The 227,178-nt window shown below is 68.8% G+C and carries 219 protein-coding genes, 4 tRNA genes, 1 rRNA gene, 1 other RNA gene and 6 pseudogenes (1 of these 231 only partly in view); 165 read left to right on the top strand and 66 right to left on the bottom strand.

The features are described from left to right. Positions 1–1,364 carry the 3' portion of an ABC transporter ATP-binding protein/permease gene (locus N0A24_01155; GenBank protein ID MCS7172018.1) on the top strand. Its footprint begins 466 nt before the window's first position, so the window shows 1,364 of its 1,830 coding nt (coding positions 467–1,830); the start codon falls outside the window, past its left edge; the stop codon is at positions 1,362–1,364. A 16-nt stretch (positions 1,365–1,380) separates the two neighbouring features. Next, positions 1,381–1,731 (top strand): hypothetical protein, encoded by a 351-nt coding sequence (locus N0A24_01150; GenBank protein MCS7172017.1) that lies wholly within the window; start codon positions 1,381–1,383, stop codon positions 1,729–1,731. Here N0A24_01150 and N0A24_01145 read toward each other — a convergent pair. The 3 genes from N0A24_01145 to N0A24_01135 all read right to left on the bottom strand — a co-directional run bounded on the left by N0A24_01145 (position 1,728) and on the right by N0A24_01135 (position 4,863). Further along, complete coding sequence (locus N0A24_01145; protein MCS7172016.1) at positions 1,728–2,120, bottom strand: S1 RNA-binding domain-containing protein; 393 nt, start codon at positions 2,118–2,120, stop codon at positions 1,728–1,730. The two genes, N0A24_01150 and N0A24_01145, sit on opposite strands and share 4 nt — an antisense overlap. Positions 2,121–2,371: 251 nt before the next feature. Further along, on the bottom strand, positions 2,372–2,839 hold the full coding sequence (locus tag N0A24_01140) for a YbaK/EbsC family protein (protein ID MCS7172015.1): 468 nt from the start codon (positions 2,837–2,839) through the stop codon (positions 2,372–2,374). Positions 2,840–2,916: 77 nt separating this feature from the next. Beyond that, positions 2,917–4,863, bottom strand: coding sequence for a cation:proton antiporter (locus tag N0A24_01135; protein MCS7172014.1), 1,947 nt, complete (start codon positions 4,861–4,863; stop codon positions 2,917–2,919). A gap of 140 nt (positions 4,864–5,003) precedes the next feature. Between N0A24_01135 and N0A24_01130 the strand changes: the two genes are divergently transcribed. The 16 genes from N0A24_01130 to N0A24_01055 all read left to right on the top strand — a co-directional run bounded on the left by N0A24_01130 (position 5,004) and on the right by N0A24_01055 (position 20,855). Then, positions 5,004–7,580 carry a DUF4040 domain-containing protein gene (locus tag N0A24_01130; protein ID MCS7172013.1) on the top strand — a complete coding sequence of 859 codons (2,577 nt, stop codon included), beginning with the start codon at positions 5,004–5,006 and terminating at the stop codon, positions 7,578–7,580. After that, the gene (locus N0A24_01125) at positions 7,577–7,882 is read left to right on the top strand and encodes an NADH-quinone oxidoreductase subunit K (GenBank protein ID MCS7172012.1); all 306 of its coding nucleotides are present in this window, start codon (positions 7,577–7,579) and stop codon (positions 7,880–7,882) included. Before N0A24_01130 ends, N0A24_01125 begins: the two co-directional genes overlap by 4 nt. Beyond that, positions 7,879–9,357, top strand: coding sequence for a Na+/H+ antiporter subunit D (locus N0A24_01120; protein ID MCS7172011.1), 1,479 nt, complete (start codon positions 7,879–7,881; stop codon positions 9,355–9,357). The genes N0A24_01125 and N0A24_01120 overlap by 4 nt, the downstream gene beginning before the upstream one ends. Further along, positions 9,354–9,680, top strand: coding sequence for a Na+/H+ antiporter subunit E (locus tag N0A24_01115; GenBank protein MCS7172010.1), 327 nt, complete (start codon positions 9,354–9,356; stop codon positions 9,678–9,680). Before N0A24_01120 ends, N0A24_01115 begins: the two co-directional genes overlap by 4 nt. After that, positions 9,677–9,946, top strand: a complete 270-nt coding sequence (locus N0A24_01110) for a monovalent cation/H+ antiporter complex subunit F (GenBank protein ID MCS7172009.1) — start codon at positions 9,677–9,679, stop codon at positions 9,944–9,946. Before N0A24_01115 ends, N0A24_01110 begins: the two co-directional genes overlap by 4 nt. Continuing rightward, on the top strand, positions 9,939–10,250 hold the full coding sequence (locus tag N0A24_01105; protein MCS7172008.1) for a monovalent cation/H(+) antiporter subunit G: 312 nt from the start codon (positions 9,939–9,941) through the stop codon (positions 10,248–10,250). Before N0A24_01110 ends, N0A24_01105 begins: the two co-directional genes overlap by 8 nt. A gap of 101 nt (positions 10,251–10,351) precedes the next feature. Beyond that, on the top strand, positions 10,352–10,933 hold the full coding sequence (locus tag N0A24_01100; protein ID MCS7172007.1) for an NUDIX domain-containing protein: 582 nt from the start codon (positions 10,352–10,354) through the stop codon (positions 10,931–10,933). Then, positions 10,927–11,799, top strand: coding sequence for a DNA-3-methyladenine glycosylase 2 family protein (locus N0A24_01095; GenBank protein ID MCS7172006.1), 873 nt, complete (start codon positions 10,927–10,929; stop codon positions 11,797–11,799). Before N0A24_01100 ends, N0A24_01095 begins: the two co-directional genes overlap by 7 nt. A gap of 9 nt (positions 11,800–11,808) precedes the next feature. Then, positions 11,809–12,672: a DMT family transporter gene (locus tag N0A24_01090; protein ID MCS7172005.1), complete on the top strand. Its 864-nt coding sequence runs from the start codon at positions 11,809–11,811 to the stop codon at positions 12,670–12,672. An 82-nt stretch (positions 12,673–12,754) separates the two neighbouring features. Continuing rightward, a complete protein-coding gene (locus N0A24_01085; protein MCS7172004.1) occupies positions 12,755–13,075 on the top strand; it encodes a MerR family transcriptional regulator in 321 nt (106 codons plus the stop codon). A 1-nt stretch (position 13,076) separates the two neighbouring features. Beyond that, entirely contained in the window at positions 13,077–13,532 is a 456-nt protein-coding gene (locus N0A24_01080) for an Hsp20/alpha crystallin family protein (protein ID MCS7172003.1), read from the top strand. A 27-nt stretch (positions 13,533–13,559) separates the two neighbouring features. Continuing rightward, positions 13,560–15,455, top strand: coding sequence for a molecular chaperone DnaK (gene dnaK, locus N0A24_01075; GenBank protein ID MCS7172002.1), 1,896 nt, complete (start codon positions 13,560–13,562; stop codon positions 15,453–15,455). A 17-nt stretch (positions 15,456–15,472) separates the two neighbouring features. Beyond that, positions 15,473–16,081, top strand: coding sequence for a nucleotide exchange factor GrpE (locus tag N0A24_01070; GenBank protein MCS7172001.1), 609 nt, complete (start codon positions 15,473–15,475; stop codon positions 16,079–16,081). Positions 16,082–16,084: 3 nt separating this feature from the next. After that, on the top strand, positions 16,085–17,047 hold the full coding sequence (locus N0A24_01065; protein ID MCS7172000.1) for a DnaJ domain-containing protein: 963 nt from the start codon (positions 16,085–16,087) through the stop codon (positions 17,045–17,047). Between the two features lie 12 nt (positions 17,048–17,059). Then, complete coding sequence (gene clpB, locus N0A24_01060; protein MCS7171999.1) at positions 17,060–19,666, top strand: ATP-dependent chaperone ClpB; 2,607 nt, start codon at positions 17,060–17,062, stop codon at positions 19,664–19,666. Positions 19,667–19,718: 52 nt separating this feature from the next. Beyond that, positions 19,719–20,855, top strand: a complete 1,137-nt coding sequence (locus N0A24_01055) for a cobalamin-independent methionine synthase II family protein (protein MCS7171998.1) — start codon at positions 19,719–19,721, stop codon at positions 20,853–20,855. Between the two features lie 6 nt (positions 20,856–20,861). Here the strand turns inward: N0A24_01055 and N0A24_01050 are convergent, their stop codons facing one another. Beyond that, positions 20,862–21,428, bottom strand: a complete 567-nt coding sequence (locus N0A24_01050; protein MCS7171997.1) for a universal stress protein — start codon at positions 21,426–21,428, stop codon at positions 20,862–20,864. A gap of 470 nt (positions 21,429–21,898) precedes the next feature. Between N0A24_01050 and N0A24_01045 the strand changes: the two genes are divergently transcribed. From N0A24_01045 to modB, 3 genes are read left to right on the top strand one after another with little or no spacing between them, the layout of a single operon-like run. Next, positions 21,899–22,984: a helix-turn-helix domain-containing protein gene (locus N0A24_01045; GenBank protein MCS7171996.1), complete on the top strand. Its 1,086-nt coding sequence runs from the start codon at positions 21,899–21,901 to the stop codon at positions 22,982–22,984. Further along, positions 22,981–23,757 (top strand): molybdate ABC transporter substrate-binding protein, encoded by a 777-nt coding sequence (gene modA / locus N0A24_01040; protein ID MCS7171995.1) that lies wholly within the window; start codon positions 22,981–22,983, stop codon positions 23,755–23,757. The genes N0A24_01045 and modA overlap by 4 nt, the downstream gene beginning before the upstream one ends. Then, the gene (modB, locus tag N0A24_01035; protein MCS7171994.1) at positions 23,758–24,414 is read left to right on the top strand and encodes a molybdate ABC transporter permease subunit; all 657 of its coding nucleotides are present in this window, start codon (positions 23,758–23,760) and stop codon (positions 24,412–24,414) included. Positions 24,415–24,436: 22 nt separating this feature from the next. Here modB and N0A24_01030 read toward each other — a convergent pair whose 3' ends face one another. The 8 genes from N0A24_01030 to N0A24_00995 all read right to left on the bottom strand — a co-directional run bounded on the left by N0A24_01030 (position 24,437) and on the right by N0A24_00995 (position 31,937). Then, positions 24,437–25,006, bottom strand: a complete 570-nt coding sequence (locus N0A24_01030; GenBank protein ID MCS7171993.1) for an RDD family protein — start codon at positions 25,004–25,006, stop codon at positions 24,437–24,439. Between the two features lie 746 nt (positions 25,007–25,752). Further along, positions 25,753–26,520 carry a hypothetical protein gene (locus N0A24_01025; GenBank protein ID MCS7171992.1) on the bottom strand — a complete coding sequence of 256 codons (768 nt, stop codon included), beginning with the start codon at positions 26,518–26,520 and terminating at the stop codon, positions 25,753–25,755. Positions 26,521–27,312: 792 nt separating this feature from the next. Beyond that, positions 27,313–27,735, bottom strand: coding sequence for an OsmC family protein (locus tag N0A24_01020; protein ID MCS7171991.1), 423 nt, complete (start codon positions 27,733–27,735; stop codon positions 27,313–27,315). 728 nt (positions 27,736–28,463) lie between these two features. Then, complete coding sequence (gene cas6 / locus N0A24_01015) at positions 28,464–28,940, bottom strand: CRISPR system precrRNA processing endoribonuclease RAMP protein Cas6 (GenBank protein ID MCS7171990.1); 477 nt, start codon at positions 28,938–28,940, stop codon at positions 28,464–28,466. 33 nt (positions 28,941–28,973) lie between these two features. After that, a complete protein-coding gene (locus tag N0A24_01010; GenBank protein ID MCS7171989.1) occupies positions 28,974–29,282 on the bottom strand; it encodes a hypothetical protein in 309 nt (102 codons plus the stop codon). Between the two features lie 126 nt (positions 29,283–29,408). Next, positions 29,409–29,756 carry a hypothetical protein gene (locus tag N0A24_01005; GenBank protein MCS7171988.1) on the bottom strand — a complete coding sequence of 116 codons (348 nt, stop codon included), beginning with the start codon at positions 29,754–29,756 and terminating at the stop codon, positions 29,409–29,411. Positions 29,757–29,793: 37 nt separating this feature from the next. Then, positions 29,794–30,750 carry a CRISPR-associated protein Csx14 gene (locus tag N0A24_01000; protein MCS7171987.1) on the bottom strand — a complete coding sequence of 319 codons (957 nt, stop codon included), beginning with the start codon at positions 30,748–30,750 and terminating at the stop codon, positions 29,794–29,796. Beyond that, a complete protein-coding gene (locus N0A24_00995) occupies positions 30,714–31,937 on the bottom strand; it encodes a GGDEF domain-containing protein (GenBank protein ID MCS7171986.1) in 1,224 nt (407 codons plus the stop codon). The genes N0A24_01000 and N0A24_00995 overlap by 37 nt, the downstream gene beginning before the upstream one ends. Positions 31,938–32,056: 119 nt before the next feature. Between N0A24_00995 and N0A24_00990 the strand changes: the two genes are divergently transcribed. From N0A24_00990 to N0A24_00950, 9 genes are read left to right on the top strand one after another with little or no spacing between them, the layout of a single operon-like run. Further along, positions 32,057–33,508: a pyridoxal-dependent decarboxylase gene (locus N0A24_00990; GenBank protein ID MCS7171985.1), complete on the top strand. Its 1,452-nt coding sequence runs from the start codon at positions 32,057–32,059 to the stop codon at positions 33,506–33,508. A gap of 39 nt (positions 33,509–33,547) precedes the next feature. Then, positions 33,548–34,027, top strand: a complete 480-nt coding sequence (locus tag N0A24_00985; protein ID MCS7171984.1) for a DUF4446 family protein — start codon at positions 33,548–33,550, stop codon at positions 34,025–34,027. A 12-nt stretch (positions 34,028–34,039) separates the two neighbouring features. Then, complete coding sequence (locus N0A24_00980) at positions 34,040–34,708, top strand: phosphoribosyltransferase family protein (protein MCS7171983.1); 669 nt, start codon at positions 34,040–34,042, stop codon at positions 34,706–34,708. Next, positions 34,701–35,786 (top strand): glycine cleavage system aminomethyltransferase GcvT, encoded by a 1,086-nt coding sequence (gene gcvT, locus N0A24_00975; protein ID MCS7171982.1) that lies wholly within the window; start codon positions 34,701–34,703, stop codon positions 35,784–35,786. The genes N0A24_00980 and gcvT overlap by 8 nt, the downstream gene beginning before the upstream one ends. A gap of 29 nt (positions 35,787–35,815) precedes the next feature. After that, complete coding sequence (gene gcvH / locus N0A24_00970) at positions 35,816–36,202, top strand: glycine cleavage system protein GcvH (protein ID MCS7171981.1); 387 nt, start codon at positions 35,816–35,818, stop codon at positions 36,200–36,202. Further along, on the top strand, positions 36,202–37,545 hold the full coding sequence (gene gcvPA / locus N0A24_00965) for an aminomethyl-transferring glycine dehydrogenase subunit GcvPA (protein MCS7171980.1): 1,344 nt from the start codon (positions 36,202–36,204) through the stop codon (positions 37,543–37,545). Before gcvH ends, gcvPA begins: the two co-directional genes overlap by 1 nt. Beyond that, a complete protein-coding gene (gene gcvPB / locus N0A24_00960; protein ID MCS7171979.1) occupies positions 37,542–39,017 on the top strand; it encodes an aminomethyl-transferring glycine dehydrogenase subunit GcvPB in 1,476 nt (491 codons plus the stop codon). The genes gcvPA and gcvPB overlap by 4 nt, the downstream gene beginning before the upstream one ends. Continuing rightward, positions 39,014–39,568, top strand: a complete 555-nt coding sequence (locus N0A24_00955) for a biotin transporter BioY (GenBank protein ID MCS7171978.1) — start codon at positions 39,014–39,016, stop codon at positions 39,566–39,568. The genes gcvPB and N0A24_00955 overlap by 4 nt, the downstream gene beginning before the upstream one ends. Next, positions 39,565–40,053, top strand: coding sequence for an MOSC domain-containing protein (locus N0A24_00950; GenBank protein ID MCS7171977.1), 489 nt, complete (start codon positions 39,565–39,567; stop codon positions 40,051–40,053). Before N0A24_00955 ends, N0A24_00950 begins: the two co-directional genes overlap by 4 nt. Before the next feature lie 4 nt (positions 40,054–40,057). Here N0A24_00950 and N0A24_00945 read toward each other — a convergent pair whose 3' ends face one another. Genes N0A24_00945 through dnaX form a run of 4 tightly spaced genes read right to left on the bottom strand, consistent with a single transcriptional unit; the run spans position 40,058 to position 43,141 of the window. Next, entirely contained in the window at positions 40,058–40,528 is a 471-nt protein-coding gene (locus N0A24_00945; GenBank protein MCS7171976.1) for a ribonuclease H-like YkuK family protein, read from the bottom strand. A gap of 47 nt (positions 40,529–40,575) precedes the next feature. Beyond that, positions 40,576–41,172, bottom strand: a complete 597-nt coding sequence (gene recR / locus N0A24_00940; protein MCS7171975.1) for a recombination mediator RecR — start codon at positions 41,170–41,172, stop codon at positions 40,576–40,578. A gap of 12 nt (positions 41,173–41,184) precedes the next feature. Further along, a complete protein-coding gene (locus N0A24_00935; protein ID MCS7171974.1) occupies positions 41,185–41,499 on the bottom strand; it encodes a YbaB/EbfC family nucleoid-associated protein in 315 nt (104 codons plus the stop codon). Then, positions 41,399–43,141 carry a DNA polymerase III subunit gamma/tau gene (gene dnaX, locus N0A24_00930; GenBank protein ID MCS7171973.1) on the bottom strand — a complete coding sequence of 581 codons (1,743 nt, stop codon included), beginning with the start codon at positions 43,139–43,141 and terminating at the stop codon, positions 41,399–41,401. Before dnaX ends, N0A24_00935 begins: the two co-directional genes overlap by 101 nt. A gap of 59 nt (positions 43,142–43,200) precedes the next feature. Between dnaX and N0A24_00925 the strand changes: the two genes are divergently transcribed. Then, positions 43,201–44,103, top strand: a complete 903-nt coding sequence (locus N0A24_00925) for a CPBP family intramembrane metalloprotease (protein ID MCS7171972.1) — start codon at positions 43,201–43,203, stop codon at positions 44,101–44,103. A 5-nt stretch (positions 44,104–44,108) separates the two neighbouring features. On the opposite strand, the gene ffs is transcribed toward N0A24_00925, so the two are convergent. The 4 genes from ffs to N0A24_00905 all read right to left on the bottom strand — a co-directional run bounded on the left by ffs (position 44,109) and on the right by N0A24_00905 (position 46,464). Continuing rightward, positions 44,109–44,377: signal recognition particle sRNA large type (gene ffs, locus N0A24_00920), an RNA gene on the bottom strand. Next, on the bottom strand, positions 44,369–45,193 hold the full coding sequence (locus tag N0A24_00915; protein MCS7171971.1) for a DUF402 domain-containing protein: 825 nt from the start codon (positions 45,191–45,193) through the stop codon (positions 44,369–44,371). The genes ffs and N0A24_00915 overlap by 9 nt, the downstream gene beginning before the upstream one ends. A gap of 34 nt (positions 45,194–45,227) precedes the next feature. Further along, on the bottom strand, positions 45,228–46,268 hold the full coding sequence (gene rtcA / locus N0A24_00910; GenBank protein MCS7171970.1) for an RNA 3'-terminal phosphate cyclase: 1,041 nt from the start codon (positions 46,266–46,268) through the stop codon (positions 45,228–45,230). A 100-nt stretch (positions 46,269–46,368) separates the two neighbouring features. After that, positions 46,369–46,464 (bottom strand) — tRNA-Ser (locus N0A24_00905). Positions 46,465–46,505: 41 nt separating this feature from the next. Between N0A24_00905 and N0A24_00900 the strand changes: the two genes are divergently transcribed. The 10 genes from N0A24_00900 (at position 46,506) to N0A24_00855 (ending at position 56,025) form a co-directional block, all read left to right on the top strand. Continuing rightward, positions 46,506–46,958, top strand: a complete 453-nt coding sequence (locus N0A24_00900) for an EVE domain-containing protein (GenBank protein MCS7171969.1) — start codon at positions 46,506–46,508, stop codon at positions 46,956–46,958. A gap of 16 nt (positions 46,959–46,974) precedes the next feature. Next, on the top strand, positions 46,975–48,354 hold the full coding sequence (locus N0A24_00895; protein MCS7171968.1) for an MmgE/PrpD family protein: 1,380 nt from the start codon (positions 46,975–46,977) through the stop codon (positions 48,352–48,354). 7 nt (positions 48,355–48,361) lie between these two features. Further along, positions 48,362–49,249 carry a methylisocitrate lyase gene (gene prpB / locus N0A24_00890; GenBank protein ID MCS7171967.1) on the top strand — a complete coding sequence of 296 codons (888 nt, stop codon included), beginning with the start codon at positions 48,362–48,364 and terminating at the stop codon, positions 49,247–49,249. 6 nt (positions 49,250–49,255) lie between these two features. Next, complete coding sequence (locus N0A24_00885; protein MCS7171966.1) at positions 49,256–50,404, top strand: citrate synthase; 1,149 nt, start codon at positions 49,256–49,258, stop codon at positions 50,402–50,404. Positions 50,405–50,445: 41 nt separating this feature from the next. After that, positions 50,446–51,525, top strand: a complete 1,080-nt coding sequence (locus tag N0A24_00880; GenBank protein MCS7171965.1) for a D-alanine--D-alanine ligase — start codon at positions 50,446–50,448, stop codon at positions 51,523–51,525. Beyond that, positions 51,522–52,376, top strand: a complete 855-nt coding sequence (gene dapF / locus N0A24_00875) for a diaminopimelate epimerase (GenBank protein ID MCS7171964.1) — start codon at positions 51,522–51,524, stop codon at positions 52,374–52,376. The genes N0A24_00880 and dapF overlap by 4 nt, the downstream gene beginning before the upstream one ends. Next, on the top strand, positions 52,373–53,185 hold the full coding sequence (locus N0A24_00870) for an HAD-IIA family hydrolase (GenBank protein ID MCS7171963.1): 813 nt from the start codon (positions 52,373–52,375) through the stop codon (positions 53,183–53,185). Before dapF ends, N0A24_00870 begins: the two co-directional genes overlap by 4 nt. A gap of 13 nt (positions 53,186–53,198) precedes the next feature. Continuing rightward, positions 53,199–54,476, top strand: coding sequence for an alkaline phosphatase family protein (locus tag N0A24_00865; protein MCS7171962.1), 1,278 nt, complete (start codon positions 53,199–53,201; stop codon positions 54,474–54,476). Then, complete coding sequence (locus N0A24_00860) at positions 54,473–55,141, top strand: 1-acyl-sn-glycerol-3-phosphate acyltransferase (GenBank protein MCS7171961.1); 669 nt, start codon at positions 54,473–54,475, stop codon at positions 55,139–55,141. Before N0A24_00865 ends, N0A24_00860 begins: the two co-directional genes overlap by 4 nt. Before the next feature lie 89 nt (positions 55,142–55,230). Beyond that, the gene (locus N0A24_00855) at positions 55,231–56,025 is read left to right on the top strand and encodes an alpha/beta hydrolase (protein ID MCS7171960.1); all 795 of its coding nucleotides are present in this window, start codon (positions 55,231–55,233) and stop codon (positions 56,023–56,025) included. 325 nt (positions 56,026–56,350) lie between these two features. Here the strand turns inward: N0A24_00855 and N0A24_00850 are convergent. Together N0A24_00850 and N0A24_00845 are read right to left on the bottom strand one after the other, a co-directional pair. Continuing rightward, a pseudogene (locus tag N0A24_00850) lies at positions 56,351–56,881 on the bottom strand (radical SAM protein). A gap of 260 nt (positions 56,882–57,141) precedes the next feature. After that, on the bottom strand, positions 57,142–57,564 hold the full coding sequence (locus N0A24_00845) for a hypothetical protein (GenBank protein MCS7171959.1): 423 nt from the start codon (positions 57,562–57,564) through the stop codon (positions 57,142–57,144). A 129-nt stretch (positions 57,565–57,693) separates the two neighbouring features. Between N0A24_00845 and N0A24_00840 the strand changes: the two genes are divergently transcribed. Together N0A24_00840 and N0A24_00835 are read left to right on the top strand one after the other, a co-directional pair. Further along, on the top strand, positions 57,694–58,251 hold the full coding sequence (locus tag N0A24_00840) for a hypothetical protein (GenBank protein ID MCS7171958.1): 558 nt from the start codon (positions 57,694–57,696) through the stop codon (positions 58,249–58,251). After that, positions 58,245–58,442, top strand: a complete 198-nt coding sequence (locus N0A24_00835; protein MCS7171957.1) for a hypothetical protein — start codon at positions 58,245–58,247, stop codon at positions 58,440–58,442. Before N0A24_00840 ends, N0A24_00835 begins: the two co-directional genes overlap by 7 nt. A 16-nt stretch (positions 58,443–58,458) precedes the next feature. On the opposite strand, the gene N0A24_00830 is transcribed toward N0A24_00835, so the two are convergent. Together N0A24_00830 and nth are read right to left on the bottom strand one after the other, a co-directional pair. Then, positions 58,459–59,046, bottom strand: a complete 588-nt coding sequence (locus tag N0A24_00830; GenBank protein MCS7171956.1) for a nucleoside-diphosphate kinase — start codon at positions 59,044–59,046, stop codon at positions 58,459–58,461. Between the two features lie 39 nt (positions 59,047–59,085). Further along, positions 59,086–59,829, bottom strand: coding sequence for an endonuclease III (nth, locus tag N0A24_00825; protein MCS7171955.1), 744 nt, complete (start codon positions 59,827–59,829; stop codon positions 59,086–59,088). A gap of 184 nt (positions 59,830–60,013) precedes the next feature. On the opposite strand from nth, the gene N0A24_00820 reads away from it, so the two are divergent. Further along, on the top strand, positions 60,014–60,835 hold the full coding sequence (locus N0A24_00820) for a carbon-nitrogen hydrolase family protein (GenBank protein MCS7171954.1): 822 nt from the start codon (positions 60,014–60,016) through the stop codon (positions 60,833–60,835). Then, positions 60,835–61,920, top strand: coding sequence for a Xaa-Pro peptidase family protein (locus N0A24_00815; GenBank protein MCS7171953.1), 1,086 nt, complete (start codon positions 60,835–60,837; stop codon positions 61,918–61,920). The genes N0A24_00820 and N0A24_00815 overlap by 1 nt, the downstream gene beginning before the upstream one ends. Before the next feature lie 29 nt (positions 61,921–61,949). Here the strand turns inward: N0A24_00815 and N0A24_00810 are convergent, their stop codons facing one another. The 5 genes from N0A24_00810 to N0A24_00790 form a co-directional block, all read right to left on the bottom strand. Then, positions 61,950–63,107, bottom strand: coding sequence for a BMP family ABC transporter substrate-binding protein (locus tag N0A24_00810; GenBank protein MCS7171952.1), 1,158 nt, complete (start codon positions 63,105–63,107; stop codon positions 61,950–61,952). Positions 63,108–63,126: 19 nt separating this feature from the next. Beyond that, on the bottom strand, positions 63,127–63,990 hold the full coding sequence (locus tag N0A24_00805) for an ABC transporter permease (GenBank protein ID MCS7171951.1): 864 nt from the start codon (positions 63,988–63,990) through the stop codon (positions 63,127–63,129). Then, complete coding sequence (locus N0A24_00800) at positions 63,972–65,078, bottom strand: ABC transporter permease (protein MCS7171950.1); 1,107 nt, start codon at positions 65,076–65,078, stop codon at positions 63,972–63,974. The genes N0A24_00805 and N0A24_00800 overlap by 19 nt, the downstream gene beginning before the upstream one ends. Beyond that, the gene (locus N0A24_00795) at positions 65,075–66,637 is read right to left on the bottom strand and encodes an ABC transporter ATP-binding protein (protein ID MCS7171949.1); all 1,563 of its coding nucleotides are present in this window, start codon (positions 66,635–66,637) and stop codon (positions 65,075–65,077) included. Before N0A24_00795 ends, N0A24_00800 begins: the two co-directional genes overlap by 4 nt. 143 nt (positions 66,638–66,780) lie before the next feature. Continuing rightward, positions 66,781–68,145 carry an FAD-dependent oxidoreductase gene (locus N0A24_00790; GenBank protein MCS7171948.1) on the bottom strand — a complete coding sequence of 455 codons (1,365 nt, stop codon included), beginning with the start codon at positions 68,143–68,145 and terminating at the stop codon, positions 66,781–66,783. Positions 68,146–68,236: 91 nt separating this feature from the next. Between N0A24_00790 and mutS the strand changes: the two genes are divergently transcribed. Together mutS and mutL are read left to right on the top strand one after the other, a co-directional pair. Beyond that, positions 68,237–70,843 carry a DNA mismatch repair protein MutS gene (gene mutS, locus N0A24_00785; protein MCS7171947.1) on the top strand — a complete coding sequence of 869 codons (2,607 nt, stop codon included), beginning with the start codon at positions 68,237–68,239 and terminating at the stop codon, positions 70,841–70,843. Then, positions 70,843–72,522 (top strand): DNA mismatch repair endonuclease MutL, encoded by a 1,680-nt coding sequence (gene mutL, locus N0A24_00780; GenBank protein ID MCS7171946.1) that lies wholly within the window; start codon positions 70,843–70,845, stop codon positions 72,520–72,522. Before mutS ends, mutL begins: the two co-directional genes overlap by 1 nt. Positions 72,523–72,600: 78 nt before the next feature. Here mutL and N0A24_00775 read toward each other — a convergent pair whose 3' ends face one another. Then, positions 72,601–73,401 carry an inositol monophosphatase gene (locus tag N0A24_00775; GenBank protein ID MCS7171945.1) on the bottom strand — a complete coding sequence of 267 codons (801 nt, stop codon included), beginning with the start codon at positions 73,399–73,401 and terminating at the stop codon, positions 72,601–72,603. Continuing rightward, complete coding sequence (locus N0A24_00770) at positions 73,398–74,309, bottom strand: translation initiation factor eIF-2B (protein ID MCS7171944.1); 912 nt, start codon at positions 74,307–74,309, stop codon at positions 73,398–73,400. Before N0A24_00770 ends, N0A24_00775 begins: the two co-directional genes overlap by 4 nt. A 127-nt stretch (positions 74,310–74,436) precedes the next feature. Here N0A24_00770 and N0A24_00765 point away from each other — a divergent pair, with 127 nt between their 5' ends. After that, positions 74,437–74,919 carry a GNAT family N-acetyltransferase gene (locus N0A24_00765; protein MCS7171943.1) on the top strand — a complete coding sequence of 161 codons (483 nt, stop codon included), beginning with the start codon at positions 74,437–74,439 and terminating at the stop codon, positions 74,917–74,919. Here the strand turns inward: N0A24_00765 and N0A24_00760 are convergent. From N0A24_00760 to N0A24_00740, 5 genes are all read right to left on the bottom strand, one after another. Beyond that, positions 74,916–76,046 carry a citrate synthase gene (locus tag N0A24_00760; GenBank protein MCS7171942.1) on the bottom strand — a complete coding sequence of 377 codons (1,131 nt, stop codon included), beginning with the start codon at positions 76,044–76,046 and terminating at the stop codon, positions 74,916–74,918. The genes N0A24_00765 and N0A24_00760 overlap by 4 nt on opposite strands. 47 nt (positions 76,047–76,093) lie before the next feature. Next, positions 76,094–77,620 carry a hypothetical protein gene (locus N0A24_00755; protein MCS7171941.1) on the bottom strand — a complete coding sequence of 509 codons (1,527 nt, stop codon included), beginning with the start codon at positions 77,618–77,620 and terminating at the stop codon, positions 76,094–76,096. A 23-nt stretch (positions 77,621–77,643) separates the two neighbouring features. Next, positions 77,644–79,179, bottom strand: coding sequence for an ABC transporter substrate-binding protein (locus N0A24_00750; GenBank protein ID MCS7171940.1), 1,536 nt, complete (start codon positions 79,177–79,179; stop codon positions 77,644–77,646). 85 nt (positions 79,180–79,264) lie between these two features. Continuing rightward, on the bottom strand, positions 79,265–81,010 hold the full coding sequence (locus N0A24_00745) for an iron ABC transporter permease (GenBank protein ID MCS7171939.1): 1,746 nt from the start codon (positions 81,008–81,010) through the stop codon (positions 79,265–79,267). Between the two features lie 36 nt (positions 81,011–81,046). Continuing rightward, positions 81,047–82,126 (bottom strand): extracellular solute-binding protein, encoded by a 1,080-nt coding sequence (locus tag N0A24_00740; GenBank protein MCS7171938.1) that lies wholly within the window; start codon positions 82,124–82,126, stop codon positions 81,047–81,049. 117 nt (positions 82,127–82,243) lie between these two features. Between N0A24_00740 and N0A24_00735 the strand changes: the two genes are divergently transcribed. Further along, positions 82,244–83,227 (top strand): uroporphyrinogen decarboxylase, encoded by a 984-nt coding sequence (locus N0A24_00735; GenBank protein MCS7171937.1) that lies wholly within the window; start codon positions 82,244–82,246, stop codon positions 83,225–83,227. On the opposite strand, the gene N0A24_00730 is transcribed toward N0A24_00735, so the two are convergent. Both N0A24_00730 and N0A24_00725 read right to left on the bottom strand, forming a co-directional pair. Further along, positions 83,224–83,682 (bottom strand): M23 family metallopeptidase, encoded by a 459-nt coding sequence (locus tag N0A24_00730; protein ID MCS7171936.1) that lies wholly within the window; start codon positions 83,680–83,682, stop codon positions 83,224–83,226. The genes N0A24_00735 and N0A24_00730 overlap by 4 nt on opposite strands. 59 nt (positions 83,683–83,741) lie before the next feature. Next, complete coding sequence (locus N0A24_00725; protein MCS7171935.1) at positions 83,742–84,134, bottom strand: hypothetical protein; 393 nt, start codon at positions 84,132–84,134, stop codon at positions 83,742–83,744. 128 nt (positions 84,135–84,262) lie between these two features. Between N0A24_00725 and N0A24_00720 the strand changes: the two genes are divergently transcribed. Continuing rightward, entirely contained in the window at positions 84,263–84,826 is a 564-nt protein-coding gene (locus N0A24_00720) for an SPOR domain-containing protein (GenBank protein MCS7171934.1), read from the top strand. A gap of 15 nt (positions 84,827–84,841) precedes the next feature. After that, a complete protein-coding gene (locus N0A24_00715; GenBank protein MCS7171933.1) occupies positions 84,842–85,738 on the top strand; it encodes a GGDEF domain-containing response regulator in 897 nt (298 codons plus the stop codon). A gap of 2 nt (positions 85,739–85,740) precedes the next feature. Here N0A24_00715 and N0A24_00710 read toward each other — a convergent pair whose 3' ends face one another. Then, positions 85,741–87,696, bottom strand: coding sequence for an acetate--CoA ligase (locus N0A24_00710; protein MCS7171932.1), 1,956 nt, complete (start codon positions 87,694–87,696; stop codon positions 85,741–85,743). Between the two features lie 72 nt (positions 87,697–87,768). On the opposite strand from N0A24_00710, the gene N0A24_00705 reads away from it, so the two are divergent. Next, entirely contained in the window at positions 87,769–88,488 is a 720-nt protein-coding gene (locus tag N0A24_00705) for a uracil-DNA glycosylase (protein MCS7171931.1), read from the top strand. A 14-nt stretch (positions 88,489–88,502) separates the two neighbouring features. After that, complete coding sequence (tadA, locus tag N0A24_00700; protein ID MCS7171930.1) at positions 88,503–88,940, top strand: tRNA adenosine(34) deaminase TadA; 438 nt, start codon at positions 88,503–88,505, stop codon at positions 88,938–88,940. A 3-nt stretch (positions 88,941–88,943) separates the two neighbouring features. Here tadA and N0A24_00695 read toward each other — a convergent pair whose 3' ends face one another. Beyond that, positions 88,944–90,695, bottom strand: a complete 1,752-nt coding sequence (locus N0A24_00695; protein ID MCS7171929.1) for a hypothetical protein — start codon at positions 90,693–90,695, stop codon at positions 88,944–88,946. A gap of 382 nt (positions 90,696–91,077) precedes the next feature. Here N0A24_00695 and N0A24_00690 point away from each other — a divergent pair, with 382 nt between their 5' ends. Further along, positions 91,078–91,755, top strand: a complete 678-nt coding sequence (locus N0A24_00690) for a TAXI family TRAP transporter solute-binding subunit (GenBank protein MCS7171928.1) — start codon at positions 91,078–91,080, stop codon at positions 91,753–91,755. Positions 91,756–91,760: 5 nt separating this feature from the next. Here the strand turns inward: N0A24_00690 and rpe are convergent, their stop codons facing one another. Next, a complete protein-coding gene (gene rpe, locus N0A24_00685) occupies positions 91,761–92,435 on the bottom strand; it encodes a ribulose-phosphate 3-epimerase (protein MCS7171927.1) in 675 nt (224 codons plus the stop codon). A gap of 85 nt (positions 92,436–92,520) precedes the next feature. Here rpe and N0A24_00680 point away from each other — a divergent pair, with 85 nt between their 5' ends. After that, on the top strand, positions 92,521–93,255 hold the full coding sequence (locus tag N0A24_00680) for a DUF2334 domain-containing protein (GenBank protein ID MCS7171926.1): 735 nt from the start codon (positions 92,521–92,523) through the stop codon (positions 93,253–93,255). Then, complete coding sequence (locus N0A24_00675; GenBank protein ID MCS7171925.1) at positions 93,248–93,949, top strand: glycosyltransferase; 702 nt, start codon at positions 93,248–93,250, stop codon at positions 93,947–93,949. The genes N0A24_00680 and N0A24_00675 overlap by 8 nt, the downstream gene beginning before the upstream one ends. Here the strand turns inward: N0A24_00675 and N0A24_00670 are convergent. Next, complete coding sequence (locus N0A24_00670) at positions 93,943–94,299, bottom strand: hypothetical protein (GenBank protein ID MCS7171924.1); 357 nt, start codon at positions 94,297–94,299, stop codon at positions 93,943–93,945. The genes N0A24_00675 and N0A24_00670 overlap by 7 nt on opposite strands. An 83-nt stretch (positions 94,300–94,382) precedes the next feature. Between N0A24_00670 and N0A24_00665 the strand changes: the two genes are divergently transcribed. Further along, on the top strand, positions 94,383–95,552 hold the full coding sequence (locus tag N0A24_00665) for an acetoin utilization protein AcuC (protein ID MCS7171923.1): 1,170 nt from the start codon (positions 94,383–94,385) through the stop codon (positions 95,550–95,552). A 20-nt stretch (positions 95,553–95,572) separates the two neighbouring features. On the opposite strand, the gene N0A24_00660 is transcribed toward N0A24_00665, so the two are convergent. Beyond that, entirely contained in the window at positions 95,573–97,633 is a 2,061-nt protein-coding gene (locus N0A24_00660) for a DEAD/DEAH box helicase (protein ID MCS7171922.1), read from the bottom strand. 35 nt (positions 97,634–97,668) lie between these two features. Here N0A24_00660 and N0A24_00655 point away from each other — a divergent pair, with 35 nt between their 5' ends. The 3 genes and pseudogenes from N0A24_00655 to N0A24_00645 all read left to right on the top strand — a co-directional run bounded on the left by N0A24_00655 (position 97,669) and on the right by N0A24_00645 (position 101,572). Continuing rightward, positions 97,669–98,667, top strand: a complete 999-nt coding sequence (locus N0A24_00655) for a TGS domain-containing protein (protein ID MCS7171921.1) — start codon at positions 97,669–97,671, stop codon at positions 98,665–98,667. A gap of 49 nt (positions 98,668–98,716) precedes the next feature. After that, the gene (locus tag N0A24_00650; protein ID MCS7171920.1) at positions 98,717–101,341 is read left to right on the top strand and encodes a PAS domain S-box protein; all 2,625 of its coding nucleotides are present in this window, start codon (positions 98,717–98,719) and stop codon (positions 101,339–101,341) included. Beyond that, a pseudogene (locus tag N0A24_00645) lies at positions 101,341–101,572 on the top strand (isocitrate dehydrogenase). Before N0A24_00650 ends, N0A24_00645 begins: the two are co-directional and overlap by 1 nt. A gap of 49 nt (positions 101,573–101,621) precedes the next feature. Here N0A24_00645 and N0A24_00640 read toward each other — a convergent pair. Then, complete coding sequence (locus N0A24_00640) at positions 101,622–102,794, bottom strand: AI-2E family transporter (GenBank protein ID MCS7171919.1); 1,173 nt, start codon at positions 102,792–102,794, stop codon at positions 101,622–101,624. A 57-nt stretch (positions 102,795–102,851) separates the two neighbouring features. On the opposite strand from N0A24_00640, the gene N0A24_00635 reads away from it, so the two are divergent. The 9 genes and pseudogenes from N0A24_00635 to N0A24_00595 all read left to right on the top strand — a co-directional run bounded on the left by N0A24_00635 (position 102,852) and on the right by N0A24_00595 (position 111,871). Then, positions 102,852–102,926 (top strand) — tRNA-Asn (locus N0A24_00635). Between the two features lie 73 nt (positions 102,927–102,999). Then, positions 103,000–104,526, top strand: a complete 1,527-nt coding sequence (locus N0A24_00630; GenBank protein MCS7171918.1) for a hypothetical protein — start codon at positions 103,000–103,002, stop codon at positions 104,524–104,526. Further along, positions 104,505–105,593, top strand: coding sequence for a type IV pilus twitching motility protein PilT (locus N0A24_00625; GenBank protein MCS7171917.1), 1,089 nt, complete (start codon positions 104,505–104,507; stop codon positions 105,591–105,593). The genes N0A24_00630 and N0A24_00625 overlap by 22 nt, the downstream gene beginning before the upstream one ends. 12 nt (positions 105,594–105,605) lie before the next feature. Further along, positions 105,606–106,667, top strand: a complete 1,062-nt coding sequence (locus tag N0A24_00620; protein ID MCS7171916.1) for a PilT/PilU family type 4a pilus ATPase — start codon at positions 105,606–105,608, stop codon at positions 106,665–106,667. 188 nt (positions 106,668–106,855) lie between these two features. After that, complete coding sequence (locus tag N0A24_00615; GenBank protein MCS7171915.1) at positions 106,856–108,229, top strand: ammonium transporter; 1,374 nt, start codon at positions 106,856–106,858, stop codon at positions 108,227–108,229. A 201-nt stretch (positions 108,230–108,430) separates the two neighbouring features. Continuing rightward, the gene (glnA, locus tag N0A24_00610; GenBank protein MCS7171914.1) at positions 108,431–109,870 is read left to right on the top strand and encodes a type I glutamate--ammonia ligase; all 1,440 of its coding nucleotides are present in this window, start codon (positions 108,431–108,433) and stop codon (positions 109,868–109,870) included. Positions 109,871–109,944: 74 nt separating this feature from the next. Further along, positions 109,945–110,508, top strand: a complete 564-nt coding sequence (locus N0A24_00605; GenBank protein ID MCS7171913.1) for a response regulator — start codon at positions 109,945–109,947, stop codon at positions 110,506–110,508. 76 nt (positions 110,509–110,584) lie between these two features. Beyond that, positions 110,585–111,331: pseudogene (locus N0A24_00600) on the top strand (CNNM domain-containing protein). Between the two features lie 123 nt (positions 111,332–111,454). Further along, complete coding sequence (locus N0A24_00595; protein ID MCS7171912.1) at positions 111,455–111,871, top strand: CBS domain-containing protein; 417 nt, start codon at positions 111,455–111,457, stop codon at positions 111,869–111,871. On the opposite strand, the gene N0A24_00590 is transcribed toward N0A24_00595, so the two are convergent. Together N0A24_00590 and N0A24_00585 are read right to left on the bottom strand one after the other, a co-directional pair. Further along, on the bottom strand, positions 111,868–114,570 hold the full coding sequence (locus N0A24_00590; GenBank protein ID MCS7171911.1) for a UPF0182 family protein: 2,703 nt from the start codon (positions 114,568–114,570) through the stop codon (positions 111,868–111,870). The two genes, N0A24_00595 and N0A24_00590, sit on opposite strands and share 4 nt — an antisense overlap. After that, complete coding sequence (locus N0A24_00585; protein ID MCS7171910.1) at positions 114,567–114,863, bottom strand: hypothetical protein; 297 nt, start codon at positions 114,861–114,863, stop codon at positions 114,567–114,569. Before N0A24_00585 ends, N0A24_00590 begins: the two co-directional genes overlap by 4 nt. Positions 114,864–114,972: 109 nt before the next feature. Between N0A24_00585 and N0A24_00580 the strand changes: the two genes are divergently transcribed. Together N0A24_00580 and N0A24_00575 are read left to right on the top strand one after the other, a co-directional pair. Beyond that, entirely contained in the window at positions 114,973–115,284 is a 312-nt protein-coding gene (locus N0A24_00580) for an iron-sulfur cluster assembly protein (GenBank protein ID MCS7171909.1), read from the top strand. Positions 115,285–115,290: 6 nt separating this feature from the next. Beyond that, complete coding sequence (locus N0A24_00575) at positions 115,291–115,812, top strand: hypothetical protein (protein MCS7171908.1); 522 nt, start codon at positions 115,291–115,293, stop codon at positions 115,810–115,812. Here the strand turns inward: N0A24_00575 and N0A24_00570 are convergent, their stop codons facing one another. Beyond that, positions 115,813–117,171 carry a nicotinate phosphoribosyltransferase gene (locus N0A24_00570; GenBank protein MCS7171907.1) on the bottom strand — a complete coding sequence of 453 codons (1,359 nt, stop codon included), beginning with the start codon at positions 117,169–117,171 and terminating at the stop codon, positions 115,813–115,815. A gap of 131 nt (positions 117,172–117,302) precedes the next feature. On the opposite strand from N0A24_00570, the gene N0A24_00565 reads away from it, so the two are divergent. From N0A24_00565 to N0A24_00555, 3 genes are all read left to right on the top strand, one after another. Then, positions 117,303–119,558, top strand: a complete 2,256-nt coding sequence (locus N0A24_00565) for a xanthine dehydrogenase family protein molybdopterin-binding subunit (GenBank protein ID MCS7171906.1) — start codon at positions 117,303–117,305, stop codon at positions 119,556–119,558. Between the two features lie 34 nt (positions 119,559–119,592). Next, a tRNA-Asp gene (locus N0A24_00560) sits at positions 119,593–119,670 on the top strand. Positions 119,671–119,673: 3 nt separating this feature from the next. Beyond that, a tRNA-Phe gene (locus N0A24_00555) sits at positions 119,674–119,749 on the top strand. 128 nt (positions 119,750–119,877) lie between these two features. Here the strand turns inward: N0A24_00555 and N0A24_00550 are convergent. The 13 genes and pseudogenes from N0A24_00550 to N0A24_00490 all read right to left on the bottom strand — a co-directional run bounded on the left by N0A24_00550 (position 119,878) and on the right by N0A24_00490 (position 131,304). Beyond that, positions 119,878–121,458: an amidohydrolase family protein gene (locus N0A24_00550; GenBank protein MCS7171905.1), complete on the bottom strand. Its 1,581-nt coding sequence runs from the start codon at positions 121,456–121,458 to the stop codon at positions 119,878–119,880. A 110-nt stretch (positions 121,459–121,568) separates the two neighbouring features. Beyond that, on the bottom strand, positions 121,569–122,294 hold the full coding sequence (locus tag N0A24_00545) for an electron transfer flavoprotein subunit beta/FixA family protein (protein MCS7171904.1): 726 nt from the start codon (positions 122,292–122,294) through the stop codon (positions 121,569–121,571). 39 nt (positions 122,295–122,333) lie between these two features. Continuing rightward, positions 122,334–123,290 (bottom strand): electron transfer flavoprotein subunit alpha/FixB family protein, encoded by a 957-nt coding sequence (locus N0A24_00540; protein ID MCS7171903.1) that lies wholly within the window; start codon positions 123,288–123,290, stop codon positions 122,334–122,336. A 93-nt stretch (positions 123,291–123,383) separates the two neighbouring features. Further along, complete coding sequence (locus N0A24_00535) at positions 123,384–124,259, bottom strand: (Fe-S)-binding protein (protein MCS7171902.1); 876 nt, start codon at positions 124,257–124,259, stop codon at positions 123,384–123,386. A gap of 274 nt (positions 124,260–124,533) precedes the next feature. Further along, positions 124,534–126,039 carry a hydrogenase iron-sulfur subunit gene (locus N0A24_00530; protein MCS7171901.1) on the bottom strand — a complete coding sequence of 502 codons (1,506 nt, stop codon included), beginning with the start codon at positions 126,037–126,039 and terminating at the stop codon, positions 124,534–124,536. After that, positions 125,948–126,598 carry a hypothetical protein gene (locus N0A24_00525; protein MCS7171900.1) on the bottom strand — a complete coding sequence of 217 codons (651 nt, stop codon included), beginning with the start codon at positions 126,596–126,598 and terminating at the stop codon, positions 125,948–125,950. Before N0A24_00525 ends, N0A24_00530 begins: the two co-directional genes overlap by 92 nt. 1 nt (position 126,599) lies before the next feature. After that, a complete protein-coding gene (locus N0A24_00520; protein MCS7171899.1) occupies positions 126,600–127,829 on the bottom strand; it encodes an FAD-dependent oxidoreductase in 1,230 nt (409 codons plus the stop codon). Between the two features lie 8 nt (positions 127,830–127,837). Continuing rightward, positions 127,838–128,206: a 2-oxoacid:acceptor oxidoreductase family protein gene (locus N0A24_00515; protein MCS7171898.1), complete on the bottom strand. Its 369-nt coding sequence runs from the start codon at positions 128,204–128,206 to the stop codon at positions 127,838–127,840. Positions 128,207–128,221: 15 nt separating this feature from the next. After that, a complete protein-coding gene (locus N0A24_00510; protein ID MCS7171897.1) occupies positions 128,222–128,362 on the bottom strand; it encodes a hypothetical protein in 141 nt (46 codons plus the stop codon). Then, on the bottom strand, positions 128,352–129,083 hold the full coding sequence (locus tag N0A24_00505) for a thiamine pyrophosphate-dependent enzyme (protein MCS7171896.1): 732 nt from the start codon (positions 129,081–129,083) through the stop codon (positions 128,352–128,354). The genes N0A24_00510 and N0A24_00505 overlap by 11 nt, the downstream gene beginning before the upstream one ends. Beyond that, a pseudogene (locus N0A24_00500) lies at positions 129,043–130,190 on the bottom strand (2-oxoacid:acceptor oxidoreductase subunit alpha). The gene N0A24_00505 and the pseudogene N0A24_00500 overlap by 41 nt, the downstream one beginning before the upstream one ends. 32 nt (positions 130,191–130,222) lie before the next feature. Beyond that, positions 130,223–130,510, bottom strand: coding sequence for a ferredoxin family protein (locus N0A24_00495; protein MCS7171895.1), 288 nt, complete (start codon positions 130,508–130,510; stop codon positions 130,223–130,225). A 134-nt stretch (positions 130,511–130,644) separates the two neighbouring features. Continuing rightward, positions 130,645–131,304 (bottom strand): CBS domain-containing protein, encoded by a 660-nt coding sequence (locus N0A24_00490; GenBank protein MCS7171894.1) that lies wholly within the window; start codon positions 131,302–131,304, stop codon positions 130,645–130,647. Between the two features lie 344 nt (positions 131,305–131,648). On the opposite strand from N0A24_00490, the gene N0A24_00485 reads away from it, so the two are divergent. From N0A24_00485 to N0A24_00455, 7 genes are read left to right on the top strand one after another with little or no spacing between them, the layout of a single operon-like run. Beyond that, positions 131,649–132,137: an Rrf2 family transcriptional regulator gene (locus N0A24_00485; GenBank protein MCS7171893.1), complete on the top strand. Its 489-nt coding sequence runs from the start codon at positions 131,649–131,651 to the stop codon at positions 132,135–132,137. Then, complete coding sequence (gene nosZ, locus N0A24_00480; protein MCS7171892.1) at positions 132,134–134,110, top strand: Sec-dependent nitrous-oxide reductase; 1,977 nt, start codon at positions 132,134–132,136, stop codon at positions 134,108–134,110. Before N0A24_00485 ends, nosZ begins: the two co-directional genes overlap by 4 nt. A gap of 57 nt (positions 134,111–134,167) precedes the next feature. After that, positions 134,168–134,782, top strand: coding sequence for a cytochrome C (locus tag N0A24_00475; GenBank protein ID MCS7171891.1), 615 nt, complete (start codon positions 134,168–134,170; stop codon positions 134,780–134,782). After that, positions 134,779–136,107, top strand: a complete 1,329-nt coding sequence (gene nosD / locus N0A24_00470) for a nitrous oxide reductase family maturation protein NosD (protein ID MCS7171890.1) — start codon at positions 134,779–134,781, stop codon at positions 136,105–136,107. The genes N0A24_00475 and nosD overlap by 4 nt, the downstream gene beginning before the upstream one ends. Continuing rightward, positions 136,104–136,946, top strand: coding sequence for an ABC transporter ATP-binding protein (locus N0A24_00465; GenBank protein ID MCS7171889.1), 843 nt, complete (start codon positions 136,104–136,106; stop codon positions 136,944–136,946). The genes nosD and N0A24_00465 overlap by 4 nt, the downstream gene beginning before the upstream one ends. Continuing rightward, positions 136,943–137,767: an ABC transporter permease gene (locus tag N0A24_00460; GenBank protein ID MCS7171888.1), complete on the top strand. Its 825-nt coding sequence runs from the start codon at positions 136,943–136,945 to the stop codon at positions 137,765–137,767. Before N0A24_00465 ends, N0A24_00460 begins: the two co-directional genes overlap by 4 nt. Further along, positions 137,764–138,141 (top strand): FixH family protein, encoded by a 378-nt coding sequence (locus N0A24_00455; protein ID MCS7171887.1) that lies wholly within the window; start codon positions 137,764–137,766, stop codon positions 138,139–138,141. The genes N0A24_00460 and N0A24_00455 overlap by 4 nt, the downstream gene beginning before the upstream one ends. Here the strand turns inward: N0A24_00455 and N0A24_00450 are convergent. Continuing rightward, positions 138,119–138,616: a BON domain-containing protein gene (locus N0A24_00450; protein MCS7171886.1), complete on the bottom strand. Its 498-nt coding sequence runs from the start codon at positions 138,614–138,616 to the stop codon at positions 138,119–138,121. The two genes, N0A24_00455 and N0A24_00450, sit on opposite strands and share 23 nt — an antisense overlap. Before the next feature lie 268 nt (positions 138,617–138,884). Here N0A24_00450 and N0A24_00445 point away from each other — a divergent pair, with 268 nt between their 5' ends. From N0A24_00445 to N0A24_00415, 7 genes are all read left to right on the top strand, one after another. Next, on the top strand, positions 138,885–139,664 hold the full coding sequence (locus N0A24_00445) for a cytochrome c oxidase subunit II (GenBank protein MCS7171885.1): 780 nt from the start codon (positions 138,885–138,887) through the stop codon (positions 139,662–139,664). A gap of 4 nt (positions 139,665–139,668) precedes the next feature. Further along, entirely contained in the window at positions 139,669–141,513 is a 1,845-nt protein-coding gene (locus tag N0A24_00440) for a cbb3-type cytochrome c oxidase subunit I (GenBank protein ID MCS7171884.1), read from the top strand. Then, complete coding sequence (locus tag N0A24_00435; protein MCS7171883.1) at positions 141,494–141,688, top strand: cytochrome C oxidase subunit IV family protein; 195 nt, start codon at positions 141,494–141,496, stop codon at positions 141,686–141,688. The genes N0A24_00440 and N0A24_00435 overlap by 20 nt, the downstream gene beginning before the upstream one ends. A gap of 1 nt (position 141,689) precedes the next feature. Further along, entirely contained in the window at positions 141,690–142,253 is a 564-nt protein-coding gene (locus N0A24_00430) for a cytochrome c oxidase subunit 3 (protein MCS7171882.1), read from the top strand. Between the two features lie 4 nt (positions 142,254–142,257). Continuing rightward, positions 142,258–142,977, top strand: coding sequence for a hypothetical protein (locus tag N0A24_00425; GenBank protein ID MCS7171881.1), 720 nt, complete (start codon positions 142,258–142,260; stop codon positions 142,975–142,977). Next, positions 142,978–144,060, top strand: a complete 1,083-nt coding sequence (locus N0A24_00420; protein ID MCS7171880.1) for a TIGR04053 family radical SAM/SPASM domain-containing protein — start codon at positions 142,978–142,980, stop codon at positions 144,058–144,060. A gap of 85 nt (positions 144,061–144,145) precedes the next feature. After that, entirely contained in the window at positions 144,146–144,523 is a 378-nt protein-coding gene (locus tag N0A24_00415) for a cupredoxin domain-containing protein (protein MCS7171879.1), read from the top strand. Here N0A24_00415 and menC read toward each other — a convergent pair whose 3' ends face one another. Further along, positions 144,524–145,636, bottom strand: coding sequence for an o-succinylbenzoate synthase (menC, locus tag N0A24_00410; GenBank protein ID MCS7171878.1), 1,113 nt, complete (start codon positions 145,634–145,636; stop codon positions 144,524–144,526). It lies immediately after the preceding gene. A gap of 106 nt (positions 145,637–145,742) precedes the next feature. On the opposite strand from menC, the gene N0A24_00405 reads away from it, so the two are divergent. The 4 genes from N0A24_00405 to N0A24_00390 all read left to right on the top strand — a co-directional run bounded on the left by N0A24_00405 (position 145,743) and on the right by N0A24_00390 (position 149,102). Further along, positions 145,743–146,027 (top strand): GYD domain-containing protein, encoded by a 285-nt coding sequence (locus N0A24_00405; protein MCS7171877.1) that lies wholly within the window; start codon positions 145,743–145,745, stop codon positions 146,025–146,027. Positions 146,028–146,101: 74 nt separating this feature from the next. Further along, a complete protein-coding gene (locus tag N0A24_00400; GenBank protein MCS7171876.1) occupies positions 146,102–147,376 on the top strand; it encodes an insulinase family protein in 1,275 nt (424 codons plus the stop codon). Beyond that, positions 147,376–148,650, top strand: coding sequence for an insulinase family protein (locus N0A24_00395; protein ID MCS7171875.1), 1,275 nt, complete (start codon positions 147,376–147,378; stop codon positions 148,648–148,650). Before N0A24_00400 ends, N0A24_00395 begins: the two co-directional genes overlap by 1 nt. Before the next feature lie 191 nt (positions 148,651–148,841). Continuing rightward, the gene (locus N0A24_00390; protein MCS7171874.1) at positions 148,842–149,102 is read left to right on the top strand and encodes a helix-turn-helix transcriptional regulator; all 261 of its coding nucleotides are present in this window, start codon (positions 148,842–148,844) and stop codon (positions 149,100–149,102) included. Positions 149,103–149,105: 3 nt separating this feature from the next. Here the strand turns inward: N0A24_00390 and N0A24_00385 are convergent, their stop codons facing one another. Then, entirely contained in the window at positions 149,106–149,405 is a 300-nt protein-coding gene (locus N0A24_00385; GenBank protein ID MCS7171873.1) for a hypothetical protein, read from the bottom strand. 135 nt (positions 149,406–149,540) lie between these two features. On the opposite strand from N0A24_00385, the gene N0A24_00380 reads away from it, so the two are divergent. Next, positions 149,541–150,080 (top strand): NTPase, encoded by a 540-nt coding sequence (locus tag N0A24_00380; GenBank protein MCS7171872.1) that lies wholly within the window; start codon positions 149,541–149,543, stop codon positions 150,078–150,080. Between the two features lie 14 nt (positions 150,081–150,094). Then, entirely contained in the window at positions 150,095–150,757 is a 663-nt protein-coding gene (locus tag N0A24_00375) for an endonuclease V (GenBank protein MCS7171871.1), read from the top strand. On the opposite strand, the gene N0A24_00370 is transcribed toward N0A24_00375, so the two are convergent. After that, entirely contained in the window at positions 150,734–151,384 is a 651-nt protein-coding gene (locus N0A24_00370; protein ID MCS7171870.1) for a hypothetical protein, read from the bottom strand. The genes N0A24_00375 and N0A24_00370 overlap by 24 nt on opposite strands. Positions 151,385–151,452: 68 nt before the next feature. On the opposite strand from N0A24_00370, the gene N0A24_00365 reads away from it, so the two are divergent. The 8 genes from N0A24_00365 (at position 151,453) to N0A24_00330 (ending at position 157,386) form a co-directional block, all read left to right on the top strand. Beyond that, positions 151,453–151,860 (top strand): pyridoxamine 5'-phosphate oxidase family protein, encoded by a 408-nt coding sequence (locus tag N0A24_00365; protein MCS7171869.1) that lies wholly within the window; start codon positions 151,453–151,455, stop codon positions 151,858–151,860. A gap of 39 nt (positions 151,861–151,899) precedes the next feature. Further along, complete coding sequence (locus tag N0A24_00360) at positions 151,900–152,889, top strand: hypothetical protein (protein MCS7171868.1); 990 nt, start codon at positions 151,900–151,902, stop codon at positions 152,887–152,889. Positions 152,890–152,891: 2 nt separating this feature from the next. Then, positions 152,892–153,536: a DUF1751 domain-containing protein gene (locus N0A24_00355; protein ID MCS7171867.1), complete on the top strand. Its 645-nt coding sequence runs from the start codon at positions 152,892–152,894 to the stop codon at positions 153,534–153,536. Positions 153,537–153,590: 54 nt separating this feature from the next. Beyond that, positions 153,591–153,944 carry a DUF6152 family protein gene (locus tag N0A24_00350; GenBank protein MCS7171866.1) on the top strand — a complete coding sequence of 118 codons (354 nt, stop codon included), beginning with the start codon at positions 153,591–153,593 and terminating at the stop codon, positions 153,942–153,944. Next, positions 153,941–154,432, top strand: coding sequence for a hypothetical protein (locus tag N0A24_00345; protein MCS7171865.1), 492 nt, complete (start codon positions 153,941–153,943; stop codon positions 154,430–154,432). The genes N0A24_00350 and N0A24_00345 overlap by 4 nt, the downstream gene beginning before the upstream one ends. Before the next feature lie 68 nt (positions 154,433–154,500). Next, on the top strand, positions 154,501–155,187 hold the full coding sequence (locus N0A24_00340) for a response regulator transcription factor (protein MCS7171864.1): 687 nt from the start codon (positions 154,501–154,503) through the stop codon (positions 155,185–155,187). Next, complete coding sequence (locus N0A24_00335) at positions 155,177–156,349, top strand: HAMP domain-containing histidine kinase (protein MCS7171863.1); 1,173 nt, start codon at positions 155,177–155,179, stop codon at positions 156,347–156,349. The genes N0A24_00340 and N0A24_00335 overlap by 11 nt, the downstream gene beginning before the upstream one ends. 8 nt (positions 156,350–156,357) lie before the next feature. Next, positions 156,358–157,386, top strand: coding sequence for a VWA domain-containing protein (locus N0A24_00330; GenBank protein ID MCS7171862.1), 1,029 nt, complete (start codon positions 156,358–156,360; stop codon positions 157,384–157,386). Here N0A24_00330 and N0A24_00325 read toward each other — a convergent pair. Next, complete coding sequence (locus N0A24_00325) at positions 157,305–158,270, bottom strand: L-threonylcarbamoyladenylate synthase (protein MCS7171861.1); 966 nt, start codon at positions 158,268–158,270, stop codon at positions 157,305–157,307. The two genes, N0A24_00330 and N0A24_00325, sit on opposite strands and share 82 nt — an antisense overlap. A gap of 36 nt (positions 158,271–158,306) precedes the next feature. Between N0A24_00325 and N0A24_00320 the strand changes: the two genes are divergently transcribed. From N0A24_00320 to N0A24_00015, 62 genes and pseudogenes are all read left to right on the top strand, one after another. Beyond that, positions 158,307–158,654 carry a hypothetical protein gene (locus tag N0A24_00320; GenBank protein ID MCS7171860.1) on the top strand — a complete coding sequence of 116 codons (348 nt, stop codon included), beginning with the start codon at positions 158,307–158,309 and terminating at the stop codon, positions 158,652–158,654. Positions 158,655–158,735: 81 nt separating this feature from the next. After that, entirely contained in the window at positions 158,736–159,206 is a 471-nt protein-coding gene (locus N0A24_00315; GenBank protein MCS7171859.1) for an intradiol ring-cleavage dioxygenase, read from the top strand. A gap of 16 nt (positions 159,207–159,222) precedes the next feature. Then, complete coding sequence (locus tag N0A24_00310) at positions 159,223–159,849, top strand: YceI family protein (protein ID MCS7171858.1); 627 nt, start codon at positions 159,223–159,225, stop codon at positions 159,847–159,849. A 3-nt stretch (positions 159,850–159,852) separates the two neighbouring features. After that, positions 159,853–160,836, top strand: coding sequence for a S1C family serine protease (locus tag N0A24_00305; GenBank protein ID MCS7171857.1), 984 nt, complete (start codon positions 159,853–159,855; stop codon positions 160,834–160,836). 19 nt (positions 160,837–160,855) lie between these two features. After that, positions 160,856–161,821 carry a VWA domain-containing protein gene (locus N0A24_00300; GenBank protein MCS7171856.1) on the top strand — a complete coding sequence of 322 codons (966 nt, stop codon included), beginning with the start codon at positions 160,856–160,858 and terminating at the stop codon, positions 161,819–161,821. Positions 161,822–162,038: 217 nt separating this feature from the next. Further along, entirely contained in the window at positions 162,039–163,499 is a 1,461-nt protein-coding gene (locus N0A24_00295; protein ID MCS7171855.1) for an efflux RND transporter periplasmic adaptor subunit, read from the top strand. Continuing rightward, complete coding sequence (locus tag N0A24_00290) at positions 163,496–166,624, top strand: efflux RND transporter permease subunit (protein ID MCS7171854.1); 3,129 nt, start codon at positions 163,496–163,498, stop codon at positions 166,622–166,624. Before N0A24_00295 ends, N0A24_00290 begins: the two co-directional genes overlap by 4 nt. 27 nt (positions 166,625–166,651) lie before the next feature. Further along, positions 166,652–167,896 (top strand): TolC family protein, encoded by a 1,245-nt coding sequence (locus N0A24_00285; protein ID MCS7171853.1) that lies wholly within the window; start codon positions 166,652–166,654, stop codon positions 167,894–167,896. A gap of 9 nt (positions 167,897–167,905) precedes the next feature. Continuing rightward, positions 167,906–168,205: pseudogene (locus tag N0A24_00280) on the top strand (HlyD family secretion protein). Positions 168,206–168,829: 624 nt separating this feature from the next. Beyond that, a pseudogene (locus N0A24_00275) lies at positions 168,830–169,564 on the top strand (efflux RND transporter periplasmic adaptor subunit). Next, on the top strand, positions 169,564–170,262 hold the full coding sequence (locus N0A24_00270; protein ID MCS7171852.1) for an ABC transporter ATP-binding protein: 699 nt from the start codon (positions 169,564–169,566) through the stop codon (positions 170,260–170,262). Before N0A24_00275 ends, N0A24_00270 begins: the two are co-directional and overlap by 1 nt. Continuing rightward, entirely contained in the window at positions 170,259–171,476 is a 1,218-nt protein-coding gene (locus tag N0A24_00265; protein ID MCS7171851.1) for an ABC transporter permease, read from the top strand. Before N0A24_00270 ends, N0A24_00265 begins: the two co-directional genes overlap by 4 nt. 15 nt (positions 171,477–171,491) lie before the next feature. Then, positions 171,492–171,908: a hypothetical protein gene (locus N0A24_00260; protein MCS7171850.1), complete on the top strand. Its 417-nt coding sequence runs from the start codon at positions 171,492–171,494 to the stop codon at positions 171,906–171,908. A 79-nt stretch (positions 171,909–171,987) separates the two neighbouring features. Next, positions 171,988–172,962 carry a TAXI family TRAP transporter solute-binding subunit gene (locus N0A24_00255; protein MCS7171849.1) on the top strand — a complete coding sequence of 325 codons (975 nt, stop codon included), beginning with the start codon at positions 171,988–171,990 and terminating at the stop codon, positions 172,960–172,962. Between the two features lie 18 nt (positions 172,963–172,980). Next, positions 172,981–175,065, top strand: a complete 2,085-nt coding sequence (locus tag N0A24_00250) for a TRAP transporter fused permease subunit (protein ID MCS7171848.1) — start codon at positions 172,981–172,983, stop codon at positions 175,063–175,065. Positions 175,066–175,143: 78 nt separating this feature from the next. Then, positions 175,144–176,094 (top strand): MoxR family ATPase, encoded by a 951-nt coding sequence (locus N0A24_00245; protein MCS7171847.1) that lies wholly within the window; start codon positions 175,144–175,146, stop codon positions 176,092–176,094. Beyond that, positions 176,091–177,248 (top strand): VWA domain-containing protein, encoded by a 1,158-nt coding sequence (locus N0A24_00240; protein MCS7171846.1) that lies wholly within the window; start codon positions 176,091–176,093, stop codon positions 177,246–177,248. The genes N0A24_00245 and N0A24_00240 overlap by 4 nt, the downstream gene beginning before the upstream one ends. Before the next feature lie 2 nt (positions 177,249–177,250). Beyond that, a complete protein-coding gene (locus tag N0A24_00235) occupies positions 177,251–178,369 on the top strand; it encodes an XdhC family protein (protein ID MCS7171845.1) in 1,119 nt (372 codons plus the stop codon). Continuing rightward, entirely contained in the window at positions 178,366–178,956 is a 591-nt protein-coding gene (locus N0A24_00230; protein ID MCS7171844.1) for a nucleotidyltransferase family protein, read from the top strand. The genes N0A24_00235 and N0A24_00230 overlap by 4 nt, the downstream gene beginning before the upstream one ends. 87 nt (positions 178,957–179,043) lie before the next feature. Then, complete coding sequence (locus N0A24_00225; GenBank protein MCS7171843.1) at positions 179,044–180,282, top strand: amino acid ABC transporter substrate-binding protein; 1,239 nt, start codon at positions 179,044–179,046, stop codon at positions 180,280–180,282. After that, positions 180,279–181,016 (top strand): ABC transporter ATP-binding protein, encoded by a 738-nt coding sequence (locus N0A24_00220; GenBank protein ID MCS7171842.1) that lies wholly within the window; start codon positions 180,279–180,281, stop codon positions 181,014–181,016. Before N0A24_00225 ends, N0A24_00220 begins: the two co-directional genes overlap by 4 nt. Positions 181,017–181,023: 7 nt before the next feature. Next, the gene (locus N0A24_00215; GenBank protein MCS7171841.1) at positions 181,024–181,722 is read left to right on the top strand and encodes an ABC transporter ATP-binding protein; all 699 of its coding nucleotides are present in this window, start codon (positions 181,024–181,026) and stop codon (positions 181,720–181,722) included. A 2-nt stretch (positions 181,723–181,724) separates the two neighbouring features. Further along, on the top strand, positions 181,725–182,600 hold the full coding sequence (locus N0A24_00210) for a branched-chain amino acid ABC transporter permease (GenBank protein MCS7171840.1): 876 nt from the start codon (positions 181,725–181,727) through the stop codon (positions 182,598–182,600). A gap of 4 nt (positions 182,601–182,604) precedes the next feature. Then, positions 182,605–183,621: a branched-chain amino acid ABC transporter permease gene (locus N0A24_00205; GenBank protein ID MCS7171839.1), complete on the top strand. Its 1,017-nt coding sequence runs from the start codon at positions 182,605–182,607 to the stop codon at positions 183,619–183,621. Further along, positions 183,621–184,679 carry an alcohol dehydrogenase catalytic domain-containing protein gene (locus tag N0A24_00200; GenBank protein MCS7171838.1) on the top strand — a complete coding sequence of 353 codons (1,059 nt, stop codon included), beginning with the start codon at positions 183,621–183,623 and terminating at the stop codon, positions 184,677–184,679. The genes N0A24_00205 and N0A24_00200 overlap by 1 nt, the downstream gene beginning before the upstream one ends. A gap of 313 nt (positions 184,680–184,992) precedes the next feature. Continuing rightward, positions 184,993–185,955: a TAXI family TRAP transporter solute-binding subunit gene (locus tag N0A24_00195; protein ID MCS7171837.1), complete on the top strand. Its 963-nt coding sequence runs from the start codon at positions 184,993–184,995 to the stop codon at positions 185,953–185,955. Positions 185,956–185,968: 13 nt separating this feature from the next. Then, complete coding sequence (locus tag N0A24_00190; protein ID MCS7171836.1) at positions 185,969–187,864, top strand: TRAP transporter permease; 1,896 nt, start codon at positions 185,969–185,971, stop codon at positions 187,862–187,864. A 2-nt stretch (positions 187,865–187,866) separates the two neighbouring features. Further along, positions 187,867–188,601: a FadR family transcriptional regulator gene (locus N0A24_00185; GenBank protein ID MCS7171835.1), complete on the top strand. Its 735-nt coding sequence runs from the start codon at positions 187,867–187,869 to the stop codon at positions 188,599–188,601. 108 nt (positions 188,602–188,709) lie between these two features. Further along, positions 188,710–190,053: an amidohydrolase family protein gene (locus N0A24_00180; protein ID MCS7171834.1), complete on the top strand. Its 1,344-nt coding sequence runs from the start codon at positions 188,710–188,712 to the stop codon at positions 190,051–190,053. Positions 190,054–190,116: 63 nt separating this feature from the next. Beyond that, a complete protein-coding gene (locus N0A24_00175) occupies positions 190,117–190,818 on the top strand; it encodes an SDR family oxidoreductase (GenBank protein ID MCS7171833.1) in 702 nt (233 codons plus the stop codon). Between the two features lie 47 nt (positions 190,819–190,865). After that, on the top strand, positions 190,866–191,807 hold the full coding sequence (locus N0A24_00170; GenBank protein MCS7171832.1) for a cupin domain-containing protein: 942 nt from the start codon (positions 190,866–190,868) through the stop codon (positions 191,805–191,807). A gap of 42 nt (positions 191,808–191,849) precedes the next feature. Next, the gene (locus N0A24_00165) at positions 191,850–193,073 is read left to right on the top strand and encodes an amino acid ABC transporter substrate-binding protein (GenBank protein MCS7171831.1); all 1,224 of its coding nucleotides are present in this window, start codon (positions 191,850–191,852) and stop codon (positions 193,071–193,073) included. Between the two features lie 25 nt (positions 193,074–193,098). Next, complete coding sequence (locus tag N0A24_00160; GenBank protein ID MCS7171830.1) at positions 193,099–193,977, top strand: branched-chain amino acid ABC transporter permease; 879 nt, start codon at positions 193,099–193,101, stop codon at positions 193,975–193,977. Continuing rightward, the gene (locus N0A24_00155; GenBank protein MCS7171829.1) at positions 193,974–195,104 is read left to right on the top strand and encodes a branched-chain amino acid ABC transporter permease; all 1,131 of its coding nucleotides are present in this window, start codon (positions 193,974–193,976) and stop codon (positions 195,102–195,104) included. The genes N0A24_00160 and N0A24_00155 overlap by 4 nt, the downstream gene beginning before the upstream one ends. Further along, on the top strand, positions 195,097–195,840 hold the full coding sequence (locus N0A24_00150) for an ABC transporter ATP-binding protein (GenBank protein MCS7171828.1): 744 nt from the start codon (positions 195,097–195,099) through the stop codon (positions 195,838–195,840). The genes N0A24_00155 and N0A24_00150 overlap by 8 nt, the downstream gene beginning before the upstream one ends. Next, positions 195,833–196,540 carry an ABC transporter ATP-binding protein gene (locus N0A24_00145; protein MCS7171827.1) on the top strand — a complete coding sequence of 236 codons (708 nt, stop codon included), beginning with the start codon at positions 195,833–195,835 and terminating at the stop codon, positions 196,538–196,540. Before N0A24_00150 ends, N0A24_00145 begins: the two co-directional genes overlap by 8 nt. A 45-nt stretch (positions 196,541–196,585) precedes the next feature. Next, positions 196,586–197,476 carry an NAD(P)-dependent oxidoreductase gene (locus N0A24_00140; protein MCS7171826.1) on the top strand — a complete coding sequence of 297 codons (891 nt, stop codon included), beginning with the start codon at positions 196,586–196,588 and terminating at the stop codon, positions 197,474–197,476. A 91-nt stretch (positions 197,477–197,567) separates the two neighbouring features. Further along, positions 197,568–198,503, top strand: a complete 936-nt coding sequence (locus N0A24_00135; GenBank protein ID MCS7171825.1) for a thiamine pyrophosphate-dependent dehydrogenase E1 component subunit alpha — start codon at positions 197,568–197,570, stop codon at positions 198,501–198,503. Further along, on the top strand, positions 198,490–199,515 hold the full coding sequence (locus tag N0A24_00130) for an alpha-ketoacid dehydrogenase subunit beta (protein MCS7171824.1): 1,026 nt from the start codon (positions 198,490–198,492) through the stop codon (positions 199,513–199,515). Before N0A24_00135 ends, N0A24_00130 begins: the two co-directional genes overlap by 14 nt. A gap of 28 nt (positions 199,516–199,543) precedes the next feature. Next, on the top strand, positions 199,544–200,881 hold the full coding sequence (locus N0A24_00125) for a Xaa-Pro peptidase family protein (protein MCS7171823.1): 1,338 nt from the start codon (positions 199,544–199,546) through the stop codon (positions 200,879–200,881). A gap of 13 nt (positions 200,882–200,894) precedes the next feature. After that, entirely contained in the window at positions 200,895–202,034 is a 1,140-nt protein-coding gene (locus N0A24_00120; GenBank protein MCS7171822.1) for a 2-oxo acid dehydrogenase subunit E2, read from the top strand. A gap of 8 nt (positions 202,035–202,042) precedes the next feature. Further along, a complete protein-coding gene (locus N0A24_00115) occupies positions 202,043–202,819 on the top strand; it encodes an SDR family oxidoreductase (GenBank protein ID MCS7171821.1) in 777 nt (258 codons plus the stop codon). 35 nt (positions 202,820–202,854) lie between these two features. Then, positions 202,855–204,288, top strand: a complete 1,434-nt coding sequence (locus tag N0A24_00110) for an aldehyde dehydrogenase family protein (protein ID MCS7171820.1) — start codon at positions 202,855–202,857, stop codon at positions 204,286–204,288. A gap of 38 nt (positions 204,289–204,326) precedes the next feature. Then, the gene (locus N0A24_00105; GenBank protein MCS7171819.1) at positions 204,327–206,639 is read left to right on the top strand and encodes a xanthine dehydrogenase family protein molybdopterin-binding subunit; all 2,313 of its coding nucleotides are present in this window, start codon (positions 204,327–204,329) and stop codon (positions 206,637–206,639) included. Between the two features lie 58 nt (positions 206,640–206,697). Next, the gene (locus tag N0A24_00100) at positions 206,698–206,955 is read left to right on the top strand and encodes a VOC family protein (GenBank protein MCS7171818.1); all 258 of its coding nucleotides are present in this window, start codon (positions 206,698–206,700) and stop codon (positions 206,953–206,955) included. Positions 206,956–207,073: 118 nt separating this feature from the next. Next, positions 207,074–207,538, top strand: coding sequence for a VOC family protein (locus tag N0A24_00095; protein ID MCS7171817.1), 465 nt, complete (start codon positions 207,074–207,076; stop codon positions 207,536–207,538). A 78-nt stretch (positions 207,539–207,616) separates the two neighbouring features. After that, positions 207,617–208,543 (top strand): fumarylacetoacetate hydrolase family protein, encoded by a 927-nt coding sequence (locus N0A24_00090; GenBank protein ID MCS7171816.1) that lies wholly within the window; start codon positions 207,617–207,619, stop codon positions 208,541–208,543. Between the two features lie 20 nt (positions 208,544–208,563). Then, positions 208,564–209,031, top strand: a complete 468-nt coding sequence (locus tag N0A24_00085; GenBank protein MCS7171815.1) for a Rid family hydrolase — start codon at positions 208,564–208,566, stop codon at positions 209,029–209,031. A gap of 72 nt (positions 209,032–209,103) precedes the next feature. Next, on the top strand, positions 209,104–210,015 hold the full coding sequence (locus tag N0A24_00080) for an amidohydrolase (protein ID MCS7171814.1): 912 nt from the start codon (positions 209,104–209,106) through the stop codon (positions 210,013–210,015). Positions 210,016–210,224: 209 nt separating this feature from the next. Then, positions 210,225–211,754 (top strand): amidohydrolase family protein, encoded by a 1,530-nt coding sequence (locus N0A24_00075; protein ID MCS7171813.1) that lies wholly within the window; start codon positions 210,225–210,227, stop codon positions 211,752–211,754. Between the two features lie 149 nt (positions 211,755–211,903). Further along, positions 211,904–213,181, top strand: coding sequence for a phosphoribosylamine--glycine ligase (gene purD, locus N0A24_00070; GenBank protein MCS7171812.1), 1,278 nt, complete (start codon positions 211,904–211,906; stop codon positions 213,179–213,181). A gap of 11 nt (positions 213,182–213,192) precedes the next feature. Next, the gene (locus N0A24_00065) at positions 213,193–214,467 is read left to right on the top strand and encodes an adenylosuccinate synthase (GenBank protein ID MCS7171811.1); all 1,275 of its coding nucleotides are present in this window, start codon (positions 213,193–213,195) and stop codon (positions 214,465–214,467) included. Then, a complete protein-coding gene (purB, locus tag N0A24_00060; protein ID MCS7171810.1) occupies positions 214,464–215,795 on the top strand; it encodes an adenylosuccinate lyase in 1,332 nt (443 codons plus the stop codon). Before N0A24_00065 ends, purB begins: the two co-directional genes overlap by 4 nt. Then, positions 215,792–216,688, top strand: a complete 897-nt coding sequence (locus tag N0A24_00055; GenBank protein ID MCS7171809.1) for a phosphoribosylaminoimidazolesuccinocarboxamide synthase — start codon at positions 215,792–215,794, stop codon at positions 216,686–216,688. Before purB ends, N0A24_00055 begins: the two co-directional genes overlap by 4 nt. Next, complete coding sequence (gene purS, locus N0A24_00050; GenBank protein MCS7171808.1) at positions 216,685–216,906, top strand: phosphoribosylformylglycinamidine synthase subunit PurS; 222 nt, start codon at positions 216,685–216,687, stop codon at positions 216,904–216,906. The genes N0A24_00055 and purS overlap by 4 nt, the downstream gene beginning before the upstream one ends. 1 nt (position 216,907) lies before the next feature. Continuing rightward, complete coding sequence (gene purQ, locus N0A24_00045; protein MCS7171807.1) at positions 216,908–217,606, top strand: phosphoribosylformylglycinamidine synthase subunit PurQ; 699 nt, start codon at positions 216,908–216,910, stop codon at positions 217,604–217,606. After that, entirely contained in the window at positions 217,594–219,753 is a 2,160-nt protein-coding gene (purL, locus tag N0A24_00040) for a phosphoribosylformylglycinamidine synthase subunit PurL (protein MCS7171806.1), read from the top strand. The genes purQ and purL overlap by 13 nt, the downstream gene beginning before the upstream one ends. Next, positions 219,750–221,150 carry an amidophosphoribosyltransferase gene (gene purF / locus N0A24_00035; GenBank protein MCS7171805.1) on the top strand — a complete coding sequence of 467 codons (1,401 nt, stop codon included), beginning with the start codon at positions 219,750–219,752 and terminating at the stop codon, positions 221,148–221,150. Before purL ends, purF begins: the two co-directional genes overlap by 4 nt. After that, positions 221,147–222,187, top strand: a complete 1,041-nt coding sequence (purM, locus tag N0A24_00030) for a phosphoribosylformylglycinamidine cyclo-ligase (GenBank protein MCS7171804.1) — start codon at positions 221,147–221,149, stop codon at positions 222,185–222,187. Before purF ends, purM begins: the two co-directional genes overlap by 4 nt. A 3-nt stretch (positions 222,188–222,190) precedes the next feature. Further along, positions 222,191–222,817, top strand: coding sequence for a phosphoribosylglycinamide formyltransferase (purN, locus tag N0A24_00025; GenBank protein MCS7171803.1), 627 nt, complete (start codon positions 222,191–222,193; stop codon positions 222,815–222,817). After that, positions 222,818–224,338: a bifunctional phosphoribosylaminoimidazolecarboxamide formyltransferase/IMP cyclohydrolase gene (purH, locus tag N0A24_00020; GenBank protein MCS7171802.1), complete on the top strand. Its 1,521-nt coding sequence runs from the start codon at positions 222,818–222,820 to the stop codon at positions 224,336–224,338. It abuts the gene before it with no gap. Between the two features lie 43 nt (positions 224,339–224,381). Then, positions 224,382–224,966 (top strand): phosphoribosyltransferase family protein, encoded by a 585-nt coding sequence (locus N0A24_00015; protein ID MCS7171801.1) that lies wholly within the window; start codon positions 224,382–224,384, stop codon positions 224,964–224,966. On the opposite strand, the gene N0A24_00010 is transcribed toward N0A24_00015, so the two are convergent. Next, the gene (locus N0A24_00010; protein ID MCS7171800.1) at positions 224,888–225,652 is read right to left on the bottom strand and encodes a DUF92 domain-containing protein; all 765 of its coding nucleotides are present in this window, start codon (positions 225,650–225,652) and stop codon (positions 224,888–224,890) included. The genes N0A24_00015 and N0A24_00010 overlap by 79 nt on opposite strands. 349 nt (positions 225,653–226,001) lie before the next feature. On the opposite strand from N0A24_00010, the gene N0A24_00005 reads away from it, so the two are divergent. Beyond that, a 16S ribosomal RNA gene (locus N0A24_00005) occupies positions 226,002–227,178 on the top strand; the annotation flags it as partial.

Raw genomic sequence — 227,178 nt, 5'->3', positions numbered from 1 at the left:
TGGTGGCCGCCTTCGGGGACGTGCTGACCCTGGTGGGCATCATGGCCGCCATGCTCTGGCTGGACGTCCGCCTCGCCGTGGTCGCCTTCTGCGTGCTCCCCTTGGTGTACGGGGTCACGGGTCGGTTCCGCGGGCAGGCTCGGGAGGCGTACCGGGCGGTGCGAACACAGCTGGGCCGGATCAATGCCTTCCTCAACGAGCACATCAGCGGGATGCCCGTGGTCCAGCTGTTCACCCAGGAGGACCGGGCCTTGAGGCGCTTCGATGCCCTGAGCCGGGATTACCTGGACGCAAGCCTGCGCTCCCTCGCGGCCCTGGCCCGATTCTACCCCGCGGTACACTTCCTGGGCGTCCTGGCCGTGGCCCTGCTGATCTGGTACGGGGGCGGGCAGGTGATCCGGGGCGTGACGACCCTGGGAGTACTGGTGGCCATGATCCAGTACGCGGAGCGTTTCTTCGAGCCCGTGCGGGAGCTCGCGGACAAATTCAACCTCCTTCAGCAGGCCATGGCCAGCAGCGAGCGCATCTTCCGGCTGCTGGACGAGCCCGTGGCGGTGCAGGACCCCCCAAGCCCTGTACTGCTCGAGCGGGTGCGGGGGGAGATCGAGTTCCGGGACGTGTGGTTCGCATACGGGGAGGCTCCGGTGGACGGGGACGGTGCGGGATGGGCCCTGCGCGGGGTGTCCTTCCGCATCGCGCCGGGGGAGCACGTGGCCGTAGTAGGCTATACGGGAGCGGGCAAGACCTCCCTCGTCAACCTCCTGCTGCGGTTCTATGATCCCCAGCGGGGGCAGGTGCTCCTCGACGGGGTGGACGTCCGGCGGATGCGGCAGCGGGACCTGCGGCGGCACGTGGGGCTGGTCCTGCAGGACACTTTCCTCTTCAGCGGCACCATCGCGGACAACATCCGGTTGTTCAATCCGGACATCCCGGATACCCAGGTGGAGGCCGCGGCACGGTTGGTGGGCGCAGATCGGTTCATCGACCAGCTCCCGAACGGCTATCAGACGGAGGTGGGCGAGCGAGGGGTGCGGCTCAGCGCGGGGCAGCGGCAGCTGGTGGCCCTGGCCCGCGCCCTCGCCTACAACCCGGAGGTGCTGGTGGTCCTGGACGAGGCTACGAGCAACGTGGACACGGAGGCCGAGGGACTCGTCCGGGAGGCCCTGCGGGGAGCTCTCCGGAACCGCACCGTGCTCCTCATCGCGCACCGGTTAAGCACCGTCCAGCATGTGGACCGGATCCTGGTGCTGCACAGGGGCCGCGTGGTGGAGGAGGGGACCCATGCGCGGCTCCTGGCCCGGGACGGCATCTATGCCAAGCTGTACCGGTTGCAGGCCCATCCGGTCCCGGGGGGGATCCGATAGGGGGGGAGGAGGGAGGATGCACAGCGAGCAGGAGATCCTGACCCGAATCCGAGCCATCATCGGGGAGGCGGTGGCGGAACGGCGCGGCCTGGTGGCGTACACCCAGCTGGGAGCCGCGGAGATGGACCAGCTGGCCCGCCAGACGGAGCGGGAAGCCCTGGAGCGGGTGGCGGCGCTCCTGCCGGAAGCGGCCTTTCGCCCGGAGCTGGTGCAAATCCGGGATGCCCTCGCGGAGATGCAGGCCGCCCTCGCGGACCTCGAGGCCCGGACGGACATCCGCGAGAGCTCCCGCCGCCTCGCCCGCGACGAGGTAGTCTGGCAGACCTTCGAGCGCGTCCTGACCCTGCTGGGGTACGGGGAGGTCTAGCGGCGACGCCGGCCGCCCCTCTTGGCCCTGGTGTTCCGCTTGAGATCCGCGAGGCGCTCCTGGCTCTCGCGCAGGAACGCCCGCAGCTTTTCCTCGAAAGTGGTGCGGTGGTACTGCGCTCTCGTCCGTTCCTCCGGCGGGAGGGCCTGTCGGAGGGAAAGATCCAGCCGGCCCCGTGCATCGGTGCCGAGAACCTTCACCCGCACGCGCTGGCCCTCCCTCAGGTACTCCCGGACGTCCCGGACAAAGGTATCCGCGATCTCGGAGATGTGCACAAGCCCCGTGCGGCCGTCGGGCAGGGTCACGAACGCACCGTAGGTTGCAATCCGGGCGACAGTACCCTCCAGGATCTGCCCGGGCTCCGCCGCAACCCGCAGCTCAGGGTCCATGGCCCCAAACGCCCCCCCATCGAAGGGCTTCGTGCCACCAGTGTAGGGTGGCGGAGCCGACCCGTCAACGCGCCACCGGTCAAGCAGCGAGCGCAGAAGGCAGCGCCCATTCTGCCTGCTCCGTGAGCGCACGCCCACGGCCGGTGGCCCGGTGAACACCTCCACCGCCTGTTCTCTCTGCTCGATCCGGTAGACGATCCACGCTTTTCAGCCTGGAGCCTGCGGCGCAACGGGTCTGGGGATGACGACGTCTACGGGCCCACCGCGAAGTCCAGCACCTGCGGCTGCACCAGACGCTCGTAGTCTGCGTAGCGCATGCGGATGGTCTCCCGGTGGGTGCCCGCGTTGAACACGATCTCCGGATCCCGGGTAAGGGAGCGGTCCACATACACGGGGATCCCGTAGAGGTACCCGAACGGCGGCATGGCCCCCACCTCGCAGTCGGGGAACACCTCCGCGAACTCCTCCTCGTGCGCGAGCCGGGCGGAGGCGGCTCCCATCTCCCTGCGGAGCCGCTCCAGATCCACCCGGTACGGAGCGGGCAGGACCAGCATCACGAGCCGGTCGTCCACCTTCGCCATCACCACCTTGGCCACCTGGTAGCCGCTCACGTGCAGCTGGGCCGCCACCTCCTGCGCGGTGTACGCCACAGGGTGTATCATCACCTGGTAGGAAATCCCTGCCTCCTCCAGCATCCGCTGGAGCCGCTCCCGGCACAGCATCCTTCCCCCTCCTTTCGGCCCGCCTCCGGGCACCTCCAGGTTGGCACAGGATCGGGCCCGCACGCCACCCGTGCTTAAGAATCCTCCCGCGGATTCTCGTCGCACATCCGCTCCAGGGCGTCCAGTTGCGCGGGTTCCCCGATGGCCAGGAGTCGGTCGCCTTGCTGGAGGATCTCCTCCGGTCCCGGATTGCGGATCTCCTGGCCGTCCGGATGGGTGAGGGCGGCAACCAGGGCGCCCGTCCGCTCCGCGAGCCGCGCCCCGCGCAGGGATCGGTGGATCAAGTCCGGGTTGCGCACCACCACCTCCCGGACCTGCAAACCCTCCGGGAGCCCCTCCATCCGCAGGGCCTCCGGCCAGTGGGCTCTGGCCCGCTTGAGGTACGCCCTCCCCGCCTCGTGATCTATGCCGAGCCGATCCAGGCTGTGCCGAACCATGGTGAGGGCCGCCTCCACCTCCGGCTGGATCACCTCCGTGGCACCGGCTTCGAGGAGGAGGGCCCGGTGGCGGGATGCGTGGACCCGGGCGAGGATGGGCAGGTTCGGGTTGAGCTCCCGCAGGGCCCGCACGCACCGGTACGCGGCCCCGAAATCGGGGACGGCCACCACCGCCATCCGCGCCCGCTCCGCCCCCGCCCGCCGGAGCGCAAGAGGGTTGCCGACTTCGCCGAACACCGCCCGTGCCCCACGGGCCCTGGCAGCCTGGAGGGCCTCGAGGTCCAGGTCCACCACCGCGTACGGGATTCCGAAGGCGTCCAAAGCGTCTGCCACCTCCCGGCCCACCCGGCCGAATCCGCACAGAACCACGTGTTCGGTCAGGCGGTCCGTTCCCCGGCCCACCACCCTCGGGGTCACACCGTGCATCCCCACCATCCGCTCCATCCAGCCGGGGCGGTGGCGGAAGGCCGCGGCGTTGAGGAGGATGGTGAGGAGGGAAGCGGCGAGCACAGCCTCGTACAGGGACTCGGGGAGAAGGCCCTGCGCGCGGGCTGTGCCCGCCACCAGGTACGAGAACTCCCCCATCTGCGCGAGGCCCACCCCGCACACCGCCGCGATCCCGCGGGGGTAGCCCGCGGCCCGCACCACCACGGCCCACACCAGGGCGTTCCCCACGGCCACCAGGAGCACCAGTCCCAGGATCACCCCAGCCTGCTCCACCAGGGTCGCGGGGTCCAGCAACATCCCCATGGAGACAAAGAACACGGCCACGAACACGTCCCGAAGCGGCAGCACCCGGCTCAGGGTCTCGTATGCGAACTCCGATTCGCTCACCACCAGCCCAGCCAGAAACGCCCCCAGGGCCAGGGAGAGCCCCATATGGGCGGTGAAGGCCGCGGTCCCCACCGCCAGGGCAACCACCGCCAGCAGGAAGAGCTCCGCGCTGCGGGTGCGGGCGATCCGGGCGAGAAGGTGGGGCACCGCGCGCCGGGCCAGCCACAGAAGCGGCAGCAGGACCACCGCGGCCTGCAGGAATCCCCGGAGCAGGAGATCCGCTCCTGTCTGGCCCGCAGGGGCGAGGGCGGGGAGGATCGCGGGCACCAGCACCACGATGAGATCCTGGGCGAGGCTGATGCCCATCAGGATCCGGCCGTGCAAGGATCCCAGCTCGTGGCGATCCTGCAGGAACTTGAGGAGGACCGTGGAACTCGCCACGCTGAGGGCTACGCCCACCGCGAGACGGGAAGGGAGCGGCCAACCCACGAGGGCGCCGAATCCCGTGGCCATCAGCACGATGGCGGCCATGCCGAGGGGCGTGCCGTACAGGGCCACCCGCCGGACCCGCCACAGATCCTGAAGGGAGAACTCCAGTCCCGCACAGAAGAGCAACAGGATCAATCCGATCTGGGCAAAGAGCTCGAAGGTCTGAGGGGCGCGGAGGGTGGGTCCGGGAGTGGCGGGTCCCACCAGGACGCCCGCGAGGATGTACCCTACCACGGGCGGTGCGTGCAGGAGGTGGGCGACCAATCCTCCCGCCACCGCCGCGCCCAGGAGCAGTCCCAGGTCCACAAAGAGGGTGCTCACACCTCTATCTTGGCATGCGGTTTGACGCCCGGAGGTCTGTCGGGTAGCCTGGGAGCGGTTTTGGCTGGGTGGTTTTCCAGCATCCCACCATGGAGAGTGCGCTGGCCTGGATTCCGCTCCTCCCCGTCCTGGGGGGACTAATGGCCTCCGCCACAACGCCCAGAAGTGCGGGCTGGGTGAGCCTGCTGGTCTCCATGGCGACCCTGGCCTCCGTGGGGAGTCTTGTGCCCCCGGTGGCGGAGGGGCGTGCGATAGAGGTCTCCCTGACGTGGTTCCCGGGGATCGGCGTGTGGTACGCCCTGCGGGCCGATGGACTGGGCGTGCTGTTCAGCCTACTGGTGGCGGGGGTGGGCGTGCTCATCATCCTGTACGCCATGCCGTACATGGCACACGAGCGACGCACACCCGCCTTCTTCGCTTTCCTCCTGCTCTTCATGGGGGCCATGCTGGGCGTGGTGCTGGCGGACGACCTCGTGGTCCTGTACGTCTTCTGGGAGCTCACCTCCCTCAGCAGCTTCCTCCTCATCGGGTTCCACCACGAGGAGGCTCAGGCCCGACAGGCAGCCCTCCGGGCTCTGTTGGTGACGGTGGTGGGAGGGCTGGGGCTGCTGGGCGGGGTGGTGCTCCTCGGGGCTGTGGGCGGGAGTCTGCAGCTCTCGGAGCTGGAGCGGCACGCGGATCGCATCCGCACAAGCCCCCTTTATCCCTGGATCCTGGGTCTGGTCTTCCTGGGGGCCTTCACCAAGTCCGCCCAGGTCCCGTTCCACTTCTGGCTTCCGGGCGCCATGGTGGCGCCCACGCCCGTGAGCGCCTACCTCCACTCCGCCACCATGGTGAAGGCCGGGGTGTTTCTGCTCCTGCGCCTGGCTCCCCTCCTGGGCGGCGCAGAAGCCTGGCGCGAGGGACTTGTGCCCGCGGGGATCGTGACGTACCTCTTCGCGAGCCTTTTGGCCCTGTTCCAGGACGATCTCAAGGCCCTCCTGGCCTATGGAACCGTGGCCTCCCTGGGGCTCGCCACCGCCCTCGTGGGCTCCGGGAGCCCCGAGGGCATGTTTGCCGCTATGGCCTACCTCCTTGCCCACGCGGCATACAAGGGAACACTGTTCCTGGTGGCGGGGGCGGTGGAGCACGAGGTGAAAACCCGACGGATCTCGGAGCTGCGGGGCCTTGCCCGGCGGATGCCCCTCACCGCCGGCACCGCGGTGCTGGCGGTGCTCTCCCTGATGGGGTTTCCCGGGTTTGCGGGGTTTGTGGCGAAGCAAGCCGCGGAAAAGGCCCTGCACGGGTGGGTGCACGAGGCGGTGCTCGCAGGTGGGGTGCTCACCGCGGCCTACGGGCTCCGGTTCTGCAGCGTGTTCTGGGGAACGAGGAAAGCACCGCGGGGCCACGATGCCCCATGGCTCCTCCTGCCGGCTCTGGTGCTGGCCGCGGCCGGTTTCGTGCTCGGCCTGTATCCAGCGCTCTACGAACAGGCCCTTGGGTTCCTGCATCCGGAGGCGAACGTCTTCTCCGGGCTCACCGCGGAGAAGGCGGCCGTCCCGGTCGGGAGCGCGTTGCTGGGCGGGGTGCTGGCCCGGTGGGCCGCGCGCTTCCCCGCTCGCCTTCCGCTTCCCGGCGGGGAGGCGGCCTTCGAGGGGGTGTATGGGGGGGTGTTGGGTTTCGCCCGGTTCCTCACCCGTCACACGGTCACGGGCCGGCTCCGGGACTATCTCGCGGTGAGCCTCGTGATCCCCGTGGTGGGCGCGGGAGCCGTGCTCCTCTCCGAGGGGCGTTTTCCATCCGTCGGAATCCGGACGGCACCCTACGAGGGTGTGGTGCTCCTCCTGGGCCTGGGGGCGGTGGCCTTCACGGTCCTAGCCCGGAGTCTGGTGGCCCAGGTGGTGGCGGTCGGAGCGGTGGGCTATACCGTGGCGTTGCTGTACATCGGTCTGCGGGCCCCGGACCTGGCGTTGACCCAGATCCTGGTGGAGACGGTAACCCTGGTGCTATTTTTGGCCGTGGTCCTCCACCTCCGCCACCCCGAGGAGCCCACGCGTCACCCGGCCTGGGCCCTGGATCTCTTGATGGCCGTAGGAGTGGGCGCGATCACCGCGGCGTTTGCGGCCCTGATCCTTCCGGGACCGCCCGCCCGCCACCTCTTCTCGTACTTCGTGCACAAGGCTCCGGAGGCGGGCGGCCGCAACCTCGTGAACCTCATCGTAGTGGACTTCCGGGGGCTGGACACCCTGGGGGAGATCACGGTACTGGGAATCGCGGCCCTGGGGGTGCTTGCCCTGGCGAGCCGGCCGGGCACGCGCGTGGCGCACCACCTGGTGGCGCCCGTACGGTCCCTGATCCTCGAGACCGCGGTCCGGGTGGCCTCTCCCGCGGTGGCCGCGTACGCGCTGGTGCTGCTGGGAACGGGCCACTACGGGCCGGGAGGTGGGTTCGTGGCGGGCCTCATGACGGCCATGGCGCTCTTCGCCTGGGCCGTGGCCTTCGGGTTCGACGCCATCCCGCAGGACTGGCTGCGGCCGCTTGCTGCGGGGCTGGGGATCGCGTACGGCACCGGAGCCCTCACGGCAGCCCTGGGGCGTCCGTTTTTGACCCACGGCCCGGTCTTCCTGGGACCTGTGAAGACCACCACGTCGCTGCTGTTCGACTTCGGGGTGTACGTGCTCGTGGTGGCGGCCACGCTGAGCGCGGCCCGCACCCTGATCCTGGTGCGGCCCCGATGACGATCCTGTTGCCGCTCTTCGTGGGGTCCCTCTTCGGCGCGGGCACGTGGCTGCTGCTGGGCCGCTCCATCGTGCGGCAGATCATCGGGCTCGCCCTGATCGGCCACGGCGCCAACCTCATGATCCTCCTGGCCGGCGGGGTGCAGGGCGCAAGCGCCCCCATTCTGGGGAACCCTCCGCCCTTGGCGGATCCCCTCCCGCAGGCCCTCATCCTCACCGCCATCGTGATCGGGTTCGGAGTTCTGGCGTTCCTGCTGGCCCTGGGGTATCGCATGCACGCCTACGAGGAGGAGGATTCGTGAACCTGGCCATCGTGCCCGTGATCCTCCCCCTCGCCGTCGGTGCTTTGTGCGCGGCCCTGGAGTCCGAGCGGGTGCGGGAGCGGCTCAGCCTCGTGGGGGCTTTAGGTACCCTGGGGGCTGCCGTGTGGCTCGTGGGGATGGTGCGGCAAGGCGGAGTGGTGGTGCTCCGGGCGGGCGGCTGGCCCGCGCCCTACGGGATCACCTTCGTGGTGGACGGCCTGGGTGCCCTCATGTGCGGGATCAGCAGCTACGTGGCCACCGTAGCCCTGTGGTTCGGCCTGAAGGAAGCGACGCCTCGGTACCACCGGTACTGGCATGCGGGGTGGCATCTGCTTCTGGGCGGGATGAACGGGGCCTTCCTCACGGGAGACCTGTTTAACCTGTACGTGTTCTTCGAGATCCTTCTCATCGCCTCGTACTTCCTGCTGACCCTGGGGGCCTCGCGGGAGCAGGCCCGGGAGGCCTTCACCTACGTGGCCCTGAACCTCATAGCGTCCACCCTGTTTTTGGTGGCGGTGGGATTGCTCTATGCGGCCACGGGAACGGTGAACATGGCGGACCTGGCGCGCCGGCTTCCCAACGCTTCCCCCGCCCTCGTGCGGAGCGGGGTGGTGCTGCTCGCCACCGCCTTCGGCCTGAAGGCCGCCGTCTTCCCCCTGTATTTCTGGCTCCCGCACGCCTACGCGATCCCCCCGGGTTCCGTGGCCGCCTACTTCGGCGGGATGCTCACCAAGGTGGGGGTGTATGCCCTGTACCGGCTCTTCACCACCCTCTCCCCCCTGGGGGGGCCAGATCCCCTGTGGCTTGGGGTGGCCAGCTGCACCATGGTGTTTGGGGTCCTCGGGGCTTTGGCCCAGGAGGAGATCCGTCGAATCCTCTCCTTCCACATCGTGAGCCAGATCGGGTATATGATTCTGGGCCTGGCTTTGGGGACACGAGCGGGGCTGGCCGCGGGGATCTTCTACGTGTTGCACAACATCGCGGCGAAGACTGCCCTGCTGCTGGTGAGCGGCGCCGTGGAGCGGGTCTGGGGGACGGGGCACCTTTCTGCTCTCTCGGGTCTTGCCCGGATCCAGCCTGTCCTAGGAATCCTGTTCCTGATCCCTGCTCTCTCCCTCTCGGGGATCCCTCCCCTTTCGGGTTTCTGGGGAAAGATGGGGTTGCTGGTGGCAGGGGTGGCCGCGTACGGGGAGAGACCGAACCCCTGGATCCCCCTCGCCCTCTGGACGAGTATCCTCGTGAGTCTGTTGACCCTCGCATCCATGATGAAGATCTTCACGCAGGCCTTCTGGGGGCCGGTGTCTCGGCGCAGGAGGGCAGGGGGGGAGCTGCTGGTGCCCACCGCGGCCATGGCGGCCCTCACGGTCTTCTGGGGCCTGGGCGGCCGGTGGCTGTGGGAGCTCACCTGGTCTGCGGCCGGCCAGCTCCTGGACCGGGAGGGGTACTTCGAGGCGGTGCTGGGGGGAGTGAAGTGAGGCGGCTCGTGGGAGCCATGGGGCTTGCGGTGGTGTTCGCGTACGAGGTGGTGGCCGCCAATCTTGCCATGGCCGCCCTCATCCTGAACCCCCGCAGGAGGAACCGGCCCGGATTCGTCCGCTTCCCCCTGCGGGTGCGACGGCCTGCGGCCATCACGGCCTTGGCCAACGCCATCACCATGACCCCGGGCACCATGACCGTGGACGTGACTCCAGACCGTGGTGCGTTGCTGGTGCACGTCTTCGATCTGGAGGATCCGGAGGCCGTGGTGCAGCGGATCCGGGGACGGCTGGAGCGCTGGGTGGCGGAGGTGTTCGAGTGATCACGGCCGCGGCAACCCTTGCCATCGCGCTCCTGGTGGGCGCTTTGGGCTGCTGTGTGGTGCGGTTGGTGCTGGGGCCTACCTTCCCCGACCGCATCGTGGCCTCGGATACCCTCGTGCTGGTGGTGATGAACCTGGTGCTGACCCTGGGGGTGCTGTGGCGGACCCGGGACTACGCGGACGTTCCCGTGCTGCTGGCGGCCTTGGGGTTTGTGGGTACTGTGGCCGCGGCCCAGTTCATCCGGCGGGGAGGTCCCCTTGCGTGAGCTGGTGGTCTCCATCCTGCTGGTGGGCGGTGCCGCCTTTACCCTGATTGCGGGAATCGGGCTCTTACGGGCCCCGGACACCCACAGCCGCCAGCAGGTCTCCACGAAAGCAGCCACCTTCGGAGCCGCGGGAGCGCTGCTGGGTTCCCTCCTCTTCTTCGGCGGTGGGTTCCAGGAGCTGTTGGTGGCTGGGTTCCTCCTCCTCACCGTGCCCGTGGGAACCCACCTGCTCGCGAAGGCCGTCTACGAGCTGCATCACCACGGGAGGGGGGATCCGAAGTGGCCAGACTCCGAAGGGTCCTGATTGCGGGGCTATGGACCCTCCTCCGGGCAGCGCCTCCTCAAGGTGTTCGTGGTGAGCACGCCGAATCCCACCGTGGCGTTCCCCTGCAGGGGAGGAGACGGATGACGGGACCTGAAGAAGAGGTGCTGGTGGTACCTCGGGAGCGGCTGTTTGCGGGGGACTGCTTCGAGGGCCTCAGGTGGCAGGGACTTGCGGACTTCCTGGAACGGATCCGACGACACGGAACTTTCCGCCCCCGCGGGGAGGTGGAGGAGGATCCCTCGTGGAAGCAGATCATCCCGTACGCGGTGGTGCGCCGCGGGAAGGAGGTGTTTCTGTTCCGACGCACGGACCGGGGCGGGGATGCGCGGCTGCACCACCTGTACGCCCTGGGGGTGGGCGGCCACGTCAACCGGCAGGACACGGGGGATCCCCTGGAGGCGGGGCTACAACGGGAGCTCGGGGAGGAGCTGGAGTTCACGGCTCCCTGGCAGGCGCGGATGGTGGCGGTGCTCAACGACGAGAGCACACCCGTGAGCCGGGTGCACTTCGGGCTGGTGTACGAGGTGCGGACCGCGGGGGACGTGCGGGTGCGGGAGACCCAGACGCTGGTTGGCGGTTTCGTCCCCGTGGAACGCCTGCGGGACTACTATCCCTGGATGGAGAGCTGGTCCCAGCGGGTGGTGGAGGGGTTCAGGTGGTGAGTTCGTTCGAGCTCCCGGCGCCGGGACTACACCTGGAGCGCACCCTGAGCTGCGGCCAGACCTTCCGGTGGTCCTGGGTGGGGCGATGGGCCCGGGGGGTGGTGGGGCGCACGGTGCTGTGGCTGGACCCCATGCCAGGCTATCTGCGGGTTTACGCGGAGGGAGAGCCGCTCAGGCCGGAAGCGGTGCGGACGTACCTGTTGGGCAGAGGACCCGTGCGGGCGGCGGAGCGGCGGCTGTGCTTCGACCCCGTGCTCCGCCGGATCCTCCCCCTTACCCGCGGCATCTCCCTTCTCGTGCAGGACCCGTGGGAGGTCCTCTGCAGCTTCCTCATCTCCCAGAACAACAACATCCCCAAGATCCGCCTTAGCATCGAGCGGCTGTGCCAGGCGCTGGGAGAACGGATCTCGGCCCGGACGGAGGCGTTTACCTTCCCTTCTCCCGAACGCATCGCGGAGGCCCCCGTCCGGATCCTCAAGGGCGCGTCCCTCGGCTATCGTGCCTCGTACCTGCGGGCCACCGCCCGGATCGTGGCCGATCGGCTCGTGGACCTCGGGGCCCTGCGCCGTGCTCCTCTCGAGGAGGCGCGGGAGGCCCTCCTGGAGCTCCCCGGGGTGGGGGAGAAGGTAGCGGAGTGCGTGCTCCTGTTTGGACTCGGGCACCAGGAGGCGTTTCCCGTGGACGTGTGGGTGCGGAGGGCGGTCCTGGAGCTGTACTTCGGCGGACGTACCCGTACTCCACGCGAGATCCGGGTTTGGGCGCGGGAGCGGTTTGGGACGCTGGCGGGCCTGGCCCAGCAGCACCTCTACCACTTCGCCCGTACCTCCGGACGCATCCGGAGCGACCGGGGCGGGGAAGCGGTGTAGGGCCCGTGGATGCGCCTAGGGGCCCTCCTGCTCCTGCTGCTCGCCGCCGCTTCCCACGCCACCTGGAACCTCCTGGCAAAACGGGCGGGGGGTGGAGTGGCCCTCACGTGGCTGTTCGAGAGCCTCGCCGTCCTCCTGTACCTGCCCCTAGGGATCGTCTCCACGATCCTTCAGAAGCCCCGAATCGGGGGGGTGGAAGTGGGGTCCGTGCTGGGATCCGCGGTGCTGCACCTGGGCTATTTCCTCGCCCTGCAGCGGGCATACCGCGCGGGAGACCTCTCCGTGGTGTACCCCGTGGCGCGGGGCACCGGGCCGTTCCTGGCCACCCTGGCGGCCATCGCCTTTCTGGGAGAGCGCCCCACGCCTCCCGCACTCCTCGGTGCCCTGCTCATCGTCGGGAGCCTGTTGGGCCTCATCCGAGGGGAATCCCTGCGGCGCTGGACCTCCCCGGACCGGTGGGCCCTGGGCTACGGCGTCCTCACGGGGGTGTTCATCGCGGGCTACACCCTGTGGGACAAGCACGCGGTGAGCGCTCTCCGGATCCCTCCGATCCTCCTGGACTGGGGAAGTCATGTGGGGCGGTGGCTCCTGCTTACCCCGCTCATCCGGTACCGGTGGCCGGAGGTCCTCCGACACTGGGGGGTGCACCGTGTGGAGGTCTTCGGACTGGCGGTGTTGGTCCCCCTCTCCTACATTCTCGTGCTCACCGCCCTCCGCAGTAGCCCCGTGAGCACCATCGCGCCCGCCCGGGAGGTGAGTATCCTCATAGGGACCTGGCTGGGGACCCGGGTGCTGGGGGAACAGGAAGCCTGGCGGCGGCTGCTGGTGGCCTGCGGGATGACCGCGGGGGTGATCCTGCTGGTGGTGGGCTGAGATTGACAATGACATTGTCAAAAGGATTGACAAGGAAGCGTAAGGCCAGCTACCATGGGGTTGGATCAGGAGGTGTTCTCGGTTGGGGCAGCGGAGGGTGAAGACGGACACCACACCGGTCTACGCCATCGGCATCGCCGCGGAGCTCCTGGGCGTCCACCCGAGAACCCTCCGGATCTACGAGGAAAAGGGGCTGATCCGGCCGGCCCGGCGGAACCGGATCCGCCTCTTCAGCGACCGCGACCTCCAGCGGGTGCGGCTCATCCAGTACCTCACCCGGGAGGTCGGGCTCAACCTGGCTGGGGTGAAGCTCTTCCTGGAGATCCAGGAGCGGTACGAATTCGTGGCGGATGTGATCCTGCAGTCGGCGGGAAAGCGCATCACACGGGAAAGGGGGGATTGAGATGAGCATCCTGCGGTGGGATCCGATCCGGGAGTTGCGCAGCATGCGGCGTACCATTGAGCGTCTGTTGGACGAAATGCTGGAGGACTTTGGAACGGAGGTCGAGGCTCCGGAGCGCCGTCGGGAGATCTGGCGGCCGGCGGTGGAGGTGTACGAGACCGACACGGATGTGGTGGTCCGGGCGGCGCTCCCAGGGGTGGATCCCAAGAGCATTGACGTGCAGGTGGACGACCGAAGCGTGACCGTAGCCGCGGAGCGCCGGGAGGAGAAGGAGGAGCGCGGCCGCAGCTACCACCGTCGGGAGCTGCGCTACGGCCGGTTCGAGCGGACCCTGCCGCTCCCCACGGAGGTGAAGCCCAACGAGGCCAAAGCCACCTACCGGGACGGGGTGCTGGAGGTCCGCGTCCCGAAGGCCGAGGCCGCGCAGACCCGGAAGGTGCGGGTGGAGGTCCAGTAGCCCAGAACCCGCAAGGAGGGATGTGCGATGGGCAAGGTGGTGGGCATTGACCTAGGCACCACGAACTCCGTGATCGCCGCCATCATCGGCGGGGAGCCCGTAGTGATCCCCAACCGCGAGGGGAGCCGGCTCACGCCGTCCGTGGTGGCCTTCACCAAGACCGGGGAGCGCCTGGTGGGCCAGATGGCCAAGCGCCAGGCCATCCTGAACCCTGAAAACACTATCTACTCCATCAAGCGGTTCATGGGTCGCCGCTACAGCGAGGTGGAGACGGAGCGGAAGATGGTGCCCTACAAGGTGGTAGAAGGACAGCACGGGATGGCCTGCGTGTACATCCCCGCGGTGGACCGCACGTTTACCCCGGAGGAGATCTCCGCCATGATCCTCCAGAAGCTCAAGGAGGACGCGGAGGCGTACCTGGGGGAGAAGATCGACGGGGCGGTGATCACCGTCCCCGCCTACTTCAACGACGCCCAGCGCACCGCCACCAAGAACGCGGGGGAGATCGCAGGGCTGAAGGTGCTGCGCATCATCAACGAGCCCACGGCCGCGTGTCTGGCCTACGGCCTCGACAAGAAGGGCTCGGAGACGGTGCTAGTGTGGGACCTGGGCGGCGGCACCTTCGACGTCTCCATTCTGGAGATCGGAGAGGGCGTCTTCCAAGTCCGGGCCACGGCCGGCGACACCCACCTGGGCGGGGACGACTGGGACGAGCGGATTGTGAACTGGCTGGCGGATGAGTTCCGCAGGCAGCACGGCATCGACCTGCGGCAAGACCGCCAGGCCCTGCAGCGGCTGCGGGAGGCCGCGGAGCGGGCGAAGATCGAGCTCAGCTCCATGGTCCAGACCACCATCAACCTTCCCTTCATCACCGCGGACGCCACCGGGCCCAAGCACCTGGACATGGTGCTGACCCGGGCCAAGTTCGAGGAGCTCACCGCGGATCTGGTGGAGCGGTGCATCCCGCCTTACCGCCAGGCCATGGGCGACGCTAAGCTCACGGAGCGGGACCTGCACGAGGTCATCCTGGTGGGCGGCAGCACCCGGATGCCCATGATCCAGGAGCTGGTGCGTCGGCTTACGGGCAAGGAGCCCAGCAAGGAGGTCCACCCCGACGAGGTGGTGGCCGTCGGCGCCGCCATCCAGGCGGGGGTCCTGGCGGGTCAGGTGCGGGAGGTGGTGTTGCTGGACGTGACTCCGCTTTCGCTGGGCATCGAGACCCTGGGCGGGGTCATGACGGTCCTGATTCCCCGCAACACCACCATTCCCACCCGGAAGAGCGAGATCTTCACCACCGCGGAGGACGGTCAGACCCAGGTGGAGATCCACGTGCTGCAGGGCGAGCGGCCCATGGCCCGGGACAACCGCACCCTGGGGCGGTTCATCCTGGATGGGATCCCGCCCGCCCCGCGGGGGGTGCCGAAGATCGAGGTTACCTTTGACATCGACGCCAACGGGATCCTCGCGGTGTCCGCTAAGGATCTGGCCACGGGCCGGGAGCAGTCCATCAAGATCACGGGTACCAGCACCCTCACCCGGGAGGAGATCGAGCGCATGATCCGGGAGGCGGAGCAGCACGCGGAGGAGGACCGCCGCAAGCGAGAGGAGGCGGAGGCCCTCAACCGCGGGGACAGCCTGGCCTATCAGGCGGAGCGGCTCCTGCGGGATCAGCTGAGTGCGGCGCCGGAAAGCGAGCGCAAACCCCTGGAGGAAAAGGCCAGGGCGCTGCGGGAGGCGGTGCAGGCCCGGGACGTGGCAAGGGTCAGGCAGCTCACGGAGGAGCTGCAGCAGATGATCTTCCGCGTTTCCGAGCGGCTGTACCGTGCCGCCGCGAGCGGCGCCCCCTCGGGCGGAGGAGGGTCCGGGGAGCGCAAGGGGCCGGACGATGTGATTGACGCAGAGTACAAGCCCAGCGACCAGTAGGGCGGGGAATTGGGGAGATGTCGGAGCGTGAGGATCGGCTGAACGCCCAAAGCGAGCCGCTAGGGGAATCGCAGGAAGCCTCGGCCTCCGGCGGGGATGGCCCCGTAGAACCCGCGCCCGCGGAGCCGGCGGAGGCACCCCCGGAGGAGATCCGGCGCCTGCGGGAGGAGGCGGAGCGCTACCGCCAGGAGGCGGAGCGCAACTGGCAGCAGTTCCTGCACGCGGCCGCGGACCTGGAGAACTACAAGAAGCTGGCGGCCCGGCGACAGGAGGAGGCCGTGGCGCGCGTGCGCCGGGCCATGCTGCAGATCGTGCTCGGGGTCCTCGACAACCTCGAGCGGGCCATCCGGTACGGAGAGCAGGCCCGGGACAATCAGGCCGTGGAGGGCATCCTGGAGGGCCTGCGCATGACCCACCGCTCCGTCCTGGAACAGCTGAGCCTTCTTGGGGTCCGGCCCATGGAGGCCGCGGGTGCCCGGTTCGATCCCTCCCGCCACGAGGCGGTGGAGCAGGTGTCCGCCGCGGAGGCCGGGGTGGAGCCGGGTACGGTGGTAGACGTGGTTCAGCAAGGGTACCTTGTGGGCGAGGAGGTGCTACGGCCCGCGCGGGTCCGCGTGGCTCAGTAGGCCATGGAGTTCAAGGACTACTATCGGATCCTGGGGGTGCCCCGGAACGCGGACACCAAGCAGATCAACGAGGCCTTCCGCCGCCTCGCCCGCCAGTACCATCCCGATGTGAACAAGGACCCCCAGGCCGCGGAGAAGTTTAAGGAGATCAACGAGGCCTACCAGGTCCTCAGCGACCCTGAGAAGCGCAAGCGCTACGACCAGGTGCTGGAGCTGCGGGAACGGGGCGTCCCCTGGGACCAGGTGTTCACGGGCCCGAGGGGCGAAGGCCCCGGCGAGTGGACCATCCTCTTCGGCGAGCCCGGAGAGGTGTTCGAGCGGTTCGAGGACTTCGGGTTCTCGGAGTTCTTCCGCCGCTTCTTCGGAGACCTGGGGATCCACGATCCCTTCGCCCGCGCGGGTCGCCGCCGCTTCTCTTTCGGCTTCACCCGCTCCGCCCCCCGGGAGGATATCACCGCCTCCGTGGAGATCTCCCTGGAGGAGGCCTTCCACGGCACGGAGCGGGAGCTGAGCCTGAGCCTGAACGGGCGCTCCCGCCGGATCCGGGTCCAGATCCCTCCCGGCATCCGGGATGGCCAGAAGGTGCGGGTACGGGGGGTGGTGGACGGGGCAGACCTCTACGTGGAGGTCCGGGTGCGGCCGCACCCCCTCTTCACCCGCGAGGGGGACGATCTGGTCTGTGAGATCCCGATCTCCCTGACGGAAGCCCTGCTGGGCGCGGAGATCGAGGCCCCGACGTTAGGGGGAAAGGTGAAGATGCGGATCCCGCCGGAGACCCAAAACGGCCAGGTCTTCCGGCTGCGGGGCCAGGGCATGCCCCGACTGGTGGGATCCGGGCGGGGGGATCTGCTGGTGCGGGTGAAGGTGGTGCTGCCCCAGCGGCTCTCGCCAGAGGAGCGGCGGCTTGTGGAGCAGCTGGGCAGGCTGCGCCAGGAGAACCCGCGGGCGGCCATGGGCCTGCGGTAGAGGAGGGAGCCCATGCGGTGGGACAAGCTTACGGAGAAATCACAGGAGGCCCTGGCACGGGCCCAGGAACTCGCGCGGGAGGCGGGACATCCCTACGTGGAGACCGAACACCTCCTCCTGGCCCTGCTGGAGCAGACGGACGGCGTCGTTCCCCAAGTTCTGCAGCGGGCGGGCGCCGACCTAGTCCGGATCCGGGAGCAGGTGGACCGGGCCCTGCGTGCGCTACCCCGGGTGCAGGGCCCTGCCGAGTTGTACGTGGGCCCGGGTCTACGGCGGGTGTGGGACGGGGCGGAGCGGGAGGCCCAGCGGATGCAGGACGAGTACACCAGCACCGAGCACTTCCTCCTGGCCATGGCCGAAGCACCCGAGACCGGTGCCGGCCGCCTCCTCCAGCAGAACGGCATCACCAAGGAGGCCCTGCTGCGGGCGCTGGTGGAGGTCCGGGGGCGTCAGCGGGTGACGGACGCGCGGCCCGAGACCAAGTACCAAGTGCTGGAGCGCTACGGCCGGGATCTCACGGATCTGGCGCGGGCCGGTAAGCTCGACCCCGTGATCGGCCGGGACGAGGAGATCCGCCGGGTGATCCACGTGCTCAGCCGCCGCACGAAGAACAACCCCGTGCTCATCGGCGAGCCGGGTGTGGGCAAGACCGCCATCGTGGAAGGGCTCGCGCAGCGCATCGTGCGGGGGGATGTGCCCGAACAGCTCAAGCATAAGCGCATCTTCCAGCTGGACATGGGGGCGCTGCTGGCGGGCACCAAGTACCGGGGCGAGTTCGAGGAGCGGCTGAAGGCGGTCCTCAAGGAGATCGCCGACAGCCACGGCGAGATCCTCTTGTTCATCGACGAGATCCACACCGTGGTGGGCGCGGGCGCCGCGGAGGGGGCCGCCATGGATGCCGCCAACCTCCTCAAGCCCATGCTGGCCCGGGGGGAACTGCACTGCATCGGAGCCACCACCTTAGACGAGTACCGCAAGCACATCGAGAAGGATCCGGCCCTGGAGCGCCGGTTCCAGCCCGTGTACGTGGACGAGCCCTCCGTGGAGGAGACCATTAGCGTCCTGCGAGGACTTAAGGAGAAGTACGAGGTCCACCACGGGGTGCGGATCACGGATGCCGCGGTGATCGCGGCCGCCCAGCTCTCGGCCCGGTACATCACGGGGCGGTTCCTGCCGGACAAGGCCATCGACCTCATCGACGAGGCCGCGGCCCGGCTCCGCATGGAGATCGACAGCAAGCCCGCGGAGCTGGACGAGATCGACCGCCGGATCATGCAGCTGGAGATCGAGCGGGAAGCCCTGCGGCGGGAGACGGACCCCGAGGTCCAGGAGCGGCTTCAGAGGCTGGAACAGGAGCTGGCGCGCCTGCAGGAACAAAGCCGCGGGCTGCGGGAGCGGTGGGAGCGGGAAAAGCAGATCGTGCAGCGGATCCGGCAGATCAAGGCGGAGATCGACCGCGTGAAGGTGGAGCTGGAGCAGGCGGAGCGGGTGGCGGACCTGGAACGGGCCGCGCGGCTGCGCTACGGGGTGCTGCCCGAGCGCACCAAGCAGCTCCAGGCGGCGGAGGAAGAGCTGCGGGCCCTGGGGCCACAGCGGCTGCTGAAGGAGGAGGTGGATGCCGAGGACATCGCGGAGGTGGTGAGCAAGTGGACGGGGATCCCGGTGGCGCGCCTGCTGGAGACGGAGCGGGAGAAGCTGCTGAAGTTGGAAGAGCGGCTGCACCAGCGGGTGGTCGACCAGGAGGAGGCGGTTCAGGCGGTGGCCGACGCCATCCGCCGGGCCCGGTCCGGTCTGAAAGACCCCCGCCGGCCCATCGGCTCCTTTCTGTTCCTGGGGCCCACGGGGGTTGGAAAGACGGAGCTCGCCCGTGCCCTCGCGGAGGTGCTGTTCGATTCCGAGGACGCCATGGTGCGCATCGACATGTCCGAGTACCAGGAGAAGCACACCGTCTCCCGCCTCATCGGAGCCCCGCCGGGGTACGTGGGCTATGAGGAAGGCGGGCAGCTGACGGAGGCGGTGCGCCGGCGCCCGTACCGGGTGGTGCTGTTCGACGAGGTGGAGAAAGCCCACCCCGATGTTCTCAACATCCTTCTCCAGGTGATGGAGGACGGCCGGCTCACGGACGGCCATGGCCGCACCGTGGACTTCAAGAACACGGTCCTCATCCTCACCAGCAACGTGGGCTCCCAGTACCTGCGGGATCTCGATCCGGAGGACCTACCTTCCTTCGAGCTGGCGAAAGTCCAGGTGCAGGCGGAGCTGCGCCGCATCTTCCGCCCGGAGTTCCTGAACCGCATCGACGAGGTGATCGTGTTCCGGCCCCTCAGCCGGGCGCATCTGGAGCAGATCGTGGAGCTGCAGATCCGCTACCTCCAGCAGCGCCTCCAGGATCTCAAGATCACCATCGAGGTCACGCCCCAGGCGAAGGCCTACCTGAGCCGGGAGGGCTACAACCCGGACTTCGGGGCTCGGCCCCTGCGCCGGCTCATCCAGCGTTTGGTGGAGAATCCCCTCTCCCGGAAGGTGCTGGCCGGTGAACTGCGGGAGGGGGATGTGGCGGTGGTGGACGCCCGAGCCGGGGAGATCGTGATCACCCGGCGGGAGCGGGTGGTGGCGTAGGGGGAGGGTTGCTACAATGACAGGCGACACGCCGGTGCCAGGAGGAGGAAGGATGGCCGAAGAGATCCGGGCGGATCAGGTAGGAAGCCTCCTACGCCCCCAGGAACTTCTGGAGGCCCGAAGTCGGGGCGCTTCCGCGGAGGAGCTCCGGGAGATCGAGGACCGGCACATCCGGCGGCTGCTCCACAGGCAGCGGGAGATCGGCGTGGACGTGTACACGGACGGCGAGCTGCGCCGCCGACACTTCATGAGTGATCTTCTTGAGGCGGTGGAGGGGTTTGCGCTTCTCGAGGGCGGCCCTCGCCCAGATGGCGCACCGGACGCAACGACCTCACGGCCCTCCCGTACCTGGAAGGGGCAGGGGACTACACCACCGCCTGCCCGGGTGACGGCCGTGGTCACGGACCGGTTGCGGCCCACCCGTCGGCTGACGGCGCACGAGGTGGCCTTCCTCCGCCGGCACAGCCCGGGACCCTTCAAGATCACCCTCCCCAGTGCCAACCAGTTCCCCGCGCTCGCCTTCCGGCGGGGAGTGACGGACCGGGTGTACCGGGACCATTCCGAGCTGCTGTGGGACATTGTGCCGGTGATCCGGGACGAGATCCGGGCTCTTGTGGAGGAAGGCGTCACCTACATTCAGATCGATGCGCCCCGCTACAGCGTCTACATCGACCCGCGGTGGCGGGAGCACGTGCGGACCGAGATGGGAATGGAGCCGGAGGCTGCCCTGGAGGAAGCCATCCGGGCGGACAACGCGTGCCTGGAGGGGCTGCGGGGCCGGGGGACGGTGCTGGCCTTCCACCTGTGCCGGGGCAACAACCGCAGCCAGTGGTTCGCGGAGGGCGGGTACGACCCCATCGCGGAGAAGGTCTTCAACGAGCTGCAGGTGGACCGGTTCCTTCTAGAGTACGATGACGAGCGGTCGGGGACCTTCGAACCCTTGCGCTTCGTTCCCCCGGACAAGACCGTGGTGCTGGGGCTGGTGAGCACCAAGCGGCCGCAGCTGGAGTCCCAGGACACTCTCCTGCGCCGCATCGAGGAGGCCAGCCGCTACGTGCCCCTGGAACGCTTGGCCCTGAGTCCCCAGTGCGGGTTCGCCTCCGTGATGGAGGGAAACCTCCTGACGGAGGAGGACCAGTGGGCCAAGCTGCGGCTGGTGGTGGAGGTAGCCCGGAAGGTCTGGGGGTAGCCTGCCTCACCGTGTCTCACGCACGGTGAGGACAGGTACCGGGCTCCGGCGCACCACCTGCTCCGCCACGCTGCCGAGGAGCAGATGGGCGAGTCCGCTTCGCCCGTGCGTCCCCATGCACACCAGATCCGCCCGTAGCTCCGAAATCGCCTCCAGGATCCGGTACCCCGCCGCACCCATCCGCACCTCTACCCGCTCCTCCGGACGCGCCGTGGCCTCCAGCCTCCGGTAGGCCTGATCCAGGAGGTGCTCCCGAATCCGGTCGCCCACCGCGGGTGCCAGGATCTCCTCCGGTAGGGTCGCGAAGACCTCCGGGGTAAGCTCCACCACGTGGAGGAGGGCGATCTCCGCGCCCGTGGTCCGGCTCAGCATGCGGGCCCACGCGAGGGCCTGCTGGGCCGGAGGCGAGAAGTCCATGGCCACCAGGAGACGGTGCAGGCGCGGAGGGATATCGGGCCGCACGGTGAGTACGGGGACGGGGCACGTGTGCACCACGTGTTCTGCGACGCTCCCGAAGAAGACGCGGCGGATTCCGCTCCGTCCGTGGGTCCCCACACACCAGATCCGCCCCAAGTTCCCGGCAGACCTCCGGGATCACCTCCGAAGGAAAGCCGGTACGGACCTCGGCCCGCTGGGCCCCGAAGCGTTCCCGCCAGCGTTCCAGCTCCGCCCGGATGAGACGCCCTCGAGTCTGGTGCAGGTCCTCCACCTGCTTCCGCTCCGTGTCGGAGAGCGCCCCCAGCGTCCAGCTGTCCTCCTCCACAACGTGGAGAAGAACCAGCTCGGCCCGGAACTGCTCCGCAAGCCATGCGGCCCACCGCGCCGCGGACTCCGTGGCTACGGAGAAATCCGTGGGGAGCAGGATGCGTTGTACCCTGGACACCATGATTCCCTCCAAGGAATCCTCGCAGCCCTGTTCGCCCTCCCGCCGGGGATCCCCTGCCGTGGGCTTCCCGGTGCAGACCGCGCGTGGTGTGTAATGAATACTTGACAATGTCACTTATCCAAGCTACCCTGGGAGCACCGTGGGGCGTAGGGCACAGGTGGCGTTCGAGAACCGTCTGCGGCAGGTGCGGGAGTCCCGCGGGCTGTCGCAGGCGGAGATGGCGCGATCCGCAGGCCTGTCGCGCCAGGCCCTCAGCGCCATCGAGCAGGGTCGTTACATCCCCAACACCGCGGTGGCTCTGCGGCTGGCCCGAGCCCTGGGCTGCACGGTGGAGGACCTGTTTGCGGTACCGGCCTCCTCCCCCCTGCGGGTTCGCCTGGCCGGGGACAGCCCCGCGCCCCGGGTCCGGTTGGGCAGGGTCCGGTCCCAGCTGGTGGCCTGGCCGCTGTGGGGAGCCGTGGCTGCGCTGCCTGCGGACGGTACCGTGGCGGGCCGGAAAGGCCACAGGGGGGAGGTGGTGCTCCTTAGCGGGACGGGGGAGCCCGAGCGGACCCTGTTCGTGGCCGGGTGCGATCCGGCCCTGCGGATCGCGGGGGCCCTGGCGGAGGCCAGGGGTCGGGTGCGGGTCCACTGGATTCCCACCGGCAGCGTCCAGGCCCTGCAGGCGGCGGGCAAAGGGCTGGTGCACGTGGCGGGCACCCACCTCCACCCCCCCGGAGATCCGGAGGGCGTGGAGACGATCCGACGGACCCTGGGCCGCATGCCCGCGGTGGTGGTGACCCTAGCGCGGTGGGTGGAGGGCCTCCTGCTGCGGCCGGGCGTGCGGGTCCGCAGCCCTGAGGATCTTCTCCGCAGGGGCCTGCGCGTGGTGAACCGGGAGCAGGGCTCAGGAAGCCGGATGGTTTTTGACCAGTGGCTTCGCAGCGCGGCAGTGCCCCCGGAAAAGGTCTCCGGCTACGGCCGTGAGTTGCCCACCCACCTCGCGGTGGCGGAGGCGGTGGCCGCTGGGTTTGCGGACGTGGGCCCCGGGGTGCTGCCGGTAGCCCGCTTGTACGGCCTGGACTTCCTGCCTCTGGCGGAGCACCGGTACGACCTGGTGATTCCCCGGGACCTGGCGGACCACGAACTGGTGCGGGTACTCCTGGAGGTGGTCAGCGGCCGGCGGTTCCGTCAGGAGCTCGGCGCCATCGGGGGATACGACCCAACACCTGCAGGGACCACGCGGAAGCTGGGGGTCGGATGACGCGGTTGGTGGTCTTGGCATGTGCGGTCCTGCTGGCGGGGTACGCGGCGCCTGCGCCCGCGCAGCCGGCGCTCCTGGTGGCCGCGGCCTCCGACCTGAGGTACGCCTTCGAAGAACTCGGAGCTGCTTTTCACTCCCGGGCCGGTGTCCCCGTCACCTTCTCCTTCGGTTCGTCGGGCCAGCTGGCCTTTCAGGTGGAGCACGGGGCGCCCTTCGACGCGTTCTTTTCCGCCAACGAGGCGTTCGTCCAGCGGCTGGCCGAACGGGGCTACATCGTACCGGACACGGTGCAGCTGTACGCCATCGGGCGCATCGTCCTGTGGGTGCGCCGTGAAAGCGGCCTTCCCGTGGAGCGGGGGTTGAACGTCCTGACAGACCCCCGGGTGCGGTACGTGGCCATCGCCAACCCGGAGCACGCGCCCTACGGGGAAGCCGCCCGTCAGGCCCTTCTGCGTTCCGGGCTGTACGAACGGGTGCGGCCGAAGCTGGTGTACGGGGAGAACGTGAACCAGACCCTGCAGCTGGTTCAGTCGGGAAACGCGGACGTGGGGATCGTAGCCCTGTCCCTGGCCCTGGCGCCGCCGGTGTCCCGCGGAGGGCGGTTCTGGCTTGTTCCCCAACGACTGCACGAACCCATCCGCCAGGCTGCAGGCGTGGTCACCCGTTCAGTGCGCCCGCGGGAGGCCCGTGCTTTCCTGGCGTTCGTCAACGGCCCTGAGGGCCGACCGGTGATGCGGCGGTACGGGTTCGTCCTTCCGGGGGAGGGTCCATAGCTGGACGCAGCACCCCTTTGGATCTCCCTGAAGGTGGCGTCCGCGGCCACGCTGCTGGCGGGCGTGGCCGGGGTCGGGCTGGCGTACGTGCTGGCGGCGTCCAGGTTTCCCGGCCGCGGTGTCCTGGAAGCGCTCGCGTCGTTGCCGTTGACCCTGCCGCCCACGGTGCTGGGCTACTACCTCCTGGTCCTTTTGGGCCGCCGGAGCCCGCTGGGAGCCTGGGTGGAGGGCACGTTTGGAGTGCCTTTGGTGTTCACCTGGCAGGGAGCCGTGGTGGCTGCCGCGGTGCCCTCGCTGCCGCTCGTGGTGCGGACGGTGCGGGCGGCGTTCGCGGAGGTTCCGGCCGACGTCCTGGAGGCTGCGCGAATGGACGGGGCCAGCTGGCTCCACCAGTTCGTGTACGTCCTCCTGCCCCTGGCGCGGAGGGGAATCGTGGCGGGCGTGTCCCTGGGCTTCGCTCGTGCCCTGGGCGACTTCGGGACCACCCTGATGGTGGCGGGCAACATCCCGGGGCAGACCCAGACCCTGCCCATCGCGTTGTACGATGCGGTGCAGGCAGGCCGGTGGGACACCGCGGGAGCGCTTGCCTTCCTGCTGGGCGCGGTGGCGGTTGGGGTGTTGGTGATGGTAAGCCGACTCGGGGAGCGGGTGATTTGATTTAGACCCGGCGTCACATCCATCACCTCCCCTCTCGGTTTGAGGCAGCCCGCTCCCAGCCCCTGAGCTCCCCTTTCGGCACGAACAGCAGCTCCGGCACCCGGTCGCGCCGGTAGTCCCACTTGGTGGGCGGCCGCATCCCGGAGCGCTCCGCGGGCCGGCCCGTGTGTGGCGAGAGCACCGCGATGCCGAGCAGGTGCAGCCCCGGGGTGGTCCCCGTCAGGCGGAACCCGCCGAAGACCACCAGGAGGTAGCAGAGGACCCAGACCAGCACCACGGTGAAGGACTCCGCGTCGGAGACGCCATCCCACGGGTTGAACCCGACACGCGGTCCCGCCAGCAGGAGCGCTCCCCAGGTGACGGCCAGGCACAGGAGGATGCCCACCAGAGACGCCACCCCGGCGCGCCACCGGGCCTTCCAGTGGGCGTGGTACAGGCGCAGCCGCCAGGGGTCCGCGTCCAGGGCGGCACGCCACACCTGGTACTCGTGGCGGCGGGCCTGTCGGAGCGTGCGGGCGCGCCGGACGATCCACGCCAGCACCGCCAGGTCCGCCAGCAGGAGGGCGAGGAGCAGCCAGACCCAGGGCTCCACGGACGTGCGCGTCACGCACGCGAGCGGAGCAACTTCCGGGCCCAGGACGCCAGCTCCGGGCAGGTGGGGGAGTCGGGGTGCGGCTCCGGTGGTTCGGGCTGACGGAGGACTCACGTCAGGCTTCGCTTCCGCCGCGCACAGGTCAACGAGCCGGATGAGTTCTTTCAGCCTCTTGGTCGTCAGCACTTGGGAGGGCAGGCCGAATAGGTCCGCAAGTCTGCGCCCGTTTGTTTCCCACTCTGTGGATTGGTTGGCCAAGTCCTCGGCCCATTTCGCGATGTCCTGCGCCTTGGCGAGTAGCGCGCGCTCATCCGTGGAGTCCCCCCTGAAGCAAGGCGGCTGTGTTGTGATGTGCTACTTCAATCGTTTCCCGAAGGGAGACTGGAAGATTGAGGAAGCCGGGGCCGCGGCGAGCCAGAACCGTCTCGCGGAGGCTGCGATAGGTTTGTGTGAGTGTCTGAAGGTGGCGCGCCTCCTCAACGAGCGGATCGAGATCAGGGGTCACCAGCCACGAAGGGTCAGGACGAGGACTCTCGGTAGGAAGCCGCAGCGTCTCGACGAGCCAACGGCAGCCGTCGAAAGTGGATGGGCATGATGTCACTCCAACGGTCTCGGCTGCAGACCGGGAAGCGTCGGCAAGTTGAGCCACCGAGTTGGCGCATCTCTCTGGCACCTGCTGGTAGGAAGTACGCGTCGCCGCGGTATATACCCGTTCAGCGCAGCCAAGCCGAGGGAATGCTGCCCCCTCAAGCGCCACGTGCCAGACAGTCTGAAGACGACTCGCGGCTTCCTCTACCCGCGCTACCAGCGACGGTGAGAGAGAAGCAACACCGGGGGTAGTCAAACGGTACGAGAGGAGCCTGATGGAACCCGGACAGCTCGGCGAGAACGTCAATAGCGCGCAGCGCCATTGGTTCCCGCACCACGGGAAGGGCGTGAACGTAGTCACACAGTTGCTGTCGCCGGCTGACAAGGGTCTCCAGTTCTTGGGCCGAGAGGCTGCCTCTCGGTTCCAGACTCTCCTCGAGGCACCGGTGAAGCTCATGCACCACGACACGCTTGTTCGCTCTATGGCGATGCAGCTCAAGACAGAGGTGCTCCAGATGGGATTCTCTCAGGCGCTTGTAGACGAATTCGAGAGCGGCCATCTTCTCGGAGACGAAGAGCACGGTCTTGCCCGCCGCGATAGACTCCGCAATCACATTGGTAGTGGTCTGGCTCTTACCCGTGCCCGGCGGCCCGTGCAATACCAAGCTCGTCCCGCGTTTCACAGCCTCAATGCACGCGAGCTGGCTGCTGTCGGCGTCCACTACCAGAAAACTGTCCTTGGGGCTATGCCAACGGTCCGTGTCCGATGTCGCCGGCACGTCGCCACTGGTGATTCCGTCCGCCGGCTCGCGTGCCAGGCCGCGCACGATGGGGTGGTTCGACATCGCCTGGCTATCTGCACTGAGGTCGCGGTAAATAACAAGTTTGTGGAATGAGAACAGGCCGACCCTCGCCTCGAACTCCACCGACCAACCTTGACGTTTGACACACCCAGCAACTGTGCTCAAGTATTCCTGGAGTCCCATCTCCTCCCAGTCTTCAGGGATAGGGGCAGTTCGATGCGGGAATCGTTGCGCAGCTGCGCGTCAAGCGCAGGTTCAGAACGGCTCGTTCTTCAACCGCCCGCAACTCAAATGGTTCCTGTGCTGACTCACGTACGAGCTCCGCGGGAACCAGAACGAGAGGCGAGCGCATGGCCTCGTTCCTCTCTGTTTCCCGCCACTCCAGCACGCCAAAGGCGAGATGGAGAATGCGCACACCCCGCTCCTCGAAGTCTGTGCGCGATCTTCTGTGAAGGTTCTTCAGTATCCGAACCAGGTCCGCTGGGTCTCGCACATTGCAGGCAAGTTCGTCAGCCCCACGTCATATGGAAACTGAAATCTCGTAGAAGTGCCTCCTGCGCCTGGCGGATGCGCGGACTCGACGGCTTTGATGGGTTCTCTGTCGGGCTCGGACGCAAACAGTCCAAGGGCCTCCGCCTGACCGTCCGGCGTCACACCCTCTTCAGCTCCCGGAGACCAGAAGCGCCACTCGTGGGCGCGAATGGCGAGGCGTTCGAAGACTTCTGCTGCCGAGGGCTCCAGAATCTCCAGGGTCGCCGTACGACCCGGCCTGAAGAATAGCAACCGGTTGCGTCGCGAAAGGTCGACCAGCTTGTGTTTCCATTCTTCAATGCGCTGTGCACACGGCCTAACGTGGGCAGCGTTCATGCCTTGGAGCACGTTGTAGCAATTGCTTCCCCAGCGCACACGAACAGTTCATACTGTCACGATGTCAAGGTGAGTCAGCGCAACCGGCGTCTCGACTCTGAGCGTGTTCTGAATCTCCGCAACTCGGTCCGTATGTATCATCAACGCCCGAACTTCCTCTTCGCTCGCCTTCGCCGTCACTGTGGCTCGGTAAATCACATTCTGAGCGGGTTCGCCTTCGGCCCCGAAATCGCTTTGGACTTGGACTTCCACCTCAACACGTTCGACTGTGATATTGCGTCTTGCTGCTTCACGGTAAATATCGTTGCAATAGCAGGTGGCGAAGGCCAGGAACAACAGCTCGCCGCCATTCACGCTGGAGCCAAAAACCAGTGGGCCTGGGAGGAATAGAAAGTGAACATTCTCGTTGGTACTCAATGTGACGTGGTGCTGGCCTTCATATTTTGCACTCGAGCGCTGATTTTCATTCACCACCTCCTGCCCAGTCTATTGAAGCATATTGCCGCCTGTGAACGCGGCCCAACTCGTATTTAGACCGACCGGCCTGACGCTCTGTCTGCGTCAGCCTAAGATGACAGAGGCCCGCGAGTCCCTCCCCCGCAACGGCGCGACCGGACTGAGTCTCGGCCATCCTGTGCACCCCCCTTGCCGGGCATTATACTGCCCAGCCGGTCAGTCTAACATCCCTTTCCACGGATCGGCTTTCGACCCCCCGACCTTGGACGGCAACCCGTCCATCGGGCTCCGTACCCCCTTGCCGCCCCAGTTCAGCCACGGGGAAAAGAGAGTCGCCCAGCTGCAAGACGGCAGTGGGGTACGCCCACCGGTTGCGGTCAGCCTCCCCGAGGCCCCGCCCGTCGAGGGCCAGGGAGCTGAACACGGGGAGGAGCAGCTCGCCGGACGGTCGCCGGTGCCCTCCTCTGACCGTTGGACCCGCTCGCCGCTGGCGAGACGGTCGGCGAGGCGGACCACGCGCAGGTCCCGCTCGTAAGCCCCCGCCTCGTGGTGCCGCAGGACGGCCTGAGCCACCTGGTCGCGAGCTTGGGCGTCCAGGAAGGCCAGCCGGGGCAGGACGTGCTCGCAGACCCACTCGTGCCCGTGGACCTGGTGCGTCCTGCGCTCGGACCACCTGGCCCGCTGCCGGAACTTCCCGATGTCGTGCAGCAGGCCGGCCCCGGCCGCGACCCACGCTTGGGCGGTCATCCGCGCACCACCTCCATGCGGTCCAGTCCCATGCTGGTGAGCTTGCCGACCCCCAGCCACTCGCCGAAGGCCAGGAGTCGGGCGAAGGGGGAGAGGTCTTCAGCCTCGTAAGTGACGGTGCCCACCGCCCCGCCGATCTTCATCTCTGTACGTTGCCGGGTGGAGTACCGCTGCAGGTCCACCCAACGGGTCCGGTCGGACACCACCCGCGCCTGTTCTGCTTCCTCGAGCGAGATCCTGTCCGGGGGTGCTCCGCCGTAGCAGGCCACGAGGGCGCGAAAGCGCTGCTCCAGGGCGTGGACCAGGTGGTGGAACCGGACCGGGTAGACGAGGTCGCCCCGCAGGTCCAGGCGCACGGGAGAGGCGAAGCGAACCGTGACTCGGGTGCGGTCCGGCAGAGCCGCTTCCTCCCGCAGCCGTTGCAGGGTCAGCGTGGGGGCGTCGGTCCGGAGCGCCCCGTCCGAGGTGTACACGGGCAGAAAGCGGCTGCCGTCCCAGGCCTCGACCTACTCCAGCCGGAGGCGGTGACGGGTGGGGCCCAGGCCTGTCCGGCCGAGGTCGGCCAGCGCCAGCACGTAATAGGGCAGGTCCAGGTTGGCCCGGCCCACCAACACCATCTCGAACTCCACAGGCTCCCCCGGGCCGAGCTCGGGCCGCCAGCTCCTTCCGAAGGGCACCCGCAGCACGAAGGGCACCGGCATGCGCCCGTAACGGCCACCTTCGGAGGACGGCCCCCGCGCGAACGGCTGGAAAAGGACGGGGTACGCGCACCGGAACCGGAGGAGGCATCCCGCGCAGTCCGGAAGCCGCGTCACGCAGACCATCCGCCGCAGGACGTGCCCGAGGCCGCCCCGGAGGGTGGGTCCCAGGAACCTGGGAAGCCGCCCTCCTCAGAAACCCACCGGAACCAGTACCGTCCGATCTCGAAGGCGATCCACCCCCTACTTGACCGAGTACAGGACCGCCACCACGGGCGTGGCCGCGGGCACGTACAGGCAGCCGGCGTCCACCATGGGCCGGTAGGCTGCAGCGCTCAGCGGAAGCCGCACGGCCTGGTCCATCTGGTAGTCCAGGCGGTCAGAGGCGTACAGGGTGTCGGCGAGCGCGATCACGCCGAGGATGTAGCTGGTCCGCTCGCTGGTGCTGAGAACAGCCCACGTGCCGCAGGTGTACCCCCGTACGAGCCCCGCGTGGGACGCGGCGGCTACGGCGATGGGGTTGCCCGGCTCAGCCACAGCCGAACCTGCAGCTGCCAACGCCACGACCGGCAGCAAGATCCAGTACCGCATGTGCCCTGCACCTCCCGACAGCGTGTTCGGGAGGAGGTTATCGGTTTCGCGTGCCGCGCGCATGAGAAGCGGTTCCTTTTCTGGGTAGGGAACGGTCCCCGTTCCCCGTGTTGAGTGATTCCGCCAGGGCGAAGTACGGGGCGAGCTCCGCCAGCAGCAGGGCTCGGCTTGCGGGAGGGCCCGCGAACCCCAACCAGTCCTCCAGCTTGTCGTAGACCGCGCTGAGCTGGTTGGCCACGGTCCTCGGGCTGCGGCCCAGGCGGCGGGCGATGGCCGCGTTGTCCAGGCCCTGGCAGGCCAGGCGGGCCACGTCCCGCTCGGCCTTTGTGAGCCACCGCTCCACGAACTCCCGCCGCCGGCGCATACGCTCCCCGCGCACGATCTCCTCGTACCGGCGGATGGCCTCCACGGGGTCGTCGAGGTCCGCCAGGGCCGCCAGCATCACCCCGGAATCGGTCCAGCGCAGCACCGGCACCGGTACCAGCCATACCGCCTCCCCTGGCTCCGGGTGCATGCGCCGCTCCCTGCCCGGAGCCCAGCCCTCGCTGAGCAGGTGCCAGACCCGATCCTCGGGGCCGAACAGCAGCTGGGCCACCACCATGGCGGCTACCCCCATCACCTTTCGGCCGCCTGCCAGGGAGAGGTGCACGCCTGTGCCCGTCCGCTTCAGATCCCGGACGACCCGGTAGAGGACCCGCAGAAGGGCCACCACGTCCTCCTCGGTCCGAAAGTCCTCAAGGGGTCCCGCGGAGCCTTCCACGGGGATCGGGCGGAACCGAATCCCGGGGTAGTGGCCGGAGGCGAACTCCCGGTGAAGTGCTTCCAGACCCGACCGCACGGCCGGGGCATCCGTGTGCACCACCAGGACCTCGCGGATGCGGTATTCCTGCGCGAGAAGCCGATCCAGGGCGATGGTCACCACCTGGGGCTCGTGACCTAACGTAGCCACCAGGGCCTCTACGGGTCGCGGATATCGTCTAGACCGCTTGGACATACGCAGGCCTCCCGTACAACGCCCACCGCCTCCCCCGACGCCCGGGCTCGGTACAGGGCCGCGTCCGCGGCCGCGATGAGGGAGGTGGCATCCCGGGCGTGCAGGGGGAATCCGGCCACGCCAATGGTGACGTCCGCGAGGGGGTTCCGGGCACGGAGCTGTTCGTAGAGGCCCCAGGCGAGGCGGTACGCCCCCTGGGGATCCGTTTGGGGCAGGAGTGCGGCGAACTCATCCCCGCCGATGCGGAAGGCGAGGTCACTTTTCCGCAGCCGACTGCGAAGCACGTCCGCCACCGCGCAGAGCACCGCGTCGCCCGCGGGATGTCCCCGGGTGTCGTTGATGTGCTTGAGGTTGCGGACGTCGAGGAGCAGGAGCGTGAAGGGCTGCCCGTACCGGGCGTGCCGGCTGATCTCCCGTTCCAGGAGGTCCGTGAAGTGGCGGCGATTGTAGAGGCCCGTGAGGGGATCTGTGATGGAGAGCTGCTGGAGCTCCGCGAGAGCCTCCCGCAGCCGGGTGTTGGCCTCCCGGGGTTCCAGGAACCCTTTCAGGGCCATGGCGGTGAGCAGCCAGATGGCCACGATGAGCAGGTGGGGCTGAGAGGGGTTCTGGGCGGACAGCACCAGCAGGTAGGAAGGCAAGACGGCGACGAGGAAGATCATCCCGCTCGTCAGGGGCAGGCCCCGCGGGGAGAGGGGGGGCAGGCGGCCCGTGGCGAAGTAGTGGGCCGCGGCGGCGGTGAGCATAGTACCCGCGGCGTACACCGCGCCCCCCAGGGCCATGCCGCCGAGTTCCCCCCAGGGAGGGCGGGACCGAACACCCGGGTGGTGGAGCACAACCCCCGCGAGGAGGGACCAGAGGGTCCCGCCTCCGAGGTACACCAACCCGCGCCAGAAGGTCGTACCATGGAGGAGGATCAGCGGGGGCAGGGAAAGGAAGAAGAGGGGCGGGGCGGCGGGCCAGCCGTACAGCCAGACGGGAGCGAGGGGGACCTGAAGAAAAAGAAGGAGGAATCCAGTCCGCAGCCGGACGACGACAAAGCTCCCGAGGATTGCCAGAACCAGGAAGAGAACATAGGTGCGGGGAAGATGTGGAAAGGCGCGTGCGGCGAGCCCGGTGGCCACAAGGCCGGTCAGACCCAGGCCGGCGGCGAATACCCGGTAGCCCCTGCGGGGGGTGGCCCGCAGCACTTCCCCGGCCTCCTTCCGGCTGGAGGAAGGAGTAGGGCGCCGTGGGGTTGCCCGGAGAAGGACCACTACTGCCTTCCAACGCCGCGGGGGCGCGTCCCCGCTTCCCGGGAGGGTTGTAGATGAGTACTATACGGCCACAGGGAGAGCTCTTCCTTCAGGGATTCGAGCGGCTCGGCCGCTGGATCGCGGACTACCTGGACCATAGCGAACGCTACCCGGTCCTCGCGCGGGTGCGGCCCGGGGAGATCCGCGCGAAACTCCCCCCTTCTCCCCCCGAGGATCCGGAGCCGTTCGACCGCATCTTCACGGACTTCCAGGAGATCCTCCTGCCCGGGATCACGCATTGGAACCACCCCGGTTTCTTCGCGTACTTCGCCATCACGGGCTCCGCGCCCGGCGTGCTGGGGGAAGTGCTCTGTGCAGCTCTGAACGTGAACGGGATGCTGTGGCGCACGTGCCCCGCGGCCACGGAGCTGGAGGAGGTGGTCCTGGACTGGCTCCGGCAGCTCCTGGGGCTTCCGCCCAGGTTCGGGATCATCATGGACACGGCATCCGTGGCCTCCCTGTGCGCCCTGGCTGCGGCCCGGGAAGCGCTGGGGCTTGGGATCCGGGAGCAGGGGATGGCGGGGAGGCCGGAGCTCCCCCGCCTGCGCGTGTACACCTCCGAGCACGCCCACTCCTCCATCGAGAAAGGCGCCATCGTGCTGGGGTTCGGGCAGGAGGGGGTTCGGAAGATCCCCGTGGACGGGGAGTTCCGGATGCGACCTGATGCCCTGGAAGAGGCCATCGAGGAGGATCTCCAGGTGGGATGGCGGCCCGCGGGCGTGGTGGCCACGGTGGGGACCACCTCCACCACCAGCGTGGACCCCGTCCCGGAGATCGCGGAGATCTGCGAACGGTACGGGATCTGGCTGCACGTGGATGCGGCCTACGCGGGGGTCGCGGCCATACTTCCCGAAAAGCGGCAGGTGCTCGCGGGCTGCGAGCGGGCTGACTCCCTCGTGGTGAACCCGCACAAGTGGCTTGCGGTCCCCATTGACTGCTCCGCCTTCTACACCCGCCGGCCGGAGGTGCTGCGCAGGGCCTTCAGCCTCGTGCCCGAGTACCTCCGTACTCCGGAGGAGGATGCGGTGAACTTCATGGACTACGGGGTCCAGCTCGGTCGCCGGTTCCGGGCCCTGAAGCTGTGGATGGTGCTCCGAATGTTCGGGGCCGCGGGACTACGGGAGATGATCCGGCGGCACATTGCCCTCGCCCAGGAGTTCGCGGGCTGGGTGGACGAGGACCCGGACTTCGAACGGGTGGCTCCCGTGCCCTTCAGCACCGTGTGCTTCCGCGCCCGCCCCCGGGGGGCCCCGGAGGAAACTCTGGATGTCCTCAACGAGCGGCTCCTGGAGGCCGTGAACGGTACGGGGGAAGCGTACCTCTCGCATACCCGGCTGGATGGGCGCTTTGTGCTGCGACTTGCCATCGGACACCTGCGCACGGAGCGCCGGCACGTACGCCGGTGCTGGGAGCTCCTTCGGGAGCATCTCGCGCATGTGGTCCGGGAGGCAGCTACGGGCCGGTAGGAAGCCCGCACCAGGCCGCGAACGCTACTGGGGAGCGTCATGAAGGATCAGGTGTTGATCTGGATGCTGGGAGCGGCGGCAGGGATCCTCCTGGTGCTCGTGGGCGTTCTGGGCATGTGGGTGCAGCGGCTGGTGCGGGCGGCTCGGGCCAGCGCGGAGGGTTCTGTGGTGGAGCAGCTCCGGGAGCACCGTCAGGCCCTCGAGGAGGTCCGATCCGACCTCCGGGGCGTGTACGCGTCCCTGGAGGAGCTGGGAGATCAGCTCCTTCGGTGCGTCCAACGGGTGGGACTGGTGCGGTTCGATGCCTTCGAGGATGTGGGCGGCCGCGTCTCCTTCTCCCTCGCCCTCCTGGACAGCAGGGGCGATGGCGTGGTGCTCAGCGTCCTCAACGGCCGGGAGGCGGTGCGGGCGTACGCGAAGATCCTCCGGAACGGAATCCCCTCGCACCCTCTCTCCGAGGAGGAGAAGGAGGCCATCGCCATGGCCCGGGGTACGCGGCAGACCCACGCGGGCCGGTAGGAGGAGGCGTTGGTGTTCCGGGACCGCCACCACGCGGGCCGGGCCCTGACCGCGGCCCTGCGGCCCCGGATCGCGCCGGAGGAGGATGTGTTGGTCCTGGGGATCCCCCGGGGGGGCGTGGTGGTTGCGGGAGAGGTGGCCGCACAGCTGGGGGCGGAGCTGGACATCATCGTACCCCGGAAGCTGCGTGCCCCGCAGAACCCGGAGCTGGCCATTGGCGCGGTGGCGGAGGACGGGAGCCTCTACCTGGATGAGCGCAGCCTGTGGGCTCTACGGGTGGACCAGGCCTACATCGACCAGGAGGCAGCGTTTCAGATGGTGGAGATCCAACGTCGGTTGCGGGCCTACCGGGGTGATCGCCCGCCCCCGCGCGTGGAGGGGCGTACCGTGATCCTGGTGGACGATGGGGTCGCCACGGGCTCCACCATGATCGCCGCGGTGCGGTCCGCCCGGTCGAAGAAGGCGGGCCGGGTGGTGGTGGCGGTTCCCGTGGCTCCTCCGGAGAGCGTGCACCGCCTCCGTCAGGAGGCGGACGAGGTGGTGTGCGTTCACGAGGATCCGTACTTCATGGCGGTGGGGCAGTTCTACGAGGACTTTCGGCAGGTCTCCGACGAGGAGGTGCGAGGGATCCTCTCCGAGGCCTGGCGTCGCACGGAAGGTGGACCGCACCTCCATGCGTGAAGGCCAGCTCGCCCGCACGCCCCTGTACGCGCACCACCTCCAGCTGGGAGCCCGCATGGTGGCGTTTGCAGGGTGGGAGATGCCCCTGCAGTACCGGGGGATCGTGGCAGAACATCGGGCGGTGCGTACCTCCTGCGGCCTCTTCGATGTCTCCCACATGGGCGTGTTCTGGGTCCTGGGTCCGAGGGCTCTGGAGGACTTGAGCCGGTTGCTGGCGAACGACCCGCGACGGCTTCGGAACGGGCAGGCCCTCTACACCCCCATGTGCAATGAGGCCGGGGGAATGGTGGACGACCTCGTGGTGTTCCGGTTTGCCGCGGACCGGTTCCTGATGGTGGGGAACGCGGCCCGGCGCGAGGCGGACCTCGCGTGGCTGCACGCGCACGCGGCCTCGGAGGTGGTGGATGCGACGGAGGAACTCGCCCTCCTGGCGGTACAGGGACCGCGGGCTGAGCAGGCCCTGCAACCCCTCGTGGCCACGGACCTCTCCGCGGTGCGTCGGTACTGGTTCGTGCCCGGGACGGCCGTAGCAGGGGTGCCAGCCATCGTCTCCCGCACGGGCTACACGGGGGAGGACGGGTTCGAGGTGTTCTGTCCGTGGGATCAGGCGGCGCCGGTGTGGGAAGCCCTCCTGGAGACGGGCGCCGTGCCCTGCGGGCTCGGAGCCCGGGACACGCTGCGACTGGAGGCGGGATACCTGCTGTACGGACAGGATGCGGGTGAGCACACCTCGCCCCTGGAAGCCGGCCTGGACTGGGCGGTGAAGCTGGAGGGGCGGGCGTTCATCGGCGCGCAGGCCCTGCGCGGGCTGCGGGAGGTGGGGGTGTCACGGAGGTTGTGCGGGCTCGTGGTGGAGGACCGCGTCATCGCCAGGCGGGGATGCCGGATCCGGAAGGATGGGGAGCCGGTGGGGGAGGTGACCAGCGGGACCTGGGGGCCGTGGGTGGAGCGCAGCATCGCCCTGGGGTACCTGCGCGCGGACCTCGCGGGGCCGGGGACCCCGGTGGCGGTGGAGGTGCGGACGAGGACGGTGCATGCGGAGGTGGTGCGGCTTCCCTTTTACCGGCGTGTGGCGTAAGTGACGTAAACAGCACGCGGGATGCGGAGGTGGAGGTGGTTCCAGAGGATCTGCGGTATACCACGGAGCATGAGTGGGTACGGATGGAGGACGGTCGGGCCCGGGTGGGGATCACGAAGTTCGCCGCGGACCGGCTCAGCGACATCGTGTACGTGGAGCTCCCGGAGGTGGGGCGGGAGGTCCGCTTCATGGAGCCCTTCGGGGTGATCGAGTCCGTGAAGGCCGCAAGTGACCTGTATTCTCCCCTCACGGGCCGGGTGGTGGAGGTGAACGGGCGGTTGCGGGACCAGCCCGAGCTCGTCAGCCAGGACCCGTACGGGGAGGGGTGGATGATCGTGGTCGAGCCCGCGGATCCCTCGGAGCTGGAGCGGCTTCTGGACGCCGGGGCTTACCGCCGGCACATCGGGGAGGGGTAGTGCGGTACGTCCCCACCACCCCCGAGGAGCGGGCGCACATGCTGCGCACCATCGGGGTGCGCTCCGTAGAGGACCTCTTTGCGGATATCCCTCCGCGGGTGCGCTTGAAAGCACCGCTGCGGATGCGACCGTCGCTGTCGGATCCGGACCTGGTGCGCTACTTCCGGGCCCTGGCGGAGGAGAACGCCCATGCGGGCAAAGTGGTGTGCTTCGCGGGGGCGGGAGCCTATGACCACTTTATCCCTCCGGCCGTATGGCAGCTGGCGAGCCGGGGCGAGTTCCTCACCGCCTACACCCCCTACCAGCCGGAGGTCAGCCAAGGAGCGCTGCAGGCGGGCTACGAGTACCAGACCATGGTCTGCGAGCTGTTGGGGATGGAAGTGGCGAACGCCTCCCTCTACGACGGCGCCAGCGCCCTGGCGGAGGCAGTGGCAATGGCGCGGGATCTGACACGGCGGGACCGGATGGTGGTGAGCACCGCGGTGCATCCGGAGTACCGACAGGTGGTGCGCACCTACACCGCGGGATTAGAGGTGGAGGTGGTGGAGATCCCCCACCAGGGGGGATTCACGCCCGTGGAAGCGGTGGCCCGGGTGGTGGATGGGCGCACCGCGGCAGTGGTGGTACAGCAGCCCAACTTCTTCGGCGGGGTGGAGGACATAAGGGCGCTCGCGGAGGTGGCGCACGCGGCCGGGGCGCTCTTCCTCCTGGCCACCGCGGACCCGCTGGCGTTCGGGCTGCTGGAGCCTCCGGGAGGGGTCGGCGCGGACATCGCAGCAGGGGAAGGGCAACCCCTCGGCAGCCCCTTGAACTTCGGGGGACCGTATCTGGGGATCATCGCCACCCGCATGTCCTTCGTACGACGGATGCCGGGGCGCCTGGTGGGCGCCACGGTGGACGCGGAGGGCCGGCGGGGGTTCGTCCTCACCCTGCAGGCCCGGGAGCAGCACATCCGGCGGGAGAAGGCCACGAGCAACGTCTGCACCAACGAGTTCCTCAATGCGCTCGCGGCCGCCATCTACCTGGCATTGCTGGGTCCCGACGGGGTGCGCAGGGTGGCGGAGCTGTGCGTGCGCAAGGCCCACTACCTCAAGGGGCGGATTGCAGATCTCCCTGGGTATACCCTTGCCTTTCCGGGCCCCACCTTCCATGAGTTCGTGGTGCGCACCCCGCATCCCGCGGACCAGATCGTGCGCGTGCTGGCGGGAAAGGGGTTCCTGGCCGGTGTCCCGCTGGGGCGGTTCGATCCGGAATTGGGCGACTGCCTCCTGGTGTGCGTCACGGAATCCCGAACCCGGGAGGAGATGGATCGGTTCGTGGAGGCGTTGCGGCAGGTGGTATGAAGGAGCGGGACTTCCCCCTCGTCTTCGAACGGAGCACCCCGGGACGTCGGGCGCACGGGCTTCCGGAACCGGATGTGCCGGAAGTGCCGCTGGATGAGCTGGTACCGGAATGGGCCCGGCGCCGCACTCCGCCTGCCCTCCCGGAGGTGAGCGAACTGGAGGTGGTGCGGCACTACACCCTGCTCTCCCACCGGAACTTCTCCATCGACCAGGGATTCGTGCCGCTCGGATCGTGCACCATGAAGTACAACCCAAAGCTGCACGAGGAGGTGGCCCGGTTCGAGGGCTACTCGCGCCTGCACCCCTACACCCCGGAGGAGCTGGCGCAGGGGGCCTTGCGGCTGATGTTCGAGCTGGGGGAGGAGCTGCGGGAACTAACGGGCATGGACGCGGTGACCTTCCAGCCCGCGGCGGGTGCCCATGGGGAGCTCACCGCGCTTCTGATGATTCGGGCGTACTTCGCGCACCGGGGAGAGTATCGTACGAAGGTGCTCGTGCCCGACAGCGCCCACGGCACCAATCCCGCCTCCGCCCGCATGGCGGGCTACGGGGTGGTGACGGTGCCCAGCGATAACCGGGGCAACATGGACCTGCGGCAGCTGGAGGCAGCCCTGGGGCCGGACGTGGCCGCGGTGATGCTCACCAACCCCAACACCCTGGGACTGTTTGAGGAGCACGTGGACCGAATTGCGGAGCTGGCCCACGCGCACGGCGCGCAGATGTACCTGGACGGGGCGAACCTCAACGCCATGCTGGGGATCACCCGACCCGGGGACCAGGGGTTTGACGTGATGCATACCAACCTCCACAAGACCTTCAGCACCCCCCATGGGGGTGGAGGACCCGGGGCGTGCGCGCTGCTGGTGAAACGGCACCTGGAGCCGTTTTTGCCCGTGCCCGTGGTGCGGCGGGAGCAGGACCGGTACCTCCTGGAATGGGAACGGCCCCAGAGCATCGGGCGGGTGCGGGCCTTCTACGGGAACTTCGGCACCCTGGTACGGGCCTACGCGTACCTGCGGACCCTCGGGGCGGAGGGATTGCGGGCGGTGGCGGAGCATGCGGTGCTGCATGCCAACTACCTCCGCGTGCGCCTGGCGCCGTACTACAGGATTCCCTACGACCGCGTCTGCAAGCACGAGTTCGTGGCGAGCGGGATCCGGCAGAAGCAGACGAGCGGGGTGACCACCAAAGACATCGCCAAGCGCTTGCTGGACTACGGCTTCCACGCGCCCACGGTGTACTTCCCCCTCACCGTGGAAGAGGCACTGATGATCGAGCCCACGGAGACGGAGAGCCTGCAGGTGCTGAATGCGTTCGCGGAGGCTATGATGGTCATCGACCGGGAGGCCCGGGAGAACCCGGAGGTGGTGAAGACCGCGCCCCACAGCATGCCCGTGCGGCGACTGGACGAGGTGCGGGCCGCCCGGTTCCCAGACCTCCGGTGGAAACCCGAGAGGAGGAGCGATCCATGAACTCCCGAACCCTGGCCCTGGCCGCCCTCGGCGCGGCCCTCACCGCCATCTGTGCGCAGCTGAGCTTCACCCTGCCGTTCGTGACCAGCGTGCCCTTTACCCTCCAGGTGTTCGCGGTCCTGCTCATGGGGGCCGTGCTGGGTGCGCGGACAGGGGCCCTTGCGGAGCTGCTGTACCTGCTGCTCGGTGCCGCGGGCATCCCGGTGTTCGCGCACTTCCGGGCCGGACTCCAGGTGCTGGTGGGTCCGACCGGTGGATACCTATGGTCGTATCCCCTCGCGGCCCTCCTGGTGGGGTGGGCGGCGGATCGGGCCATGGACCGCCAGGGCTTTGTGCGTAACGTAGCTGCGGGCATGGTGGCCGCCATCGCCTGTATCTACGCCCTGGGCGTGGTGGGACTGGTGCTCTCGGGGGCAGTGCCCACATGGACGCACGCGGTGCGGATCGGGGTGGTCCCCTTCGTGTGGTTTGACCTGTTGAAGGCCGTGATGGCGCTCTTGGTGGCGGAGCGGATCCGGGCGGTGATCCCGGGACGGGAGCTCGCGCGGTGAGGGATCTCCTGGAGGCCCTGGAACAGCGTCCGTTTGGGAGGATCGGGTGGGTCACCCACCTCGTGATCTCCCCGCGGCCTGGAGATCACCGGCTGGTGGAGGCCCTGGCGCTGCTGCCGGGTGTGGGCCCCGCGGGGGAGTACGCGGCCAAGCAGTTCTGGAAGGGGAGGCGGGTGCCGGGGCGGGAGGTAAGCGCGGTCAACGCGGAGTTCCTGGATCTGCTGGGCATCGCTCCCGAGGTCCCTGGCGACAACCTGATCGTGCGGGGCATCCGGCTCGGCGGCCTAGAGCCGGGAACGCTGGTTCGAGTAGGCCCGGTGCACCTCCGCCGGAGCACCACACTCCACCGGCCCTGCGTCCTCTTCCGGAGTCGGGCGGGGGCGCTCGCCTTCGAGCTCGCGGCCCTCGGCTGGCGGGGAGCCCTCTTTGAGGTCCTCAATCGGGGTGTGGTCCGGGTGGAAGACCCGGTGGAGGTGCTGGGGTGAGGCCCTACTTCGAGTGCTTGTCCGCCACCTTGGTGGCCACGTAAGCCTCCGGCTTGGTCCTCGCCGCGTACCCCGAGCCCGTCACCATTCCCACCACCTCCCGGATCACGGACTTGGTCTCCCCGCGATCCCCTACATCCAAGTGGATCTCGATGGGGAGCTGCGAGTACCCGTTGCGGGCGAGGGCGCTGGAGAGTCGGGAGGCGATCTCCAGGCTCAGGGCCGCCTCGTACAGGATCCGCTGACGGAGGCTCGTGATCTTCCGGTTGTACTGTTTCCGGTAGAAGTACCGTGCGCCGTGACCGACCCGGTGGATGACGATGGCGGTGACGAAGCAGGTCTGATCCGAGACCACGGAGTCGGTACCGATGATGAGGTGGTAGGGGTGCTCGGGTTCCTCATGGACGAAAGCCACCAGGGCCCGGAACATCTCCTCGAAGGACAGGCGCCCGAAAGTCGGGCTCACGTACTCCACGGCGATCCTCACCTTGAGTATAGACCACCCGCCCGGGCCCTCCCAGATTACAGCTCCCGGCGGCCCTCCAGGGCCTTCGCGAGGGTCACCTCGTCCGCGTACTCGATGTCCCCGCCTACCGGGAGGCCATGGGCGATGCGGGTGACCTTAATGCCGAGGGGCCGGATGAGCCGGGTGAGGTACAGGGCCGTGGCATCGCCCTCCACCCTGGGGTTGGTGGCGATGATCACCTCCCGTACCTCCCCGCCCTGAAGCCGCTGCAACAGCTCCCGAATCCGGAGGTCCTCCGGCCCGACCCCCTCCAGGGGAGAGATGGCGCCCTGGAGCACGTGGTAGCGACCCTTGAACTCCCGGGTGCGCTCCATGGCCAGCACGTCCCGGGCGTCCTCCACCACGCACAGCACGGAGGGATCCCGGCTGGGACTCGTGCAGAGGGCACAGGGATCCACGTCCGTCCAGGTGAAGCACACGGAGCACGGACGGATCTGCGCCCGAGCGTCGAGGAGGGCCTGGGCGAGGGCGCGCACCTGCTCCTCCGGCATGCGGAGGATGTGGAAGGCGAGCCGCTGGGCGGTCTTCGGACCCACCGTGGGCAGCCGCTCCAGTTCCTCCACCAACCGCGCGAGGGGTTCTGGGAGGTGCATCCTGAAACGATCCTACCCGAAAAGCCCGGGGATCTGCAGCCCGCCCGTGGCGGCCTGCATTCGGGAGGCCGCGAGTTCCCGGGCCCTGCGCAGGGCCTCGTTCACCGCGGCCACCACGAGGTCCTCCAGCAGGGAGACGTCCTGGGGATCCACGGTCTCCGGGGCGATGCGCACCTCCACCAGCTCTCCCTGCCCCGTTACCACCGCCCGCACCGCACCCCCGCCGCTACTGGCCTCCACGCGTTCGTGGGCGAGCTCTTCCTGCACGCGGGCGATCTCCTGCTGAACCCTCTGCACCTGTTTTGCCACCTTGCTGAGGTTCCACACGGCTTTCCTCCTCCGCGGGAAGTTGGGAGCCGAAGGGCCGGAATTCCACGAGGGGGCCGAGAAGGTGCGTGGCCTGTTGGACCAGGGGGTCCTGCTCGGGCCCTGGAGGCGAATCCTCCTGCGGGGAGGCGACAAACCGCACCCGCAGGGCCACGCCCAGCACCTGCCGGATGGCCTCCTCTACGAGGGATCGGTGGCGGGGATCCCCTAAGGTGGTGGCCGCGAAGGGTCCACCCGTGGTCACCTCCACCACGAGGCCGTGCCCTTCCAGGGCCACGGGCCGCGCGTCACTTAAGAGGGCGTGCGTGTAAGCCCGGCGGCGCCGGACTCCCTCCAGGATCTCCTTCCATCGGTCCATCACCCGCTCCAGCGAGACCTCTCCTCCCTCCAAGGGGAGCCGGGGCTCCGGGAGGGCGTCGGGTTTGGGCGGAGGATCCGATACCGGTGCGGGCAGGACCTCCGGTGCGGTCCTCTCCGCACCCGCCTGCAGGAGCTGTTCCAGACGTGCCACCCGGGCCCGCAGGCCCTCCAGACCTGGGTCCGCCTCGGGCCGTGCGAGGCGTAGCAGGGCAAGTTCCAGGCTCAGGCGCGGCTGAGTGGTCCACCGCGCTTCCGTCTCCGCGGAGGAGAGCACGGTGATGGCCCGCAGGAGTTCCTCCTCCGCAAACCCCGCGGCCTGCTCCTGCACCACCCGGTACCGGTCTTCTCCCACCTCCACCAGGTTCCGCGCGTCCGGACTCAGGCGTGCCACCAGGAGATCCCGGAAGTGCTCTACCAAGCGGCGCAGCACCTGCCGCACGTCCCGGCCGCTTTCCACCACCTCCGCGGCGATGCGCAGCACGGAGGAGACGTCCCGGTCCCGCAGGGCTGCCACCACCCGGTCCACCAGATCCTCCTCGAGGGTGCCGAGGAGCCGTACCACGTCCTCTCCCGTGATGCGGTCGCCGGCCCAGGCCATGAGCTGGTCCAGGATGGCCTCCGCATCCCGCAGGGCGCCATCCGCGCTGCGGGCGATCCGCTGAAGGGCTTCCTCCTCCACCACGATTCCCTCCCGCTCCGCCAGGGTCCGCAGGCGTTGGACGATGAGGGGGGTAGGGACCCGGCGGAACTCGAACCGCTGACAGCGGGAGAGAACGGTGGCGGGGAGGCGGTGGGGTTCCGTGGTCACCAGCACAAACACCGCGTGCGGCGGAGGTTCCTCTAGGGTCTTCAGCAGCGCGTTCTCCGCCTGGTCCGTGAGCATGTGGGCCTCGTCGAGGATGTACACCTTGTAGCGGCCCTGAGCGGGCAGCAGCCGCACCTTATCCCGGATCTCCCGGATCTCGTCGATCCCGCGGTTGCTGGCGGCATCCAGCTCGATGACGTCCAGGGAAGTTCCCTCCGCAATGGTGCGGCACTGGGCACACTCCCCGCACGGGTGCGGCGTAGGCCCCTGGACGCAGTTCAGCGCCTTGGCCAGAATCCGGGCCGTGGTGGTCTTCCCCGTTCCCCGGTGGCCGCTGAAGAGGTAGGCATGAACGATTCGGCCCTGCGAGATGGCGTTCTGGAGGGTGCGGGTCACCCGCTCCTGCCCCACCACCTCCTCGAACGTCGTGGGACGCCATTTCCGGTACAGGGTGACGTGCGCGTTGGTCTGTCCCATGGGAGATCCCGGATACTGTTATTCTACCTGGAGAACGACAGAGGCTTCCGGAGACCTCCTTGGACGGATGGATCCGACTGGGCTTTGCGGTCCTCCTGGCGGTGGCAGCCTGGGTGGGGGCCGCATGGGTGTACCGGGACGGCCTGCGTCGGGGCATGGGGAAGGCCGCCCTCGCCTGGGCCCTGGCTACAGTGGTGCTCTTTCCCGCCCTCTTTCCGGTCTACGTCCTTGTAGTCCGTCCACGCCTGCCCGGAGAGCAGGTGTGGGATCTCTCGGAGGTACTGGCGGTGGCGAGTCTCGTGATCGTGACCCTACCTCTGGGGGTGAGCCTGGCGGGCGGGCTCCGGCCAGACCTCCCGTCCTTGGCCGGAGCCGTGTTGGCCCAGAGCGCGGTGTTCCTGGGGGGATGCGGGTACGTGGTCCGCCTCCGCTATGGCCTTCCCCTCCGGGCCCTGGGATACGATGCGGCCCGCTGGCCCGTGGGGCTCCGCACGGGTCTCCTCGTCGCGGCGGCGGTGATTCCCACGGTGCACCTCGCGGTGCAGCCCGCATCCAGGTACCTGCTGGGGCTCCTCCTGGGGCAGGATCGGGCGCGGTGGCTGGCGGAGCAGGAGGAAGCCGCGAATCCTATCCTTCAGGCCCTGCCTCCGCTCTCGGATCCTGGGGGGGTGGTGGCGTTCGCGCTCCTGGTGGCGGTCCTGGTTCCCGTGGCGGAGGAGACCTTCTTCCGGGGGTTCGTGTATCCCCCCTTGCGGCGGCACTACGGGGCGCGGGCGGCGGCGTGGCTTTCTGCAGTCTTCTTCGCCGCCGTGCATCTCCAGGTGGTGAACTTCCTCCCCATTCTGCTCCTGGGCGTGGTCCTCGCGGCGGTGTACGAACGGACGGGCTCCCTCCTCCCCGCGGTGGTGGTTCATGCGGCCAACAACCTGGTGGCCCTGATTTCCGCGTACGCAGGGCGGTAGCGCGGCCGTGCACCTACCTTCGACGGACGCACCCGCGGCGGTTTCCGCGGGGCGCAGCTCCGGCCAGGTGTCCCTGCGGCACACGGGAGGGACTGCTTACCGTTGCTTCCTTCCGGACCTGGCGGGGTTCGCAGGCTCCCGTTGCGCAGGACCCAGCCCTCCTCACCGTCCGCGCGGGCCGGAACCCGTAGGCACGCCGCCTCGGGCTAGGAATTCAGCCCCCCTGTGGCGGGTTGGGGGTTACAGGGAACCGCCAGCTCCCCGCCTAGCACGGCCGCGCACCCCAGTATACCACTCCGCCGCTCCCCCGGAGCTCCCGTGCGATCCCCTGGGCCTCGTGGAGGGCGAGATGGGCGAGGGCCCGGGGAAGGACTCCCTGCCGCACTCGGGCCAGTAGCTCCTCCGTGTCCACGATCTCCACCCTTCCAGAGGGGAACCGAACCACGTCCACCTCCAGGTCCACAGAGGCGGCGAATTCCGGGTAGATCTCCACGGGCGTGTTCACATTGTAGATCTCCCCGATCTCCTCTCCGCTCTCCCGGAAGTACCGGCGCCGCACCCACCACGCTCCCTGCATGAGCTCCACGAGTCCCCAATCCCCCGTGCATTTCTCGGCACCGAGGCTGTCGTACCTTCCTCCGGGGCGGAAGGTGCGGCGCACCACCACGGTGTGTGCCTCCACATGCTCCACCGTCCCCCGCAGCACCAGGGTCCGGGCTCCGGGCTTCCGGTAGTGGATCTGGTACGGGGATCCGGGGACGATGCGGTCCCAGACCAGCGCACGCTCCAGGGCCTGGGCGTCGTCCACCTGGGCTCCTCGGGCCTCCGCCTCCCGGAGCCGGCCGTCGTCGCAGGCCCGCAGCCGGTGGTGTCCGGAGAGGGTGGGCACGTGGCGGGCCCGTACGCAGTCCAGAAACGCCTTCACGGGAGCGGGGAAATCCATGGTGCAGATCCACCGTCCGTCCCGGGCGTGCACCTGCACCACCGCGAGCGGCAGATGACGACGCAGGGCCCGCGCCACGGCCTGTGTCGCCTCCGCGGAACCCGTGATGAGAATCCCCTGGTGATCCGCCTGATCCCTGATGTGCACCTCCGGCGACGCGGAGTCTTCGGGAAGGTGGATCCTAACGCCGATACCCGATCCCACGGATGCGCACCCGCCGGTGGTCGAGGAAGAACTCCGCGTGCGTGATCTCCTGCACCAGCCACAGGTTGGTGGCCACGTGGTCCGTGACCTCCGGCACCACGAACTCCGTGGTCCCTTCCGCCAGGGCCGCGTACACCACCAGCTGGTCCGCAAGATGGCGGTCCACGGTGGCGCCGCTGCGGAGGTCCACGAGCAGCATCCGGGCCACCTCGTCCGCGAGGGCCTCCGAGGGGCGTCCGGGCGCCCCCGCGCGATCCGCGCCCAGGCGACAGCCCGTGCTGGTCTCCGCGAAGACCGCGAGGGCCGCTCCTGGCTGCAGGGCCGTGCGATCGTAGAGCACCTCGATGTGTGCCTCCAGCCCCCCCTGTGCAAGCTTCGCCGTACATCGTTCCGCCATCCGCTCGCTCACCCTCCGCTGTTGGAGGTGGGAGGAGAGGGCAATTCCCCAGACCCGCGTGACGTGGCCCTGCTCCACCATCTGCAGGGCTCGCAGGGCACCCTCCACGGGCTCCACCCGCACCTCCAGGATCCCTCCTCCTTTCGGCACGTACCCGGGTCGGAGGATCTCCACCTCCGCCCGGAGCCCCATGCGTCGGAGGAGGGGAAGCACCACGTGCTGCAGGTGGAAAGCGGAGGGTGCGAAGTCCTGAAACAATCCTCCCTCGATGCGGAACACGCTCGGCCTAGGGGCGAACGCGGCCACGGGGAGTACCGTCATGGCCAGGAGGGTGGTGGAGCCCGCACTTCCGATGTCCCACGTGTAGCGGCCGCCCTCCGGAGGCCGCAGGGGGCGGAGGGTGAACTCCCGGGAACCCACCCGGGCCCCGTCCAACGCCCCTCCGCACAGGGTCGCCACGGCCTCCAGGGCCCTCAGGTGCTGGGGTCGCAGGCCCGGCTCCTCCCGTCGCGCCCGCACGTTGGTGATATGCAGGTCCTGCCCCAGCAGGGCCGCGAGTGCGGCGGCGGTGCGCACGATGGTCCCGCTCCCACTGTGCTGGGCGCCGTCCAGCTCCACCATCCCGTTCCCACCATACGGAGGTCTCCGCCCGGAGGCAAAGGGGGACGGTACAATGGCCCTGTGGCTTTCCGGACACGTTCACGGTCCGTCCCGGGGAAGGTGGCGGAGGGGGTGGGATTTGAACCCACGAGGCAGGTTTTAGCCTGCCTACGCGCTCTCCAGGCGCGCCGGATCAACCAGGCTCCCGCACCCCTCCGCGCACCTTCTAGCATACCAGAGCCCGCTACGGAGGGATGCATGGCGTACTGGCTGCTGAAGAGCGAACCCGAGACATGGTCCTGGGAAGACCAGCTGCGGGCCGGGGTGGAGGTTTGGGACGGGGTGCGGAACCCGCAGGCCCAGCGCCACCTGCGGAGCATGCGGCGGGGGGATCTCGCCTTCTTCTACCACACGGGCACGGAGCGGCGGGTTGTGGGGATCGTGGAGGTGGTGCGCGAGGCCTATCCGGATCCCTCGGATCCCGGGCGGGTCGTGGTGGAGGTACGGGCCGTGCGGCCGCTTGCGCGTCCGGTGACGCTGGCGCAGATCCGGGCCGATCCCCAGCTCCAGCACCTGCTCCTCCTGCGCCAGCCCCGGCTCTCCGTGATCCCCGTGGACCCCGTGTCCTGGAGCCGGATCTGCGCCATGGGCGGACTTCCCCCGGAAGCCCCCGAAGCGTACCATAGTCGTGGCCGCACCCGCGCATCCTAGGACGAGAGGGAATCCGGTGTCGGACCGCTACAGCCGCCTCCTCGCGGAGTACACGGCCTCCGTTCGCTGGGAACGGCTAAGCCCGGAGGTGGTGCATGAGGTCAAGCGCCGGGTGCTCGACAGCCTCGGCGTGGCCATGGCGGCCTTTGTGGAGGATGCCCCGAAGGCCGCCCGGGCATATGCCTACACCCTATCGAGCGCACGGGGTGCCACCCTGTGGGGAACACCCGTGCAGGCCCCACCGGGGGCCGCGGCCTTCGCCAACGCGGTGATGGTGCGCTACCTGGACTTCAACGACACCTATCTCTCCCGGGAGCCGCTCCATCCCAGCGACATGATCCCCGCGCTCGTTGCCCTCGCGGAGTGGCGGAGGTGTAGCCCCCGCGAGCTCATCACGGCCATCGCCCTGGCTTATGAGGTCGGCGTGTGCCTGTGCGACGCGGCAAGCCTGCGGGCGCACGGGTGGGACCACGTGAACTACACGGCCTTGGGCACCGCGTGCGGGGCCGCCTACCTCCTGAAGTTGACCCCACCGCAGACCGAACACGCCCTGGCCATCACCGCGGTGGCACACGCGGCCATGCGCCAGACCCGAGCCGGAGAGCTCGCCATGTGGAAGGGTGCGGCGGCCGCGGAGGCCACGCGGAACGCCCTGGAGGCGGCGCTGCTCGCCGCAAGCGGCATGACGGGGCCGCATCAGCCGTTTGAGGGCCAGATGGGATTTTTCGCGCAGCTGCTGCGGGGCGAACGGTTCGACGACGGCGTTCTGCGGGCGCTGACGGACCAGAGGCCTCCCTCCCGGATCCTGGGCACCTACCTCAAGTTCTGGCCCGTGGAGTACCATGCGCAGAGCGCGGTGGATGCAGCCCTGCGGCTGCGACAGCAGATCCGGGACCCAGCGCGAATCGCCTCCGTGCACATCGAGACCTTTCGGGCCGCTTACGAGATCATCGCCAAGGACCCGGAGAAGTGGGAGCCGAAGACCCGGGAGACCGCGGACCACTCCCTCCCCTACATCGTGGCGGTGGCTTTGCTGGACGGCGAAGTCCACCGCGCCTCCTTCGCGCCCGCCCGGTTTCAGGACCCCGCCGTCCGGGCGTTCCTGAAGGACCGGATCACCCTCCGGGAGGATCCTGAACTTACCCGCGGCTATCCGGAGGGGATCCCCAACCGCATCGCGGTGCGTACCCAGGACGGGGCCACGTACGTGGAGGAGGTGCGGTTCCCCCGGGGACATGCCCGCAACCCCATGACGGACGAGGAGGTGATGGAGAAGTTCCGACGCAACGTAGCGGAGGTCTGGACTCCGGACCAGGCCGAGCGGGTGGCGGAGTGGGTGTGGCGCCTGGAGGCCCAGGAGGATCTCGGAGAGCTCGTGCGGCTCCTCTACGTGTGAGACCGGCATGACGTGGCTGGTGCAACCACCGCCGGAGGAGCACCCTGCCCTGCGACTGCGGACGCTTCTGGAGACCCGGGAGGTCCTCGTCGCCCCCGGCGTGTTCAACGCCCTGGTGGCACGCCTCGCCCAGGAAGCAGGGTTTGAGGTCCTGTACTTCTCCGGTGCCGCCTACAGTGCGAGCCTTGCCCTCCCGGACCTGGGCCTGGTAACCCTCCCGGAGGTGACGGAGGCGGTGCGGTGGGTGGTGCGGGCCACACGGCTTCCTGTGATCGTGGACGCGGATGTGGGCTTCGGAGAGGCCCTCAACGTGGTGCGCACGGTCCGCGAGCTGGAAGCCGCGGGAGCCGCTGCGGTGCAGATCGAGGATCAGGTGATGCCAAAGCGATGCGGCCACCTGGGCGGAAAGGAGGTCACTTCCGCGGAGGCCATGGCGGAGAAGATCGCGGCCGCGGCTCAGGCGCGCCGGCACCTCCTGGTGGTAGCCCGCACAGACGCCCGAGCCACCCACGGCCTCGCGGAGGTGATCCGCCGGGGTCAGCTGTACGCGGAGGCGGGAGCGGACGTCTTCTTCCCCGAGGCCCTGGAAAGCCCGGAGGAGTTCCGGGCGGTGGCGGAGGCGGTACGGGTGCCGTTGCTGGCCAACGTGACGGAGTTCGGCCGCACGCCGCTCCTTTCGGTGGAGGCGTTCCACCGTCTCGGCTACCGCATCGTGATCTTCCCCGTGACGGCCCTGCGGGTGGCCATGCGGGCCGTAGAGGAGCTCTTCCGGGATCTCCGGGAGAAGGGCAGCCAGGCGGACTGGATCCCCCGCATACAGACCCGGCGGGATCTGTACGACCTCCTGCGGTACGACGACTACGAGGCTCTGGACCGCAAGCTGGCCAGGAGGTGAAGGACGATGACGGAGATTCCCTACAGCCCCGGATTGGAGGGCGTGATCGCCACCGTCACCCGCGTCAGCTACCTCGACACGGACCACGAGAGGATCCTGGTGCGCGGATACGACCTCATCGAGCTCGCGCGGCACCGCCCGTACGTGGACGTCGCCTACCTCCTGTTCCACGGGGAACTCCCTACGTCCGAGCAGGCCTCTGCATTCGAGCGGAGCCTCTGCGAGGCCGCGGAGGTTCCGGAGGAAGCATACCGGATGCTGGCCCTTCTCCCCCGCACCACCTCTGTCATGGACGCCCTGCGCACCGGAATCTCCTTCCTCGCAGGGTACGAGGACCCCGCGGTCCTGGACGATCCCAGCCCGGAGGCGAACCGGGCGAAAGGACTGCGTCTGCTGGCGAAGGCCCCCACCCTCGCGGCCAATGCCCATCGGATCCTGCACGGACAGGAGCCCATGCGGCCGGACCGGGAGGCGGGGTTTGCGGGTGGGTTCCTGAAGATGATCCTGGGAGACTGCCCGGATCCCACCGCCCTCCGAGTCTTCGACGCCGTCCTCACCTGTTACATCGAGCACGAGATGCCGAACTCCACCTTTGCGGCCCGGGTGATCGCCAGCACCCTCTCGGACCTGTACGGAGCCGTGACCGGAGCTGCGGCTTCCCTCAAGGGATCCCTTCACGGCGGGGCCAACGAGGCCGCCATGCGCATGCTCCTGGAGATCCTGGAGCAGGGCGGAGCAGCCCGAGCGGAGGCGTACATCATGGAGAAGCTCAAGCAGGGGGCGCGCATCATGGGGTTCGGGCACCGGGTGTACATGCGGCGCCACGACCCCCGGGCCGTGCTGCTCCAGGAGTACCTTCCGCAGCTGGCGGACCGCCGGCCCGAGGGCCGGGAGCTGCTTGCCACCTACCGTACCGTGGAGGAGGTCATGGCCCGGGAGAAGGGCATCTACCCCAACGTGGACTATCCCATCGGGCTGTTGCTGTACCTGCTGGGCGTGCCGATGCCCCTCTACACGCCCATCTTTCTCTGCGCCCGGATCGCGGGGCTGGTGGCACACGTCACCGAGCAGCACGAGGACAACCGCCTGTTCCGCCCCCGGGTGCGATACGAGGGACCTCCCTACCGCCCGGTGCCGGTGCCGTCGGGCATCTAGGATGCCCTCACCCGGGTGCGATGGGATGATAGGGCGCGGGGATGGAGCGGATCCGGCTCGGAATCCTCTACGGGGGACGGAGTGGGGAGCACGAGGTCTCCTGCATCTCCGCCCGCAACGTGATCCGGGCCGCGGATCCTGAACGGTTCTCCGTGGTGGAGATCTTCATTGACCGGGACGGCACCTGGTTCGTACAGGGCCAGCCCGCGGCCCTGCGGCTGGACCGACCGGGGCGGGCGGTCTTCCTGGTGTCGGGGGGAGAGGTGGTCTGCGACGTCCTATTCCCGGTGCTGCACGGCCCCGCGGGGGAGGATGGCACGGTTCAGGGCCTATTTGAGCTTCTGAACGTCCCGTACGTGGGGGCGGACGTGCTGGGGTCTGCGGTGGGCATGGACAAGGGGGTGCAGAAAGCTCTGCTGCGGGCAAGCGGGCTGCCCGTGGTGGACTTCCTCGTGTTTCCCGCGAGCCGCTGGCGGAGGGATCCGGAGGGCGTGCGGCGCGAGACCGCGGAGCGGATCGGCTACCCCTGCTTTGTGAAGCCCACCCGGCTGGGTTCCTCCGTAGGCGTCCACCGGGTGGAGGCGGAGGGAGGGCTCGCGGAAGCGGTGGAGGATGCCCTGCAGTACGGCCTTGCGGCCATCGTGGAGCGGGCGGTTCCGTATCCCCTGGAGGTGGAGGTCAGCGTGCTCGGGAACGACGATCCCATCGCCTCCCTTCCGGGGGAGGTCCGGCCCACCCACGCCTTTTACACGTATGAAGCGAAGTACCTGGATCCGCACGGCGCGGAGCTGGTGATCCCCGCCTCCCTTCCCGGGGAGCTCTCGGAACGGGTGCGGTCCCTGGCCCTGGATGCCTACCGGGCTCTCCAGCTGTGCGGCATGGCCCGGGTGGATTTCCTGGTGACCCGGGAGGGCACCGTGTACGTAAGCGAGGTGAACACCATTCCCGGGTTCACCTCCATCAGCATGTATCCGAAGCTGTGGGAGGCCTCCGGGATCCCTTACCGGGATCTGATCTCCCGGCTGGTGGACCTGGCCCTGGAGCGGTGGCGACAGAAAAGCGCCCTGCGGATCCGCTACCCCAGCGGGGAAGCCCTCGCCCGGCGGGGAGGGATGGGATGAACCGATTCGTGAAGGCGCACGCGCTCGGCAACGACTACCTTGTGGTGGATCTCACCTCGCTCTCGTTCGCCCTCACCCCCGAGGCCGTCCGGCGCATCTGCGACCGGCATCTGGGAGTGGGCTCGGACGGGATTCTGGCGCGCGTGTCCAGCGATCGCGCGGACTTCGGGTTGCGCATCTACAACCCGGACGGCAGCGAGGCGGAGAAAAGCGGGAACGGCCTGCGGATCTTCGCCAAATACCTGTACGAGCACGGGTTCACCCGGAGCACCCGCTTCACCGTGGAGACACCCGGGGGGATCGTGACGTGCGTGCTTGCGGTGGTGGGGGACCGGGTGGCGGAGGTCACGGTCGACATGGGAGAGGCCAGCTTCTGGAGCCCACACATCCCTATGGCGGGCCCTCCCCGGGAGGTGGTGGACGAGCCTGTGGAGGTGGAGGGCGCGACGGTCCGGATCACCGCCCTGACGGTAGGGAACCCACACTGCGTGGTGTTCGTGGAGGATCTCACGGGGGTGGACTTCCCCCGACTGGGTCCGGCGCTCGAGCGGCATCCCGCGTTTCCCCAGCGCACGAACGTGCAGTTCGCTCAGGTGTTGGACCAAGAGAGGGTGCGCGTCCGCATTTGGGAACGGGGGGCGGGGGAGACCCTGGCCTCCGGTTCCAGTGCGTGCGCGGTGGCCGCGGCCTGCGTGCGCCGTGGGTTCACGCGGCGGGATGTGACCGTGGAGATGCCGGGAGGTGCGCTGCGAATCCAGGTGGGCGAAGGATTCTCCCTGCGGATGACGGGCCCCGCCCGGGAGGTCTACCGGGGCGAGTTCTCTCCGGAGTTCGTGGAGACGTTGTCATGACGGCGTCCGCCCGCTGGCTGCAGGGCGTCCGCGGGGTGGTGCTGGACCTGGACGGCGTGGTGTACCGGGGCAAGACGCCGCTGCCCGGGGCCGTGGCATTCCTGGAGCACCTGCGGCGCACCGGTCTCCCCTTCGTCTTCGCCACCAACAACGCCGCCCGGACCCCGGAGCAGTACGCGGAGCGGCTGGTCCGCATGGGGATTCATGTGGCTCCGGACCAGGTGGTGACCTCGGCCCAGGTGGCCGCGGAGTACCTGCAGGCCCGGGTCCAGCCGGGCACCTCGGTGTACGCCATCGGCGGGGAAGGGCTGCGGAAGGCGCTCCTGGAAGCGGGGATGGTGCTCTCGGAGGACCCGGACGGGGTGGCGTTCGTGGTGGTGGGGCTCGACGTGGAGTTCACCTATGCGAAGCTGCGGGATGCCTGCCGGGCCATCCGGCGAGGGGCGGGGTTCGTGGCCACCAACCGCGACCCCGTGCTGCCCGTGGGGGAGGATCTGTGGCCCGGCGCGGGTTCGCTCGTGGCCGCCATCGAGGTGGCCGCGGGGAAGGCGCCCGTGGTGCTGGGCAAACCCGAGCGTCCCCTCCTGGAGGCGGCCCTGCGCCGCCTGGGCGTCCCGGCCGCAGAGGCCCTCATGATCGGGGATCAGCTGGGAACGGACATCGCGGGAGGGGCTCGTATGGGCATGCGGACGGTGCTGGTGCTCTCAGGGGTTTCGCGGGAGGCCGAAGAGGGAGGGGTACGGCCGGATCTGGTGGTGCAGGACCTCGAGGACCTCCTGAGCCGGTGGCGACGGGAGGGTGGGGAATAGTCGGAGGTGCGGGGTGGCCAAGATCCTCTACGTGATCCTCGACGGACTCGGAGACCGCCCCATCCCCGCGCTCGGGGATCGGACACCCCTGGAAGCCGCGCACACCCCCCATCTGGACGCCCTCGCCGGACGGGGGCAGCAGGGACTGGTGGGGACGGTGGGAGAGGGAATCGCGCCGGAGTCGGACGTGGCGGTCTTCGCCATCCTTGGCTATGATCCCCACCGGTACCACACGGGTCGGGGTGTGCTGGAGGCCCTTGGCGTGGGTTTGCCGTTCCGGGACGGGGACCTCGCGCTCCGCGGAAACTTCGCCACCGCGGAAGGGGACCGCATTGTGGATCGGCGGGTGGGACGGGATCTCACAAGCGCGGAGACCCAGGCCCTGGCGGAGGCCGTCCAGCAGGAGGTGCGGCTTGAGGACGCCCGCTTCCAATTCGCGGCGAGCGTGGGGCACCGCTGCGTGCTGGTGCTCTCGGATGCCCGTACGTCGCTCTCCGCCCAGATCAGCAACACGGATCCTGCCTACGCCCGCATGGGCGGACTCGGGGTCGCCCGGGCAGTAGCAGGGGACACCGTGGAGCGGTGCGTGCCCTTGGTGAACACCCCGGAGGCCCGACGAGCCGCGGAGCTCGTGAACGAGTTCACCGCGCGCAGCCGCGTGGTCCTGGAACGCCATCCCGTAAACCAGCGGCGCCGCGCGGAGGGCAGACTCCCGGCCAACCTCGTCCTGCTCCGGGACGCGAGCGATCACCTCCCGGAGGTGCCCGGTATCGCGGAGCGATTCGGGGTGCGGTTTGCCTGCTTCGTGGAGATGCCCGTGGAGCGAGGAATCGCCCGGGTACTCGGGATGGGGGTGGTTCCCGTGCCCCCTGGCCAGGGAGACCCTGCCGCCTACACCGCCTGGGCGGAGCGGGCCCGGGAGGTCCTGGCCGAATGGGACGGGCTGTACATCCACCTCAAGGGGCCGGATGAACCCGGGCACGACGGGGACTGGGAGGCAAAGCGGGCGGTGATCGAGCGGATCGATGCCCATTTCTTCGGTCCCCTGCAGCCTGTGCTCGACGGGGCGGTGGTGGCGGTCACCGCGGATCACGCTACCCCGTGCTCGGTCCGCGCGCACACGGACGACCCCGTGCCACTTCTGGTGGCCGGGCCGGGAATCCCCCCGGATGGTGCAGGGCCCTTCGGAGAGCGTAGCGCGGGGCGTGGAGCCCTCGGCCGGCTCCGGGGGGTGGACGTCCTCCCGCTCCTCGTGCGCCTGAGCCGGGGGGAATTCCCGCGATCCGCATGACCCCGGGCTATCACGCGGCCAGGTGGGCGGCCCGCTTCCTCCTGTGGGGGATTTTCGGCTTCCGGGTTGCGGGCGCGGAGAACTGCCCCCCTGCGGGGTCCCTGGTGGTAGCCGTCAACCACCGCTCGTGGCTGGATCCCGTGGTGCTGGGTGCGGCGCTGCCCCGGCAGGCTACCTTCCTCGGGGCGGAGGATCTCTTGGGAGAACGGGTGAGCGAGGGGTTCGTGCCGTGGCGGGGCCTGCTGCGCGTCATCGCACCCCTCGTGCGGTGGTTCGGGATGATCCCCGTACGCCGTACGGAGGTGGATCCGGGGGCCTACACCGGCTCAGCCCTCCGTGCGGCACTGCGGGTCCTGCGGGGAGGCGGGGTTCTCGTGGTGTTCGCGGAAGGAGGCGTCAACCGTACCGGGGAGGTCCTGGCACCCTTGAAGGCGGGAACGGTGTTGCTGAGCGCCCGCGCACGGGCACCCATCCTTCCCGCCTGGATCTTCGGGACCGATCGCGCCCTCCCGTTGGGAGAGGTGATCCCCCACCTAGTTCCCGTGGGCGTGCGGTTCGGATCCCCGCTCGCTCCACCCGGAAATCCCTCCGGGGCAGAGCTTGCCGCGGCCCTGGGTCGGCTGCGGGAGGCGCTGCTGCGCCTCCACGCGCAGGGCCCACCCTGAAGGTCAGGGGTTGCCAGGAAGGCGCGGCTGTGGGGAGTGTCGAAAGAGATCTGCGTATGCCTCAGGAGGGCAGCGGGGGTAGGGGTGGCATGTTCGCGGAGGTGCGGGGCTGCCGCTGGTACTGCGAGGATGCGGGGGATGGCCTTCCCGTGCTTCTCCTCCATGGATTCCCCCTTTCCTCGGAGATCTGGTCTCCCCTACGGGATGCCCTCGTCGCCCGGTATCGGATGGTGACACCGGACCTACGCGGGTTCGGACGGTCGGACAAACCGGAAGGCTCCTACACCATGGAGTCCCTCGCGGAGGACGTCCTGGAACTCGCGGATGCGCTCGGGCTGGACCGGTTCGTGCTGGGAGGGCACTCCATGGGGGGCTATATCGCGTTCCGCATAGCCGCGCGCGCGCCCGGGCGCTTGCTCGGGTTGGTGCTCGTGTGCACGCGGGCGGAGGCGGATACCGAAGAGGGGAAAGCTCGGCGACGCCAGGCAATCCAGACCATCCGCACAGAAGGACCCCGCCCGTTCCTTGAGACCTTCCTGCCCAATCTCCTGGGGGCCACCACGAAGGCCTCTCGCCCGGAGCTCCTGAAGCGCCTCCACGAGATCGCCGCCTCGGTCCCGGCCCACGTGCTGGTGGGGTGCTTGGAGGGGATGATGGAGCGACCCAGTAGCCACGAACTACTCCCCAGCCTTAGGATGCCGGTCCTGGTGGTGGCGGGGGAGGAGGACGCGGTCACGCCTCCGGAGAGCGCCCGAACAATGGCAGAGGGATTCCCTCGGGCTCAGCTGACCTTCCTTCCCCGCTGCGGCCACACCCCGAGTCTGGAGGCTCCGGAAGCCCTCGCGCAGGCCCTCTCGCAGTTCCTCGAAGGGCTTGAGGGCTGACCTTTCCCCGCGCGGAGGGCGGCTCTGGGGCGATCCGGGGGAGCAGCAGGAGTTGCTGGGGGGACGAAGGCCGGGGTCGGTCTCGGAAACCGAAGCGTTCCCGGCACCGCTTTACGGTGCGATCCACCGCGTCCACATACGCACGGGGCGCATACTTCCGTGGGTACAGCCGCTCGTAGAGGGCCCCCAGCTCCGGATGGTGTTCCTGGAGGAACTGAAAGAACGCCTCCCGGGCGACTTCCCCCAGGTTCAGGACGCTGTGTCCGAGGAACCGGGCGCCGTGATCCCGGGCAACACGGATTACAGCTTCCAGGGTCTCCGGGGCATCCGTGAGGCCGGGCAGAATGGGGGCCACGAGAACCCCCACCGCCAGACCCACGGCGCTCAGTCGTGCCACCGTCCGCAGGCGTTGGTGAGGAGGCGCAACCCCGGGCTCAATAGCCCGGCTCAGGGGTTCGTCGAGGGTGGCTATGCTTACCCAGACCGTGACCCTTGCCCGTTGGTGGAGGGCCAGGAGGACGTCCAGGTCGCGCAGGATGAGCGGCGAGCGGGTGACGAGGCTCACCGGCGTGCGCGCGTCGCACAGGGCCTCGAGGATCTGACGGGTGATGCGGTAGCGGCCCTCGATGGGCTGATACGGATCCGTGGCGGTCCCGATGGCCACCTCCTCCCGCTTCCAGGCGGGGTGTAGGAGCTCCGCCCGCAGGACCTCTGGGGCGTTCACCTTCACGAAGATGCGGTTGCTCCATCCGTGGATGCCGTCCTCCTCGAGGAACCCGTGCGTCCGCCGGGCATAGCAGAACACACAGGCGTGGGCGCAGCCCCGGTAGGGATTGATGGACCACCGGAAGGGCATCCCCCGCACCCGGTTGAGCACGCTCCGAACCCGGATCTCCACATACTCCCGTGGCACACCTTTAGGGTAATGCGAACCTTTGTTCGCGTCAATCCGGACTGCCCTCCCGGGGCGGAACACCGCCCTGGCAGCGCGCGGCAGGTGTCTTGGTGGTGGGATTCGCTTCGAGCCCCGTGAAGGGAAGCTTCTGGGGCCACAAACAACACGGTTGTTTGCGTGCGTGCAGGAGCAGCGCCTAGAATGATCTCTAGAAATGATCTCTAGAGAAGCACAAAGGGGGTTGTTGCAATGGTGGGGATCGAACGAGAAGGATTCCTCTCTGGGGACGAAGAAGAACAACGCCAACAGGCGCTTCCATCCATGATGGAGGAGGAAGAGGGCATGTACACCGAGACGGAAGCGATGGCACCTGCGGAGCCGACGCCCGCGCCCGAGCAACCCACGCCCCGGCGGCCCGCGCGCCGTCCTGCGGCGCGCAAACCCGCCGCGCGGAAGCCCGCGGCTCGCAGAACTGCGGCGAAGAAGGCAGCTCCCGCGAAGCGGAAGGCCGCTGCAAAGCCAAGGAAGGCAGTGGCTCCCGCCCGCCGCAGGACCACGGCCCGGGCTAAGGCCAGGACGACGGCCCGAAAGGCGAAGGCTACGAGCCGCACCACGGCGCGCCGGACGACCGCCCGCCGAAGCACGGGCAGCCGCTCCGCGCAGCGGGCCCGACGCCGCCGCTAGACGGCGTCGGGCCCGGGATGCCCGGAGGTCCCCGAGATCGGCTCGGGGAAGGGGGAGAGGTCGCCTGTAAGGCGACCTTCTGTTTTTTTATGAACTATTACGCGTGTGTCGGATTTGCGGTCCAGAAAGCCCAGGACCTCACCCGTCTGGCGGAGCAGGCGGCCCGGGCAGGAGTGCCAGTGGGACGGGATCCGGTGTTGGGGTTGCGGAGGTGGTCCGTGGGGCGGGGCGTGGAGCTGTGGGCGGAGGTGGGGCCGCGGAAAGAGGTGCTGGGAGTTTTGCCCTTCTACGACTCCGGCCGTGACCACCTCCTGAGCGTGGTGGGATGTGGGGCGGATCCGGAGCATCCGGAGGAAGGGTGGGTGGAGGTATGGATCAACCCCGTGGCCCCGGAGGAGCCCTACTCCGGCGAGTTCCCCCTGGTGTGCGATCTCGTGGATTACTTGGCCGTTGGCCCCTGCCTGGAGTCCCTCCCGCGCCTCGTGCGCGCCCGAATGGTGGTTTTCCTGCACGAGGCCCGGGCCTTTCCGGATGCGCTGGCGGTGGCGGAGGAAGCGCTCCACGCGGGATTCCGGCTCCCGCCCTACACCTTTTCAGCCTGGACGAGCCCCAGGACCCGGAGCGTCCGGAGGCCACGGCCATGCTGAGCGGCCGTGTTGTCCGGACGGTCCAGGAGATCAACCCGCACACGGGCCTTTGCTTCCTCGTCCTCGTGGTGGATACCGGGAAGGTGACCGTGGACGCGGTGGCACCCCCGGACCTGCTCCCGGGGATCCGGGACGGGATGTTCTTGCAAGGAGGAGGCTGGGTGCTGGCGAAGTTCCCTACCCTGGAGTGAGGTTCTGGGTACCGCCTTAAAGAACTCCCTCGTCTGCCCGGCGGTAGGGGTGGATCTCCTCTTCCGCAAACCAAAGCCCGATCTCGTGTGCGGCCTCCTCCAGGGTCCCTGAGGCGTGCACGAGGTTGCGCACGGGCCGCAGCTCCAGGTTGGCGAGGGCGGGGGAGTCCGTGCTGAAATCCCCCCGGATGGTGCCTGGATCCGCGAAGATGGGGAGGGTCTTGCCCACGAGCTTGCGGACCGCGCTCACCGCATGCACCCCCTCGATCACCGCGGCCACCACGGGACCGGATGCCATGAATTCGATGAGCCAGCTGCGCACCCGGGCCCCGATCTCTACGAGATCCTCGGTTCCCATCCGCTCCCGCACATCGAGCCCGTACGTCTCAAAGGCTTCCTTGGTTTTTGTGCCGAGGGTGCGGAGGAAGTCCTCCCGGTCGGGGTAGTGCTGCTCCAATAGCCCCCGGGAGGCCCGCAGCATCTTGAGGCCCACGATCTTGAGGCCCGCTCGTTCCAACCGTCCCAGGATCTCGCCCACCAGTCCCCGCTGGACTCCATCGGGCTTGACGACGAGCAGCGTTCGCTCCGCTCGGGGGTTTTGCACGATCCACCTCCACAGGCACAAGGCGTTACCCGTACGATTTTACCGGGGGTCTTTGCGCATCCACGGCGGGTTTCCGGCGTACGGGGCCGAGGGACACACCTCCCGCAGGGGACAGGTGGCGCACTTCGGAGCCCGGGCCGTGCACACCTGCCGGCCGAAGAGGATGAGGCGGAGGGCGAACCTCCCCCACTCCTGTGGCGGTACCAGGGCCATAAGATCCCGCTCGATCTTCTCCGGGTCCGTCTGGGCGCTTAGGCCCAGACGCTGGCTCAGACGGGCCACGTGGGTGTCCACCACGATGCCGGATCCATCCGCCTGGGGGATCCCAGGCCAGCCGGGCCAGCCCTCGATCTCCGCGGCGGAGAAGAGGACGTTCGCGGTCTTCCGCCCCACCCCGGGAAGCTTCACCAGTTCCTCCATCCGGGGCGGCACCTCCCCCTGACACAGGTCCACCAGAGCCCGGCTCGTGGCCTGGATGGTCCGGGCTTTCTGCCGGTAGAACCCCGTAGGCCGGACGAGCCGTTCCACCTCCCGGAGGTCCGCCCGGGCGAGGGCATGCGGCGTGGGGAAACGGGCAAAAAGCTGGGGAGTCACCCGGTTCACCATCTCGTCCGTGCACCGGGCAGAGAGAATGGTGGCGATCAGCAGTTCGAAGGGTGAGCGGTGGTGAAGGGGGATTTGGGGATCCGGGTAGAGGCGCTGGAGAACCTCCCGGATTCTCCGCACGCGCCGGGCCTGCTGCTCAGGGGTCTCCCGGGGCAGGGCGGCTTTGCGTACAGGCATGGCGAGGTCAGGATAGCGCCTGGGGGTCCGGCTGCCAAGGGCCGCGTGCGGGAGCCGAAATCCGCCAAATCGGGCGAAAATCGGTACGGAAGTGGCAAAATCTACGGTAGGGAAGGAATGAGGCGCCTCCCAGCGCGTATTTCTTAACCCGTACCTTCGTTCGATCTCGGTAGGAGGTGATGGGGTGCGATTCGGGCTGGCTCAAATCCGATACCGGTGGGGCGAGAGCCGGTCCTGGGAGGATGGAACGACGGACAACCTCGAGAAAGCGGTGGAGTTCATCCGGAGGGGAGGGCGGGAGGGGGCCAGGGTGGTGTGCTTTTCCGAGTACTTCCTGGGGAATGTGAGGCCCATGCCCATCCCCTGTCCCATCACCGAGCGGTTGAGCCGGGCTGCACGGGAGGCAAACGTGTATGTGATCTGCGGGACCACCCGGGAGCTTTTGCCGAAGCCCAAGGGAGCCCGCAGGCCCCCGAAACCACGACTCTGCTCCTTTGTGATCTCCCCGCAGGGCAAGATCCTGAGCAAGCACTACAAACGGGTGTTCCACCCCTTCGAACGGGGGCAGTTCGATCCGGGACCCAACCGTCCCGCGGTCATTGACGGCATCAAGGTGGGTATCCTGGCCGGGTATGAGCTCCTGGTGCCCGAGGTGGCCCACCGGCTGGTCCGGGCCGGGGCGGAGATGCTGGTGGTACAGATGACCGCCAGCAGTGAGCTCCCGTATCAACTCGAAACCATGCAGTCCGCGGTGCGCACCCGGTGCATGGAGCTCCTTCTGCCCGTACTGGCGGTGGGACAGTACGGAGAGTTCTACGGAGGTGTGCTGTACCAGGGGGGGAGCCTGGCCTACGTCCCGGAGCTGGGGAAAGTCCTGGGAAAGTGGGCTCCCAACGGCGCGCGTCTGGTGACCCGTATGGGCGAGTACGAGAACCTCCTTCCCGTGGACATCAACCCCGAGATCACCCGGGAGGTCCGCAAGAGGTTCAGCTGGACGGAGGCCTGATGCGGACGGATCGCTTGACCCGCCTCCGCCACCGGATGGCGGAGCTGGAGGTCGACTTGGTGGTCCTGCCTCCCGGGGAAGACTTCCACTACCTCACGGGTCGCTCACCCCTCCGGGATGAGCGGGCCTGTTTCCTGATGGTCTCCCTGGACCGGACGCTCTTGCTCGTCCCCTGGCTCCAGGCCGGGGAGCTGGCCCAGCTGGGGGTGCCGATGTTCCCGTACGCGGACGCGGAAGGACCCACCCGGGCTGTGCGGGAGGCCATCCGAGCCATCGGACGGGTGCGAACCCTAGCGGTGGCCGACGACCTCCGGGCAGACCACCTCCTCCTGCTCCAGGAACTCCTGCCGGACGTCCGGTTTACCCTCGCCTCTTCCCTGCTTGCCCCCCTGCGGATGCGCAAGGAACCGGAGGAGGTGGACGCCCTCCGTCGGTCCGCGGCCGCGGCGGATGCGGGGGTACTGGCCGCGATCCGGTCCTGCAGGCCTGGAGTCTCCGAACACGAGGTGGCGGAGGCAGCGGGGGAGGCGATGAGGCGGATGGGTGCGGAGGAGGTACTCTTCACCCTGGTGGCCTCGGGACCGAACTCCGCCTTCCCCCACCACCGCACCTCCGCCCGGTCGCTTCAGGTTGGAGAACCGGTCCTGGTGGATCTGGGTGGCCGGGTGCGAGGGTACTGCTCGGACCTAACCCGCATGGCCTTTCTCGGTTCGCCCCCACCGGCCTATCGGGAGGTGCACGGGATCGTGGAGGAGGCGGTCCGAGCAGCCCTGGAGGTGATCCGGCCGGGAGCCGGGATCGCGGAGGTGGACGGGGCTGCCAGGCGGATCATTGAGAAAGCGGGCTATGGGGAGCGGTTCGTGCACCGTACCGGCCACGGCCTGGGGCTGGCGCCCCACGAACCGCCCTCCGTGACCGGAGCAAACCCCATGGCCCTGGAGGAAGGGATGGTGTTCACCCTGGAGCCCGGGATCTATCTTCCCGGGGCCTTTGGGGTACGGCTCGAGGAGGCCGTGGTGGTACGGGCAGGCGGTCCCGAGGTCCTCAGCCGCCTCCCCCGAGAGGTCTTCGAGCTCGTCGGCTGAAGGAGGGCACCCCAGGACCTGGCCCGCTTTTACTTCGGCTCCTTGGGCCACGGACCCACGATGCCCGGCGCGGCCCACTCCATGGTGGTCAGCTCCTGCACGGTCATGCGTCGGCCTGCAGGTACCCGCAGCTTCCCGTTTCGGTCGTAGATGGGACCGGTGAAGGGGTCAAAGGCAGGCGGGGACTGGGACATCTCCCGAAGCCGCCGGAGCACGAGATCGTACACGGAGACGGTTCCGATCCCTGAAACCCGAACCTTCACCGCTTCCAGCCTGGGTCGGAACACGGGATTCACCGGCATGCCGGGTTGTGCTCCCAGCTCCACCGCGCCCTCTGCCAGCAGCCACCAGTAGTCCACGTTCTGGAGGTTGCGGGGGGTGTACGTGCCGTCGTAGACCTTCCGGAGGAAGTCGATGTAGATCTTCTGCCAGTGCACCAGCTGCCCGCTCACGATGTGCTGGGGTGCGAACCGGTACATCGGGGAGTAGTGGCCGAAGCTGGGTAGCCCTTTCTGGGCCGCCACCTGGACTACAGTGGGCGAGTCCTCCGTGAAAGCGAACACATCCGCGCCTTCCGCGATGAGGGCTTCCGTGGCCTCCTTGGCGGCCGCGGGGTTGAACCACTCGTAGATCCACCGTACGTGCACCGTGGCCCGGGGGTTTGTGGCCCGCACGCCCAGGGCGAAGGCGGAGATGTGCCGCTTCACCTCCGGGATGGGGAAGGCGCCCACATACCCGACCTTCCCGGTGCGGGTCAACGCTCCCGCCATGAGGCCGTTGAGGTAGTACACCTGGTAGAAGTCCGCCATGTAGGTGGCCACGTTGGACGCCCGCTTGAACCCGGAACAGTGCGCGAAGAGGATATCCGGGTGGCGCCTCGCCGCACTCAAGGTGCCGTCCATGTACCCGAAGCTGGTGGTGAAGATCACTTTAGCTCCGGCCCGGACGAGCCGGTCGATGAACGCCTCCACCTGGCCTTCGGGCACCTTCTCCACATAGGTGGTCTCCAGCCACGGGAGGGTCTTCCCCGCGATCCGGCGGCCTACGTCGTGCGCGTGGGTCCACCCGTAATCCCCGATGGGCCCCACGTAGATCCACCCCGCCTTGAGTTTCCGCGGCTGGGCGACGCCGCCCACGGCGAGCCCGGCCACCAGTAAAACCACCAGCGCCCAGGCGAACCTGCGCATGCTCTCCCTCCTTTCCGAATCAGCGTTCCCCCCGCACATAGGGGGCTCCCAGGGCCTCCGGGACCTCTTGCCACCAAGCTCCCCTGCGGGCCGTGGCTACGGTGAGGACCAGGATGGTTCCCAGGTACGGTGCCATCTTCAGCAGCTCCGGAGCGACGAAGCCCTGCAGCCGGAAGCTGAGGTGGAACAGGGCTCCGAAGAGCAGGGAGCCTGCCACGGCCCGGAGGGGATCCCATCCCGAAAAGACCGTGATGGCGATGGCGATCCACCCCATGCCCGCAGTCATCCCCTCGGTCCAGCTAGGCCGGTACGCTACGGAGAGGAACCCACCCGCGATGCCTGCGGTGAGCCCGCCGAACCCTACCGCCAGGTACCGAACCAGGAACACCTGAACCCCCTGGGCGTCCGCGGCGGCCGGCGATTCCCCCACGGACCGGAGGATGATGCCCCACCGGCTGTGGTAGAGGAAGACCCACACGACCCCGCTCAGCACCAACCCCGAGAGGGTGAGCCAGGAGAGCTCCGGGAGAGGAGTTCGGAGCGGTGTCCCCTCCCATCCCCGGCCTAGGAGTCCCGCGATCCCTACCCCTACCATGCCCAGGGCAAGCCCCGAGACGTACTGGTTGCCCCGCAGCCGGACGCACACCACGGCGTGCACCAGGGCTGCTGCCCCTCCCACGAGTGCGGCCACGCCCAGCCCCAGGGCGGGGAATCCGGTGAGCTGGGCTGTGGCGAAGGCAAAGAAGGCGCCGAGGAGCATCATCCCCTCCACCCCAAGGTTCACCACGCCACTACGCTCTGCCACGATCTCGCCCAGGGCGGCCCACAAAAGCGGGGTGCCGAAGGCGAGGGCCCGCAGGAAGGTCACGAGGAGGACGTCCATGCCTCTCCCCCAGCTCCAGACACCCGCCGGATCCGCATCTGCAGCAGCGGCGTGCTCCCGACGAGGAAAAGGAGGAGGAGTCCGTTGAAGACGTCCGTGACCCGGAAGGGCATCTGGAGAGCCACCTGCATCACGTCCCCGCTCGTGAAGACCAGACCCAGCAGGAACGCGCTCGGGATGGCCCCGAGCGGGTTCCCACGGGCCAACCACGCCACCAGGATCCCTGCATACCCGTAGCCCATGGAGATCTGTCCTGGGCTCAGCAGCCGGTGGTGGATCCCTGCCACCTCTCCCACCCCCGCGAGTCCTGCGGCGCCGCCGGAGAGCAGGGCGACGGCCAAGACGGTGCGGGTCGCGGGAATCCCCGCGTACCGGGCCGCTTCCGGGTTCTCACCCTGGACCCGGATCTCGAACCCCAGGACCGTCCTGGATAGCAGCACGCTGCCGAAGATCGCCCACCCCAGACCGAGGGCCAGGGTGGGCCAATGCATCCGTGTGGTGCCCAAAAGGGGGAGCCAAGCGGCCTCCGGGAAGAGGTCCGTGTACGCGAAGCCCATCATGCTCGACCCCTTCCACGGGCCGTGCACCAGCCACTCCACTCCGTAGGCGGCCACGTAGTTCAGCAGGAGCGTGGTGAGCACCTCGTGGGCACCCCATCGCAACCGCAGGAGTGCGGGTACCGCAGCCCACAGGGCCCCGAGGGCAAACCCGGCCACGAACATCCCCGGGATCAGGAGGGCGGGAGGAAGGGGAGAGAACAGGGCAACCCCCGTAGCCGCCACGGCCCCGCTCAATATCTGCCCCTCCGCGCCGATGTTCCAGAACTGAGCCCGAAAGGCCAATACGAGCCCTGAGCCCACCAGCAGGAGGGGAATCGCCCGCCGGACCACCTCTGGGAGAGCCCGGGGATCCAGGAACGTCCCCTCCGCCATGGTCCGGTAGGCCACAAGGGGCGCTACCCCATAGGCCCAGAATACCCCGCCCGCGGCAACGAGGGCCCCGGCGATGGCGAGGAGCGAGACGATGGTGCTCCAGCCCCAGGAGGGAGAAGGATTTGGCGTCACGAGGAAGGGGCCGATGCGCCTCATACCCCGTGTCCCATCATCCACAGCCCCAGTCGCTCCGGGTCCGCCTCTTCCGCGGACAGGACCCCGACCACCCGCCCCCGGAACATCACCCCGACGCGGTCGGAGAGTTCCAGGATCTCCTCGAGGTCCTCGGATACGAGGAACACCCCGGCCCCGGCATCCCGCCGCTCCAGAAGGATGCGCCGCACCTGTCGGGTGGCGGCCACGTCTAGGCCGCTCGTGGGGTGGGAGGCCACGATGAGCCGGGGCTCTCCCGTGAGCTCCCGGGCCAGGATGAGCCTCTGGAGATTGCCTCCGGAGAGGAGTCGGGCGGGCGTGGAGGGGTCCGGGGCGTCGATGGCGTAGGCGGCCATGAGGCGGCGGGCAAAGGCTTCCACCGCGCGCCGGTCCAGAAACGGCCCCCGGACGAAAGGCGGCTGTCTGTACCGCTTTAGCACCAGGTTCTCCGCCACGGAGAGGCTGCCCACCACTCCCCGGCGCAACCGGTCCTCCGGTACGTGTGCCACCCCGGCCTCGTGGAGCCTCCGCGGATCCGGGTGAACCACTTCTTGACCCAGCACCTGCACCCTCCCGCGCATCCTTCTCCGCAGCCCCGTGCACACCTCCACGCACTCCCGCTGCCCGTTCCCCGCGACCCCGGCGAGTCCGAACACCTCGCCTGAGTGCACCTCCAGGGAAACTCCCCGCAAGGCAGGGATGCCTCCATCCCCCGGGGCCCAGACCTCCTCCAGGACTAGAACCTCGGGCCCCGGGGGACGCGGGGTGCGGCGGGAGCTGGACTGCACCTCCTGCCCCACCATCAGCCGAGCCAGCTGCCGCGCGTCCGCCTCGGAGGTGCGGAGCGTCCCGACCACCCGTCCCCGCCGCAGCACCGTCACCCGGTCGCTCGCCTCCATCACCTCTTCTAACCTGTGGGTGATGAGGATCACCGCACACCCTTCCTCCCGCATGCGGCGCAGCACCCGGAACAGGACCCCCGCCTCCTGCGGAGTCAGGGCGGTGGTGGGCTCGTCGAGCACGAGGATCCTCGCACCCCGTAGCAGGACCCGCAGGATCTCCACCCGCTGCTGCTCCCCCGCGGAGAGCTCTGCCACCCGGGCCCGGGGATCCACCGCGAGTCCGTACCGCTCCCCCAGCTGCTGGATGCGGGTCTCCAGCGCCCGCAGGGGCCGGAGGAAAGGGAGGCCCGGCAGCCCCAGGGCGATGTTCTCTGCCACCGTGTGCCGGCGCACCAGCTGCGGATGCTGGGGGACCATGCCGATACCGAGGGCGATGGCGTCCCTGGGCGAGCGGATCCGCACGGGCCGACCCTCCACGAGGATCTCCCCGGCGTCGGGCTGGTAGATTCCGTACAGGATGTTCACCAGGGTTGTCTTCCCCGCCCCGTTCTCACCCAGCAGCGCGTGCACCTCACCCGCGCGCACCTCCAGGGTCACGCGATCATTGGCCACGACCCCGGGGAAAACCTTTACGATGCCGCGCAGGGCGACGAGCGGGACTTCCTCCGCACGGGGACGCGTCGGGAGATCCGTAACCGGGGTGGGGACGGAGAAGCGCACGCCCAGGCCTCCACCACCAGGCTATCGCAACCGGTGGGTCTGCCTCCAGGGACAGGCTGGGAATCGTTCTCAGATAAGTGAACAATATCCCCCGGATGGGTCCGGGGGAGTGCGAGGACCCGAATAAGAGCTGAGCTCTATGCTCACTCCCCCAGGTACGCGCCCTGCGATCGGAGGAGGGCCTGCACCTCCCGCAGGAGTTCTGGCCGACGCACCACCTCCGCGGGAGTGCACCCGATCCGGGCACAGAAGGCGGCCACCACCCCCGCGGCCTGTCCCATGGCCATGGTGGTGGGGATGACGCGGGCAGAGCCCGCGGCCTCTGAGGTGGCGGAGAAGGATCGGGAGGCCACCAGGAGGTTGCGCACTTCCTGGGGGATGAGGGATCGCAGGGGGATGCTGTAGACGATGCGCACGGTGGGGTACGGGTTTGTCCAGCCGGGGACGTAGGGGTGAATGTCGATGGGATAGGAAGCTAAGGCCACCCGATCCTCGAACCGACGGCCCGAGAGGATATCATCCACGGTAAGGGTGTACAGCCCCATGATGTGGCGGGTCTCCCGGATGTAGAGCATCGGGGCCCAACCCGCGAGTTCTGCTTGCTCGAAGCCCGGGACGCGCTCCCGAAGGTGACGCACCACGTGCGGCAGCTCCCGTTGGGCCCGCTCCATGCCGAGCGCGGTCGACTCAGGATTGAGTCCGTTCACGAAGTACACCTGCAGGGCGTTCACGAGCACGCTCCCGTCGTTCTGCAGGGCCAGGTTGAGGCCCAATACCCCCACCTCGGGCTGGGTGGACCGGTAGCGCTGGGCGACCTCCTGATACCCCCACGCGGCCTTCCCGTTCACGCCCCACCGGGCGGGATCTGCCCCCGCGGCCCTGCGCCGGAGGATGTCCGCCACCAGCCGTCTCCAGTCCACCCCCCGTAACCGGAAGATGAGGGTGGCGGGCTGCATCCACGGTTTCCCATCAGGGCCGGGCCGACCCAGCACGTAAGGGACGCCCGCGGCCGCGGCGACGTCCGCGTCATCGGTGGCATCCACTATCTGCTTTGCCCGCACCAGGAGGGTGCGCTGCCAGTCCCGATCCTCGAGCTCCGCGCCTGTGATCCGATCTCCTTCCCGCAGGAGCCGTCGGAGCGGCGCACTCGTCGTCGAGCCTACCAAGGGCTCCCGCCACACAGCCCAGGTGAGCTTGTCGACCGCCTCGTGCAGGTCGAAGCTCAGCCCCAGCTGCCGGTAGTACTCCAGAAAGAGGCCACGGGTGAGGTGGGTGCCTGCGGGGGTGAGGTTCATGTCGAAGGTGGTAAGCCATGCCCAGGTGATGACCCCGCCCAGCTTGGGCAACGCCTCCACCAGGTGCGTCCGACGGCCCGTGCGGGCTGCGGCCACCGCCGCGGCAATCCCTGCGGGGGTTCCCCCGATGACCAGGACGTCCACGGATAGCGTACGGGCGGGGGCAGCCTCCAGCCGGGCGGTGAGGAGCAGCCCCAAGAGGAGAAGCAGCATCCTGCGTCGCCCGGTGGTGCACCCGGTGTTTTCAGTCTTCCGTGCCTTCATGCACTTCCTATAATGGGGTGCGCCGAGCCGGGAGGGAACCATGAGCGCGGAAGGGAAGCGGCGCAGCCCGCGGGCGGAGGACGAGCTCGTCCCCTCCCGCCGCCAGTACCTGGAGCTCAAACGCCAGTACCCGCACGCCATCCTCCTCTATCGGCTGGGCGACTTCTACGAGGCCTTCGACGAGGACGCCCGCATCGTGGCCCGGGATGCCCGGGTGGTGCTCACCTCCCGGAGCTTCGGCCGTAGCGGCCGGGTTCCCATGGCAGGCATACCCCACCACGCCCTCCACCACTACCTGGCGCGCCTGCTGGCTGCGGGCCACACCGTGGCCATCGCGGAACAGCTCAGCCCGCCCGGCCGCGGCCTGATCGAGCGGGCGGTCACCCGGGTGCTCACTCCGGGGACGGTGGCGGAGCCGGCCCTGCTACCGGCCTCCGAGAACCGCTATCTGGCCGCCGTCCTCCCGTTGAACGGGCGATGGGGGCTTTCGTGGGTGGACGTGAGCACCGGGGAGTTCGCCACCATGGAGCTGGAGTCCACGCCGCAGCTGGTGGAGGAGCTCGCGCGCCTTGCGCCCGCGGAGTGCCTGGTGCCGGAGGAACCCCTGGGGATCCCGCTTCCCGGCCGGGTCACCCGTTTGGAACGCTGGTGGTTTGACCCCGAGCGGGCCTGGAATGCCCTGTGCGCCCACTTCGGAGTCCGCTCCCTCGAGCCGTACGGTTGCAGTGCCCTACCGGCCGCCACCGGTGCTGCAGGCGCCATCCTCGCCTACCTGGAGCGCACCAATCCCGCCCTTTTGCCGCTGCTCGTGCGGCTCCGCACCGAAACCCTGCGCCACCGGGTAGGTCTGGACCCCGCCACCCGTCGGAACCTGGAGATCACCCGCAACCTGCGCACGGGGAGCGTGCGGGGGAGTCTGCTGGGCGTGCTGGACCACACCCGCACCGCCCAGGGGGCTCGGTGGTTGCGCCGAATGGTCTCCCAGCCCATCCGGGACCTTGCGGAACTGCATCGGCGGCAGGACGCCATCGTCGCACTGGTGGCGGATCCCATGATGCGGGCCGCTCTCGCCGCGGAGCTGGTGTCGGTGGGAGATCTGGAGCGGCTGGTGGGTCGGGTGGTGCACCGGCAGGCTTCCGGTCGGGAGTTCCTCACCCTCGCCACCGCCCTGCGGGCCATCGGCCGCATTGCCGATCGCCTGCGTGCCGCTCCGGCTCCTGCCCTCCAGGCCCTTGCGGCGGGGGTGGATCCATGTGGGGATGTGGCGGAGCTGGTGGAAGGGGCGGTGGCGGAGGATGTGGAGGGGGTACGGATCCGTCCAGGCTATAGCCCAGAACTCGATGCAGCCCGGGCGGAGGTCCAGCAGACCCGGCAGTGGCTGTTGAGCCTGGAAGCGCGGGAGCGGGAGCGGACGGGGATCAAGTCCCTGAAGGTGGGCTACAACAAGGTGTTCGGGTACTACATCGAGGTGACCCGTCCCAACCTCCACCTAGTTCCTCCCGACTATATCCGCAAACAGACCGTAGCCACGGGGGAGCGCTTCTACACCCTAGCCCTCAAGGAAGCGGAGGCCCGCATCCTCAGTGCGGAGGAGCGCATCGCGGCCCTGGAGCGGGAGGCCCTGGATCGCCTCACCGCCGAGGTGGCGGCCCACGCGCCGCGGCTGCTGGATCTCGCCGCCCGGGTGGCGGAGCTCGATGCCTTCCTTTCCTTGGCGGAGGTGGCGGTGCGGTGGAACTGGACCCGGCCGGTTTTGGATCACCGGGAGGAGCTGTCCATCGTGGGAGGCCGACATCCCGTGGTGGAGGCCCACCTGGCCGGGGAGCCCTTTGTCCCCAACGACTGCCGACTGGGCGGAGACGGCCCCCGCATCCTGCTCGTCACCGGTCCCAATATGGGGGGCAAGTCCACCTACCTGCGGCAGGTGGCCCTCATCGTGCTCCTGGCCCAGATCGGTTCCTTTGTGCCGGCCCGCGCGGCCCGCATCGGTCTTGTTGACCGCATCTTCACCCGGGTGGGTGCCCATGACGACCTCGCGGGTGGAGCCAGTACCTTCTTAGTGGAAATGATGGAGACGGCCCAGATCCTCCACCAGGCCACCCACCAAAGCCTCGTCATCCTGGACGAGGTGGGCCGAGGGACCAGCACGCAGGACGGGCTGGCCATTGCCCGGGCGGTGCTGGAGGACCTCCACGACCGCATCGGTGCCCGTACCCTGTTCGCCACCCATTACCTGGAGCTTACCGCCCTCGCCGAGAAGCTTGAGCACGTAGCCAACGTGCACCTGGCGGCCACGGAGCAGTCCGGGCGCGTGATCTTCCTGTATACGGTGCGACCCGGCCCCACAAGCCGTGCCTACGGGATCCAGGTGGCCCGGCTTGCGGGGATTCCCAAGTGGGTGGCGGACCGCGCGGAAGTCCTGTTGGCCGAGTCGGCCATCCCACAGCCACCGCCCTCCCCACCGAGTCCCCAGCCCCTCGCTGGGAGGAGGGCGGAGCAGCTCCCCCTTGACGGATTCGGCCCGGGCCCGGACCTGGGAGAGCAACTGGTACGGGCCCTGCGGGAGCTGGACCTCAATCGCCTCTCCCCCTGGGAGGCTCTGAGCTGGCTCGTAGAGCAGAAGAGCCGGCTAGAGGGCAGCTCCTGATGCGCGCTCCCATCCGGATCCTGCCCGAACATGTGGTGGCCCGGATCGCCGCGGGCGAGGTTGTGGAGCGGCCCGCCTCCGTGGTGAAGGAGCTGGTGGAGAACGCCCTGGATGCGAATGCCCGCCGCGTGCACGTGGAGGTCTACGATGCGGGGTTCGGCCTCATCCGGGTGAGCGACGACGGGATCGGGATTCCCCCCGAGGAGCTGTGGCTCGCCTGCCAGCGGCACGCCACCAGCAAGCTTCCCGAGGACGATCTTCGCGGCATCCGCACCCTGGGCTTCCGGGGGGAAGCCCTCCCGAGCATCGCCGCGGTGGCGGAGCTGGAGCTGGTGAGCGCGACGGGCACGGACGGTGTAGGATCCCGCATTGTGGTGCGGCACGGCCGGTGCCTGCTGCAGGAGCCCGCGCCCCGACCCCAGGGGACCACCGCCACGGTCCGACACCTCTTCGACAACGTCCCCGTCCGTCGGGCTGCCTTCCGCAATCCCCGGGTGGAGACCGCCCACATCGTCCAGACCGTGCGGCGGATGGCGCTCGCGGCTCCCCACGTGGCCTTTTCCCTCGCGGTGGATCGGCGGCTGGTGCTGCGCACGAGCGGCTCCGGAGACCTGGAAACGACCCTGCTCGAGGTGTACGGGGCGGGCTTGGTCGGCCGGCTGATTCGCCTGGAGCCGGTGGAGGTAGCCCACGCCCGGGTGGAGGGGTTCGTGAGTGCCCCGGAGGTGACGCGGCCCCGCCGGACCGACCTGCACTTCATCACCAACGGCCGATGGGCGCAGCCGAGGGGGCTATGGAATGCGGTGGAGACCGCGTACCGGTGGCTTCTGCCCCGCGGCCGACACCCCATCCTGGCGGTGGCCATCCAGACCGCGCCGGAACTCGTGGACGTGAACCTGCATCCCGCCAAGCTGGAGGTGCGGTTGGTGGAGGAGGCGGCCCTCGCGGCGGCCCTGGCGGAATCGGTCCGGTCTGCGTTGGGCCGTCGGCCAAGAGTCCTCAGCTCCCTGGCACCCGCACCCTCCGGACTGGTGCTTGCGGACCGGGTGGCGGAACCGACGGAGGAGGATGCGCTGGACCGTATCCTCACGCCCCACCTTCCCCCTCTGCGCCTGGTGGACCAGGTACAGGATCGGCTGATCCTGCTGGAGGCCTCGGATGGCCTCTACCTCATCGATCAACATCGGGCCCACGAGCGGATCCTGTACGAGCACCTGAAGCACGTGCACGCATCGACAGGTCCGCCCTCCGTGACACTCCCGGAGCCGCTGGTCATCGAGCTGCGGCCAGGCCAGGTGGAGCGGTTCAGTCGCAGGCTGGGGGAGTTCGAGGCCTTGGGGTTTCAACTGGAGGTGTTTGGTGCCCGGGCGTTCTTGGTGCGAGCGGCGCCGTCGCTTCCCGGCGTGCTGCAGATCGGCGAGCTGGAGGAGGCAGGGCGGGTTCTGGCGGCTCTGGCGGAGGAAGAACCTGAGGAGATCGAAGGATGGCGGGAGCAGCTGCTGGTGGCACTGGCCTGCCGCACCGCGGTGCGCCGGGGCCGGAGGCTGGACCGTGCGGCGATGCGGGAGCTGGTGGAGGCCTTGGGCCGGGCCAGCACGCCGGCCGTCTGTCCGCACGGGGCGCCCGTGATCCTGCGGGTGGAGGAGGAGGTATTGAGCCGGCAGTTCCGGTGGCGGTGAAGGCCCTTATCCGAAGAGCCCGCGGTTCCCGCCACCAGCAGAGCCTTGCCCCGCCGAGCCGGGCAAATCGCTCTCCGGTCATGCCCCCCGTACCAGGCGCAGCATGGTCTCGTGCAGGAGGCCGTTGGAGGCCAGCAGGTCCCGCGTGCACACCGTGTAGGGCGATCCGTCCATCCCCGTGACCGTGCCGCCCGCCTCCTGCACCAGCAGCGCCCCCGCGGCCACGTCCCAGGGGTTCAGATCCGGCTCCCAGAAGGCGTCCAGGCGGCCCGCGGCCACGGACGCGAGCTCCAGGGCCGCGGATCCCAGGAGCCGCAGGTCCTCCGCGGCCCTGGCAAGGGCGGCCATCTGGGGCAGGTTGCGGCCAGTCGCGCCGATGTCCGGAGGGGTTCCCGTGGCCACCAGGGCCCGCTCAAGCAGCCCGATCCGGGAGACCCGTAGCGGCTCCCGATGGCTCCCTCGGATGAGCCATGCGCCCTTGGCTCGCTCCGCCACGAAGAGCTCGTCCAGAATGGGGTGATAGACCACCCCGATCTGGACGTCCTCACCCATCGTGAGGGCGATGGAGACCGCGAACCAGGGAAGCCGGTGGACGAAGTTCGTGGTGCCGTCCAGGGGATCCACGTACCAGCACGGCACGCCCGGGGGGGCTGAGCCCCCGGTTTCCTCTGCCACAATCCCGTACTCCGGGAAGGCCTCCCGTAACCGCGAGACGATGCACGCCTCGCTGGCGTAGTCCGCCTCCGTCACGGGGCTCGTGGGCCCTTTATGCCGGACCTCTTCGGGCCGGCTGGGGCGCAGGAAGTGTTCCAGGAGTACGTGCCCGGCCTCCCGGGCCGCGCGCACCGCCACATCCACCGCGGGGGAGAAGGCGATCATATCCCCAGGGGCCGGCTCACGGTCGCGAGCCGCAGGGGGCTTGTAACCCCCTCCTCCGTCAGGTAGGCGGTCACCAGGCGATCCGGGATCTGCTCAAAGAGGAGCGGCGAGAGGTGGAGGGATTCCGGGGGCGTCCACTCCTGCGCGAGGTCCGCGGGCGAGCCCAGGACCGTGGGGAAGCTCTCCCGCCACAGGGGCGGCAGGATCTTGATGGTCTGAGTGGCCACGTAGCACGGGACGTCCTGGGCCTGGGCCACGAGCAGGAGGGGGCGGGTGCCGATGGTGTTCACGAAGAACCCGGAGAGGGAGACGGCCTCCGCGCCCGTGACCACCGCGGAGGCCACGTCCATGTAGTAGGCCATGGCGCCGTCCACGGTGAGGGTGGTGTTGATGCCCTGCTCCGCCAGGGCCTGCGCGAGCCTCCGGCCGTCCAGCAACGGCCGGCTCTCGAACACCACCACGCTCAGCTCGGGGTTGTGCTGCCAGAGCTCCTCGATCACCGCCCGCACCGTCTGGCTGTTGGAGATGGTGAGGATCACGTGGGCGTCCGCCAGGACCTCCGCGGCGAAGTGGGCGATCCGAGCCCGGGAGGTGGCGATGTGGGCGCGGTACCCCCGCAGCCAGTCCTGGATCTCCTCCCGGATCTGCGGGAGAGGGACCCCCTCCCGGGCCATCTCCTCCGCGAAGCGCACCACGCGGTGGTGGAGGTTCATGAGGGGAGCCGAGGTGGGTTTGCGCTGGAGGAGCTCCTGGATGGCACCGTCCAAGGCGGCCACGAAGGCTCGGGGATCCGCTTCCCCGCAGGCGGCTATCCACGCTTCCAGGGCCTCCGCCGCGGCAAGGGCGATCTCCGAGGCGGTGACCCGCACCATGCCCTCCAGGTCCCGCAGCCGCTCCTCCCACTCCACACCTCTAGTATCCGATGGGGATCCGGGGAATTCCTGCGGGCTTCTCCCGCCACCCCGGTCTTCCGGGTGCCGGAAGACACGGACGGGCAGGCAGGAATTCTCGGATGGGTTGCCCAACTAGCCTGGTATGCGGCAGCTGGAGCGGGTGCAGGTACGTCCCGCGACCCTCCGTGACCTTCCCCACCTCGTGGAGGCGTGGGGGGAGCTGGCGCGCTACCACGAGCAGTTCGACCCCGGCTTCGCCCTCAGCCGGGGGTGGCGGCAGTCCTACGCGGCGTACGTGGCCTCCCTGCTGGATCGGGAGGACGTGTGCGTGGTGGTGGCCTGGGTTCCGGGGGAACTCGCGGGGATGGCGGTGGGCCGGACGATGCTGGCTCCCTCCTTCTTCCGGTACCGCCGGCGGGGCTATATCCAGGACGTGTACACCCGGGAGCCCTACCGACGTCAGGGGGTCGCCCGTCGTATGGTGGAGCGGCTGGAGGCTTGGCTGCGCGCACAAGGGATCCGGCGCGTGGAGCTCACCGTAGCCCCCCAGAACCCCGCGGCCCTCGCCTTCTGGGAGGGGATGGGCTACCGTCCCTACCTCCAGGTCTTCAGCAAAACGCTCTAGCGCTCCTCCAGCGGAACGTAGACGAGGTCCATGGGCCCCGTGTACTCCGACAGCGGGCGATACAGCCGGTTGTCCGCCTGCTGCTCGAGCACGTGCGCGGTCCAGCCCGCCACCCGGCTCGCCGCGAAGGCGCACGTCATGAGGTCCGGCGGGATGCCGAGGTTATAGAGCAGGGAGGCGGAGTAGAAGTCCACGTTGGGATAGATCTCCCGGTCTCCCCGGAGCTGGGCCACCAGGGCGTCCACGCGTTCGGACAGCTCGTACCACAGGAGGCCACCGGTCTCCTCCCCCACCCGACGGGAGAGCTCCCGCAGCACCCGGGCCCGGGGATCCTCCGTCCGGTACACCCGGTGTCCGAATCCGGGCACCCGCCTGTGCTCCGCGAACAGCCGCCGGACGTACGGCTCCACGTTTTCCAGGGAGCCGATCTCCAACAGCATCTCCATGGTCCACTGGGCTGCCCCCCCGTGGAGCGGCCCTTTGAGGGCGCCGATGGCCCCGCAGACCGCGGAGACCATATCGGAGAGGGTGCTGGCGATGACCCGGGCGGTGAAGGTGGAGGCGTTGTAGCCGTGGTCCGCGAGCAGCACGAAGTAGGCGTCCATAGCCCGCTGCGTCAGCGGGGTGGGCCGATTACCCTGCAACATGTACAGGAAGTTGGCGGCGTGCGGGAGATCTGGATCCGGCGGCACGGGCTCCTGGGCTATGCGCAGCCGGTGGAAGGTGGCGATGACGGTGCTGATGAGGGCGGTGAGCCACTTCGCCCGGCGGAGATCCGCCTCCTGGGACGAATCCCTTGGGTTCTCGTCAAAGGCTAGGAGCGGGGAAAGGGCCGTGCGCAGGGCGTCTAGGGGATCCAGGGTCTTCGGAAGCGACCGCAGGAGCTCGCCCACAGGCCCGGGAAGCGGTCGCAGCGCCGCCAGCTCCCTCCGCAGGGCATCGAGTTCCGCCCGGTTCGGCAGCCGGCCGTACCACAGGAGGAAACAGACTTCCTCAAAGGTGGACTTCCGGGCAAGCTCCTGGATGTCGTATCCGCAGTACACAAGCCGACCCGCCCGCCCGTCGATGAAGCTCAGGGCGGTGGTTCCCGCCACCACACCTTCCAGGCCTTTCGCGATCTGGGGCATCGCGTCACTCGTTTCCGGGGATTCTTCCGCTTCGACGATACGATCCCTCAAGGAGGAGTGTCAACGCGTGGACCAGGGTACAACACGAGAAGGGCCCGTGCGTCCCCTCGGCGGACCTCCACGTAGACGCGTCGCTCCCGGGGCCGGATCTGGCTCCGTTCCAGCGATGGGAGGTCTTGCGGGTTCTCCGTGCGTCCGTACCCCTCATAGATCACCGCGTTCAGGAACTCCTCATCGTCCCGGAACGCGTACCCCATCTCGCGCTTGATCTCCTCGATCCCCTTCTCCCGCTCCTCCTCTTCCCGCTGCAGGGTTTGCCGGATCTCTTTGGCCCGCTGGCGCCCCAGGATGCGATCCCGAACGATGGGATCCATCTGATCCGCCCCCGATTCCTTTCCGAACCATCCCAGGGCAAACCGGATGACATCATCCGGCACCACCTCGTAACGCCCTCCCGTGGCCACGTTGAAGGCGGCCTGGGTGACCACCATCTGGGCGTACGGGGTGATCATCATGGGATAGCCCAGCTCCCTCCGGACCTGCACCACCTCCTGGAGGACCTCCTCCAGACGGTCCTCCAGCCCCAGTTCCCGGAGCTGGTACCGGAGGTTGGAGAGCACCCCGCCGGGGACCCGGTGCTCGAAATAGCCGAGGTCGAACTCCGAAGGGGCCCCCTCCGGAAACCCGTGGTCCGTCCCGATCTTCCGCAACGCCCTCGATGCGGCCTGGACTTCTTCCAGATCCACCTGGCCGCGCCCCCCGAGGGCCCGGAGGTTCCGGAGGGTACGGAGGATGCTCGGTTGCGCCGTACCACTCGCGAGAGGGGGGATTCCCGTGTGGAGGATCCTCACGCCTGCCCGGATGGCCTCCACGTAGGTCATATCCGCCAGCCCGATGGTGCAGTGGGAGTGCAACTCGAAGGGGACAGATCCGCACGCGTTCTTCATGGCGGGGAGGATCTCCCGCGCCCGTTCCGGAGTCAGGATTCCCCCGAAATCCTTTAGGTAGATGGCGTCCGCGCGGAACCGCAGCGCCCGATGCACCTGCTCCACGTAATAGCCGACCGTGTGCCGGGGAGTGTCGTCATAGGCGATGGCCACCACCACCTGGTACCCCAGCTCCCGGAGGAGGGGAACCATGTAGGGGAAGTCGATTTCGGCCTCGTCCATCCGATTCGGGGTCATCTGCGCACGGTTCAGGGCCTTCGTCTCCGCGATCTTCCGCAGGTACAGGCGGAGGAGGCTCCTGGGCGCCCGGTACTCAAATCCGCGCAGCAGGGTCCCCACCATACAGGCCCGGGGGGTTCGCTGGACGGTCTCGCCCACGAGCCGGCAGACCTCCCACGGGTTGATCCGCAAATCCCGCAGCATCTTGCGGAAGAAGATGGGATTCAGGGGTACCTCCATGGCCCAGAACCCTGCCCGGTCGATGGCGGGTGCCACCTCCCGGAACAGATCCAGGCCGATCCAACTGGCCCACAGGCTCTGAAGCCCGTCCCGCAGGGTGGTGTCCACGAAGTGCACGGGGTCGGGATCCTGGAAGGGGGGGTGCTCCGTGCCAGGCATCCGGTCCATGGCGCTCTGGTTCCGACGTGTGCCTACCGGGCGATCCAGGCGTCCCCGGGCCTCCACCTCGGCCAGGTCCCGCCCTGCAGGTGTCCGGTGTTCCGCACCTGGGGCTGGGCGATATAGACCTTCCGGGGACCGATCATCACCGGGATCACCGTGAGGTCCTGCAGCAGGACCCGGTGCACCAGCTGCAGCTTATGCCGTTGGGGGGTGAGGGTCGTTCGGGATTCCTGCCAGGCCCTCTCCAGCTCCGGTGGCCGTTTCATACTCGCATAGCGTGCGGGAGGATTCGTGAAGAAGAACTCAACCCAGCTGTTGAAGTTGGCCACGTAGCTCATGGTCTCGATCAGAAAGCCACGCCACCCCTTCTGCTGGTATTCCGAAAAACGGGGTCTGTCCACCATTTCCAGCTCCGCCCGAATACCGGCCCTCTCCAGGTACCCCTGGATGGCCGTGGCGATCTCCCGGGAGACCACGGTGGGGTCGAAGATGAGGCGCGTGCGGAAGCCGTCGGGATAGCCCGCTTCCGCGAGCAGGCGACGGGTCCGGGAAGGATCGTACGGGGGAACCGGGGAATCCCGGAAGACGGCCTCGTGGCCGGGATGGGCAATCTGGTTCCACGCCTCGAACACTCCGTAGCCCAAGCCCCTGGCGATGGATTCCCGGTCGATGGCGGAGAACACCGCCTCCCGCACCCTCCGGTCGGCGAGGGGGGAGTCCGCGTTCGCACTGTCAGGGATCAAGGCGATGTTCACGGTGTGCAGGCCGGTGATCAGCTGGAACCTCCCTGTAGCCTTGAGCTCGCTGATGATCACGGGATCGCTGAAGCCGGCCACGTCCAGCTGGCCTGCCAGGAGGGCTGCCTTCAGGGTCTGCTGATCCCGGAAGAACCGCATTTCCAGGCGGTCCAGGTAAGGCTTCCCCCGGTCCCAGTAATCGGGGAACCGGGTGAACTCCGCGAGGGCGTTGGGATCGTACCGGACCACCCGGAAGGGACCGGTGCCCACAGGCTCCCACTGGGCCCGATCCTCCCCCACCCGCTGGATGTGCCGGGGAGACACGATCTCGGTGGATCCGAGCCCGTCCAACCACAGGGGGAGGCCATTGTGCCACTCCGCCAGGTTCAGTCGGACGGTGACGGCGTCCACCACCTCCGCGGATTGCACGATCCCGGGCAGACGGCGCGCTTCGATCTGCTTCTGCAGGTTGAAGCGCATGGCCTCCGCGGTGAGCTCCGTGCCGTCGTGGAAGCGCACCCCCCTGCGGATCCGCAGGAGCATCGCTTTCCGGTCCGGAGAGAGCTCCCATCGCTCCACCAACTGCGGGAAGATGCGCCCACGGGCGTCGCCCCAGAAGGGAGCCTCGAAGACCACGGAAGCCGGGATGGAGCCGTAGATCCCCCGCTTCCAGGGAACCCCAAACGGCCCCCCAGGAGGATCGTCCGCGACCCGAAGCCGACCCCCGCGCTGGGGGGAGGGACTGGCGGCAAGGACACCCGCGGCCAGGAATCCTGCCATTCCCATGCAGGCGAAGACGAGCGTTACAACCCGCCATCTGGGTACCATAGCTCCCCTCCTCCTATTGGTTGTGTGTTCCTCGAACCCCTGCATCCCTGTTCGCATCGTGTCCTCCGTCGTTGGGTCCCTGCATTCAGACCCGGGTTGGGGTGAGGCGGGTGAGGACGCTGCGCAGGCCGACCACCCCGATCAGGGTGAGGACGGCTACCGCGCACACCTCCTCGATCCTCCCCTGGTTCACCAGCACCACGAGCGCCACGGCCAGCACCTGGTTCCCGGGAGCGGCCAGCATGATGGAGGCGCTCACCTCCCGGAGGATGATCAAGAAGCTCAGCAGCCAGGCGGCCACCACCGAGGGCCACAGGAGCGGGAACACCACCTCCCACACCGCCCGTGCTGGACCCACTCCGCACACCCGGGCGCTTTCCTCCAGATCCGGATTGAGCTGGGCGAGGGCGCCCTGCAGGATGCGCACCGCCACAGGGAGGCAGAGGGTGATGTCCGCGATCACGAGGGCCCAGATGGTGCCGTAGAGCCGGAACGGACCCGGCAGGAACGCGAAGACCCACAGGAACCCCAGACCCAGGAGGACACCGGGAACCCCCACCGGAGCCCACGTGGCCAGGTTCACCGCGGTGCGCAGCCCCCTCCGGCCTCGACCGCGCACCAGGAGATAAGCGACTCCCATCCCCAGCGCCACCACCGCGGAAGCGCCCACGAGCCCCACCACCAGGGTGTTCTGCACCGCCTGGGCGAGGTAGCGATCCCGTAACAGGCTGCGGTAGTGGTCCCAGGTAAACCAGTTCTCCCCGAAGACCCCGAGCAGCCGGGAGAGGGATCCCAGGAGCAGAACCAGGGCAGGGAACAGGACCGAGACGGCACCATACAGCCCGCACAGGCCCGCAGCCGCCCACCGCCAGCGGCCGAGCCTGAGCCGGGATTGCCGGTAGCCGCGCCCGCCGATGGCATAGAAAGCCTGGCCCTGTACGGCTTTCCACTGGAGAGCCGTGAGGGGGAGCAGCAGGAGCAGGGCCGTGATCCCGAGGGCGGAGGCCACCTGGTAGTGAGGTCGGGCGCTGTGGTGGATGAGCTCGTAGACGTATACCGCGAAGGTCTTGATCCCGCCGGGCAGTCCGATCAGCAGCGGCCCTTCGAAGGTCTCCACGCCCCGGGCGAGGGCGTAAAGGGCGGAGTTGGAGAGCACGGGGAACATGAGGGGGAGCAGGATGCGCCGCAGCACGATCCCTTGTCCCGCCCCGCTTACCCGGCCGGCCTCCTCCAGGCTGGCATCCATGGCCCGCAGGGGACCGGTGAGGACGCTCACCTGGAACGCCACCCCGTACTGGGCGAGGAACCAGATGAGGCCTTCCCGGGTGTAGATGTTCACGAGGGGAGCCGGAAGGCCCAACAGCTGCCCGAGACGGTTCACCAGCCCTGCCCGGGGCGAGGCCGCGATGCTCCACGCCACCGCCAGCAGGATGGGGGGGATGAAGAGGGGTAAGGTCAGCAGGTTCTCCCACAGGCCCGCCAGCGGGACGTCGGTCCGGGCAATGAACCAGGAGAGGGGAGAGGCGATCAGCAGGCTCAACGCCGTCGCGCCGGAGGCCACCACCAGGGTCTCCAAGAGCACGGAGCGGACCTCGGGATGTCCGAGAGCTGCAAATCCCGCTCCGCTCAAGGCACCCACATCCCCCGGGGGAGCCGTACTCAGACTCCCATACACCAGCATCCCCACGGGGGAGAGCACGAGCACGAGGACGGTGCCACCGAGGGCGATGGGGAACACATTCCTCCCCCCCACCCCCTGCGCACGCCTCCGGAGCGCCGCCCCCGCGAGTTGGAGCGCGGAGGACTTCACCTCCAGCGGCGTCCCCTCCACCGAACCCCCCTCAGGACCGCGTCACGGGGCCGGACCCTACCGATAGATCTCCGCGGCCCGCCGCAGCCACTCCGGGTCCCGCCTGGGATCGTCGATGGTGTCCCACAGCCGGGCTCGGAGGTACGGCCGGACCTCCTCCGCGGCCTGCGCGCCGAGCCCTGCCACCGCGGGGAGGATGTAGTCCTGCGTAAGGCGCAGCTGGATCTCCCGGGAGAGGAAGAACTCCGCGAATAGCCGCGCCGCATTGGGATGTGGGCTGCGGGCCGGGAAGGAGAAGCCAAGATGGACGTACGGTGCTCCTTCCCGCGGGATGAGGAGCTTCACGGGACCGCCCCGGACCCGGGGATAGAGTCCGAGGGCGAAGGGGACCATGGCCGCAAACTCCCCTCGGGCCACCCGGGTGGCCGCGTCCGCGATGGCCCGGGTGAGGAAGGGTCTCTGTTCCGCCAGGGCCTCCTGATAGCGGCGGCCCAGCTGCTTGTAGGCTGCGGCGAAGAACACGTATCCTCCCCCGGGAGCCCGCGGGTCATCCATGATCATCTGCCCCCGCCATCGGGAGTCCAGCAGGTCCATCCAGCTCCGGGGTTCCGCCTCGGGCCGCACGAGGTTCGTGTTGATCAGGATCCCATAGAGCTGCACCAGGGTGGTGAGCGTGTGCTGCCCCAGCCCCCACTCCTCCATCTTCGCCCGCAGCTGCGGGGAGACGCGGACGGCGCTGGGGAGGAACTCGACGGGGCGGAGTACCCCCTCCTCCATCATCGGCCGCACCGTGGAGGGCCCCACCGTCACCAGATCCGCGAGGGGACGCCCTGCCCGCTGCTCCACCCGGATACGCTCGATGGACTCGCTCGCCCGCATGACGGCCACCTCCACCTTGATCCCGTAGGTGGCCTCGAACCGCTCCGCGGCGTACTGCACCGTGGGGACCGCGCCCCCGAACGCGTCGTACACCACGAGGCGACCCTCCCGCTTGGCCGCCTCCACCACCCGCGTCCACTCCATAGCCCGGTCTGCGGGTGCAGCCCATGCGAGCCCTCCGAGGATCCCATAGGCCACCACCGCCCCGACCAGCACGAACCCGGCGAGGCGAAGTCTGACCTCTGCCCGCCCCTGCATGGCACACCCCCTCAGCAGATCTTCCGCACAAAGGTGCTTTGACTGTACAATCTCGGGCCTCGGACATCAACGGGGAGGAGGAATCCCCCATCGGGTTTAATTATGGTTTTTTGTACCATGCGTCCACGGGAACGGGTGCTTGCCGCGCTCCGGAGGCAACGGGTGGATCCTCCGCCCGTGGCCCTGTGGCGGCACTTTCCCGGCGAGGACCAGCGGGCGGAGTCCCTCGCGCGGGCCCATGTGGCGTTCTGGGAGCGGTTCCGGTTTGACCTCCTGAAGGTCACCCCCGCAAGCGGCTATTACGGGGAGGACTGGGGGCTGCGGGCGGCCTACCGGCCCAACCGGGAGGGCGTGCGCACCTACCTTGACCGCCCCATCCAGAAGGCCGCGGACTGGCGGCACCTGCGGTCCCTGGACGTGACCGCGGGTGCCTACGGCCGGGAGCTGCGGGCCTTGAAGCACATTCGGGAGGCGGTGGACCGGGAAGTGCCCGTGCTGGCCACGGTCTTTAGCCCCCTCACGGTGGCCCGCACCCTGTCGGGAAACCAAGCAGTGGTGCGCTACCTCCGGGAGGACCCAGACGCCCTGCACGTGGGCCTGGAGATCATCGCGGACGTCACCGCCCGGTTCGCCGCGGAGTGCCTTGCAGCCGGTGCCGACGGGATTTTCTTTGCCACCCAGATGGCCTGCGCAGAAGCGGTCTCCCAGGAGGAGTACGAGGTCTTCGGCCGGCCCTACGATCTGCGGGTACTGGAAGCCACAGCCTCCGCGGAGATCCTGATCCTGCACCTGCACGGGGAGGGGGTATACTTCGATCTCCTCGCGGACTACCCCGTGCACGCGATCAACTGGCACGACCGCCGCACGCCTCCCTCCCTCCAGGAGGCTCGGAGCCGTACCACGCTCGGTCTCGTGGGCGGGATTGATGAGCGGTCCTTTGCGGACCGTTCCCCGGAGGAGATCGCGGCGGAGGTTCGGGATGCCCTCTCCCAGACGGGCGGGATCGGCCATGTGGTGGCCCCTGGATGCGTGATCCCCGTGGATGCTCCGGAGGCCAACCTCCAGGCCGTGGTTCAGGCAGTTCGAGCCAGGGGGTCCTAGCGTCGCAGGTAAGGAAGTGGGTCCACGGGGAATCCCCGGTAACGCACCTCGAAGTGCAGGTGAGGACCGGTGCTCCGGCCCGTGGAACCCACCTCTCCGAGGATGGCCCCGCCCCGCACGCGGTCGCCGGGCCGCACGTGGAGAGTTCTGAGGTGGGCGTAGAGGGTGTGCCAGTCCTGTCCGTGGGCCAGCACCACCACTAGCCCGTACGCCCCTGCCCACCCAGCGAACACCACGGTTCCCTCCGCCCGCGCGGCCACGGGAGCGCCTTCCGGGGCCGCGATGTCCAGCCCCCAGTGGACCTTCCACCCTTCCCCGAAGGGGTCTGTGCGCCAGCCGTAGCCGGAGGCGATGGTGCCGACCACCGGAAGCCACAGGGACTGCCCGGACGCCTGCGAGGCGAGGAGCGCCAGGAGCACGCATCCCAAAGTCGTTCGGCCTACCCAGAACCGCATGGCCCTTCCCGCATGGAACGGGTGTCAGGGCATGGCTCAAGCAACTTCCATGCCAGGGCCTAAAAGCGCTGCCCCGGTACGGGGGGGCGGGGCGTGAGGGGACCTGGGCCGGGTGCGGGCTGCAGGGGGTAAAACTCCTGAGGCCCGGAGGGAAGCCCGTTGCGGTCCCACCCGGGGCCGGGCCGCATCTCGTAGAACCGGCCGTTGTAGAAGAGATAGACCTTCGTCTCGCACTCCTGGGAGCCCTGACCCGGCTGGGGCTGCTGACCGGGGAGCTGGCGGCCCGGGCCGGGGATGGGGACGAGCTCCTGGAGCATGGGGGCCTGGACGAGGGAGGCGGGGACCATCGCCGGTGGGGTACCCATCCGGGCCCACAAAGCTCCCACGAGGACCCCGACCGCAAACACAAGGCCTCCCCCTACCGCCATCCACACCTTTGCCCGGGTCTGCATACTCCGCCTCCGCACAGGCCTGCACGCTCAGTGTACCACCCTTTCCCGTCACGGGCATGTGAACTCCCGGAAGAGGGGGTGGCCGCGCCCGGAGCGAATAAAACCGTTAAAACCGTCCGGAGAAGCCCGTGGCGGTGTGGGTGGCCGCGATCTTGCTCTTCGTTTCGTGGATCCCAATTTCCGGCGATACGGTGCGGATCCCGCTCATCCGTGCGCAGGCCACCGTCCCTGGGGGGATGCCCGCGCCGCGGTATTACCGGATCCTGTTCGGTCCTGTCCCCGACCTCTCCCGGGTGGAGGCCTTCGCGGACCTGTTGCGCCGCGCCTACGGGATTGTGGGACGGGTGGGAGTGCGGACACGGGTAGCCGGGTACCACGTTCTCTCCGTCCCCCTTCCCTCCCGGTCCGCGGCGGAGCAGCGGGCGGTGCTGCTGAGTTCCCTCGGGATCCCCTCCGAGGTGGTGCGGGCGGGGGCCGTCTACCGGGTCCGGTCCGGCACCTTCCGCACGGCTCCTGAGGCCGAGATGAGGCGCCGACAGGTGCAGCGGTACGGGTTTGTGGCGGTGGTGGATCCCCTGACCGTGCAGGTCTACACCCTGGTGGTGCACCACGTGCCGGAGCGCGTGGCCGGGGAGGTGGCGCGGCGGGTACGGGCGGACGGGTTCGAGGTACGGCTCCTACCGGAGCCCTAGCCGGGGGATCTCAGAATGGATCGGTGGACGAGAAAGCTGAGCAAACTCCTACATCCTCCCCGCCTCTCCGTCTCCCCGCCGGGCGAGAGGCGGCACGTCCTGGTGATCGGCCACGCGCTACCCCCAGGGTGGGAGGAGGCGCTGGGTACCCTCTGGACCCTGCGGACCACGGCGGATGTGGAGGAAGCCCTGGAGCTGGTACGCTTCGAGGACTACGAGCTCATCCTGATCACCGTGGGAGGGCTCGCTGTCCGCCCTTCCGATCTTGTGGCCACCCTCCGCGCCTACCGCGGCACACCCATCCTGGTGGTGGGGGAGGAGGGCCAGCGGGATCTCCTCGCGGAGGCGCTTCGGACCGGTGCGGATGACTACCTGCCTGCGGATCAACCCACCGCGGAGGTTCTGCTCCTTCTGAACCATGCCCTTGCCCGTCACCGCCTCCTCTGGGAAACCGGAACGTCTCCGCAGGCCCAGCGGGATTTCCTCACGGGCCTGCTGACCGCCGAGGCATTCCAGCAGGTCTACCGCTCCGCCGTGGCCCGCAGCCGGCGGTTCGGGGAGCGGCTTGGGGTGATCCGGGTGGATCTTCGCAACCTGGCGGGAATCTACGCGGCCTACGGGGCCCGCTTGGGCGACAGGCTGGTGCAGGAGGTGGCCCGGCTCTTGCGGGAGCACGTCCGCAAGACGGACACCGTGGCCCGTCTGGAGCGGGATCGGTTTGTCCTGCTGCTCCCGGGCACCACCCGGGAGCGGACCGAGCGGGTCGCGGATCAGATCCGCCTGGCCGCCTCCCACCTGCGGCTCCCGGAGCACCCGGATCTCCGGGTCTCGCTGCAGGTGGGGTGGGCGACCTCGGAGGGAGAGGAGGATCCTCTGCTGGCGGCAGAGCGGACCCTCCGGCAAGCCGTATAGGCCTAGCGGGCCTGCCGGATCTCCTCCACCGCCTGCGGGTTCTCCAGGCCCGAGAGATCTCCTGGATCCTGTCCCAGGTAGGCGGCCCGGATCACCCGCCGCATGATCTTGGCGTTGCGGGTTCTGGGGAGTTCCCGCGCGAACCGAATCTCTTCGGGGATGAGCGCTTTCCCGAGTCGGTCCGCCACCTCCCTCCGCAGCTCCTCCCGCAGCGGGTCCGTGGGTTCGTACCCGGGCCGAAGGACCACGAAGCAAACCACCGCCTCGCCCTTGAGCGGATGCGGTACCCCGATGGCCGCGGCCTCGCTCACCGCAGGGTGCGCGGTGAGGGCGGATTCCACCTCCGCGGGGCCCACCCTCTTCCCGGCCACCTTGATGGTGTCGTCGGATCGCCCCAGGATGTACCAGAACCCATCCACGTCCCGCACCGCCCAGTCCCCATGCACCCATACTCCGGGCCACCGGGACCAGTAGGTCTCCAGGTACCGCTGGGGGTCCCGCCAAAACCCCCGGGTCATCCCGGGCCAGGGCTTGGTGACCACCAGTTCCCCAACCTCCCCCGGGCCCACGGGACGGCCCTCCGGGTCATAGATGTCCGCGGCGATCCCCAGACACGGTCCGGTGAACGCGCATGGCCGGCACGGGTGGATCACCGTGCCCGCCACGATCCCTCCCGAGACCTCGGTCCCTCCCGAGTAGTTGATGATGGGACAGCGGCCTCTTCCCACGTGGTGGAAGTACCAGAGGTACGGCTCCGGGTTCCACGGCTCCCCGGTGGAGCCCAGGATCCGCAGGGAACCGAGATCCGCTTTGCGCACGGGTTCCTCGCCGTACCGCAGGAGGGCCCGCACCGCGGTGGGGGCCAACCCCAGGATGCTCACCCGGTGCCGATCCACGATCTCCCACAGCCGACCCGGATGGGGGTGGTCCACCGCCCCTTCGTAGAGCACCAAGGTGGCGCCGAGGGAGAGGATCCCAAAGACCTCCCACGGCCCCATCATCCACCCCATGTCCGTGAGCCAGAACATCACATCGTCTTCCTGGACATCGAAGTGAAAGGCCATGTCCTGAGCCGCCTTGATGGGGAAGCCCGCGTGCACGTGCACGGTCCCCTTGGGGCGGCCCGTGGTGCCCGAGGTGTAGATGATCATGAAGGGATCCTCGCTGTCCATGATCTCCGTGGGGACGTCCTCGGGTGCGTCGGAGGTGGCCTCGTGCCACCACACGTCCCGGCCCGTCTGCCATCCCTCCGCCTCGCCGAGGCGCCGGACCACGAGAAGATGCTGCACGCTCGGGCACCGCCGCGCGGCCTCGTCCGCCACCGGCAGCATCCGAACCCGCTGGCCTCGCCGGAGGAAACCATCCGCGGTGACGAGGACCTTCGCCTCGCAGTCCTGGATCCGGGCCGCCAGAGCCTCCGATCCGAATCCGGAGAAGATCGGGGTAAAGACCGCGCCGATCTTCGCGCACGCCAGAGCGACCACCGCCACCTCCGGGATCATGGGGAGGTAGAGGGCCACCCGGTCGCCCCGACCCACGCCCAGCTGCCGCAGGGCCCAGCCCGCCCGGCACACCTCCCTGTAGAGCTCCCGATAGGTGAGGGTTCGGACCTCCCCGCCCTCACCTTCCCACCGCAGGGCGATCTTCCCCGCGAGGGGGCTGGCGCGATGCTTGTCCACGCAGTTGTGCACCAGGTTCAGCTTGCCCGCTACGAACCAGCGGGGCCACGCAATCCCCCGGGAGGTGTCCAGCACCTCCGCGTAGGGTTGGTACCACTCCACGCGCATCTCCGCCAGCGCCGCATTCCAGAACCACGTGAGGTCCTCGATGCTCCGTCGGTAGAGTTCCTCGTAGCTGGTGAACCCGTGCGCCTGTAGGAACCGGTGGAGGCGGCTCCGCTCCACCACCTCCTGGGTGGGCCGCCAGACGATCTCCCGTCCCAGCACGGAAGTCCCCAACCCGACCACCTCCCCTCAGGTTTTCCCCGTCCTCAGGCGCTCTCCTCCTCGTCCGGAAGGCGGGGCGCTACCATGGATCCCGTGGATTCCCTGGAACGCCTGGCAGAGGAGATCGTCGCCTGCTGCCGGTGCCCGCGCCTCGTGGCCCACCGGGAGGCGGTGGCCCACGGCCCGAGGGCCTATCCGGGATGGACGTACTGGGCGAGGCCGGTTCCCGGGTTCGGGGACCCCCGGGCGCGGCTGCTGGTGGTGGGACTTGCACCCGCGGCCCACGGCGCCAATCGGACAGGGAGGATGTTCACGGGGGATCTGCCCAACGGGGCTTCCGTTTGGCTTCTGCGGGCCCTGTACCGGGCGGGGTTCGCGAACCAGCCCCATAGCCTTCATCGCCAGGACGGGCTGCGCCTCCGGGACGCCTACCTCACCGCCGCGGTACGGTGCGCACCGCCCCGGAACCGGCCACTCCCGGAGGAGTTCGACAGATGTTTTCCCTTTTTCGAGCGGGAGTTTCGGCTGCTGCCACGGGTTCGGGTGGTGGTAGCCCTGGGGCAGGTGGCCTTCTGGACCGTTCTGCGCCTGTACGGCCGGTTGGGGGTTTCTCTCCCCCGCCCGCGGCCTCAGTTCGCCCACGGCGCCCTCTACCGGTTCGGGGGAGAGGTTCTGGGCCGGCCCGTGCCCGCGGTGCTGTGTACCTATCATCCGAGCCGGCAGAACACCAACACGGGCCGGCTTACGGAGCGGATGCTGGATGGGATCTTTGCCCAAGCCCGCGCCCTGGTGGAGGAGACGTGACGGACGAGGCGCTGATGCGGGAGGCCCTCCTGGAGGCTCGGCGGGCGGCCGCCTACGGGGAGGTGCCCGTGGGGTGCGTGGTGGCACGCGATGGCCGCATCCTTGCCCGGGCCCATGATCGCCGGGAGAGTCTGCGGGACCCCACGGCCCACGCGGAGATCCTGGCGCTCCGGGAGGCCGCGAGATTTCTGGGCTCGTGGCGGCTGGAGGGCTGCACGCTCGCGGTCACCGTGGAGCCGTGCGCCATGTGCGCGGGAGCCATCGTCCTGGCCCGCGTTGCCCGACTGGTGTACGGCGCGGGGAGCCCGAAAAGCGGCGCGGTGCGGAGCCTCTTCCGCATCTGCGAGGACCCCCGCCTGAACCACCGGGTGGAGGTCATCCCCGGGGTCCTGGCGGAGGAGGCGGCCCAGCTCCTTCAGGCGTTCTTCGGCGGTCTGCGCAGGCCGCGGTGATCCCTACCGCACGGTGATGGGAAGCATGACCGCCTCCCCCCCAACCGCCCACGGTGTGCGCACCAACTCGGAGGGGTAGCGCTGGAGCTGGAAAAACCGGCGGGCCGGATTCTGGGCGGGTGGGGTGTCCGCGGGGAGGAGCTGCACGACCACGTCCGTGTTGCGGCCAAGGGTCTCGAACGCCGTGACCTCCTCCTCCAGACGCTCGAAGCTAGGCCCCTCAGGCTGCGGGCCGGTCCCCGCGAGGAGCCCTGCGGGGGTCACCACGAGCCGGGCGCTCCCCCGGGGGAAGTCCGGGGGGATTGGGAGTTCCGCGGTGCGCTCCTCCGGCCGACCCCCCGTAGGCCGAAGGAGCAGCTTCACCCGGAGGGTCTCTCCTACCGCGACCGTGCGCTCCGGCGCCTCCACATCCACCAGGGTCGCGGTGCGGGCCGCCCGGGTGAGCTTCACCTCCAGGCGCAGATCCACGGGCCGCACCGCGTCATCGGGTCGAAACACCAAGCGCAGGGCCCCGGAGACATCGGGGAGTACCGCGGCAGGCGCGTTCGTGGGGCTGTAGACCACGTGGGCGCGCACCGCCTCCCGCGGAAGCCCGACCCCCCGGATGCGTACGGTGACCTCCGCGGTCCCCTCTCCCCCGGCATCCCACCCCCGCTGGACGGCGCTCAGCACCACGGAAGGCACCAGGAGCCGGGCGAGATCCCGCCTCGACACCACCTGCATGCGCAGGGTGCGGGACCGCCCGCTTTCCACATCCGTGGTGGTGACCTGCACGGAGAACACGGGAGGGACGACGCCGATCTCTCCTCCGATGGCGGCCCGCCGATCCTGACGCACCACGCCCACCACGGTCCCCAGATCTCCCAGCTTGAAGGGCAGGACCGTGCTGCGGACCACGGTGTGCACGTAGGCAGGGGTGAGGAGGTAACGGGCCTCCCCCATGCCGAGCACGGGGTGGCCGAAGGCCAGGAAGCGACGACCCCTCCGGTATGTGAGGGTGCCGATGGCCGCGATGGAGACATCTCCCTGTACGAGGGCCACCCCGATGGCGCTGCCCGGCACCAGCGGCGTCTCGAACACACGGGACTTCACCGGAGCCTGGACCGGAAGCACGGGGTAGGATTCCAGGGCCTGCTGGAGCATCCGGAGGGCCTGCCCATCTATACCGGAGACCAGGAGCGGGGTGACCACGGGCGTCATGGCCGCCACCGGCCCGCCTGCGGCATTGATCCGACGCGCCGCAAAGGGGTCTTCCACCAGGACCACGGAGCGCACCGTGCGGCCCCCAATCCGCACGGGTCGATCCAGGACGACGGGGCCATGGGGTATGATGTCCCTTTGGAGCACCTCCAGCATGGCCCCGATAGGCGTGAATAGGCCGAGGTCGCTGTCGGGCCCCGCGGAGGCATATCCGTAGGAGAGCGCCCCCGCGATCCGCCCCTGGAGGTACATGGGGCTCCCGCTCATCCCCGCGGCGATCCCGCCGGACCGCCGGATGAGGGGGCCGAAAGCTCGGAACAGCACGAGCGGGAACCCAGGACCTCGGGTCACCCCCAGCACCTCAAACGCGAACTCCTCCACCCGGGTACCCGAGACCACCGTGCGCCCTATTCCCCGCATCCCGGGCCGGATGCGCTCCACGGGAAAGATCTCCCCCTCAGGGTGGGCCGCCACCGACCCCGCCACCGTCAGGACCGCGAGCCCAACCAGGATTCCCCTTCGCACCACGCCATCACCTCGAAACAGATTCATCATGGGTCACCCCCGCCCGCGGCGCAACGAGGGAGGAGGGCGCGGTGGGTCCGAAGAAGAAACTTGAATCGGAGGAGGGAGAGGACCATGCGGACCAGACGGGGAATACGGCTGGGAAGTACGGTCCTGGTGGCGTTCCTGCTCGCGGGCACGGCGATCTCCGGCCCCACCATGCGCCGGATCTCCATCGCCACGGGCGGGACCGGTGGGGTGTACTTCGTACTGGGCGGCGGACTTGCCCGGCTCATCTCCCAGCACATTCCGGGCGTTCAGGCCACCGCGGAGGTCACCAGCGCCTCGGTGGACAACATGCGCCTGATTGGCGCCAAGCGCGCGGACATCGCCTTCACCCTCAACGACACCGCCTACGACGCGTGGAGGGGGCTTGCGGACTTCCGGGGAGCCCCCATTCCCATCCGGGTGCTCGCGCCCCTTCTACGACAACTACAACCACCTGGTAACCTTGGAGGGAACCGGGATCAGCACCGTGGCGGACCTGCGGGGCAAGCGCGTCTCCGTGGGCTCCCCGGGGAGCGGCACGGAGGTCACGGCCCTGCGCATCCTCCGGGCCGCGGGTCTGGATCCAGACCGGGACATTCGCAAGGAGCGGCTGGGCGTAGCACCTAGCGCGGATGCCCTGCGGGATCGGAAGATCGACGCCTTCTTCTGGAGCGGGGGGCTCCCTACCCCCGCGGTGCTGGATCTCGCCAGTTCCCCCGGGATCCGGGTGCGCCTGGTGCCCCTTGATCCGGTTCTGGAGACCCTGCAAAGGGAGTACGGCAACCTATACGCCCGGGGCGTGATCTCCCGCATCGTCTATCCGGGGATGGATCGGGACGTGCCCACCGTGATCGTGGCGAACCTTCTGGTGGTGCATAAGGACTTTCCCGAGGAGCTCGCCTACGAGATCACCAAGCTGCTCTTCGAGCGTAAGCGGGAGCTGGAGACGGTACACGCGGAGGCGAAGAACATCAGCCTCCTGCGGATCGCGGGCCGTACCCCCATCCCGTTCCATCCCGGGGCCATCCGCTACTATCGGGAGAAGAACGTCCGGGGGTTCTGAGCCACTCAGCGGGGAATGGTGGATCCCGTAGCAGCCTCCCGGAGGGCCCGGACGGTAACCGCGGGGTCCTTGCCCGGCCCGAATACCGCGGAGGCGGCCACGAGGATGGTGGCACCTGCCTCCACCAGGGCCCGGGCGTTCCCCGGGTGGATCCCTCCGTCCACCTCGATGTCCACGGATAGCCCCCGGGCTTCCACCAGGGCCCGCAGCCGCCGCACCTTCTCCAGGCTTGCGGGGAGGAAGGCCTGACCGGAGAATCCCGGATTCACACTCATCACCAGCACCAGATCCACCTCAGGAAGGATCTCCTCCAGGACCCAGAGGGGGGTGGCAGGGTTGAGGGCCACGCCCGCCCGCAGGCCCAGCTTCCGGATCCGGCTCACTGTGCGGTGCAGGTGCGGGCACGCCTCCACGTGCACCGTGAGCCCCCACGCCCCCGCTTCCCAGAACGCCTCCAGGAACCGGTCGGGATCCGCCAGCATGAGGTGTACGTCCAGGGGTAGGTGGGTATGGCGGCGGAGGGCCTCCACCACGAGGGGGCCCACGGTGAGGTTGGGGGCGAAGTGGCCGTCCATCACATCCACGTGGAGCAGGTCCGCACCGCCCGCCTCCGCGCGGCTCACCTCCTCCCCCAGCCGCCAGAAATCCGCGGCGATGATGGAGGGTGCGATCCGGACCACCCGCCACCTCCGTCCCACCCGGGAGCTCCTGCGCCCGGGCTTTGCTGCACGCGTCGCGAGCAGTGTACCATAGGTTTCAGTTTCCGTGGCGTGGGTGGTGGTCTGCGTTCACGACGTGTGTCCCTCGCAGCAGGCGGGTGTGCGCTGGCTCCTGCGGGCCCTGGACGGTTTCGGAGCCTTTCCCCGGGTGCTCCTGGTGATCCCCCATGAGGGCGGGAGTACGCGGCTGGCGGATCATCCCGATCTGGTCCGGCTGCTGCGGGAGGAGAGGGAGCGGGGTTCGGAGGTGGTGCTGCACGGCTACACCCACCGGATCGCGGGACCCCTGCGGGGGAGCTGGGCCACCCGATGGCGGGGGCGGTGTTTCGCTCCCCGGGACGCGGAGTTCGCAAGCCTCCCGCAGGATGAGATGGAGGCCCGGATCCGGGCCGGGCGCTGGGCGCTGGAGGAGCTGGGAATTCCGGTACAGGGGTTCTGTCCGCCCGGGTGGCTCGCCACCCGGGAGCTCCCGGAGGTGCTGCGGCGCCTGGGTTTCCGGTACCTTCTGGGGATGAGCACTCTGCTGGAGGTCCAGACGGGCCGCCGGCGGCTCCTTCCTTGGTTCGGACACGTGGGTACGGGAGGGATACACGAGGCCCTGGTGGGGCTCGGGTGTTGGGTGGGGCTTGCCCTCGCGTGGCTGCGGTTTCCGTGCGTCACCGCCTTCTTCCACCCTCAGGACGCGCCTCGCTCATCCGTGGCGCGCGTCCGGCTGGCGCAGCTGGCCCGCCTCCTCCGCGGGCGACGTCCCACCACCTACGGAGCCCTCCTCGATGCCTGAACCGGAGTTCTCCATCGTCATCCCCGCCCGGGACGAGGAGGCCTACATCCAGGGAGCCCTCCGATCCGTGCTGGATCAGGATTACCCCCTCGACCGGGTGGAGGTGGTGGTGGTGGACAACGGCTCGCGGGATCGCACCGCGGAGGTGGTGTCCGCCTTCGCGAGGGAGCATCCGCACCTCTCCCTACGGCTCATCCGGGAACCCCAACCCGGGCGATCCCGGGCGAAGAACCTGGGAGTGGCCGCGGCGCGGGGCCGATGGGTGGTCTTCCTCGACGCGGATTCCCGCATGAGCCCGGGGCTCCTGGATGCCCTTGCCCGTCGCGCCGCGGCCGGCGAGCAGGCGGGCAGCATCGCGGTGCTCGCGGACTCCCTGGACCCCGTGGACCGGGGCTTTTTTGCCCTCCTGGAGTTCGGGAAGCGCCTGTTCGGCATCCGGGCCCAGATGTTCTACTGCGCCCGCGATCTGTTCAACCACTTCGGGATGCTGGACGCGCAGCTGCAGATCGCGGAAGACCTGGAGTTCCTCCAGCGGCTGCAGCGGGGCGGGATCCGGGTCGGGCACGTGACGGAAGAGGCCATCTACACATCCCCGCGTCGGCTGCGGGCCCTTCCCCTCCGCCTGGGTGTGCTGGTGGTGTTCTTCCGGTGGGCCCTGGCCCACGTGGGAATCGGACGCCGGTGGCCCTACTGAGTGGACGCCTGAGGTGGGAACCGGGCCCGGATTCGGGCTATGAGCTGCGCGACGGTGAACGGACGGGGGAGCATCTCCAGCCCCAACCGCCCTGCCTGCGCCCGTTCCACCGCACCCCCAAGGGCCAGAATGGGGGCCTGCGCTTCCTCCTTCAGGCGCAGGATAGTCTCGTCCGGCTCCTGCAGCGCCGTGAGGTCCAGCACCACCAGCCTCGGGCGAAGGCCCTCGCGCAGGAGGAGGCGGCCGTGCCGGACGGTGGGGACCGCGGCCACCCCGTAGCCCTCTTCTCCGAGCTGCGCCAACAGCAGCGACCGCAGCCTCCGGTCCGGCACGATGAGGAGGAGATCCACACCCCCAGGATAGGGCGTGGACAGAAGGTGTGGACTCCGGGAGGATAGAGGGGGAAGCTCGGTTCGCCTGAGGAGGGAGTTCCGTGGATCGTCCCGCGCGTGCCCTGCCGAAATTCCCCCTCCTCTACAGCGAGGCCTGTCTGCGCTACGACTTCGGCGGCGGGCACCCGCTGAACAGTCGGCGCCTCCAGCTCACCGTGGATCTCCTCCAGACCCTGGGGGTTCTGGAAGGGGAAGAGGTGGGGATCCTCCCGCCCCGGCAGGCCACGGAGGAGGAGCTGCGGATCGTGCACGACCCAGACTACATCGCCGCGGTCCGGGCCTTAGGGGCGGACCCCGCACAGCCTGTGCTGGGCCGGATGTTCGGGTTCGGGCCCGGAGACAACCCGCCCTTTGCCGGCATGCACGAGGCCGCAGCCACCATCGTGGGCGGTGCCCTGGTAGCTGCGGAGGGGATTGCAGGAGGGTACTTCGTGCACGCGTTTCATCCCTCCGGGGGGCTGCATCACGCCATGCGGGCGCAGGCAAGCGGGTTCTGCATCTACAACGATGTGGCCGTGGCGTGCGAGTTCTTCCAGCGACGGGGTTGGCGGGTGCTGTATGTAGATGGCGATGCCCATCACGGGGACGGGGTGCAGGCCATCTTCTACGACTCCCCGGAGGTCCTCACCGTCTCCCTGCACGAGAGCGGGGAGTACCTCTTTCCTGGCACGGGGTTCGTGAGCGAGACGGGGCGGGGTGCTGGGATGGGGTATGCGGTGAACGTGCCGCTCCTGCCGGGCACGGACGACCTCTCCTGGATCGAGTGCTTCGAGCTGGTGGTACCGGAGGTGGCGCGGGCATTCCGGCCCGATGTGATCGTTAGCCAGCACGGATGCGACACCCACCGGCTGGACCCCCTCACGGACCTCTGCTGCACCACGCACACCGCAGAGCACTTCGCCCGCCGGATGCACGAGCTCGCCCACGAGCTCTGCGCGGGTCGGTGGCTCGCCACGGGCGGGGGAGGCTACGAGATCTGGCGGGTGGTGCCCCGGGCGTGGGCCCTGGTGTATGCCGTGGTCTCCCACCAGCTCCTCCCGGAGGAGGTCCCCCCTTCCTGGATCGCCGCCTGGCAACCGGAATCCCCCGTGGAGCTCCCCAGGCGCATGCGGGACGATCCCTCCCAGGACGCGCCGGTTAGCCTCCGAAGGAGAAACCGGGAGGTGGCCCAGCGGGCCCGAGACCAAGCTCTGGCGGCACTGGGGGGATGAGGGTGCGTCCTGCAGACGTCTCACACCAGGGGCGGCCGGAGCAGGAGATCCCGGGTCTTAGCCGCGACCTCCCGGATCTCCGGGTGCGGGAGATCCGCAAGCTGATTGGCGATTTCCGCGGCCTGGAGGAGGATGCGCTGAAGATCCCCCTCCTGGGCATCCAGCTGCGCTGCCAGTGCCTCGAACGCCACGCCCCGTGCCCACAGGGTCGCGGCGGTGGCCCGTCGGTCCGCGGGCGATGGCACCAGGCGCCGCCGGATCCGGTCCCACTCCGGCTGGAACTCCTCCACGAAGGGGTCCGGCTGTAGCCCTGCCTCCGCCTCCCGGGCCGCGATCTCCCGGACCAGGGCCCGCAGGGCTCCCAGATCCGCGTCCTCCCCGCGCCTGGGTGCCTGCTCGCTGCTGAGGGCCGCCGCGTAAGCCGAAAGCCGCTCTGCCTCAAGCGGCAGGAGCCTCCTGCGGACCAGTTCCGCGAGCAGGAGGCTTCGGGGGTGCCGGAGGAGGGCCGCCCAGGCGCCTTCGGAGGTGGGCCGCAGGTTCGCGTCCAGGTAGCCGAAGGACTGCAGCACCCGGGCACGCCGCACAAACTCCTCCCGCAGCCCCTCCTCCAGCTCCCGGATGGTACGCTCCAATTCCCCGCGCCGACGCTCCCGCCGGCGCAGCTGCGGCAGGGACCGCGCGGGGCCGCTCGGGATCTGTGCCAGCAGGCGACGCAGCCGAGCGACCTCCTTCCGGCGCTGGAAAGCGGCAAGGGATCGGTCCAGCTCCGCGAGGGCCTCCTCCAGCGTTCGCCACCGGAGGAGGTTGAGGATGGAGGCGTAGCTGGGGGTGAAGGCGGACTGGATGGGCTCTGGTTCCGCGGAAAGCAGGGCCTCCCCGTCCGCAAGCTCCCCGGGCCGGGTGGCGGGGAGCACCACGAACCCTAGGGTATCCCGACCCCGACGCCCTGCCCGGCCTGCCATCTGGTGGAATTCCGTGGCGCTGAGCCCCACGGGACCTTCCGGGCTGTTGCGCACCAGGGTGGTGAGGAGGACGGTACGGGCGGGCACGTCCAGGCCTGCGGCTAGGGTGGTGGTGGCGCATACCGCGCGCACCAGGCCTCGTTCCAGGAAGTCCTCCACCACCATACGCCAGGCGGTGAGATGGCCCGCGTGGTGAGCGGCCACCCCCGCGCGCAGGAGGCTCCGGCGCTGCGGGTGATCCCGCAGATATGGGAACTCCGCCTCCCACCCTGCCCACGCCGAGATCCGTTCCTCCTCTCCCGGAGCCCGGGCCGTTGAAAGCCCCCGCACCGCCTCGTCGCACTGCCTGCGGGTAGGGAAGAAGAGGATGGCAGGCAGCAGCTGCGCCTGCTCCAGGGATCGCACCACCCGCCGGACCCAGTCCGGGGCCCGGTCCAACCGGGCCACCCGGTGGGCCAGCTCCAAGGGCAACAGACGACCCAGGCCGTCCGCGGCGATGGCCACGAGGGGCACGGGGCGGTGCTGTTCCTCCACAATGGTGGGCCTACGCCCCCGGACCTCCTGCATCCAGTCCGCGAGCTCCTGGAGGTTGGGAAGGGTGGCGGAGAGGAGGAGTAGGGTAGAGGTGGGCGGTGCATACAGGATGATCTCCTCCCATGCGGTGCCCCGTTCCGGATCGCTCAGGTAGTGGGCTTCGTCCAACACCATCAGGTCCGGCGCGATGCCTCCCTCGTAGAGGGCGTTCCGGAGGATCTCCGTGGTGGCCACGACCACGGGGGCCTGCGGATGGATGCGACGCTCGCCCGTGAGCAGGCCCACCCGGTCTGCGCCGTACAGACCGCAGAACCGTCGGTACTTCTGGTTGGAGAGGGCCTTGAGCGGCGTGGTGTACCAGGCGGTGCGGCCCTCCTCCAGTCCCTCCCGGATGGCCTCCTCCGCGATCCAGGTCTTGCCGCTGCCGGTAGGGGCTTCCACCAGCACGTCCCCGGTTCGAAGAGCCTGCAGGGCCCGGGACTGGAACGCGGAGGGGGTGAAGGGCTGTGGGGGTGGGCTTCCCACCTTCCGGAGGAGGGGCTGGAGGGCCGGATGGACACCGGATTTTCGCGTTCGCGTCCGCATCCCTTCCATGATACGCATGTAATCTAAATAGCGGGATGCCGGCCAACCTGACCCCGGAGTACCTGGCCGCGGAGCAGCGGTTCCGGGAAGCCTCCACGCCCCAGGAGAAGCTGGAGGCCCTGGAGGAGATGCTGCGCACCGTCCCCAAGCACAAGGGGACGGAGAAGCTCCAGGCGGACATCAAGCGCCGCATCGCCCGATTGCGGCAAGAGCTGCAGGTCCGCCGGGGGACTGCCCGCGCCCAGCCCTTCTACCACGTGGAGCGGGAGGGCGCGGGGCAGGTGGTCGTCATCGGACCCCCAAACGCGGGCAAGTCGAGCTTGGTGGCGGCCCTCACGAACGCCCAACCCGAGATCGCCCCCTATCCCATCTCCACCCGGGCCCCGGTCCCCGGCATGATGCGGTTCGAGGACGTCCAGATCCAACTGGTGGACACCCCACCCGTCTGCCCGGAGATGGACGAGGGGTGGCTGTACGCCCTCATCCGGGCCGCGGACGCGGCCCTCTTCGTGCTGGACTGCAGCGACGACGGCATCCTGTACCTGGAGGACGCGCTGAGGTTGCTCCCTGCCGGCCGGGTGTTCCTAGAGCCGGAGGACGCGCCCGCGAAGGAGGACCCCTCCCTCCCCCGGGGAGCCCGCAAGCGCACCCTGGTGGTGGCCAATAAGTGGGATCTCCCTCGGGCGGAGGAGAACCTCCGGGTTTTGGAGGAGTTGGTGGGCGATCGCCTTCCCGGCTCTCCCATCCCCGTCTCCGCGGTCACGGGCTATGGCCTAGAGCAGCTGCCTGGCAGGATCTTTCGGATGCTGGGCGTGATCCGGGTCTACAGCAAGCCCCCGGGCCGCAAACCGGACCTCTCTGCTCCCTTTGTCCTCCCGCGGGGTGCTACGGTGCTGGACGCCGCGGAGGCCATCCACAAGGAGCTCGCGGAGCAGCTGAAGTACGCCCGGCTGTGGGGCCGGACGTACCAGGGGCAGATGGTGCGCCGGGATCACCCGCTGGAGGACGGAGACATCCTCGAACTGCACGGCTAGTACGCGAAGCACGGCACAGAAATTGCTTTATCCCTGAGGCTGCGTGGGCATGTTCTGGAAAAAGCCCGGTCCGCAGGGACGTACAGAGGAGCTCCACAATCCACTGGACCTCCTGTGGGATCTCGTACCCGTTCCCCTCCTGCACGTAGGGGCGGATGGGCGGATCCTGCGGGCGAACGAGGCGGCCGGCCGCCTGGTAGGCCTCCGGGCTCCTTCCCTGGTGGGGTTTGCGTTCCGGGATCTGGTGGAGCGCTCCAGCGATTCCAGGAGGTTCTTCCAGGGCCTTCCCCCGCACCCGCGGGGGGGCCGCCTCCGCTTGCGGCGGATCAGCGGAGAGGTGGTGGAGGTGGAGGCCCGGGCGAGGAGGGCCCCGGACGGCTCCGCGTACCTGGTGCTCTCCGAACCTCCGGGGCTCTACGGACCGGTCCCGGTGGAGTGGATCCGGGGTGCCATCGCGGATCTGCCCGTGGCGGTAGGGATCTACGACCCAGAGGGCAACGCGGTCGTCACCAATCCCGCGTGGCATCGGCTGTTCGGCATCCCCCGCGAGCAGGCGCCGGGGCATCTGCTCCAGGACGGCACGGTCTTCGGTCCAGTGGACCGGCCGCTGCTGGAAGCGGCGCTGCGGGGGCACGTGGTGCGCCTCCCCCCCCGGAAGTGGACTCCCTCCGACGGAAGCACCCCGCGCATGGTGGAGGTGGTCCTGGCGCCACTCCGGGACCCCCGGGGGATGATACACCACCTCGCCGCCTTCGCCTACGACGTCACCGGCCGCTGGCGGATCGAGGAGAGCCTGCGGGAGTCCGAGACCCGGTACCGGGTGCTCATCGAGGGGTCTCCGGACGCCATGTTCCTGCTGGAAGATGGGCTCTTCCGGTTCGTGAATCGGTCCTTTGTCCACATGTTCGGCGTCTCCTCCGTGGAGGCGGTACACCGGATGGGGCTGCTGGCCCTGTGCGTGGAGGAAGATCGACCCCGGCTGGCCCAGTACCTCGCGGATCGTCTGGCGCAGAGGGGCCGGGAGGAGGCGGTGGTGTTCCGGGGCAGGCGGTCAGACGGGGGCATGATCACGTGCGAGCTGCGGGCGAACCGGGTGCTGCTCGAGGGGAAACCTGTCCTCATGGGGATCCTCCGGGACATCACCCATGAGCGTCGCATGGAAGAGGCCCTCCGGTTCCAGGCGGAACTGTTGGAGTGCGTGCACGACGCCATCATCGCCACGGACTGGGAGGGACGCATTCTGTACTGCAACCGGGCCTGCGAGACGCTCTATGCGTGGCGGGCGGAGCAGGTGGTGGGCCGCCGGCTCCAGGATCTGCTCAGACCGGAGGGCCGTCCCTTTGACCTGGACCGGATCCGGGCCATTCTCCAGCGGGCGGGGCGGTGGCGGGGGGAGCTGCAGCACCGCCGGGAGGACGGACGGCTGCTCTGGCTTTCGGCCACCCTCTCCGTGCACCGAAACGAGGTGGGGGAGACGGTGGGGATCGTGGGCGTGTACCGGGACGTGACGGAGCAGAAGCGCCTGGAGGAGCAGCTCATCCAGGCCCAGAAGATGGAAAGCCTGGGGACCCTGGCGGGCGGAATCGCCCACGACTTCAACAACATCCTCGGATCCATCGTGGGCTACCTCGGCCTCATCAAGGAGGACCTTCCTCCGGAAGCCACCTTCCGTCAGTACCTCGAGGTGGTGGAGCGCAGCGCCCTGCGGGCCAGTGAGCTCACCCGCCAGCTCCTGGGATTCGCCCGCAGGGGGAAGTTCACGGTCCAGCGGGTGCAACTCAGGACCCTCTGCGAGGAGGTGCTGAGCCTGTTCCGGAGCACCCTCCACGAGCGGATCGAGATCCAGACCCGCTTCCCGGAGGATTTGCCCGAGGTGGAGGGAGACCCTGGGCAGCTGCAGCAGGTGATCCTGAACCTGTGCATGAACGCCAAGGACGCCATGCCGCAAGGCGGGATCCTAACGCTGGAGCTCGGGGAGGCCCTCGCGGACGATCCCACCTCCCAGGGGCCTCCGAACCTCCGACGCTACGTGGTGCTCACCGTCCGGGACACCGGGGTGGGCATGGACGACTACGTGAAGAGCCGGGTCTTCGAGCCCTTCTTCACCACCAAGGAGCCCGGGAAGGGCACGGGACTCGGCATGGCCATGGTGTACGGGATCGTGCGCAACCACGGTGGGTTCGTAGACCTCCAGAGCCAGGTGGGCAAGGGGACCACGGTTCAGGTGTACCTGCCCGTACCGGTGGAATGGCAACCCCAACCCCAGGAGGAGGAAGCAACGGGCGTGGCGGAAGGATCCGGAGAACTCATCCTCGTGGTGGACGATGAAGAGCCCCTGTGCAACCTGCTGCGGGAGGTCCTCACCCGCCGCGGCTACCGGGTCCTGGTGGCCCGCAGCGGGGAGGAGGCCCTGGAGCTCTACCAGCAGTGGCGGGACGAGGTGGACCTTGTGATCCTGGACATGATCATGCCCGGGATGAGCGGACAGGAGGTCTTCGAGGCCCTTCTGAGCCTCAACCCTCAGGCCCGCGTGCTCCTCAGCAGCGGCTACACCCAGGAAGGGGCTGCGGGAGAGCTCCTGCGGAAGGGAGCTAGGGGATTCCTGCAGAAGCCTTACCTCATTCCGGAACTCACCGCCAAGGTGCGGGAGGTCCTGGAGCAGAAGGACGGCTGATCCCGGAGGACTCCTTGCCCACCCTGGTGGTGCTGTACGGGGACCAGGCGGGAGAGGAGTTGCCCCCGAGGCCCTGCGGGTGCTTTCCCCGGACGTGACGGGCCTCGAGCTGGAGTTCCTGCGCTTCGACTGAGCCTTGAGACCCCACGGGCTAGCTGTAACCGCGTGGTGTACGAGGCCGCGGAAGCCCTCAAAGTGTACGGCGCGGGTCTCAAGGCCGCCACCATCACCCGGAGTTCACGGAGGAAGTGGTCCGGCGGATCCGGGGGAAGCGATGGGCTCAGGGGCAGGGGTCCCGCCGCCCCTCTACCGTAGGGGTCTGCGGGAGTTCCCTACACCCTGCGGGATTTTCCGGAACCGGTACCTCCGGGACGGGGGTCTCCGGGGAGAGGTGGATGTCCGACCGCGCGTGCGGGAGGACCGCGGGCACCAGCTCCCCCAGGATCACCTGGAGGGCCGCCGCCACGGGGATGGAGAGCAACACGCCCACGATCCCCATGAGTGCCCCGCCCACGAGCACCGCGAAGATGGCCAGGATAGGGGACAATCCCACTGCCCGGCTCATCACCCGCGGCACGAGGACGTTCTGTTCGATCTGCTGGGCGAGAACGTAGAGGACGATCACCGCCACCAGCTTCCACGTGGGCTGGAACAGAGCCACCACCACCGCGGGGATGGCACCCAGGAACGGGCCCACCACCGGGATGAGCTCCGTGAGTCCTGCCACGAGCCCCAGAAGAAACGGGTAGGGGATCCCGATGAGGATGAGACCCACCGTGTCGATGGCGAAGATGGAAAGGGCCAGCACGAAGGTCCCACGCAGCCACCCGCTGAACCTCTGGGCGATGCGGTCCAGGACCAGGGTCACAAGCGGCCGGCGCTCTACGGGCCACAGGCGCAGAAACCCCCGCTTCAGCCGGGGCCCCTCGAGGAGCATGTAGATCACGATCACCAGGACTGTGGTGACGGTGAAGAGCCCGCTTACGAACCGGCCGAAGACCTGAGCCGCGGTGCCGAAGTACTGAACGAAGTTCTGCAGCTCCTGGGGGAGCCGGCTGAGCCACCGGCTCGCGTCCGGCACCCATGGAAACCGTGCCCGCAGCTGCGCGAGCCACTCCTCCGCCTCCTGCACGTACTCCGGCAGGTGGGCCAGGAGAGCGCTGAATTGCTGCACCACGGGCGTGAGGAGGATGGTGAGCATGAGCACCAGGGCCGCGAGGATGAGCACCACCACCAGGAGGAGGGCGGGCCCCTTGCCCAGAGGTCGGCCGCCCGGGAGCCGGGTCCGCTCCAGGGTGCCCACCGTGGGCGCGAGGCCCGCGGCCAGGATGGCGGAGACGAGGAAGAGCACGAGGATGTCCGCAAGACGCACCAGCAGCCACAGCACCCCGTAGGTGGCGGCCACCACCAGGGTGACGATGAGGGCGTGGACGGCGACCTCGGCTCGCTGCATGGGGCCCCTTTGACAGGATACGGGGTTCCGGCCTATGATCCTCGTGGCAGTTTGCGTTCCGCGGTAGCTCAACGGTAGAGCGCCCGGCTGTTAACCGGGGGGTTGCAGGTTCGAATCCTGCCCGCGGAGCCATCTCTCCGATCTCCCCTAGGCGGCACGGATCTTGCATGTTCCGTCGGTGGGAGCCACCTGGGAGGATTCCGGAATGCGCCCCCGGCTCGGCGAGATCCTTCTGCGGGCCAACCTCATCACCCCTGAACAGCTGGAGGAGGCTGTATGCCTCCAGCGGCAGACGGGACTCCGGATCGGCGCGGCCCTCATCCAGCTGGGGTACGCCTCCGAGGACGACGTGGCGTGGGCGCTCGCCACCCAGCTGCAGACCCCTTACGTCCACGCCTCACCGGAGATGGTGGATCCTGCGGCCGTCCAGCTCCTGCCCGCCCACCTGATGGAGCGGTTCGAGGTCTTTCCGCTCCTCGTCTCCGGGGACGAGCTGACCCTGGTGATGGGGGATCCCACGGATGCGGAAGCCATCGCGGAGGTGGAGCGGGCCACCGGTCTCAGGGTCGTACCCGCGGTGGACCTCCCGAGCAACATCCGCCGGCTCATCCGGTCATTCACCCGGGGCCGCAGGTCCAGGGGGAGCCCGGAGCTGGCGGAGGTCCAGTTCCATCTGAGCGTGGCCGCGCAGGCCGGGGCCCACGAGGTCTACTTCGAGCCTTCCGGTTCCGGGGTTTGGATTCGCTACCGTACCCGGGCGGGATTGGTGGAGAGCCGGGGTCCCCGGGTGGACCCGGGGACCCTTGCCCGACTCGCGGAGGACCCCGGTCCCCTCCGCTTTCGGGTCCCCCTGGTGGACCGCACGGTGATCGCGGTCCTCCGAGCGCTCCCGGTAACCGGCGGCCACGCGCTGGTGGGGATTCTGGAGCCGGAAACCCCTCCCGCTCTAGCCACCATGGGTCTCGATCCCGCGATCCGAGAGGAGGTGGAAAGGATTCTGCGGTCCGGGGGACTCCTGGTGGTGGGTTCTCCAGATGACCTCTTCCGCCGCCGGCTTTTGCGGGCGTTGGCCCAGCGGACTGCCCGCTACGCAGGCTCCCGAACCGTGGCCGCGGGCCTCCGGTCCCCCCACCCTCTGGAGGAGGTGCTGGAACTGGAATCCTGGGAAGCCCTTGCGGAGACCCATGCGGAGTGCGTGGTCGTGGACGCGGGCTGGGACCTGGGGATCGCGGGGCGGCTGTGCCGGACCCTGAGGCCGGGCAGTACCCTCGTGTTGGGCCTCCCGTACCTGCGGGTGAGCTGGGCCCTGGAGGGGCTGCTCTCCCTGGGTCGCCTCTTGGTGGAGCGCTTTTTCACGGGGGCGCTGTGTGGGATGCCCGTGGTGGCGCTCTGCTCCTGTGCAGAGGTACACCCATCCCCGCCGCCGGATTGGCCAGCTACGCCTGCCCCGACCCGGTGGGGCTCCGCGCTGGGCTGCGAGCGGTGCCGGAACACGGGGTACGAGGGACAGATCCCCATCTACGAGTGGTACCGAGCCGGCCCGGACTTGGCCGCGGTGCTTCGGGCCTCGATCCACGCTGTTCCGGAGCTGCTGGCCCCGGCGCTCTCCCCTTCCCTCGGAGGCCTGCGCCCGGGCTGCGGTGGAGCACCTGCGGGTGGACCCCCAGGCGGTGGCGCCCCTCCTACAGACCCGTGCGTGAGGAGAAAACCGTGGACATTACGGATCTTCTGATCCTGGCACGGGAACGGGACGCCTCCGACCTCCACCTCACGGTGGGGAGTCCCCCGCGCCTGCGGGTGCGGGGGGAGCTGGTGGACGTGGAGGGGTGGCCGCCCCTCACCCAGGAGGACCTCCACGCCATGCTCTACGACGTCCTCACGGACGCCCAGAAGGCCAGATTTGAGGAGCACCTGGACCTGGATTTCGCCCTGGAGCTGCAGAATCTCGGCCGGTTCCGGGTGAACGTCTTCCGCCAACGCACGGGCGAGGGGGCGGCCTTCCGGGTGATCCCCTCCCGGATTCGATCCCTGGAGGAGCTGGGGCTTCCTCCGGTGCTGCGCGATCTCGCGCTGCGGGAGCACGGCCTCATCGTGGTCACCGGGCCCGCGGGCAGTGGCAAGAGCACTACCCTGGCGGCCATGGTGGACCTCATCAACGCAACCCGCCGGGTGCACATCATCACCATCGAGGACCCCATCGAGTTCGTGCACCTCCACAAGAAGGCCCTCATCAACCAGCGGGAGGTGGGGGTGCACGCGAAGTCCTTCAGCGCGGCACTCCGTGCGGCCCTGCGGGAGGACCCGGACGTGATCCTGGTGGGCGAGATGCGGGATCTGGAGACCATCGCCCTGGCCCTCACCGCGGCGGAGACCGGACACCTGGTCCTGGCCACCCTCCACACCAGCAGCGCGGCCCAGACCATCAATCGGATCATCGACGTCTTCCCCAGTCATCAGCAAGAGCAGATCCGGGTACAGCTGGCGGAGACCCTGGTGGCGGTCATCGCCCAGATCCTGCTCCCCACCGCGGACGGCCTCGGTCGAGTTCCCGCGGTGGAGGTGATGGTGGCGACCCCCGCGGTCCGCAACCTCATCCGGGAGAGCAAGGTGCACCAAATCCCCTCCGTGATCCAGACGGGCCTCAAGGACGGGATGCAGAGCATGGACCAGAGCCTGCGGCACCTGGTGAAGACCGGAAAGATCACGCCCGAGGTGGCCGTGCGGTGGGCCACGGAAAAGCAGGCCTTCGCCCGGCCGGGCCTGGGCGGAGCGGGTTCGGTCCAGAGCGCCTGGAAGTAGCGGAAGGCGGCCATGGACGTGCATGACCTCCTGCGGGAGATGGTGGAGCGGGACGCCAGCGACCTCTACGTAAAGGTGGGTTCCCCGCCCACCTTCCGGGTGCACGGGGAGCTCCAGCCGGGGTCGTGGGATCGGGTGACTCCGGAGATGAGCCGGGCCCTGGCGGATCAACTGTTGGACGAGGAGCAGCGCCGGCAGCTGCGCACGGAGCAGAACGTGGACCTAGCCTACAGTTTCCCCGGGGTGGGTCGGTTCCGGATCAACGTCTACCAGCAGCGGGGGTCCATCGCCTTCGTGGCACGCCGGGTGCGCATGGACATCCCCTCCTTCCAGCAGCTGGGTCTCCCGGAGATCCTGGCGGAGCTCGTGATGCGACCGAGGGGACTCGTGTTCGTCACCGGCCCCACGGGCTCCGGGAAGAGCACCACCCTCGCGGCCATGATCGATTACCGGAACCGTCACGCCTCCGGCCACATCATCACCATCGAGGATCCCATCGAGTTCCTGCACCCCGACAGGCGCAGCCTGGTGAGCCAGCGGGAAGTCGCTACGGACACCCCGAGCTTCCACCACGCCCTGCGGGGAGCCCTACGCCAGGCCCCCGACGTCCTCCTCATCGGGGAGATGCGGGACCGGGAATCCGCGGACGCGGCCCTGTACTTCGCGGAAACCGGGCACCTGGTGCTCAGCACCTTGCACTCCATCAATGCGAGCCAAACCCTGGAGCGACTCCTGGCCTTCTTCCCCATGGACCAAGCGCAGGAGGTGCTGCACCGCATCTCCCTCACCCTGGAGGGCATCGTCAGCCAGCGCCTGGTGCCCCGATCGGATGGGCAGGGTCGGGTGGTGGCCGTGGAGGTGATGGTGGCCACGCCCCGCATCCGGGAGCTCATCCGGCGTGGGGACTTCGCGGGGATCAGGGCGGCCATCCAGGCGGGGAGCGGGGAGGGAATGCAGACCTTTGACCAGGCCCTGTACACGCTCTACCGCAAGGGGCTGATCTCCCTGGAGGACGCCCTCCGGGCCGCGGATTCCCCCAACGATCTGCGCCTGCGCATCCGGGGCCTGGCATAGGGGCCCGTGGGTTCCCCCCCCCAAAAATTTTGCCTGACCTCGAAGAAGGTCATTGACAGGTGCCCCGCGGGCGTGATACATAGGGACTTGAAATTCCCATAAGGAGTTTTGTCCGTGGGCCAGGACGCCCACACCACTTGGTGTGGGCGTCCTTCTTTTTTAGATCCGTCCGGAGCAGGAGGCGTTTCATGCGACGGGTTGTGGGGATCCTGGTCCTCCTGATGCTGTGTGCGGTCCTGCCTGCGTGGGGCGCGGATCCCAGCGGGGCAGAGACCATCAAGCAGAAGCCGGAAGCCGCGGTGAACTTCGCCTGGACCCTCGTGGCGGCGTTCCTGGTGTTCTTCATGCAGGCGGGATTCGCCCTGCTGGGCGCTGGGCTCATCCGATCCAAGAACACCGTGAACTACCTGACGAAGAGTTACATGGACTTCAGCATCGCCGCCCTCTCCTACTGGGCGTTCGGATTTGCCCTCATGTTCGGAGGTAGCCAGCTCAGCAGCGGCCTGGAACACGGGAATGCGTGGATCGGACTCTCCGGGTTCTTCCTGAGCGGGGCAGCCTACGACGTCACCACCATCCTGTACTGGTTCTTCCAGATGGTCTTCGCGGCCACCGCGGCCACCATCGTGGCCGGGGCCATGGCGGAGCGGACGAAGATCACCGCCTACCTGGCCTACAGCTTCATCGTGTCCGCGGTGATCTACCCCATCTACGGGCACTGGGTGTGGGGGGGCGGGTGGCTGGCGAACCTGCCGTTCGGGGTGGGAGCCCGGGACTTCGCGGGTTCTGGGGTAGTCCACGCGGTCGGGGGGCTGCTGGGGCTCGTGGGCGCTGCCATGGTTGGCCCCCGCCTCGGCAAGTACAACCCGGATGGCACCCCGAATCCCATCCCTGGCCACAACATGACCTACGTGGTGATCGGAACCTTCATCCTGTTCTTCGGGTGGTTCGGCTTTAATCCCGGCAGCACCCTGGCCGCCACGGACCTGCGCATCTCCGTCATCGCGGTGAACACCTTCCTGGCGGGCGCCGCGGGTGCGGTGGTGGCCCTGTACGCGAGCCTGGTGCGCACAGGGAAGGCGGACATCACCATGGCGTGCAACGGCGCGCTGGCAGGGCTCGTGGGGATCACCGCGCCGTGTGCCTACGTGCCCACCTGGGCGGCGGTGGTGATCGGGGCCATCGCGGCCCTCGTGATGATGTGGAGTCTCGGGTTCGTGGAGCGGACCCTCAAGGTGGACGACCCCGTGGGCGCGGTCTCCGTGCACGCGGCCGGAGGTCTGTGGGGGCTGCTGGCCGTGGGGATCTTCGCGGACGGCACGTACGGAGGCGTACGGGGCCTCATCGTCGGGGAAGTGGGGCAGCTCATAGCCCAACTGATCAGCATGGGGGTGGTCACCGCATGGTCGCTGATCACGGGATACCTGATGTTCGCTCTGATCCGCAGCACCATCGGTCTCCGGGCCTCGCGGGAGGAGGAGCTGCAGGGGCTCGACCTGCCGGAGCACGGCACGCCCGCGTACGTCCTGGAGTCCACCCTGGTGCCCGCGGGGGGAGCATGAAATCCACGGATCGGGAGGGAACACCACCATGGAGGCATGGCTCGCTCTGGGAACCTTCATTGCCCTGTTCTGCGCCTGGGTGGTTCTCCCCAGCCGCATCCTCCGGGGCCGCCGCCCCACGGAGGAGGATGGTGGATAGCGTCCGAACTCCTGCAGACCACAGAGGGAGGGAAGCGACATGAACAGAGGGAGGGAAGCGACATGATGGGAAAGACGGTACAGGACGTGTTGAGATTGGTGAAGGAGAAGAACATCCAGATGGTGGACCTCCGCTTCACGGACGTGCCCGGGGTGTGGCAGCACGCCACCATTCCCGCCTCGGCCCTGGACGAATCTACCTTCAAGAAGGGAGTGGGATTTGACGGTAGCAGCATCCGGGGCTTCCAGGCCATTCAGGAGAGCGACATGCTGCTCCTGCCGGACCCCTCCACGGCCTTCGTGGACCCCTTCCTGCAGATCCCGACCCTGGTGATGATCTGCGACGTGGTGGATCCCGAAACCCGGGCCCCCTACAGCCGGGATCCCCGGTACGTGGCCAGGAAGGCGGAGGCGTACCTCAGGGAAACGGGGATCGCGGAGGTAAGCTACTGGGGACCGGAGATCGAGTTCTTCATCTTCGACCACGTGACCTACGAGGTGCTCCCGCACCGCATGGGCTACTGCATCGACAGCCGGGAGGGGATCTGGAACACGGGGAACGACGAGGGGAAGAACCTGGGGTACAAGATCCGGCCCAAGGAGGGCTACTTCCCCACTCCCCCCAGCGACACCTTCCAGGACATCCGCAGCGAGGCGGCCATGATCCTGGAGCAGATCGGCATTCCCGTGGAGATGCACCACCACGAGGTGGCCACCGCAGGCCAGGCGGAGATCGACATGGAGCGGGACAGCCTGATCCGGATGGCGGACAAGGTGATGATCTACAAGTACGTGATGCGCAACGTGGCCCGTCGGCACGGCTGCACCGTCACCTTCATGCCCAAGCCCCTGTTCGGGGATAATGGGAGCGGCATGCACACCCACCAGAGCCTGTGGAAGGACGGCCGCAACCTCTTCTACGCGGAAGGGCGGTACGCGGAGCTCAGCGACCTGGCCCTTCACTACATCGCGGGCCTGCTGACCCACGTGGACGCGGTGCTGGCCTTCACCAGTCCCACCACGAACTCCTACAAGCGCCTGGTGCCCCACTACGAGGCTCCGGTGAACGTGGCCTTCAGCAAGCGGAACCGCAGCGCCTGCATCCGCATCCCCATGTACTACACGGGGCCGGAAGCGGCACCCAGCAAGCGCATCGAGTTCCGGCCCCCGGATCCCAGCTGCAACCCGTACCTGGCGTTTGCGGCTATGCTCATGGCAGGACTGGACGGAATCCGGCGTAAGCTGGATGCCTCCCCCTTCGGCCCCCTGGACGTGAACACCTATGAACTCCCGCCGGAGGAGGCGGCCCGGGTGAAGAGTGTGCCGGGCTCGCTCGGGGAGGTCCTCGACGCCCTGAAGCGGGATCACGAGTTCCTCCTGGAGGGAGACGTGTTCACTCGGGACCTGATTGAGACCTGGATCGGCTACAAGCGGGAGAAGGAGCTGCACGAGGTGAACATCCGGCCGCATCCCTACGAGTTCTACCTGTACTTCGACGTGTGACCGCGGCGTCCGCGCACACGGGCCAGGACGCCCCCGGTTTTCAGCCGGGGGCGTTTTCCTTTCAGGAGGTGGGTATGCGGATCCTCATCGCGGACGACGAACCCCTCATCCGGATGGGTGTGCGCCGGATCCTGGAGGAGGCCGGGCACGAGGTGGTAGGGGAGGCGGCCTCGGGACGGGAGGCCCTGGAACTGGTGGATCGACTGCAGCCCGATCTCCTCGTGCTGGACATCCGCATGGAGCCCACGGACGGGATCGAGGTAGCCCGACGGGTGGCGGGAAGGCTGCCCGTGGTCTTCCTCACCGCCTACGGCGACCGGGAGCTCCTGTTGGCGGCCGAGGAGGTGGGTGCCTACGCGTACATCACCAAACCGTTGGTGGAGTCGGAGCTGCTGGCGACGGTGACCCTGAGCTACCAGCGGTTCCAGGAGGTGCGGAAAGCCCGGGAGGCCCTGGAGACACGGAAGCTGGTCGAGCGGGCGAAGGGCATCCTGATGAAACGGCTGGGCCTGGACGAGGAGGAGGCGTACCGTCTGATCCAGCGGCGAGCCCGCAACCAGCGCAGGACCATGCGGGAGGTGGCCCAGGCCATCCTCGACTCCGACGCCCTGATCTCCCAGCGCCGTCCGCCCCGATGACCGCAGCCGGCTTGCCCGGACTCCTCGGGCGACCGCGGCAGGGAGGGACCTAGGAGGGGGAGAAAATCCACCCCGGATGGCGTGGCTGGAGGAAACCCTCGTCATCCTCCTGCTGCTTCTGGCCAACGCGGCCTTCGCCGCGTTGGAGACCGCGGTGCTCACGGCCCGGACAGTCCGGCTGGAGCGCCTGCAGAGGACGGGGGAGCGGGGGGCGGAAGCAGCTCTATATCTGGTACGTCACCGGGATCGGTTCCTGGCCGCGGTCCAGGTCGGGATCACCCTGGTGGGGACCTTAGCCTCCGCGTATTCGGGGGTCCGCATCGCACAGCCCCTCGCCGTGCTCCTCCAGGGCTGGCCTCCTCTCGCCCCCTACGCGGAGCCCGTGGCCCTGGGCCTCGTGGTGGTGTTCCTGACGTTCCTCTTCCTCGTGGTGGGGGAGCTTGTGCCCAAGCGGGTGAGCCTGGAGCGGGCGGAGGAGGTGGCCGTAGCCCTCGCGCCCGCCATGCGGAGCTTCACGCGCCTCGTGGCACCCGCGGTGGGGCTGTTGACTGCGGCCACGAACGCGGTGCTGTGGTTGGTGGGACTGGGGCGGCTCCCGGCCCAGCGCATGACCCTGGAGGACTTCGGCGTGCTGGTGGAGGAGAGCGCACGGACGGGGTTGCTGCGGGAGACCACGGCCAAGGTGCTGGCGGACGTGGCACGCGTAGCGAACCGGCGCCTGGAGGAGATCATGACCCCGCGCACGGAGCTGGTGGGCCTCCCCGTGCACGCCACCTGGCCGGAGGTGCTCCGCACCGTCCGCGGCTCCACCTACTCCCGCTTCCCCGTCTACGAGGGGGATCTCGACCACATCGTAGGGGTGCTGTACGCCCGGGACTTGGTGGGATGCCCCGAGGGGGAGGACTGGCGGAACCTGGTCCGGAGCGTTCCGAGCCTCCCGGAGACCGTGCGGGTCCTGGAGGCCCTCCGGGTGCTCCAGGAGCACCGGACTCATGCGGCGGTGGTGCTGGATGAGTATGGGGGAACCGCAGGCTGGGTCACCCTGGAGGACATCCTGGAGGAGATCGTGGGGGAGATCCCCTCGGAGTATGGCGCGGAGGAGCCGGAGATCGTGGTGCGAGAAGATGGATCCCTGCTGGTGGACGGTCTCACCCCCCTTTACCAGCTCCTCTCCCGTCTGGGCTTGGAGGAGGAAACCGTGGACACCGGAGAGGCCACCACCGCGGCGGGTCTCGTGCTCCACCTCACGGGCCGCATCCCCTCCGTGGGGGAGAAGGTAGGGTTCGGGAGGTACGAGATCGAGGTGGTGGACCTGGACGGTCGGCGCATCGACAAGCTGTTGGTACGCCCGAAGGCTTCCTAACGCTGCAGCCGGCGACTGAGCTCCCGCAGGAGGCGGCCTACGGCCTCCATCTCCCGTTGGTATCCTCCGAGATCCCCAGCGCGCAGCAGGCGCTGGGCCCGCTCGTAGTGTGCCAGGGCTCGGGCAACCAGCTCCGCGGAGCGGGCGTCCAGATCTCCCGTGGACCCCGCCGGAGCGGCCCTCTCCACGGCGGGAAGGGGTCCGAAGACCCGGGCGAGGGCTGCCTCCAGGGTATCCTCCATGGCGATGCGGGGCCCGTGGGCCACGATCACCCGCTTGAGCTCGGGGAGTTGGCTCGTCTCCGCCCGCAGGAAGATGGGTTCCACGTACAGGAGGGAATCCTCCAGGGGGACCACCAGCAGGTTCCCCCGGATCACTCGGGAACCCTGCTGGTTCCACAGGGTGAGCTGGGCGCTGATCTGGGGATCCTGGTCGATCCGGGATTCCACCTGCATGGGCCCGAACACCACCCGCTCCTTGGGGAAGAGGAACACCCGCAGCTCTCCCAGGTGGGGAGGATCGTTGCGGGCCGCAAGCCAGGCCGTCATGTTCTCCCGGCGCTGGGCGGTCATGGGAAGAATGAGGACAAACTCGGGCCCCGGCTCCCCGGGCAACCGCAGGGTCACGTAGTACGGCTCCATGCGCTGCTGCTGTCCCGCGAAGATCTCCGTGGGCCAGGACCACACGTCCTCCCGGTTATAGAACACCCGGGGATCCCGCATGTGGTAGGTGGCGTACACCTGGGCCTGCAGCTCGAAGAGGTCCACGGGGTACCGGAGGTGCTCCCGCAACTCGGGAGGGATGTGGTCTGCGGGCTGGAACAGTCCCGGAAAGATGCGGGCCCAGGTACGGATGAGGGGATCCGAGGGGTCCACCACGTAGAAGTCCGTGGTACCGTGGTAGGCGTCCACCACCACCTTCACCGCGTTGCGGATGTAGTTGATGTCCCCCACGGGCTGCGCGTACGGGTACCGGTTGCTGGTGGTGTAAGCGTCCAGGATCCAATACAGACGGCCCTGGGCGATCACGATGTAGGGATCTGCGTCGTACCGCAGGAACGGCGCGAGCCGCCGCGCCCGTTCCCCCACCGTGCGGGCGAAGAGCACCCGGCTCTCCCGGGTGATTTCCGTGGAGAGAAGGATCCGCAGATTCCCGAACCGGGTGGCGAAAGCTAACCGCCGGAGGGGGTGGGAGAGGGGAATCCCCCCCCGGCCCTCGTACCGGGTGGTGACGTTCTCCTCCCCCCGGGGGTAGTCGAACTCCGGCACCCGGGTGCGCACGATCACGTAGTGGTGGGTGCGTTCCCCGAAGTAGATCTCGGGCCGGGTGATCCGAAGCTCCGCAAACCGTGCCTGCGGCGGCAGATCCCGGATCCACAGCTCCGGCAGTCCCTCCGCGGAGGCCTGGTTCACGGGGCTTGCCACCACCCCATATCCGTGGGTATAGACCAGGTGCTCGTTCACCCAGGTGCGGGCCTGCGGCGGGAGCCGGGAGAGATCCAGTTCCCGGGCCGCCAGCATGAGCTGGCGCGACCGGCCCCCGATGCGGTAGCGGTCGATGTCCACGTCGTGGAAGGTGTAGTAGGCCCGCAGGGCCTGCAGCTGCCGGTAGGTTTCCAGCAGCGGCCGGTAGTCCCAAAGCCGCACGTTCTCCAGGGTATCCCGGTTTCGTTCGAGGGCTTCCGGGGGGAGCCGCTCCGCCGCGGGAAAAACCTGCGCACGCACCCCCTCCAGCCCGAAGGCGGCCCGGGTGGCCCGGATGTGGTGGGCGAGATAGGGGGTCTCCCGGGTGAGCTCGCTGGGGGCCACCACCAACTGCTGCACGAGGCCGGGCAGCAGCCCCACGCCTACAAACCACGCCAGGAGCTGGACCGCCACCACGCCCGCGGCGAACCGCACCGTGCGCAACCACACGTTCGCAAACAGGAGGCCCGCGGCCACCAGGGAGAGGAAAAAGAGGAGGTTCAGGGCGGGCAGGCGGGCGTGCAGGTCCGCATACGTCATCCCGAAGAACAGCCCTCGCTGGGAGGTCATCAGCTCCAGGGCGTCGAGCCGGAAGCCCGCGGCCCGCACCAGGAACAGCAACGCCAGGAGCACGGAGAGGTGGGTCCGGGCCCCGGGCGAGAGGGCCCACACGCCCCGGACCGCGAAGGCCGCGGTGTCCAGCAGGTACCCGACGGTCACCCCCACGAAGGCGAACAGCAGCCACCCCCACGCCAGGTCTACCAGGAACCGCCAGAAGGGCAGCCGCAGCAGGTAGGTGGAGAGGTCGAGTCCGAAGATGGGGTCTTGGGTGCCCGCGGGCTGGGCGTGCAGGAACTGCTGGAAGCTCACCCATTGCCCCGTGCTCGCCAGGGCCGCGAGGAACGCGATCCCCGAGCAGATGGCGAGGACGGTGCGGCGGGGCCACGGGGATGGTACCCGGGGGCGGAAACGCCCACCGTCCCGGTACAACTCGATGACCTCCGGGCGAGCCCACCGCCGCAGAAAGGGCCGCGCGTTGAGGTAGAGGAGTACGAATACGAAGGCGAAGACAGACCCTCCTACCAGGAGTCTGGACAGGAAGGGAATCCAGAACACCCGGGGATACCCGAGCTCCACGAACCACAGCCACTCCGTGTACCAGTAGGCCACGGCTGGCCAGAGCACCAGCGAGAGCACGAGCAGAAGCGCGAGCAGCAGCCGCAGGGGAATCCTCACCGCGCCTTCTCCTGCCCCTGGGGAGGACGCCTGCGGCCCCACATCCAGCTCAGGGCGAGGAGGGTGAGGCCCGCGAGGGCGGCCATGCGGGGGAGTCGGAGGGACAGGTGGGGGAGCGGGTAGACGGTGATCCGCACTTCCGTCCCGCAGTGGGGGCAGGTGGGGAAGTAGTCGAGTCCACCCGGCCTGTCAGAGGGCACCCCTTCCCGGATCCCGATCACGAACCGCACGGGACCCCGACAGACCGGACAGGTGAACTCCACGTGGTGCGGGAGGGAAAGGGTCTGCGACATAACCTCCTCCATCCCGCCTTCATCCTAACATCTCCGCACAGGGCCTGGCGGGTTCGTGTATGATGGGCGAGGGGAGCTGGTGCCCGGAATCCCTGGATGGGAGTGTGTGATGCCCACGCGGGAGGAGATCATCGAGGTCCTGAAGACCTGCTACGACCCGGAGATCCCGGTGAACGTCTGGGACCTGGGGCTCATCTACGACATCCAGCAGGACAACGGCCGGATCTTCATCCGGATGACCCTCACAGCCATGGGCTGCCCCATCGGTCCCATCCTGGCGGAGGAGATCCGCACGAAGTTGCTGGAGCTCCCGGGGGTGGAGGAGGTGGAGGTGGAGATCGTCTTCTCGCCACCGTGGACACCCGAGCGCCTCACGGAGGAGGGGCGGCTCGTGCTGCAGAGCATGGGCTTCCCGGTGTAGGGTCGTATGCCGGCGCGCGGCGGAAAGCAGACGGCTCGGAAAGCGGCCCCGCGCCCCGCACCGCGGAGGGCCTTTGATCGGCTTTGGCCCTGGGTGTTCGGGGGAGTGGTGGTGCTGGGGGTAGCGGTGGTGGCCTACGGGCTCCGGTCCCGTCCTGACTACCCTCGGGCCGGAGTGCACTGGCACGCGCCCTACACGGTGGAGATCTGCGGGAGACGGCTTCCCCCCTTTCCTCCCAGTCCCGGCAACACCCACACCCATGGGGACGGGGTGATCCATGTACACCCGGAGACCAACGAGGAGGGCAGGCAGGCTACCCTGCGGACCTTCCTCCTCTCCGTGGGAGTTCTCCCAAGGCAGAACGCCCTCACCCTTCCGGACGGCCGGACCTACCGGGACGGCGATCGGTGCCCGGATGGAAGACCGGGGCGGTGGTCCGTGCTCGTGAACGGCAGGCGGCTGGAGAGCTGGCAGGACTACTATCCCCGGGATGGGGACCGGGTCCGGTTCGTGTTCGGGCCGGAGTAACTAGAAGGCGGCTCCCGCCATCGCCTGGAGTACGGCCTCCAGCTGCGGGCTGAGGCGGACGGGGTAGCTTCCGCCGTCCAACCGGCGGAGGTGATCCGGGAGTGCTTGGAAACGCTCGCGACAGCGGCGCCGGGCATCCTCTAGGGTCTCATGGTGGACCCGTCGCCCCTGGCGCATGACCTCCACCAGGAGGGGCTCTCCACCTGCGGGGGGGGGCTCGTCCGCGAGGGCGATGATGTCCTCCTGCATCTGCCCCTTCCGGTATACCCGCCACACCTGCTTGCGGCCCGGGAGCGTCACCTTTCCCGTACTGCGCTTGATGCGGTATCCCGCGGTGTCCTCCACCAGCTTGTAGACTCCGCCCAGGGCTGGCGCGTCGTAGGAAACCCCCATCTCCGTTCCTACCCCGAAAGCGTCGATGGGAGCTCCCGCCTCCAACAGGGCCGAGATTTTCTCCTCGTTGAGGTCGCCGCTCGCGAGGATCTGCACCTCCGGGAATCCAGCTCCGTCCAGGATGGTCCGCACCTGCCGGCTGAGGGTCACGAGGTCCCCGCTGTCGATCCGCACCCCACGCAGCTGATACCCCCGCTCCCGCAGCTCCCGGGCCACCACCACCGCGTTGCGAGCACCCTGAAGGGTGTCGTAGGTATCGATGAGCAGGATGCATCGGTCCGGGAACTGGCGGGCGTAGGCGCGGAAAGCTTCCAGTTCATCCTCGAAGGACATAACGTAGCTGTGGGCCATGGTCCCGTAGACGGGGATGCCATAGAGCATCCCCGCCAGTACATTGCTGGTGCCCGCGCACCCCGCGAGGTAGCTGCTGCGGGCCACTTTCAGGGCCGCGTCCGTGCCGTGGTCCCGGCGGGGCGAGAAATCGATGACGGGACGGCCCCGGGCTGCCAGCACCACCCGGGCGGCCTTGGTGGCGATCAGGGACTGCAGGTTGATCTGGTTGAGGAGGAAGGTCTCCACGATCTGCCCCTCGATGCGGGGCGCGGTGATCTGCAGTACGGGCTCCGGCGGAAAGAAGACCTCGCCTTCGGGGATGGCCCGCACGTCCCCCGTGAAATGGAACTCCCGGAGGTACCGGAGGAAGTCCTCGTCGAAGAGCCCAAGCCCGCGCAGGTAGGCGATTCCCTCCTCCGGGAAGCGCAGCCGCTCCAGATAGTCCAGCACGGTATCCAGTCCCGCGCTCACCAGGAACCCGCGGCGGGGCGGGAGGTTGCGCACGAAGAGGTCGAAGGTGGCCAGCTCGTTGCGGCCCTCCCGGAAGTAGCTCTGCGCCATGGTGAGCTCATAGAGGTCCACCAGTAGTGCCATGTTCCGCTCGGTGACGAACGCCATCGGCCCTTCCTCCATCCCGCCCTCCACTTCCGCCGGCTTTCTGCCCACTAGGATACGCGCTCCCACGGGAAAGCGGAGCCTCCCCGGCCCCTGGGAGCGGGCGGTACCCTAGAGGAGCATGCAGATCCTCGGCAGGGAGGGAAGCGATGTGGATCGGACGCCGGATCCCGCTTCGGGAGGGGCGGGAAAAGGTCTCGGGGCGCCTCCGGTTTGCGGCGGATCTCGGGGTCCCGGATCTCCTGCACGCCCGGCTCGTCCTGAGTCCGGTGGCCCACGGCCGCATCCGACGCATCGGCACGGACCGGGCCCTGGCGGTCCCGGGGGTGGTGGCGGTGCTCACCGCCCGGGATCTTCCGTGGTTCCAGGGAACCCCCTACAGCCACGCCACGGGCCTGTTGGCCCGGGAACGGGTGGTGTACGCGGGGCAGCCCGTGGCCGTGGTCCTCGGAGAGCGAGAGGTTGCCGCGGAGGATGCCGCGGCCCTGGTGGAGGTAGAGGTGGATCCCCTGCCCGCGGTGGTGGATCCCCTGGAGGCCCTGGCGGAGGAGGCCCCTCCGGTCTGGCCCGAGGGGATTCCGGGACTGCGGGCGGATGCGGGAGCCCATGCGGCGGGGGCGGAAGAGCCCGCCGCGCAGACCCCCAGGGGCTCTCCGAACGTGGCCGCCCGGGTCCGGTTCGCGCGGGGCGATGTGGCGAGGGGACTCGGGGAGGCGGATCTGGTGCTCGAGCGCACGTACCGCACCGCTTCGGTGCATCAGGGATACCTGGAACCCCACGCGACCGTGGCGATCCCGGATCCGGGAGGGGAGGCGCTGACGCTCTGGACCGGAACCCAGAGCCCCTTCGGGGTCCGGCAGGAGGTAGCGCGGTTTCTGGGCTGGCCCGAGCATCGGGTACGGGTGGTGCCCGCCCCAGTGGGGGGTGGGTTCGGGGGGAAGTTCCTCCTGCTGGAGACCCTCGCGGCTGCCCTGGCGGTCCACACCCGCAGGCCCGTGCGGATCGTGCTCACCCGCCACGAGGAGTTCCTCCTGAGCAACCCCGTGCACGGTGCCATCCTCACCCTCCGGACCGGCGTGCGCCGGGACGGATCCCTGACCGCCTTGCAGGCCCGTCTGGTGTTCGACGCGGGCGCCTTTCCCGGCTCTCCCGCCCGGATCGCGGCCTTCCTGCTGGGCGCGATCTACCGGTTCCCGCACCTGGAGATCGAGGCGTTCGAGGTCCTCACCCACAAGCCCGGAACCGGCGCGTACCGGGCACCCGGATCCCCGCAAGCGGCCTTCGCCCTGGAGTCCCAGATGGACGAGATGAGCCGGCAGCTCGGGCTGGACCCTCTGGAGTTCCGCCTGCAGAACCTCCTGCAGGAAGGGGACGCGCTTCCCGATGGCCGACGGTACCCCCGCATCGGGCTTCGCGCGTGCCTGCTGGCGATTCAGGAGCATCCCCTGTGGCGGGAGGGACGGAGGACGCCGGGAGAGGGACTGGGGCTTGCGGTGGGCGGATGGCCCGGGGGATTGGAGCCCGCGGCTGCCGCATGCTCCGTGGACCGGGACGGGAGCGTGCGGGTGCACGTGGGCGCGGTGGACCTACAAGGGACCCACACGGCCCTCGGACAGCTGGTGGCCGAGATCCTCGGGGTTCCGCCGGAGCGGGTCCGGATCGTGCAGGGAGATACGGACCACGCGCCGTACGCGGGTGCCAGCGCGGGGAGCAAGGTGCTCTACACCGTGGGGCGGGCGGTGCAGTACGCCGCGGAGGAGGCCCGGGCTCGGATCCTGCGCATGGCCGCCCAGGTCCTGGAGGCCGCGGTGGAGGATCTGGAACTGCGGGACGGGTACGTCTTCGTGCGAGGGGTCTCTGAGCCTCGGGTGAGCCTTGCGGAGCTGGCGGGGCTCGCCCAGCGGTTTGGGGGAAGGTTCGAGCCCATTTGGGCGGTGGGAACCTCCGCGCAGACAGAGCAGGCGCCCGCTTTCGCCGCGCAGCTGGTGCGGGTGCGGGTAGATCCGGAGACCGGTCAGGTCAGGGTTCTGGACGCAGTGCTCGCGCAGGACGTGGGCTGCGCCATCAATCCGCTGCTCATCGAGGGGCAGGTGTACGGAGGGATGGTGCAGGGCCTGGGATGGGGATTATGGGAGGCCATCTTCTACGACCGCAGCGGGATCCCACGCACCACCTCGTTTCTGGATTACGCGCTCCCCCGGGCGACCACCATCCCGTCCATGCAGGGCGTGCTGGTGGAGGTCCCTAGCCCTCATGGCCCGTTTGGAGCGCGGGGCGTGGGTGAGCCGCCGGTGGTGCCCGGGGCGGGGGCTGTGGCGAATGCCATCCGGGACGCGGTGGGGGCGCGCGTCCTGGAACTTCCCATCACCCCGGAGCGGGTGCTGCGGGCCCTGCGGGGCTTTTGACTTCTCGGAGTGGACTCCGTAAACTACGGGTGGCGGGGGCGTGGTGTAGCCTGGTCAACACACCGGCCTGTCACGCCGGAGATCGCGGGTTCAAATCCCGTCGTCCCCGCCATGGGCCTGGGTAGCTCAGGTGGTAGAGCAGGGGACTGAAAATCCCCGTGTCGGGGGTTCGACTCCCTCCCCAGGCACCACGGGAATTCGAGCCCCCAGACTCGCCTCTTCGCCCCTGAGTGCCTGGGTCGAAGAGAGGGGTTTCTTTACCCCCTGGAACCGGGAGGCCCCCGGCCTCCGTTCGCTTCCGCCTCCTCTATCCACACCCCTACCACGCTTCCGTCCCGCACCCGGACGTACCCGCGCTGATCTTGAAATGCGGGATAGCGGTCGCGGTAAGGACGTCCACCGTGAGGGAAGGACGAGGGCTACCGGCTCCCAACTCCCGCAGCACCTGGTCCACCGCCCGTTCCCGCCGCGCCACCTCCTCCAGGGGGAGGGTGGAGACCACCCCCGCCACGGGGGCCGGGAGCTCCGCCCGGATCTCTCCCCTACTGACCACCGCGCATCCGCCCCCCAGCGCCACCGCCAGCCGGATGGCCAGGGCCGTGTTCTCAGGGGAGCACCCTACAGCTACCAGACAATGCGCATCCCAGGCCATGGTGGTGGCATAGCCTCCCGTCCGCACCCGCACGGACCCCTTTCGGCCTGGGGCCGGGACCCGCAGGGCGTCCGGAGAAACCAGGCACGCAGGAGGCACGGTGCGGCAAAGTGCCTCCAGATACCGGGGAGGACGGAACGACACCAGAACCTTACCGTCTTCCGCCACCACCCGGCCGTTTGCCACCACCACCTCCGCGCGGAAGTCCCGCAGGTCCGGGGTGAGGACAAGGTCCGCGTACCGGCCGGGGGCAAGTCCTCCGATCAGGTGGTCCAGCCGGGAGTGCTCCGCCACATTCAGGGTGACCGCCTGCACGGCCCGGACAGGGTCCATGCCTAGACGGATGGCTTTCCGCAGAAGGTGGTCCATGTATCCCAGTTCCAACAGCTGATCCGCGGCTACGCTGTCGGTTACCAGGCACAACCGCCGCAGATCCACGCCGCTTTCCCGCCACTCGGAAGCCACCGCCTCCATCTCCTGCCGGACCTTTCCCTCTCGCACCATGGTGTGGTAGCCCATCCGCAGCCGCTCTAGGACCTCCTCCGGGGTGATGGGCTCGTGGCAGGAGGTGATCCCCGCGGCCGCGTACGCGCTCAGCCGGCCTCCCCGGGCTCCCGCTCCGTGTCCCTCCACCACCTTTCCGGCCTCCAGGGCCGTGACACAAGGTCCAGGATCCGCGGGTCCTCCCGCAGCACGAGGTTCCCCCAGTACACCTCCCCGAGTCCCACGACTTCTGGGCGCTGCAGGAGCTCCCGGTACCCCTTCCAGCTCGAGCGCCACGTCCTCCATGAAGGAAGCGGCACAGGCAAGGGGCGGGAGGGTCACGAAGACCTTCACGGGCTGGTCCCGCACCGCCTCCATCCCTGCCCGGATGCCCGCCAGGCCCACCACGGAAGCGGGCTCCGCGAGCTCCGTGACCACGGAGGTGGTACCGGAGGCTAAGATGCGGGGAAGCGCTTCCTCCGGGCAGTAGCGGGCGCCCAGGAGGTGCGTGTGGCCATCAATGAGACCGGGTATGGCGTACCGCCCTTTGGCGTCCAGCACCTGGGTGTTCTCCCCTGTCAGACCCTGGATGGGCGGCCCCACGTATGCGATGCGATCCCCGCTGGTGGCGATCACGGAGTCGGGATGGAGTTCCCCCGTGTATACGTTCACCACCACGGCGCCGCGGACCACGAGATCTGCGGGCTCCAGCCCTTGCGCCACCCGCATACGCCGCACTACGGCTTCCTTCGGTCTACCGGGCATTTCGCCTCCTCCCACGCGGATCTCTTCTGCCATGGTACCCCGATGGCTGGGGTCTTCTCGGAGCGTGTCCGGGGGAAAGCGAACGCGTGGAGTTCAGCAGGGGGAAAGCTTTACAGGAGCTCGCGCAGCAGATTTCGCAGGCGGTCCACGAGGAGGTCCGCCTTCTCCTCGGGGGTGCCCAGGAGGATCTCGCGCCTGTGCTCGCGGGCGGGCGCCTCGCAAACCGCGGCCACCACGGTAGGAGATCCCGCGGTCCCCACGAGGTCGAGATCCACCTCCAGGTCCCGGGCGCTCCATACGGTGAGCGGAGCATCCTCCGCCCAGGCCATTCGGACGGGATCCAGGAATCGAGGCTCGTTCGAACCCACCCGCACGGACACCACCGCGGGCAGGGGCACCGCCACCACCTCGTAGCCACCTCCGAGCTCCCGGCGGATCCTTGCCTTGCGGGCTCCCGGGAGGAAGTCGACGCTGGAGGCATACGTGACGTGCGGAATTCCGAGCCACTCCCCGATCTGAGCGGACACCTGCCCCGTGGCCCCGTCGCTGGACTCCTCCCCGCACAGCACCAGGTCGTAGGTCCCGATGCGGGCGATGCCGCGGGCCAGGGTGTAGGAGGTGGCCAGCGTATCCGCTCCCGCGAAGAGCCGATCGCTGAGCAGGAACGCCGCGTCCGCACCCATGGCGAGCGCCGTACGGAGGTAGGGTTCGAAGAAGGGGGGACCCATGGAGACCACCCCCACCCACCCGTCCCACTCGTCTTTGAGCTGCAGGGCCAGCTCCAGGGCGTTGAGGTCCGGGGGGTTGATTTCGGAGCGGGCCCGCGCCCGATCCATCCGGATTGATGCGCACCTCCTCCGGCTTGGGAACCACCTTTAGGCAGACGAGGACGCGAATTCCCTGCACGGATCTCCCTCCTGTTTCATGCGGCGCAGCCGGTCGATGAGGGCGGGCAGGAACGTGAACCGGTCGTCGGGGATGCCGTAGTCTGCATGCTCGAAGATGGGAGCTTCCTCGTCCACGTTCACCGCCACCACAACCTGGGCGGCCTCGATCCCCACGGTGAACTGCGTGGCACCGCTCGCGCCGCACACCACGGCCAGCTGCGGCCTCGTGGTGCATCCCGTCTGTCCGATCTGCCACTCCCGGGGTGCCCATGCGGCGTCCACCGCCACCCAGGTGGCGCCCAACCGCCCTCCCATCAAGTCCGCCAGTTCCCGCAGAAGCCGGAAATCGCCCCGCGTGCCGCCACCGCCGACGACCAGGACTCTGGCGGTGGTGAGGTCCTCCTCCGTTCCCGTCTTCCGCTCCAGGATTTCGACGCAGCTGGTGCCCACGGGGGCCTCTACCCGCCGGACCGTACCCGTACGCGACTGTGGCGCGGGCTGCGGAAACACGCCGGGTCGCACCGTGGCCATCTGAGGGCGATGGCGGGGACACTGGATGGTGGCCAGGATCCCTCCTCCGAAGCCCGCGGTGATCCCGAGCAGGAGTCCGGTCTGTGGATCGATGCGCAGGTCTACACAGTCCGCCACAAGCCCCGTGCGCAGCCGGGCGGCCAGGCGGGCGGCGAGATCCCGGCCGTTCGGGGTGGCACCCAGGAGCAGGATACTGGGCCGGTAGATGCACGCGAGGTGGAAGAGCACGTCCGTGTGCAGATCGAACCGGTAGGATCTCAAGTGCGGATGGTCCACCACCAGGACCTCGTCGGCGCCGTAGCGGGTGGCCTGCTCCGCGAGGGGGTTCACTCCGTGGACCAGCAGGACGCCCACCAGCTCCACCCCGAGTTCGTCCGCAAGGCTCCGGCTCTTCCCCAACAGTTCCAGCCCCACTCCCGCGAGGCTTCCGCCCGTCTGCTCCAGGTAGATCCAGAGCCCCTTCGCCTCCTCGGGGTGGGTAGAGGGACTCCACCACGGCGATCCCTCCTACAGGGCCTGCGCCATCACCTCCACCACGTCCATCACCTGCAGCCCCTGCACGCCCAGGACCTTGACGCTGTCTTCCAGGCACAGGACGCAGTGCGGGCAGGCGGTGGCCAGCACCTCGGCTCCGGCCTCCACGGCCTGCTGAACCCGCAGGTTGCTGAACCGCTCCTCGGCCGGCGTCTCCATCCACATCCTCCCGCCTCCGCCGCCGCAGCACAGGGCCTCCTCCTGGTGGTCCCGCATCTCCACCAGCTCCACGCCCGGGATGGCCGTCAGGAGTCTCCGTGGCTCGTCGTAGATCCCGTGTCGTCGGCCCAGGTAGCAGGGATCGTGGTAGGTCACCCGTACGTGCAGCTCCCGGGTGAACCGCAGCCGCCCGTCCTCCACCAAGGCGGCCAGGTACTGGGTGTGGTGCAGGGGGCGGAAGCGCCCGCTGAGGTCTGGGTAGAAGCGGCGGAACATGTCAAAGCAGTGCGGGGAGGTGGTCACCAGAGTCCACACCCCCGCCTCCGCGAGCAGCTTCGCGTGTTCCTCCACGTACCGGCGCAGGTACGTGTCGTGCCCCAGCACGTAGACGCTCTCCCCGCAGCACCGCTCCCCCAGGATGCCGAAGGAGACCCCGCTGCGCCGCAGGATCTCCACCAAGCTCCGGGCCACCTTCTGGATGCGGCGGTCGTACGAGGGGGTGCAGCCCACGTAATACAGAACCTCATGGTCCGGGGCGAACCGCGGCACGTCCAAGTCCTTCGCCCACCGGGCCCGGTGGGTGGGTGGGCGGCGGTAAGGACTGCCGTCCCAGTGCACCGCCCACAGCACCCCGTGCAGGTTCCGGGGAACGCGGCCCTCCCGCCAGGCCTTGGCGCGGAGCCGCACCATGCCCTCCGGGGTGTCCACCCCAGGGGACATCCCGCCACGCACGCGGCGCAGGTAGTGCAGCGCCAGAGGGTGTCTGTGGGGTCCAGTTCCAGCCCCAGCTGAATCTTTCGGACCACCTCCCGGATATTGAGCCGGCCACCGCCCACGAAGCCCCAGGGACAGGCGGCGGTGCACACCCCGCAGCTGAAGCAGGGAGCGAACGCACCGCCCGTGATCCGGAAGAGGCGTTCCCAGGTGGCGTCGTCGAAGGTGACCTCCACGGGCACGGCCGTGCTCATGGCTGGCTTCCCCGAGCGGCGGCAAGCTGGCGACAGTACTCCTGCACCACCCGGTGCATCTCCGCCATCTTGCTGGCGAACAGCTTGCCCTCCGAGGCGGAGATCCACTGGAGCTGGAACCGCTCCGGCGCGACCCCCTGCCGCACGAACTTCTTCTTCCACAGCTCGAACCGCTTCGCGGTGTGCCGGTTGGCATAGTTGTAGTGGCAGTCAGATCCCTGCTCCGTGAGCCGGCATCCCGTGATCAGCACCGCACCCGCCCCCCGTTCGAAGGCCCGGACCACGAAGTCGTGCTCCACCCGGACCGAGCACATGGTGCGGATGATGCGGGCCGAGGGCGGGTACTGCAACTTCTCGATGCCCGCCTGGTCCGCGCCGGCATAGGAGCACCAGTTGCAGGCGAACACCAGGACCTTCTCCTGTGGACGGTCCGCCAGGGCCGCGTCGATCTGTGCCAGGATCTGCTCCTTGGTGAAGTAGGGCATCTCGATGGCGCCGAAGGGACAGGCAGGGACACAGAGCATGCACCCAATGCACCGGTCGGGGTCGACCACCGCGGTGAGAGGCTCCTTCCCGATGGAGCCCCGGGAGAGGAGCCCTCCCGCCTTCGCTGCGGCCGCCAGGGCCTGCGAGACCGTATCCCGTACGTCCTTGGGTGCCTGCGCTGCCCCGGCCAGGTAGACACCCTGGACCGCGGTCTCCGCGGGTCCCAGCTTGGGGTGCAGCTCCAGGAAGAAGCCGTCCTCGCTGTGGGCCAGCTTCAGCTGGTCCGTGAGGGTTTCAGGCCGCAGGCCCACCACCAGGACCAGCAGGTCCGTGGGCAGGTGCACGGTGGCTCCGGAGAGCTCGTCGCGGAAGCGCACCACGCCGTCCTCGAAGTGGATCGCCTCCTGCGGCGGGAGGTCGCTGGCATAACGCAGGAAGAACACGCCCTCCCGCATGGCCTGCTCGTACAGTTCCTCCGCCTGCCGGCTGTAGGTGCGGATGTACTTGGAGAGGACGCGCACGTGCTTGCCGCGCCGGCGCAATGCGAGCGCCTGACCGATCATGGAGGCGCAGCAGTACCGGGAGCACCCCATGGGGCCCTGGCGGGAGCCCACACAGGACACGAAGGTGATGGGGTGGGCGTCCACCTGGTGGAGAACCCGCTCCAGCTCCAGGTTGGTGATGACCCGGGGATCCTGGCCATAGCGGAACTCCGTGGGCGTGTAGGGCTGCGCACCCGTGGCGAGGATCACCGCGCCCACCTGGAGCTCCTCCCCGTTCCGCAGGCGGACGGAGAAGTTCCCCACGTATCCCCCGATGACCTCCACCTCCGTGTTCAGGTGGACGTGCACGCCCGCCTGCAGAAGGTCTTCCCGTGCACCCCGGAGAACCTCCCGGGCGGGAAGCCCCGAGGGCCACAGGGTGTCAAGATGGCGCAGGGTGCCTCCCAGTTCCGGCTCTCGCTCCACCAGGTGCGTCTCGGACCCCTGACGGGCCAGGTTGGCGGCCGCGGCCATGCCCGCAATCCCGCCCCCGATCACCAGGGCGCGCTGCACCACGGGCTGGGTGCGGGGCTCCAGGGGCTGAAGCCGGCGCGCCTTTTCCACCCCCCATGCGCACCATGTCCTTGGCCTTCTCCGTGGCCTCCTCCCGGGAGCCCTTGTGCACCCAGGAGTCCTGGTTCCGGAGGTTCACCATCTCCAGCAGGTAGGGGTTCAGGCCGGCCCGCACCAGGACCCCCCGGAAGGTCCCTTCGTGGGTATTGGGAGAGCAGGCGGCCACCACCACCCGGTTGATCCCCTTCTCGCGGATGGCCTGGGCGATCTCCTGCTGGGGCACACCCGCGCAGCTGAACATCTGGTCCTGAGCCCACACCACGTCCGGCAGGGTGCGGGCGAACTCCACCACCTGCGGGACGTCCACCACGCCCGCGATGTTGCTCCCGCAGTGGCACACGAACACCCCCACCCGGGGCTTGTCCACGTCCCGGACGGGCTCTAGCAGGGGCTCCTCGGGCCAGCTGCGCCCCGTGAGGTGGACGAGGCTTGCCGCGGCGGCCGCCCCCGCTTCCGCCACGCTATCCGGGATGTCCTTGGGACCCGCGGCGCACCCGGCCACGTAGATGCCGGGGCGGGTGGTGTACAGCAGGCCTCCGCGCTCCTCCGCCGCCTTGATGAACCCGTCTTGGTCCAGCTCCACACCCCAGGATCCGGGCCAGCTCCGCAAGCCCCTGCGGCGGACGCACCGCGGGGGCTAGAACCACCATGTCGTAGTCCTCCTCCCGAATCTGCCCGGCCAGGGTGTCCTCGTACCGGACCCGCAGACCCTGGCCGTTGGGCCGGATCGAGGCGGAGCGCCCGCGGACGAACCTCGCACCCTCGCGGCGCGCACGGTCCCAGAAGGCATCGAAGCCCTTCCCGTAGGCCCGCACGTCCATGTACAGCACCGTCACGTCCCGGATGCCGTGGTCCAGGGCCTGGAACGCGTGCTTGATGGAGTACATGCAGCAGAACCGCGAGCAGTACGGATAGAAGCGCCGGTCCCGGGAGCCCACACAGGACGAACAGCAGGTTGCGGGGGGCCTGCCGTCCGAGGGCCGGAGGATCTCTCCGCCCGTGGGTCCTGCGGAGGTCAGGAGGCGCTCGAACTCCAGGGAGGTGAGGATGTCGGGGTGGGTCCCGTAGCCGTAGGCGCGCAGGGCCGCGGGGTGAAACAGTTCATAGCCCGTGGCCACGAGGATGGCGCCGACTTCCCGGACCGTGGAGCGGGTGCGGGGCATGAGGAAGTCGATGCACTTGGGAGGGCAGGCCTCCACGCATCGCTGGCAGAGGAGATAGTTGGGCGGGTCGTTGAGGCAGTTCTCGATGTCCACGAGGTACGCGCCGGGCACCGCCTGCGGAATGGGGGTGTAGATGGCCCGGCGGACCCCCATGGAGGCGGTGAACTCGTTGGGCAGCACCATGGGGCATACCTGGGTGCACAGGTCACAGCGGGTGCACTCGTCCGTGACGAACCGGGACCTCTGGCGGATGGTGACCCGGAAGGCCCCCGCCTGCCCTTCCACCTGCTCCACCTCCGCCGGCGCCAGGACCTCGATGTTGGGGTGTTGCTCCACCTCGGACATCTTGGGGGCCTCGATGCAGATGGAGCAGTCCAAGGTGGGAAAGTTCTTGTCCAGCACGGACATCTTGCCCCCGATGGTGGGGGCCCGCTCCACCAAGGTCACCCGAGCGCCGGCCCGGGCCAAGTCCAGGGCCGCCTGGATGCCCGCGATGCCGTCTCCGATGACCAGGACCCGATCGCTCATGGCGCCACTCACTCCCGCACGGACCGGTATCCCACCTCTACGGCCTGCAGGTTCAACGCCACCGTGTGGGCCCGCACCGACGTCCGTACCGCCTCCTCCAGGGATTCCTTGCGCACGATGCCGGTGGCGGCCACCAGGGCGCCCAGCATCACCATGTTGGCCACGATGCGGCGGCCCAGGGACTCCGCAAGGCGCGTGGCGGGGACCGCGAGGGCCCGGTCCTCGGCCTGCAGGGGGACCAGATCCCGATCCGCCAGCAGAATGCCGCCAGGTCGCAGGGAACGCCGGTAGGTGTGGTAGGCCTCCGCGGACATGAGCACGAGGATGTCCGGTTGCTCGATGTGGGGGTACTCGATGGGCTCGTCCGCGATGATCACCGCCGCGCTGGCAGCTCAGCCCCGGGCCTCTGGGCCGTACGACTGGACCAGGGTTGCCTTCAGACCCTCGTAGACCGCCGCGGCCTTGCCGAGGATATACCTCGCCAGCACGATGCCCTGGCCGCCGAACCCGCTGAGGCGCACCTCACGCCGCACCGGGACCTTCCTGGACCTTGCGGAGCACGTACTCCCGGTACCGATCCATGTAAGTGGGGCGCTCAGTGTCCACGAACACCCCCCACACGATCTTCGAGTCCTTGCGCATGCGGATCTCCAGCCTCTCCAGGGCCGCCTGGGGGTCGTAGTCCGCCTGGCGCCGGTAGAACCACAGCTCGTCGATGCCCTCGCCCAGGTCGTTGGGCCGTCCGAATCCCACAGGACACGGGGCGAGGACCTCGATGAAGCGGAATCCCCGCTTCCGCAGGGCGCGGACCATGGTGGCCTCCAGCTGGCGCACGTGGAGGCACGTCCACCGGGCCACGAACACGGCCCCGCAAGCGGTCAGCAGCCGGGGGAGGTTGAAAGGCTCCTCGGGAAAGCCGTAGGGGGAGGTGGTGGTGATGGCGCCCTGCGGGGTGGTGGGGCCGAGCTGGCCCCCGGTCATCCCGTAGTTGAAGTTGTTGACGCAGATCACGTTCAGATCCATGTTGCGGGTGTGGAAGCCATCCACGTTGAGGTAGCCCGCGGCCCGGCCGGTGCAGCCGATGCCCGAGACCACCACGTGCCGGTCCAGGGGGATGCCCGAGGCCACCATGGCCCGGGCGAAGCAACCGAGCACCGTCCCTAGGCCGCACCCCGGGCACCAGATGTGCGGAAGGCGGTCTGACCGGAGGACCTCATCGAGCGGGTGTGTATCGGCGACGGCTTCCCTGGGCATCCCGGTAGGCCTCCTCGATCGAGGGCAGGATGAGTTCCGGTGGCATCATCATCCCGCCCGCGTGGTCGGCCCCGTAGACGGGCCGGTCCGTAAACCGCTCCACCTCCCGGATCACCTGGCCGAGGTTCAGCTCGGCCACCACGAAGGCCCGCACGCGAGCCGACAGCTCCTCCACCACGTGGCCGGAGAAGGGCCAAAGGGTGATGGGTCGCAGCAGCCCCACCCGCATCCCGTCCTTCCTGGCGAGACGCACCGCGTGGCGCGCGGAGCGGGCGGTGGATCCATAGGCGACCACCACCTCCGCGTCCTCCGCCGCCAGGAGTTCGTAGTCCACGAGCTGGTGGTAGGCCCGGCGGAGCCTCTCGTTGAGCCGGCGCACGAGCCGACCGTGTGCCTCGGGACTCATCACGGGGTACCCGCGCTCGTCGTGGGCGAGGCTCTCTACGTAGACCCGGTAGCCTTCCCCCGCGCGCGGCATGGGCGGGACCAGGTCCCCGTCGGCCGCGAAGGGGAACCACAGCTCGCCCGGAGGCACCGTGGGGCGGGGCCGCTCCCACCGTTCGATAGCCTCTTCCGGGGGATCACCACCCGATCCGTCATGTGCCCCACCACCTCATCTGCCAGGAGTATCACAGGGTTGCGGAACCGCTCCGCCACGTTGAACGCCCGGACGGTGAGGTCGAACATCTCCTGGCAGGTAGACGGCGCGTAGGCAACGATCTCGTAGTCCCCGTGGGAGCCCCACTTGGCTTGCATCACGTCGCCCTGCCCGGTCAGGGTCGGCAGGCCGGTGGACGGGCTGCCGCGCTGGATATTCACCACCACGCAGGGTGCCTCCATCATCACGGCAAGCCCCAGGTTCTCCATCATCAGGCTGAACCCTGGGCAGGAAGTAGCGGTCATGGCCTTAGTCCCGGCCCAGGATGCGCCGACGACGGCCGCCATGCCGGCAAGCTCGTCCTCCATCTGGATGTAGTGTCCCCCTACCTCCGGAAGGCGCAGGGCCAGGCGCTCCGCGATCTCCGTGGAGGGGGTGATGGGATACCCTGCGAAGAAGGTGCAGCCGGCAGCCAGGGCCCCTTCCGCGCAGGCTACATCTCCCATCATGAAGTGTCGGCCCGTGAGGACGCGCCTGCCCTTCAAGCAGACACCTCCACGGTGTAGATGGCGAACTCCGGGCAGATGACGGTGCAGAACCCGCAGTGCACCCAATCCTCTTCCCTGCCCGGCTGCACCACAGGGTAGTGGTAGCCCTTGGAGTTCATGGAAGAGGATTCCATGAGGGCCTCCCTGGGACAGAACTCAATGCAGGATCGGCAGCCCTTGCACCGTTCCGGAAGGGTGTACACCCGACCCTTCGGGATCCGCACGCCACGGGCGTTCAGCGGAGTGCGGACGAAGGGCACGGGGCGCGCGGACGGGGTCATGAGGTCTGGTCCGTCCCGAATTCCCCGGGCAGCCCTCGGACGGGAAATGCGCCAGGCATCTCATATTTCCTCAGCCATTGGGTTGATCCAGGAAGGACCCCTGCCTGTTTCACAGCCCGTCCCGGTGGAGGACCTCACCGGGACTTGGTGGGTACCCGGAACCGGAGATGGAAGGGGTGGAGCCCCGCCGCAGCCAGGTGTTCCGCGAGCACCAGGGGTGGGACATTTGTAGCGCACAGATCCGCCCGCTTAATCATCCCATCCAGGCGCACGGAAAGGACAAGTCCCCAGCGGTTCGGCTGCAGGGTCCGGAGGGCCTGCACCAGGCGATGGAGATCCTCCAGCCCTCCCGGCAGGGCCACGGACAGCCGGACGCCGTCCAGATCTCCGCCCCGCAGGTAGACCAGGGCGTCGAAGAGATCGCTCTTGGTAACGATTCCCACCAGCTGTTCCCGATCCAGCACGGGAAGGCAACCGATTCGGTGCCGGCGCAGGAGGGTCGCCGCCTCCTCCACCGTGGCTTGCGGGGAGATGGTGATCACCTCGCGGGTCATCACCTCGGAAACCGTGAGATTGTGCGGAAGGACAGGAGGGCGGTCCGCTTCCCCGGACGCCAGGGGCGGAAGGGCTGCCCGCAGGATGTCCGTCCACGTCACCACGCCCACCAGCCGGTTGCCCCAGACCACGGGGAGATGACGAACCCGAAGGCTCTGCATCTGCTCCAGGGCCTCCTGTAGGGGTGCCTGCGGGGCCGTGGTCACCGGGTTCGCGGTCATCACATCTTGGACGAGCATACCTTCCTCCGGCAAGCACACTAGCCCGCGCCCCCCCTTCAGGCGCGGGCTTACGCACCACTTCTCTCATGGGCTCCGGAATTCGGGCATCCGGTGCGGACCCGATTTCCCCCTCGGGTGGAGGATGGATCTGTCCGCCTTATGCCGGATCCGGGAAGGTCCATGAGATCCCGCGGGCATGGAGGATCGGTCCCGCGTCGGATTCTCGCTCCCTTGGGAAATCGGTTCCCCGTCGGATGGCGGTGGGGCCCGTCAGCCCTTACCGTGGCATCGGATCCAAAAGATCCGCTGGACCTGTGGCCCCGGGAGGCCTTGGACCGGCGGAGTCGTTTTCGGAGTGCGTCGTGCGTCTGACCCGGGAGACGGAGTACGCGCTGCGGGCTCTCAGCTACCTCGCGGGGCTTTCGGGAGGAGAAGCGGCCCCGGCCTCGCGGGTAGCGCAGGCCTGCGGGCTTCCCCGGGAGTTCCTGAGCAAGACCCTGCGACGGTTGGTGCGCTTGGGGCTGCTGCGCTCCTCCCGGGGCCGCAGCCGCGGATACGCCCTCACCCGCTCTCCCCGCGAGATCTCCGTTCGGGAGGTTCTGGAGGCGGTGGAGGGCCCGGACTATTTCCGGCGGTGCGTGTTCTGGGATAGCCGCTGTTCGGAGGACCGGCCGTGCGTGCTGCACCCGGTGTGGGCGGGCGTGCGGCCGCAGCTGGTAGAGGCCCTGGGTCGGATCACCCTGGACGCCCTTCTGGAACCCTGGTGGGCCCGGGATCCCCCGGAGCTTCGGAGTCCCTTCTGGCTTCCCGGGTCCGAAACGAACGAACGCAAGGGAGGTGAAGGGAGATGAAGTGGGAGAGGACTCTCATCGGGCTCGTGGCGGTGACCACGGCGGTGGTGCTGGGGGTCTCCCTGGCAGGGCAGGCCCAGCGGGCAGGAACCCTGCCCCAAGACGTGCAGAGCCTCATCGAGGCCAAGGGGTTGACCCCGGACCAGGTCCGGGCGGCTATCCAGACGTACGTGCCTCCCGGCAAGCACGACGAGTACCTGATGTTCTCGTCGGCCGGGCAGGGCGGACAGGTCCTGGTAATCGGAATCCCCTCCATGCGGCTGTTGCGGGTGATCGGCGTGTTCGCCCCGGAACCCTGGCAGGGGTACGGGGTGGGCTCCGAGGAAACCGAGACCATCCTCGGGTGGAGGAGCAAGGATCCACGGTTGGCGTGGGGGGACACCCACCACCCGGCCCTGAGCGAGACCAACGGGGAGTACGACGGCAAGTGGCTGTTCATCAACGACAAGGCGGGTAGCCGCATCGCGGTCATCGACCTCCGGGACTTCGCCACCAAGCAGATCGTCACCAACCCCAATGCGGTGAGCAACCACGGTGCCGTGGTGAGCCCCAACACGGAGTACGTGCTGGAGGTGACCCAGTACGCGGCGCCCTTCCCCTTCCGGTACGTGCCGCTCACGCAGGAGAACTACAACCGGCACTACCGGGGACTCGCGACCTTCTGGAAGTTCGACCGGGGGACCGGGCGCATCGACGTCGGTAAGTCTTTCCAGATTGAACTCCCGCCCTACTGGCAGGACCTGGCGGACTTCGGCAAGCTCGAGAGCGACGGGTGGGCGTTCTGGAACTCCTTCAACAGTGAGCGGGCGATCGGGGGTACCCTCGAGAAGAGGCCGCCCATCGAGGTGGGTGCGTCGGCCCGGGACATGGACTACCTGCACATCGTGAACTGGAGGCGGGCCGAGCAGCTCGTGGCCCAGGGCCGGTACACCGTGGTCAACGGGATGAAGGTGATCCGGCTGCGGGACGCGGTGGAAGCAGGCATCCTGTACCTGGCGCCGGAGCCGAAGAGCCCCCATGGGCTGGATGTGGCCCCACGGGGCGACTACATCGTGGTGGGCGGCAAGTTGGACCCCAACGTCACCGTCTACAGCTTCCGGAAGATCCAGGAAGCCATCCGCAACAAGGCGTTCGCTGGTCGGGACGACTACGGGGTACCCATCCTGAAGTTCGACGCGGTTGTGGCGGCTCAGGTGAAGCTGGGCTTGGGGCCGCTCCACACGATGTTCGACGACAAGGGGAACGCGTACACCAGCCTGTTCCTGGACAGCGCGGTCGCCAAGTGGACCTTGGGGCCGCCATACAACCCGGCAGACCGTGGGTGGAAGCTGGTGCAGAAGCTGCCGGTCCAGTACAACATCGGCCACCTGACCGCAGTGGAGGGTGACACGGTGAAGCCGGGCGGCAAGTACCTGGTGGCTCTCAACAAGTGGTCCGTGGACCAGTACAAGAACGTCGGACCGCTACTGCCGCAGAACTTCCAGCTGATCGACATCAGCGGGGACGAGATGAAGCTGCTGTACAACATGCCCATCGGGATCGGGGAGCCGCACCTGGCGCAGATCATCCGGATGGACCGGCTGCGGCCGTGGGAGGTGTACCCGACGGGCACCAACCCGCGGACCATGCGGCCCGACCCACACGCGACGAAGCCCGGACAGTCCCGGATCGTGCGGGAGGGGCGGACGGTACGGGTGTATATGACCGTCCTCAGGAGCCACTTCGTACCGGATCGGGTGCGGGTGAAGCGGGGCGACACGGTGATCTTCCATCTGACGAATGTGGAACGGACGAAGGACGCGATCCACGGGTTCGCCATCGACCGGCACAACGTGAACCTGAGCCTGGAACCCGGGAAGACGGAGACGGTGGTTCTGCGGGCAGAGCGGCCGGGCGTGTACCCCTTCTACTGCACGGAGTTCTGCTCCGCGCTGCACCTGGAGATGATGGGCTACCTGGAGATCGAGCCGTAGGGGAGGAAGCTGGGGGCGGGCTTTTGCCCGCCCCCAGCGGTTCTGGGAGGTACGCAGTTGAACGGTGAGAGAGGGAGACGCGGAGGTGGGGTCCGGTGGCTGCTGGTGGCGGCCGGGCTGCTGGCGGCCTCCTTGTTCTTTCCGTACTGGCAGCTGAGCCTGTACGCGCCCCAGTACCCCGGGGGTCTGCGGGCGATGGTCTACCTGACCCACGTGGCGGGGGACGCGGAGGAGATCAGCACTCTGAACCACTACATCGGCATGAAGCCCCTGGAGGACGCAGCGCCCGTGGAGCGGGCGATGGCGGTGCCCTTGGTACTGCTGTTCGGAGCGCTGGCGGTGGCCTCGGGCACCCAGCGAGAACCCTGGCGCTGGCTGCTGCGGTTGCCCCTCGTGCTGTTCCCCCTGGGCTTTTTCGCGGACCTGAGCGCCTGGCTGTGGTACTACGGCCACTCCATGGATCCCGCAGCCCCGATCCGCCTGGAGCCCTTCATGCCAGTGGTCCTGGGCAGCGGCGTGATCGCCCAGTTCCGGACCGTGGCCACCTTCCACGTGGGCTTCTACTTGGCGCTGCTGGCAAGTCTGGTGGCGCTGTGCGACCTGTACTGTAGGCAGCCGCGGGCGGAGCGGGCGCGACCTGTAGCGGGGCCCGCGGAGGTGGCGGCCCGTTGAGCTGGCTGTGGGTGGTTCTGCCGTTGGCCGTGCTGCCCGCGGCGGGGTCTGTGCCGAGCCTGCAGGTTCTGGTGGACGCGGCTCCCGCGGGCTCGGAGGTGGTGGTCCGGGGGGTGGTGCGGGGTCCGGTGGTGGTGCGCAAGCCGCTGCGGATCGTGGGAGAGCCCGGAGCGGTGGTGGACGGGGGCGGAGAGGGGACCGTGGTGCGGATCGAAGCACCGGGTGTGTACCTGGGCCGGCTGCGCATCCGAGCCAGCGGCTCCGAGCTGAACACGGAGGACGCGGGGGTGTTCGTGGGCGCTGCTGGGGTGGTGCTGGAAGACCTGGTGCTGGAGGACGTGCTGTTCGGCCTGAACCTCAAGCAGGCGGACGGGGCCGTGGTGCGGCGGGTGCGGCTCTCCGGAAAGCCCCTGCCGCTGAACCGGCGGGGGGACGCGGTGCGGCTGTGGTACAGCCAGCGGGTCGTCCTCACGGATCTTGACGTGGAGAGCATGCGGGACGTCCTGCTGTGGTTCACGGAGGGGTCGGTGCTGCACCGGCTGCGCGTCCGCAACTCCCGGTACGGCGTGCACTACATGTACGCGCACCGCACGCCTCTGCTGGACAGCACCCTGGAGGGGAACGCCGTGGGCGCGTACGTCATGTACAGCGCGGGCGTCCGGGTGGAGGGGAACCGCTTCCTCCACAACCGGGACGTGCCGGGGGTGGGCCTGGCCTTCAAGGAGTCGGACGAGGTACAGGTGCGCGCCAACGCGCTGGTGGGGAACCACGTGGGGCTGTACCTGGACGCCACCCCCATGGGAGGAGAAGGGCGCGGACGATTCGAGGGGAACGTGGTGGCCGGGAACGCGGTCGGCCTGCTCCTCCTCACCAACGCCTCGGGCAACATCTTCACCCAGAACACCTTTGCGGTGAACCGGGAGACGTTGCGCGTGGAGGGCGGGGCGAGTGCTCGCAACCGGTGGGAGAGGAACTCCTGGGACGAGTACGCGGGGGTGGATCTGGACGGGGATGGGGTTGGAGAACTCCCCTTCCGCCTGCGACGGTGGTTCGAGTCCGCATCGGAGAACGTGCCCGCCGCGGGCCTGCTCCACGCGAGTCCCGGCCTGCAGGCGGTGGAACTGGCCTCCCGCGCATTCCCCCTGTTCGCTCCCCACCAGGTGCTGGTGGATCCCAAGCCGCTCGTGCACCCCACGGTACCCCCGGAGTTCCTCGAGGAGAAGCGCTCGGCCGCCTTCGCCGTCCACGGCCTGGGGGTCGCCCTGTTGGGTCTCGGTGTGGTGTGGTGGGTACGGAGGTCGCGGCGGTGGGAGGTGGGGGGATGATCCGCTGGGAGGGAGTCACGGTGCGGTTTGGGAACCGGGCGGTATTGGAGGAGGTGAGCCTGGAGGTGTCTCCGGGGCAGCGGGTAGCCCTCCTGGGCCCGAACGGTGCGGGCAAGACCACCCTGCTGCGTTGTCTGCTGGATCTGGTGCCGTACGAGGGTAAGGTGACCGTAGGCGGCTACGACGTCCGGCGTCAGGGGGCCGTGGCCCGGCGGCTCGTGGGCTACGTCCCGCAGCTTCCTGCCTTTCCTCTCCACCTCACGGCCGCGGAGGTGGTGGCCCTGGTCCAGGAGCTGCGGGGAGAAGTGCCAAACCCCTGGCCCTTGCTGGAACGGGCAGGTCTTCAAGGGCACGGGGGCAAGCCCGTGGTGTGCCTCTCTGGCGGCATGCTCCGCCGGCTGGGGATCGCGGTGGCCCTCGTGGGGGATCCACCGGTGCTGGCACTGGACGAGCCCACCAGCTACCTGGACCGGGGAGGGGAGGAGTGGCTGGCGAGCTGGCTGGAGGCGGCGACGGGGAAGACGGTGGTGGTGGCGAGCCACCACCTGCGGCGCCTGGAGCAGCTCGTGGATCGGGTGGTGGTGCTGGAAGGTGGAAAGGTGGTGGCGGACGTCCCCGCCGGCGAACTGTGGCGTCTGTACTGGGTGGAGGTGGTGGTGCAAGGGGCGCAGCCGGAGCATCTGCCCGCGGGGGTGGAGGTGATCGCGAGCCGCAACGGCACCGTGCGCCTGCGGGTACCGAATGCCGCTCTCCCCGAGCTCCTGCCGCTCCTCCGGGGTCTGCCCTTCCGGGTGCACGAGCCCGAGGTGGAGGACTTTATGCGGGGGGTACGCGCATGACCGCCCTCATCCTGGCCCGATGGGACGCGCGGGCGAGCCTGAGGGACCGGTGGTTTCTCTCCCTGGCCTTCGCCTTCTGGGCCCTCACCCTCGGAGCCGCCTTCACCGCCCTGGCAGGTCTCCGGGTGGTCGGACTCTCCTCCTTTGACCGGGCCGCGGCGGCCCTGTTGCACCTCGCGCAGCTCTTCATCCCCCTTTTGGGCCTTACCTTGGGCGCGGGGTGGCTGGCAGGGGATCGGGAAACCGGATCCCTGGAGTTCCTGCTGGCCCAGCCCATCTCCCGCGGTGCCCTGTACGCGGGACGGTACGTGGGACTGGCGGCCTCGGTGCTGTCGGCCATCTGGCTCGGATACGGGGGTGCGGGGATTGTGCTCGCCTGGGGCGCGGGCGCGGAGCACGGGGGCACCTTTTTGGCCCTAGTGGGCCTTTCGAGCCTGCTGGCGCTTTCCATGCTCTCCGTGGGGCTCCTGATCTCCGCCTTCGCGCCCACCCGAGGGAGGGCCCTGGGCTGGGCCCTGCTGGCGTGGCTGGGGTTCGGGGTGCTAGGGGATCTCGGGGTGCTGGGGGCCGCGCTGAGCCTGCGGCTTCCGTCCTGGGCGGTGCTCCTGCTGGCCGCCCTGAACCCCCTCTCCGCCTTCCGCATGAGCGGGATCCTGCTCGTGACCCACAGCCCCGAGCTCCTGGGCCCCCTGGCCCTGCTCGCGGTAGACCGGCTGGGGCAGACGGGCGCCCTATTGGCCCTGCTGGCGATACTCGGCGGGTGGAGCGGGGTGAGCTACGCGGTGGGCCACCTGAGGTTTACCCGAGTCGTGCGCCCGTGAGGTGGGCTCTCCTGCTCCTTACCCTGCTCCTCGGGGCGTGCACCCCGAACCCCACAGCCCGGGTCGGTGGAGAGGGGTGGAGGGCCTCCCTGGAATGGGCTCCCACCCGACCTCGGGCACTCCAGCCCGCCACCCTGCGACTGCGGATCGGGGACGACTCCGGCCGCCCTCTCGCGGTCACGAACCTCCAGGTCCGGGCCTCCATGCCCGAGATGACCCACGAGCCGGAGGAGATCCTCTTCCGGCAGACGGGCCCTGGGCGCTACGAAGCCCAACACACCTTCTCCATGGACGGCCGGTGGGAGATAAAAGTAGCGGGGGAGGCGGAGGGCGTGCGGATCCTCGCCACCTTCACCCTGCACGTGGGGCCCTAGCCCCGCGTGCAGGACTAGCCGGTGCACAGGAGCCCTCGATGGCCAGCATGTTCACCACTCCCCGAACCTGCGGGATCGCCTGCACGAGCTGCTCCACCCGCTCCCGATCCTCTCGGGAGGGTACCGAACCCGTGAGGGTGACCCACCCGCACTCCACCGCGGACCGCACCCGCTGATGGGTAGGGAGGTGACGGCGCAGGACGCGCCGGACGGCCCGCACGAGCTCCAGGTCGCTTGCAGGGGCGGGATGAAACCCCTGCGTGCTCAGGTGGTTCACCACGTCCAGAACTCCGGGGACCCGGTGGGCGGCTTCCTGAGCCGCGAACTTCTCCACTGCTCCGCTCACGCGTCCGGTGAGAATGGCCACCCCGTTCTCCACGCGGGCCTGCACGCGCTCGGGATTCACGCGGGCATCCACCTCGAACTCCTGCACCACCCGGCGGTGCCTCCTCGCGTCCGCGGGCCGGCCCGTCATGTTCTCACCTCCCACCCTGAAGATAGGGAGGTCGCGGGCACAGTGTGCATCGGCTGGGGAGGGGATCCACGCGACCCTGCAAGTACCCGTGAGGTTCGCCCTTCCGTCCGGAAATTCCTCCTGGGGGTGCTTCGGAGTACAAACGTTCCCAGGCGCATCGGGCCCGGACCCGACCTCAGCTCCCCTCAAAATCAGGTCCTGGACTGATGTCCCACGTGCACTTCGTGTGTTCACGTAGAGTCAACCAAACCCCGTGGAGCCGGAAGGTATGCGCGCGGGAGTCCTGGTGGCCCTGTGGGCGGTGTTCAGTGCGTTGTTCCTGCTTGCGGCATCCCGATTCGACGCCTTTCCTCTGAGCGCGGCACGGGAGGCGGAGGTGGCGGATCACGCTTTCCGCCTCCTCATGCTGCTCGCCGGCCCTGTGTTCGCCGCGGTGGTCTCCGTGCTCGTGTACGTGCTCCTGGCCCGGCGTGGCCGGGGAGATCCACCGGAAGCTCCCCCGTACACCCCCGAGCACCCCGCCATCCCCCGCACATGGTTCGTCCTCACCGCGGCCCTGTGCGTCTACGTGGTCTACAACCCTGGACTTGTGGGGCTCGCGGAGATGCGGGGAGTGCCCCTTGGGGGATTGTTGGCCCGAGGCCGGTACGCGGCGGTGGGACTCCCGTCGCTCCCCCCGGGCGGGGAGCTGGTGGTCCGGGTCCGGGCCAGCCGGTGGCTGTGGCAGTTCGAGTACCCGGAGCACAACGTCACCGCGCGGGAGCTGGTTCTGCCTGCCGGCCGCCGGGTGCGCTTCGAGGTGACCTCCGTGGACATCGTGCACAGCTTCTGGGTGCCTGCCTTCCGCACCAAGATCGACGCGGTGCCGAACCTGACCACCTACCTGCGCGTGACGCCGACCCGCGTGGGTTCGTTCGAACAGAGCGCGGACCTGCGGGTGCAGTGCGCGGAGCTGTGCGGCGTGGGCCATGGCATCATGGCGGCCCCCGTGCGGGTGGTGGAGCCGGAAGCGTTTGAGGCCTGGGTGGCGCAGCAGGCACGGAGGTAGGCGCATGCAGGTGGTGGCTCCTATCCTGAGAGGACTCCTGTACGGCGCGGTCGGCTACGTGGCGGGCGGCCCGGTGCTCGCGGGACTGGTGCGCGCAACAGGGGCGACGTTCTCCTTCGATCTGGAGCTCGCCACCGGCGCCGTCCTGGGCACGGTGGGCTGGCTGGCGGGGGTAGGCATGTGGGAGGTGTGGGCCCGGGGCTGGTTCGGCCTTCCGCTGCGTCCGTGGCCCGAGGACAAGAGCGTGGCCCGCTACTTCCGGTTCACCACGGACCACAAGGTGATCGGGATCCAGTACCTGGTGACCTTCCTGGGACTCTTTTTCCTGGGCGGGCTGCTGGCCATGCTCATGCGCTGGGAACTCATGCGCCCGGGAATGCAGCTGTTGACCCTCAACGGCTACAACCAGGTGATGAGTCTGCACGGTATTGTCATGATCGCGGTGGCCGTGGCCATCTTCCTGGGGGGCTTGGGGAACTACCTGGTGCCCTTGATGATCGGCGCCCACGACATGGCCTTCCCCCGGGTGAACGCCCTCAGCTACTGGCTCACCCCGCCCGTGGCCGTCATGCTGCTGGCGAGCCTCTTCGTGGGCGGGTGGGACTCCGGGTGGACCGCCTACCCACCGCTGAGCGCGGTGAACGCACCGGGCCAGGTTCTCATGATCGTGGCCGTGGTCGTGTTCGGACTCTCCAGCATCCTCGGCGGGATCAACTTCCTCGTGACCATCGCCCGCATGCGGGCGCCGGGCATGACGTGGAGCCGGCTCCCCGTGTTCGTCTGGTCCGTGTTCGCGGCATCCCTGCTGAGCTTCATCTTCACCCAGTACCTGGCCGCGAGCCTCCTCATGGTGCTCCTGGACCGGGTGGCGGGGATGAGCTACTTCCACTTCGCCCGCGGAGGCACTCCCGTGGTGTACCAGCAGCTGTTCTGGTTCTACTCCCACCCCGCGGTGTACATCATGATCCTGCCCGCCTTCGGCGCCGCTCTGGAGGTCATCACCCACTTCGCCCGCACGCCCCTGTACGCCTACCGGTGGGTGGTGGGAGGGTTCCTGGGCATCGTAGGGCTCAGCGGGATCGTGTGGGCCCACCACAACTTCACCAGCGGCATGCCCGACTGGATGCACGCGCCCATGATGGCCACCACGGAGGCCATCTCCGTGCCCACGGGCCTGGTGTTCCTGGGAGCGTTGGGAACCCTGGTGCGGGGGAGGTTGTGGCTGCGTACGCCCATGCTGTTCGCCCTGGGATGGGTGTGGAACTTCCTCATCGGCGGGCTCACGGGGATCTTCAACGCGGACGTGGCCACGGACCTGCACCTGCACGACACGTACTTCGTGGTGGGGCACTTCCACTACACCATCATGGGGGGGGAGATCTTCGCGCTTCTGGCGGCCCTGTACTACTGGTACCCGAAGATCACGGGCCGGATGTACGACGAACGGCTGGGCCGGGCGCACTTCTGGTGGACCTTCCTGGCCTTCAACGCGACCTTCTTCCCCATGTTCTGGGCGGGGCTGCACGGGATGAACCGGCGGATCGCGGACTACCCCACGGCCTTGAGTGGAACGAACTTCTGGACCAGCATCGCGGCCTTCCTGCTGGGCATGAGTTTCCTTGTGTTCCTGTACAACTTCGTCATGAGCTGGGTCCGGGGGCCGCAGGCGGAGGCCAATCCTTGGGAGGCCTCCACCCTGGAGTGGCAGGTGCCGAGCCCGCCACCGGTGGAGAACTTCCCCGCTCCGCCCGCGGTGGTGGGCCCGCCCTACGTGTACGGGATCCCCGGAATCCGGCATGCGGTCCTCGGCGTGACGGGGGGGAGCGAGGATGAGCCCGTTGCCACGTAAGTTCCGGCTGGGGGTTCAGGTGTTCGCGGGACTGGCGGCCCTCACCGCGGTGGAGTGGTTCGCGGCCCGCTGGCCCGGTTCCCTCCTGTGGCTGGGGCTCATCGCCCTGGGAAAGACCGCCCTCATCGCGGAGTACTTCATGCACGCCTCGCAGCTGTTACGGGAGGAGGGCTAGCATGCGCCACGAAGCCGCCCTTCGCCTCACCCGGGAGGAACTCCAGAACGCGCGCCTGGGCCTGTGGCTCTTCATCGTCTCAGAGGCGGCGCTCTTCAGCGCCTTCGTGGCGGCCCGCTACCTGAACCTGGGGACCCAGCGGCCCCCGGAGCTGAATCAGCCTCTGGGACTGGCCATCACCGGGGTGCTGCTCCTGAGCAGCCTCACCGCCTACCGGGCGGAGACCTGCATCGCGCACGGGGACCGGGCAGGGTTCCTGCGGAACACCCTGTGGACGATCCTGCTGGCGGGCGTGTTCCTGGTGGGCGTGGTGGTGGAGTGGGTGGAGGGCTTCCACTTCTTCCCGCCTGGGACCCGCTACGGCACCAGCTTCTTCTCCCTCACGGGGCTGCACGGCCTGCACGTGCTGAGCGGAGCGGTGCTCCTGCTGGGCGTCTACCTGCACGGCCGTCGCGGCCGGTACGGGCCGGACGACTACTGGCTCGTGGAAGGGGTGGTGAAGTACTGGCACTTCGTGGACGTGGCGTGGGTGTTCATCTATCCCACGCTGTACCTGGTGGGGTGAGACCATGGCGGAACCCGTAGTGGCCTTCTCGCAAGTCCTGGATGCCTTGAGCGAGGAAGCGGGTTGCCCGCTCCTCGTGGCCGCCTCGGACGGCACCCCCCTCGCGGCGCCGCGGCAGCACACCATCCCGTGCCTGCAGGCGCCGGAGTGGAGAGGGATCTGTCAGGGGGCCCAGGCGTTTGCCGGCGGGCCTCCGGAAACCACGGGCGTGCGGGTGTGTCCGAGGAATGCGAAGCCGCACCTGGTGGTGCCTGTGGGCAACGGATCACGCCAGGCGGTGGTGCTGGCGGAGCTGTGGCTGGCCCGGAATCCCCGCACGGCCCGACCCCGGGCAGAGCAGATGGCGCGTCTGGCTGCGGCGCTCGTGCAGAAGGCCCTGCCCGCCCGCACACCGGAGGCGCGGGTCCTGGTGGAGGAGGTGCCGAGCCGGGTGGTGCGGCAGGCCCTGGCGGACGGCCGCCTCACCCCAGAGGGCCTGCGGCGCCTGCGGACCCGCTACCGCCTTTCGTGGCGGGAGGTGGAGGTGCTGGTGCTGTACTACCTCACCGCCCACGGGCCGGACCAGCGGGTTCGGACCACGGTGGGCCGGACCCTGGGACTCACGGAGGGCTCCGTGCGGGAGTACGTACGCCGGGTGCGGCGCAAGCTCGGGGTCCGGTTCCGGCGGTCCCCGGAGGTATGGGTGTGGGCGCGGGAGCAGGGGCTCACGCGGGAGGGTCGGTAGGTGGCCGTCTCCGAGGCGATCCTCCAGCGCCGGTACGTCTACAACCGGGCCCCGCTGCTCGTCTACTGGGAGCTCACCCGGGCGTGCGACCTCGCCTGCCGCCACTGCCGGGCGGAGGCCATTCCGGAGCGGCACCCCCTCGAACTCTCCACCCAGGAAGGCCGCCGGATGCTCCGGGACGCCCTAGCCTTCGGGCCCCCGCTTCCGCACTGGGTCTTTACGGGCGGGGATCCCTTCAAACGGCCGGACCTCGCGGAGCTCGTGGAGGAGGCCCGGGCCCTGGGGTTTGGCGTTTCCCTTGCCCCCAGCGCAACCCCCCTCGTCACGGATGCGGCCATCCGCCGCCTCGCACGTTCGGGCGTGCAGGCCATCTCCCTCAGCCTGGACGGCTCGACCCCGGAGCGGCACGATGCCCTGCGGGGCATTCCCGGATGCTTCGAACGGACCCTGCGCCTCGCGCACCGAATCCGAGAGGAGGGAATTCAACTCCAGGTCAACACCCTCGTCACCGCCTCTACCCTGGAGGACCTTCCGGCTATCTATGAGCGGATCTGGGAACTGGGCATTGTCCGCTGGAGTCTCTTCTTCCTGGTCCGGGTGGGCCGGGGGCAGGCACTGGAGGAGGTGACGCCCCTGCAGGCAGAGCGGCTGTGCCACTGGCTCCTGGACCTGGGCGCACGTGCGCCCTTTGCCATCAAGACCACGGAGGCCCCCCACTACCGGAGGGTGGCGTTTCTGCGCATGCGCACCCGGGGTCTCAGCGAGGCCGCCATCGCCTCGACCCCCGTGGGCCGGGGATTTGGGGTCCGGGACGGAAACGGGATCGTCTTCGTCTCCCACACGGGTGAGGTGTACCCTTCGGGGTTTCTGCCCCTTCGGGCGGGGAACGTGCGGGAGCATAGCCTCGTGGAACTGTACCGGCACGCGGACCTGTTCGTGCGGATCCGGGATACGGGCCTTCTGCGGGGCAAGTGCGGCCGGTGTCCCTTCCGGGAGATCTGCGGAGGCTCCCGGGCCAGAGCCCATGCGCACACGGGCGATCCCCTCGAAAGCGATCCCCTCTGTCCGTACCAGCCTCCATAGGCGAAAATCCGGCGCGAAATCCTGCCTCGGCCCGATGCGTGGCAGAGGGTGGCGGGGAAGACTCCACCTGGGGAGGTGAGAGGAGATGTGGCGGAAGGTGACGGCCCTGGGGGTGGTGGGGATTCTGGGTGCGGTGTTGGGGGTCTGGACGGCCCTCCATGCGGGCGCGGCCCCGCAGAGGATCAGGGTGGAGGCCAAGGAGTTCTCCTACACCCCCAACAGGATCCCAGTGAAAGCCGGCCAGCCCGTGGAGCTCCTCATGGAGAACAAGGGCGTCATCGAGCACGACTTCGTGCTGGAGAAATTCAAGGTGAAGATGGGGCTTCTCAAGCCCGGCCAGTCCGGAAAGGTGACCTTTACGCCCACCGCCAAGGGAACCTTCCCCTTCTACTGCAGCGTGTTCTACTGCAGCGTGCCCGGGCACAGGGAAGCCGGGATGACGGGCACCCTGGTGGTGCAGTAGCTAGCCGCGCGGCGAAAACCGTTCCCTCCGCAGGGTGATCCGTTCCACCCGGCGAAGGTCCACGCGGGGGGCGACGCCCGCCTCCGTAGGGACCTCTATAGTACCGTCGGGACCGAGCACCACGGGCGGATCGATGAGGTCCTCCTCGAAGTAGCGGTCGCTCGTGGAGAGGTCCGCGGGCAGCTGGAAGTTCGGGAGAGAGGCGAGGGCGAGGTTTGTAAGCCGGCCGATCCCTGTTTCCAGCATGCCGCCGCACCATACGGGGACTCCCTGCCGCGCGCAGAGGTCGTGGGTCCTTCGGGCGGCATCAAGCCCGCCCAGGCGCACGGGCTTAATGTTCACCACCCGACAGGCCTCCAACGCGATGGCTTGGTGGGCATCCTGCGGATACACGATGGACTCGTCCAGGCACAGGGGCGTGCGCAGCCGGCGCTGCAGATGGGCGTGGCCGAGGAGGTCGGCCTCGCCCAGGGGCTGTTCGATCATGAGGAGGCCGAGCCCGTCCATGGCTTCAAAGATCGGTGTCTGCTCCAGGGTGTACGCGGCGTTGGCGTCCACCTGGAGGGGGAGCTCCGGAAACGCCCGGCGCACCGCCTGTACCACTTCCACGTCCCACCCGGGCCTGATCTTGAGCTTCACCCTCCGATAGCCCTGATCCACGAAGGCCTCGATGCGGCGCAAAAGGCCGGGGACCGTGGGCTCGAGCCCGAGGCTTACTCCCACCTCTATCCGGTCCCGCACTCCGCCCAGGGCCTGTTTGAGGGAGAGGTTCTGCGCCTGGCAGTAAAGGTCCCACAGGGCTGCCTCCAGGCCTGCCTTGGCCATGTGGTGCCGACGGACGTGGGCCGCCCGGCGGGCAAACTCCCCCGGGTGCGGGAGGGGTTCCTGGAGGAGGGGAATCAGGAAGTCACGCAGCACGTGCCAGGCGGTTTCCACGGTCTCCTCGTTGTAGAGAGGGGCGGCAAAAACCGGCACCTCTCCCCAGCCCGCAAGCCCGTCCGCGTAGGCGGTGACGAGGATGCAGCGCTTGGCGGTCTGACGGCCGAAGCTCGTCTCGAAGGGGAACCGCAGCGGGAGCTCCACCACCCGGAGCTCCACGGCCTCTATCCGCATGGCTGCGCCTTCAGATGCCCACGGACTTTGCCCCCGGCTTTGCGCCGCCATCCCCGCTCCCCTATAATGATCGCGCCCTGCGAACCGGGTCGACAGGGGGTGCGCGATGCCTACGTATATCATGTTGAGCCGGCTCACGGAATCCGGGGCGGAGACCATCCGTCAGAACCCCGGCCGCATCCAGGAGGTCAACCGGGAGCTGGAAGCCATGGGCGTGCGGGTGCTCCAGCAGTACGCGGTCCTGGGGCCCTATGACTTCGTGAACATCGTGGAGGCCCCGGATGTGGGGACCGTGATGCGGGCCTCCGTGGAGCTCAGCTCCCGAGGGAGCGTGCGCATCGAGACCCTGGCCGCGGTCCCGATGGAGGAGTTCGTCCGGCTGTTCCGGTAAGGGTTCGCTGGCCGCTGCGCTATAGGCGCCTCCGCGCCTGAGGGGAATTCGCGGGTCGAGGGAGGGGCTTCGGGATGGAGATGGTTCGCACGACGCTCCCGAACGGGCTCCGGGTGGTGATGTTGTCCGACCGCTCCGCCCCGGTGGTGAGCTTCTGGGTGTGGTACCGGGTGGGCGCGCGGGACGAGCGGCCGGGACAGACGGGGATCTCCCACTGGGTGGAGCACATGCTCTTTAAGGGAACCCCTCGGCTCGGGCGAGGAGGGCTCGATCGACTGTTCGCTCGCCTGGGCGCCCACTGGAACGGGTTCACCACTTCGGACTTCACCGTCTACCTGGAGACCCTCCCCCATACCACCTGGCAGGTGGCTGCGGAGGTGGAGGTGGACCGCATGTGCAACACCGTATTCGATCCCGAGGAGGTGGAGCGGGAGCGCACGGTGATCCTCTCGGAGCGGGGGATGTACGAGAACGACCCCAGTAGTATGCTGCACGAGGAGGTGGCGGCCCTGGCCTTCACCGTGCATCCCTACCGGCAGCCCGTGATCGGCTGGCGAACAGACCTGCAGCGGATCACCCGGGAGGAGCTGGTGGCCCACTACCGGACTTACTACCGGCCCAACAACGCCACCGTGATCCTGGTGGGCGCCGTTGCCCCGGAGGAGGCCTTGCGAACCATCGAGACCTCCTTCGGCGGGCTTGAACCTGGGGAGCGGCCTCCGGAGGTTCGGATCGAAGAACCGCCCCAGGAAGGGGAGCGCCGGGTGGTGGTGGAAAGGCCGGGGGGAGCCGTGCCCCTGGTGCAGATGGCCTACCGGATCCCTGCGGCCACGCATCCGGACACGGTGCCGCTTCTCGTGCTGGACGCGGTGCTTTCGGGAGGAAAGCCCCTCAGCTGGGGCGGGGCGGGTGGGATGGGCCGATCCTCGCGGCTGTACCGGGCTCTGGTTCGCACCCGACTCGCGGCCGCGGCCACCAGCCGCATCACCCCCTCCCTGGATCCCGGGCTGCTGTGGGTCTCCGTCACCGCCCAGCCCGGGGTAAAGCCTGAAGTCCTGGAGTCCGCGGTGGAGGCAGAGCTCGCCCGGTTGCGGGAGGAGACGGTGTCGGAGGAGGAGCTGCGCAGAGCCACCAAGCAGCTGCGGGCCCAGCTGGCGTACGGCACGGACGATGCGTCCGGCCGCGCCCTGTGGCTGGGATTTGTGGAGATGCTGGGGCTCCGCGCGTGGTTTACGGATCTCCCCCAACAACTGGAGCGGGTAACACCGGAGGAGGTACGGCGGGTGGCCCAAATCTATCTCCAGAAAAAGACGCGTACCGTAGGCTGGTACCTCCCGGAGGCCGCGTGATGGAGATCCCCATCCGGCCTGAAGTCGTCCTCCGACAAAGGCTGCCCAATGGCAGCGTGGTGCTGGCGCTCCGGGATCCCTCTTCGCCCACGGTCTCCCTGCGGGTGCTGCTGCCCCATGCGGGGGCCATGGCGGACGGGGAAACGGGAGCGGGCACGGCGCGGTTCGTGGCCGCCCTGCTGGTGCGGGGGACCGGATGCTACGAGGCGGAGGCGCTCGCGGAGCTGCTGGATGGGATGGGTGCCTCCGTGCAGGTTACTGCAGGGCGGGAAGCCACGGAGCTCACCGCCCGGGCCCTGGCGGAGGATGCGGAGCGGCTGGTGGGGGTGTGCGCGGAGATCCTGCGGAACCCCACGTTTCCCTCCGAGGAGATCGAGCGGGTGCGGGGCGAGATCGTCACCTCCCTCCGGCTGCTCGCCAAGGATCCCAGGACCGTGGCCCAGTGGACCCTCTGCCGGCTGCTCTACCCTCCGCCGCACCCCTTCAGGTTCCCCGCGGAGGGGGTGGAGGAGGTGGTGCGCGGACTGGGGCGAGAGGTACTCGTGGCGTTCTGGCGCCGGCACTACGGGCCGCTGGACGCGGTCTTCGCCGTGGTTGGGGATCTGGATCCGCAGCGGGCTGTAGACCTGGTCTGCGGCGGCTTTGGAGATTGGCAGGCGCCGGTGAAGCCGTTACCGGGGCCTCCCGATCCCGCACCGCCCGCGGAGGTGATCCGGGAAGTGGTGCCCATCGAGGGGAAGGTGCAGGCGGACGTGGCCCTTGGCGTCCCCGGGGTTCGGAGAGCGGATCCGGACTACTTGCCCCTGCGGCTGGGGAACCTCATTTTGGGGGAGATGGGGCTCATGGGGCGCATCGGGGACGTGGTACGGGAGCAGAAGGGACTCGCGTACTACGCCCTGAGCCATCTCACCGCGGGGAAGTGGGGCGGGCCGTGGTTCGCGGTGGCGGGCGTCCCGCCCCAAAAGGTCCGGGAGGCCGTAGAGGCCATGGCGGCGGAGTTTGAGCGGATGCGGGAGGAAGGCCCTACGGCCCAGGAGCTTGCGGATGCGGTTCAGAACCGGATCGGGTGGCTCCAGGTCTCCCTCTCCGGTGCTCCCGCCAAGGCACAGCTGCTGGCCAGTACGGAGTTCCACGGTCTGGGACTCGACTACTGGGTACGGTTTGCGGACCTGGTCCGGAACGTAACCCGGGAGGCCATCGTGGAAGCTTTCCGGCGCCGTTTCCCCGGCGGCTATGCCGTGGCGGTGGCGGGGCCGGAAGGCGTGGTGGTCTGAGACGCCCGCTGGGATTCGGTCAAAGAGGCCCTCCTTGCCCCATCCCTTATCGATGGTGGCCTCGATGCGGTGCAGGCGGCCGTCCTCTGTGCTTTGCACCGTGCCCGACACACCCTTGAACCGACCCTTCACAGCGGCGATCCCCTGGCGAGGCCCCGGAAGGGTGAAAGGGAATTCGGGAAGGGGAAAAGGTGCGGACGGTTCGGGATCGGCCCACAGCCCATGTATGTCCCCGGTTTCACCGGGCCATCGAGCTCATCGGCAAGCGGTGGACGGGTGCCATCGTGCAGACCCTCATGGAGGGCTCCCGTCGGTTTACGGAGCTGTTGGAAGCGGTACCGGGACTTCATGATCGCCTGCTCTCCGAGCGCCCGCGGGAGCTGGAGGCAGAGGAGATGGTGGAGCGGCGGGCAGATCGGTGGATCCCCCTCCGCCCCGCCCGGAAACGGTAGGCCTCAGGGGACGAGCTCCGGCGGCAGGACCCAGGACACCGACCACACCCCCTGCGAAGCCTCCCGTTCCAGGCAGACCACCCCGCCCATACGGAAGCGCACCAACCCCCGCTCCAGATCCCCGCACAGGAGGAGGTCGGTGAGGCGGCGCAGGTGGGGGAGGTGACCGACCAGGAGGAGGTCCTCCGTGGTCTCCCGAATCCGGCTTGCCCAGTGGGCGGGGTCGTCGTGGGGGTTGAGTCCCTGGTGGACTTCCACCCGGGCCTGGGGGAAGAACCCGGACCATACCTCGTTCCGCCACAAACCGCGCCACCCGCTCCACCTCCCGCCGGCCTTGCTCCGTGAGGGGGCGGGCGGGATCCTCGGATTCGGGTTTAGCTTCCCCGTGCTGCACGAGATACAGCCGCATTCCCCGCACCATCCTACCATACGAATCGGATGGGAGATCTCCTGCTCATCTCCGGACGGCCAGGGGTCGGGAAGACCACCCTCCTGCGTCGCCTTGCCCAGGAGCTGCAGGATCGCGTGGACGGGTTCTACACGGAGGAGATCCGGGAACACGGGGGCCGCGTGGGCTTCCGACTCGTGACCCTGGACGGATCGGCCGAGGTCTTCGCCCACGTCCGATGGCGCAATCGGCCTCACCGGGTAGGCCGGTACGGGGTGGACCTGGAGGTCCTCGATCGGTTGGGGGTGGTGGCCATCCGCCGGGCCGTCAAGGCCGGGAAGGTGGTGCTGATAGACGAGATCGGCAAAATGGAGCTGGAAAGTGCCGCGTTCCGGACCGCGCTCGAGGAAGCGATCCGAAGCCCCTCCGTCGTCGTCGCCACCGCCCTCGCCACCCCACACCCCTTGGTGGATGCCATCCGGAGAAGGCCTGGGTGCACGGAACTGCCGCTCACGCCCGCCAACCGGGAGGAGGTCTTCCGAGACGCCTTACAGTGGATCCACCGGCGATGTCCCATCCCTGGCCCTTAACACCGGAGGCGCTGGTGGCACAACAGCTGGTGCTGGCACGTCTGCACCCAGAGCCCTGGCGGTTTTCCGGAGATCTGCGGTCCGTGGCCGCCTGCTTCGTGTGCTTCCCGCGGGGCCAGGAGGGGCGAGGCCAGGCGGGGGATTTGGGATGGGCCGCGGCGGCGTTGATGCAGCGGGGGCGGCTTGTGGCGACGGCCACCGTGCGGGGAAAGGCGGGTTGGTCGTACGAGCCCGGGCTCCTAGCCCTGCGGGAAGGGCCGCTGCTGGAAGCCGCGGTCTGTGCACTTCCGGAGCGGCCGGAGCTCCTGGTGGTGAACGCCACGGGCCGAGATCATCCGCGCCGGGCCGGGCTCGCCCTACACCTGGGGTTCCGGCTCGGGATTCCCACGGTCGGTGTGACCCGGCGTCCCATGATGGCCCAGGGAGCACTCCCCCGACAGGTTCGGGGCTCTGTGAGCCCGCTCCTGCTCGAAGGGGAGGTGGTGGCCTACTGGGTGCGTACCCGATCGGGGACCGCACCGCTGGTGGCACACGCGGCATGGCGCACGGACCCCGAGACCGCGGCGGAGGTGCTGCTTCAGCTTACAGAGAGGTGGCGGACCCCGGAACCCCTACGGCAGGCCCGGGCCGCGGCCCGGGCCGCGCGGGCGGCCTCACCGCCTCGGGAACACGAATAGGTACACGGGGTTCCGGGCCCACCGGGCGGTGCTACTCCCGCCGTCCAGCAGGAAGGCGTGCGTGTACCCCATCCGGTGCATAACGGCCCGCACGCCCGCCAGGGTCTGCACCCCCTCCAGCACCGCGAACCGGGTCCCACCCTCCACCCACAGCACCGCGCGCCGCTGGGTCCTGGCCCGAAGCACCCGTCGGTCGTAGATTCTTCCGATCGTGCGCCGCCCCACGAGCAACGGCCCACCCCGCAGCTCCCACTCGGCGCGGGGATCCGGCCTCCGGTTCGCCCACAGGCGGCCATCGCGCCACGCGAGGTACGGCCAATCGGGGTGTAGGGTCTGCGGCGGGATGATGCGGGAGCCGATCCGCACCTGCTCGATGGGCTCTCCCCGCCAGTGGTAGGGGCCCGTGGTCGCGTAGAGAGCCCCGGGGGTACGGGCCCGGGCGGTGCTTAGGGTGACCCCGCCCGGCCAGTACCGGGGCCAGAGGAGGTGGCACCGGAAATCGAAGCGTACGAGCCACGTTTGAGGGGCGATGCGCATCCGTCGGAACGAACACGGGGATGCCGTGGCCGTCCCGTGCAGCAACAGCAGGGAAACCACGAGGAGAAGCGCACTTTCTCGGGCACGCATCGCAAGCCCTATGTATCCCGGGCGTGTTGCAGGGAATTGAATGGCGTATCCTGAGAGGGAGGTGGGGGATGCGTCTGCGCAAGCGGATCGCGCAGTTCCTGGAGCGGGAGCGGGTGTGTCGGGTGGCCACCGCCGACCCGGAGGGGATGCCGCATGTGGTGCCCGTGTGCCACGTGGTCCACCAGGGCCGGATCTACTTCGCCTCAGAGGCCGCATCCCGCAAGATCCACAACCTGCGCCGGAACCCACACGCCGCGGTGGCGGTGGACCTCTACACGGAGGACTGGAGCCGGCTGGTGGGGGCCTTGATCCAGGGGAGGGCCCGGATTCTCGAGCGGGGGCCGGAGTTCCGCCGGATCCGCCAGCTGCTGTATGAGAAGTATCCCCAGTACCCGGAGGAGGCGGCTTTGGAGGAGGGGGAGTCCGTGATCGTGGAGCTCACCCCCACGCACGTGGCCTCCTGGGGGCTCGACTAAGGACGTTGGATGGTTGCCGGGCTAATCGGGGGGAGGACGGTGGCCACGCTGGTGGTGGGGATGGAAGACACGGTGCTGATCGTGCGGGAGCACGGGGATGGCGGGCGGGTCGAAGAGCGCCTGCGGGGCAAGAGGGTTACGTGCGTGGCCGCAGACGCGGCGAGGTCCGGGCTGGTCGTATGTGGAACCTCCGGCGAGGGCCTATGGCGCAGTCAGGACGGGGGAGCCTCCTGGGCGCGGGTGGGAGAGGGTGTGGTGGGGAAGTCGGTGACCGCCCTAGCGGCGCACGCGGGTGTGCTCTATGCAGGCACGGAGCCCAGTGCGGTGTTCCGATCTGAGGACGGCGGCGTGACCTGGCGGGCGCTCCCGGGCCTCATGGGGCTGCCCAGCTGCGCCACCTGGAGCTTTCCCCCGAGGCCCCATACCCACCACGTGCGCTGGATCGCGACGGATCCGTACATGCCTGACTTCCTCTTCGTGGCCATCGAGGCCGGGGCGCTCGTGCGGAGCCCGGATGCCGGCCGCACGTGGCTTGACCGGGTGGCGGGTGGGCCCTACGACGCCCATACCGTCCTCCTCCACCCCCGCGCCCCTGGACGGGTCTACTTGGCTGCGGGGGACGGGTACTTCGAGAGTCGGGACCGCGGAGGGGGCTGGGTCCGGCCGGAAGAGGGCCTTCGGCACCGTTACCTGTGGAGCGTTGCGGTGCATCCGGGGGATCCGGACACCGTCCTTGTCTCTGCGGCCGCAGGTCCGTACGCGGCGCACCACGCGCGGGGCGGCGAGTCCTTCATCTACCGCAGGGCTGGAGGCGGCCTCTGGCATCCTGCGACGCGGGGCCTCCCGCACCCGAAGGGGACCACGGTGAGTACGCTCCTGGCGGACCCCCGGCGGCCCGGCGTGGTCTACGCGGCCAACAACCGCGGGGTCTACCGGTCGGAGGACTTCGGCCTGCACTGGGAGCGGCTGGAGATCCCGTGGGATGCCCGGTATGGATCCCAGCGCGTGGAAGGCCTCGCGGTGGGCTAGTCATGTACGGCCGCAGATCCCTTCCCGGCGACTGCCCTGTTACCTGGGCCCTCATCCTCACAAACCTCGTCACCTTCCTGCTGGACTTCCTGGGCTTTCCGCTTCCCGAGGCCTTTGCCTTCACGACCTTGGTCCCCTTCTCTCGCCCCTGGAGCTTTCTGACGTACCCCCTCGCGGGCGCGGATGCCATCGTGGGGCTGCTGCTGGGCGCCTACGTGTTCTGGCTGCTGGGCGGAAGCCTCGAGCGGGCGTGGGGAGGCCGAGACTACCTGATCTTTCTGGGCCTCACTACCCTCGCCACCGCCCTGGGCCTGTGGATCGGGGCTACGCTCCTCGACCGGGTGGCGGTGCTCGCAGGCCTGTGGATGCCCGTGGCCGCGGCCACCGTGGCGTGGGCGACTCTGAACCCCTACGAGCGGCTGCTGGTGTACTTTGCCATTCCGGTGGAAGGGCGATGGCTGGGGCTGCTCGCTGTGGTGATCGTCTTCTTCTCCTTCCGGTTCCCCCTCGGGGTCTTCGCCCTCACGGGATGCGGGGTGGCGTGGTGGTATGCCCGGGGAGGCCGATATGCCTCGAGCCCCCTCGAGGCATACCGGCGGTGGCGCCGCCGACGGGAGTTCCGGCGGCTTTGGAATCGGGACCGGTAGTCCGGCTTCAAGGGATCTTCACAAACGGGGGAGAGGATCAACCCGAGGGGAGTTATGCGCCTGCACAGGGGAGTGTGGATTCTCGTGGGTGTGCTGCTTCTGGGTTCCGGAGCTTCCGCCCACCATGGGTGGAGCCAGTACGATGCGAACCGGCCCGTGGAGCTCACGGGTCTGGTGCGGGAAGCAGCCTTCGAGCATCCGCACGTCATCATTCGGCTGGAGACGCCGCAGAGGGTATGGGTGGTGGTGCTCCCGCCGCCCACCCGGGCGGAACGGATGGGGTTGACCCCGCAGGCCCTTCGGCCGGGAACGCGGGCCACAGTGGTCGCCTACCCACACCGGACCCGCCCGGACGAGGTGCGGGCCCTGCGGATCGTTCTGGAGGGCCAGACCCTTCCCCTGCGATGACCCATCCCGGCCCCGGCTGGGCCGTTGCCCTGGAGCGCAGCGCCTTCGGGGCGTGGATGCGGCAGGCTCTGTGGGCGTATCCGGCCGCGGAGATCCTGCATCTCGTTGGGATCGCGCTTCTGGTGGGCTCTGTGGCGCTCTTCGATCTGCGGCTTCTGGGGCTCTCCCGGCACCTCCCCGTCTCCCTTCTGGCCCACCATCTCCTCCCCTGGGCGTGGTGGGGGTTTGCCCTGGTGGTGGTGAGTGGTCTTGGGATGTTCACGGCGCATGCGTCGGAGTGGTTGGCGAGTCCCGCCTTTCCGGTGAAGATGGGGCTCCTCGTGGCCGCGGGCCTGAATCGTGCGGTCTTCCACCACGGCGTCTACCGGACCGTGGAATCGTGGGACCGGGACGTGCCTGTCCCGCGGGCTGCCCGGGCGAGCGGAGCCCTCTCCCTCCTCCTGTGGGGCGGGGTGGTGGTCTGCGGCCGGCTACTCGCGTACCTGTAACCGTTGACCGGATGCCCGGGCCTGTGGGAGGCTGCTAGGGGAGCGGGGCTCGCGTGGAAGGTCCGGGGATGCTCAGGATCCTGGTGGTGGAGGATGAACCGGAGATCGCCCGGCTCCTGCGGTCGTACCTGGAGCGGGAGGGGTATGCGGTGGTGCTGGCCAGGGACGGCGAGGCCGCCCTCCGGGCCTTCGAGGAGGCGAGCCCGGATCTCGTGGTGCTGGACCTGATGCTTCCGCGCCTCGATGGCTGGCAGGTGATGCGGGCCATCCGGGAGCTTTCCCGGGTGCCCGTGATCATGCTCACAGCCCGGGACGGGGTGGAGGACAAGGTGGCGGGGCTGGAGCTGGGGGCAGACGACTACGTCACGAAGCCCTTCAGCCCCCGGGAGGTGGTGGCGCGGGTGCGGGCGGTGCTGCGCCGCAACCGGTGGGGCGGCCGGGAGGAGGCGCACTTCGGCGACCTCCACATCAACTACCTCACCCGGGAGGTCCGGTGGAAGGACCGGACCGTCGGCCTCACGCCCACGGAGTGGCGGCTGCTGGAGGTTCTGAGCACGCATCCCGGACAGGTGTTCACCCGGGTACAGCTCATCGAGCGGGTCTACGGGTACTCCTACGAGGGCCTGGAACGCACCATCGACGCCCACATCAAGAACCTGCGACAGAAGATCGAGCCGGATCCCAAAGAGCCCCGGTACGTGCTCACCGTCTACGGGGTGGGGTACAAGTTCGCGAGGCAGCCGGATGGCGGATGACGGGAGGATCCGCGGGCGGGGATGGACCCTTCGGGCACAGCTTAGCCTGGCCTTCGTGCTGGTGGCCGTGGTCTCGGTGGCCCTGGTGGGCCTTTGGGCGCAGCACATCATGGATCGACAGTTCACGCGCTTCCTGGAGCGGGTGCGGAGGGGAGAAGTGGGCTGGATCACGGAGCAACCCCCGCACATCCGCGAGCTCTTCTACAGCACCGGGCAGCCGAACTGGACCCACCGGCTCTTCCACGCCTCCCGGCGGAAGTTCCTGCGGGCCTTCAACGCGTCCCTGTGGCTGGGCGGCGCCACGGCAGCCGCGGTGGCCGTGCTGGCGGGCGTTTGGCTTGCGCACCGGCTCACCCGACCCCTCAGGGATCTGCGGCAGGCGACGGGTCGCATCGCGGCAGGGGATCTGCGACAGCACGTGGAGCCCGGGCCCGGGGAGATCGGGGAACTCGCTCAGGCCTTCAATGCCATGGCGGCGCGGCTGGAAACCAACGAACGGCTACGGCGGGAGTTCCTGGCCGCGGTGGCCCACGAGCTGCGCACTCCCCTTTCCATTATCCAGGCGAACCTGGAAAGTTTCCTGGACGGTGTGGCGGAACCCACCCCGGAGCGCATCGCGACCCTGCACACCCAGTGCGCGCTCCTCGCTCGCCTCATCAGCGACCTTCGGGATCTCAGCCTGGCGGAGGCTGGACGACTCCAATTGCAGCGGACCCCCACGGATCTCGGAGACCTGGCTGCTTCCTGCGTGGAGGGTCTGCAGCCCTGGGCCGAGGAACGTGGAGTCCAGGTGATCTTGGAGGCTTCGCCGGGCTTGGAGGTAGAGGTGGATCCCGACCGCATGCGGCAGGTGCTGCAGAACCTCCTGCACAACGCGATTCGCTTCACCCCGCCCGGGGGAGCCGTGCGGTTCCGGGTCTCGCGGACCGCGCAGGGGATACGGATTGAGCTTGAGGACGAGGGACCTGGGGTCCCGCCCGGGGACCTTCCCTACATCTTTGAGCCCTTCTACCGGGCGGATCGGTCCCGATCCCGGGAGACGGGGGGGAGTGGACTGGGGCTCGCGGTGGTGCGGAGGCTCGTGGAATCCCACGGCGGGGAGGTGCGGGCGGAGAACCGGGTGCCACGGGGAGCCCGGTTCGTGGTGGAACTCCCGTCCTGAGGGGGAGGATGCGGTTTCTATGGCCGGAGGCCCTCTGGGGCCTGCTCCTGGTGCTCATAGGGGGTGCGTGGTATCTCCGGGCGGTGCGCGCCCGATCCGCCCACGCCATCGCTCACCCTTCCCTCCCATACCTCCTTGCTCTCCCGGGGCTCCGCCGGGATGCCCACCTCTCCGCGGGGCTGTACCTCCTTGCCCTCTCCACCGTGGTCCTGGCCCTCGCGCGCCCGCACCTTCCATGGCCGGCTCCTGCCCACCGGCCCGTGGTTCTCATCCTGGACGTGAGCCGCAGCATGGAGGAGACGGACATCCCGCCAAGCCGCATCGAGGCGGCGAAGCGGGCGGCCCAGGAGTTCGTGCGAGCCCTGCCGGGAAGTGTGCGGGTGGCCGTGGTGACCTTCGGGAACTACGCGAGCGTGGTGGTGCCCCTCACCGCGGACCGGGGACGCATTCTGGAGGGGATCGCAGGGATCACCACCCAGCTGCGAACGCAGCTGGGCAACGGCCTCGTGGAGGGCGTCCGGGCCGTGGCCCCGGGGGAGAACGCCCGTTTGCTATCCGGTGCACCTCAGGCCGTTGCCATCCTGCTCTCGGACGGACGAGCCAGCGACGGGATTCCCCCTCTGGAGGCAGCCCGGTTCGCCCGCGAACGTGGGGTGCGGGTGTACACGGTAGGCATCGCCACCCGGGCGGATGCCTCGCAGCTGCGGAGCGGATACTGGGGAGTGCTGGATGAGGAGACGCTCCGGGCTATCGCCGCATACACGGGCGGGCGCTACTACCACACCGCCTCTGCGCGGGAGCTCCGGGCCGCGTATCGAGACCTCGCCCGGACCGTGGGATGGACTCACCGGCCGGAGGAGGTGACGGGTCTGGGAGCCCTGCTGACGGCCCTCCTCCTCTTGAGCGCGGTGGTCGTGCACGCGCGCCGCACCCCCCTGGAGGGGCAGTTTTCCGCTCACTCTCTGGCCGCGGAGGCCCGGCGCAGCCGGTCCATGATGGCCCGGCCCAGGCCCACCTCGGGCACGGGCTCCGCGTAGATCCGCTCCAGCCCCAGGGCGTCTAGTTCGTGGAGCAGGTCGAAGAGGCGCGCGGCCGCTTCCCGCAGGTCTCCCCGCGGGGAGAGCACCCGCACCGCGGCGAATCCGTCCTCCGGGGGCTGCCGGAAGGCGAGGTAGGCACTCCGAGGACGTGCCAGGGCGGGAACCTCCTCGGCCCGGGCGATGGAAAGGCCCGTGCGCGGGGCGTAATGGGAGGGGAGCTGTCCCGGGGCGCGGGGACGGCGGGATACGGTGGCCACCTCCACCGATCCCAGCACCGCCTCTAGTTCCTCCACGGGAATCGCACCCACCCGCAGAACCTGCGGAGGGTCCTGCAGGACGGAGACGATGGTGGACTCGATGCCGTACGGCGTGGGACCTGCGTCGAGGATGAGATCCACGCCTTCGGTCAGGTGCCTTGCCACGTGCTCCGCCCGTGTGGGGCTCAGTCGTCCAAAGGGGTTGGCACTGGGCGCGGCCACCGGGGTTTCGGCGCGCCGGATGAGCTCCAGGGCCACTGGGTGCGAGGGCTCGCGCACCGCCACGGTGTCGAGTCCTGCCGTCACGATCCCGGGAAGTTCAGGCCGCCGGCGCAGCACGAGCGTGAGGGGGCCAGGCCAGAACCGACGGATCAGGACTTCTGCCACCGGCACAACCTCCAGGACGACCCGTGCCAGCATAGCGCGATCGCACACGTGCACGATGAGAGGGTCGAAGGTAGGGCGCCGCTTCACTTCAAAGATGCGGGCCGCGGCCACGGGATCCAGGGCGTTGGCCCCCAGCCCGTACACCGTCTCCGTGGGGAACGCCACGAGTCCCCCACGCCTCAGGATCCCCGCGGCCTCCTCGATGGTCTGTGGGGTTGCGGGAACCACGCGCGCCATCCCGCCTTACAATACAATTCAGGGGGAGGGTGCGGAATGGCCCTTGTGCTGAGCTTCCAATGCGGCCGGTGCGGTCAGGAGTACGCGGTGTACTATCCGAAGGCGGTGGTGTACCCCCTTTACGGCCATGGAACCCGGGAGCAAGGGGCCCGGGAGGACGAGGAGGAGGCCCGCAGTGGGGCTTTGGATATCCTCCGCGCCCGGGCGGAGTCCCAGGGAAAGGTATGGGTGAACGCCGGGGAGGTCCAGCGGATCACCTGCGGCTGCGGGAAGGACCTGAACCTGGACCTCTCCCTTCACCCTCGCATCCCCCAGCGTAAACCCTCCGGTCCCCGGCAGGTGGGCCTCATCCCTCTGCATCCGAGCCCTCCCAGGAAGGAGTAAGGGACCCACCGGAAATTCATCGGCTCTTCACACTCGCCGGTAGCCTAAAGCACGGGGAGCCTTCGTGGGAGGGGACGATCCGTGCGGTCGGTCGCCTGGGTTCTCGCCGGTATCGCGGGCGTGAGCCTCGCCCTCCACGGTGCGGCCACGGCAGCCGCGAGGGTGGAGACGTGCACCCCTACCCCTCCCGATGCGCTCGGCCCATTCTACCGCCCGGGTGCGCCGGTGCGGACGTCGGTGGGCCGCGGCTACGTGCTCACCGGACGCGTACTGGGGGCGCCCAGCTGTCGACCGGTACCGGGCGCCCGGTTGGAGTTCTGGCTGGCCGGCCCGGACGGGCGCTACGGGGATGCCTACCGGGCTACGGTGCTTGCGGATTTCGAGGGGATGTATCGATTCGAGAGCCACTTCCCGCCCGCATACGGGGGGCGACCTCCCCACATCCACGTGCGGGTTTCCGCGCCTCGGTATCGGGTGCTGGTGACCCAGCACTACCCGCGTCCTGGGATCACCGAGGCCCGGTTCGACCTGATCCTGGAGCCCGAACCCTAGCCAGGAGGAGGTGTCCATGAAGCGGCTGTCCCTTTGGCTTGTCGCGCTGGCTGTATTCCTGAGCCTGCCGGCCCACGCCCTGACGGCACCGCAGGCAGGCCTGGAGCGGTACGTGGTGGTCTCCTCGGAGTCGGAAGCCCGCTACCGGGTCGGAGAGACGTTCCTGGGCGAGAACCGGTTCAACGAAGCCGTGGGACGGACGCGGGAGATCCGCGGCGAGATCCTGATCCACCGGCGCAACCCCGCCGCAAGCCGGGTGGGCCCCATCGAGGTGGACATCAGCACCCTGCAGTCCGATAGCCCTCGCCGGGACAACGCCATCCGCCAGCGCTGGCTGGAGTCGGCCCGGTATCCCAAGGCCCGATTCGTCTCTACGGAGATCCGGGGCGCTCCCAGCGCCTACCAGGAGGGGCAGTGGGTGGCGCTGCGGGTGGTGGGAGAGCTGACCATCCGGGAGGTGACCCGGCCGGTGACGTGGGAGGCCCGGGTGCGGCTCCTCGGGCAGGAGCTGCGGGCGGAGGCGACCACCACCATCCGCATGACGGATTTCGGATTTGATCCGCCCACGATCTTCGGGTTCGTGCGGGCGGAGAACCAGGCGAAGCTGGAGCTGGATCTGGTGGCGCGGCGGGAGAGTCGGTAACGCATGGGGAGCCGTCGTTCCCTGATCGCTCTCCTGATCCTCTGTGCGGGGCTCGGTGCACACCTTACCCCCTTACGGGCGCAGGCCGGGGATCTGCAGGCCCTGTTCGAGCGGGTACGGCCCCCGGTGGCCATCGTGCGAACCTTCTCCGAAGGCCGCCGCTCCACGGGTACCGCCTTCTTCATTCAGCCGCACGTGGCCCTGACCGCGGCCCATGTGGTACGGGGTCGGGAGCGGATCTTCCTGGATCCCTGGTCAGGAAGCGAGCGGGAGGCTCAGCTGGTGGGCTACGATGCGCGGCGGGACGTGGCGGTGGTGCGGACGAACGGTGCCCCGCTTCCCACCCTGGAGCTCGCAGACTCCGCCGGTTTACGGCCCGGGGATCCCGTGGCGGTGATCGGATCTCCCCGGGGCCGCCCGGTCACCATGACGACGGGCCACGTGCTGGCCACGGGCACCACGCTGCCCGGACTGGTGCCGGGGATCCTCGTCCGGAGCAGCGCCACGGTCGTGCCCGGCCATTCCGGAAGCCCGCTGGTGAACCTACACGGACAGGTGGTGGGGCTCGTCATCGCCGTCTCCAACCGGCCCGGGGAAGAAGGAGGGCTCGCGGTGGCGAGCGCGGTGATCCGACAGGTGCTTCCGGACCTCCTGGTAGGGGCCCGGCGGGAGCGGGCATGGATCGGGATCGTGGGGATGACGCTGGATCCGGAACTGGCTCGGCGGAGAGGGTTCTTCGTGCGCCGCGGCGTGCTGATCCTGGACGTGGTCCCCAACAGCCCCGCGGAGGCCGTGGGGCTGCGGGCCGACCGGCCGGAGGGGCCCGTCGGGGACGTGATCGTCTCCGCGGATGGCCGCGAGATCACCCAGTGGGAGGACCTGCTCCTGGTCCTGGGGGATCGCGAGCCCGGACAGAGGCTGCGGCTCGGGGTGGTGCGGGCCGTGGAGCGGCTGCAGGTGGAGGTGGTGCTGGCCCCCCGTCCCTAGTGATACCCTGGTGCTAACCGTGCGGTTCCTGTGGCCCGCGCTCCTGTGGGGAATGCTCCTGGTTCCGTTGGGGGGGTGGGGGTACGTGTGGGCCGTTCGGAGGCGCGCCCGGCGCGCCATCGCCCACCCACTTCTCCCCGGGTTGGCCGCCGCGGAGGGGAGGGTACGCAGGGGGCGGCACCTGCCGGCGGGGCTGTACCTCGCAGCCCTGACGGGTTCCCTTCTGGCCCTTGGTCGCCCCGTGGTCCCTCTTCCGGTCCCCGCGGACCGTTCCACCATCATGCTCAGCCTGGATGTAAGCGGGAGCATGCGCTCCCGGGATATCCTCCCTTCCCGGCTCGAGGCCGCCAAGGAGGCCGCGAAATCCTTCGTGCGAACGCTTCCCCCTCAAATTCCGGTGGGGCTCGTGGCATTCGGCGGCTACGCCCTGTTGCTCGTCCGACCCACTACGGATCGAGAGGAACTCCTGGACGCCATCGACCGGCTGGAGTTCCTGCCCCGTACCGCCATCGGGGAGGGGCTGCTGGAGGCCGTGGCAGCTCTTCCCGGGAGGGGCCGTCCGAGTCCGAGCGGATCCCTGCCCCGGAGGCCTCTAGGTGGGTGGCCGCCCGGGGTGGTCGTCCTCCTCTCGGACGGGCGCAGCAATACCGGAATCGATCCCCTGGAAGCCGCCGGCATTGCACGGGCTCAGGAAGTCACGGTGTACACCGTGGGGGTAGGACAGCCCTCCACTGGCTACGATCTCTGGACCATCGGTGGCCCTCTGGACGAGGAGACCCTGCGGGAGATTGCCCGGATCACGGGCGGGACCTACCACCACGCCGCCAGCGCCCGGGCCCTGCGGGAGGTGTACCGGAAGCTGGCCCGCGCGGCCGGGTGGGAGCGGCGCCCCACGGAGGTTACGGGATTCGCCGCGCTGGTGAGCGCGGGGCTGCTGGTCGCGGCGGTGGCTTGCTCCTTCCGGGTTGCGCGCCTGGAGCCCTAGGTCCTTCACACGGGGCTCACACCGGGGGAGCAGGATGGCCGCAGACGGGGGAGGTGATGCCATCGAGCTCTCGTGGCTCTCCGGGGTGGAACGGTCTACTCCCTATGCGGGCCGCGGTGCGCACGCCCAGGCAGGAATCCCTGCCCTGCGGGGGTGCTCCCGCGGGTGAGGGCCATGAGACCGTGATCTCCAGACACCTGGGATCCTAGGAGGGCCCGTGCGCAGAGGAGTATTAGGGGTGCTCCTGGTGGGGCTTGTGGGCCTGGGGGTCTGGTGGGCTGTGGGAGTTCTGCGGCCCCGGCAGAGCATCCAGGCCCCGGCCTCCGGGCCTCCCGCGGCCGGTCCCCGGCTCGCGGTGGTACGCACGGAGCCCGCCCGTCTTGGGTCCCTGGCGGTTCGGGCCACGTACGTGGGAGAGGTGCAGGCAACGGGGAACGCGGACGTGCTGCCCCGGATTTCGGGCGTGGTCCAGGAGGTTCGGGTCCGGGAAGCGGACCTGGTCCGACCCGATCAGGTGCTGGTGGTCCTGGACCCCCGGGAGCTGCGCTATCAGGTGGAGCAGGCCCGGGCCGCGGTACGGACCCAGGAGGTGGCGGTGGAGCAGGCTCACGCTGCAGTTCAGACCCAGCGCATGCAGGTGGAGCAGGCCCGGGCCAGCCTTCAGACCCAGCGGGCCCGGCTCGCGCAACTGCTCGCGGGACCTCCGCCCGAGCAGATCCGGCAGGCGGAAGAACAGGTGCAACAGGCCCGGGCCGCGGTGGAGTACAGCCGGGCGCAGCTGCGGCGCACGGAAGAGTTGTTCCAGCAGGGGTTCGTGGCCCAGCAGGCGGTGGATGCGGCCCGCACGGATCTCACGGTGCAGGAGGCACGGCTTCGGGCCGCGGAGGAGCAGCTGAAGCTGCTTCGGCAGGGACCTTCTCCGGAGGAGGTGGAGGTGGCCCGTTCGCAGGTGCGGCAGACGGAGGCCGCCCTGCGGCAGGCCGAAGCCCAGCTGCAACAGGCCTGGGTGGCGCTCCGGCACGCACGGAGCGTCCTCGCCCAGACCCGAGCAAGCCTCCAACAGGCGGAAAGCCTGCTTGGGGAGCGCATGGTGCGGGCTCCCGTGAGCGGGGTGGTGGCCTCCCGCTCCGTGGATCCTGGGGACAGCGTCACGCCCACCACGCGCCTCGTGCAGCTCGTGCGGCTTTCTCCGGTGGAGGTGGTCTTCTCCGTGCCGGAGCGAGACCTCCGGCGGATCCGCCCGGGCATGGAGGTCGTGGTGCGGGTGGATGCCTTCCCCGGACGCGCCTTCTCCGGGCGGGTATCTCGCATGGGACCGGTGCTGAGTCCGGAAACCCGGACGGCCACGGTCCGGGTGGAGGTGCCGAACGCGGACTTGGCCTTACGTCCCGGGATGACGGCCCGGGTGGAGCTGGTATTGGCTCGGCGGGAGCGGGTGGTCACGGTTCCCCTCCACGCGGTGGTGGAGGGGAACCGTACACGGGTGTTGTTCGTGGTAGAGGGAGGCATGGCCCGGGCCCGGGCCGTAGAACTGGGGATCTCGGACGGGGAGCGGGTGGAAGTGGTGCGGGGCGTACGGGCCGGGGAGCCGGTGGTGGTGGCAGGGCAAGAGGTGCTGCGGGATGGAATGCCCGTACGCCTAGTGGATCGGCCCCTGCGGGAGCGGAGGCGACCGTGAGGCTTTCCGCCCTCGCCCTCGCACGTCCCATCGGCACCTGCGTGGTCTTCGGAACGGTGATCCTGGTGGGGCTGGTCTCCCTGGCGGGGCTCCCGATCGATCTGTTGCCGGATGTGAGCTTTCCCCGGCTCACCATCGCCACGGACTACCCCGGAGCCGGACCCGAGGAGGTGGAGAACCTCGTCACCCGGGTCCTGGAGGAGGCCGCGAGCACGGTCCCCGGCGTACAGGACATCCTCTCCACCTCGAGTCAGGGGACCTCCCGGGTCACCGTGGTCTTCCCCTACGGCACGGATCTGGACGCGGCCGCAAGCGACCTCCGGGCCGCCATCGAGCGGGTGCGGCGCCGACTCCCCGAGGATGCTACTACGCCTGTTGTGTTCAAGTTTGACCCCTCCCAGTTTCCCATCTTGCAGATCGGGCTGCTGAGCGCACGCAGTGCCCGGCTGGACCCCGTGGAGCTCCGACGGGTGGCCGAGGAGCAGGTGCTGTTCCGCCTGGAGCGGGTTCCGGGAGTGGCGGTGGCGGAGGTGGTGGGCGGGGTGCAGCGGGAGATCCGGGTGGAGCTGGATCGGGGCCGCATGCAGGCCCTGCGGGTCTCGGAGCAGGACGTCGCAGGTGCCCTCCAGGCCGCCAACCTCTCCCAGCCCGTGGGGACGGTGCGGGAGGGACCCAAGGAGCTGGGGCTTCGGGTCCTGAGCCGGTATACGGACCTCGAGCAGATCCGCGCGACCCCGGTGGCGGTGCGGGGCGGACGGGTGGTGTACGTGCGGGATGTAGGCCGGGTGGTGCGCACCGCAGGCGACGAAACCGGGCGGGTGCGGATCAACGGCGAGCCCGGGGTGCTGCTGGTGGTGCGGCGTCAGCCCGGCGTGAACACCGTGGCGGTCTCCGACGGGGTTCGGCGCGAGATCGCGGGGCTGCAGCGGCTGCTGCCGGAGATACGGTTCCTGGTGGTGGGGGACAACGCGGAACTGATCCGCCGGGCGATCCGGTCGGTCCGGAATGCGCTCCTGATCGGCGCAGGGCTCGCGGTGGGAGTCCTGCTCCTGTTCCTGCGGGACCCCCGCAGTGTGCTCGTCATCGGCACCGCCATCCCCACCTCGTTGCTCGGCACCTTTGCCCTCATGTACCTCAGCGGCTACTCCCTCAACCTGATGACCTTGGGCGCTCTTGCCCTAGGTGTGGGTATGCTGGTGGACACCTCCATCGTGGTGCTGGAGAACATCTTCCGGCTCCGGGAGGGAGGTGCGAGCGGGGTGGAGGCGGCCCGGCGCGGGGCCCAGCAGGTGGCGGGTGCGGTGACTGCCTCGACCCTCACCACCGTGGTGGTGTTCCTTCCCGTGGTGGTGCTCCGCACGGGAGCGGTGACCACCCAGCTGTTCGTGCAGTTCAGCTACGTGGTGATCTTTGCCCTCCTGTGCTCTCTCCTGACTTCCCTCACCCTCACGCCCGTGCTGGGCTCCTGGCTTCCCGCCCTCCGATCCTCAGGCGGGGGATGGTTCGGCCCCGTACGGGAGAGCTATCGCCGCCTCCTGGGAGCCCTGCTGCGCCGCCGGTGGGTGGTGTGGGCGGGATGCCTGGCCGCGGCGCTGGTGGGGGTGGGGTCCTTCCAGTTCCTGGGATCGGAGCTGATCCCTCAGGTAGACGAGGGAGAGATCTTCATCTCCATCCAGTTCCCCCAGGGCACTTCCCTGGAGGCGCTAGACGGGCAACTGCGGGAGCTGGAGGGGCTGGTGCGACGGGTGGCCCCGGAGGTGGAGACCCTCACCGTAACGAGCGGGACCGCGGCCTTCGGCCCGGGAGGCCCCAGCCGTGGTTCCCTGCGGCTGCGGCTTCGGCCGAGGGCCGCCCGTTCGCGCACCACGGAAGAGGTGGCCGCAGCCCTCCGGCGGGTCCTGGCGGTGCCGGGCGGCCGGGTGGTGGTGCGCACGAGCGCCGGAGCCTTTAACATCCTCCGGTTTGGGGCCACGGATCCCATCGCGGTGGAGATCCGGGGGGAGGATCTCCGGGAGGGGATGCGGCTTGCGGAGCAGGTGCGGGGTTTGCTGGAGCGCATTCCGGGGATCACGGACGCCGCCATCGCCCGAGAGGAGCAGGCTCCGGAGCTGAGCCTGCGGGTGGATCTGGAAAGGGCCGCATCCCTAGGGCTTTCCGCGGCCCGTATCGCGGGCGCCCTCGAGGCCGCGGTGGGAGGGCGGACCGCCACCCTGTTCCGGGAGGCGGGAAGGGAGATCCACGTGGTGGTGCGGTTGCGGGAGGAGGACCGCCGGCTCGCCCGGGATGTGCTGACCCTTCCTATCATGACGCCTACGGGCCAGCAGGTGCAGCTGGGACAGGTAGCCACCGTGGTGCGGGACGTGGGCCCCGCGCAGATCACCCGCCGTAGCCGGCAGCGGGTGGTCACGGTGACCGCGGGGTTGACGGGCCGAGACTTCGGGAGCGTCGCGGAGGAGGTGCGGACCGCCCTGGCCCGGCTACAGCTCCCCCCGGGGTTTGCGGTGGCCCTCAGCGAGGAATACGAGGAGCAGCAGCGGGCCTATCGGCAGCTCCTCTGGGGCTTCCTTCTCGCGGTGCTCCTGGTGTACGCGGTGATGGCGGTGCAGTTCGAGCGGCTGCTGGAGCCACTCCTCATCATGGCCTCCGTGCCCTTCGCGGTGGCAGGCTCCTTCCTGCTGCTTGCGCTTACCGGCACCACGCTCAACATCCAGTCCCTCATCGGCCTCATCGTGCTGGCGGGGGTGGTGGTCAACAACGCCATCGTGCTTATGGACTTCACCCTCCAACTGCACCGCGAAGAAGGGATGCCTCTGTACCAGGCGGCGGTGGAGGCCGCAAGCGCCCGGCTGCGGCCCGTGCTCATGACCACCCTCACCACCATCCTCGCCCTCGTGCCCTCCGCCCTGGGAGTGGGGGAGGGCGCGGAGCTGCAGGCGCCCCTCGCCCGCAGCGTGATCGGGGGAATGGTGCTCTCCACGCTCATCACCCTGTTCCTCATCCCGAGCCTGTACGTGGCGGTTCAGGAGGCCCGGGGACGGCGTCGGGCCGCCGTCCCCGTCCCCCGGCCCGCGGTGGTGGCGGGTGGGAGCAGCCCCGTGGAGCCCCACGGATCGGACACGCCTTAACAGATCCACCATGGAGGCAACAGAAGGATGTCCACGCGCCTTGCTCTCACCCTCGGGCTCCTGGTGGTCCTCACCCCTCCCATCGGTGCCCAGGTCCCCGCTTCCTACACCCTCGCCCAGGCCGTGGCCCTCGCCCAGGAGCAGAGCCCACAGGTGCGGGCTGCGCGGGAGGCCCTGCGGGCCGCGGAGGCCCAGCTCGCCGCGGCCCGGGCCGCGCTCCAGCCCTCGGTGGGCGTAGGGATCTCCGGGGGCCTCGGACCTTCCGGGGCTTCCGCCCAGGTGAACCTGGGGGTGAGCTATCTCGTGTACGACGGGGGGGTGCGACAGGCCCAGCTGCGGCAGCTGGAGGCCCGGGTGCAGAGCGCCCGGGAGAACCTCGCGGCGGTGCAGGCTCAGGTGGCCCTCAGCGCGGTGCAGGCGTACATGAACGCGGTACTCGCGGATCAGGTGGTGGCCCTCCGGGAGCAGGTGGTGGCTCAGGCCCGGACACAACTGCAGGGCGCCCAGGCCCGGGTCCGGGCGGGAACCGCGCCACAGGCGGATGTGGTGAGCGCCCAGGCGCAGCTGGCGAGCGCGGAGGTGGCCTTGCTGGAGGCCCAGGCCAACGCACAGACCAGCCGCGCGCAACTGGCTTCGCTGCTGGGGCTCGATCCCGCCGCGGCCATCACGGTGGTGGCCCCCGGTGTTCCTCCCGGGTTTGAGCTCTCCGAGCCGGAGGTGCGCGCCCGGGCCCTGCAACGGCCGGAGGTGCGGAGAGCCCAGACGGAGGTGGCGGCCGCGGAGGCGGCCCTGGCCGCGGCGCAGCTGCAGGGTGGGGTGACCGTGAGCCTGGACGGCCGATATGTGCCCCTGACCGTGGGAACGCCCACGGGCTCGGGCACGTGGTCTATTGGGGCCTCCGTTTCCGTGCCCCTCTACGACGGAGGCCAGCGTTCGGCCCAGGTCGAGGCCGCCCGGGCCAATCTCGAAGCCGCCCGGGCCACGCTGGAGCAGGCACGGCTGGAGGCCCAGCGGGAGGCGGTACAGGCATGGCTTTCGTGGCAGTCGGCTCTCGCACGGGAGACGGCGGCCCGGCGGGCCGTGGAGGCGGCCCAGGAGGCGTTGCGGGTGGCGGAGGGACGATACGCGGCGGGCGTGGGGAGCATCCTGGAGGTGGCGCAGGCACGCACCCAGCTCGCCTCGGTGCAGGAATCCCTGGCCCAGGCCACCGCGACCCGGTGGACCGCCCTCGCCGCCCTCCGGCGGGCTGTGGGGATGAGCGTGTTGCCCTAGAGGTGCGGGATGAGACGACGGTGGATCCTGGGAATCCTGGTTCTTGCGGTGGCAGGCGGAGCCTTTGCCGTCTTCCGGGCCCGAAACCACGGAGCCCAGCCGCCCCGGTGGCGCACCGCTCCCGTGGTGCGGGGAGAGCTGGTGGTGGCCGTGAGTGCCTCCGGCTCCATCCGGCCTTCCTCCGAGGTGGAGGTGAAGTCCCGGGCCACAGGGATCGTGCGGAGGGTCCTGGTCCAGGAAGGAGACCAGGTCCGGGCGGGGCAGGTGCTCGTGGAGATCGATGACCCAGATGCCCTAAGCGCCCTCCGCTCCGCGCAGGCCAGCTACGACGCCGCGGTGGCACGCCTCGAGCAGCTCCGGGCCCAGCACCGGGCTCAGCGGGCCCAGGAGCGGGAACAGATGACGGCCGCGGAGGCAGCCCTCGAGGCGGCCAGAGCCCGGCTCCGGCAGCTTCTGGCGGATCAGGCCCAACGGGAAGCGCAACAGCAGGCCCAGGTCGCCCAGGCCCGGGCAGCCCTCGAAGCCGCCCGGGCCCGGCTCCGCCAGCTCCTCGCCGGTACCCGACCGGAAGAGGTCCTGCAGGCGGAGCAAGCCCTCGAGGCCGCACAGGCGGAACTCCGGCTCAGCGAACAGAACTACGCCCGGACCGAGCAGCTCGTGCAGCAGGGGTTTGTGGCGCGGCAGGAGCTCGATACCGCGGCCGCACGACTCGCAAGCGCAAGGGCCCAGGTCCAGTCCGCCCAGGCGCGCCTCCAGGAGCTCCGTGCGGGCCCGACCTCGGAGCAGATCGCGGAAGCCCGGGCTGCGGTGCGTCAGGCGGAGGCCCAGCTCGCCCAGGCTCTTGCCGCGGCCCAGGACGAGGCGGTGCGTCGGCAGGAGGTCCTGGCGGCTCAGGCGGCCGTGCGCCAGGCGGAGGCGCAGTGGCAGCAGGCCCGGGCAAGCCTCCTCCAGGAGGCCGGCCGGGCGTCGGAGTTGGCGGCGACCCAGGCCGCGGTCCGACAGGCTGAGGCAAGCCTCCGCAACGCCCAGGACCGCGTCCGGGAAACCCTTATCCGGGCGCCCGTAAGCGGCTTCATCTCCACCCTCTCCGTGCAGGTGGGGCAGTCCGTGATCGGCAGTACCCAGGGCGGAACTCCGGTGATGAAGATCGCGGTCACCGAACCCGTCCTGGCGAAGGTCCTGGTGGACGAGGTGGACATCCCGCAGATCCGGCCGGGGATGAAGGCCACGGTCCGTGCGGATGCCCTTCCGGACCAGAATTTCCCCGCCACGGTCCTCGCCATTTCTCCCAACGCCCAGATCAACAACAACGTGGTCCAGTATGAGGTGACGCTCCGGATCACAAACCCGCAACATCAGCTCCGGCTCGGCATGACCGTGCAGGCGGAGTTCACCCTCCTCCATCGGTCCGGAGTCCTCCTCATCCCCCGGGAGGCGGTGCGCGGGCGGAGCGTGCTCGTGGTGGTGAACGGCGAACTCCAGCCCCGCCGGGTGGAGCTCGGAGAGACGGATGGCCGGATGGTGGAGGTTCGGACGGGACTGCGGGAGGGGGAGGTGGTGTTCCTGGGCATGGAACGGAGCCCGGAGGTCTCGACACCCCGGAATCCCTTCCTCCCACAGTTCCCGCGCCGCTCCCCCGTTCCGCGTACTCCCCCGAGGAGCCCGTGATGCTGCTTGAGCTGGAGCAGGTGACCAAGGTCTACCGGATGGACGGGGTGGAGGTGTGGGCCCTGCGGGGCGTGAGCTTGAGGGTCGAGCCCGAGGAGTTCGTGGCCATCATGGGCCCCTCGGGTTCCGGGAAGTCCACCTGCATGCACATCCTGGGCTTACTGGATCGGCCCACCTCCGGCGTGTATCGGTTTGAGGGCAAGGACGTATCGAGCCTTGGGGAAGTGGAGCGGGCCCGGCTGCGCAACCGGCGCATCGGGTTCGTGTTCCAGGCCTACAACCTCCTTTCCCGCACCACGGCCCTGGAGAACGTGGAGCTTCCCATGGTCTACGCGGGGATCCGGGACCGGACACGGGCCCTGGAGGCCTTGCGGTGGGTGGGGCTGGAGCACCGGGCCCACCACCTCCCCACGCAGCTTTCGGGGGGAGAGCAGCAGCGGGTGGCCATCGCCCGGGCCCTGGTGATGGAACCCGCCCTGGTGCTGGCGGACGAGCCCACCGGCAACCTCGACACCCAGACGAGTCTGGAGATCATGGGGTTGCTGCAGCGGCTCAACGAGCGGGGCGTCACCGTGGTGATGGTGACCCACGAGCCGGACATCGCGGCCTTCGCCTGCCGCATCGTGCAGTTCCGGGACGGCCGCATCGTGCAGGATCGGCCCAACCGACCGCGTACGATCTCGGAGGTGCGGACATGACCCTCCTCGCGAGCCTCCGCATCGCGCTGCGGGCCCTCGCCGCAAACCCCCTCCGGTCCCTTCTGACCACCCTGGGGGTGATCATCGGGGTAGGAGCCGTGGTGACCACGGTGAGCATCGGGGCCGGGGCCCGCCGCAGCGTGGAAGAGCAGCTCACGGCTCTCGGCACCAACCTCCTCACCGTGCTCCCGGGTCGGGCCGCGGGCCCCGGCGGCATCGGGTTCGGACTCGGATCCGTGCAGACCCTCACCGAGGAGGATGCCCAGGCCATCCAAGCATCCCTGCCGGACGTGGAAGCGGTGGCCGCGGAGTATAGCCGACCTGCCCAGGTGGTGGCAGGTCCCTACAACGACACCACGAACGTGAGCGGGGTCACGCCTTCCTTTCCGGAGGTGCGCAACTGGCATCCCGTAGAAGGGACGTTCTTCGGCGAAGCGGAGATGCGCGCCCGGGCCCGGGTGGCGGTGATCGGCCAGACGGTGCGGGAGACCCTGTTCCCGGACCGGGATCCCGTGGGACAACCCATCCGCATCAACCGGATCCTCTTCACCGTGATCGGCGTGATGGAGCGCAAGGGCTCCACGGGGTTCGGGGACCGGGACGATGTGGTGTTCGTGCCCCTCTCCACGGCCCAGAAGCGCCTCTTCGGAGTGGACCACGTGCGGGCCGTGTACGTGAAGGTGCGGGAAGCCTCGCGCATGGACGCGGTGGCCGCCCAGGTGGAGGCATTGCTGCGAACCCGGCACCGGATCCGGGAGGATCAGGAGTCCGACTTCGTGGTGCGCAACCAGGCGGAGGTGGTGCAGGCCTTCACCGGCGTCACCCAGACCATCACCCTGCTGCTGGGGGCCATCGCCGCGGTGTCGCTGGTGGTGGGCGGGATCGGCATCATGAACATCATGCTGGTCTCCGTCACCGAGCGCACCCGGGAGATCGGAATCCGAAAGGCCGTGGGGGCCACTCCCGGAGCCATCCTCCTACAGTTCCTGGTGGAGTCCGTGCTGCTGAGCGTGGGCGGGGGGCTAATGGGGATCGGGCTGGCCCTGGGGGCCACCCGGATGATTTCAGGGTTTGCGGGCTGGATGACCATCGTGACCCCGGGGGCGGTGGCGCTGGCCTTCGGATTTGCGGTGGCCGTGGGGCTGTTTTTTGGCCTGTATCCCGCGTACCGGGCAGCCCAGCTGGACCCCATCGCGGCCCTGCGGTACGAGTAGAGCAGGGAGGGGTCGGTGCGGAACCTCGCCGCGATCGCGCTTGCGGCCGTGCTTTTGGCCGGATGCGCCCAGGGCCGCGCGGCGCCCCTGGGGGATCCCGCCTTCCGGGTGGCGGCCGCGGTGCTGGCCCTGGAGCGGAGTGGAGCGCCTCTCACCCCTCAGCAGGCAAGACAGGTGCTCCCGCTCCTGGAGGTCCTGCGGAATCTACGCCCTGAGGAACGGGAGGTGGCCCAGAGGCTCCTGACCCGGTTCGAGGCGGTCCTCACCCCCGCGCAGAAGGAGGCTCTGCGGACTGCGCGCGAGCGCCTGCGGGAGCGGGTACGTTCCGCCCCCCGACCAGGTCCCGTGGATCCGGAACGGGCCGCGGAGTTCCGGAGCAGGCTTGTGGACCGGGCGGTACATCTCCTGGAGCGGCGGGCCCGGGGGCGATAACCGGGGAGGGGAAGGAGGACCCGCGGAGGGGGAGAGAACCCTATATGCGTAAGACGCCGGAGCAAAGGGGGGATGGAGCATGAGACGGAGGGGAGGCTGGATCTTCCTGGTGGGCATCCTCCTCGCCCTTCCGGTGTACGGACAGCCGCGGCCGAACTGGCCCCGGAGCGTCACCATCGGGAGCGCCTCCATCGGTGGGGTGTACTACGTGGTGGCCGGTGGGTACGCCAAGGTGATCCAGGAAAAGATGGGGATCTCCGCCAGCAACCGCGTGACCGGTGGACCCATCCAGAACATCCAGCTGGTTCACGCCAAGCAGATCGAGCTGGGCCTCACCACCATGGGGCCCGCGTATGAGGCCCTGCGGGGCATCGGGTGGGCCCAGGGAACGCGCTATGACAGCATCCGGTTCACCTGGCCCATGTACACCTCCTTCGCCCACTGGATCACCCGGGCCGATAGCCCCATCCGGTCTGTTGCAGACCTCAACGGGAAGGTGGTGGACCTGGGTCCCCGGGGCGGGTCCGCGGAGTTCGTGGGGCACAAGGTTTTCTCCCTCTTCGGGATCCGGCCGGCCCGCGTCGTGAACCTGTCCTTCGCGGAGGGCGCCAACGCCCTTCGGGACGGGTTGGTGGACGCCAACTTCGGCGTGATCGGGGTCCCGGTACCCGCGTGGCTGGAGCTGTCCATCACACGGCCCGTGCGGTTCTTCGGGTTTACCCCGGAGCAGATCCAGCGGCTCACCGCCACCTACCCGTATCTCGCCTCCGCGGCCATTCGGGCCCATGTGTACCGGGGACAGGACTACGTGATTCGCACGGTCCAGATGTGGAACGCGGCCTTCGTGCACAAGGATATGCCGGAGGACTTCGTCTACGAGCTCACCAAGACCATCTTCGACAACCAGGAGCTGCTGGAGCAGGTGCACCCCACGGGCGCGGAGACCCGCCCCGTGAACATCTACTATATCGCGGGTCCGCTCCATCCCGGTGCCCTGCGGTACTACCGAGAGCGGGGCGTGCGCCTGCGGCCCGAGCACCAGCCCCCGCACTGATCTTCGGGGAAGCCCGGCGTGAGGCGGGGAGAGGCCGCAGCCGGAAAGGAATGGAAGGTCCCCGGCCTCGTGTCGGAGGTCGGTTCCGCGGAGGAACTCCGGGGCCGGGACCTCCGGGGAGGGTGGCGTCTGGTGGTGCGCGCCGTGGGAATCGCCATGGCCGCATACCACATGGTGGTGCTGGGCTTCTACTCCACGGACCCCCAGAAGATGTATGCGTTCCACCTCCTGTTCGCCTCCCTGCTGGTGTTCCTGCTCCTGCCCGCCCGCCGCAACGGCTCCCCGACGCCCACCCCGTGGGACCTGCTCCTGTGTCTGGGGAGCGTGGCCGTGGTGGCCTACCAGCTGCTGTACTTCTCCGAGCTCACCGCCCGCGCGGGCGTGGTGCCCGTTCCTGCGGACGTGGCCGTGGGAGTGGTGCTGCTGGTGGTGGTGATCGAAATGAGCCGTCGTACCTCCGGATGGGCGGTTCCGGTGCTGGGGCTGGTCTTCGTGCTCTACGCCTTCGCGGGACCGTATCTTCCGGGGATGTTCCGGCACGGCGGCTTCCCCTTTGCCACCGTGGTCTCCTTCCTGTTCAGCGACAACGGGATCTACAGTGCCCCCATCGCGGCCTCGGCCCGGTACGTGTACCTGTTTATCCTGTTCGGCGCGGTGCTGGAGGCCAGCGGAATCGGGAAGTTCATCGTGGAGATGGGGCTGGGACTGGCGGGCCACCGCCGCGGCGGTCCTGCAAAGGTCTCCATCCTCACCAGCGCCCTCTTCGGCACCGCCTCCGGTTCCTCCGCGGCCAACGTGATGGTGGACGGCGTCCTCAACGTGCCTCTCATGAAGTCCACCGGGTTCAAACCCAGTGTGGCGGGTGCCATCGAGGCCATGAACTCCACAGGGGGGCAGCTGGTACCGCCCGTGATGGGGGCCGCCGCCTTCCTCATGGCGGACATTCTCGGGGTTCCGTACTCCCGTATCGCCCTGAGCGCCCTCATCCCCGCATTGCTCTACTACGTGGCTGCGTACTGGATCATCGACTTCTACGCGGCAAAAAACCATCTGCGTGGGCTGCCCCGATCGCAGCTCCCGCCCCTCGGTGCGGTGCTGCGTCGCCGGGGATACCTGCTGGCCCCCCTGGGCCTCATCCTCCTGCTCATCATGGCCCTGGATTACTCCCCCTTCCGGGCAGCCCTGTGGGGCCTTGCCGCGAGTGTGGTGGCCTCGTGGGCGGGGCGGGAGAAGCGGGTGGCCCATCCGTGGGTCCTACTGGGCGTCGCTGCATACCTGCTGACCCGCCGGCTGGGGCTTGGCGTGCTCTGGAGCCTGGCGGTGGGATGCGGGGGGGTGGCGGTGGTGTATGCGGTGCGAAAGGAGAGCCGGGAGGGCATCCAGCGGCTGCTGGATGCCCTGTACGACGGCTCGTGGCGGTCCGTGGAGATCGCAGCCACCACCGCGGCCGCGGGAATGGTGGTGGGGATCCTCTCCCTCACGGGACTGGGCGGGAAGCTCTCCTTGGCCCTGCTGGCGCTCTCCGGCGGCAGCTTGATCCCCCTGCTGGGGGTGGCCATGGGGGTGGCCCTCCTGCTGGGCATGGGGCTTCCCACCACCGCCGCCTACGCTATTATGGCGAGTACTCTCGCCCCGGCCCTGGTCCAGGCGGGGGTCCCGCCCATCGCGGCCCACCTTTTCCTCTTTTACTTTGCGTGTCTTTCGGCCCTTACGCCTCCCGTGGCCCTGGCGAGCTATGCGGCCGCGAGCCTGGCTCGGGCGCCCCTGTGGGAGACCGGCTGGCAGTCCGTGCGGTTTGCCCTGGCCGGATTCATCGTGCCGTACATGTTCGTCTTCGGGCCCGCACTGCTGATGCAGGGCCGCTGGTACGAGGTGGTGTGGGCCTTTGGTACCGGATCGGTGGGGACCATGTGCTTGGCCGGAGCGGTGGTCGGCTATCTCCTGCGTCCTGCAAACCTCCTGGAGCGGGCCATGCTGCTGGCCGCGGCCCTGCTGCTCATCAAGCCGGGGTTGGTAACCGACCTCTTGGGATTCGGGCTGCTCGGTGCTACCCTCGTGCTGCAGCGGTCGCGGCCCGCCCTCCCCGTGGTGCAGCCCTCCTGAAGGGATGGTGCTGGGACAAGTCCGGCCACGCGGCCGCTAGCCGAGAAGGTGCAGTATAATGGACACGAGGATGTGCCCATGCGGCCGACCCTAGGGAACATCGAGCAGATTCTCCAGGCCCTGGAGCAAGAGGGGTACATCGCGGATCGGGAAATTGCCACCGCCATCTACCTCTCCATCGAGCTCCACAAGCCCCTTCTGGTGGAGGGCGCGGCCGGAGTGGGGAAAACCGAGATCGCGAAGGTCATGAGCCAAGCCCTCGGGACCGACCTCATCCGGCTGCAGTGCTACGAGGGGCTGGACGTGAGCACCGCCCTCTACGAATGGAACTACCCCAAGCAGATGCTGCGCATCCGCCTGGAGGAGGGAAGCGAGCGCACCGTGGAGGAGAAGGAGCAGACCATCTTCTCGGAAGCTTTCCTGCTCCGTCGGCCGCTGCTGCAGGCCATCACCCATCATCGGGCTCCGGTGCTCCTGGTGGACGAGATCGATCGGGCAGACGTGGAGTTCGAGAGCTTCCTGCTGGAGGTGCTGAGCGACTGGCAGGTGACCATCCCGGAGATCGGGACCATCCGGGCGAAGCACATCCCCTACGTGGTGCTCACCAGCAACCGCACCCGGGAGCTGAGCGATGCGTTGCGGCGGCGGTGCCTGTACCTGTGGATCGACTACCCCAGCTTCGAGAAGGAACTGCGCATCGTGCTCCGCAAGGTCCCCGGGATCTCGCAGCGGCTCGCTGAGCAGATCGCAGCCTTCATGCACCTGGTGCGGCGCCTGGACCTCCAGAAGGTCCCGGGGGTTGCGGAGACCCTGGACTGGAGCCTCGCGCTCCTCCGCCTGCACCGGGATCACCTGGATCGGGAGAGCGTGGAGGAGACCATGGGGTGCCTGTTCAAACACCACGAGGACCAGCGACTGGTACGGGGCCCGTGGCTGGACGCGGCCCTCGCGGCCATCCACGAGGCCCAGCGGGACGGAGAGGGGCTCGCCCGAGCCCTGAGCCGGATCGAGCGAACGTTGAAGGCGTGAGGAGAGCGGAGCTGGGAGACCTCACCGCCCACGTGGTGGCCTTCGGTCGGGCCCTGCGCGCTCAGGGGGTTCTGTGCGGGCCTGGGGAGGTGGCGGACGCCCTCCGGGCTCTGGAGCGGGTGGACGTCCTGGACCCGGAACAGTTCCGGCTCGCCCTCCGGACCACCCTGGTCCACAGCCACCACGACCTGCGCATCTTCGACGCCCTCTACCCCCTCTACTGGTCCCCCTCCCCGCCCGTGGAATCCCTACCGGAGAACGGGGAGGAACGAGGGGCGCTGGAGGAGCCCGGGCGGGAGCAGGGGCAGCTCTCCATGGAACGGTGGGCGGAGGCCGGGGAGGAGACGGAAGGAGAGCAGGAGGTCCCTGGCTACAGCGCTCTGGAGGTCTTGAGCCGGAAGGACTTCTCCAACTTCACGGATCGCGAGCTCGAGGAGATCGGGAAGCTGGTGGTGGCCATCGCCCGCCGCATCGCCACCCGCATGAGCCGCCGGATGCAGCGGGCTCGGCACAGCCACCGGCTCGACCTGCGGCGCACCATGCGGCTCCACCTGCGGTGGGGCGGGGAATTGCCGGAGCTGGCCTTTAAGCGTCCGCGGATCCGCAAAACACGGCTCGTGCTCCTGTGCGACGTCTCCGGCTCCATGGACATCTACAGCCGGCTCCTGATCCAGTTCGTGTACGCGCTCCAGGAGGCCGTGGGCAACGTGGAAAGCTTCGTGTTCAGCACCTCCCTCACCCGGGTTACCCCCGCCCTCCGGTCTCGGACCCTACGGGAGGCGCTGGACCGGCTGAGCCGTACGGTGCCCAACTGGTCCGGGGGTACCCGGATCGGCGCGAGCCTCATGCAGTTCCTGGAGGGGTGGCGGCACCTGCTGGATCCGCATACGGTGGTGGTGATCCTCAGCGACGGCTGGGACACCGGAGACGTGGAGGTCCTGCACCGGGCCATGCGGGAGATCCGGGCCCGCTCAGGCCGGGTGATCTGGCTGAATCCCCTCCTCGGCAGCCCCGGTTACCAGCCCCTCACCCGGGGCATGCAGACGGCCCTACCCTTCGTGGACGTGTTCGCCGCCGCCCACAACCTCGATAGCCTCCGCGCCCTGGAGCGCACCCTGGTGGCGCGGAGGCGCCGCATCGCAAGGAGGGAGTAGGAATGCGGGAACTGCTGGACATCCTCCAGGCCCTGCGGGAGGTACGCGACCGCGGGGAGGAAGCTGCCCTGGCCACCGTGGTCGGGGTGCGGGGAAGCACCTACCGGCGGGAGGGAGCCCGGCTGCTGATCCGATCCACCGGGGACCTCGTGGGCTCCATCTCAGGGGGGTGCCTGGAGGGGGACGTGCAGATCGTGGCGGAGGAAGTTCTACAGGACGGGCGGCCGCGCCTGCTGCACTACGACCTCACCGCGGACGACGAGGCGGTGTGGGGGCTGGGACTTGGCTGTAACGGGGTGATCGACGTCCTGGTGGAGAAGGTGGGTATTACGGAACCCCCGCCGGAGCGGTTCCTGGAGGAGGCGGTGGAGCGGGAACGGCCGCTCGCGGTGGTGACCGTCATCGGACCGGAGGGATCCCCTCAACTCGGGCGGCGCCTGGTGGTCTACCCGGACGGTACCTGGGAGGGAAGTCTCGGACGGGCAGAACTCGACGCGCAGGCGGCCTCGCGGGCGCAGGAGGTGCTGTGCCACGGAAAGCCGGCCCGCGAGGCCATGGAGGAGTTTGTGCTCTTCTTTGAGCCCCTCCAGCCCCCCCTGCGGTTGGTGGTGTGCGGAGCCGGACACGACGCCATTCCGCTGGTGCGCCTGGCACACGAGCTGGGCTTCCGGCCCGTGGTGGTGGATCGGCGGGAGAAGTTCCTCTCCCGGGAGCGGTTCCCGGAGGCATACGGATTCCTCCACACGGAGTTTTCAGAAGCCGCGCAGGCGATCCGGCCCGATGCCCGAACCTGCGTGGTGGTGATGACCCACAACTACCTGCACGACAAGAACCTCATCCGCTCCCTGCTCACCTACCCTACCACGCCCGCCTACCTGGGACTTTTGGGCCCCCGGCAGCGCACCCAGAAGATCCTGCGGGAGCTGGAGGCGGAGGGCGTACGGCCAAGTCCGGAACTGGAGGGGCGGATCTACGCACCGGTAGGCCTGGACATCGGAGCAGAAGGGCCGGAGCAGATCGCCCTGGCCATCCTCGCGGAGATCCTCGCGGCCCTGAACGGTCGGAAGGCGGGGTTCCTGCGGGACCGACCCGCCCCCATCCACGAGCCACTCCCCGTGTGAGCAAGGTTGCCTGCGTCGTGCTGGCGGCGGGCAGTAGCCGCCGCATGGGGCAGCCGAAGCTCCTGCTGCACTTAGGAGGAAAAAGCCTCTTGCGCCGGGTGGTGGAGACGGCCCTTGGGATCTGCGATGAGGTGGTGGTGGTGGTGGGGCCGGAGGCGGACCGCATGCAGGCAGAACTTTCCGGTCTCCCTGTGCGGGTGGTGGAGAACCCGGAACACGCCCAGGGCCTCAGCACCTCCCTGCGCAGGGGGATTGAGGCTGTGGAGGACGCGGAGGCAGTACTTCTGCTGCTTGGAGACCAGCCTGCTCTGACCCCACAACACCTGCAGCGGCTCGTGGAGATCTGGCGGAGGGAGGGAGTCCGGATTGTGGCCTGCGCGTATCGGGGGACGGTCGGTCCCCCGGCCCTCTTCCACCGGGCCCTGTTCTCGGAGTTGAAAGCCCTTCAGGGCGATGTGGGTGCCAAGCCGGTGCTGGAAGCCCACGGAAGCGAAGCGGTCTTCGTCCCCCTGGAGGAGGCGGCCCTGGACGTGGACACCCCGGAGGACTGGGCCAGGGTGCGGGAAGCCCTGGAACCGCTCCAGTAGACCCAAGAGCACACATACGTTCGGCAGGAGACTTTTATCAAACACAGAAGAGCTCGTCTGACAATCTGATTCAAGGGGGTGAGTGTGGTGCGGCTTACGCAGGTATGCCGCAGGCCCGGTGTCCACAGCTCCCGGACCTGGGTGGTGGGGCTGCTCGTGGGTCTTCTGCTCGTGGGCCTCTCTCAGGTCGGTTCGGGCGCTCCGGTAGCCCGTCCCATTCTGGTAGGCGGTTCGCTCGGTCTCACGGGGCCTTTCTCCGGCCCCTCCGCCGTGTACAAGGCGGTCTACGAGTACTGGGTCAACCGGGTGAACCGGGAGGGAGGGCTGCTGGGAAGGCCGGTGCGGCTCATCCTCTACGATGATGAAGGTAAGCCCGCGGTGGCCCAGGCCCTCTACCAGCGGCTGCTGAAGGAGGACAATGTGGACCTGGTCCTGGCACCGTACACCACCCTCGTGGGGGGCGCGATCATCCCCATCGTGGAGTCCGCAGGCAAGGTGCTGTGGAACGGGGGGTTCGTGGGGATTGAGCTGTTCAAAAAATCCCGGTGGATGGTAGGGGCTTACTCATACCAGGAGCCCGACTACCCGCGTGGGATCTTCGAACTGATCGATAGCCTTCCGCCGTCGCAGCGGCCTCGACGCATCGGAGTGGTCACGGAGCAGAATCCCTTTACCCTCGTGGTGAAGAACGGGTACCAGGGATATGGCGGCGTGCTCGGATTTGCCCGGCAGCGCGACATCCCCGTGGTGTTGAACGAGGAATTCGCTCCTACCGTGACGGACGTAAGCGGGCTCATCCAGCGGGCCAAGGCGGCGAATGTGGACCTCTTCTTCGCCCTAGCCCTGCCCAACCCCGCGGCCCTGCTGGCCCGCACCGCGCACGAACTCGGGTTCAAGCCCGCCCTCTACTGCCAGTGCGGTTCTCCGGTAACAATGCTCCCGTACTGGCGGGACCTCGGACCTGCGGCAGAAGGAATCATGGGAACTGCCATGGCTTGGCATACGGACCGCTACAAGGAAGTCAATGTCCTCCACGCGTTGCTCCAGCGAATGGGGTATCGGGAGCTCCCCTCCTTTGCGACCGTCGCCCTCACCATCCTCCAGGTCATGGAGCAGGCGGTGAAGGCCACCGGGAGCCTCGACCAGGCCAAGCTGCGGGCGTACGTGGTGGGGCGGAAGTTCGCCACCGCCAACGGCATCCTCCAGTACGACAAGGACGGGATCCCCAGCTATAACCCAGTCGTCCTGCAGTTCCTCCGGGGGCGGAACGAAGTGGTGTGGCCTCCGAACCGGGCCACCGCGAGGCCCGTTATTCCGATGCCGTGAGCCGCCCCGTCCTGACGGTTCGGAACTTGGTGAAGCGTTTCGGTGGAATCCTCGCGGTGGACGGGGTGTCCTTCGACCTGGAGGATGGGGTCGTGCTGGGGATCATCGGGCCGAACGGTTCCGGGAAGACGACCCTGTTGAACCTGCTGAACGGTGTGTACGGGCCGGATGCCGGAGAAGTGTGGGTCGCCGGACATCGGGTGGAGGGAGGCCCCCCGCAACGCCTCGCCGATCTCGGAGTCATGCGGACCTTTCAGAACACCCGGGTATTCCGGAGCCTCACCGCCATGCAGAACATGCTCGTCCCCGTGCTGCACCGCGCCATCCCGGATTCGGACGCCCAGCACCGGGCCATGGAACTCCTCGCCTCCGTGGGCCTGGAGGGATACGCACAGGTTCCGGCGAGCCAGCTTTCGGGAGGGCAGCAGCGGCTGCTGGAGTTCGTGCGGGCCCTGATGCCCCGGCCTCGGGTGGTTCTCATGGACGAGCCCTTTGCAGGAGTACATCCGGATGCCATCGAGGTCATGACGGAGCGCCTGAAGACGCTGCAGCAGGAGGGCGTGTCCTTCGTGGTGGTCAGTCACGAGATCCCCGTGTTGATGTCCATCAGCCAGCGTGTGCTGTGCCTCAACCAGGGCCGGGTGATCGCGGACGGGCCTCCGGAGGAGGTGGCGCGGAACGACGCGGTGGTCGAAGCGTACCTGGGAGGCGGCCGTGCATCCGCGGTCTCGTGAGGTCCGCGTGGTTCACGTGGAAGCCGGGTACTATCCGGAACAGACCGTGCTTCAGGGAGTGAGTCTCATCGCGCGACCCGGCCAGCTCACGGCGGTTCTCGGCCCCAACGGCTCCGGGAAGTCCACGGTGCTGCGGGTGGTATACGGCCTTCTCCGGCCCCGGCGGGGTACCGTGTGGGTGGACGGGGAGGATGTCAGCCAGCTGCCCGCACACCGGCGGGTGGATCTCGGCATGGGGTATCTCCCCCAGGGTCGGAGCGTGTTTCCCGGCCTCACGGTGCAGGAGAACCTGGAGGTGGGGGCTTGGGCCCTGCCGCGGGCCGCACGACGCTCCGCCCTGGACCGGATCTACGAACGGTATCCGGGCCTCAAGGCCTGGCGGGATCGACCGGCCGGAGTTCTCAGCGGGGGGCAGCAGCGCATGGTGGAGATCGCCCGGATGATGGTCACGGATCCCTGGGTGATCCTGCTGGACGAACCCACCGCGGGCCTGGCCCCCGTGGCCGCCCAGGAGGTCTATGAGGAAGTGGCCCGGCTGCACCGGGAGGGACGCACGGTGCTGCTGGTGGATCAGAACGTCCGGGCCGCGGTCTCCCTCGCGGACTACGTGTACGCCCTGGCGTTCGGCCGCAACCAGCTGGAGGGAACTCGGGACGAGTTCCAGCAGCGGATGCACGCGGTGGTCCGGGACTGGCTGCGGGTGTGAGGATGGCGCCTTTGCTGGTCGAAGCCATGATCAACGGCGTGCTTTTGGGTTTGGTGTACGCCCTGGTCTCCGTGGGGCTTAGCCTGACCCTGGGCGTGCTGGGGATCGTGAACGTGGCCCACAGCGCGTTCGTCATGCTGGGGTCCTTCTTCGCGCTGGAGATGCTGTGGCGGTTGGGCGCGCCACCGCTGCTCTCGGTGCTGGCCGTGGCGCCCGTGTTCTTCGGAGTCGGGATGGCGATAGACCGGTTGCTGCTCCGGCGCACCGCCTCCGCCCTGGAGGCCATGGGGCTCCTCGTGCTGTTCGGTCTCATGCTGGTGCTGGAGAACGGGGCCATCTTGGTGTGGACCACGGACACCCGGGTCCTGCCGTGGCAGACGGGCCAGGTGGTGCTGACCGTGGGCGGGATCCGGGTCTCCCTGGGGCGCCTGCTGGCCGCGGGCCTTGCTCTGGCCATGATCCTGGTCCTGGATGCTGTGCTGCGCCGCACCCTGCTGGGGAAGGTGGTGCGCGCGGTCGGGCAGAATCCGGATGCGGCCGCGGTGCTCGGGGTGGATGTGGCGAGGATCTCTATGTTGGTGGTGGGGGCCGGTGTGGCCACGGCCGCCATGGGAGGGGTGGCCGTGGCCATGATGTTCCCGTTCGCGCCGCAGGAGCACCTCCGGTGGCTGGCATGGGCCTTCCTCGTGGTGGTGGTGGGGGGCCTGGGGGGAATCCGGAGCGCGCTGCTGGCGGGACTGCTGGTCGGCGAACTCGAAGCACTCAGTGGAATCCTCCTGCCCTTCCAGTACGTGTACGCGGTGGTGTACGCGTTTCTGGCCATCACCTTGATCCTCCGCGGCCGCGGCCTGCAGACCGTGCAGGAGCGGGTTCTCTAACGCCATGCGATCCTCCGTTTGGCCGGAGACCTGGACGTCCGGACCCACCCGGCTGGGCCGCCGGCACGCCCTAGGTGCGGCTGCGCTCCTGGGGATCGTGGTGGGGATCGGAGCGTGGTGGGAGGGCCTGGGACTCCTGAGTACCCTAACCAACGTCTTCCTGTTCCTGCTCCTCACCCAGGCATGGAATTTTCTGGGAGGCTATGCCGGCTACCTGAACCTCGCCATGGCCGTGTTCTTCGGAGTCGGGGCCTACACCACGGGGATCCTGGCCTACAGGTGGGGCTGGTCTCCTCTCCTCACGTTCCCCCTGGGAGGACTGATGGCGGTGCTCTGGGCTGCGGCCGTGGGCGTGCCAAGCCTGCGGGTGCGAGGGCCGTACTTCGCTGTCCTCACCATGATCCTGGGATTCCTCGCCCAGGTGCTTGCGTACAACGTTCCCTGGACCCGGGGCGCCATGGGAATCTACGTGTCTCCCCTGCCCTGGGACCGGCGGGTGGTGGAGCAGTTCTTTTACTTCACGTACCTGGGGCTTGCCCTGCTGGTCACGGGAATCGCGGCACGGATTCAGTCCTCCCGCTTCGGGGCCGCCCTGGTGGCCGTGCGGGAGGACGAGGTGGCGGCGGGCGTTCTCGGCGTGCGGACCACGTGGGTGAAGGTGGCTGCCCTGCTGCTGGGAGCGTTCTGGGCAGGCGTGGCCGGAGGTCTGTACACCCAGCGGATCGGGTACATCGAGCCCACGGGGGTGTTCAGCCTGGACATCTCCGTGGACGTGGTCCTCATGGCCATGGTGGGGGGTGCGGGGACCTGGCAGGGTCCCCTGTTGGGTGTCCCCCTGGTCATGCTGGTGGCGGAGCTGCTGCGGGTGGGCGTGGTGCATCTGGGTCTGTTCGGGGCGCGCATCCCCGCGGAGTTCAACCGGGCGGTCTTCGGTGCGGCCTTGGTCCTCATCGCCCTGTACGCCCCCCAGGGCCTGATGGGACTGGTGCGCCCCTTCCGCGGGCGCCGGTTGGGGGTGTGATGCGGGCAGCGGTGTACTACGGGAACCAGGACGTGCGGGTTGCTTCGGTCCCGGAGCCCCGGGAACCCGGACCCCAGGAGGTACTCCTTCGGGTCCGGCGGGCTTCCCTTTGCGGGACGGATGTCTCGGAGTATCTGCACGGCCCGCTCATGATCCCCCTGCACGACCCGCATCCCGTCACCGGGCATCGTGGTCCCACGATCCTGGGACACGAATTCGTGGGTGAGGTGGTGGCCTGTGGGCCGGAGGTGGGTTTTCGGGAGGGCCAACGGGTCGTGTGCGGCGCCGGAGTGTGGTGCGGCGCCTGTCCGTGGTGCCGGGCCGGCCGGACGAACCTGTGCGCGCGGTACTACACCTTGGGGCTGCACGCCCATGGCGGGCTCGCGGAGTTCGTATGTGTCCCCGCCCGAACCTGCGTGGAGGTCCCCGAGACGTGCTCGGACGAGGCAGCCGCCATCGCCCAGCCCACCGCGGTGGCGGTGCACGCCCTGCGACGGAGCGGGTGGGCTCCCGGGATGTCCCTGGTGGTGATCGGCACGGGCGGCATCGGGTCCCTCCTGGTCGGAGTTGCCCGGGCATGGGGCGGGGAGGCCATCGTGGCGGTGGATGTGGATCCCCATCGACTCGAGCTGGCAGAGCGGGTGGGGGCTTCACGCCGGCTGCAGGCGGGACGAGACGATGTGCGTGGGGCCGTGCTGAGAGCGACCCGGGGCGAAGGCGCGGAGGTGGTGGTAGATAGCTCGGGCGCGGAAGAGGTCCTGGAGCAAGCTACAGGGCTTGTCCGACAGGGCGGGACCATCCTGCAGGTAGGATTGCCCCACCGCTCCCCGCGGGTGCCGGTCCGGGAGATGGTCCTTCAGGAGATCTGCTGGATCACCGCGGTCGCCCATGTATGCGACCAGGACCTGCCGGAGGCCATCCGGATCCTCGCATCCACGGACCTCGCGAATCGCGTGGTGGATCGCGTGATCCCGCTCGGAGAGGTCGTGCCAAGAGGCCTCCTCGCGCTCGTGCATCGGGAGGCGGCAGGGAAGGTCGTGGTGGATCCGAGCGGGTGACGGGAGTGGGTACGTGGGAGGCGCCGCGGAAGGGGATGTGTTCTACATCAAGGGGCGTCTGGCACGGATTCGGCAACACGGGCGAAGAGGAAGCGGTCCTCGGGTGGGGGTGGATCGGGGTGGGATCCTTGGAGGCCTCCGGCTATGAGGTCGCCCCGGAGAGGATCTAGTGCTGGGATCCGTAAAACCAGCTCCCATCCAGGATTGCGAACACAGGTTCGACAGGAGGAGGGTTGCCCGGCGGCGTAGGGTTTGTCTGATGATCTGCTGAAATGAAAGGGTGAGTGCGGTGCAGGGGAGATGGCTGGTTGGGATGGTGGTCGTGCTCCTGGTGGTCCTGGGGGCCGCGGGGGCTTCTGCGGGCCCCGTGGAGCGCCTAACCATCCTGGGGGGGCCGGCCGCGGGGGTATTTAACGTGTTCGCCACGGGCCTCGCCACGTTCCTGTCGCGGAACGTGCCCGGCGTGGAGGTAACCGTGGCGGCCACGGGCGGGTCTGTGGAGAACGTGCGGCGGGTGAACGGGAAGGAGGCCGAGCTCGCGGTGGCCTTCGCGAGCGACGTCCATGAGGGATATTACGGACTCGAGGCGTTCCAGGGCAACCCGCAGCGCAACATCCGGGCCATCGGGCTCCTCTTCATTGGTGTGGGGCACTTCGTCACCTACAAGGACAGCGGGATCCGAACCGTCGGGGACCTCGTGGGCAAACGCGTGGCGGTGGGATCCCCGGGCTCCGGCACCTTCTCGAACGCCCAGCGCATCCTCACGGAGCTGGGCCTATGGGATCGCGTCCAGCGGGTGCCGCTCCTGGGGTCCGCGGCGGCCGCGGCGCTCCGGGACGGGCGGGTGGACGCGTTCTTCTTCACGGCTCCCTACCCGGATCGGGCCACCATCGAGGCCGCCATCGCCAAGGAGGTACACCTCCTGGATCTGTACGGTCCCCTCTCCCGCACCGAGTTCTTCCGGAAGTATCCGTACTTCATCCGGTACGTGATCCCGAACCGGGGCTACCACGGACTCACGGACTCCGTGAGCACCATCGGCATTCCGGGTCTGTGGTTCGCGCATCGAGACGTCTCCCCAGCCCTCGTGCGCCGGCTGGTGGCCGCGGCCTACAGCCGTGAGGGGCACGCCCACATGCTGCAGGTGCACAGTGCTTCCGCGGACATGACCACACGGCGGGCTCTGCTGGGGGTGAGCATCCCCCTGCACCCCGGTGCGGAGGCCTACTACCGGTCCGTGGGGCTGGAGATCCCGGACGCCATCCGGGCGCGGTAATGCGCAAACGGGTATGCGGAAGCTGGTGGGCCCGTGGGATCGCCTGGTGAGGGCGGGCCTCGCGGCCACCGTGGGATTCTACCTGTGGGCCGCGGCGGTGGAGGTCACAAGCCTCCAGTACCACCGCGGCATTGCGGTGCTCTACAGCCTCGCCGCCGCTTTCCTTCTCTACCGTGCCACCCGGCGTTCCCCCCAGGACAGGCCTTCGTGGACGGATGTGCTGCTCGCCGGCGCCTCCTGTGTGGTGGCCGGGTACTGGATCACACAGTACGAGGCTTTGGCCTACCGGGCGGGGGCGTTCACCTCCCTGGACGTGACCATGGGGATCCTGGCCCTCGTCCTGAGCGTGGAGGTGACCCGCAGGGTCCTGGGACCTTCCATGACCGTGGTGGCTCTGTTGCTGGTGGCCTACGCCCTGTGGGGGAACCACCTGCCCTCCGTGGTGGGCCACCGGGGGTTCACCCTCCGCCGGGTGGTGGAGTACTTCTACCTCACCCCAGAGGGGCTGTTCGGTGTCATGCCGGACATCCTCGCCAGCTACATCCTGCCCTTTGTGGCCTTCGGGGCGTTTCTGCTGCGGGCAGGGGTGGCGAAGTTCTTCATGGACCTCTCCCTCGCCTTGGTGGGCCGCATGCGGGGCGGCCCCGCCCAGGTGGCGGTGGTGAGCAGCGCCCTGTTCGGCTCCATCAACGGGAGTCCTGTAGCCAACACGGCCACCACGGGCGCCTTCACCATCCCCCTCATGAAACGGTGTGGCTTTCCCCCGCATATCGCGGCCGCGGTGGAGGCAGCGGCCTCCACGGGGGGGATGATCCTGCCCCCTGTGATGGGGGCAGGCGCCTTCATTATGGCGGAGCTCACCCAGATCCCTTACGCCCGCATCGCGGCGCTCTCCGCGCTCCCCGGCCTCCTGTACTTCCTGGGCGTGGGCGTGATGGTGTACTGCGAGGCCCGCAAGCTGGGCTTGGAGGGACTTCCACCGGACCAGATCCCTCGGCTGCGGGACGTCCTCCGGGCAGGGTGGTACTTCCTGCTGCCCTTGGCGGTGCTGGTGGCGGTGCTGGTCCGCACCACCTCCGCCCCCATGGCGGTGATGGCCAGCATCGCCAGCACCGTGCTGGTGAGCTGGCTGCGACCGGAGACCCGGATGGGCCCCCGGGAGATCTGGGAAGCCCTGGTGGACGCGGGGCGCAGCAGCACCTACGTGGCCGCGGCGACGGGGGCCATCGGGATCGTGGTGGCGGTGGTGACCCTCACAGGGATTGGGGTACGCTTCAGCCAACTGGTCCTGGACGTCTCCGGCGGCAACTTGCCGGTCGCGCTCCTGCTCGTGGCCGCGGCCAGCTTCGTGCTGGGGATGGGTATGCCCATCACCGCCGCCTACCTGGTCTTGGCCGTGGTGGCGGCCCCTGCTCTGGTCAAGCTGGGTGTGCCACTCTTGTCCGCCCACATGATCATCTTCTGGCTGAGCCTGGATTCCAACATCACCCCGCCCGTGGCCCTGGGTGCGGTCACCGCTGCCGCCATCGCGCAGGCGGATCCATGGCGCACGGGCTGGAACAGCTTCCGGTTTGCCAAAATGATCTACGTCATGCCCGTGCTGTTCGCATACACCCACCTCCTCATGACGGGCACCTGGCAGGAGAACCTGTGGGCGGCTGTTTCCTCCGTGGTGGGGACCGTGGCCTTCTCCATCATGAGCACGGGCTATTTCCTAGTGCGTACCACCGTGCTGGAGTGGGGGGTGCTGGCGGCGGCTACGGTGCTTTGCTTCATCCCCACCCTGGCCACGGATCTGGTGGGAATCGGGCTCTTCGCCCTCGTGTACCTGTGGCAGCGACGTCGGCGGATGCGCCAGGAGACGGCGATGCAGGCAGGACTCCCGGCCCGGGCCGCGGCGATGAGGTAACCGTGTACGAGCCCCTGGAGCGCCCCAAGGTCTACCGGCTGCTGGCGGACCGCCTACTGCATCAGATCCGAACCCGCCGGCTCAGGCCAGGGGATGCGCTGCCCACAGAGCAGGAACTCATGCGCCATTTCGGGGTGGGCCGCTCCTCCGTGCGGGAAGCCCTCCGCCTGCTGGAGTCCAAGGGGGTGATCCGGTCCGCGGGGCGGGGCTCCTTCGTGGTGGCGGAGTACGAGAACGCTTTGGTGGACTCCCTACGGTTTCTCCTCACCGTGGAGGCCTTCGACCTGCTGGAGCTGTACGAGCTGCGCCGCATCCTGGAGGCGGAGTTCGCCGCCCTCGCCGCCCAGCGTCGCAGCTCCGAGCACCTCCGGATCATGGCGGAGGCCATCGAGCAGATGCGGTCGGGCTTGGTGGCAGGAGAGCCCGCACGGTACATTGAGGCGGATCTCCGCTTCCACCTCACCGTGGCCCAGGCCACCCGCAATCGGGTGGCGGTGTACGTGATGCGGGCCATCCGGGATCCCCTGCACCGGGCCCTCCAATCCGTCTACCACATCCCGGGAAGCCCGGAGGCGTCCATCGACCAACATGGGGAGATCCTGGCAGCTGTCCGGGCGAGGAACCCGGAGGCGGCCCGGGAGCGGATGCGGGAGCACCTGGGCCGGGTCTATACGGACATCCAGCGGGTGCTGAGAGGAGGGGAGCATGCGGTGGAGGGGGAAGGCATCCAGGGGTGAGGCCGATCCCCTCCACGGGGGATCGGGGCTTGACCGGCAGCCAATTGCCGGGGCTATGTATTTATGTCATCAGCACACGCAACGCCATGCCAGAAGGGGGGAGGGGCGATGGCCAAGCGGATACTGATCAAAAATGGGTGCGTGCTCACCCTGGATCGGCAGATCGGCAACTTCCCGCAGGCGGACGTCCTCATCGAAGACACCCGCATCGCCGCAGTAGGGCCCAACCTGACCGCGGCGGACGCGGAGATCCTCGATGCATCCGGGATGATCGTCATGCCGGGCTTCGTCGATACCCACCGGCACTGCTGGGAGGGGATCCTGCGGAACATCGGGACGGATGTTCCGCTGGAGGGCGAGCGGAGCTACCTCGCCTTCGTGCTCAACCAGCTGGCGCCCGCCTACCGGCCCGAGGATGTGTACATCGCGAACCTCGTGAGCGCTCTGGGCTGCATTGACGCGGGCATCACCACGGTCCTGGACTGGTCCCATATCCAGACCACTCCGGAGCACACGGATGCGGCCATCCGCGCCCTGCAGGAGGCGGGCATCCGGGCGGTGTTCGCGTACGGCCGGCCGTGGTTCGAGCCCCCCAAGCCCGAACACCCAGCCTGGATCCGGCGGGCCGCCCAGCAGTACTTCTCCTCGAAGGACCAGCTCCTGACCTTCGGCTTGGCGATCTTCGGGCCGGAGTTCGACTCCCTGGAAGGATGCCGGGCGGACTGGCAGTTGGCCCGGGAGCTGGACGCACGCATCACGACCCACGTGGGCGTGGGCACCTTCGGTCGGCACGGCAAGGTAGGGGAGGTGGGCCGGACGGGGCTGTACGGCCCGGATACCACCTTTATCCACTGCTGCACCTTGAACGACGAGGAGATCCAGTTGATCGTGGACTCGGGAGCCACCATCTCCCTGGCCTGCCCCGTGGAGATGATGATGGGACACGGGATGCCTCCCATCCAGCGCTTCCTGGACCGAGGCCTGCGCCCCAGTCTGAGCGTGGACGTGGAGACCAATGTTCCCAACGACATGTTCACGCAGATGCGCAGTGCAATTTCCCTGCAGCACATGCTGGTGTTCGAACAGCGGCTGGCAGGCCGGGAGGATGCACCGCCCCTAGTGACGACCCGGGACGTGCTGGAGTGGGCCACCATCGAGGGCGCCCGCGCCAACGGCCTGGATCACAAGGTGGGGACCCTCACGCCGGGCAAGGAGGCGGACATCATCCTGTTACGCACGGATCGCCCCAATATCTTCCCCGTCAACGATCCCATCGGCGCGGTGGTGTGGGGGATGGATACCAGCAACGTGGATACGGTGATGGTGGCGGGCCGGATCCTCAAGCGCCATGGCCAGCTGGTGGGGGTGGACCTGAACCGGGTGCGACAGCTCGCCTACCAGTCCCGGGACTACGTGGTGTCCAAGTCCGGGTTCCGGTTGCCCGAGATCTGAGGTGGACGAAGGGCTGCGCAGGAGGTCGCGGAGCGCCGCAATCCAGGGTAAGGAGGAGCTGGGATGCGAGGGGACGGTGCGGTGGTGATCATCGGCGGGACGTCCGGCATCGGGCTGGAGATCGCCCGCCACTATGCGGGCCAAGGGCGTCCGGTGGTAATCTCCGGACGGGATCCGGTCCGGGCCGCGGAGATCGCGCGACAGGTGGGCCCCGCGGTCCAGGGCATCGGGTGTGACCTGACCCGCCCGGAGGAGGTCTCCGGAAAACTGGCGGAGATCGGCACCGTGGACGGATTGGTGCTGGCGGCCATCACCCGGGACCAGAACCGTGTGCGGGAGTACAACATCCCGAGCGCCCTCAACCTCGTCACCCTGAAGCTGGTGGGCTACACCGCGGTGGTACACGCCCTCCACGCGCGGATGCATCCGGAGAGCGCCATCGTCATCTTCGGGGGCCTGGCGAAGGAACGGCCCTACCCGGGGTCCACCACGGTCACCACCGTGAACGCGGGGGTCTCGGGATTGGTGCGGACCCTGGCGGTGGAGCTGGCTCCCATCCGGGTGAATGCCGTCCATCCCGGGATCGTGGGCGACAGCCCCTATTGGGCCAACAACAGGGAGATGCTGGAGCGGGTGCAGGCCCGGACGCCTACCGGAAGGCTCGTGCGGATGGCGGATGTGGTGCACGCGGTGGCCTTCCTCCTGGAGAACCCCGCGGTCAACGGGGTCGAACTCTACGTGGATGGCGGCTGGGTGTTCGGGTAACCAGATGGAGGAGGCCCGCGGAGAGAGACCGAGGGGAGGAGGACAGGATGCATCGGGTAGCTCGGATAGACCGGGGAACTATGCGGGTGCCGGAGCTGTTCACCGGGCACAGCGAGGGCTTTCGGTGGCAGCCCCTGGTGGACGGCACTACGGGATCGGTGCACATGGGCTTTGCCGTCTGCATGTTGGAGGGAGGCGGACACATCGCGCCCCACGTGCAATCCTACGAGGAGGCCGTGTTCGTCCTCGAGGGCGAGGTGGAACTCACCATGCAGGGGGAGAGGGTCCTCCTGGGGACCGAGGAGGGAGGGCTGATCCCCGTAGGAGTGCCCCACAGCTGGCGCAATCCTGGGGATCGCCCCTGCCTGTGGGTGGAGATGCGCGCTCCCCGGCCGCGGGAGGGGCAGAGCGATCCCCCTGATGTGTTCTTCCTCCGGGAGCCTCTCCTGGCCGGGCCGCCGCGGCGGGTGGACGTCCGGGATCCGCGTCACTTCCGCTTCTTCCACTTCGAGAAGGCCCAGATGGACCTCGATGGTGCGCGGCGCGGCAGCTCCGTGGATGCCCCCACGGTCTCCCCGAGCATGGTGACGGCGCTGCTGGTCTACAGCGGTATCGGCATCAAGATGCTCGTGGATCCGCAGCAGGGGGCGAACCTGCTCACCATGTTCATGGTGGAGTACGAGCCGGGCGGAGTGGCTCACCCGCATGACCATCCCCTGGAGGAAGCGTACCTGATCCTGGAAGGAGAGGTGGATGCGGTGGCGGATGGCCAGACGTACCGACTGCGGGCCGGGGACTTCTTCTGGACCGGAGTGGGAACCGTCCATGCCTTCTACAACCGATCCTCGGGCAAAGTCCGGTGGCTGGAGACCCAGGCGCCGCAGCCCCCGCGCCAGCACTCCTACCGGTTCAACCGCGATTGGGAATACCTGGCACGACTGCTGGGCGCAGAGCCCGCCCCGGGATCCTCCGCGGTGCGAGTGCCGTAACCATTTCAGGAAGGGGGTGTGCAATCGATGAAGGCGAGACGCATGAGCACGGGGATCGGCCGTTTGGTACTCCTGGTGGCGCTTTTTGCCCTGTTCCTCGCCCAGGCCCACCTGCCTGCGCAGCCGCGTCCCATCCGGGTGGGCGGAACCCTCCCCCTCACGGGAGTGTTCGCCGCTCAGGGGAAGGTCCACGAGGCGGCGGGACGGGCCTTCGTCCAGATGATGAACGAGAAGGGGGGGCTGTTGGGACGGCCTCTCGAGTGGGTGCTTCTGGACGACGAATCCCAGCCCGACAAGGCCGCGGCCCTGTACGAGCGGCTCATCACGGAGGATAAGGTAGACCTCATCATCGGACCTTACGGGACCGCGGCCATCACGGCGGCCATGCGGGTAGCGGAGAAGTACGGGTACGTGTTCCCGCACCACACGGCCAGCCTGACCTACGCGTACACGTACCGGCGTCATTTCCCCACCTGGTATGTGGGACTGAACACCCACATCACCACGCCGTCGAAGGTGTTCGATGCCTACCTCTCCCTGCCGCCGGGGCAGCGGCCGCAGACCGTGGGATTCGTGGTCAACAAATTCCCCGGGACCCAGTTCCTGGCCTACGGGCGGGCCAACGTGGGGGGCGCGGTGCGCATCGCACAGCAGAAGGGGCTGCGGGTGGTCCTCGACGTCCAGTTCGACCTGGGGACCACGGACTGGATCCCTGTGGCCCAGCAGGTACGCCGTGCGAACCCCGACCTCCTCTACGTGGCGGGACTCGCCCTGGATGGGGTCAATCTGCTGCAGGCCCTGGCCCAGCTGGGCTGGCGGCCCCGGCACCACTTCTACCAGTGGCCCTCTCCCGGGGCCATGCTGACCGCCCTGCCGCTCACGGACCGGGCCACCAGCGTGACCATCTTCGTGCCCCACGAGCCGTACCTCTCGAACCCAGGTGCCCGGGACTTCGTGAACCGCTACCGAGCGTGGGCGAAGGCCACGGGCCTGGCGTACTCGGAGCCGGATGTGCAGTCCGCCGCCAGCTGGTCCGCCTGGCAGGTCCTGACCTTCGGCGTCCAGGAGTGCCGCTGCCTGGACCACGCGAGGATCGCGGAGGTGCTGCTCTCCAAGCCGGTTCCTACGGTGCAGGGGTACCTAAAGTTTGATTCGCAGCAGCAGAACTACGGGGACGACATCCAGGCGGTGATGCAGATCCAGGACGGCCGGTGGTGGGCGGTTTGGCCGAGGCAGCTGGCGGCGGAGGGCCGGCGGCTGCGGTGAGGCCCACGGAGCGTGGATCCCTCCCATGGTAGAGCTCGCGCAGGCCGCGGCATCCGGCGTCCTCATGGGGACGTTCTATGCGCTCCTGGCCCTCGGTCTGACCCTGGCCTGGGGGTTCTTCGAGACCATCGACTTCACCCACTTCGCCATCATCTTCGGGTTCGGGTATGTGACGTACGAGCTGGCGACTCGAGGGGTGGACCTCCGACTCGTGCTGCTCCTGATGGCCCCCGCGGGAGCCCTGACGGGGGTGCTCTGGCGGCTCCTTCTGCGCCAGCTGCGGCTGGACGCGGCGCGCTCCCTGGTGTTCACCTTCGGCGCCCTGGTGGTGTTCGAGGGGCTTTCAAAACTCGTGTGGACCGCGGATTACCGGCGGATCCCCACCGCGCAGAATCCGTACGCCATGGGAGCAGCCACCCTGGGCCCCCTCGCCCTCCCGTTCACGCAGCTGGTCTCCTTTGCCCTCTCGTTGATGGTGGCCGGTGCCGTGGGCCTGTGGTTGAGACGGAGCTATGCCGGAAAAGCTCTGCGCGCCGCGGTATCCGATGAGGAGATGGCACGCTCCTGCGGGGCCGACGTGGAGCGGCTCCGGCTCCTGATCGCCGCCCTGGGAGGTGCCACCGGCGGGGTCGGGGGCGTGCTGGTGGCCATGAACTACGCCCTCTTTCCGAACGCGGCGGAGCAGTGGATCGGCCTTCTGTTCGCGGCGGTGATCCTGGGGGGCATCGGAAACCCGGCGGGCCTGGTGCTGGGAGGGACGGTGATCGGGGTCGCGGAGGCCTTAGCGCAGGGGCTGGGTGCCACCGCGGTAGCGCGCCTGGTGGGTGCCGCGGCCCTGGTGGTGGGGCTCCTCGTGCGTCCGGAAGGCCTCTTCCCCAGCGTGTTGGGGCGGCGGGAGGGATGAGCGGATTGCGCATCGGATGGACTGTTGCAGGCGTCCTGGCGGCCCTGCTCCTGGTGCCGACCGCGGTGCGGGTCCTCGGCTTGCCCGCGTACTATCTGGTGTTCCTGTATTTCTACTTCTTCTGGGTGGCCCAGGCCACCAGCTGGAACCTCATCTCGGGCTATGCGGGATACTTCAGCTTCGGTCAGGGTGCCTTCTACGGCGCGGGGGTGTACGGGGCCGCGGTGCTCATCGACCGGCACGGGGTGCCCTACGGGCTCGCGATCCTGGCGGGTGCAGCGGCCAGTGCCCTCATCGCCTCTGCCATCGGGGTGGTGACCTTCCGCCTGCGTCAGATCCGAGGCCCGGTGTTCGCCCTAGTTACCCTAGCCGTGGCGTTGGCCATGCACAGCCTTGCGAACAACGTCAGCTACCTGGACGGCGGCCGGGGGATCCCCCTGCCCAAGCTCACCTATCCCCTCGGCCTCTCGGACGTGGAGTTCCTGTACTACGCGGGTCTCGGGGTTGGCTTGGTGGCCGTGGCCGTGGGATGGTGGACCTACCGGAACCGGCATGGGTGGGGCCTGCGGGCCATTCACGACGACGAACGGGTGGCCGAGGGCCTGGGGGTGCCCACCTTCGCGTACAAGATGGGCGCGCTTGCCTTGAGCGGGGCCCTGGCGGGCCTGGGCGGGGGGCTGCACGCCCTGCAGGTCCGTTACGTCACCGCGGACGCGGTATTTTCCCTGCGGGTGCCGCTCCTGGTGATCATGATGTGCGTGCTGGGAGGGCGTCGCCACTGGCTGGGGCCGGTGGTGGGGGCGGGCGTGGTGCACGTCATCAACGACCGGCTCAGCGGGCCTGGATTGGGCAGCCTCAGCGAGGTCCTCATGGGCCTGCTCCTCATGGTGGTGGTGGCCACCCTCCCGGAGGGCATTTATAGCCAACTGCGCCAACGGGGAGCCGCCGCGGGGCTGGTGGGCCTGGGAGGCCTGGGAGGCGCTTTGGTTGCCCGCCTGACCTTCCTCGATGCCCTCGCGGTGGGAATCGCGGTGGCCGTGGTCTTCCTGGTGCTCCGGACGCATCGCTTCGTCCTCGGCCCATGGCACAGGGGCAAGGCCCGGGAGGTGGAGGCCGCCCGTGGCTGAGGTGCTGCTGGATCTCCGGCAGGTGCGGAAGAGCTTCGGAGGGGTCCAGGCGCTTCAGGACGTCTCCCTACAGGTCCGGGAAGGCGAGATCGTGGGCCTGATCGGTCCCAACGGCTCCGGCAAGTCCACCCTGATCAACGTGGCCACGGGGTACTATCCCCTGGACGGAGGACGGATCTGGTTCTGTGGATTCGACATCACGGGGTTGCCGCCCCACCGGCGTGCCCGGCTGGGCCTGGCGCGAACCTACCAGCACCCGCGGCCCTTCGGGCAGCTCAACGCCCGGGACAACGTGGCCATGGGGGACCTGTTCGGACGAAACGCGCGAGGACGTACACCGCAGGCCGCACAGGAGGCGGCCCGGAGGTGGCTGGCGATGCTGGGCCTGGAAGCTACCGCGGAGCAGCCGGTGAGCGCGCTGACGCTGCAGGAGCGGCGTCTGCTGGAACTGGCCAGGGTCCTGGCAAGCCATCCCCGGGCCATCCTGGCGGACGAGGTGCTGGCTGGGCTCACGGTGGCGGAGGCGGAGCGGGTGATGGAGGCGCTGCGGAGGATCCGGGACATGGGCGTGGGACTCCTCGTGGTGGAGCACAACATCAAAGCCATTCGGGCCCTGGCGGACCGGATCGTGGTCCTCCACGAAGGGAAGGTCCTGACGGAGGGGTTGCCGGAACAGGTGCTGCAGGATGAGCGGGTGCGTCAGGCTTACCTGGGAGGGTCCCCCGCACATGCTTGAGATCCGGGATCTCGAGGTTCGCTACGGGGAGGCGAGGGCCCTGGAAGGGATCACCCTCACCGTGCAAGAGGGTGAGGTGGTGGCGGTCCTGGGTCCGAACGGCGCGGGTAAGAGCACGCTGGTGAAGAGCATCGCGGGTTGGGTGGGCATCCGGAGGGGGAACGTGCGGTTTTTGGGGGAGTCCCTCGTGGGCCTCCCGCCGGAGCGGATCTGCGCACGCGGGATCGGACTGGTCCCGGAGGGGCGGCGGGTCTTTGCGGATCTGACGGTGAAGGAGAACCTGGAGCTGGGCGCGTTCCATCCCCGGGCACGGCAGCGCGCCCGCGAGACCCTGGAGCAGGTCCTGCACCTCTTTCCCCGGCTGCGGGAGCGCCTGGGACAGCGCGCCGGAAGCCTGAGCGGTGGGGAGCAACAGATGCTGGCCATTGGGCGCGCGCTGATGGGGGCACCGAGGTTGCTGCTGATGGACGAACCGTCGTTGGGACTGGCACCCGTCATGGTGGAGGCGGTCTTCCGCTTCGTGCAGGAGGCCCGCACCCTGGGCCTGTCCATCCTCCTGGTGGAGCAGAACGCGGTGTGGGCCCTGGCGGTGGCCCATCGGGGGGTGGTGATGGATCGGGGCCGCATCGTGACAGAAGGGAGCCGGGAGGCGCTGCTGCGGGATCCCCGGGTCCAGGACGCCTACCTCGGGGTGGGGTAGGGGAAACAGAAGGCGAGGGGAGTACGGAGCGCGGGGAGGACTGCGGTGGAGAAGATCGGGTTTGTCGGGCTCGGCGTGATGGGAAGCCGGATGGTGAAGCGGCTCCTGCAGGCGGGACGCTCGGTGGTAGGCTACAACCGCACGCGGTCCAAGGCGCAGTGGCTCATGGATTTGGGCATGGAGTGGGCGGACTCCCCCCGGGCGGTGGCGGAGGCTGCGGACGTGATCTTCACCATGGTCAGGGACACCCAGGCATTGCTGGCAGTCACGGAGGGGCCGGAGGGTATCCTCGCGGGCCTGGGACCCGGCAAGATCTACGTGGATATGAGCACGGTGAGCCCCGCGGCGAGCCGGGCCCTGGCGGAGAAGGTCCGGGCGCAGGGGGCGCGGATGCTGGACGCCCCGGTGTCCGGGAGCGTGACGACCCTCGAGGAGGGCCGACTGTCCATCATGGTGGGCGGGGACCGGGACACCTTCGAGCGGGTGCTTCCCATCCTCCGGGACATCGGGCCCGTGGTGCATCATGTGGGCGGAAACGGACAGGCGGTCCTCATGAAGATCGCCACCAACCTCAGCCTCGCGGTCCAGATGCTGGCCTACTGCGAGGGGGTTCTGATGGCGGAGAAAGCAGGGATCCCCCGGGAGGTCGCGGTGCAGGTGCTGCTCAACAGCGTGGCGGCCTCCCCCATGCTCAAATACCGGGGTCCCTTCGTGCTCCAGATGCCGGAGGAGGCCTGGTTCGACGTGAACATGATGCAGAAGGACCTGCTGCTCGCCCTGGAGGCGGGGCGGGAGCTCAACGTGCCCCTCCCCACCACGGCGGTGACCAACGAATACCTCACCGCCGCGCGGGGCATGGGGCTGGATCGGTACGACTTCGCGATCCTGTTCGAGGTCCTGTCCCGCCTGAGCGGGCGGCCGCCCCAGCTGCAATAGGGAGGGAGGAGCGATGCAGCAACCCGTAACATCCGTGGAAGTCGGAATTCCACCGGAGGTCCGGGACGTGCCGCGGGAAGGGTGGCTCCACATGTACGAGCTCATGGCAAAGATCCGGGCCTTCGAGGAGCAGGTAAACGAGCTGTACGTGACCCGGCGCATGCCGGGACTCGCGCACCTCTATGTGGGGGAGGAGGCAGTGGCGGTGGGCGTGTGTCAGGCCCTGCGCCGGGAGGACTACATCACCAGCACCCACCGGGGCCACGGCCACTGTCTGGCGAAGGGAGCCCGGGTGGACCGGATGTTCTGCGAACTGCTGGGCAAGGCAGAGGGCTACTGCCGGGGCAAGGGCGGATCCATGCACATCGCGGATCCCGACTCCGGCAACCTCGGAGCCAACGCTATCGTGGGCGGGAGCGCGGGGATCGCCGCGGGCGCGGCCCTGTCGGCGAAGATGCGGGGCACGGACCAGGTGGCGGTATGCTTCTTCGGGGAGGGGGCCCTGGGACAGGGGATCGTGTACGAGGCCATGAACATGGCCGCCCTGTGGAAGCTCCCGGTGATCTACGTGTGCGAGAACAACCTCTATAACGAGTACACCCACTACCGGGAGACCACCGCGGGGGACATCCTGGCGCGTCCCCGGGCCTTCGGGATCCCCGCGGAGGAGGTGGATGGGCAGGACGTGCGGCAGGTGCTGGCCGCAGCCCGGCGGGCCGTGGCCCGGGCCCGGCGGGGAGAAGGAGCCAGCTTCCTCCTGTGCAACACCTATCGGTTCTACGGCCACCACGTGGGCGACGTGGACCGCTCCTACTACCGGAGCAAGGAGGAGGAGGAGTGGTGGAAACGAGAGCGGGATCCTTTGCGGATCCTGCGGAGCTGGATGGTACAGGCAGGGCTTGCGGAGGAAGCGGAGTTCGAGCGCATCGAGCAGGCGGTGCGCGAGGAGGTTCTGGCGGGCGTGGCCTACGCCCTTCAGGCTCCCTATCCGGATCCCAGCGAGGTGAGCCAGCATGTCTACGCCTAGTCTCTCCGTAGGATCGGATGCACGCGCGGGCGTCCGGGAAATCACCATGGCCCAGGCCATCCGGGAGGCCCTGGCGGAGGAGATGCGTCGGGATCCCCGGGTGTTCCTTCTGGGGGAGGACGTGGCGGAGGCCGGTCACCCCTTCAAGGTGCTCTCGGGCCTCGTGCAGGAGTTCGGGCCTGAGCGGGTTCTGGACACTCCGATCTCCGAAGCGGGGTTCGTGGGCATCGCGGTGGGCGCGGCCATGACGGGAATGCGGCCGGTGGTGGACATCATGTTCGGGGACTTCCTCACCCTGGCCATGGACCAGATCGCAAACCAGGCGGCCAAGGTGTGTTACATGTCGGGAGGCAAGCTCCGGGTGCCGCTCGTGGTGCGCACAACCCTGGGCGCCACCAGACGGTCCGCGGCCCAGCACAGCCAGAGCCTGCACGCCTGGTTCAGCCACATCCCGGGGCTCAAGGTGGCGCTCCCCGCTACCCCCTACGACGCCAAGGGATTGTTGAAGACCGCCATCCGGGACGACAACCCCGTGCTCTTCTTTGAGGACAAGATGATGTACCAGGTGAAGGGACCCGTTCCGGAGGAGGAGTACACCATCCCCTTCGGGGTGGCGGACATCAAGCGTCCGGGCCGCCACGTGACCTTGGTAGCCACCAGCAGCATGGTGTACGTGGCCCTGGACGCCGCCCGGATCCTGGCCCAGGAGGGGATCGAGGCGGAGGTGGTGGATCCCCGCACCACGGTACCCCTGGACGTGGAGACCCTGGTGCAAAGCGCCCGAAAGACCGGCCGCGTGATCGTGATCGATGAGGGATACCGACGATATGGGGTGACTGCGGAGATCGCCGCGGTGATCGCGGAGGAAGCTTTCTACGACCTCGAAGCGCCCGTGCGGCGCCTGGGCGCCATGGACGTGCCGGTCCCCTTCTCGCCGGTCCTCGAGGACGAGACTGTGCCGACACCCGAGCAGGTGGCCGCGGTGGCGAGGGAACTGTGTGGGCGAGCATGAAGCGGAGAGGCCGGAGGAGGTGAGGAAGATGGGGATCAAAACGTACGGGCTGATGGGAGTGGACTGGGAAGTCCGCGTGGACTATGAGCGGCTGCGGCGGGAGCGCCTGCAGCGTGCCAAGACCTTCCTGAAACGCTCGGAGTTGGGAGCCCTGCTGTGCTTCGACATGAACAACATCCGCTACATCACCGCAACCCATATCGGGACCTGGGCCATGGACAAGCTCGTCCGGTTCTGCCTGCTGCCGCAGGACGATGAGCCTATCCTGTGGGATTTCGGCTCCGCGGCCCGGCACCACCAACTGTATTGTCCGTGGCTGGGGGAGCGGTCCCGGGCGGGGATCTCCACCCTGCGGGGATCGTACCCGGAGCGGGCCCGGGACGTGGCCCGCAAGATCCGCACCGAACTGGAGGCCCGGGGCCTGCACAAGGAGCCCCTAGGGGTGGACGTGGTGGAGCCCACGGTGCTGTTTGCCCTCCAGGAGGAGGGACTGCGGGTGGTGGACGGACAGTGGGTGATGACGGAAGCCCGCAAGATCAAGACGCAGGACGAGATCACCCTGCTGACGACGGCCTGCATGATGGTGGACGCCGCATACGAAGAGCTGTACAAGTTCCTGCGCCCCGGGGTCCGGGAGAACGAGTGCGTGGGGCTTGTGGCCAAGGTCCTCTACGATCTTGGCTCCGAGCATGTGGAGGGGGTGAATGCCATCTCTGGGGAGCGGTGCAGCCCGCATCCCCACGTGTATACGGACCGAGTCCTACGGCCCGGGGATCCCGTGTACTTCGACATCCTGCACAGCTTCAACGGCTACCGCACCTGTTACTACCGCACCTTCGTGGTGGGGAGCGCCTCTCCCGCCATGGTGGATGCCTACAAGCGGTGCCGGGACTACCTGGATGCGGCCATCAGCCTCATCAAGCCCGGGGTGACCACCGCGGACGTGGTTCGGGTGTGGCCCCGGGCCGAGGAATTCGGCTTTGCCAACGAGGAGGCCGCCTTCGCGCTGCAGTACGGGCACGGGGTGGGGCTTTCCATCTGGGAGAAGCCCATCTTCAGCCGCCTCGTGTCCTTCGACAAACCGGAGGTCATCGAGGAAGGGATGGTGCTGGCCCTGGAGACCTTCTGGCCCGCCGCGGACGGCTGGTCCGCCGCCCGCATCGAGGAGCAGCTGGTGGTCACCAAGGACGGCTGCGAGGTCATCACGCGCTTTCCCGCAGAGCAGCTCCTGGTGGCGGGTGCCCGGTACTGGACCGTGGACGGGCCGCTCCCGCTCCGGCGCGAGGTGCAGTCGCACCTCAACCGGGAGACGAGTCCACTCGGAGCGGTGGTGGCCTCCGCGGCGGTGGAAGGCGTCCGGCCCTAAGTCGGAGGGAGAGGTGCCGAAGGAGGTGATCATGCCCGCCCTGGGCTTAGCCCAGGAGACGGGGAAGGTTCTGAAGTGGCTGCGAGGGGAGGGGCAGGAGGTCCGTCAGGGTGAGCCCCTCCTGGAGGTGGAGACCGACAAGGCCAACGTGGAGATCGAGGCCCCGGCCAGCGGCGTGTTGGGCCGGATCCTTGTGCCGGAGGGTGGAGAGGTACCGGTAGGACAGGTGATCGGCTGGATCCTCCTGCCCGGTGAGTCGCCCGGTGTGCTTCCGGGCCCGAGGCCTGAAGAGACGGCGGCTGTAATGGTGCCTTCCGCCCCTCCCCCCCGCCTCGCAGCCCCGCCGGAGCGCAGGGTCCGGGCCTCCCCGAAGGCCCGCAGGATCGCCCAGGAGCTCGGGGTGGATCTCCGGACCCTGAAAGGATCAGGCCCGGGGGGAGCGGTACTGGCCGCGGACGTGGAGCAGGCCGCGGCTCGGGCGGAGCCCGCGGAGCTCCCACACGTGTGGAAGCTCATGGCGGAGCGCACCGCGCGGGCGTGGGCTACCGTCCCGCACTTCTTCCTGGAGCGGGACGTGCGGGCGGATCGCCTGCTGGCATGGCGGGAGGCTCTGCGGACGCGGGTGCAGGAGGATCTTACGTACACGGATCTGCTGGTGAAGCTGGTGGCCGCGGCCCTGCGGCTCCATCCGGAGCTCAACGCCCGATGGGAGGAGGGGCGGATCCGTCGCCTTGCGGAGGTGAACATCGGCCTCGCGGTGGCCACGGAGCAAGGGCTCGTAGTGCCCGTGATCCAGGGAGCGGACGGACTTCCCGTGGAGGAGATCGCGCGTCGCCGGGCGGAGCTGGTGGAGCGGGCGAGGTCCGGGAAGCTGCGCCTAGAAGATGTGGAGGGAGGCACCTTCACCCTCAGCAACCTCGGCATGTACGGGGTGGATCGGTTCTTCGCCATCGTCAACGCTCCCCAGGCGGCCATTCTGAGCGTGGGGCGCATCGCGGAGCGGGTGACGGGAGAGGAAGGGAAAGCCGTGGTGCGCCCTCGTCTCACCTTGGGGCTGTCGTGCGACCACCGGGTGGTAGACGGTGCCCGGGCCGCCCGGTTTCTGGAGACGCTGGCGGGGTTTGTGGAGGAGCCGCTGGCGCTGCTGCGGTAGCAAGGCGCGTGGACCTCGGGATTCGGGGAAAGGTCGCCATCGTCACCGGGGGGAGCCGGGGCCTGGGGCGGAGCGCGGCCGTTTCCCTGGCCCGGGAGGGAGTCCGGGTGGCCATCTGCGCGCGAAACCCGGAAGGTCTTCACCGGGCTGTGGAGGAGCTCTGTGCCCTCGGCGTGGAGGCCCTGGGCATCGTGGCGGATGTGACGCGCCCGGAGGGGCCGGAAAAGGTCTACCGGGAGACGGCGGAGCGCTTCGGGCAGGTGGACATCCTGGTGAACAACGTGGGCGGACGGCGCGGGGGGCAGTCCTTGGAGGACACCACGGAGCAGGACTTCCTGGACGCCCTCATGCTCAACCTGTTCAGCGCCATCCGGCTCACCCGACTTGTCCTCCCGGAGATGCGCAGGCGGCGGTGGGGGCGTATCATCAACATCGCCTCCATCTGGGGGCGGGAGTACGGAGGAACCATCGCGTACATGACCGCGAAGGCTGCCCTCATCGCGTTCACGAAGAGCCTGGCCCGGCAGGTGGCCAAGGACAACGTGCTGGTGAACTCCGTAGCTCCAGGCTCCATTCTGTTCCCGGGTGGGGGATGGGACCGGTTCGTCCGGAGCAATCCGCCGGAGGTGGTGGAGGCGTTCATCGAGCGCAACCTGCCCATGGGCCGGTTCGGCTGGCCGGAGCCCGTGGGGGATCTCGTGGCGTTCCTTGCCTCGGAGCGGGCATCCCTCATCACAGGCGCCTGCATCAACATCGACGGAGGCCAGAGCTACTCCCTGATCTAGAGGGTCCGGAGGCTATCGGGAGGGGAGGTGTGTGGATGGGCACTGTGACGGTTCCACGGTGGGATCTGTGGATCGATGGACGGTGGCGGGAGGGGGAGCGGTACGTGCCGGTGCTGCATAAGTACCGGCAGGAGGTCCTGGCGGAGGTGGCGGAGGCGGACGAAGCGCTCGTGGACGAGGCGGTGCGGGCCGCCCGGCGGGCCGTGGAGGAACGGCCGCTACCGCCGTACCGTCGGTTCGAGATCCTGCGGCGGGCCGCGGATCTGTTGAGCGAGCGGAAGGAGGAGTTCGCCCGCACCATCGCCCGGGAGGCCGGCAAACCGCTCAAGTACGCCCACATCGAGGTCGACCGGGCCATCCAGACCATCTCCCTGAGCGGGGAGGAGGCCAAGCGCATCCACGGGGAACAGGTCCCCGTGGACGCGGCCCCCGGATCCGAGGGGCGGATCGCGTTCACCATCCGGGTGCCGGTAGGTGTGGTGTGCGCCATCGCACCCTTCAACTTCCCCCTCAACCTGGTGGCCCACAAGGTGGCTCCGGCTCTGGCGGCAGGCAACGCGGTGGTGCTCAAGCCCGCCACCTATACGCCCCTCACGAGCCTGCTGCTGGCGCAGCTGCTGGAGGACGCTGGACTCCCTCCCGGATACCTCAACGTGGTGGTGGGAAGTGGGCGCACGGTAGGAGAGGCCCTGCTGCGGCATCCGGGTATCGCCCTCTATACCTTCACCGGCAGTCCGGAGGTGGGGGAGCGCATCAAAACGGCCACAGGACTCCGGCGCGTGATCTTGGAGCTTGGAAACAACTCTCCCAATATCGTGGCCCAGGATGCCGACCTGGATCGGGCAGCACCGCTGTTGGCCCGGTTCGCGTACCTGTACGCGGGCCAGTTCTGCATCTCCGTCCAGCGCATCTACGTGGAGGAGCCCGTCTACGAGGCATTTTTGGAGAAGTTCGTGGCCGCCGCACAGGCGATGAAGCTCGGGGATCCCGAGGATCCGGAGACCGACATCGGCCCCATGATCTCCGAGGAGGATGCCAAGCGGGTGGAGGCCTGGGTGGAGGAGGCCCTGGAGGGAGGCGCCAAACGGGTACTGGGCGGCCCGCGCCAGGGGGTGCTGTACCCTGCCACGGTGCTGGTGGACGTGCGGCCGGAGATGCGGGTGGTCTGCCAGGAGGTCTTCGGTCCCGTAGCTTCCGTGGTGGCGTGCAGGACCTTCGAGGAAGCTTTGCAGCACGCTAACGACACCGTCTACGGCCTGCAGGCGGGGGTGTTCACCAACGACCTCCGCAAGGCCGTGCTCGCGGCGAAGACCTTGCGGATGGGCGGAGTGATCGTCAACGACACCTCCGGCTACCGGGTGGACCTCATGCCCTACGGCGGCGTCCAGCGCAGCGGGATCGGACGGGAAGGACCCAGGTACGCCATCGAGGAGATGACGGACCTGCGCCTCGTGGTGCTGAATCCCTAGACCACGGGACGCATCCGGAGTCCTGGTGGAGGTGTCGCGTGGAAACGCGGTGGATCGGAAAACCCCTCCGGCGTCGGGAGGATCTGAGGTTCCTCCGCGGCGAGGCCCGTTACCTCGACGACCTGATCCTCCCGGGGATGCTCCACATGGTGGTGGTTCGGAGTCCCCTCGCGCATGGGGTGCTCCGGGCGGTGCGGGTGGATCGGGCCCGGGGGATGCCGGGGGTGGTGGCGGTGGTCACCGCGGAGGATCTCCCCCCGGGCCTACAGGGAGTTCCCCCGGCTCCGGTGGAGGGCGCTGAGGTAGCCATGGCCCCGCATCCGCTGCTCGCCCGGGGCCGGGTTCACTACGTGGGGGAACCCGTGGCCGTGGTGGTGGCACAGAGCCGGGCCGCGGCGCAGGATGCCGCCGCGGAGGTCGATCTGGAGGTGGAACCGCTGCCCGCGGTGGTGGACCTGCAGGAGGCCCTGAGGGGAGAAGTGCGGCTCCATGAGACCTTGCCGGACAACGTGCTGTTCCGGTGGCGCCGTGCCGGGGGAGATCTGGAAGCGGCCTTCCGACGGGCAGCTCGGGTGGTGCATGCCCGCTTTCGGATTCCCCGCCTAGCCGCAGTTCCCCTGGAGCCCCGGGGGGCGCTTGCCGTGTACGATCCGGGGACCGATCTCCTCACTCTGTGGTGCTCTGCCCAGGGACCGCACCAGCCCCGCACGCAGCTGAGCCGGATCCTGCGGCATCCGGAGGACCGCATCCGGGTGGTGGTACCGGATGTGGGAGGTGCCTTCGGGAGCAAGGGAAGCCTGCCGTCGGAAGCAGCCCTCGCCGGTTGGCTCGCCATGCGGTTGCGGCGCCCCGTGAAGTGGGTGGAGAACCGGCGTGAGAACCTTCTAGCTTCCTACCAGGGGCGTGGGCTCGAGGCGGAGGTGGAGATGGCGGTGGAGGAAACAGGGCGCATCCTCGGGGTGCGGGCCACCCTGTGGGCGGATGTGGGCGCCTACCTTTTGCCTTCCACCGTCATTCCTCCCGTCACCGCCGCCATGCTGCTCACGGGCGCCTATGCCATCCCCGCGGCGGAGGTCACGGTGCTGGGGGTGGCCACGAACAAGGTGCCCACAGGACCCTACCGGGGTGCCGGGCGCCCTGAGGCCGCGTATCTCGTGGAGCGCATGGTGGATCTCGTAGCCCGGGAGCTGGGCCTGGATCCTGTGGAGCTGCGGCTGCGCAACTGCATTCCCCCGGATGCCTTCCCGTACCGCACGCCACTCGGGTTTACCTACGACTCGGGAGACTACCCCCATGCCCTGGCGCGGCTGCAGGCCCTGATGGACGCGGACGGATGGCGGGCCCGGCGGGAGCGGGCCCGGGCGGAGGGCCGGCTCGTGGGGATCGGGGTTGCCCTGTACGTGGAACGGGTGGGGGCCCGGGAGTGGGAGAGCGCTTCGGTCTGCGTGCTCCCGTCCGGCCGGGTGGTGGTGCGCACGGGCTCCACCACCCACGGCCAGGGGCACGAGACCACCTTCGCGCAGATCGCCGCGGAGCTGCTGCACCTGGATGTCGAGGACATCGCGGTAGAGTACGGGGACTCCGCGACCGTGCTCCCGGGGGTAGGGACCTTCGGGAGCCGGTCCACCACCATCGGCGGTTCCGCCCTGGTGGTGGCCCTGCGGAAGATCCGGGAGAAGGCCACCCGGATCGCCGCGCACCTCCTGGAAGCCGCGGAGGCGGATATCGAGTGGCAGGAGGGGCAGCTGCGGGTCCGGGGTGCGCCGGGTCGGGCGGTGTCCTGGCGGGAGCTCGCGGCCGCTGCCTACCAGCCCGGTCGCCTCCCGCCGGGAATGGAGTTGGGTCTGGATGCATCCGGGTATTTCGCCCTCCCGGGGTTGGTTTTCCCCTACGGGGCATACGGGGCCCTGGTGGAGGTGGACCGGGAGACGGGCGAGGTGAGGCTGCTGAAACTGCTGGCGGTGGACGATGCGGGACGGATCATTAACCCGCTGCTGGCAGAAGGGCAGGTGCGGGGCGGAATCGCGCAGGGGATCGGACAGGCCCTGCGGGAGGAGGTGGTGTACGGAGAGGACGGGCAACCCTTGACGGCGAGTCTCGCGGAGTACGCGGTGCCGCGGGCGGAGGACATCCCGGAGGTGGAGACGGAGCTGCTGGAGACCCCAAGCCCCTTGAACCCCCTGGGAGCAAAGGGCATCGGGGAGGCAGGGACCATCGGGATGCCCGCCGCGGTGGCGAATGCGGTGATGGATGCCCTGGGCCCCTTGGGAGTGCGGCACCTGGACTTCCCCTTCCGGCCGGAGCGGGTGTGGCGGGCCATGCGGGAGCGGGTACACAGAGGGCAGCCATAAAGGGACGGGAGGGAGGCGGTGGGAAGGGCACCGCACCCGTGGGAGAGGAGGGAGCACGATGGAGATCCGGCGGGTGGGGCATATCGGTCTGTATACCCGAGATCTGGACGCGGGGATCCGCTGGTATCGGGAGATCCTGGGGTTGGAGCTCACGGGGCGGACGGAGGGAGCTGCGTATCTCAGCTGCGACGCCACGCACCACGGGCTGATCCTGTACGAGGGAGACCCCCCTGAGGCGCATCACTTCGGGTTCGAGGTCCCGGCGAGCGGGCGTTGGAGCAGGCGGATCGGGAGCTTCGGAGTGCAGGCGTCGTGACCCGTGAGGTAACGGTTCTGGGCCAGCAGCGGACCTTAGAGTTCCAGGACCCGGAGGGGTACCGGGTCCACCTCTACTGTGGCATGCAAAGACGGTACGACGGGGTGCGGTTCCCCGTGTGGGCGCCCCGGAAGTTCGGGCACATTACCCGCGAAGGTGGACGGATACCCACCGACAGGTGGCGTTCTACGAGAAGGTCCTGGGCTTCCGGGTCCCCGACTGGATGGCCTCTGTCATGGTGTGGATGCGCTGCAGCCCGGACCACCACGGCGTGGCGTGGATCCAGGCGGAGCGGGCGAGCCTGCACCACCTGGCCTGGGAAGTCCAGGACTGGAGCGCGCTGCGGGCCCTGGCGGACCACATGCTGAACCACGACATCCGACTCCTGTACGGGCCCGGCCGACACGGCTCTGGGTTCAACCTGTTCCTGTACGTGCGCAACCTCGATGGGATCATCAACGAGCTCTTCACGGACATGCTCCAGATCTGGGACGAGGATGCGTACACGCCGCGCGTCTGGGAGGATTGTCCCGAGACCATCAACCAATGGGGGCCGGCCCCGCCGCCGGAGTTCCTGGAGTAGTCCGGTTTGGGCCAGGGGAGGGCCGGGCACGTAGCAGGATCGGTTCGAAACCCCATCCCATGAGTTGAGGAGGTTTGTATGCGGCTTGTGACCTTCGATAGTCCCCTAGGGCCGCGTCTAGGCATCGTGGAGGGAACGGAGGTGGTGGACGCGAACGCCGCCTACGCGGCGTACCTGCGCGCCCGGGGAATTGTGGACGCGGTGGAGCGGGCGGGGTGGGAGGTCCCCCCGCGGGCCAGGGATTTCCTCGCCCGGTGGCCGGAGGTCCTGGAGCGGGTCCGTCCCGCGGTGGAGTATGCCCTGGCCCACCGGGATCCCTGGACCGTGCTTCCTCTCGCACAGGTGCGGCTGCTTCCTCCTGTCCCGGATCCGGGCAAGGTGATCTGCCTGGGCCTCAACTACCGGGACCACGCGGAGGAGGCCCGACAGCCTCTTCCGAAGGTCCCGGTGCTGTTCTGCAAGTTCCCCACCACCTTGATCGGGCACGAGGAGCCCATCCGGATCACCCGGCTGAGCGACCAGGTGGACTACGAGGCGGAGCTGGTGGTGGTGCTGGGGAGACCGGGTCGGTACCTCTCCGAGGAGGAGGCCATGCAGTACGTGGCCGGCTACAGTCTGCTCAACGACGTCAGCGTGCGGGACTACCAGCGGGCGGTAAGCCAGTGGACCGCGGGCAAGAACTTCTACCGCTCTACCCCCTTCGGACCGTGGGTCGTCACCGCGGACGAGATCCCGGATCCACACGATCTGGAGCTGGAGCTCCGGTTGAACGGGGAGGTGATGCAGCGGGCCCGGACCTCGGAGATGATCTTCTCCATCCCCCAGATCGTCTCCTTCGTCTCCCAGACCTGCGGGATCGAGCCCGGGGACGTCATCGCCACGGGGACACCCGCGGGCGTGGGGTTCGTGCGCAACCCGCCCGTGTTCCTGCGTCCGGGAGATCGGGTGGTGGTGCGGGCCTCAGGACTCGGGGAACTGGCGAATCCCGTGGTTCGGGAAGGGTGAGGTCGCCTGAGGAGGGAACGATGTACGGAATCCCCGTCTTCCCAGACCATCCCCTGCGTGGCAAGGTCCGGATGCCCTACGCGCCCGCGGTGGTAATCCCCCCGGGATCGGCCTTGGTGGTGATCTCAGGGTGCCACGCCTCCCCCGTCTACCACCACCACCCCCACATCCCCGAGGAGCACGTGCTTCCGCCTTCCATGCGGGAGCAGGCCCGGCGGGCCTTCGAGAACGTCCAGCTCTCCCTCGCGGCCCTGGGGCTGGGCTGGCGGCACGTGGTCAGGATCACCCGGTACCTCACGGACATCCGGGAGCAGGACGAGCTCAACGAGGTGCAGCGGGAGTTCCTCGGAGACCACACCGTGGCCACCACCACGGTCCAGGTCTCCTCCCTCGTGATCCCGGAGGCCCGGGTGGAGATCGAGGCCCTGGCCGCAGGGCCCCCGGAGCTGGTGGAACGGGCCGGGGCCCTTTCTTCTCCCTCCGGCTGAGGGGTGGAATCCATGTGCTGGGGCTTGGATTGCTGCGCTCCGATCCTCCGGTTCCGTGCGACTCCGGCGCCCGTGCAGTTTGCGCCTGAGCTGCTAGAGCGCGTGCGGGAGGAGGCCACGGAGGGGATGATCGATTTCCACGTCCATACCTTTCCGGACACCTTCGATCGCACCGTGGACGCGGTGGAGGCGGCCCAGACCGCCCGCGCACTCGGCATGCGAGCCGTGGTGCTCAAGGGCGGGGCCTTTGAGACGGTGACCCGGGCGGCGCAGGCCCAGGCGGAGGTGGGCGGAGGGATCCGGGTGTTCGGAGGCGTGGTGCTCAACTGGCCCATGGGAGGCCTGAACCCCGCGGCCGTGGAGGCCATGGTGGCCTTCCGGGGAGGAGGCGCGGAAGGTGTGGGGAAGGTGGTGTGGATGCCCAGCATCCACGCCCGCAACCACCACGAGCGGTTCGGAATCCCCCAGCCGGGCGTGGAGGTCTTCGACGGAACCCGGCTGCTTCCCGCGGCTCGGGAGATCCTCCGGTTGTGTGCGGAGTACGATCTCGTACTCCAGACCGGGCACCTCTCCGCGCAGGAGGCCCTGGCCCTGATCCGGGAGGCGCGGGCCGCGGGGGTGGAGCGGATCGTGTGCACCCACGCGGACTACGACCCCATCCGCATGACCATTGAGGAACAGCGGGAAGCGGCCCGGCTTGGCGCCTACATCGAGCACGCGTACTGCGGGGTCTTCCTGGGGCCGGATTCCCCCGTGGAGCGCTTCCGCACCTGGCAGGGGGCCTCCGTGGAGCAAATGGCTGCGGCCATCAAGGCCGTGGGAGCCGAGCGGTGCATCCTCTCCAGCGATCTCGGCGCCTCCCCGCTCCCGCGGCCGGCAGAGGGGTACCTGGCCTTTGTGCAGCAGCTCCGGGCCCTGGGGATCACGGACCGTGCGCTGGATCGGATGGGGCGCCGGAACCCGGCGGAGCTGTTGGGTCTGTGAACGGAATCAGGAGGCTTTCCATGAGGACAGGGCGCGGGTTCTCTGAGCCCTTATCCCGGCGGGAATTCCTGAAGTTCGGGATTCTTGCGAGCTTTGCGTCCACCAGGTCGTGGGACGTGGCTCAGAGGTCATGGTCCTCGGGCCGCTCCTCCGGGCCGTTGGTCCCTCCTCCCCAGGACCTCCTCCTGTTCAACGGGAGGATCTACACCATGGATCCCCGCAATCCACGGGCCTCCGTGGTGCTAATCCGGAACGGCCGTATCGCGTACGTGGGCAATGCCCTCCCCGCCCAGGGCCTGGGAGCTCGTCAGATCGACCTCCAAGGGAGAGCTGTCATCCCCGGAATCATAGACAACCACAACCACATCGCCCTCATGGCAAACCGTCCCGGGTATCACACCCCGCTGGAGAACTGCGCCTCCATTCGGGAGGTCCAGGAGACCCTCGCGACCCGGGCCGCCTCGGTTCCGCCCGGGGCGTTTCTCACCACCATCGGGGGGTTCCACTTCAACCAGTTCGCGGAGCGCCGCCTACCCACGCGACGGGAGCTGGACGAGGCGGTGCCGCGGCACCCCACCTACCTCTCCATCGGGTTCAGCGGCCCCTCGGTGGTGAACTCTCTCGGCCGGCGCTTCTTCGCGGAGCGGGGGATTCCCGTGGGCGAGGACGGGAGCATTGCCCCGGGGGAGGCCTCGAACCGGGCCCTGCTCACCCTGCGCCGGGAGCTGCTGACCGCCGAGGAGCGCAGACGGGGAGCCCTGGATGCCCTCCGGTACGGCCTCAGCCTCGGCGTGACCACCCACCTGGACCAGGGAGCCTTTCAGGCCACGAACACCCCTCAGGATGGGGCCGCGCACGAGGACAACTACACCATGCATCGGCCCTTTTTCCAGCTGCACGCGGAGGGTCGGTTGCCAGCCCGGATCCGAATCAACTTCCTCCACACCGACCTCTCCCCGGAGGTTCCCACCCTCCGGGAGCGGCTGCGCAACAGCTTCCCCTTCTTCGGAGACGAGTGGATCCGCACCGTGGGAATCGGGGAGTTCACCGCGGGGGATCCCTTCGAGCTGTTTGCCCATGCGGAGCCCGGTGCAGCCTGGCGGGTGGGGACCCGCCTGGTGGCCGCGGCAGGCTGGCGGAACGAGAACCACTCGCTCACCCGGACGGACTACCAGGCCATCATCCGGGGCTGGGAGGAGGTAGACCGGGAGATCCCCCTTGGAGGGCTGCGCTGGACCCTCGCGCACGTCCCCTTCATCACCCGGGAGTGGGTGGAACGGCTGAAGGCCCTGGGCGGCGGCCTCTCCCTCACCGGGTGGCGATATCTCGCGGGCACTCGGGAAGCGAACGGACCCCCCTTCCGCATGATCGTGGAAAGCGGAATTCCCGCGGGGCTGAGCTCGGACGGCATGCAGATCGCGCCCATGAATCCCTGGCTGCACATGTACTATGCCACCACCGGCGTCAACGCCCGGGGGGAGCCTATCAACGAGGAGCAGCGGATCTCCCGACAGGAGGCCCTGCGCCTGTATACCCGCGCCAACGGCTGGTTCCTGCGGGAGGAGGAACACCTGGGGAGCCTCGAGGTGGGGAAGTGGGCGGACCTCGTGGTGCTGAACCGGGATCCGTTTCAGGTTCCGGACGAGGGGCTTAAGCGCATCCGGAGCGTGCTCACCATAGTGGGCGGGAGGATCGTGCACGACGAGGGCCTGCTCCGGGCTCCCGCCCCGGAACGGTAGCCCCACGTACGCCCCGCCCGGCCCCAAGTGGGGGGCGAAACCCGAACTTTATCTGGGAATTCGCCTTTACCTATAGAGAATTCGTGGCTATGATGGGGCCGGATCTCGGAGGATATCCACAAATCCCGAACGGTTGAGGGATGTAGAGGGTGCGGGTCCTCCTTGTGGGCTCCGGGGCGCGTGAACACGCGCTCGCTTGGGCCCTTCGCCGAAGCCGGCTTGTCCGCGAGGTTCTGTGTGCGCCGGGGAATCCCGGCATGGCGCGCTTGGGTCTGTGTTTCCCCGTGCGGGCCACGGACCTCCCGGGCCTCGTACGCCTGGTGGAGGAGCGAAGGCCGGACCTCGTGGTGGTGGGTCCTGAGGAGCCTCTCGCCCTGGGCCTCGCGGACGTCCTCAGGGCCCGAGGCTTTGCGGTCTTCGGTCCTACCCAGGGGGCGGCCCGCATCGAGTCGTCGAAGATCTTTGCCAAAGATCTCCTCGGACGCTACGGGATCCCGCAGCCCGCCTACCGGGTCTTCGAGGACCCGGAGGAGGCGGTGCGGTGGGTCCGGTTGCAGAGCGGACCCTGCGTGGTGAAGGCAGACGGCCTCGCGGCCGGCAAGGGGTCCATCGTGTGTCGGGATTCCCGGGAGGCGGAGGCGGCGATCCAGGCCCTCATGGTGGAGGGTCGGTTAGGGGAGGCTGGGAGGCGGGTGGTGATCGAGGAGTACCTCGAGGGTGAAGAGGCTTCCGCGCTGGCGTTCGTGAGCGGTGAGTGCGTGGTCCCCCTCCCCCTTGCTCAGGACCACAAGCGACTGCTGGATGGAGACCAGGGTCCCAACACGGGTGGGATGGGGGCGGTGGCTCCGCTCCGGCTCCCTACGGACCTCGAGGAGCGGGTGGTGCGGGAGATTCTGGAGCCCACGGCCCGGGCCCTGTGCGCGGAGGGGACGCCCTTCTGCGGGGTGCTCTACGCGGGTCTCATGCTCACCCAGCAGGGCCCGAAGGTCCTGGAGTTCAACGCCCGGTTCGGGGATCCGGAGGCCCAGGCTCTGCTCCCGCTTCTCGCCACGGACCTAGCAGAGGTTTTTCTCGCCGCGTGTGCGGGAAGGCTCGAAGAGGTGCCGGTGAGGTGGACGGAGGGATCGAGCTGCTGCGTGGTGCTCGCGAGCGAGGGGTACCCCGAGCAGCCTGTTCGAGGCCGAAGGATCTCTGGCCTTGCGCGGCTGGAAGGACGGCCGGGAGTTCTGGTGTTCCACGCGGGCACGGAGGAGCGTGACGGGGCCCTGTATACCGCGGGCGGGCGCGTGCTCAGCATTGTGGGACTCGGCGACACGCTATCAGCCGCCTGCGAGGCCGCGTACCGGGCCGTGGAGGAGGTGCACTTCGAGGGAATGCATTTCCGCCGGGACATTGGCCGCCGGGCCCGAACCCATACCGGAGCATGAGGGGCGAGGCCATGCCCGTGACCGCGGTGGTGGGACTGCACTGGGGGGACGAGGGCAAGGGCAAGGTGATCGATCTCCTGGCCCAGCGGGCGCAGCTGGTGATCCGGTTCAACGGCGGCGCGAACGCGGGGCACACCATCGTGAACGAGTGGGGGACCTTCCGGTTGCACCTCATTCCCTCCGGGATCTTCAACCCCGGGTGCCGCAACCTCATCGGCCCCGGCTGCGTGGTGAACCCGGAGGTGCTGCTCCGGGAGATGGAGGACCTACGGGGGCGAAACCTCCTGCGCGGGGAACTGCTCCTCTCCGATCGGGCCCATCTCACCCTCCCCTTCCACGTGCAGATGGACGTGGCGGAGGACGAGGCCCGGGCCCACGGGACCACCCGCCAGGGCATCTGGCCCACGTACGCGGACAAGGTCGCCCGCATCGGGCTGCGGGCCGGGGATCTCCTGTACCCGGAGTTCTGCGAGCGGCAGCTCGGCGTCCTCCTGGCGCGGCGGAACGCCCTGCTGCAGGCCCTCTACGGGCAGGCCCCGGTGGACGCCGAAGTCCTGCGTGGGCGGCTGCGAGGGTGGGCGGAACGCCTCCGGCCCCACATCGTGGATGGATTCGAAGTCGTGCAGGAGGCCCTGGAGCAGGATGCATCCATTCTCCTGGAGGGGCACCTGGGCGCCATGCGGGACCTGGACTGGGGGGAATATCCCTATGTGACCTCCTCCACCACCCTAGCGGGAGGGGCGTGCGCGGGGGCGGGGATCCCGCCGCACCGCATCACCCGCGTCGTGGGCGTGGTGAAGGCATACACCACCGCGGTGGGATCCGGCCCTCTGCCCACGGAGGAGCAGGGAGAGGTGGGGGATCGGCTGCGGGAGCTGGGAGGGGAGTATGGGGCCACCACGGGCCGCCCCCGGCGGTGCGGGTGGTTCGACGGCGTGGCTGCCCGGTTCGCGGCTCGGCTGAATGGCTGCACGGAGCTGGGCCTCATGAAGCTCGATGTGCTCGATGCCTTCGACCGCGTCCGGATCTGTGTGGCCTACGAGCTCGACGGCAAGCTCCTGGAGACAGTCCCGCCTACCCCCGTGCTGGAGCGGGTGCGGCCCGTATACGAAGAGCTTGCAGGGTGGCGCACCTCCACCTCCGGGATCGCCCGCTTCTCGGACCTCCCTCCCCAGGCCCGGGCCTTCGTGCGTCGCATCCAGGAGGTGTGCGGAGTGCCGGTCACCCTGATCGGCACCGGGGCCCGGCGGGAGCACACCATCTACACCCCGGAAGGTGTCCTGTGATCCCCCGGTACACCACTCCGGAGATGGCGGATCTGTGGAGCGAGCGCACCAAGCTCGCCACCTGGCTCGAGGTGGAGCTGCTGGCCGCGGAGGCCCAGGCCGCGCAGGGGCTCATCCCCCAGGAGGTGGCGGCCCGCCTGCGGGCCCGGGCCCGGACGCCTGACCCCGAACGGGTGCGGGAAGTGGAGCGGCGCACCCGCCACGACGTGGTGGCCTTCGTGGAAGTGGTCAGCCAGGATCTCGGGGATGACGCCCGCTACCTGCACCGGGGACTGGGATCCAGCGATGTGGTGGATACCGCCGCCGCGGTGTTGCTCGTGCGGGCCACGGACCTGCTCCTGCAGGAACTGGATCGGGTCCTGGAGGGGTTGACGTCCCTCGCGGACCGGTACCGCACCGCCCTGATGTCGGGGCGCACCCATGGGATGGTGGCGGAACCCATTACCTTTGGGCTCAAGGTGGCTAGCTGGCTCGCGGAGATGCGGCGCAACCGCGGGCGCCTGGAGCGGGCCCGGGAGGCGGTGCGGGTGGGGAAGCTGTCGGGGGAGGTGGGCAACTACGCGCACCTGGGGCCGTGGGTGGAGGCGTACGTGTGCGAGCGGTTGAACCTGATGCCGGAGACGGTCGCCACCCAGATCGTTTCGCGGGACCGGCACGCGGAGCTCCTGTGTGCCATCGCCATCACCGCGGGAACCCTCGAGCGGATCGCCACGGAGATCCGCAACCTCCAGCGCACGGAGATCCACGAGGTGGAGGAGCCCTTTGAGGCGGGCCAGACGGGAAGTAGCGCCATGCCCCACAAGCGCAACCCCATCCTGTGCGAGCGGATCACGGGGCTCGCACGGATGCTGCGGGCCATGAGCTTGGTGGCCCTGGAGAACGAGGCCCTGTGGGGGGAACGGGACATCAGCCATTCCAGCAACGAGCGCATCACCCTGCCCGGTGCTACCACCCTCCTCCACTACGCCCTGCGGCAGCTGCGCTACATCCTCGAGAACCTCCGGGTGTATCCGGAGAACATGCGCCGCAACCTGGACCGCACGGGCGGCCTCGTGTATTCCCACCGGGTTCTGCTCCACTTGGTGGAGCGGGGCATGCCCCGGGAGGAGGCGTACCGGGCCCTGCAACGGGCCGCCTTCCGGGTCGAGGAGGATGCGCACCGGACGCCGGATGCCTTCCTGCGGGCACTGTTGGAGGATCCGGTCATCCGGTCACACGCGGATGAGGCGGCCCTGCGGTCATGCTTCGACCCCGCGCCGTACCTCGCGCACGTGGACGAGATCCTGCGCCGGGTAGGGATTCCACCCAAGGAGGAGGGAGCGCCTTGAACGCCGCTGCCCTGCGGATCCCCCTGCTCTTTCGGGGTAAGGTGCGGGATGTCTACGACCTGGGGGGACGCCTGCTCGTGGTGGCCACGGACCGTCTGAGCGCCTTCGACTGCGTGCTCCCCACCCCCGTCCCGGATCGGGGCAAGGTGCTCACGCAGCTTTCGGCCTTCTGGTTTTCCCGCACCACCTCCCTCATCCCCAACCACCTCATCACCACGGACCTCGAGGCCATCGCAGAGGCCCTGGGCGAGCCCGTGGAGGCCCTTGCGGCGCTGCGGGATCGCACCATGCTCGTGTGGCGGGCGGAGCGCCTCCCCTTTGAATGCGTGGTGCGGGGGTATCTGGCGGGAAGCGGGTGGCGGGACTACGTCCGCACGGGCGCGGTATGCGGGATCCAGCTTCCGCGGGGGTTGCGGGAGGGGGAGCGGCTTCCGGAGCCTATTTTCACTCCCGCCACCAAGAACGAGACCGGGCACGACGAGAACGTATCCTTTGAGGTCTTGGCGGAAGCGGTGGGAGAAGGGCTAGCCGCGCGCCTGCGGGAGGTGAGCCTTTCGCTCTATCGGTTCCTGCACGACGCCGCATACGAGCGGGGATTGATCCTGGCGGATAGCAAGTTCGAGTTCGGGCTGCGGGACGGCCGGCTCCTGCTCATCGACGAGCTCGGAACCCCGGACTCCTCCCGGTACTGGGACCGGGAAGCATATGAGGCGCGGGGGGAGAGGACCTCCTTCGACAAGCAGTTCGTGCGGGACTACCTGGAGGAGATCGGATGGGACAAGCGACCGCCTGCCCCGCCGCTCCCCCCGGAGGTGGTGGAGGCTACCCGGGCTCGGTATCTGGAGGCCTACCGCCGCATCACGGGGCAGGTCCTGCCATGGGAGGCACGATGAGACGGGTGCGGGTGGTGATCTTCCTAAAGCCCGGGGTGCTGGACGCCCAGGGCCAGGCGGTGGCCGTGGGATTGCGGGCCCTGGGGTATGAGGTGAAGGAGGTCCGGGTGGGCCGCGCCGTGGAACTGACCCTTCCGGACGGCGCGGAGGTGGAGGAGCTGTGCGCCCGGTTTCTAGCAAACCCCCTCATCGAGGAGTGGCGGGTGGAGGAGATCTGAGGTGCGGTTCGGGGTGGTGACCTTTCCGGGATCCAACTGCGACGCGGACTGCCGGTGGGTCCTGCGGGAGGTGGTGGGGGTCGAGACGGAGTTCGTCTGGCATGAGGAGACGGATCTGGGAGGCCTGGACGCCGTGGTGCTGCCCGGCGGGTTCTCCTATGGGGACTACCTCCGGGCGGGGGCCATCGCCGCCACGAGTCCCGTGATGCGGGCCGTGCGGGAATTCGCCGCCCGGGGCGGGCTCGTGCTCGGGATCTGCAACGGGTTCCAGGTCCTCCTGGAAGCAGGGCTCCTGCCCGGGGCCATGCTCCCCAACCTCGGGGCCCGGTTCCGGTGCGAGTGGGTAAGGCTCCGAGTGGAGCGCACGGATACCCCCTTCACCTCCCGGTACCGGCCGGGTCAGGTGGTGCGTATGCCCATCGCGCACCGGGAGGGGCGCTACTACGTGGATCCCTCCACCCTCGGGCGGCTGGAGGCAGCGGGGTGCGTGGTATTCCGGTACGAGGGGGAGAACCCCAACGGCTCCCTGCACGGGATCGCGGGAATCCGGAATGAGCCCGGGAACGTGCTGGGCCTCATGCCGCACCCTGAACGGTGCGCGGAGGGGATTCTGGGCGGGGAGGACGGCCGGCTGCTCTTTGAGAGCATGGTGGACTGGATCCGGGCGACCCGTAAGGAGGCGGTACGGTGGAGGTCGTGACAGGGCCCCAGCTGCGCCTGTTCTCCGATGAGGTGGCGGAGATCCGGCGGCGGTTGGGCCGGGAGCCGAACCCCGTAGAGTGGCGGGTGTTCGAGGCCATGTGGTCCGAGCACTGCTCCTACAAACACTCCCGCCCATACCTCCGGGTCCTTCCCGTGGAAGGGCCCGGTGTGCTGCGGGGACCCGGGGGAAACGCGGGGGTGGTGGAGATCGCGCCTGGGATAGCGGTGGCCATGAAGATCGAGAGCCATAACCATCCCAGTGCCGTGGATCCCTTTCACGGAGCCGCCACGGGTGTGGGCGGCATTCTCCGGGATGTGCTGAGCATGGGTGCCAGGCCCGTAGCCCTGCTCGATTCCCTGCGGTTTGGGGAGGACCCCAGGTCCCGGCGGCTCCTGGAAGGGGTGGTGGCCGGGATCGCCCACTACGGGAACGCGGTGGGGGTTCCGGTGGTGGGCGGGGAGGTGCACACAGAACCGTGCTACGCGCACCACCCCCTGGTGAACGTGTGCTGCGTGGGAATTCTGAGGTCTGAAGAGGTGCAGGGAGCCGCCGCCTGGGGGCCCGGGAACGTGGTCCTGTACGCGGGAGCCCGCACGGGCCGGGACGGGATCGGGGGCGCTGCCTTTGCCTCCGAGGAGCTGGACGCGGAAAGCGAGGTTCAGGACCGGAGCGCGGTACAGATCGGGGATCCGTTTGCCGGGAAGCTTCTCATCGAGGCCACCTTGGAGGCTTACCGGACCGGGGCCGTGGTGGCGGTGCAGGACATGGGGGCCGCGGGGCTTGCGTGCGCGGCCGCGGAGATGAGCGCCCGGGGCGGGGTAGGCATGCGGATCGATCTGGCTCGGGTGCCCCGGCGGGAGGCGGGGATGCGGCCGGAGGAGGTGCTCCTCAGCGAGTCCCAGGAGCGCATGCTGCTCGTGGTGGAGCGGGGCCGGGAGGAGGAGGTGGCCGCCATTTACCGGCGGTGGGGGCTGGTGGCCCAGCCCATCGGGGTGGTGACGGAGGAGAGGGTGCTGCGGGTTTACGAGGGGGATCGCTTGGTGGTGGAGCTCCCACCGGAACTCGTAACCGGTGCTCCCGAGCGCCGGGTCCCTGAGCGACCCTACCCGCCTCCGTCGCTCCGCCTGGAGACGCTCCCGGAACCGGACCCTCCGGCGGAGGTGCTCCTTCGGCTCTTGCGGGCGCCGGGGATCCGCGGCAAGCGCTGGATCTACACCCAGTACGACCACATGGTGCAGCTGAACACCGTGGTGGGGCCGGGCTCGGACGCCGCGGTGCTGCGCATCAAGGAGGCCCCCCCGATGGGGATCGCCCTGAGCGTGGATGGCCCGGGCCGCATCGCCCACCTGGATCCGTGGTGCGGGGGGGCCTGGGCCGTATGCGAGGCCTCCCTGAACGTGGCCTGTAGCGGTGCGCGGCCCGTGGCCCTCACGGACGGCCTCAACCTGGCAAGCCCCGAGCGGCCGGAGGTGGCCTGGAGCCTGCGGAGGGTGATCGAAGGGATCGCGGATGCGTGCCGGGCGTTCGGGCTTCCTGTGATCGGGGGCAATGTGAGTCTCTACAACGAGTCCACCGACCGCGTCTACCCCACGCCCATCGTGGCGGTTCTCGGGGTGCTGCGGGACGTGGCCCGGGCAGTCCCCAGTGGCTTCCGGCATCCCGGAGATCTGGTGGTGCTGACAGGGGCCCCCGCGGCATCCCTCGCGGGAAGCACCTACCTGAAGGAAATGCACGGCCTTGTGGCAGGCTCCCCCTTGCCTCCGGACCTCCCTCTGCACACGCGCCTGATCCACCTCCTCGTGCGGGCGGCGGAGGAGGGCTTGGTGCGCTCCGCCCACGATCTGAGCGACGGAGGCCTCGCGGTGGCCTTGGCGGAGGCCTGCATCCTGGGCGGGATAGGGGCAACCTGCGAGCTCTCCCTGGACCGAAACCGGGTGGACGAGCTCCTCTTCGGGGAAGGACCGTCCCGGGTGGTGGTGACAGTCCCCGTGGACCGGTACGAGTCCTTCTGCACGCTGTGCTGGGAGCACCAGGTGCCCGTGCGGCTGCTGGGGGAGGTGGGAGGGGATGCCCTACGGATCCGACTTCCCCAGGGGGGAGTCGAGATCCGCGTGACGGACCTGAGGGAGGCGTGGGAGGGATGACGGACCGGTGGCGGGAAGAATGCGGGGTGTTCGGCGTTGCGCTGCGCCGCGGCGCGGCAGCTCCCTTTGTGTACACGGGTCTGTTGGCCCTCCAGCATCGGGGACAGGAGAGCGCGGGCATCGCCACCCACGACGGCGCGGCCCTCCGCGTGCAGAAGGGGATGGGGCTCGTCTCGGAGGTCTTCCGGGGGGACCCTACAGGGCTGGAAGGTTCCGTGGGAATCGGGCATGTCCGCTACTCCACCATGGGCTCCGCGATCCTGGACAACGCCCAACCCGTGGTGGTGCCCTCCCCGTGGGGCCCCGTGGCCGTGGCCCACAACGGCAACCTCACGAATGCTCCCCAGCTGCGGGCGGAGCTGGAGGCACGTGGGGCGGTCTTCCGGACCACCAGCGACACCGAGGTGATCGCCCTCTCCATCGCCACCGCCCCCGTGGCCTCCGTGGAGGAGGCCATCCGCACGGCCATGGTGCGCCTGGAGGGGGCATTCACCGTGACCGCGCTGGCGGGCGGAGTCCTCTTCGCGTTCCGGGACCAATACGGGATCCGGCCCCTGGTGCTGGGACAGCTGGAAGAGGGATGGGTGGTGGCCTCGGAGACCTGCGCGCTGGATTCCGTGGGGGCCACCTACGTGCGGGACGTGCATCCCGGGGAGCTGGTGGCTTTTGAAGGGGACGAGGCGCGTGCGGAGCAGGTGCTTCCAGGTGTGCGGCCTGCCAGCTGCGTGTTCGAATTCATTTACTTCGCCCGGCCCGACACCGTGCTGCGGGGGCGCACCGTGCACGAGGTGCGGCGCCGCATGGGCCGCGTCCTGGCCCGGGAACATCCCGCGGAGGCGGACGTGGTAATCCCCGTGCCGGACTCCGGCACCTCCGCGGCCCTGGGATATGCGGAGCAGAGCGGGCTGCCCTTGGAGCTGGGGCTGGTGAAGAACCGGTACGTGGGCCGGACCTTCATCGAGCCGGATCCCGCCCGCAGAGCCTTCGGAGTCCGCACCAAGCTCAGCGCCATCCGGGCCGTGGTCGCGGGCCGGCGGGTGGTGCTGGTGGACGACAGCATCGTGCGGGGGACCACGAGCGCCCGGCTCGTGCACGCCCTGCGCGAGGCGGGCGCCCGTGAGGTACACCTTCGCATCTCCTCTCCACCCATCCGCTGGCCGTGCTTCTACGGCGTAGACACCAGCAGCCGCGGGCAACTGGTGGCCGCCCGGTTGGACGTGGAGGGCATCCGGCGGGAGATCGGTGCGGACAGCCTCGGGTACCTGAGCCAGGAGGGGCTCGTGGCCGCCATCGGCCTGCCAGGCCACACCCTGTGCATGGCGTGCCTGGACGGCCGCTACCCCACACCCGCGCCCACGGAGTCCGAAGCTGGAAAGTACGCCCTGGAGCGGCGATGAAGCCCGTCACGTACCGCGATACCGGCGTCCATACGGAGGCGAAGGAGGCCCTTCTCCAACGCCTGTGGGAGCGGATCCGATCCACCTTCACCCCCCCAGTACTGGATCGGGTGGGCTTGTTCGCCGGGTTCGTGCGCCTTCCGGCGGGGGAGGATCTGATTCTGGTGGCTACCGTGGACGGGGTGGGCACCAAGACGGAGGTGGCGAACCTGATGGGCGACCACCGGGTGGTCGGCCACGACGTGGTGGCGCACAACCTCAACGACCTCGCCTGTCACGGCGCCCGGCCGCTCCTCTTCCTCGATTACTTCGCCTCTGGCCGTTGGATGCCGGAGGTGTTGGAGGCGGTACTGACCGGGATCGTGGAAGCGTGCGCGGCCTACGGGGTGGCGCTCCTGGGCGGAGAGACCGCCCAGATGCCGGATGTGTACCGGGAGGGGGCTTATGAAGTGGTGGGGTGTGGGGTAGGCGTGGTGGCGCGGACCGGGATGGTGGATGGCTCCGGCATCCGACCGGGGGACGTCCTGGTGGGGCTGGCGAGCACGGGCCTGCACACCAACGGCTATTCCCTGGCCCGACGGGTCCTGTTGCGCCGTCCGCGGGATATCCACCGGTACGAGCCCGAGCTGGGGTGCACCCGTGGGGAGGCCCTCCTCCGCCCCCACCGGTGCTATGCGCCGAGCGTGCTCCCCCTGCTCGAGGCCTTCTCCGACCGGGTGACGGGTATGGCGCACATCACAGGTGGAGGGATCGTGGGGAACCTCGTCCGCATCCTCCCCGAGGGGTGTACGGCCCGCGTCCGGGTTTGCTGGCCCGTCCCTCCTATCTTCCAGCTCATCGCCCGGGAAGGGTCGGTGGAGCAGGAGGAGATGTTCCGGGTCTTCAACATGGGGATCGGCATGGTGGCGTGCGTGCGGCCGGACGCGGCGGAGGAGGTCTCAGCCTTCCTGAAAGCACGCGGGGAGGAGGTCTGGGTGATCGGCGAGGTGGTCGCGGGAGAACGACAGGTGGAGATCCTACCGCTCCCGGAGAGGTGAACCATGTCAGGGCGGGTACGGCTTGCGGTCCTGGTTTCCGGGAGCGGCACGAACCTCCAGGCCATCCTCGACGCCTGCGCGAGGCCCGACTACCCCGCGGAGGTGACGGTGGTGGTCTCGGACCGGCCGGAAGCCTTCGCCCTAGAGCGGGCACGGCGGGCGGGAGTGCCGGCCCACGTGGTGGACTGGTCCGCGTTCCGTAACCGCGAGGCGTTTTGCCGGCAGTTGGAGGCGGTGCTGGCGCCGTACCGGGTGGACCTGGTGTGCCTGGCGGGGTTTCTGCGCATCCTGGATGCACGCTTTGTGGCCGCCTACCGGGGCCGCATCCTGAACATCCACCCCTCCCTGCTCCCCGCCTTCGGTGGAAAGGGCATGTACGGGGAGCGGGTGCATCGGGCGGTGCTCGCAAGCAATGCCAGGGTGTCGGGCTGTACCGTGCACTTCGTCACGGAGGCGGTGGATGCTGGCCCCATCGTCCTGCAGGCGGAGGTCCCCGTGCTCCCTGGGGATACCCCAGAGACCCTGGCGGCCCGGGTGGCGCAGCAGGAGCACCGGATTTACCCGGAGGCCATTCGCCGCGTGGTCCTGGGAGAGGTGCGGTTTGAGGATCTGGCGGCATGGAGGGACTAGGTGCGGCGGGCCCTGTTAAGCGTGACGGACAAGACGGGGATCGTGGACTTCGCGCAGGGGCTGCGGGAGCTGGGGTTTGAACTCATCAGCACGGGAGGGACCGCGCGGGCACTCCGGGATGCGGGGATCCCCGTGACCTCCGTAGCGGAGGTGACCGGGTTTCCGGAGATCCTGGGCGGGCGCGTGAAGACCCTGCACCCGGCCGTCCACGCCGCGGTGCTGGCCCGGAGGGCGGATGCAGAAGAGCTGGCGAGGCTGGGGATCACGCCCATGGAACTGGTGGCCGTGAACCTGTACCGGTTTGAGGAGGCCGCGGGGGCAGGCCGTCCGTGGGAGGAGCTGGTGGAGGAGATCGATGTCGGCGGGGTGGCGTTGATCCGGGCCGCGGCGAAGAACTGCGACCGGGTGGCGGTGCTCACGGACCCCAGGCACTACGGGCCCGTGTTGGAAGAGCTGCGGCGAGCGGGGGAGGTTCTGCCTGAGACGCGGCGGCGGCTCGCGGTAGAGGCCTTCCGGTACGTGGCGGACTACGACGCCCTCATCGCCCGTGTCCTGGCGGAGCGCAGCGGGCTGCGGGGGTTCCCGGAGCGGCTCGTGTGGGGGTGGCGGAGAGGACAGGAGGTGCGGTACGGCGAGAACCCGCACCAGGCCGCGGTCTTCTACCGGGATCCCCTTGCGCCTCCGGGGAGCCTGGCGCGGGCCGAGCAGCTGGCGGGAAAGCCCCTCTCCTACAACAATCTCCTGGACACGGACGCCGCTTGGCGGCTGGTGTGGGAGTTTTCGGAGCCCGCGGCGGTGGTGGTGAAGCACGCCAACCCCTGCGGCTGTGCCCTCGGCCGGACCGCGGAAGAAGCCGTACGGGGAGCCCTACGGGGGGATCCGGTCAGCCGCTTCGGGGGGATCGTGGCCCTCAACCGTCCCGTGGACGCGGCGACCGCGCGGCTGCTGCAGGAGGTCTTCCTGGAGGTGGTGGCGGCTCCGGAGTTCGACCCCCAGGCCCTGGAGATCCTTCGGGGAAAGCCCGGCATGCGGATTCTACGGCTCGATAGACCCTCGGAAGACACAGGGTGGGAGATCCGCGGCGTCCTGGGTGGGGTGCTGGTGCAGGAGCCGGACCACTTGGTCTGGCGGGAAGAGGACCTGCGGGTGGTGACCTCCCGGACTCCTACCCCAGAGGAGTGGGAGGACCTGCGGTTCGCGTGGGTGGTGTGCAAGCACACCAAGAGCAACGCCATCGTCCTGGCCCGAGGCCGGGAGGTGGTGGGGGTAGGAGCGGGACAGATGAGCCGGGTGGATGCCGTGCGGGCGGCGGTGAGGAAGGCGGGGGAGCGGGCCCGAGGCGCGGTGCTGGCCTCGGACGCCTTCTTCCCCTTCTCCGACGGGGTAGAGGAGGCCGCCCGCGCGGGGGTAGTGGCCATCGTCCAGCCGGGAGGATCCGTGCGGGATGCAGAGGTGATCGCGGCCGCGGAACGGGCAGGGTGCAGCATGGTGTTCACGGGGATCCGCCACTTCCGCCACTAGTGATAAGATGCGGTCGGGGTTTCTGTTGTGGGGGGGACCGAAGATGACGCACGTGCTGCCGTTTCAGGGGCAGGTGAACTACGAGCTGGAGATCGCGGGGACCCGGCGGCGCCTCCCCCTCATCCAGGTGGCGCCGGATACCTGGATCGCGTATTACTACAGCCTTGGGGACACGGAGGTGATCGACCGAGCGGCCCGGGTGCTCGCACCGCAGATGGAGAGCTGCGAGGTGCTCGTGACCACGGAGACGAAGGGCATCCCGCTCGCCCATGCCATCGCCACCTACCTCGGCCTGCGGCCCTACGTGGTATGCCGAAAGGAGATCCGGCCTTTCATGCTGTCGCCGCTGGTGGTCCGCTACAGGCCCATCACCGCGAAGACCGAGCAGGAGCTCTATCTGGACGGCCGGGACGCCCTGAAGCTGGCGGGCCGGCGGGTGGGGATCGTGGACGACATCGTGAGCACCGGGGAGACGCTGCGGGCCATGGAGGAGCTGGTGGAGCGAGCAGGGGGAGCGGTGGTGAAGCGGGCCGCGCTGCTGCTGGAGGGCTACTCCCGGGACGACATCTTCCATATGGGCATCCTCCCCGTCTTCAAACTGCAGGGGGAGGGATCGGAACTCCGGTAGGCCACCAGGGCTCCCAGGAAGGTGGCGAGGAGGTTCACCCCGTCGTTGTCGAGGCCGCATAACCCCGAGATCCGCTGCCCCCACGCCCCACAGCTGCAGCGACGTCCTTCCCCGATCCTGCCACACCGCGGACAGCGATAACGGGCCTGCAGGGTGGCGCCGAGGAAGCTGTCCAGGAGCATCCCCAGGACGCCCGCGCGGGTCGTGATGCCGAGGGGCGCCACTCCCGTTGCCCAGGCCGCGAGCCCGCACACCACCGCTCCCGCGGCTCCTGCCACGGTTCCCAACGGGGTCACGCCGCCGGAACTTCCGGGCGGGACTCGAGCGCCCGTGGTGAGGTGACGAGGAGTGCCGCCGTACCGCGCTCCGAGCTCCGTGGCCCACGTGTCCGCGCACGCGGCGGCCACGGCCCCCGCAAAGGCTCGGGAGGCCCTGGGCCATCGGCGGGACAACCACGCGGTAAGCGCGGCCACAGCCCCGTTGGCAAGCACCTGGCGCCCCGTGCGCCCCTTCCGGTCCTGGCGGGAGCCCGGAAGGCGGGTCAGGAAGGTGGCGGAGGCGAAAAAGGTCAGGAGGATCGCCGACCACCGTAGGCCGCCCGCCTGGAAGACCGCGGTCCCGATGCCCGTAGCGACCAAGGGTCCTGTTCCGCGCAGGGCCCTGATCCCGCGGGCCAGGGCGGCCACGGCACCGGAGAGGAGGAGCCCGGTACGCCAGGACCCGCTTGGGTTCCAGGGAATCTTGACAGGTTGGGCCACGTAGGTATGATAAGGAGTGGCTGCCGGGGCTGCCGCGGGGTAGCCTGGGCAGAGTACCTTGACACCTCCCCTCCTGGTCCTTACTGCCATCTCCCCTTCGTGGAGAGGAGCTGGTTGACAGGGTGAGGGGAAGGTGGTAAGGTTACAGATTGCCGGCTTCCCACAGGGGCCGGTGGGAACCTTGAAAACCGAATAGTGGCAGGAACGACGCGGCCACCGAGAAAGGAATCCCCCGGGTTGGAAGTCCGACCCGAGGTGAGTCAGGGATTGAACTTTCCCGACGGAGAGTTTGATCCTGGCTCAGGGCGAACGCTGGCGGCGTGCCTAAAACATGCAAGTCGAGCGGGGGTTGGCCGCGGGGCAACCCGCGGTTTCAGCTCTAGCGGCGAACGGGTGAGTAACACGTGGGTAACCTGCCCCGAAGACGGGGATAACCCCGGGAAACCGGGGCTAATACCCGATACCCTTCCCGAGGGGCATCCCTGGGGAAGGAAACGGTTGGGCGCAAGCCCTTCTGCTTCGGGATGGGCCCGCGGCCTATCAGCTAGTTGGTGGGGTAACGGCCCACCAAGGCGATGACGGGTAGCTGGCCTGAGAGGGTGGCCAGCCACACTGGCACTGAGACACGGGCCAGACTCCTACGGGAGGCAGCAGTTGGGAATCTTGGGCAATGGGCGCAAGCCTGACCCAGCGACGCCGCGTGGGGGATGAAGGCCTTCGGGTTGTAAACCCCTGTCAGGAGGGACGAAGCCCGCTCCTCGAGGGCGGGTGACGGTACCTCCAGAGGAAGCCCCGGCTAACTACGTGCCAGCAGCCGCGGTAAGACGTAGGGGGCGAGCGTTGCCCGGATTTACTGGGCGTAAAGCGGGTGTAGGCGGCCGGGTAAGTCCCGTGTGAAAGCCCACGGCTCAACCGTGGGACGTCGCGGGAAACTGCCCGGCTTGAGGGCAGCAGAGGGTGGTGGAATTCCCGGTGTAGCGGTGAAATGCGTAGAGATCGGGAGGAACGCCAGTGGCGAAGGCGGCCACCTGGGCTGTCCCTGACGCTCAGACCCGAAAGCTGGGGGAGCGAACGGGATTAGATACCCCGGTAGTCCCAGCCCTAAACGATGCTCACTAGGTGTCGGGGGGTTATTCCCTCGGTGCCGAAGCGAACGCATTAAGTGAGCCGCCTGGGGAGTACGGCCGCAAGGCTAAAACTCAAAGGAATTGACGGGGACCCGCACAAGCGGTGGAGCATGTGGTTTAATTCGATGCAAAGCGAAGAACCTTACCAGGCCTTGACATGCCGGAAGTACCGAACCGAAAGGGGAGGGACCCGTAAAGTCGGGAGCCGGCACAGGTGGTGCATGGCTGTCGTCAGCTCGTGCCGTGAGGTGTTGGGTTAAGTCCCGCAACGAGCGCAACCCTCGCCTCTAGTTGCCATCGGTTCGGCCGGGCACTCTAGAGGGACTG

This window comes from Armatimonadota bacterium (assembly GCA_025059775.1).
Lineage (GTDB): Bacteria > Sysuimicrobiota > Sysuimicrobiia > Sysuimicrobiales > Sysuimicrobiaceae > Sysuimicrobium.
The sequence above is the reverse complement of the archived record's forward strand: the minus strand, read 5'-3'. Positions and strand labels throughout refer to the sequence as shown.

What these genes read in the sequence shown, in the direction of transcription:
- N0A24_01150 (MCS7172017.1), top strand. Translation starts at nt 1,381, where the DNA reads ATGCACAGCGAGCAGGAGATCCTGACCCGAATCCGAGCCATCATCGGG.
- N0A24_01145 (MCS7172016.1), bottom strand. Translation starts at nt 2,120, where the DNA reads ATGGACCCTGAGCTGCGGGTTGCGGCGGAGCCCGGGCAGATCCTGGAG.
- N0A24_01130 (MCS7172013.1), top strand. Translation starts at nt 5,004, where the DNA reads ATGGCCTCCGCCACAACGCCCAGAAGTGCGGGCTGGGTGAGCCTGCTG.
- N0A24_01125 (MCS7172012.1), top strand. Translation starts at nt 7,577, where the DNA reads ATGACGATCCTGTTGCCGCTCTTCGTGGGGTCCCTCTTCGGCGCGGGC.
- N0A24_01100 (MCS7172007.1), top strand. Translation starts at nt 10,352, where the DNA reads ATGACGGGACCTGAAGAAGAGGTGCTGGTGGTACCTCGGGAGCGGCTG.
- N0A24_01090 (MCS7172005.1), top strand. Translation starts at nt 11,809, where the DNA reads ATGCGCCTAGGGGCCCTCCTGCTCCTGCTGCTCGCCGCCGCTTCCCAC.
- N0A24_01080 (MCS7172003.1), top strand. Translation starts at nt 13,077, where the DNA reads ATGAGCATCCTGCGGTGGGATCCGATCCGGGAGTTGCGCAGCATGCGG.
- dnaK (MCS7172002.1), top strand. Translation starts at nt 13,560, where the DNA reads ATGGGCAAGGTGGTGGGCATTGACCTAGGCACCACGAACTCCGTGATC.
- N0A24_01070 (MCS7172001.1), top strand. Translation starts at nt 15,473, where the DNA reads ATGTCGGAGCGTGAGGATCGGCTGAACGCCCAAAGCGAGCCGCTAGGG.
- N0A24_01065 (MCS7172000.1), top strand. Translation starts at nt 16,085, where the DNA reads ATGGAGTTCAAGGACTACTATCGGATCCTGGGGGTGCCCCGGAACGCG.
- clpB (MCS7171999.1), top strand. Translation starts at nt 17,060, where the DNA reads ATGCGGTGGGACAAGCTTACGGAGAAATCACAGGAGGCCCTGGCACGG.
- N0A24_01055 (MCS7171998.1), top strand. Translation starts at nt 19,719, where the DNA reads ATGGCCGAAGAGATCCGGGCGGATCAGGTAGGAAGCCTCCTACGCCCC.
- modA (MCS7171995.1), top strand. Translation starts at nt 22,981, where the DNA reads ATGACGCGGTTGGTGGTCTTGGCATGTGCGGTCCTGCTGGCGGGGTAC.
- N0A24_01005 (MCS7171988.1), bottom strand. Translation starts at nt 29,756, where the DNA reads ATGCGGTACTGGATCTTGCTGCCGGTCGTGGCGTTGGCAGCTGCAGGT.
- N0A24_01000 (MCS7171987.1), bottom strand. Translation starts at nt 30,750, where the DNA reads ATGTCCAAGCGGTCTAGACGATATCCGCGACCCGTAGAGGCCCTGGTG.
- N0A24_00990 (MCS7171985.1), top strand. Translation starts at nt 32,057, where the DNA reads ATGAGTACTATACGGCCACAGGGAGAGCTCTTCCTTCAGGGATTCGAG.
- N0A24_00985 (MCS7171984.1), top strand. Translation starts at nt 33,548, where the DNA reads ATGAAGGATCAGGTGTTGATCTGGATGCTGGGAGCGGCGGCAGGGATC.
- gcvT (MCS7171982.1), top strand. Translation starts at nt 34,701, where the DNA reads ATGCGTGAAGGCCAGCTCGCCCGCACGCCCCTGTACGCGCACCACCTC.
- gcvPB (MCS7171979.1), top strand. Translation starts at nt 37,542, where the DNA reads ATGAAGGAGCGGGACTTCCCCCTCGTCTTCGAACGGAGCACCCCGGGA.
- N0A24_00955 (MCS7171978.1), top strand. Translation starts at nt 39,014, where the DNA reads ATGAACTCCCGAACCCTGGCCCTGGCCGCCCTCGGCGCGGCCCTCACC.
- recR (MCS7171975.1), bottom strand. Translation starts at nt 41,172, where the DNA reads ATGCACCTCCCAGAACCCCTCGCGCGGTTGGTGGAGGAACTGGAGCGG.
- dnaX (MCS7171973.1), bottom strand. Translation starts at nt 43,141, where the DNA reads ATGGGACAGACCAACGCGCACGTCACCCTGTACCGGAAATGGCGTCCC.
- rtcA (MCS7171970.1), bottom strand. Translation starts at nt 46,268, where the DNA reads ATGGTGGAGCTGGACGGCGCCCAGCACAGTGGGAGCGGGACCATCGTG.
- N0A24_00900 (MCS7171969.1), top strand. Translation starts at nt 46,506, where the DNA reads ATGGCGTACTGGCTGCTGAAGAGCGAACCCGAGACATGGTCCTGGGAA.
- prpB (MCS7171967.1), top strand. Translation starts at nt 48,362, where the DNA reads ATGACGTGGCTGGTGCAACCACCGCCGGAGGAGCACCCTGCCCTGCGA.
- N0A24_00885 (MCS7171966.1), top strand. Translation starts at nt 49,256, where the DNA reads ATGACGGAGATTCCCTACAGCCCCGGATTGGAGGGCGTGATCGCCACC.
- N0A24_00880 (MCS7171965.1), top strand. Translation starts at nt 50,446, where the DNA reads ATGGAGCGGATCCGGCTCGGAATCCTCTACGGGGGACGGAGTGGGGAG.
- dapF (MCS7171964.1), top strand. Translation starts at nt 51,522, where the DNA reads ATGAACCGATTCGTGAAGGCGCACGCGCTCGGCAACGACTACCTTGTG.
- N0A24_00870 (MCS7171963.1), top strand. Translation starts at nt 52,373, where the DNA reads ATGACGGCGTCCGCCCGCTGGCTGCAGGGCGTCCGCGGGGTGGTGCTG.
- N0A24_00860 (MCS7171961.1), top strand. Translation starts at nt 54,473, where the DNA reads ATGACCCCGGGCTATCACGCGGCCAGGTGGGCGGCCCGCTTCCTCCTG.
- N0A24_00855 (MCS7171960.1), top strand. Translation starts at nt 55,231, where the DNA reads ATGTTCGCGGAGGTGCGGGGCTGCCGCTGGTACTGCGAGGATGCGGGG.
- N0A24_00840 (MCS7171958.1), top strand. Translation starts at nt 57,694, where the DNA reads ATGAACTATTACGCGTGTGTCGGATTTGCGGTCCAGAAAGCCCAGGAC.
- N0A24_00835 (MCS7171957.1), top strand. Translation starts at nt 58,245, where the DNA reads ATGCTGAGCGGCCGTGTTGTCCGGACGGTCCAGGAGATCAACCCGCAC.
- nth (MCS7171955.1), bottom strand. Translation starts at nt 59,829, where the DNA reads ATGCCTGTACGCAAAGCCGCCCTGCCCCGGGAGACCCCTGAGCAGCAG.
- N0A24_00815 (MCS7171953.1), top strand. Translation starts at nt 60,835, where the DNA reads ATGCGGACGGATCGCTTGACCCGCCTCCGCCACCGGATGGCGGAGCTG.
- N0A24_00810 (MCS7171952.1), bottom strand. Translation starts at nt 63,107, where the DNA reads ATGCGCAGGTTCGCCTGGGCGCTGGTGGTTTTACTGGTGGCCGGGCTC.
- N0A24_00805 (MCS7171951.1), bottom strand. Translation starts at nt 63,990, where the DNA reads ATGGACGTCCTCCTCGTGACCTTCCTGCGGGCCCTCGCCTTCGGCACC.
- N0A24_00800 (MCS7171950.1), bottom strand. Translation starts at nt 65,078, where the DNA reads ATGAGGCGCATCGGCCCCTTCCTCGTGACGCCAAATCCTTCTCCCTCC.
- N0A24_00790 (MCS7171948.1), bottom strand. Translation starts at nt 68,145, where the DNA reads ATGCTGCTTCTCCTCTTGGGGCTGCTCCTCACCGCCCGGCTGGAGGCT.
- mutS (MCS7171947.1), top strand. Translation starts at nt 68,237, where the DNA reads ATGAGCGCGGAAGGGAAGCGGCGCAGCCCGCGGGCGGAGGACGAGCTC.
- mutL (MCS7171946.1), top strand. Translation starts at nt 70,843, where the DNA reads ATGCGCGCTCCCATCCGGATCCTGCCCGAACATGTGGTGGCCCGGATC.
- N0A24_00775 (MCS7171945.1), bottom strand. Translation starts at nt 73,401, where the DNA reads ATGATCGCCTTCTCCCCCGCGGTGGATGTGGCGGTGCGCGCGGCCCGG.
- N0A24_00765 (MCS7171943.1), top strand. Translation starts at nt 74,437, where the DNA reads ATGCGGCAGCTGGAGCGGGTGCAGGTACGTCCCGCGACCCTCCGTGAC.
- N0A24_00760 (MCS7171942.1), bottom strand. Translation starts at nt 76,046, where the DNA reads ATGCCCCAGATCGCGAAAGGCCTGGAAGGTGTGGTGGCGGGAACCACC.
- N0A24_00755 (MCS7171941.1), bottom strand. Translation starts at nt 77,620, where the DNA reads ATGGACCGGATGCCTGGCACGGAGCACCCCCCCTTCCAGGATCCCGAC.
- N0A24_00750 (MCS7171940.1), bottom strand. Translation starts at nt 79,179, where the DNA reads ATGGTACCCAGATGGCGGGTTGTAACGCTCGTCTTCGCCTGCATGGGA.
- N0A24_00740 (MCS7171938.1), bottom strand. Translation starts at nt 82,126, where the DNA reads ATGCAGGGGCGGGCAGAGGTCAGACTTCGCCTCGCCGGGTTCGTGCTG.
- N0A24_00735 (MCS7171937.1), top strand. Translation starts at nt 82,244, where the DNA reads ATGCGTCCACGGGAACGGGTGCTTGCCGCGCTCCGGAGGCAACGGGTG.
- N0A24_00730 (MCS7171936.1), bottom strand. Translation starts at nt 83,682, where the DNA reads ATGCGGTTCTGGGTAGGCCGAACGACTTTGGGATGCGTGCTCCTGGCG.
- N0A24_00725 (MCS7171935.1), bottom strand. Translation starts at nt 84,134, where the DNA reads ATGCAGACCCGGGCAAAGGTGTGGATGGCGGTAGGGGGAGGCCTTGTG.
- N0A24_00715 (MCS7171933.1), top strand. Translation starts at nt 84,842, where the DNA reads ATGGATCGGTGGACGAGAAAGCTGAGCAAACTCCTACATCCTCCCCGC.
- N0A24_00705 (MCS7171931.1), top strand. Translation starts at nt 87,769, where the DNA reads ATGGATCCCGTGGATTCCCTGGAACGCCTGGCAGAGGAGATCGTCGCC.
- tadA (MCS7171930.1), top strand. Translation starts at nt 88,503, where the DNA reads ATGCGGGAGGCCCTCCTGGAGGCTCGGCGGGCGGCCGCCTACGGGGAG.
- N0A24_00695 (MCS7171929.1), bottom strand. Translation starts at nt 90,695, where the DNA reads ATGATGAATCTGTTTCGAGGTGATGGCGTGGTGCGAAGGGGAATCCTG.
- N0A24_00675 (MCS7171925.1), top strand. Translation starts at nt 93,248, where the DNA reads ATGCCTGAACCGGAGTTCTCCATCGTCATCCCCGCCCGGGACGAGGAG.
- N0A24_00660 (MCS7171922.1), bottom strand. Translation starts at nt 97,633, where the DNA reads ATGCGGACGCGAACGCGAAAATCCGGTGTCCATCCGGCCCTCCAGCCC.
- N0A24_00655 (MCS7171921.1), top strand. Translation starts at nt 97,669, where the DNA reads ATGCCGGCCAACCTGACCCCGGAGTACCTGGCCGCGGAGCAGCGGTTC.
- N0A24_00650 (MCS7171920.1), top strand. Translation starts at nt 98,717, where the DNA reads ATGTTCTGGAAAAAGCCCGGTCCGCAGGGACGTACAGAGGAGCTCCAC.
- N0A24_00640 (MCS7171919.1), bottom strand. Translation starts at nt 102,794, where the DNA reads ATGCAGCGAGCCGAGGTCGCCGTCCACGCCCTCATCGTCACCCTGGTG.
- N0A24_00630 (MCS7171918.1), top strand. Translation starts at nt 103,000, where the DNA reads ATGCGCCCCCGGCTCGGCGAGATCCTTCTGCGGGCCAACCTCATCACC.
- N0A24_00620 (MCS7171916.1), top strand. Translation starts at nt 105,606, where the DNA reads ATGGACGTGCATGACCTCCTGCGGGAGATGGTGGAGCGGGACGCCAGC.
- N0A24_00615 (MCS7171915.1), top strand. Translation starts at nt 106,856, where the DNA reads ATGCGACGGGTTGTGGGGATCCTGGTCCTCCTGATGCTGTGTGCGGTC.
- glnA (MCS7171914.1), top strand. Translation starts at nt 108,431, where the DNA reads ATGATGGGAAAGACGGTACAGGACGTGTTGAGATTGGTGAAGGAGAAG.
- N0A24_00605 (MCS7171913.1), top strand. Translation starts at nt 109,945, where the DNA reads ATGCGGATCCTCATCGCGGACGACGAACCCCTCATCCGGATGGGTGTG.
- N0A24_00585 (MCS7171910.1), bottom strand. Translation starts at nt 114,863, where the DNA reads ATGTCGCAGACCCTTTCCCTCCCGCACCACGTGGAGTTCACCTGTCCG.
- N0A24_00580 (MCS7171909.1), top strand. Translation starts at nt 114,973, where the DNA reads ATGCCCACGCGGGAGGAGATCATCGAGGTCCTGAAGACCTGCTACGAC.
- N0A24_00575 (MCS7171908.1), top strand. Translation starts at nt 115,291, where the DNA reads ATGCCGGCGCGCGGCGGAAAGCAGACGGCTCGGAAAGCGGCCCCGCGC.
- N0A24_00570 (MCS7171907.1), bottom strand. Translation starts at nt 117,171, where the DNA reads ATGGAGGAAGGGCCGATGGCGTTCGTCACCGAGCGGAACATGGCACTA.
- N0A24_00565 (MCS7171906.1), top strand. Translation starts at nt 117,303, where the DNA reads ATGTGGATCGGACGCCGGATCCCGCTTCGGGAGGGGCGGGAAAAGGTC.
- N0A24_00550 (MCS7171905.1), bottom strand. Translation starts at nt 121,458, where the DNA reads ATGCCCGGTAGACCGAAGGAAGCCGTAGTGCGGCGTATGCGGGTGGCG.
- N0A24_00545 (MCS7171904.1), bottom strand. Translation starts at nt 122,294, where the DNA reads ATGGATCGGGCGCGGGCCCGCTCCGAAATCAACCCCCCGGACCTCAAC.
- N0A24_00535 (MCS7171902.1), bottom strand. Translation starts at nt 124,259, where the DNA reads ATGGTGCGGCTCCGCGCCAAGGCCTGGCGGGAGGGCCGCGTTCCCCGG.
- N0A24_00530 (MCS7171901.1), bottom strand. Translation starts at nt 126,039, where the DNA reads ATGGCCGCGGCCGCCAACCTGGCCCGTCAGGGGTCCGAGACGCACCTG.
- N0A24_00520 (MCS7171899.1), bottom strand. Translation starts at nt 127,829, where the DNA reads ATGAGCGATCGGGTCCTGGTCATCGGAGACGGCATCGCGGGCATCCAG.
- N0A24_00505 (MCS7171896.1), bottom strand. Translation starts at nt 129,083, where the DNA reads ATGCCCAGGGAAGCCGTCGCCGATACACACCCGCTCGATGAGGTCCTC.
- N0A24_00495 (MCS7171895.1), bottom strand. Translation starts at nt 130,510, where the DNA reads ATGACCCCGTCCGCGCGCCCCGTGCCCTTCGTCCGCACTCCGCTGAAC.
- N0A24_00490 (MCS7171894.1), bottom strand. Translation starts at nt 131,304, where the DNA reads ATGCTCGTCCAAGATGTGATGACCGCGAACCCGGTGACCACGGCCCCG.
- nosZ (MCS7171892.1), top strand. Translation starts at nt 132,134, where the DNA reads ATGAAGTGGGAGAGGACTCTCATCGGGCTCGTGGCGGTGACCACGGCG.
- N0A24_00465 (MCS7171889.1), top strand. Translation starts at nt 136,104, where the DNA reads ATGATCCGCTGGGAGGGAGTCACGGTGCGGTTTGGGAACCGGGCGGTA.
- N0A24_00460 (MCS7171888.1), top strand. Translation starts at nt 136,943, where the DNA reads ATGACCGCCCTCATCCTGGCCCGATGGGACGCGCGGGCGAGCCTGAGG.
- N0A24_00450 (MCS7171886.1), bottom strand. Translation starts at nt 138,616, where the DNA reads ATGACGGGCCGGCCCGCGGACGCGAGGAGGCACCGCCGGGTGGTGCAG.
- N0A24_00445 (MCS7171885.1), top strand. Translation starts at nt 138,885, where the DNA reads ATGCGCGCGGGAGTCCTGGTGGCCCTGTGGGCGGTGTTCAGTGCGTTG.
- N0A24_00440 (MCS7171884.1), top strand. Translation starts at nt 139,669, where the DNA reads ATGCAGGTGGTGGCTCCTATCCTGAGAGGACTCCTGTACGGCGCGGTC.
- N0A24_00435 (MCS7171883.1), top strand. Translation starts at nt 141,494, where the DNA reads ATGAGCCCGTTGCCACGTAAGTTCCGGCTGGGGGTTCAGGTGTTCGCG.
- N0A24_00430 (MCS7171882.1), top strand. Translation starts at nt 141,690, where the DNA reads ATGCGCCACGAAGCCGCCCTTCGCCTCACCCGGGAGGAACTCCAGAAC.
- N0A24_00425 (MCS7171881.1), top strand. Translation starts at nt 142,258, where the DNA reads ATGGCGGAACCCGTAGTGGCCTTCTCGCAAGTCCTGGATGCCTTGAGC.
- N0A24_00415 (MCS7171879.1), top strand. Translation starts at nt 144,146, where the DNA reads ATGTGGCGGAAGGTGACGGCCCTGGGGGTGGTGGGGATTCTGGGTGCG.
- menC (MCS7171878.1), bottom strand. Translation starts at nt 145,636, where the DNA reads ATGCGGATAGAGGCCGTGGAGCTCCGGGTGGTGGAGCTCCCGCTGCGG.
- N0A24_00405 (MCS7171877.1), top strand. Translation starts at nt 145,743, where the DNA reads ATGCCTACGTATATCATGTTGAGCCGGCTCACGGAATCCGGGGCGGAG.
- N0A24_00400 (MCS7171876.1), top strand. Translation starts at nt 146,102, where the DNA reads ATGGAGATGGTTCGCACGACGCTCCCGAACGGGCTCCGGGTGGTGATG.
- N0A24_00395 (MCS7171875.1), top strand. Translation starts at nt 147,376, where the DNA reads ATGGAGATCCCCATCCGGCCTGAAGTCGTCCTCCGACAAAGGCTGCCC.
- N0A24_00380 (MCS7171872.1), top strand. Translation starts at nt 149,541, where the DNA reads ATGGGAGATCTCCTGCTCATCTCCGGACGGCCAGGGGTCGGGAAGACC.
- N0A24_00370 (MCS7171870.1), bottom strand. Translation starts at nt 151,384, where the DNA reads ATGCGTGCCCGAGAAAGTGCGCTTCTCCTCGTGGTTTCCCTGCTGTTG.
- N0A24_00365 (MCS7171869.1), top strand. Translation starts at nt 151,453, where the DNA reads ATGCGTCTGCGCAAGCGGATCGCGCAGTTCCTGGAGCGGGAGCGGGTG.
- N0A24_00355 (MCS7171867.1), top strand. Translation starts at nt 152,892, where the DNA reads ATGTACGGCCGCAGATCCCTTCCCGGCGACTGCCCTGTTACCTGGGCC.
- N0A24_00350 (MCS7171866.1), top strand. Translation starts at nt 153,591, where the DNA reads ATGCGCCTGCACAGGGGAGTGTGGATTCTCGTGGGTGTGCTGCTTCTG.
- N0A24_00345 (MCS7171865.1), top strand. Translation starts at nt 153,941, where the DNA reads ATGACCCATCCCGGCCCCGGCTGGGCCGTTGCCCTGGAGCGCAGCGCC.
- N0A24_00340 (MCS7171864.1), top strand. Translation starts at nt 154,501, where the DNA reads ATGCTCAGGATCCTGGTGGTGGAGGATGAACCGGAGATCGCCCGGCTC.
- N0A24_00335 (MCS7171863.1), top strand. Translation starts at nt 155,177, where the DNA reads ATGGCGGATGACGGGAGGATCCGCGGGCGGGGATGGACCCTTCGGGCA.
- N0A24_00330 (MCS7171862.1), top strand. Translation starts at nt 156,358, where the DNA reads ATGCGGTTTCTATGGCCGGAGGCCCTCTGGGGCCTGCTCCTGGTGCTC.
- N0A24_00325 (MCS7171861.1), bottom strand. Translation starts at nt 158,270, where the DNA reads ATGGCGCGCGTGGTTCCCGCAACCCCACAGACCATCGAGGAGGCCGCG.
- N0A24_00320 (MCS7171860.1), top strand. Translation starts at nt 158,307, where the DNA reads ATGGCCCTTGTGCTGAGCTTCCAATGCGGCCGGTGCGGTCAGGAGTAC.
- N0A24_00310 (MCS7171858.1), top strand. Translation starts at nt 159,223, where the DNA reads ATGAAGCGGCTGTCCCTTTGGCTTGTCGCGCTGGCTGTATTCCTGAGC.
- N0A24_00305 (MCS7171857.1), top strand. Translation starts at nt 159,853, where the DNA reads ATGGGGAGCCGTCGTTCCCTGATCGCTCTCCTGATCCTCTGTGCGGGG.
- N0A24_00285 (MCS7171853.1), top strand. Translation starts at nt 166,652, where the DNA reads ATGTCCACGCGCCTTGCTCTCACCCTCGGGCTCCTGGTGGTCCTCACC.
- N0A24_00270 (MCS7171852.1), top strand. Translation starts at nt 169,564, where the DNA reads ATGCTGCTTGAGCTGGAGCAGGTGACCAAGGTCTACCGGATGGACGGG.
- N0A24_00265 (MCS7171851.1), top strand. Translation starts at nt 170,259, where the DNA reads ATGACCCTCCTCGCGAGCCTCCGCATCGCGCTGCGGGCCCTCGCCGCA.
- N0A24_00255 (MCS7171849.1), top strand. Translation starts at nt 171,988, where the DNA reads ATGAGACGGAGGGGAGGCTGGATCTTCCTGGTGGGCATCCTCCTCGCC.
- N0A24_00245 (MCS7171847.1), top strand. Translation starts at nt 175,144, where the DNA reads ATGCGGCCGACCCTAGGGAACATCGAGCAGATTCTCCAGGCCCTGGAG.
- N0A24_00235 (MCS7171845.1), top strand. Translation starts at nt 177,251, where the DNA reads ATGCGGGAACTGCTGGACATCCTCCAGGCCCTGCGGGAGGTACGCGAC.
- N0A24_00210 (MCS7171840.1), top strand. Translation starts at nt 181,725, where the DNA reads ATGGCGCCTTTGCTGGTCGAAGCCATGATCAACGGCGTGCTTTTGGGT.
- N0A24_00205 (MCS7171839.1), top strand. Translation starts at nt 182,605, where the DNA reads ATGCGATCCTCCGTTTGGCCGGAGACCTGGACGTCCGGACCCACCCGG.
- N0A24_00200 (MCS7171838.1), top strand. Translation starts at nt 183,621, where the DNA reads ATGCGGGCAGCGGTGTACTACGGGAACCAGGACGTGCGGGTTGCTTCG.
- N0A24_00195 (MCS7171837.1), top strand. Translation starts at nt 184,993, where the DNA reads ATGGTGGTCGTGCTCCTGGTGGTCCTGGGGGCCGCGGGGGCTTCTGCG.
- N0A24_00190 (MCS7171836.1), top strand. Translation starts at nt 185,969, where the DNA reads ATGCGGAAGCTGGTGGGCCCGTGGGATCGCCTGGTGAGGGCGGGCCTC.
- N0A24_00180 (MCS7171834.1), top strand. Translation starts at nt 188,710, where the DNA reads ATGGCCAAGCGGATACTGATCAAAAATGGGTGCGTGCTCACCCTGGAT.
- N0A24_00175 (MCS7171833.1), top strand. Translation starts at nt 190,117, where the DNA reads ATGCGAGGGGACGGTGCGGTGGTGATCATCGGCGGGACGTCCGGCATC.
- N0A24_00170 (MCS7171832.1), top strand. Translation starts at nt 190,866, where the DNA reads ATGCATCGGGTAGCTCGGATAGACCGGGGAACTATGCGGGTGCCGGAG.
- N0A24_00165 (MCS7171831.1), top strand. Translation starts at nt 191,850, where the DNA reads ATGAGCACGGGGATCGGCCGTTTGGTACTCCTGGTGGCGCTTTTTGCC.
- N0A24_00160 (MCS7171830.1), top strand. Translation starts at nt 193,099, where the DNA reads ATGGTAGAGCTCGCGCAGGCCGCGGCATCCGGCGTCCTCATGGGGACG.
- N0A24_00155 (MCS7171829.1), top strand. Translation starts at nt 193,974, where the DNA reads ATGAGCGGATTGCGCATCGGATGGACTGTTGCAGGCGTCCTGGCGGCC.
- N0A24_00145 (MCS7171827.1), top strand. Translation starts at nt 195,833, where the DNA reads ATGCTTGAGATCCGGGATCTCGAGGTTCGCTACGGGGAGGCGAGGGCC.
- N0A24_00135 (MCS7171825.1), top strand. Translation starts at nt 197,568, where the DNA reads ATGTACGAGCTCATGGCAAAGATCCGGGCCTTCGAGGAGCAGGTAAAC.
- N0A24_00130 (MCS7171824.1), top strand. Translation starts at nt 198,490, where the DNA reads ATGTCTACGCCTAGTCTCTCCGTAGGATCGGATGCACGCGCGGGCGTC.
- N0A24_00125 (MCS7171823.1), top strand. Translation starts at nt 199,544, where the DNA reads ATGGGGATCAAAACGTACGGGCTGATGGGAGTGGACTGGGAAGTCCGC.
- N0A24_00110 (MCS7171820.1), top strand. Translation starts at nt 202,855, where the DNA reads ATGGGCACTGTGACGGTTCCACGGTGGGATCTGTGGATCGATGGACGG.
- N0A24_00100 (MCS7171818.1), top strand. Translation starts at nt 206,698, where the DNA reads ATGGAGATCCGGCGGGTGGGGCATATCGGTCTGTATACCCGAGATCTG.
- N0A24_00090 (MCS7171816.1), top strand. Translation starts at nt 207,617, where the DNA reads ATGCGGCTTGTGACCTTCGATAGTCCCCTAGGGCCGCGTCTAGGCATC.
- N0A24_00085 (MCS7171815.1), top strand. Translation starts at nt 208,564, where the DNA reads ATGTACGGAATCCCCGTCTTCCCAGACCATCCCCTGCGTGGCAAGGTC.
- N0A24_00075 (MCS7171813.1), top strand. Translation starts at nt 210,225, where the DNA reads ATGGATCCCCGCAATCCACGGGCCTCCGTGGTGCTAATCCGGAACGGC.
- N0A24_00065 (MCS7171811.1), top strand. Translation starts at nt 213,193, where the DNA reads ATGCCCGTGACCGCGGTGGTGGGACTGCACTGGGGGGACGAGGGCAAG.
- purS (MCS7171808.1), top strand. Translation starts at nt 216,685, where the DNA reads ATGAGACGGGTGCGGGTGGTGATCTTCCTAAAGCCCGGGGTGCTGGAC.
- purF (MCS7171805.1), top strand. Translation starts at nt 219,750, where the DNA reads ATGACGGACCGGTGGCGGGAAGAATGCGGGGTGTTCGGCGTTGCGCTG.
- purM (MCS7171804.1), top strand. Translation starts at nt 221,147, where the DNA reads ATGAAGCCCGTCACGTACCGCGATACCGGCGTCCATACGGAGGCGAAG.
- purN (MCS7171803.1), top strand. Translation starts at nt 222,191, where the DNA reads ATGTCAGGGCGGGTACGGCTTGCGGTCCTGGTTTCCGGGAGCGGCACG.
- N0A24_00015 (MCS7171801.1), top strand. Translation starts at nt 224,382, where the DNA reads ATGACGCACGTGCTGCCGTTTCAGGGGCAGGTGAACTACGAGCTGGAG.